The sequence below is a fragment of the Nocardia flavorosea NBRC 108225 genome, from assembly GCF_001613385.1.
Lineage (GTDB): Bacteria > Actinomycetota > Actinomycetes > Mycobacteriales > Mycobacteriaceae > Nocardia > Nocardia flavorosea.
Genome location: NZ_BDCG01000009.1, coordinates 1 through 230686 on the forward strand (window position 1 = coordinate 1; position 230686 = coordinate 230686).

Below are 230686 nucleotides of genomic sequence, written 5' to 3' on the forward strand. Positions count from 1 at the left end.
CAACCCTGGTACCAGGGCTACTGCAGACACGGGAGTACCGCCGTGCGATCACATGGGCGACGTCTCCGGATACGCCATCCAAGGAAGTCGATCGTATGCTGGATATGGCCGCCAAGCGACAATCCATACTCGACCGCGAAGGTTTCCGCTTCGAGGCGCTGCTGGCCGAGGGGGTACTGCACTACCAGGTCGGAAACCCAGAAATCATGGCGGCACAGATTCAAAGCCTGCTGGAAAAGTGCGAACAGGCCGAGATCCGGGTTGTTCCGTTCCGTGCCAAGAACCCCTGCGGTCTCATTGCCTCCCCGTTTGTATTGTTTTCCTTCCCACCGCTACTGACCTCCAAGCTTCAGGAACCGCCGGTTGCCTACGTAGAGGGACTCGCCGGCGATCTTTACCTGGAACGGAGGACAGAGGTCAGCATGTATTCCCAGGAAGCCGAGAAGATCCGTCATGTAGCGTTGTCCAGGTCGGCATCGAAGAATCTGATGCTGAGGGCATTGAAGGAGTGGCAAGCGTGACCGATCAGACGGCCGCCCAATGGTTCAAGAGTAGCCGGAGCCATGGCGGGAAGGATTGCGTAGAAGCCGCCCATCTGAACGGAGGCTTCGTCGGTGTTCGGGACTCCAAGAACCCGAGCGGTCCCGCGCTGATCCTGACCCCCGGCCAATGGGATGCGTTCCTTTACGCCGCGAAGTCGGGCCGGTTCGACCGGCCATAACCGCCTACAGCTACGGCACCTGCCGAAGATCGATCACTCGGTCGCTGCCAGACTTCGGAACAAGGCCTGGCAGCGACCGAGCTCTTTCCGGAAGCGCTGGTCATACCGGCGGCTGAGAAGCGGCGACGGCACCGGCTCACAGTCGATACCGAGGGGCATGCTCGCACACCACGAAGCGGTTCTCCGGTTCACCGCTCGAGGTCGCGGCCGCGGTCTCGTCCACGAGTTCGGGGATCGATACCTCGCCGTGTCCGGGTGGGCGGATAACGCTGGATGGGGTCGATCCCCGGCGTCGGCCGCGACACAGCCAAGATGTCGGCGATCTCCTGGCGGGTTAAGGGTTCGCGCTGGCCACGGGCCGCGGCCGCGCGTGCTCTCCGCGCCGATTCAGCGGTCCGCTCAGCGGCTTCCCGCTGTCGCTTCAAGGCGAGTTCCTGGGTCTCGCGCTGTTTGTGTTCGCGTTCCTGCTCCTGCCGTAAGCGTTCCTGGGCTTCGACGGCCCGCTGGGCCGCCTCTTGGACGCGCTGCTTCGAATGGCCGCCGACGTTATCGCCGCTCTTGTACTCGGTGAAGTCCCGGCCGCCGAGTTCGTTGACAACCCGGGCGTTGTCGTGTTTTCGCTCTCGCCCCGAGGGCAGTTTCATGGGTTGTTCGCGTTGCCAGCCGGTGTGGCGGGTTTCGCCGCGCATCTCGGCCATCCCGAGAGTGAACCAGCGGCCCTGGTCGTTGTTCTTCCGGGCCCGCTCCGACCTTTTGCGTTGTTCCTCGTGGGCGTGTTCTATGTCGCGGCGCCGGCGCTGTTCGTCGTCCACCCCCGGTTCCGGTCAGGTCAGGCCGAGTTCTTGTTCCACCTGGAAGAATTTGTGCGGTAGTCCGTGCACCTTCGCGTAGTCGACCGATCTCGAGTACCACGCCTGGGTGACCCAACTGAACCCGTCTTGCTCAGCGGCGGTGAACAGTAGGTCGACCGGGTCATCAACGGCTGCGGTCCACTCGTAGGTGATCACCGGCCCGGATGGGAGGATCAGTCCCCCGACGTCCGGGTCATTCGTCCATCGGCCGGCGCAGTGCTGCACAAAGTAGTTACCTACGTAGCAGGCGAATTCATTCGCGACGCGGGCGTTGCCCGGCTCGGTCAGTGCGTCGTCATCGGGGAAGAAATAGCCGAACACTTCCTTGAGCCAAAACAGCGTCAACTCATCGCTGTACCGATCGACCTGCGGCATGGGGCCCACCGACTTGCCGGAGTGCGTTCTCCAATCGGCGGGCACCCCGGGCAGCGTCTCGGTGAACATCCGGTCTATCGATTCCGAGATCTGCTGCGGGCGCGACCATTGCAACCACACCGGATGGTTCTGTGCAGATTCGTCGATCTCCATCGGCTGATCCTTCCCCTCTTCTCGCTGATCGCGCTGAGTGCAGCGTACCGGGGCCTGCCTGACCAGTCCCCGATAACACGACCGCCTGATCAGGTCCCATACACGGGCATCGGGTCAATGGCATCGAGCATCAGGCTGCGTCTCGTTGTTCCTGCGCAAGCCGCGGCGCCATCGCCTCCATCTGCTCCATGACCACCCGGATCGCTTCGGGCTGCTTATCCGGCGGGTACTTGTACTTGATGAGCAACCGTTTGATCGACGAACGCAGTTTCGCGCGGACATCGTCGCGGACGGTCCAATCGGTCTTGATATCGCGGCGCATCACCTGCACCAGGTCGCGGGCGATCTTGCCGAGTACGTCGTCGCCCATCTGTTCGACCGCGGATTCGTTCTCGTGGACTGCGTCGTAGAAGGCGAGTTCGTCCTCGTCCAGGGGTGGCGAGAAATGCTGCCCGCGGTCACGTTCGGCGCGGGCTTCGCGGGCGAGTTCGATGAGCGCGGCGATGACCTCGGCGGAAGTGAGCTGCTGGTTCGTGTATTTGTTCATCAGCTCCCGGATCTTCTCCGAGAACGCGCGCTGCCGGGTGAGGTTGTTGCGAGTGGTATGCCGGACTTCTTCGGTGAGCAGTGTGCGCAGTGCCTCGATCGCCAGATGCGGATTGTCGGCTTCGCGGGCCTGTTCCTCGAATTCGGGGGTCAGTTCGGACAGCGACGGCTTGGGCAGGCCCGCGGCCGCGTAGATATCGACGATCTCGCCGGAGGCGGTGGACTGTTCGAAAAGCGTTTCGAGAAGCCGCTGGGTTTCGGCGGGAACGGTTCCGCCTTCGGCGCGACGCTGTTCGGCGTCGTATTTCGCCATCCAGCAGCGGACTTCCTCGTAGAACCGGGCGATCGGTCGCAGCTCGGCCAGGTTCTCGGAACCGGAGGACACGGCCCAGGCGCGGGCGAGTTGGTTGGCGAGGGTGCGGTAGCGGTCGGCGAGGGTGGGCTCACCTTTGGCGACCTGATTGCCGGGGGTGCCGGGCGCACGCAAGTGCTCGACGGTGCCGTACACAGCTTTCATCCAGTGCCGTTGATCGCCGGCGCCGAGTTTGCTGCGCCACGGGTAGCCGGCGCAGAGTGCGTCGAGGGATTCGATCAGCTGACGGGTGAGGGCGATCACCTCATCGAGGTTCTGCCCGACCGGTCGCTGCTCCCGGTCGGTGGCGGTGTATTCCTTCAGTGCCTGTTCGAGGTTGTCGGCGACCGGTGCGTAGGCGACGACGAGACCGTCCTGTTTGCCGCGGAACCGGCGGTTCACCCGGGCGAGAGTCTGCATGAGCAGGGCGCCCTTGATCGGCCGGTCGAGGTAGAGGGTGTGCAGGGGCGGGGAGTCGTAGCCGGTGAGCAGCATGTTCTGCACGATCACCAGCTGCAGGCAATCGCCGGGATCCTTGAGGCGGGTCTGGATCTGTTTCTTCTCGGCACCGCGATACCGGTGCTTGGCCAGCAGGCCCGCGTCCTTCGGGCTGGACGAATACACCACTTTGATTGTGCCCTCGCTGAGATTGTCGGAATGCCAGTCGGGGCGGAGGTCGATGATCTGCTCATACAGGTCGGCACAGATATCGCGGGTGGCGCAGACGATCATCGCTTTACCGGGGCCACCGATGAAGGCGCGCATCTGCTCGGATCGGTTCGCCCAGTGCGCGACGATATCGGTAGCCACCGCCTGCAACCGTTCGGGTGCGCCGTAAAGGCGGTTCAATACGGTGACAGATTTCTCGATGCGGGCACGTTCGTCGTCGTCCAAGCCGGCCGCGGCCTCGTCGGCGGCGCGGTCGATATCGGCATCGGAGACACTCTCGGCCACCCGCATCTGCGGTAGGCGGGGCTCGAACAGCACCCGGACGGTGGCGCCGTCGTCGACCGCGCGGGTGAGGTCGTATTTATCGATGTATTCGCCGAACGTCTTGCGGGTGTTGCGGTCCTCGAACGAGATCGGGGTGCCGGTGAAGGCGATGAGCGTCGCGTTCGGGAGGGCGTCGCGCAGGTGGCGGGCGTAGCCGTCGAGATCGTCGTAGTGGCTGCGGTGCGCTTCGTCGACGACGATGATGACGTTCGAACGGTCGGTGAGCAGTGGGTGGTCGATACCGGAGCGCTTCTCCTCCGGGGAGAGACCGAACTTCTGCAGGGTGGTGAAGTAGATACCACCGGTGGTCCGATCGGCGAGGGCGGCGCGCAGATCGGCCCGGCTGGTGATCTGGATCGGTTTCTCCGGCAGCAGCAGGGAGCGGTCGAAACTCTGGAACAGCTGCCCGTCGAGTTCGGTCCGGTCGGTGACCACCACGACGGTCGGGTTCTTCAACCGCGGGTGTTTGGCGACGAGATGGGTGTAGAGCTCCATCTCCATCGACTTGCCCGAGCCCTGCGTATGCCAGACGACACCGGCCTTGCCCTCACCCTCCACCGCCTCGACGGTGCAGCCGACGGCCTTGGTCACGGCGAAGTACTGGTGCGGTTTCGCGATCCGTTTCACCAGCCCGTCACCGGTGGAATCGAAGGCGACGAAGTTGCGCCGCAACTGCAGGAAGCGCTCGACGTTCAGCACGCCCTCGATCAGATACTCGATCTCGGTGCCGGTGTGCTCGTCATCCAGCACTTCCCCGTACCGGACCGGCCGGCCGTCGCCGTCCACATTCCACGGCGCGCAATGCTCCAGCGGGGTGAACGGCGTGCCGTAACGGGCGGTGCGGCCGTCACTCAGAATCGACAGCACACAGAACTGGAACGCGAGCGGGAACTCCCGCACGTACGTCGCCAGTTGAGCATGCGCCGCGGCCACATCCGCGGCACGGCCGCCCGGCTTCTTCAATTCCATGACGCCGACCGGCATCCCGTTCAGATACAGCACCACATCGAAGCGGCGCTCGATATCGCGGGAACGAATGGTCACCTGGTTGACGGCCAGGAATTCGTTGTCCTCCACCCGATCCGCCACCAGGCGGATGGTCGGGTTCTGTTCCTGCCCGGCGGAGTCGAGATAGCTGATGCCGCGAAACCCGTGCACGAGAATGTCGTGCACGCGCTGGTTCTCCTCGAGGGCATCCTGGGATTTCGGTGCGGCGATCTCGGCGCGGGCCTGCACCAGATACTCGGCAGGAACGTCGGGATTCAGCGCCCGCATCCGATCGAGCATCCGCTCCGGAAGCAGCAGGTCGTCCCACGAGTCCCGCCCCCGCTCACTACCCGGCGCAATCCCCGCACCGGGCCACAGCCGATACCGCCCGCGCAGTGGCGAAGCGGCTGCGCACCGCGGATGCCGAACTCGCCGAACTCGAGTCCGGCGCAGACACACCCGAACCGGCCTCTACGCACCTGCTGGAACAGGCGCTGCGCCTGCACACCGAGCACGGCGACCGGGACTGCCCGGTATGCGGCACCGGCCGGCTCGACGCCGCCTGGGCCCACGCCGCACAGGAGGCGGTGCGCACCGATCGGCAGCGATCGGCGCAGCGGAAACAGGCCACCGATGATCTCGAACTGGCCCGCATCGAAGCATGGGGACTGCTGGTGCGGCGTCCGGCGGCACTGGACGAGGCACCTGCCGAACTGGCCGAGAAGGTCGATAGTGCCCGGACCGCCTGGGATGCCTGGACCGACCGGCTCCGCGGCCGTGCGACCGTCGCGGCCCTGGAGCTCGCCGACCACCTGGAATCCAGGGTCGAACCGCTCACGGCCGCGATCGACGATCTCCGGGAAGCCGCCGCCACGGAACTCACCGCCCGCGAAGACGTATGGCAGCCGGTACGCGGCCGAGTCCTCGCCTGGTGCGAGGAATGGCAAGCTTGGCTGGCCGCGAAACCCACCGTGGACCGGTTGGGCGAGGCGAAGAAGTGGCCGCAAGACAACGACCTCCAGTTGCGCAACGACCGGCTCGCCCCGATCCGCGACGGCGCCCGGCAGGCCTGGGCGCGGTTGCGGCAGGAAAGTAATGTCGAGATCGGCGACCTGAGCCTGGTGGGTTCGGCGACACAGCGAAAGCTGCGGATCGATTCGCGGATCGACGGTGTGGAAGCCGGCGGCCTGACGGTGCTCAGTCAAGGCGAACTCCACGCACTTGCGCTGGCCCTGTTCCTGCCGCGGGCCACCATGGCCGAATCCCCGTTCCGATTCCTCGTCCTCGACGACCCGGTCCAGGCAATGGACCCGGCCAAGGTCGACGGTCTGGTCGCCTTGCTCACCGAACTGGCACAGCATCGGCAGGTGATCGTGCTCTCCCACGACGACCGTTTGCCGGCGGCGGTCCGGCGAGGCACCTTCGCGGCCACCATCCTGGAGGTGAACCGCGGCAAGGACTCGCAGGTCTCGCTCTCCCTGCTCACCGATCCGGCCCAGCGGTACCTGGCGGATGCTTTCGCTCTGGTGAAGGAACACGACAAGGAGCGAGTCCCGGCCGAAGCCCTGCACCGCACGCTGCCAGGACTGTTGCGATTCGCCGTGGAAGCCGCGGCCAGACATACGTACTTCACCCGCAACCTGTCGTGCGGGCGCCAGCTCGCCGAGTTGGAACGCGAATGGGAAGCGGCGGACAGAACCCGCCGACGGGTGAGCCTCGCGCTGTTCGACGACCCGTCGGCAGAACAGCGGCTCGAGAACTGGTCCCGCGCACCCTACCGAAAGGACGCCCTGCACACGGTGGGCTCGAAAATGCACCGGGGCCTCGGTCCGGGCAGCGATCCACAACAGGCCGCGCGGGCTGTCGAACGCCTGATCGCCGACCTGAATGCGGCAGCACGATGACCACACTGCTCGAACTGGCCGTCACCCACCTGGCCGCCCGCACCCCGCACAGCAACCGGATCGCCGGCTGGTTCGCCCGCGCCGCGCTGGAGGAAACCATCGACAACCTCCTGCACGCCCGCAATATCGACCCCGGACGGGCCAGCGCCCGCGCCCGCCTCTGCTTCCTCGAGGTCGCCTACCGCGATGTCCCCGAGGTGGCGGCCGAAGCCGGATATGCCTGGGACCGCTTGTCCCAGGCCTGCCACCAGCACGCCTACCAGCTCTCCCCCACCTACTCGGAGGTCGCCCACCTACTCGCGACGGTGTCCACACTGGATGACCGGTTCCGCTCGGAACAGCGGCCCGGGTAGCCGATCTGACTTCACGATCGCTGCTCAGGGTGTGCGAGCCGGGTGGGGACAGTAGTCGTCCGACTCCCGCTTCGGTAAGTACCGAAGCAGCGCGACGTCCCCGATTTTGGCCACATCGACCAATTCCATCCGCCGGCGCGACCCGCCCGGAAAATCGGCGGGGTCGACGAATCGGGGTGCGTCGGCTTGGCCGATGAGCAGCGGGGCTACGGCAAGGTGGAGTTCGTCGGCGAGACCGGCTGTGAGAACCGCGGTGTGGATGCTGGTGCCGCCTTCGATCATCAATCGTCCGATGCCACGTTCGCCGAGGTCGTCGAGTAGTGCCCCGAAATCAATGGCAGCACCGAGCGATACGACGACCGCAAGATCACCGACGCGGTTACGCAACCGTTCGGCGCCCACATCGGTGGTGTAGGCGATTGGCCGGCGTTCCTCGACGCCGTGGTGCCAGAACTTCGCTTCCGGGTCGAGATTGCCGGAACCGGTAACCACGACTTTCTGCAGATGTGCCGGTTTGCCGGCGGCGGCGCGTGCGGAAAGACGTTCCGGGCTCTTGATGATGAGTCGGGGATTGTCGCGGCGCAGTGTCTCCGCACCGATCAGGATGGCATCGCATGCGGTGCGTTCGACCTCGACGCGGTCGAAATCGGCCTCGTTGGACAGGTAGAGGCGTTCGGGGACCATATCGTCGATATAGCCGTCCACGCTAGCCGCGACGGAAAGAACTACGTACGGTCGGGGCAACTCTCCGCCTTCCAATGCTCTAACTCGCCGATGAACTCGTCGACGCCGGGTTGGGTGCTGGCGGCATCCATCATGCCCGCCAGGGTCGTCACCCGCTCCATGATGCGTCCGGAGCCTGTGGCAACGCCGATCCGCAAAGCGTGCGTGCCCATCGCCGCCGCAGGCTCGATGTGGCCAGCAGCCATGTAGGCGACGGCGGCGCGCGCGAGGTACACACCTCGGTCACGCGGGTAGCCGGATTGCATGCGAGTCGTGGCGTCGTCGAACAAGGCAATCGCAGTGGGGTATTCGCCGAGAGCGGTGCGGCTGTGGGCTTCGTAGGCGTCGATATAGGCGTGGTCGAGGAAGAATCCCCAACTCGGGTCGGTGCCAGCGGTATCGACCAGTGTGCGAGCAGTGTCGTAGGCGCGTGCGCTGGCGTTCGAGTCGCCCTCCATAGCCTGTGCATGTGCGCCGTAGGCGACGGCTGCAGCCCCGAACAGTGACGAGGCCGGTGCGCTGTGTTCGGCGGCTTCGGCGAATTCGCCGCTCCCGGCGCCGTCGCCGCGATCGGCAGCCAATTGGCTCATCCGTACCAGTGACAGCCCGATACAGTAGCTGTCGCCGAGTTGGTGTGACCAGGTCAGGGCTTTCTCGGCCCAACGCTGGGCGCGGTCGAACATCCGCTGATCCTGGTACTGCCATGCCGCGGTTTCGGCGTAGATCGCCAGCAATCGCAGAATGCTCCGGGAGTCGACTACCTTTGCTTGCCGCAGCGCTTGCATCCGGTCGATCGCCGTGATCACTTCCGGGAGAGTGCTGGCGGAACCATAGATATTGTCGGATTCGATAATGTGCAGCCGCTTGTCGTTGAAAAACTTGATGTGGTCTACGTCGCTGCGCGCGAATGCCGCAGCCAGCGGCTCACTGGATACCGTGGCACCGGCGGCCATGCCGACAGCTCCGGCAACGAACGCACGGCGGCGTACGGACACAAGAACAGTCCGCCCCGCGGAAGTCCGGGCTTGCACCAGGATGTGATCGGTGTCGGCGTCGAATTCCAGGACCGATCCGTGTAGTGGCTCAGCATCACCGCTGGCCGTTGCCGGGATCTGCAGGATCGACCAGAAACGTTCTACGACAATCTCTTCAGCTTGGTGAAGTTTGCGGTCCATGCGGGCGGCATAGGGGGCGGTGAGCTCGATACTTTCCTTGCGTCGTTCCCATTTCCGTACAGCCTCGGTAGATACGCCGGTGTGGGCTGCAAATGCTTCGCGCTTCATGCCGAGCGCCGCACGGAACGCAGCTACTTCGCGTCCGGTCCATCGTCCACACAGTTGCATCGGTTGCGCCCCCTCTTACGCGTCGTGTGCGCCGAGAATACCCCCGACGCACCTCCTGCGTACCCCGTCCGTACCTGGTCCGGCCCGACGGGCTGCGAAATGGTGGAACAAGCCCCGCCGCCGGGTCGATGGCTTGCCCAGGCGATCTCGACGCTCGGCTCAGATGGCGCCGTCTGAGCCAAGCGGTCATCAATGCGGCTATCCCCGGCGGCGGGCGCTTTCCAACAACGTCGAGATTTCCACCGAACCGATTGGAACCAACAGCTATGGAGTGCGGCAAGCGGAGGACGGCCGTGGAACCACTGCCGATTCGGAAACCGAACGCGGACGGCCGGATGTCGGCGCACAACGAGGCGATGTCATCGGTACTGCGGTTATGGCTGGAGAGCAGCGAATATCGGGAACTGCTCGAACGGACCCGAGAGGGATTGAACGCCCTCGATGCTCACGATGCGGTGCCTCATGAGGTCACACGCGGTGACGGCGAACGTCTGCAGCGCGAGGTGGATGGTGTGATCGCGCGGTGGAAGGCCGGACATCCGGAGGTACGCCTTGACTACTGACCGGGCAAACGCCGCGATGCCGTCGGCAGGTGTCGGCGGGGCAGCGGGGTTCGGTTTCGACCGGCCGAGTGTTGCGCGAGTGTGGAACTCGATGCTCGGCGGGAAAGACAACTACCCGCTGGACGAGCGCGTCGTTCTGGAATTGGAGCAGCTTGCGCCGGGGCAGCACGCTGCCGCCAGGGCAAGCAGGGAGTTCCAGCAACGGGTCCTGTGGTATCTCGCGGGCACGGTCGGAGTGCGGCAGTTTCTCGATCTCGGTGCCGGTCTGCCGTTTCCGGAACCCGGTCGGATGAACACCCACCAGGTCGTGAATTCGGTGCGCGGTATCGCCGAAGCGGACCGGGCAACAGTTGTCTACATCGATAGCGACCCGGTCTGTGTCGCGCACGGTCGCGCACTGCTCACAAACGGGCAGTCGCATTATCTTCCCGGCGATATCACCGATCCGCATCTGCTGCACGATCCGGCCGTCGCCACATACTTCGACCTCGACCATCCGATCTGCGTCTTGCTGTGCGGGGTCCTGCCTCACCTCGACGACCGCCTCGATCCTGCAGGGATCGTGCACGGCTGGGCGGAGGTGCTGCCGCCGGGTTCGTTCCTGGTCCTCACCCACCTCCACGACCCTGGCGGGCTCCTGCACCGGACAGCGGCCGGGTGTCAGACCCGATACCTGGAAACGCTCGGGTCCGGCCGGTTTCGCACTCGCGCGCAGATCACCGGCTTTCTCGATGGCCTGCAGATCGTCGAGCCGGGCCTGGTGCGGCCGGGCGATTGGTGGCCGTGCGGTCCAGCTACCCGGTTCCGGTCGGTGGCGGAGTGGTTGCTGCTCGCGGGGGTCGGCTGGAAGGGGTCATGTCAGTAAGCTCACCGAGGTGGCCGATACCTGGATTGGACCCGGGCCTCATCCAGACCAGCACGGCCCGCAGAAGCGACCCGGACCAGACCCACGCATATCAGTTCAGCTCAGACCCGTTCTTTGGACCGGGTGCGCACGCGCAGCGCGATCGGCTTCTGGGTTTCGGCGAAGAAATCGTTACCCTTGTCGTCCACCACGATGAACGCCGGGAAATCCTCGACCTCGATCTTCCAGACCGCTTCCATACCCAGTTCCGGGTATTCGAGGACCTCCACCGATTTGATGCAGTCCAGGGCGAGGCGGGCGGCGGGGCCGCCGATGGAGCCGAGGTAGAAACCGCCGTGTTCCTTGCATGCCTTGGTGACCTGAGCGGAACGGTTGCCTTTGGCGAGCATGACGAAAGAACCGCCGGCCGCCTGGAATTGATCGACATAGGAGTCCATGCGGCCCGCGGTGGTGGGGCCGAAGGAGCCGGAGGCGTAACCGTCGGGGGTTTTCGCGGGACCGGCGTAGTAGACGGCCATATCCCGCATGTACTGCGGCATCTCCTCGCCCGCGTCCAGCCGCTCCTTGATCTTGGCGTGCGCGATATCGCGAGCCACCACCAGCGGGCCGGACAGCGAGAGCCGGGTCTTGACCGGATACTTCGACAGTTCCGCGCGGATCTCGTCCATCGGGCGATTCAGATCCACCTTGACCACATCGCCGCCGAGGATCTCGTCGGTCTGCTCCGGCAGGTACTGCGCGGGCTCGCGTTCGAGCTGTTCCAGGAACACACCTTCGGGCGTGATCTTGGCCAGCGCCTGCCGGTCGGCGGAACAGGAGACCGCCAGCGCGACAGGGCAGCTCGCGCCGTGCCGGGGCAACCGCACCACGCGCACATCGTGGCAGAAGTACTTACCGCCGAACTGGGCGCCGATCCCGAACGACTGGGTCAGTTTGAACACTTCCTGCTCGAGTTCGAGATCCCGGAAGCCGTGCCCGGTCATCGACCCTTCGGTGGGCAGGTTGTCCAGATAGTGCGCGGAGGCGTATTTCGCGGTTTTCAGCGCGAATTCGGCGCTGGTACCGCCGATGACCACGGCGAGGTGGTACGGCGGGCAGGCCGCGGTGCCCAGCGAGCGGATCTTCTCGTCGAGGAATTCCAGCATCCGGGTGGGGTTCAGGATGGCCTTGGTTTCCTGGTAGAGGAAGGATTTGTTCGCCGAACCGCCACCCTTGGCCATGTACAGGAATTTGTAGGACGGGTGCGCGGGATCGCCGGGCGCGGAGTACAGCTCGACCTGGGCGGGCAGATTCGAGCCGGTGTTCTTCTCGTCCCACATGGTCACGGGCGCCAGCTGGGAATACCGCAGGTTCAGTTTCGTGTAGGCGTCGAAAACGCCGCGGCTGATCCATTCGCCGTCGTCCACACCGGTGAGCACGCCCTCGGATTTCTTGCCCATTACGATGGCGGTGCCGGTGTCCTGGCACATGGGCAGGATGCCGCCGGCGGAGATGTTGACGTTCTTCAGCAGGTCGAGCGCGACGAACCGGTCGTTACCGCTGGCCTCGGGGTCGTCGATGATCCGGCGCAGCTGCGCCAGATGCGCGGGCCGCAGGTAGTGGCTGATGTCGTGCATCGCCTCGGCGGTGAGCATGCGCAGCACCTCGGGGTCGACCTGCAGGAAGGTCCGGCCACCGGATTCGAAAGTGCGGACACCCTCGGTGGTGAGCAGCCGGTACGGGGTGTCGTCGGCGCCGATCGGGAGCAGGTCTGAATAGCGGAACTCGGGAGCGGTCACCGATCGCACTCCTTCGGAAGTGGGCTGCGGGTGGAACAGGGCACAGCCACGGTGGACGCCGCTGTACCGGGGGTCGAGCACAGCGAGCCTATCGACAACCCGGCGCACCACCGTTAGTTAGGCAAACCTAAATCGTAACCTGGCGGACACCTACACGGGTGGTTACCGCTTCGGCCCCGATACCCGTCGACACGATCGCCGATCCGCTCGTCAACAGCACGCGGTCGGCCTTCCTGAGGAAAGGCCGACCGCATGAAGTGGTTCACCGCAGGCGACGACCGCGATCATGCCCGTGAGATAGCTACGCCCGCAGCGCTATACGGCTTCTGCGGCCGAGTCCGGAACCCGCAACTGCGCCGCCGCGTCGACGCCCAGCCGGCGTTCGAAACCTTCCGGGATCACGATATCCGAGCGGTCCAGGTCGGTGACCTTGGTCTTGCGCAGCCCCAGCAGCGCGGAATCGATACCGCCGCGCATCAGGTCCAGCACGTTCTCGACGCCGGCCTGCCCGTTGGCGGCCAGACCCCACAGGTAGGCGCGGCCGATCATGACCGCCCGCGCACCGAGCGCAACAGCCTTGACGACATCGCTACCGCGCCGGATACCGCCGTCGAGCAGGACTTCGATCTCATGCCCCACCGCATCGGCCACGACGGGCAGCGCCCGGATCGACGCCGGAGTGCCGTCCAGGTTGTTACCGCCGTGGTTGGACACCGAGATGGCCGCGACACCGGCATCGACGGCACGGCGGGCGTCGTCCACGCGCATCACACCTTTGAGCATCACGGGCCCGTCCCATTGTTCGCAGACCCAGGCCACATCGGACCAGTCCGGGGCGGTGGTGCCCATCCATTCGCCGTAGGCGCCGAAAAAGCCGGGAGCGGGCGCGTCGCCGAGCGCCATGTTGGGGGCGGTGAGGTCGGGCAGGGAACCCGAACGCAGGTAGGTGGTCAGCCAGCGCGGTTTGACGATCACCTGCGGCGCGAAACTCGCCATGGTGCGCAGGTCCAGTTTTTCCGGGATGACCGGCGAACCCCAGTCGCGGCCCATCGAGAACGACCAGTCGAGAGTGAGGATCAACCCCACCGCACCGGCGGCCTTCGCCCGCGCCATCCGCGCGGAGATATCGTCCTTGCTGCCGCACCAGTAGAGCTGAAAGAAGGTCATCGGGTTCGCGGCGACGACCTCCTCCACGGGTTTGCTGGCGAAGGACGACAGCCCCATGGCGGTGCCCCGGGCGGCCGCGGCGCGCGCCACGGCGACCTCGCCGTCGGGGTGGACGGCCTGCACCCCGGTCGGCGAGATCAGGACCGGCATCGAGATCTGCTGACCCATCACGGTCGTGGACTGGTCGCGTTCACCGATCGGGCCGGCGACGTGCGGGGCGAAACCGAGTTCGGTGAACGCGGCCTGGTTGTCGTCGATGGTCTGGCCGCGCTCCGACCCCGCGACGAGGGCGCCGTACACGGATTTCGGCAGCCGTTTCTTCGCTCGGCGGTGCGCCTCCGCGACGGTTTCGAACCACGGGTTCATGGTCGGATCCTTTCCTCTGGTTCCGGCCACCATTGCCGGACTCGATCGAACAACTGGTTGACGAGCTGGGTGAGCAACCGCTCCCCCTCGGCGGCGCCGGCGCCGGTGGGATCGCCGAGGACCCCGTTGGCGCTTACGGCACGCACCCCACCGGCGCGCAACTGTGGCAGCACCTCCGAAAGGGGACGGGTGTCGCCGGGGCGGGCGCGATCGGCGCGGACACGGTCCGGTGAAAGAGCGAGTTGCAGTGAGGTTTCGGTGCGGCCGGCATGGGCGTCGCCGGAGTAGCGCGGCAGGAACAGCCGGGTATCGCGGGATTCGCTGCGCAACAGGGTTACCGCCCGGCGCAGCGGTTCCACATTTCCGCCGTGTCCGTTGACCAGCACGATCCGCTCGAAGGTATCGGTGGCCGACCGGCACAGTTCGACGATCAGCAGTTCCAGCGCGGCCTGCCCGATGGAGAGCGTGCCCGGGAAACCGCTGTGCTCACCGCTGGCGCCGTACGCGACGGCCGGGGCGACCACCACGTCACGGCGGCGGCCGGCCAGTCCCGCGCACAGCGCGGCGGCCAGGTCGGTGTCGGTGGACAAGGGCAGGTGAGGGCCGTGCTGCTCGGTGGATCCCACGGGCACCACGAGCAGCGCCCCGCTGTTGCCGAGGTCACCCGCCTCCGGCCATGTGAGGTCCGCCACGAACATGCCGCCGACATTAACGTCAGCGACTGACAAAATCAATAGGGACGTATTTCCGGTGCATGGTGGCCCGGCGACCGCGGTGCATCGTTCAGAATCTTCCTGTGACGGCACAGCATCCCCGGGGGCGCCCCCGGGGTACCACCAAACGCGAACTCGAACTGATCGCCATGCGACTGTTCAGCGAACAAGGATTCGACGAGACGACGGTCGAGCAGATCGCGGCGGCAGCGGGGATCAGCGGGCGCACCTTCTTCCGCTACTTCCCCGGCAAGGCCGAAGTGCTGTGGTACTCGTTCGACGACGAGGTCGCCGGATTACGCGCCGCGTTCGCCACCGTCACACCGGACGAGCCGATGATGGCGGCGGTCCGGCGGGTGGTGGTGAACGCCAACCGCTACCGCGCCGAGGATGTCGCGGAACTGCGGACCCGCATGAAACTGGTGGCCGAGGTCCCCGCCCTGGCCGCCACGGCCGGCGCCCATTACGACGCCTGGGAACGTGCGGTGGGCGAGTTCGCGGCGTCCCGGCTCGGTGAACCGGCAGATTCACTGATCCCCATGGCGGTGGGCCGCACCACCCTCGCCGCAGCCCGTGCCGCCTTCGACGCGTGGGTCGCCGGCGCCGATGCCGACCTGACCGTTTATCTCGATCGCGCACTGGTGGCCTTGGAACACGGTTTCGCCGTATCGGGGGCGTTCCCGGTCACAACCGGCGAGTAAACCGGACCGGCAGGTTTCACCGGCATAGGAGCACGGGTATGACTAGGCTCGGTATCGGCAAGACCGCCGAAGTCATTACGATGTACCGGACCGCCGTCGAAAGGGGCACAAGTTACATGTCCGAGGTGTCCATGGGCCTTTCGGCGGACTCATTGGCCGAGGTATCCGTCGACAAACTGCTGCCGCAGTTGGTCGAGCATCTGCGCCAGAACCGCACCGCACTACGCGAGGAATGGGCGCGGCGTATCACCGAGGCACGGTTGCTCACCGCCATGACGCCCGACGAGGTCTTCTCCGAGGCGACGTCGGTGTACGACAACTATGTCGAGGTGCTGGAAACCGGCAGCGTCGAAGCGTTGCAGGCCTACGCGCGTGACCTGTCCGAACGCATCATCCCGAGAGGCGTCGAAACCGACGAGGTCCTCGGTATGGTGCTGCTGCTGCGCGATGTCCTCGCGCGCTCCCTGTTCGAGAAGTACCAGTCGAACTTCGACCTGCTCAACGCCGTCCTCGACGCCTACGAACCGGCCGCGAATCGTATCGCGAACACCGTGGCCATCTCGTTCGTCCAGGAACGCGAGCGCGTTATCCGGCAGCAGCAGGAGGCCATCCGCGAGCTGTCCACCCCGGTGCTGCAGGTTCGCGAACAGCTGCTGATCCTGCCGATAATCGGCGTGCTCGACAGTCAGCGTGCCCGCCAGCTCACCGAACAGCTGCTGCGGGCCATCCGGGACAACCGAGCCAAGGTGGTCGTCATCGATATCACCGGTGTGCCCGATATCGACTCCACGGTGGCCAACCACCTGGTGCAGACCGTGGACGCCTCCGGGCTCATGGGCGCGAGCGTCATCATGACCGGTCTGTCCTCGGAGATCGCGCTGACCCTGGTGACCATCGGATTGGATCTGTCGAAGATGAACGCGGTCGGCGATCTGCAGGGCGGTATCGAAGAAGCGGAACGGTTACTGGGCTACGAAGTGTCCAGAGTGACCGAGCGCAGCGAACGCGATTCGCGCTGACGGAATCGATATGCCAGTACCTATCCTCAAACAGGGCACATATCTGATCGCATCCGTCCAGTCCGCGCTGACCGATGCCGATACCGAGCGACTACAGGACGACCTGATGAAGCAGGTCAGCAAGTACCGCGCGCAGGGCATCATCGTCGACGTCACGGCGATCGACGTGATGGATTCCTTCGCCGCCCGATCACTGCGCACCATCGCGCATATGACGCAGTTACGCGGCGCCGAGACCGTGATCGTCGGTCTCCAGCCCGAGGTCGCCTTCGCCATGGTGCAGCTCGGCCTCACCTTCGAGGATATGCACACTGCGCTGGACCTCGAGGAGGGCTTGGCTTGGCTGAACCGGAAATCCTCGGCCCGGCACCAGCATCGAGATGGTCGTGACAGTGGCCGCTGATCGGGTGGTAATCGCGGTGAAGATGTCGAACGACATCGTGACCGCACGTCAGGCCGGGCGTGAGCTGGCCGAGGAACTCGGCTTCACGCTCACCGACCGGACCATGATCTCCACGGCGATCTCCGAGGTCGCCCGGAATATCACCAGTTACGCCGGCAGCGGAGAGATCCGCCTGCAGGTGGCCGAGCGCGACGGACGTCGCGCTCTTGTGGTTCAGGCCAAGGACCAGGGGCCGGGCATCATCGATATCCCGCGCGCCATGGAAGACGGGTACTCCACGGGCCGGGGCCTCGGTTTGGGCCTGCCGGGCGCCAAACGACTGATGGACGGGATGTCCATCGAATCCGCACCCAATCAGGGCACGTTGGTGGAGATGTGGAAGTGGGTACCCCAGGGTGCATGAGGACGGTTTCATCGGCCGGATCGAATGGGCCGTGGCCGGCCGCGCTCTCCCCGGACAGGATGTATCCGGGGACCGTTGCGTGGTCCTGGACACCGGTACCGGCTCCGTACTTTTCGCGGTACTCGACGGCCTCGGCCACGGCACGGCGGCGGCCGCCGCGGTCGAGCGCGCCGCCCGGGTTCTCGGCGAGAACCGTACCGAACCCCTGGATGTCCTGATGGCGCTGTGCCATCGGGCGATGTCGGATACCCGCGGCGCGGCAGTGACGCTGGCACTGTTCAGCGCGCAGGAAGCGCAGTGGCTCGGCGTCGGAAATGTGGATTCCCAGGTGGTGACCGTCGGCCCCACCGGACCGCAGGTCAGCGCCACCGTTTTGCAGAGCGGCGGGATCGTCGGCTACCGGCTGCCGTCGAACCTGCAGCCGCAAAGGGTTCCGGTGCGCCCGGGTGATCTGCTGCTGATGTCCACCGACGGAGTGGTGGTCGAACCGGCCGCGGGTATCGACCTGGCCGCGTCGACGGCAGATATCGCCCGTGAGCTCGTGGACCGGCATGCCAAGGACACCGACGACGCCCTGGTGCTCGCTGCCCGGGCCCGCGGTGTCGCCCACGACCCCGCGCCCGGACACGAAGCGTCATGACCCGCCGGGGCAGGATATGAGCGAGATCCTGACGGCGTTCCTCGACACCTACGCCGATGCCCTACGGCGTCATCTCGCCGCGCCCGAACGCGACGGGCTGGCCGAGGCGCACGAACTAGGCCGGCGCGCGCTCGTGGAGGGGATCAGTCTCCTCGACCTCACCGAGCACCACTTCCGGGTGGCGAAACAGGTGCAGCTGGAAGCGGACGCGCAGGAAACTGCTGCCACCGGGGCCGCCCGCGCCGACAGCCCGCTGGCCGAGAACGCGCTCGAATTCCTGTTGCAGACCTTGATCACCCTCGATGTGGCCACCCGCGGCTACCTCGACGGCACTCGCCGCTACGAACAGCAGCGTTCCCGTGCCGACGATCTCGCCGGACGTGACGAATTCCGTACGGCCCTGGTGGAATCGCTACAGGACGGTTTCTTCGTCGCCGACGCCCGCGGCACGATCATCGAGGTCAACAAGGCGTTCGGTGAGCTCACCGGATACGGCGCGTGGGGCGTGCCCTACCCGATTCCGCATCCGTGGTCGATACCGGAGGGGCCGCGCTACCCCGATCTCGGGACCGAGGCATCCCGGTTCGTGGTGCCGATCCAGCATCGGGACGGCCGGCGCCGCTGGATCGGGGTGAGCACCAGCGCACTGGTGAAACCGGACGGCGAGGAACATATTTTCGTCGGTACCGTCCGCGATGTCACCGCCGAGCACGACGCCCAGGCCCGCGACCAGGCCGCCAACCGCCTCGCCACCGCTCTCGCCGCGGCGACCACGGTGGCCGAGGTGCTCGAGGTGGGGCTCGACGAACTGCGGCGTACGGTCGGCGCGGAAACCGCGGTGGTGGCCGTCTGGGCCGCACATCAGGCGCCGGAGGTGTACGTCTCCGGGACACCGCCCAGCGGGTCCGGGGAGGCGAGCGCCACCGGCCTCGAACCCGCCACCGAGGCCATTCTCAAACGCGCGCGCCTGCGCCCGGGGCGCACCCTCATCGCCGTCCCCGAGGGCGCGGGCAGCGCGGAGGGGATCGTGGCACCGCTGGGTGAAACAGGGGATGCCGCCCTCTGGTTGCGGTTCGCCGTACCGCGGGTGGTCGATGCCGCTGATTGGACACTGTTCTCGCTGCTCATCGGACATCTCAGTCTCGCCGTACAGCGAGCACGCAACTTCGACCAGGCCCGCTCGACCTCGCTGACCCTGCAGCGGGCCATGCTCGGCCCGATCGAACTCCCACCCCGCTTCTCGGTGCATTACGAGCCCGCGCTGCCGCCGCTCGAGATCGGCGGCGACTGGTATGACGTGGTGCCGCTACCGGACGGGACCATCGGGGTCGTGGTCGGTGACTGCGTGGGTCGCGGATTGTCCGCGGCCGTGGTGATGGGTCAGCTCCGTACCGCCGCCCGCGCACTGCTGTTACGCGGCGCCGGGCCGGCGCAGTTGCTCACCGAACTGGATCCGGTGGCCGCTCGTATCCCCGGCGCCTTGTGTACCACCGTCTGCGCGGCGGTCCTCGACCCGGTACGCGGGCTGGTCCGTTACAGCAATGCCGGGCATATGCCGCCCATCCTGGCCGATGTGGACAAAACCGGCCGGCTACTCGAGGGCGGCCGATCCGTTCCCCTGGCGACCTTCGAAACGCTGCGCCGCCCCGAGGCCACCACTCCCCTGCCACCGGGATCGACCCTGGTGTTGTTCACCGACGGGCTGGTGGAACGCCGCGGCGAGGATATCGACGAGGGTTTCACGAAGATTGCCGAAACTCTGGCCGATACCGCCGAGAAACTGCCGCGCGAGGTGGCCGATTCGGTACTTTCGGCCCTGCGGCCGGACGGCGGATACGACGACGATATCGCCATGGTGGTCTACCGCCAGCCCCCGGAACCGTTGAAACTGGACCTACCCGCCCGACCCGACCGGTTGACCATGCTGCGCCGTACCCTCACGGCCTGGCTGTCCGCGGCCGCGGTCCCGCACAACCTGACCGCCGATCTGGTCGCCGCGACCAACGAGGCATGCAGCAACAGCATCGAACACGCCTATCAGGACGGCGCCGCGGATACCGAGCGGGTGGTGATCACGGCCGAATGCGCCGGTGACCGGGTGGTCATCGAAACCACCGATACCGGGACATGGCGGCCCCGCCCCGCGGACCCCGGCCCGCGAGGCCGGGGAATCGATATGATGCGGGCACTCACCGAGGAACTCGAGATCGACCACCCGGGTCCCGGCACCCGGGTTCGGATGTCGGTAACCCTGCCGGCGATCACGTTCCCGGTGGCCAGCGCCCTGCGCGGAACGAACAACCGTTCCCGCGGGGGTACGATGCAGCGAGATCGAGAGGCCCATGGCAGATTGTGATGATGTGACGAACTCTTCCCCGGACGCGAACCCACTGACGGATACCATGACGACTTCGGTCGCCGACCACGACGACGTCACCGTGCTCACGGTGACCGGCGAGGTAGATCTCGCCACGGCACCCGCCCTGGAGACCGCGATCGACGCGGCACTCGACGCCGGTACGGACCATCTGGTCATCGACCTCGCGGCCGTGAGCTTCCTGGCTTCGGCCGGGATGGCCGTTCTGGTCGCCGCACATCAGCGCGCCGGGGACAAAACCACCATCGCTCTGGTCGCCGAGGGCCCGGCTACCAGCCGTCAACTCAAGATGACGGCACTGGACCAGGTCTTCGACCTGCATTCCACCCTCGACGACGCGCTCGCGAGCGCCCGGAGGGCCTGACCCCCACCGACGCTCCGGCGACCCACCCGGCACGACGACGGGCGGCCGCCGGGGGGTGCGGCACCCCGATTCCCGTCACCGGCGATTCGAATCTCCTCCCTTTCGTCGCCGCCGCGACAGGACAGGGTCCGCGCATCCCGGGATGCGCGGACCACAGCATCCCGAATTCGGGCGAAACCTGCACGGCCCGCTTTCGCGGTCACGCCCGGACAGCCGAGCGAAGTTCCACAGAGATGTCGAGTCGGCGATATGCCGGAGCTTTCCGGTACACCGGATCGCCTTGCCAGCCCGTCAACCGACCGAGCCGGCCAGCCGTTCGCGGGGCGGAGTTGGCCGGGCCCGAATCGACCGGGCCCGACTCTGTGGACTCTCCCGACTGCCCAAATCGGCGATACGGCGGAACTCGTGGGCTCCTCGGTCTGCCGTTCCCCGCCGAGACCGGACCGCGGGCCTCGGCTCGCTTCACCGTCCCGGGCCTCAGGGCCATGGCGCCGCGGACAGGCCCAGCCACGCCGAATATCCCCCCTGACCGCCATGCCGATCTGCCGTACCACCTGCGGCCGCCGAGGTTCATCGCCACCGCAACCGGCGATACGGACAGCATGCCCGGAAAAGCATTCCAGCCGGGCGCAGGAGGTCGTCGTCCGCCTTACGTATCCGGCTGGGCTCAGCACGTCAGTCGCAGAGGGTGCGGAGCTGTTCGATCAGCGCGACCCGGTCGGCCGGCGTGGCCGCCAGCGGCGCGACATTGAGGACGGTGACGCCGGCTTCGGCGAAGGCGGCGATACGTTCCTTGACGTATCCGGCCGGGCCGATCAGCGAGACATCCCGGACCAGCTGGTCGGGGACGACCTGGGTCGCCTCGTCCTTCTTCCCCGCGAGGTACAGCTCTTGGATACGGTCGGCCTCGGCGCCGTAGCCGTACTTGGTGGCGAGGGTGTGGTAGAAGTTCTTGCCTTTGGCGCCCATACCACCGATGTAGAGCGCGAGCATGGGTTTGACGAACTCCAGGAGCGGCTCCACGTTCTCGCCGATCGCCAGCGCGGGGCCGGCGTAGACGTCGAGCGGGCCGAGTTCGGGGTCGCGTTTCTGTGCGCCCGCGCGCAGGGCGTCACCGAAGACGGCGTCGGCACGTTCGGGCAGGAAGAAGATCGGCTGCCAGCCTTCGGCTACTTCCGCGGCCAGGGCGACATTCTTCGGGCCGAGCGCGGCCAGCAGCACCGGGATACGTTCGCGGACAGGATGGTTGATCAGTTTCAACGGCTTGCCGAGCCCGGTACCGGCGCCTTCGGGAAGCGGGATCTGATAGTACTTGCCCTGGTAGGTGAGCCGTTCGCGGCGCCATACCTTGCGGCAGATCTCGATCAGCTCGCGGGTACGCCCGATCGGCGCATCGTAGGGGACGCCATGGAAACCCTCGATGACCTGCGGACCGGAAGCGCCCAGGCCGAGCACGAAACGACCGTCGGAAACGAAATCGAGCCCGGCCGCGGTCATCGCGGTCAGCGTGGGCGTGCGGGTGTAGAGCTGCATGATTCCCGAGGCCAGTTGCAGCCGGGAGGTTTTGGCTGCCAGGTAGCCCAGGGCGCTCACCGCGTCGAACGAGTACGCCTCGGGGACGAACACGATATCCAGGCCGGCCCGTTCCAAATCGGCCACTTCGGCCGCGGCTTCCGTGAAGCCGCCCGAATAGTTGATGCTCAATCCGATCCGCATGCCCTCAACATAAACCCGGCTACGGGGTGGCCCGGCACCGGCCACGCCGGGGAACGCGGTAGGTTGAGGGCAGTAAGCCCGTGCGCAGTGCAGCTAACTTCGAGCTACCGTGTCGAGAAAGGCCTGATCGTGTCGCAGCCCACCCAATCGCACCAACCCACCGAAGCCGGTTTCGGCGGGTCGCCGATCGGCGACTACCTGGGCGAACTCGCGGCGAAGGTGCCCGCACCGGGCGGCGGCGCGGTCGCCGCACTACATGCGGCCCAGGGTGCGGCACTGGTCGCCATGGTTGCGCGGTACACCACCCGAGCCAAGGACGCGGAGCACCGGCCGGTCGTCGACCGGATCATCGAGGCGGCCGACGCGGCCCGTGAGCGCGCGCTCGCTCTCGCCGACGCCGACGCCGCGGCCTTCACCGCGGTAGGAGCGGCCTACAAGCTGCCCAAGGAATCCGAGAGCGAGAAGGCCGAGCGGGGCGCCGCGATCGAGGCGGCACTGCTCGAGGCCGCCCGGGTCCCGGCGGCCGTGGTCGAGGCGGCCGACGGTGTACTGGCCCTCGCAGCCGAATTGCTGCCGATCGGAAACCCGAATGTAGTCACCGATATCGGCGCTGCGGGAGCGGCCGCACGGGCCGCCGCGGTGACCTCACAACTGAATATCGAGATCAATCTGGGTTCACTTCCGGCCGCGCGCGCCGCGGCATTCACCGAGGTCCTCGGCCGGATTTCGGAAATCACCGCACGCGCGGATTCGCTACACCAGGAAGTGCTCCATACGGTCCGTACCTGAAACGCGTGCACATATCCGCACGCGCGAATTAACCAGGTATATGCCGAACTGGGATTATTCGAGATATCAGCAGCAAGACAGGTACGCGTAGAATGGGCGGCGTTCGGAGATATTCACAGCGCTCCACCGCTCGACCCAGGCACCATCGGCTAGACCGGCCGGCGGAGTTCCGGTGGCCGGGAACTGTTTGCTCCAGCTCGACGAGTGCAGGAGGTAACGGTGAGGATCGGGTACACATCGACGCCGGTAGCGGCGGAAGTCTCTGAGCCGGGAATCGATGTCATCACCGAACACGGAGTCGTCTCCAATATCGCCGACTGTTCGGCGGATCCGGGCACTTTGACACCGGGCCAGGCCCGGCGCGCCCACGATATCCACAGACTCTGTTCTCCCGAATGTCTGGTCCGCAGACGCGCAGGCCTCACCCTGGCCATCGCCGCACCGCCGGACCGGCCTGCTTTCGGTATTTCGCCCGGCCGTTCGGTCCGTTACGGCGATTGATATTCCCGCGCGGCGGAGGCGAACAGCCCCGCATGCCGCGCTTCATTCTGCCCGCCGGGATATTTCGGCGTGCTTTCGATAGCTCCACGCGCTCCCAACGAATGGTTCGTGATCAGCTCCACCCATTGGCCGGGCGGCGCTCGACAACTGTCGTGCGGCCACAAAACGAGGAGGAAAGTTGAGCACCATATTCACGAATTCGGAATCCGAATCGGATACTCCGGCGCGAAAACCCCGGCGCGCCCGCTTCGGCGGGGCCGGGCGTAACCACCCCTTGAACATCGTGCTGGTCGCGCCCCCGTATTTCGATGTGCCCCCAGCCGGTTACGGCGGCGTCGAGGCCGTGGTGGCCGAACTCGCCGACACTCTGGTCGCGCGCGGGCACCGGGTGACGCTATTGGGCGCCGGAAAGCCCGGTACGGAAGCAGAATTCGTACCGGTCTGGGAGACCACGCAGGCCGAACGGCTGGGCGACCCGTTCCCCGAAGTCGTCAACGCCCTGAAAGTGCGGCGCATGGTGGAGAAACTGGCCCGCTCGCGCCATATCGACATCATTCACGACCACACTTTCGCCGGCCCCCTGAACGCCCCCGCCTACGAGAACCTGGGCATCCCGACTGCGGTCACCGTGCACGGGCCGGTCGACAACGATATGTGGGAGTACTACGGAGCTCTCGACGAGCACACCCGTCTGGTGGCGATCAGTGATCGGCAGCGGGAGCTCGCGCCGAGTTTCAACTGGATCGGCCGGGTGCACAACGCTTTGCGCCCGAGCGAGTGGCCGTTCCGCACCGAGAAGCAGGACTACGCCCTGTTCCTCGGCCGTTACGCCCCGTACAAGGGACCGCAGCTGGCCTTGCGGGCCGCACACGAGGCCGGGATCAAACTCGTCCTGGCCGGTAAGTGCAACGAGCCGCCGGAGAAGGCGTTCTTCGCCAAGGAAATCGAGCCGCTGCTCACCGACAACGACCACATCTTCGGGGAAGCCGATGCGGTCGCCAAACGCGAACTACTGGCCGGTGCGCGCTGCCTGCTGTTCCCGATCCGCTGGGAAGAGCCCTTCGGCATCGTGATGATCGAGGCCATGGCCTGCGGAACCCCGGTGGTGGCGTTGCGTGGCGGTGCGGTGGAGGAGGTGATCGAGGACGGAGTCACCGGCATCATCTGCGATCATCCGGACGAATTACCCGCCGCCATCGCGAAAGCGAGCGAACTGGATCCGCACGCCTGCCGCCGCCGCGTCGAAGATTATTTCGGGGTGGATCAGCTCGGTGCGGGCTACGAGGCCGCCTATTACCGCATACTCGATGCATGGGACGAGGCCCACAGCAGGGGCCAGGCACTGTCCGCCGTCGGTATGCGCCGCACCGCGGTACCCGCGATCCGCGCCGACGCCGGCACGACACCGGTATGGAGTAGGGCATGAATGCAACGCCGAGTATTCTCAACTCCGGCCAGCCCGCCGCCATCAATGGCGGCGGGGGGACGGTCACCCTGGTCGAGGCAAGCACTTTCTGCCTGTCGGACCCACTCGGCGATATCCATTCCGGCACTTCGCAAGGACTGTTCTACCGCGATGCGCGGGTGATCTCGCGCTGGGAACTGCGCCTGGACGGCCAGCCCGCCGAACATCTCACGGTACTCACGCCGGAGGCGTTCAAGGGCCGGTTCATCCTGCGTAAACCCCCACGGGCCGGGGTCGCCGACAGTACAGTGCTGGTGGTCCGCCGCCGGCTCATCGGCAACGGGCTCAAAGAGGCCATCTCCGTACACAACCTCGGACACGAGGACACGGCGATGACCATCACCCTGTTCGTCGACTCCGACTTCGCGGATCTGTTCGCGGTGAAGGAGGGTCGTAATCACGGCGGCGGCGCCGAACACAACGCTGTCGACGGCGATCTGCATCTGACCGACCACAACGAACCCGGCCGCGGCCTGACCGTCACCGCCACCGGCGGGGCGGTCATGCTGCCCGGCACCATCACCTGGCAGGTGGTGGTGCCGGCGCGGGGCCGCTGGGATACCGAAATCCTGGCCCAGCCCGTGGTCTCGCACCGCAGGGTGCAGATGGCTTTCGGTGACGACGAGGACAGCCCGATCAGCCGGCTGAAGGCGTGGCGGGCTACCGCCACCGATCTCACCGCCACCGATCCGTCGTTGTCCGATGTCCTGCAACGCACCGAGAGCGATCTGGGCGCCCTGCGTATCGACGGCAGTACCGACGGCGCACCGGCCTATGTGGCAGCGGGCGCACCCTGGTTCATGGCGCTGTTCGGCCGGGACAGTCTGCTCACCTCCTGGATGGCGCTGCCCCTGGATTCGGCGCTCGCGGTCGGCACCCTGCGGCGGCTGGCGGATCTACAGGGCACGAAAGTCAATCCGATCACCGAGGAGGAGCCGGGGCGCATCATGCACGAGATGCGGCACGGCCCGGCCAGCGGACAGGTCCTCGGCGGCACCGTGTACTACGGGTCGGTCGACGCCACACCGCTGTTCGTCATGCTGCTGGCCGAATGCTGGCGCTGGGGCGCCGGAGACGCGGTGGTACGCGAACTGCTCCCGGCAGCGGACGCGGCGCTGGCCTGGATCGACGAATACGGTGACAGCGACGGCGACGGGTTCGTCGAATACCGTCGCAAAACCGACCGCGGATTGAGCAACCAAGGCTGGAAGGACAGCTTCGACGCGATCAACGACGCGACCGGTCATCTGGCCGAACCGTCCATCGCGCTGTGCGAGGTCCAGGGCTATGTGTACGCCGCGCGCCGGGCCCGCGCCCAGCTCGCCGAGTACTTCGGCGATACGGGCACCGCGGAACGTCTGCGCGAACAGGCCGAAACGCTCAAGGCACAGTTCGACGAGGCCTTCTGGGTCGCCAAGAACGGCTGGTACGCGGTAGCTCTGGACGGCCAGAAGAACCAGGTCGACGCCCTGACCAGTAACGCCGCGCAATGCCTGTGGACGGGTATCGTTTCCGACGAACGGGCCGCCGAGCTGATCGAACGGCTCGCCGATGCGGCCATGGACAGCGGTTTCGGGCTGCGCACCCTGGCCTCCTCGATGGGCGCCTTCAATCCGATGAGCTATCACAACGGCTCGGTGTGGCCGCACGACACCGCCATCGCCGTGGCCGGACTGTTGCGGTATCGGCATATTCCGGGTGCGAGTGAACTGGCCGAACGACTCACCACCGGACTGCTCGACGCGGCCGGTGAATTCGGCGGACGGTTACCCGAATTGTTCTGTGGTTTCGCCCGGACCGATTTCCGTTCACCGGTCCCCTACCCCACCTCCTGCTCTCCGCAGGCCTGGGCCAGCGCCGCCCCGCTGCTGCTGGTGCGCTCCTTCCTGGGGCTGTCCCCGTGTGCGCCGACGCGCACCCTGCGGGTGACCCCGCAACTTCCGCGGGAATGGGGCAAAGTCGGGCTGACCGACCTGCGGCTGGGTCCGGCCACGGTGAGCATTCATGCCGAAGGCTCCACCATGCATGTCCACGGGCTACCCGATGACTGGAAACTTGTCACCGAATAGCAATCGCCCGGTGTGTCTACATCGCAAACAGGTGCCGGGACGATATCCTGGCTGGTTTAGTTGATCATGGCCCCTTAGGATGGACGTCTGTCCACCAGTCCTCCATAAGGGGTGGAACCATGAATATTGTTGCCCGGCATCTGTTTCTGGCTCTCGCGATCGCACTGTCACTGATCGTCGTCCCGGCGGGGGCGAACGCCATGACCGCAGGCGTTACCGGCTCCACCGCGGTCACCTCGGTCGCGCCGGCCGACGGCGCGGTCGTCGGAATCGCCCACCCGGTTACCGTCCGGTTTTCCGATCCGGTCACCGACCGGGCCCGCGCGGAGAAAACGCTGTCGGTCACCGCCGATCGGCCGCTGCCCGGTACCTATTCCTGGCACGGCGACCGGGAACTGACCTGGACGCCCAGCGGATTTCTCCCGGCGAACACCACATTCACCGTGGATTTCGGTGATCAGCGCACCCAGTTCCACACCAACGGCGGAGTCGTCGCCGACGCGAACATGTCCACCCACACCTTCACCGTCTCCATGGGCGGCCACGTGGTGCGGACCATGCCGGCGTCCATGGGTAAGCCCGGGTTCGAAACCCCGACCGGCACCTACCCGGTACTGGAGAAGTTCCGCAACCTCATCTTCGATTCCCGTACCATCGGGATCCCGCTGGATTCGCCGGAGGGATACCTGATCGACGGCGAATGGGCGGTACGGCTCACGTGGGGCGGTGTCTTCGTCCATTCCGCACCGTGGTCGGTGGGTCAACAGGGGAATTCCAATGTCAGCCACGGGTGTATCAATCTGGCGCCCGGTGACGCGGCCTGGTACTACGAGAACGTCGGTATCGGCGATCCGGTGAACATTCACTGGTGAGCCGCTACGGCCCTGTGCTGCGCCGCGCCCGCGGATCCACTAGAACAATGGACAGCGAGCGCGCGCAGTGAATCGATGAAGGGGACCGCGTGATGGACCGACCACCGCCGGGACCCGGCACCGACGGGGAGAGCCACTCCGGCCGTTACACCGGTGCTGCGGACCGGAGTCGCTCCCCGGGGCATCCGTTGCCGGACTCCGGCGAGGAGCGGACCGAACATCGCGGCGGGTTCGGCCCCCTCCCCCCGGCGTCTCCCGGCCCCACACCCGGTTACGGGGCCGATGCTCCGGCCGACCCCATGCCGACGGTGCCGATCCCACGACTACCGGACGTGGGCAGTCACCACCCGACCGAACCGGAGCCGCTGCCACCGAAGCGGGCCGGTTACTCGACGCCCTCTCCCGAACCGGGCACACCCGATCGTTTCTCGTCCCCTACGGCCGAACACCCCCCGAATGCCCGGTACGAGGGCAATTGGGCGGACTGGATGATGTCTTCGGACGGCTATCCACCACGCCCCGGCGGCGAGCCCGCGGAATCGTATGCCACCGACACAGGATCGGCGCCATGGGACGACGGACAACCGGCCGATGACGTTCCGGCGGAGAAACCGGACGGCTCGGTGGCGAACGCACCGGAGCCGGACGCGACTGCCGCGCCGGCCACCGCGCGGGAACGGCTGCGAGCCCGCCTGACACCCCGCGAGGTGCCCGCGCCGTTACCGGTAACCGCCCACACCAGCCGCACCCCTGGACGAACCCGCCTCCTCCCGGTACTGCTGGGTGTGGCGGGGGTCGCGGCTCTCGGAACCGCCGCCTACGTGCAATTCGCGGTGGTGGGAGCCGGCGAATCATCCACGGCGGCGAATCCACCCACATCCCGGGCACCGGAGGTTCCACCGGCAGCGGACCCGAACTGCCCGGCCGAGCGCATCGGCAACACGGTGCAGGGCAACGGGCCCGGTGGCACCGGTTCCGGAACCGACGCCATCTTCGGCTTCCAGCACGCCTATTACGTGACCCGGTCCGGTGAGCAGGCGCGGACCGTGGTCGCTCCGGACGCCGCAGTCCCGCCCGCCGCCGATATCCAGCACGGTATCGATACGATCCCGGCCGGTACAACGCACTGTATCCAGATCACGCCGGGTGCCTTCGTCGGCCAATACACCGTGGTCGTCACCGAACACCGGCCCGGATCGGCGCCACTGGGATACAACCCGCAACTGGTGACCACGATGCGAATCGGTGACCGAACCTTGATCACCGGTATCGGCCCTATGCCCTGACCGCCACGATTCGGTCCGGATCTCCGCAGGCGGTGGTCGGCGGCCGTACCGCCGGGCAGACTCGGAAGATGGACGCTATCGGTACGGCTCGGGTTCCCGACCATCCGACGGTGCAGGCCGCTCTCTCGCTCGCTCGCCGCGCCCCCTCGGTCCACAACACCCAACCCTGGCGGCTGGTCTTCGACGGCCACCGGCTGCAGTTGTACGGCGATACCTACCGGCGGTTGTCCTCGGCAGATCCGCAGGGCCGGCAGTTGATCATCAGCTGCGGCGCCCTGCTGGACCATATCCGCACCGCGTTCGGGGCGGCAGGCTGGTCCACCCGGGTGATCCGGTTGCCCGATACTGCCGCGGACCATCTCGCCGAGATCGACTTCGATCCCGCACAGGATGTTTCCGATACCGTCCGGGCGCGCGCGGAGGCCATCGACCGCCGCTATACCGACCGGCTGCCGATGCTGCCACCGCGCGATTGGGAGCGGGTGGAGCCCACGTTGCGGGAAGTAGCCGCAGCCTACGAGGTCACCGTCACCGTGCTCGAGGCGTCTGCCCGCCTCCGGCTGGCCGCCGCGTCCGCGCAGTCCGCGGCCCTGCGGGCCTACGATCCGCAGTACCTGAACGAACTGCACTGGTGGGCGGGTAACGACTCCCCCGCCGACGGTGTTCCGATCTCGGCGCTGATCTCGGCCGCGGAACTCGCCCAGGTGGGCGTGGGCCGGGCCTTTCCGGCCGCGCCGCCGTCGCTACGGCGCGGCGAGCTCACCGATGCGTCGCAACTGCTGGTGCTCGGATCGGCCGCGGACACGCCCGCCCAGTGGTTACGGGCCGGCGAGGCCCTGTCCGCGGTGCTGCTCGAATGTACGGCCGCGGGCCTGGCCACCTGTCCGCTGACCCACATCACGGAGGTCCCGGCGAGCCGCCGCGCCATCGCCAACCTCGTACCCGGTCGGGTGGAACCGCAGGTGGTCGTCCGGGTCGGTACGGCGCCCACCACCGCCGCCCAGCCGCCGACACCACGCCGCCCGGTCGGCGATTTCCTGGATCTGCACCGGTTCGGGTGACCCGCCGGCCGACCGGTTCACAGGCGCGTGGAACATCGGGCAGCGGAGTCCATTCGTCTCGGCCGGCCACCCGTTACTCTGTCGTGATGACGACCCAGCAGCCCGCTCCGCAGGAGCGGCGGCCCGCGAACCGCGGACCGAAGGCTGCCGCCCACAACCGGGCGGCCCTGATTGCCGCGGCCCGGGAAATCTTCGCGGTACAGGGCTTGGACGCTCCCCTTTCGGCGATCGCCCGCCGGGCCGGGGTCGGGCAGGGCGTGCTGTATCGGCACTTTCCCGACCGGGAGGCCATCGCGGCCGCGGTCCTGGAGAAGAACGTGCGGGAGATCGAGGGGGCGGCCGCGGTCGAGGGCACCTCTCTCGACACAGTGCTCGGGGTGGTGACCTGGCATCAGACGCAGTCCGCCGCGTTCATCGGCCTGTTGCACCACGGGATGAACGACCGCGCCGATATCCGTGCGTGGTCCCGGAAGCTGTCCGAACGAGTCGAGACCGCCCTGCGCAACTGCCTACCGGCGGATCATCGGCTGAGCGCGGACGATCTCATGCTGGCCATCGCCATGGTTTCCGGCGCCGCCACCGGTCCCACTCCGCAGGAACGTGAGCGCCGGGCGGTGGCGGCCTGGCGATTGCTCGGTATCACGGTGGGACCGGTGCACCCGTTCGAGGACGAGTAAGGCGTCGGCATCAGCCGCCGTTCGACTGGCGGATCCCCTCCGCGAGTGCCTCGAATGTGTACAGGTAACCACCGGCGGGACCGCTGACGGTCAGATAGGCCGTGGTCGCGCCCGGTGTGATCGCCACATTGGTCGCCGATTCCAGGCCTTCGGTACCGTCCGGAAGCTCGACTGTCGCGAGCCGTTCCCCGTGGGGGCTGTACACCGCCATCGCGGCCCGGCCGTGCAGGGCCTGGTAGAGATTGCCCGCCGCGTCCACGGCGATCGAGTCGGTCTGGGCGATACCTCCGTCGACGCGGATGGCCGTGTGCCGGGGGCCGGTCCCGCCCCTTTCGCCGAGGTGCAGGTAGGAGATTCGGTTCTCGATCAATTCGCTGATCCACAGCCCACGATAGTCCGGGTCGAACGAGATCCCGTTCGGCGCGGCCAGACCATCGGCCAGAACGGTGGCCTTCTTGCCGGTCCGGTCGATCCGTACCACCCGTCCGATCGCGGCGCCGTCGGAGAGGCCGCGGGAGTCGCTGATGTAGAGGTTGCCGTCGCGATCGAAGGCGATATCGTCGGGCTGCATCCGGGCACCGTCGACGGGGCCGGTGAAGAAGGTCCGGCGATCGGTGCCGCCGGGCGCCAGCGAGACGATCTCGCCGTGCGCGAAGTCGGTCAGATAGAGCCGGCCGTCGTGCGGGCTGAACTGGGCGGATGTGTAGGCGCCCCGGTCGTCGGTGAACAGCGAATGCGAGGTCTTCCGGTCGATATCGACCCGCATCACCTTCGGCTCGCCGGCGGGTGCGGGGACGTCGACGACGATCAATCCACCCTGCTGGTCGAATGCCGGCCCCTCCAGCAAGGTCATTCCGTGCTTTGCCGGTGCGGTTTTCAGGCGCATGAACTCCTCGGCGGCGAGGATCCGGCCTGCACCGCTGCGGGCCGGTTCGCCGGCGGAGCCTGCGCCACCGCACCCGGTCAGGACCAGCATGGCGAGTGCGGCCGAAGCCGTCAGTAATCGGGTTCGAGGTCGTCGCATGGAGGAGTCACCTTTTCGTCCGTGGGCTGTGGTCACGCCAACCCTATCCGGACACTGTTGTCCGGTACTTGTTACGGTAGGCGAAGGCCGCTCCCGCCGAGAGCAGTTCGCCGGACGCCGGAGATACGGCCGGACCCCCGACAGCCGAAAGAATCGAGGCCCGCCCATGACACCGTCCGCGCCGGCACCGTCCCCCGACGACCTCGCGGCACTACGGCGCCGCTATCACCACGAACGGGAACGACGCGTACGGCCCGACGACACCGGCCAATACCGCACCACCGACGCCGAATTCGGTTACTACGCCGCCGACCCCTACGTGGGCGAGAGGACCGAACGCGCGCCGCTGCACGACACCGTGGACGTTGCCGTCGTCGGCGGCGGATTCGGCGGAATCCTGGCGGGCGCGCACCTACGCGATCAGAACGTGGAACGGGTCCGGATCATCGATACGGCGGGCGATTTCGGCGGCACCTGGTACTGGAACCGCTACCCCGGCATCCACTGCGATATCGAGTCCCATGTCTACCTGCCCCTGCTCGACGAGACCGGCTACGTGCCCGAATGGAAGTACTCCCCCGGCGAGGAGATACGGCGCCACGCCATCCGGATCGCGGAAAGGTACGACCTGTACGCGGACGCCCTGTTCTCCACCACCGTCACCGACCTGACCTGGGACGACGACATCGAGCACTGGCTCGTGACGACCGACCGAGGGGACGTTTTCGCGGCCCGGTACGTCATCACCGCCACCGGCACACTGACCGAACCGAAATTGCCGGGGATCCCCGGGATCCAGGATTTCCGGGGCCACACCTTCCATACCTCCCGCTGGGATTACGGCTACACCGGCGGCACGCCGGACGGCGGGATGACCGGGCTGCGGGACAAACGTGTGGGCGTCGTAGGCACCGGCGCGACCGGTGTGCAGGTCGTTCCCATGCTGGCCGCGGATACTGCACACCTCTACGTCTTTCAGCGCACCCCTTCCACCGTCGACGTCCGCGCCAACCGCCGGACGACGGCCGGCGACGTCGGCGCGAACCGCGTGGGATGGGCCCGGCAACGCCGGGACAACTTCCTGCGCATCGTCTCCGGCGAAACCGCCGAGGAAGATCTCGTGGCCGACGGGTGGACGGCATCGGCAGGACTGCTGGAGAAGTTGTTGCCCAGCTTCCGGCGACGCGGTGACCGCGAAACCTTCGAAGCCGCCTACGAAGTGGCCGACGCCGTCAAGATGAACACTATCCGCGACCGCGTCCGGCAAACGGTCACGGATCCGGAGACGGCGGAAAAACTCGCGCCCTGGTATCGATACGCCTGTAAACGGCCCACGTTCTCCGACAACTACTATCCTGCGTTCAACCGCAGCAACGTCACCCTGGTCGATACCGCGGATTCGCACGGCATCGAGCGGGTCACCGAAAACGGTGTCGTCGTCGACGGTATCGAATACCCACTCGACTGCCTGGTCTTCGCCACGGGTTTCTCCGTCGGTATCTCCGGTATCCGTTCCGGCAAACTCCCGGTCCGCGGCCGGGGCGGCACTCTGCTGCTCGACGCGTGGGACCGGCACGGTGTCCGGACTCTGCACGGATTCACCAGCAACGGGTTCCCGAACCTGATCCACATGGGCCCCCAGCAGAACGCCAGTAGCGTCAATTTCACCCATATCCTGGATGAACAGGCCTGCCACGCCGCCGCCCTCATCGCGGCCGCCGAGGCGGCACACGCCCTCGTCGAACCGTCCCGTGCCGCCGAGGACGCCTGGCTCGAAATCCTCGCGCAGGATGCCCCGGACCACGAATGGTTCCACGCCGAATGCACCCCCGGCTACTACAACAGGGAGGGGCGCGGGCGCACCAGCGGAGCGGGTGCGTACCCACACGGTGCCTACGCTTTCCACGAACTGCTGCGCCACTGGCGGACAGAATCCATCGACGAAGCGCTCCGGGCCGGGAACTCCCCCGGCAAACCCGCTCCGCGAACGAATCTGGTGACGCACTGACCTGCGCACCACCTGTACGCCCGGCCCGGCTCCCCCGATATCCCGGCGCGGAAAACCCGCGCATCCCGGCGGCACCGGAATAGGGTGCAACCATGACAGCCGCGATCGATATCTCCGGTCTGGTGAAGAAGTTCGGCCACACTCGCGCTCTGGACGGCCTGGACCTGCAGGTCTCCACCGGCGAGGTGCATGGTTTCCTCGGCCCCAACGGGGCCGGTAAATCCACCACGATCCGCGTGCTGCTCGGTCTGCTGCGGGGCGACGGCGGATCGGCGCGGATACTCGGCGGCGATCCGTGGTCGCAGGCAGCCGAGCTGCATCGCCGGCTCGCCTACGTTCCGGGCGATGTGAACCTGTGGCCCGGCCTCACCGGCGGCGAAGTGATCGATCTGCTCGGGCGGCTCCGCGGCGGCCTGGACGAAAACAGACGCAAGGATCTACTGGAGCGTTTCGACCTGGACCCGACGAAGAAAGGCCGCACCTACTCCAAGGGAAACCGGCAGAAAGTGGCCTTGGTCGCGGCGCTCGCCTCCGACGTGGAGCTCCTGCTGCTCGACGAACCCACGGCCGGCCTGGATCCCTTGATGGAGGCCGTATTCCAAGAGTGCGTGGAGGAGGTGCGCCGGGCCGGCCGGACAGTACTGCTGTCCAGCCATATCCTCGCCCAGGTCGAGGCACTGTGCGATCGGGTGACCATCATCCGGCACGGGCGGGCGGTGGAATCCGGGACACTGACGCAGCTGCGCCACCTCACCCGGACCTCCATCGACGCCGAAACCCAGCGTCCGGTCACCGGTCTCGACGAACTATCCGGCGTCCACGATCTGATCGCCGACGGCACCCGGGTCCGCTTCCAAGTCGATACTGTCGACCTGGGCGCGGTGATGCACCATCTGACGCCGTTCGGGATCCGCACACTGACCAGCCAGCCCCCTACTCTCGAAGAACTGTTCCTCCGCCACTACGGCGACGAACTGGCGGCGGCGGGAGTGCCGGAATCGTGACCGTGCGGAATTCGGCCCGATATGCGGGCACATTCACCGGTATCGGTGTCCTCACCCGGTTCGCGCTACGACGGGAACGCCTGCCGCTGGTGGCCTGGATCGCGGCCGGCACCTTGATCTACTGGTCGCAGGCGGTCGCGTTGGATGCCGCCTACCCGGAGCAGGCCGAACTGGATGCGCTCGCGGAAAGTTTGGGCAGTAACGCGGCGATGATCGCGATGGCGGGACCGCCGCGGGTACTGAACACGGTCGAAGGCCAGGTCGCCTTCCAGTCGGCGGCCTTCGGCATGCTGGTGGCCGGGCTGATGAGCATGTTCCTCATCGGCCGGCACACCCGATCCAACGAGGAGTCCGGCCGCGACGAACTCATCCGCTCGGGTGTGGTGGGCCGTTACGCCCCGTCGTGCGCGGCGGCGGGGGTGACCGTGGTCGCGAATATCGTGCTGGGCGCAGCGATCGCGCTCAGCCTGATCGGCTACGGACTTCCTGTCGCGGGCTCGGTCGCGCTGGGGATCGGCGCCACCTGCGCAGGCCTGGTGTTCGGCGCGGTCGCCCTACTGGCAGCTCAACTCAGCGCGAGTACCCGCACCGCCTACGCGATCACCGGCGCGGTTCTGGGCATCTCCTATCTGCTGCGCGCGGTGGGCGATGTCGGCAACGGCATCCTGTCCTGGTTCTCGCCGCTGGGCTGGGGACAGGCCATGCGGCCCTACGACCACGAGATCTGGTGGCCGGCCGTCCTGTCTGTGGTGGTCGCGACCGGAATCGGGGTGGTGGCGGCACGGGTGCTGGACCGGCGGGATTTCGGCGCCGGATTGCTGCCGCCCCGGCCCGGACCGGCACGGGCGCGCGAAACCCTGCACGGCACATTCGGTCTGGCCTGGCGGCTCCAGCGCGGCGGCCTGATCGGCTGGTCGCTGGGTATGTTCTTCGGCGGTCTGGCCTTCGGCACGATCGGCGATGATGTCGAGGATCTGCTGGGCGATATCGATCTGAATCAGGTTCTCGGCCAGAACATGGGCAGTGTGGTCGACGCCTTCTACGCGATGGCCGTGGCGATATTGGTGATCATCGGCTCGGCATACACGATCTCCGCCGGTTTGTGTCCACGCGGTGAGGAGACGGCCGGACATGCCGAACCCTTGCTCTCCGCGCAACTCTCCCGATTGCGCTGGCTGTCCGGGCATGCGGTGATCATGCTGGCGGGTTCGGCGATCGTCCTCGCGCTCAGCGGGTTCGGGATGGGGCTCACCTACGGCATCCTGGCCGGCGATCTGTCGCAGGCGATCACGTTGACCGGTGCCGCGCTGACCTACCTCCCGGCGGTGTGGGTACTCGGCGGGATCACCCTGTTCCTGTTCGGTTTCGCACCGCGGGCCACGGCTGCCGCCTGGCTGGCGATGGCCTTCTGCGTGGTCGTCCTGATGTTCGGTGCCACCCTGAAATTTCCCGGCTGGCTGATGAGCCTGTCACCGTTCGACAACATCCCACTGGTCCCGGCCCAGTCGTTCGACCTCGCCCCGGTATTGATCACCCTGGCGGTCGCGCTGATACTCTGCGCGGCCGGCGCGTTCGGCTTCCGCCGCCGCGACCTCGAAACCAACTGACCCCAGCGGATGCCGGGCGGACCTACCGCTCGGCGTCCCGAGTGCCTCCGGCACGACCGCGGGCGCCATATCGAACAGCCCCTGGACCGACAACAGGCAGGACCAGCGCCGCGATCAGCCGGTCCGGACGCGGCCGGACAACGGTGATCACCGCACCGGAGACGAGGTGCGCCCCGACCGCCTCCGTACAGCCGAATTCGTCAGCGGCGGCGGATCACCCACACGTGCTCCGCGTTCGGTCGCATCCTCGCGGCTTCCGGAGTCCGCCCATACCTGGACAATCCCTGTGCTGTGCGACTTGCCCAGCGTACGGCCCACCGAAAGGCGCGGCCCCGGGAGTCCGGGGCAGGCGACTTCAGCGACCGCCGGTGAGTATCGGTGGACTCGCGGGGAATGTGACCGGCAGCGAGACCAGGGATCGATGGAACGGTCCCGGTCGCCAGCGCAGTTCCGTCCGCGGTACGGCGAGCCGCATCTCCGGGATCGCGTCCAGGAGCTGGTCGATCGCATCGCGCACAATCATCAGCGCGACCGATTGGGCAGGGCAACTGTGCGGGCCGATGCTGAACGCCAGATGCGACCGATTGTGGGCGAGCCCGCCGGTATTGATCGCGGGGTCGTTGTTACAGGCGCTCATACTGATCAGCACCGGTTGATGCGCCGGTAGCCAGACACCGTCGATCAGAATAGGCTGACGCGGATAACTGATGCAGTAGTTCGCCAGCGGCGGATCGTTGAACAGCACCTCGTCGAGGGCATCGCGCGTGGACAGGCTGCCGTCGAGGACCGTGGCGGCGAAACGCTCGTCGGTGAGCATCAGTAGCAAGGTATTCGAGATGAGGCTCTGCGGCGGTTCGGTACCGGCACCGTACATCAGTGCCAGCTGCTGGCGAGTCTCCTCGTCGCTGAGGTGAACCGGATGCTGCACCAGGCGGCTGGTGATATCGTCGCCGGGCCGCAGGCGTTTGAGCCGGGCCAGATCGAGCAGAGCATCGGCCTGCGTCGCATTACCCGCTTCCGCGTCCACGGTGTCGAACATGGCCGCCAGCCCCTGTGCCGCCCGGTACCCGAGCTCGGGCGGGCAGCCGAGTATCGCGTTGAGGGTGGCGAAGATGAGCGGGGACGCGTATTGGCCTACCACATCACAATGGCCGTCCGCGCAGAACGAGTTGATCAGCGAGATCGAGATCTCCTCGATGGTCGCGTGTAGTTCGTGCATATCGACACCGTCGATCGCCGCGACCGCGGCCGATCGATAGCGCATTCGCTCGTGTCCCACGGTACGCAGCGGATTCGGGCGGTACTCCATCATCGGCAGCACCGGGCAGTCCGCACGCACACCCTGTTGCCAGACGCGCGGGTCGGCGGGGAAATGCTCGGGATCGTGCAGGATCCGCACCGCGGTGTGGTAGCCGATCACCAGGGTGGCGGGAACGCCCGGCGCCAGTTCCACCGGGGCCAGCGAGCCGAAGCGTTCCCGCATCTCTCGGTAGGCCTTGTGCGGGTCGGCCGCGAATTGCTCGGTGTACAGAGGGATTCGCGGGCCGGCGGTGTCCACGGGAGATCCGTGGGTCAACGGGACGCTGTCGACCGCGTCGTACCGATCAGTTTTCGCTGTGGTCAAGACATCACACTCCGAGGTTCGGACGAATCGGTGGACAGTGCGGGTTCGCAGACCTATCCGCCGACTCATACCTCCCGTTCAGCGACGTCCGCGACGAGCCATCAGCAATGAAGTTGTGCGTCGTACGCTACCGGCCACGACGCCACCGCACAGGCGATTGCCGGTGGTCATCGAAGAAGTTCGCCGCGCAATCGGTTCCCTACTCCGGGATCCGGTGCGACGAGGGCGCAAACACAGCGGGCACTGCCAAGACCCAGTAGAACGGCCCCTGACGCCGCGCTCCATTCCACATTCCGGTGCAACTCGTCCAGGTCGATACCGTCCGGCGAGTGGACATAGGCTTGCCGACTCTGCTGCCCGACGACTCACCGCAGCCGCGCAGCACGGTCGGGTTCCACTCCGTCATAAGGAGTCCGCCCTGCGGGCGGTACCGGTATCAGGACAAGTACACGGGCAATTCCTGGTGCCCGTTGGAAACGAAACTCACCACCGGCTTCAGCTCGCCCGGCTCCACCGCCAACCGCATGTTCGGGAAGCGGCGGAACAGCGCGGGTAGCGCCAGTTCCCCTTCCATCCGGGCCAGCGGCGCGCCGATGCAATGGTGGGCACCGTGCCCGAAGGCGATATGGTCTTTGACCGCGCGGGCCGCGTCGAAGGTATCGGTGGTGGCGCCGTGCACCTTCGGGTCACGGCTGGCGGCTGCATACGATGCGAGGATGGCTTCGCCCTTACCGATTCGCAGGCCCTCGATCTCGATATCCTCCACCGCGAAGCGGAGTGGCAGATGGGCGACCGGGGCCTGGTAGCGCAGCGTCTCCTCCACGACGTCCGCCCAGCCGATCTCGCCGGCCAGCGCGGCGGCGCGCTGTCGGGGATGGGTGAGTAGCGCGACGATCGCCTGATCCAGCAGGTTGACCGTCGTCTCGTGCCCCGCGTTGATGACCAGCATCAGCGTATCGATGATCTGATTCTCGGCCAGTTGCGAACCGTCCTCGTCCCGGTTCGTGATCATCACACTGGTGATGTCGTCACCGGGATTCGCCCGCCGATAGGCCACGAGTTCGGTGACCAGCCCGTACATCTCGACATAATTGGCCTGGGCCTCATCCTGCCCGATCGTGGTGTCGAAATACCGGTCGACACAGACCCGCAAACCCGGGCCGAGAGTATCCGGAACCCCGAGCAATTCGGTGATCACCTGGATCGGCACCGGATAGGCGTAGTGCTCACGCAGATCGACGACCGTACCGACCGGGACGGCGGCCAGTTTGCCGAGAAGTTCGGCAACCAATGCCTCGACCCGCGGCCGCAGGCCCACGGTCCGGCGATGGGTGAATGCGGGCGATACCAGTTTGCGCAGCCGTCGATGGTCGGCACCGTAGGCGGTGAACATATTCTCCACCGCGATCCACGGCAGCAGCGGCCAGTCCTCGGTGATCTCGCCGTTGGCGAACGCCGTCCAGTGCTGCCGCGGATCCTTCGACACCCGGGGATCCGCCAGCAGGCTCTTCAGTACCCCGGCGTCGGTAACCGCCCAGGCCGGTACCTCGCCGGGCAATTCCACCAGCGCCGCCGGGCCTTGGGCACGCAACCGGGCGGATTCACCGACGACATCGGCACCGGCCATATCGAGGACGATGGTTTCGCGTTCCAACGAACGTACTCCTTACACGGTATTCAGGGGCGGCGAGGGCGGGAAAACGACCGGCAACGCCGCCAGAGCACGGTGGAAAGGCCCCGGGCGCCAGCCGAGTTCCTCGAACGGTACCGCCAGTTCCAGCTCCGGGAGCGCGTCGAGCAGCAGGTCGATCGCCCCCTGGACCACGACGAGCGCCGGGGACTGCGCCGGGCAGGTATGTGGTCCGATACTCCAGGCCAGATGGGAGCGGTTACCGATATGGTCGCCGCCCCGGATGGCCGGATCGTTGTTGCACGCGGCCAGGCTGATCAGCACCGGTTGATGCGCCGGTAGCCAAGTGTTCTCCACGAGAATCGGCTGACGCGGGTAGGTGGTGCAGAAATTCGCCATCGGCGGATCGTTGAACAACACCTCGTCGAGCGCATCCCGGGTGGACAGACTGCCACCGAGCATACTTCCGCCGAACCGCTCATCGGTCATCATCAGCAGCAGGGTGTTGTTGATCAGGTTCTGCTGCGGTTCCACACCGGCGCCGTAGAAGCTGATCAGATTCGACAGCAGCTCTTCGTCGTCCAGTTTCGCCGGATGGTGGACCAGCCGTGAGGTGACATCGTTACCGGGGTCGGAACGCTTCTGGAAGATCAGCTCCATCAACGCTTCGCTCAGATGGTTCATCCCCCACTCGGCGTTGACCGTATCGAACAACGCGGCCATCCCGTTGGCCACCCGCTCGCCCAGTTCCGGCGTGCACCCGACCATCCGGTTGAGCACCTCGAAAACCAGGGGGAAAGCGTATTGCGTGACAAGGTCGGCTTTCCCGGTTCCGCAGAACGAGTTGATCAACGGAACGGCGATCCGCTCCACCGTCTGGTGCAACTCGTGCAGGTCGATCCCGTCGATCGCGTGCACATACGCCTGGCGGTAGCGCAGATGCAGGTCACCGCTGTTACGCAGCGCGTTCGGGTACCACTCCATCATCGGGCGAATCGGCGAATCGGCCGGGATACTGCCCTGCCAGGTCCGCGGGTCGGCCGGAAAACGGTCGGGATCGTTGAGAATCCGCACCGCCGCGTCGTATCCGATCACCAAGGTGGCCGGAACATTCGGAGCCAGATCGATCGGCACCAGCGACCCGTACCGGCTCCGCATGGAGGCATAGGCACGATGGGGATCGTCGGCGAATTCCTCGGTGTAGAGACTGAATCGTGGGCCAACGCCTCCGGTGGGTTCTCCGTGTACCACCGGGCTACCGGCGAACGGAGGTTGTTGCTGCGGAACCGGAGAATGCTGCGTGGTCAAAGACGAGACTCCAATCGATGGAACAGGTATTCGACAAGCGTGATCAGCCCTTGCAGGCAGGTACGCCGATCCCGGGCGTCGAGCGCGACGAGCGGAGTGTCTTCGGTCAGATCGAGCGCTTCACGAATCTCCGAGAGCGGATAGCGATTCGATCCCTCGAACTCGTTGACGCCGACCGCGTAGGGCACACCACGCTCCTCCAGCGTAGCGAGTACCTCGTCGGCCTTCTCGATCCGCCGGGTGTCGACCAGCACCAAGGCGCCCAGTGCCCCCTTGGCCAATTCCTCCCACAACGGGATGAATCGCTGCTGCCCCGGCGTACCGAAGAGGTAGAGCGCCAACTCGGGATTGAGGGTGATGCGCCCGAAGTCCATCGCGACCGTCGTCGTTGTCTTCGACCCCAGTCCGCCCAGATCGTCGATTCCGACGCTGGCCTCGGTGATGGTTTCCTCGGTACGCAGCGGTTTGATCTCCGAAACACTGCTCACGAAGGTGGTTTTGCCGACGCCGAAATTACCGGCGACCAGCAATTTCACCGACCGGGTCACCGTCTCCGCAACATAGTCGACCGCGCGGCCGTAATCCGCGGACCGATCAGGCCGGGAGAGCACGGAGCCCATTGAGTACCTCCTCGAGCAGGGCGATCTCCGGCATGATCTCCGCCGGGGTCGGAATATTCAGGTGTCCGCTGTCCAGCAGGTCGGAGACGACGATCGTCACCACCGACGGCGGCAGGTCGAGATACGCGGCGACCTCCGCGATCGACAGGGCACCACGAGCGCATACATCGACCACTCGGCGCGCGTCGGGAGTGGCGCCCGGCGCCGGGTCCGATACGGCGACGACAAGCGTCACCAGCCCCAGCTCGCGGGTCGGACGCGAGCGCCCGCCGGTCCGCACATAGGCACGGACCAGGTCTGGGTCACGCCGCGACCGGCTCATTGCAGATCGCCGCCGTGTGCGCCTCTGCGGGGCTCACTACCGAGCTCGTGGCCCACCCGGCCGGCCAGCTCGTTCATGCGATGTGCGATGAGACCCACATCGATATCGGTCATGGTCGCCACGCCGAGCAACGCGCCTTCTCCGGCGGCGGTGATCATGATCATGCCCTGGTCGTATTCGGTCATGTTCTGCCGTACATCGTTTCCGCTGCTGCCGCAGAACTCCCCGAGCGCCTTGCCGAGCGAACGCAGCCCCGAGGCCGCGGCCGCGAACCGTTCGGCATCGTCTTTGGCGATACCCGCAGAATGCGCGATACGCAGCCCGTCCTCGGAGAGCAGAACGGCGAATCGGACGCCGGGAACCTCGAGATCGTCCAGTAACCAGCCCAGTTTATTGGTGCTGTCTGATACCACTGTCCTCGGTGAACCCATCAGGATGTCATCCCTTCGGTGTTTTCGGATGCGGCGGCTCGGCCGCTCTTGGAGCCGCTCTGCCAGGCGGCGGCGATATCGGGGCGAGCCTGCCCCTGTTCGGTCCTGGGTTGCCCGGACAGACGATCGTTGATGTCCGCGGGTACGGCCGCGGCACGGCGTCGCCGCCTGGGCAGACCACCGCTGGTGATGTCGTGCACGGTTGTCCGCTGTTCGTTGCCGGTGTCCTCGGCGGATTCCGCCGCCGAGGACCACTCGCCGGGGGCCGGCGTTTCGGTCGCGGCGGGTACCGCGGCGTGGGCGCCGGTCTCGGTGGCGGCATGCGGACCCCCCCGAGCCGACATCGTGCTGCCGGTCAGGGCATTACCGTTGCCACTCGATACCGAGGAGGCCTGGCCGCCGGGTACCGCGGCGAGTTCCCGGGGAGCCGGGCCGCCGTTGGAGAGAGCGTCGTTGTCGTTATCGGCCTTTGGAGCGACCAGCAGTGCCTCCGGAATGTAGACCATGGCGCGCATACCACCGTAGGCGTTCGGGCCGTCGATGTAGACGGTGAACCCGTAGCGGCGAGCGAGGGCGGCGATGCCGGGGAAACCGACCTTGGGGGCCGGGCCCAGCTGGTGGATATCGACCGTGCGTTCGTTGGCCAGAACCTGGCGCGACTCCTCCATCTGCTCGGCGTTCATCCGCACGCCGGCGTCGTCGACGATCACGGTCACACCATGATGGCCTTCCTGGAAGGTGACGTCGACGAACGAGGTGGGCGGCGAATAACGCAGGGCGTTGTCGATGAGCGAGGCCAGGGTGTGTACCAGCGGTTCCACCGCGCGGCTGATGACGACCCGGTCGAGCTGAGCGGGCCGGACACGCAGGTAATCGCGCACACGGCCGGTCGCGCCACCCACCACATCGGTGAGCGACTGGGCGGGCCAACGGCGGCCGGGCAGGCCACCGCAGACGATCACATAGGACTGCGCTTGGCGGATCATCTGCTGCACGGTGTGGTCGATACGGATGAGCGTCTCGTACACCCGGTCGTCACGATGCTCGCGCAGCGCGGCGCTCACCACCTGACTGACGTCGGCGCCGAGGCTCACCACCGAGGTGCCGAAGGATCGCACCGCCGCGCTGGTCGCTTCCCGTGCGAGAGATTCGGCGCGTTCGCGGCCGCTGTCGGCCTCGGAGCGCACGCTCTGCTCGGCCGCGGCGACTGCGGCACGGGTTTGTTCTTCGGTTTCGCGGGTGACGGTTTCACGAGTTTCGCTCTGGACGGTGCGCAGATCTTCGGAAACCCGATCGAGGATCCAGCGCAGGCACTGTGCGAAACGCGAGTTCTCGAGTCCCGGCGGCACTTCGGGACCGACGGCGGTCTGTTCGAACCGGCGTACGGATTCCGATAGCGCGGGCAGAGTGCTGGCGGCGAGATGTTCGAGGGCATCTTCGCGAACGGCCAGCTCCCGCTCGAGTACGGAGACGCGCTTCTGTTGTTCGCGCACGGCCCGAACGGCGTACCACGCCACGCCGAGCACCAGTAAGGTGGCGAGGATCCAGGGAAGCAGCACGGCGGTATTCAGATTCATCAGCTTTCTCGTCGTTGACGGGGCTCGAGGTGCGCCACGCGGTGCCGTGGCAGGCCACGGCGCTTCGTCTCGCCTTCCTCGCGACGCCGACCATGTTCGCCCCTGGCCGGATGAGGTCCGCGCCGGGCACCAGCGGTCCGGTCGGTGACATATCCCTTAGGCACTTTCGGCTACCCGAAAGTAACTAAGGGACAAGTCATTCGGCCGTTCGCTGACCATCGGAGCACATCCTCGATGGCCCGGAACCCGACGACTCGCTCACAGTAGCAGCATTGCCGTGAACTCTCTCAATAACGGTCGATAATTGATTGTCACCGATCCGTGATAGTGCCGGGACCTCGCGGAATGCGGAAAGGTATTGCGCGGGTGAAGATCACGAACACGATTCCCCCCTCGGCAACCCCGCGGTCTCGCGCGTGCCACAGCCCACACCGTGCGGCCGCCCCTATCACCAGCGACGGAGTAGAAACCGGACCAACCGGTCGGCGATTGGCAACGCGGGCCGAAAATTGATATCAGGGCCTGGACGGAATCCCCCGGCGATACGGCCGATGCCGGAGCCGGCCGCACGGAAACAATAATGCCGCCCTGCACAATCCCCGCCCCGCCCGCCGAACTCGGACGCCGCCCAATATGCCCGGGGTCCGCTACCACACCGGCATTAACGCTAGGAAATGCGACCGTTTCCGATCAACTCGGCAGCGGTCCGTACCAGCGGACTGCTACCGGCCGCCAGTCCGGACCAATTCGGGTATAGACCAATTCGGGCGGCAACCGATCGGTCGCCGCCCGAATTGGCGTGCTGAAAGTGTCGCCGGGTACGCCTAGACGGTGAACCCCAGCGCCCGCAACTGTTCCCGGCCGTCCTCGGTGATCTTGTCGGGACCCCACGGCGGCATCCAGACCCAGTTGATCTTCAGATCGTCGACCAAGCCGCTGCGCACCAGCGCATTACGCGATTGATCCTCGATGACATCGGTGAGCGGGCAGGCCGCGGAAGTCAGGGTCATATCGAGCACCGCGGTGCTCTCCTCGACCCGCATGCCGTACACCAGGCCCAGGTCCACGACATTGATACCGAGCTCGGGATCGACCACATCGCGCATCGCCTCCTCGAGATCGGCGAGCTGCGCGAGATCCTCGGCCGAGAGTGCGGCCTCGGCAGATGCGGGATCCGCGGTGGATTCGGTGGCGGATGTTTCGGTCATGATGTTTCCCCGTTCCGTACTCGGTCGGTCTCCGGCGTCGCGGCGGCCGGGGCGACGGCATCGGCGGCACCGTCGATCCGGAGCACCGCGTCCTTGAACGCCATCCAGCCCAGCAGGGCACATTTCACGCGGGCCGGATATTTGGCGACACCGGCGAAAGCGATCCCGTCGCCGATGACGTCCTCATCGCCCTCGACGGTACCCCGGCTGCCGATCATCTCGTTGAACGAGTCGACGACACCCAGCGCCTCACCCACCGGTAGGCCGATCACCTGATCGGTGAGCACCGAGATCGACGCCTGACTGATCGAACAGCCCTGCCCGTCGTAGGACACATCGGCGACGTCCCCGGTATCGCCGAGATGCACCCGCAGGGTCACTTCGTCGCCGCAGGTCGGGTTCACATGGTGCACCTCGGCGCCGTACGGCTCCCGCAACCCGCGATTGTGCGGATGCTTGTAGTGATCCAGGATCACTTCCTGGTACATCTGTTCCATACGCATGTTCTAGGCAACCCCGAAGAAGCTCTGGGCCTTCCGCACCGCGGCGACCAGTTTCTCCACCTCGTCCACGGTGTTGTACAGCGCGAACGAGGCACGGGCGGTCGCGGCGATCCCGAAACGCCGGTGCAACGGCCAGGCACAGTGATGACCGACCCGGATGGCCACACCTTCGTCGTCCAGGATCTGGCCCAGATCGTGTGCGTGGATACCGTCGGCGAGGAAGGCCACCGCACCGCCGCGGTCGACGTTCTCGGTCGGCCCGACGATCCGGATACCCGGCACTGCGCCCAGGCCCGCCAGCGCGGCCTCGACCAGGGTGTGCTCGTGCGCGGCCACCGCGTCCATGCCGATATCCCGCAGATAGCGGACCGCGGCACCGAGCCCGACCACCTGGGAGGTCATCGGTACCCCGGCCTCGAACCGCTGTGGCGGCGGTGCGTAGGTGGTCTCCTCCATGGTGACCGTTTCGATCATCGAACCGCCGGTGATGAACGGCGGGGTCTCGGTGAGCAGATCCCGTTTGCCGTACAGCACGCCGACACCCGACGGACCGAGCATCTTGTGCCCGGAGAACGCGGCGAAGTCCACGTCCAGGGCGTGGAAGTCGACCGGCGCGTGCGGTACCGACTGGCAGGCGTCCAGTACCACCAGCGCACCGACGGCACGGGCCCGGCGCACGAGTTCGGCGACCGGCGCCACCGCCCCGGTGACATTGGACTGGTGGGTGAAGGCTACGACCTTGGTCGCCGGCGAGAGCTCCAGCGACGACAGATCGATCCGGCCGTCCTCGGTCACCCCGTACCAGCGCAGCGTCGCGCCGGTCCGCCGTGCCAGCTCCTGCCACGGCACCAGGTTCGCGTGGTGCTCGAGTTCGGTGATCACGATTTCGTCGCCGGGGCCCACGTGGTACGGGAACCGTGCGTCGGCGAAGGAGTACGTCACCAGATTCAGCGATTCGGTGGCGTTCTTGGTGAACACGATCTCGTCGGCCTCGGCGCCGACGAAACCGGCGATCTCGGCGCGCGCCGCCTCGTAGGCGTCGGTGGCCTCCTCGGACAGCTGATGCGCGCCCCGGTGGACCGCCGAATTGCTTTCGAGCAGGAAATCGCGCTCGGCGTCCAGCACCGCCAGCGGCCGCTGCGAGGTGGCACCGGAATCCAGGTACACCAGCGGCTTCCCGTCCCGGACCGTACGGTTCAGGATCGGGAAGTCGGCCCGGATCCGGGCGACATCGAAGGCGGGGAGGGTCGCTGTCATATCACGCTCCGGCGGTGGCGGTCTGGAATTTCACATAGCCGTTGGCGTCCAGTTCTTCGGCAAGTTCCGCGCCGCCCTCGGCGACGATGCGGCCGCCCACGAAAACGTGCACGAACTCCGGCTGGATATAGCGCAGGATGCGGGTGTAGTGGGTGATCAGCAGAACGCCGCCGTTCTCCCGCTCCTTGTAGCGGTTGACACCCTCGGAGACGATACGCAGCGCATCCACGTCCAAACCGGAATCGGTTTCGTCGAGGATGGCGATCTTCGGCTTGAGCAGGCCCAGTTGCAGGATCTCGTGCCGCTTCTTCTCACCGCCGGAGAAGCCCTCGTTCACACTGCGGTCGGCGAAGGCGGCGTCGATATCGAGTTCGTTCATCGACTCCTTCACCTCCTTCACCCAGTGCCGCAGCTTCGGCGCCTCACCGCGCACCGAGGTGGCGGCGGTACGCAGGAAGTTGGACATGGAGACCCCGGGAACCTCGATGGGGTACTGCATCGCCAGGAAAAGGCCGGCACGCGCCCGCTCGTCCACCGACATCTCCAGCACGTCCTCACCGTCGAGGGTGATCGAGCCGCTGGTGACGGTGTACTTGGGATGTCCGGCGATCGCGTAGGACAGGGTCGACTTACCCGAGCCGTTCGGACCCATGATGGCGTGCGTCTCACCGGATTTCACGGTGAGGTTCACGCCCTTGAGGATCTTGACGGTATCGCCGTCCGGGGTGGCGACCTCGGCGTGCAGGTCCTTGATTTCCAGGGTGGTCATCGGTTTCTGAATTCCTTCGGTGGCTGTGGCTGGGTGGTCGGTCAGGCGCCGATGGCGGCGAGTTCGGCCTCGATGGCCGCCTCCAGCCGCTCGGCGACCTCGGGCACCCCGATCTTCTGGATGATCTCGTGGAAGAAACCGCGCACCACGAGACGACGTGCGACGTCCTCCGGAATACCGCGTGCCCGTAGATAGAACAGCTGCTCGTCGTCGAAACGACCGGTTGCCGACGCGTGTCCCGCGCCGACGATCTCACCGGTTTCGATCTCCAGGTTCGGCACTGAATCGGCGCGCGCCCCGTCGGTGAGCACGAGATTACGGTTGATCTCGAAGGTGTCGGTGCCCTCGGCGGCGGCGCGGATCAGCACATCGCCGACCCATACCGTGCGAGCGTCGCCCTTGCGCGAATCGGGGTCGCCCTGCAGCGCGCCCTTGTACAGCACGTTCGATTTGCAATGCGGTACCGCGTGATCGACCAGCAGGCGCTGTTCGAAATGCTGGCCGGCGTCGGCGAAGTAGAGACCGAGCAGTTCGGCATCGCCCCCCGGCCCGGCGTAGCGGACGGTACCGGTGAGCCGCACCAGATCGCCGCCGAGCGTTACCGCGGTATGCCGCAGGACCGCATCGCGGCCCAGGTTGGCGTGGTGTGCGGTGGCGTGTACGACATCGTCGGCCCAATCCTGCACCGCGACGACGGTGAGTTTGGCACTGTCACCGAGAACGAATTCGACGTTCTCGGCATAGGTTCCGCTGCCGCGCTGGTCGATGACGACCGTCGCGACGGCGAATTCGGCCAGCCGCACCTGCAGATGCCCATAGGCCGTCTTGCCTTCGCCGGGGCCGGTGATCCGCACGACGACCGTGTCGGCGACCTCGGTCTCCTTGCCCACCGAAACGATCGTGGCCTGCTCGAACCCGGAGTACGCCTGGGCCGCGACCCGATCGGCCGGGGTGCCGCCGGCACCCAGCCGGGTGTCGTCGCGACCCACTGTCTCCACGGTCACACCGGGGGCGTCGGTCACCTCGACACGGGCCTGCCCGTCCGCGGTGGCGGTGCCGTTGTGCAAGCCGCGCAGCCGGCGCAACGGGGTGAACCGCCACGCCTCGTCCTTACCGGAGGGGATCTCGAAGGCGTTCACATCGAAGGACGTGAACACCTCGCCCTTGTTGATCGCCGGTGTACGAGCCTCCGCGGCCTCGGCAACGTTCTCGACGGCCATCAGCCGACGGCTCCTTCCATCTGCAGTTCGATCAGGCGGTTCAGTTCCAGGGCGTACTCCATCGGGAGTTCCTTGGCGATGGGCTCGACGAACCCGCGCACCACCATCGCCATGGCCTCGTCCTCGGTGAGACCGCGGCTCATCAGGTAGAAGAGCTGGTCCTCCGACACCTTCGAAACAGTCGCCTCGTGCCCCATCGTCACGTCGTCCTCGCGGATATCGACGTAGGGGTAGGTATCGGAGCGGCTCACGGTATCGACCAGCAGCGCATCGCATTTCACCGTCGACTTCGACCCGTACGCACCCTTGTTCACCTGGACCAGGCCGCGGTAGGAGGCCCGGCCACCGCCGCGCGCCACCGACTTGGAGACGATGGTCGAGGAGGTGTGCGGAGCCAGATGCACCATCTTGGCGCCGGTGTCCTGATGCTGTCCCTCACCGGCGAACGCCACCGAGAGCACCTCACCCTTGGCGTGCTCACCGGTCATCCACACGGCCGGGTACTTCATGGTGACCTTGGAGCCGATATTGCCGTCGATCCACTCCATCGTCGCGCCCGCCTCGGCCTTGGCCCGCTTGGTGACCAGGTTGTAGACGTTGTTCGACCAGTTCTGGATGGTGGTGTAGCGGCAGCGGCCGCCCTTCTTCACGATGATCTCGACCACGGCCGAGTGCAGCGAATCCGATTTGTAGATCGGCGCGGTGCAACCCTCGACGTAGTGCACGTAGGCATCTTCGTCGACGATGATCAGCGTGCGCTCGAACTGGCCCATGTTCTCGGTGTTGATCCGGAAGTAGGCCTGCAGCGGGATATCGACATGCACGCCCGGCGGCACGTAGATGAACGAACCGCCCGACCACACCGCGGTGTTCAGCGCGGAGAACTTGTTGTCACCGGCCGGGATGACGGTGCCGAAGTACTCGCGGAAGATCTCCGGATGCTCCTTCAACGCCGTATCGGTGTCGAGGAAGATCACGCCCTGCTGTTCCAGATCCTCGCGGATCTGGTGGTAGACGACTTCGCTCTCGTACTGTGCGGCGACACCCGAGACCAGCCGCTGCTTCTCCGCTTCCGGGATGCCCAGTTTGTCGTAGGTGTTCTTGATGTCCTCGGGGAGGTCTTCCCAGGTCTCGGCCTGCTTCTCGGTCGAGCGCACGAAGTATTTGATGTTGTCGAAGTCGATACCGTCGAGGTTGGATCCCCAGTGCGGCATCGGTTTGCGATCGAAGATGCGCAGCGCCTTGAGCCGGTTCTCCAGCATCCACGACGGCTCGCTCTTCTTGTCCGAGATATCGCGTACGACCTCTTCGGACAGACCACGCTGCGCACTGGCGCCCGCCACGTCCGAGTCGGCCCAGCCGTAGCCGTAGTTACCCAGTGAGGCGATGGCCTCCTCCTGGGTCAGCTGCGGCACCTGGTCGGTGGTGGTCGTCATTCGGCACTCCTTCCGGAGTCGTTCGTTACGTCCGCTGCGGGCTGTGCAACGGTTGAGGGTGAAGCGTTGTTCGGTTGAGGGCCGCCCGCCCGGTCCGGCAGGACGGTGAGCGGGACATGTGTAGTGCAGGCGCAGTCGCCGTTGGCGATGGTCGCCAGCCGCTGCACATGTGTGCCGAGCACTTCCCGGAAGGCCTCGAGCTCGGCCTCGCAGAGCTCGGGGAACTCCTCGGCCACATGCGAGACCGGGCAGTGGTGCTGGCAGATCTGCACACCCGCACCCACCCGCCGGGTACTCGCGGCGAACCCGGCATCCGATAGCGCCGTAGCGATCTCGTCGGCCTTGGCCACCGTTTCGGACCGAACGGTATCGTCCCCGGTCGCCCCCGGATCAGCCGGCTGTCCCGTCCGCTGAGCGGGCAACGGGTCGATACCGTCGACCAGGGTGCGTGCCCGTTTCCGGGCGAAGGCCGTCACAGCGTCCTCGCCGCCGATCTCACGCAGCTGCCGGATGGCCGCACCGGCGAGATCGTCGTACGCGTGCCCGAGCATGCTGCGTCCGGCGGCGGTGAGCTGATACTGCTTGGCCGGACGTCCACGCCCCTTCTGCTGCCACGGCGCGGACCGGCCCGCCCGCGCCTGACCGGATTCGATGAGCGCGTCCAGATGGCGCCGCACACCGGCCGGAGCCAGTCCCAGCGCGGTACCGATCGCGGTCGCGGTGATCGGGCCCTCCTCGAGCAGCAGCTGGATGATCGCCGCCCGGGTCTGCCCCTCGCCGCCGATCACGGGCGCGCCGACGGACCCGGTACCGGCCCGGTGACCAGCCCTTTCGTCCACATTCGGCAAACCCACAGTTTTCACAACATCAGTGTGGCGGAATTCGTTCCCGAAATCTAATAAGGGTGCCCTGACCAGGAGGGGCGTCATAGCGCCACCCCTCCCGACGGGAAACCGGAAACCCCTGCTCCACCGAGAAAGTCCGGTTCACCTCGACCGACACGAATACCTGGAGTGATCTGCTTCACTCCGCCGGCAGTGTGGCCGGATACCGGATCGTCGCGAGATAGTTTGCTGCCCGGCTGCACACGGCGCGTACCGGCTGGGGAAGATCAGGGCCGCCGTGTTCGCGCAACACCACGACTCGGTGTCCCGCCCGGGTGCCGATCGCGGCATCGCCCGTCGCGGCCACTGCCCGCGGCCGATAACTGAGTGGTGTCCGCGAGCCGCACCGAATGCACCCGCGGCCGCCCCGGCGACGCGACCCCCTCGATTCGGCACACCGTGTGCCGCGGCCCGGGGCCCACCGGAGACTCCGGCGAACTAGTCTCGATGGCCGTGGCAGGACAGGCAGGCGCCCCGGGCGCATCGGCACCGCTCCGGCAGCGCGCGCTGCACCTGATGCGACGCGCCCTCGGACTGGATGTCAAAGCAACGGATCACACCATCGCCGTCCTGCACAGCGACGAATCTTCCGAGGCACCCGGGCTCGATCGCCGGGAACTGCGGCAACTGGACCGGATCCGGTTGATGGGCACCACCGGCACCGTGCTGATGGCGATCAGCGCCCTCGGTATCGGCGCACAACCGGTGCACCAGAACCCCACCTCCGGAATGCGGGTGCTGGGGATCTTCGCGCGGGCGCACACCGGGTCGCTGGCGATGTGCATGGTCGGCACGGTCACGGTCGTGCTGGCCTGGCTGCTGCTGGGCCGGTTCGCCATCGGCGGCCTGGGCGGTTCATCGCTGCGCCGGATCACCCGCCGGCAGCTGGACCGCACGCTGCTCGTGTGGATCATCCCGCTCTGCGTCGCACCACCGATGTTCAGCAACGATGTGTACTCGTATCTCGCGCAGAGCGAGATCACGGCACGCGGGATCGACCCCTACGCGGAAGGGCCGGTCGCAGCTCTCGGTATCGACAATGTCCTCACCAACAATGTTCCGACCATCTGGCGCGAGACCCCGGCACCGTACGGTCCGCTGTTCCTGTGGATAGGCGAGGGAATCGCCGAGATCACAGGTGACAACATCCTCGCCGGTGTCCTGGTCCATCGGCTGCTGGCGCTGGCCGGAGTCGCTCTGATCGTCTGGGCGCTACCACGTCTGTCGGCGCGCTGCGGAGTGGCGCCGGTGAGCGCCCTCTGGCTGGGAGTGGCCAATCCGCTGGTGCTCTTCCACCTCATCGGCGGTGTGCACAACGATGCACTCATGCTCGGCCTGATGCTGGCCGGACTGGAACTCATGCTGCGCGCCATCCACGGCTTGCCGGGAGATACGGGGCAGCCGCCGTTGGATTCCCGCGGCTGGGCGTTGCTGATCGGCGGCGCGGTCGCCGTCAGCTTGTCCTCCTCGGTCAAGATCACTTCGATCATCGTGCTCGGTTTCGCGGGCATGGCCTTGGCACGGCGCTGGGGCCCGGGCATCCGATCGGTACTCGAAGCCGCGGCACTGCTCGGTATCGTCGCCGCGCTGACCACCCTGGTGATCAGCGCGGCGAGCGGGCTGGGATTCGGCTGGCTCGATACGGTCAGCGGGGCCAACGCGGTGCGCAGCTGGATGTCGCTACCGACGGCGCTGGGCATCGTGACCGGATTCGGCGGTGTTCTGCTCGGATTGGGCGACCACACCACGGCACTGCTCAGTATCACGCGGCCCATCGCCGGGATCGTGGCGGGCTTCATCACCGTGCGTATGCTCTTCGCCACCTGGACCGGCCGCATCCACCCGGTCGGTGCCCTGGGAGTGTCACTGGGCGCGATCGTCCTCCTGTTCCCGGTGGTGCATCCGTGGTATCTGCTGTGGGCGATCGTGCCCCTGGCGGCGTGGGCGACGCGGCCGGTATTCCGGGTACCGGCCATCGGGATCTCCGCGCTGGTCAGCGTCATCCTCATGCCACGCGGCGCCGACCTCGAGGTTTTCCAGATCGTCGGGTCCGCGGTCGCGACGGTGATCGTGTCCGTACTGTTCATCGTGGTCACGCGCAACGCGCTGCCGTGGCGTGCTCAGCAGGGGGTGTCGGCCTCGTCACAGCCGGCCGGGGCATACGGTGTGACCTCGTGACGACCGCTTCCCGGGTACCCGCCGTCCAGGTGGACCACGTCGCCAAACACTACGGCGAAACCGTCGCGGTGGACGGTATCGGCTTCATCGTCGAACCGGCGCAGGTATTCGCCCTGCTCGGACCGAACGGGGCCGGTAAGACCACGACGGTGGAGATGTGCGAGGGATTCGTACGTCCGGATGCGGGCACGGTCCGCGTATTGGGGCTCGACCCCCGTACCGAGTCCGAACAGCTGCGCCCGCGGATCGGGGTGATGTTGCAGGGCGGCGGCGCGTACCCGGGGGCCCGCGCCGGCGAGATGCTGGACCTGGTCGCCTCGTATTCGGCGAATCCGCTGGATCCCGATTGGCTGCTGGGTGTGCTCGGGTTGTCCGACAACCGGCGTACCCCCTACCGGCGGCTGTCCGGTGGTCAGCAGCAACGGCTCTCACTCGCCTGTGCACTCGTGGGCCGGCCCGAGATCGTCTTCCTGGACGAACCGACCGCGGGTATGGACGCCCAGGCCCGGATCATGGTGTGGGAGCTTATCGACGCCCTCCGCCGCGACGGGGTCAGCGTGCTGCTCACCACCCATCTGATGGACGAGGCCGAAGAGTTGGCCGACCAGCTGGTGATCATCGACCACGGGCGGATCGTCGCCTCCGGCACGCCCGCGGAGGTCACCGCGCACGGCGCGGCGGGGCAGTTGCGATTTGCCGCCCCACCGCGGCTGGATCTGGAACTGTTGCAGCGCGCGTTGCCGGAGGGTTTCGCGCCCACCGAAACCAGCCCCGGCTCCTATCTGGTGGAGGGTGAGATCAACCCTCAGGTGCTGGCGACGGTGACCGCCTGGTGTGCCCGGGTGAACGTACTCGCGACCGATATCCGCATCGACCAGCGCCGGCTGGAGGATGTTTTCCTGGAACTCACCGGACGGGACCTGCGCGCATGATGCGGTTGAAGCTCCACCTCCGCCGACCCGATCTGCCGGCTTCGAAGGAGGCCCGGTGATGCGATACCTCCGCCTCCGCGAACATGTACCACCGTCGAAGGGGGCCTGGTGACCAAACCGGATCTCTCGGCCAACCGGTTCGAGCCGGGTACCTTCGCTCCTGCGCCCCGGCCGGCGCCCCGGGCGGCCATGTTGTTCGCGCAGACCCGCCTCGACCTGGTGCTGCTGCTGCGCAACGGCGAGCAGCTGCTGCTCACCATGTTCATCCCGATCACGCTACTGGTGGGGCTCGCGCTGCTACCGTTCGGCGATATGGGCCCGGACAAAATCGGCAAGATCGTGCCCGCGGTGATGATGGTGGCCGTGATGTCGACTGCCTTCACCGGCCAGGCCATCGCCGTCGGATTCGACCGGCGCTACGGGGCGCTCAAACGGCTCGGCGCCACTCCCCTGCCGCGCTGGGGCATCGTCGCGGGTAAGAGCGGCGCTGTCCTGCTGGTGGTGATCCTGCAGGCCGTACTGCTCGGGACGATCGGGGTCGCCCTGGGCTGGCGACCGGGCCTGGCGGGGCTGGCACTCGGCGCGGTGCTGATCGCCCTGGGAACCGCGACCTTCGCCGCGATGGGTCTACTGCTCGGCGGCACGCTCAAAGCCGAGATCGTGCTCGCACTGGCCAATATCCTCTGGTTCGTCATGCTGGGTATCGCCAGCGTGGTCTTCGCCTCCGAAGAGCTGCCCGAAATCGTGCACACCCTGGTCCGGCTCGTGCCGTCGGGGGCGCTGGCAGTCGCCCTCGAACACGCGCTCAGCGGGGGTGTCGACTGGTTCGGCGTGGTGGTGCTACTCGTCTGGGGAACTGTCGCCGGCCTCCTGGCCGCACGCTGGTTCCGCTTCGAATGAGTGACCACGACAACTTGTAGTAGTCCGGCTGCGGGCGGCGCAGCGACGCCCGCTACCATCGTGACGTGCTCTATCGCGCATTCCTGCGAGTCGTGGACCGGCTCCCGTTGCCCTCCCGGCGCGTCCAGCTGCTGATCGCCCTCTCGGTACTCGGTACCCAGGCCGGGATCGCGGTGACCGGCGCGATCGTGCGCGTCACCGCCTCCGGACTCGGCTGCCCCACCTGGCCGCAATGCTTCCCCGGTAGTTTCACCCCGGTCGGGGTTTCCGAGGTGCCGGTGCTCCATCAAGCCGTGGAATTCGGCAACCGGCTGCTCACCTTCGTTGTGACGCTGTGCGCCGCGCTCATCGTGCTCGCGGTCACCCGGGCCCGGCGGCGCCGGGAGGTCCTGATCTATGCGTGGCTGATGCCCGCCGGCACGGTACTGCAGGCGGGGATCGGCGGTATCACCGTGCTGTCCGGATTGCTGTGGTGGACGGTTGCCCTGCACCTGCTCGCCTCGATGCTCATGGTGTGGGTGGCCGCGGTGATGTACGCGAAGGTCGCCGCACCCGACGACGGAGTCGATACGGTCCGCGCCCCCGCGCCGCTGCGCCGGCTCACGGCGCTCAGCGGTGTCGCGTTGGCCGGTGTACTCGTCGCGGGCACTCTGGTCACGGCCGCCGGACCGCATGCCGGCGACAAGAGCATCGAACGCCCGGTGGCCCGGCTCGAAATCGAGATCACTACGTTGGCGCATCTGCACTCGCAACTGCTCATCGGGTACCTGGCCCTGCTGGTCGGTCTCGGCTTCGGCTTGTACGCCACCGGTATCACCACTCCGGTCCGCAACCGTTTCTTCGTGCTGATCGGGTTGGTGCTGGCGCAATCGCTGGTCGGAGTCGTGCAGTACTTCACGGATGTCCCCGCGGCACTCGTGGCGATCCACGTGGGCGGCGCGGCGCTGTGCACCGCCGCCACCGCGGCCCTGTGGGCATCGCTGCACACTCGTGAGCGTCTACCGGTCGCAACACCCGAACCCGATACTCAACCGGCGTGAAGCGCCGACCGCCCGCGTAGGTCCCGGCGGCCGCGTTTCGGCACACGGTTCTCCCCGAAGCTGTCCGAGCCGGGCTGATCGCCCCTCGACCGGTCACGCACCGATGCTGGGCACCCCGCCGCCGCGCTGGATATCCGGTGCGGATCGAAACGCGGCCCAGCCCGGCCCACCTGCGTGTACCACCGGGCCGGCCAACGGTGCCCACTGGTGCCGGTCGAGCCGACGGGTCCCCGCGGCCGAAACGCGAGATGGCCGGGGCGCGAACGGTCCGGTACAGATCGCCGGCCGACCGGCCGTGCACTCCCCGGCCACCCCGCCGAACGGCCGGCATCGAGGCGCCATTCGCTAATGGGCCCGCTTCTGATAGCTCCGCGCGACCAGGGCGGAGGTCAGATACCAGAGGCCGTTCGGAATCGCCGGGTCGTAACCGGTGAGCAGCCGGACCCGTTTGAGGCGGTAGTCGAGGGTGTTGGTGTGCATATGCATCAGCCGGGCGGTGCGCTGCCGGTTGAAATTGTTGGCGATGTGCTGGCGCAGCGTTTCCAGGAGTTCGGGATGCTCGTCCAGCGGGTCCAGGATGGCGCTGAGATGCTCCCGCGCCGGGCCGGGCCGGGTGATCTGGAATTCCAGTGCCAGATCCGAGAACCGGTGCAGCCCGCCGCCGGTGCTGATCCGGGTGACGATATCGAGGAGTTCGTGGGCGCGATCGGTCGCATCGGGGATATCGGCGGTCTCCGCGGTGACGACGGTGGCGGTGACCGGTACCTGCGCAGCCTGCGACAGCCGGTCGATCAGTTCGTCGAGTGCGTCCTCGGGGAACATATGCGCCGGTAGCAGTACCGTTCCGCCGTCGATACTGAGCAACGACAATGCGCGTTCACCGCAACTGCGAGCGAGCTCGGCCTGCACCCGGCGCAATTTGCGGCGCGCAACGATACGGCCGTCCACCCGCGGCGCGGATTCGTCCGGATGGGGCGGCAATCCCAGCGCCAGTACCTGATAGGACTGCGCGATCTCGATCCCGCATTCCCGCGCCATCGTCGCGGTGCTGTGCCCGCCGAGCAGTGCGGAGATCAGCGTGTGCACCGCGGTGTGATGTTCGGCGACCACCCCGCGGTACTCACTCACATAGGCCAGTGCGACTTCCGAGGTGATCGTATCGAGGATCTCGAGCATCCGGCGGGCAGTGGCGACCAGGGTTGCCGAATCCGCCGGGCCGGCGGTGGACATGATGTGGTCGAAACCGAGTTTGAAGCCCTCGTGGATGGCGTGGTTGATGGTGTCGACCGGAATCCCCTCGCGCGCCCATTCGGCGGCGGCCTCGCGCACCAGTTCGATCTCGTGCGGGAGTTCGCGACCGTCCAGGCGGCCGAGGGTGAGTTCGAGGCACAGGCGGGTCACTGCGGTGACATCGCCCTGTAGCGCATCGCCGGGCAAGGTGCCGCAGGGCGCCACATTCTCGACGAAATGCCCGACCATCTGACGCGAGAGAGTCGACACATCGCGTAGATGGTTCGAAATCGGACGGCCGGACACCGTAAGTCGGGAACGGGTCGGACTACTGACCGTCATATCGGCTCCTTCTACCCCCGGGCTGACGCTCGAAGCCCTAACGGTAGCGCGAAGCGGTTACTCGCCAGTAGGTTTTGGCCGGGAAACTGTCCGAGCTACCTGTTGCCCGGACCGGCAGCCTGTGAGTCCACACAGGACCGCCGCCACAACTCAGTTCTCGTTACGCGCCTTGGGGAATCGCGTCTGCTTCGCGACCCAGCCCGCCATCTTCTCCCAGTGCCCGCTGCGCGGCGTCGTCTTGGCCACCAGATCACGCTCCCAGCCCTCGGCGGCGGTCAGTCCGTCCACGGTGTCGATCACGGCCTGCGCGGTGGCCGAATCGGCGACCATTCGGTCCCCCAGGACACCGTCGGCGCCGACCAGCGTGATCCGGACACCGCGGCGGCCCACCGGCTGCGGGACGGCCTCGGCCGAACCCCCGTGCGCGGCGACGAACTTGCGCACGGATCCGACGATCTCCTTCGGCGCGCGGACGGTGGCGGTTGCGGTATCTGCACTCATGTCCCGGAGTTTACCGGCGGGTAGTACCGCTCCTCCGGGGCCGTGGCCGCCGCACCCACCGGACCCGCGTATCGCGGGCCCGGAGGCACGTGTAGAACTGGACCATGCGCGCCATCCAGGTGGACCGGCACGGCGGTCCGGAGGTACTGAATCTCACCGATGTTGCCGACCCGTCGCCCCGGCCGAATCAGCTACTGGTCGAGGTCGACGCCGTCGGTGTGAACTACATCGACACCTATTTCCGGACCGGCACCTATCCGAGACCGGTGCCCTACATCCCGGGTTCCGAGGGCACCGGAGTTGTCACCGAAATCGGTTCACAAGTCAGCGGGTTCGCCATCGGCGACCGGGTGGCGTGGGCCGCGGGGCCCAACAGTTACGCACCGCGCGCCGTCGTGGACGAGGCTGTGGCCGTGCGGGTCCCCGAAGGAGTGGACGCACCGGTAGCCGCCTCGGCACTGCTGCAGGGGATGACCGCGCACTATCTGATCGAATCCGTCTACCGGCCGGAACCGGGCGAGACCGTACTGGTTCATGCGGGCGCGGGCGGGGTCGGACTGCTGCTCACCCAGCTGGCGGCAGCCCGCGATATCCGGGTGATCACCACGGTGTCCTCGGATGAGAAGGAGGCCCTGTCCCGTGGCGCCGGGGCCTGGGAGGTCCTGCGTTATGGCGACGATCTCGCCGACCGGGTCCGCGAACTGACCGGCGGCACCGGCGTGGCGGCGGTCTACGACGGGGTGGGCGCGGCAACATTCGACGCCGGCCTCGCCTCGTTGCGGGTCCGCGGCATGCTCGCCCTGTTCGGCGCGGCCAGCGGCCCGGTACCGCCGGTCGACCTGCAGCGGTTGAACGCGGCCGGCTCGGTCTTCGTGACCCGGCCCAACATCGCCCACTACACCCGCGATCGCGCCGAACTGGATTGGCGCGCGGGCGATATCTTCGAAGCAGTCGCCGACGGTTCGCTCACCGTCCGTATCGGCGCCACTTATCCACTCGCCGAGGCCGCACAGGCCCACCGCGATCTGGAAAGCCGCAAGACTACGGGTTCGATCGTCCTGATCCCCTGACGCGGACGGCCGGGCCGGGCGCCGACAACCACACCCGGCCCGGTCAGTAGTCGCGCCCGGTCAGCCCTCGGTACACGAACCGAGTCAGCCCCTCGACGGCTTCGGCATCGGACAGTTCCACCGAGCCGTCCTCGACCGCAGCGAACAGCGCCTGGGCGAGCAGGAAGAACATCGCCAAGCCGGCATCGGGGATGCTGGGCACCGCATCCCCTGTGCCGCCGAACCGTCGAGGTGGTCGGCGATATCGAGCCGCTGCTCGGCACCGAATTGCGCCATCTCGCGACCGGATTGCTCGTTTACCGGGGCCGCTTGGTTCACCGACCGCATACCACCACGCATGCTCCCGGGCCAAGCGCCGGTACCCGGCGAGGTGGTAGCGCACAGCCCCGGGCAAATCCATCGACGGCGCCGAGGACGCGATGAAACGCGGGCCGGAAACCGATCAGCTCGGCATCACCTATCGCGACCCCGCCGACACCCGCCGGGTGACCGTGCGCCCGACGCCCCGCTGAAGAACGCCGCCGGAGAGCCGGTGCCCCCGTTCGACCTGCTCTGCGGCCCGCATCCGACATTGCTGTGTTCGGATCTACGGGGCATCCGCCCGCGGGACCGGGAACCCGCCGGTACACGGTGGTCCGTCCCGGCGCACCGGCCGGTGCCGGCGGGCTGATCGATGTGGACGGCCACGCGTACGCCGCCCACGACGCCGTCGACGGAACGCGGATCCTGGTGCGGCCGGACGGGTATCTCGGTGCTACACCCGCCGCGTAGACATCAGCCGAAGAAGACCTCGCCGAGGGTGGTCCAGCCGAGGACCGAATCGACGGCCAGACCGCAGAACACCACAGCGAGGTAGTTGTTGGACTGCAGGAACAGGCGCAGCGGTTTCACGGATTCGCCACGGCGGACACCCGAGTAGAGCTGGTGCGCCATGAGCAGGAACCAGGCCCCGGCGACCAACGCGACCGCCGTGTAGATCACCCCGGTCGCCGGGACCAGTGCCAGGGTGGTGAGGACTGTGAGCCAGGTGTAGATGACGATCTGCTTGGTCACGGCCTGCTCGGTGGCCACCACGGGCAGCATCGGCACGCCGGCGGCCCGGTAGTCCTCCTTGTAGCGCATGGCCAGCGCCCAGGTATGCGGCGGTGTCCAGAAGAAGATCACACCGAACAGGGCCAGCGCGGGCCAGCCGATATCCCCGGTCACCGCGGACCAGCCGACGAGCGCGGGCATACAGCCGGCGGCACCACCCCAGACGACGTTCTGCGCGGTGCGCCGTTTCAGGCCCAGGGTATAGACGAAAACGTAGAAAAGGATGGTGGCGACCACCAGCAGACCGCTGAGCAGATTCGCCTGCCACCACAACCACGCGAAGGAGCCGATTCCCAGGGCGACGCCGAAGACGAAGGCGTGCGAGGTGGGAACGGCAGCGCGGGCCAGCGGCCGTTTGGCGGTCCGCTTCATCACTTTGTCGATATCGGCGTCGGCCACACAGTTCAGCGTGTTCGCGCTCGCCGCGCCCATCCAGCCGCCGAACAAGGTCGCCAGAATGAGGCGGATATCGACCTGGCCGCGGTCGGCCAGCAGCATGGTGGGAATGGTCGCAACCAGCAGGAGCTCGATCACACGCGGTTTGGTGAGGGCGAGATACGCCAGCGGGCGACGGGCGATCCGGGCTAGTTTCGCACTGCCGAGGACGCGGTCCGCAGGTGCCGGGGCGGAATCGTGGGCGCCGCCGACCCCCGGGTCATGACCGATCCGCACTGTCTCTCCTCGCACACTGTCGAACGGGCGCAGCCGGATCCACCTCGCTCGCAGCCGCACCGGCCGGAGCAGAGCCGGAGGCCGCTGCGCATCGCATCCGGTTCGCGGGCGAGCAGCGCGCGGCTGCGACGCGGCTACTACTACACACGATGGTAGACCCAAGACCGCGACACCCTGCCGCGCGCCCCTGCGACCCCGGCCACATTCCCCGGCTACGCCCAGCGGGCACCCCGCGGGACCGGCGAGTCCGTCTTGGCCGGGGGCCGTGCGCAGGGGTGGCCGGACGCATCTAGGGTATGAGGTGTATGCGGCGCCGTCACCGCGCCGTACCGGTTCGCCGCCCTGCCCGCCCCTTTTCGACGCCTCGAAATGTCAGGAGAAACACGGTCGTGTCAGTGACAGACGACATCCGCGCCCTCACCCAGCCGAACCTGCCGGACGACTGGACCGATCTGGACACCAAGGCCGTCGATACGGTCCGCGTCCTGGCCGCCGACGCCGTGCAGACCGCGGGCAACGGCCATCCGGGCACCGCGATGAGCCTGGCCCCGCTGGCGTACACGCTGTTCCAGCGCACCATGCGGCACGACCCTGCCGACCCGGAATGGGCCGGGCGCGACCGTTTCGTGCTGTCCTGTGGCCATTCCAGCCTCACCCTCTACATCCAGTTGTACCTGGCGGGTTTCGGTCTGGAACTCGACGATCTGAAGAATCTGCGCAAGTGGGGTTCGCTGACGCCGGGACATCCGGAGTACCGGCACACCAAGGGTGTCGAGATCACCACCGGCCCGCTGGGCCAGGGACTGGCGTCGGCAGTGGGTATGGCGATGGCGGCACGCCGTGAGCGCGGCCTGTTCGATCCGGAGGCCCCGACCGGCGCGAGCCCGTTCGACCATCACATCTATGTGATCGCCTCCGACGGCGATATGGAGGAGGGCGTCACGTCCGAGGCCTCCTCCATCGCCGGCACCCAGCAGCTCGGCAACCTGGTGGTGATCTACGACGACAACAAGATCTCGATCGAGGACGACACCACGATCGCTTTCACCGAGGATGTCGCGGCCCGCTATGCGGCGTACGGCTGGCATGTCGAGGTGGTCGAGGGCGGCGAGGATGTCGTCGCGATCGAGACGGCGCTGGCCGCGGCGAAGGCCGAGACCGCCAAGCCGACGCTGATCCTGCTGCGCACCATCATCGGTTATCCCGCGCCGAACAAGATGAACACCGGCGCGGCGCACGGTGCGGCGCTGGGCGCGGACGAGGTGGCCGCGGCCAAACGCGCCCTGGGCTTCGATCCCGAGCAGACCTTCCAGGTCGACGACGAGGTCATCGCGCATACCCGCAAGGCCGCCGAACGGGGCGCGAAGGCGCATGCCGACTGGACCGTCGAATTCGATGCCTGGGCCCAGCGGGTGCCGCAGGGCAAGGCGCTGTTCGACCGGCTGTTCAACGGTCAACTGCCGGACGGCTGGACCGACGGCCTGCCCACCTGGGAGCCGGACGCCAAGGGCCTGGCCACCCGGAAGGCCTCCGCCAAGGTCCTCGCCGCCGTCGGTCCGGTACTGCCGGAGCTGTGGGGCGGTTCGGCCGACCTCGCCGAATCCAACAACACCACCATTCCGGAATCGATGAGTTTCGGTCCCGAATCCATCTCCACCGGAATGTGGAAGGCCAACCCGTACGGCCGCACTCTGCACTTCGGTGTCCGCGAGCATGCGATGGGGTCGATCCTCAACGGCATCGCCCTGCACGGACCCACCCGCCCCTACGGCGGCACCTTCCTGGTGTTCAGCGACTACATGCGCCCGGCGGTGCGGCTGGCCGCTCTTATGCGGGTGCCGGTGACCTACGTCTGGACCCACGATTCCATCGGTCTCGGCGAGGACGGTCCCACCCACCAGCCGATCGAGCATCTCGCCGCACTGCGCGCCATCCCCGGCCTGTCGGTGGTGCGCCCCGGTGACGCCAACGAAACCTCCTACGCCTGGCGCGCGGTGATCGAGAAGCACAGCGGTAAGCACAATTCGCCGTTCGTCTCCAGCGACGCCGTGGGCACCGGTGGCCCGGCCGCGCTGGCACTGACCCGCCAGGACCTGCCGGTCCTGGAAGGCACCAGCCTCGCCGGCGTATCGAAGGGCGGTTACATCCTCGCGGAGGCCTCCACCGGCGTTCCGCAGGTGATTCTGATCGGCACGGGCTCCGAGCTCCAGCTCGCCGTGGCCGCGCGCACTACCCTGGAGGAGCAGGGCATCGGCACCCGGGTGGTCTCGATGCCGTGCGTGGAATGGTTCGACGCACAGGACAAGGCCTATCGCGACGAGGTGCTGCCCCCGGCAGTGGCCGCCCGGGTCGCGGTCGAAGCCGGTATCGCGATGCCGTGGCACCGGTTCACCGGCGATGCGGGCGAGATCGTATCGATCGAGCATTTCGGCGCCTCGGCCGATTACAAGACCTTGTTCCGCGAGTTCGGCTTCACGCCGGAGGCTGTCGTGGCCGCTGCGCAGCGCACGCTCGACAATGTGAAGGGATAAGGGTTATGGCACAGAACGAGAACGTCGCCGCCCTGGCCGCGGCCGGGGTATCGGTGTGGCTGGACGATCTGTCACGCGATCGGATCAACTCCGGCAACCTCGCCGAACTGATCGCCACCCGCGGGGTCGTCGGGGTCACCACCAACCCGACCATCTTCCAGGGTGCCCTCAGCAAGGGGCACGCCTACGACGAGCAGGTCCGGGCGCTGGCGGCCCGCGGCGCCGATACCGACGCCGCCGTCCGCACCATCACCACCGACGATGTCCGCGCGGCCTGCGATGTGCTGGCCCCGGTCTTCGAACAGACCGGTGGCGTGGACGGGCGGGTCTCCATCGAGGTCGATCCGCGGCTGGCCTTCGACGCCGACAAAACGGTGGCCCAGGCCGTCGAACTGTGGAAGATCGTCGACCGGCCGAACCTGTTCATCAAGATCCCGGCCACCGAGGCCGGCCTGCCCGCCATCACCGCGGTCATCGAGGAGGGCATCAGCGTCAACGTGACCCTGATCTTCTCGGTCCAGCGGTACCGCGCGGTCATGGGCGCCTATCTGGACGGGCTGCGTAAGGCCCGGGTCGCCGGGCACGATCTGGCCAAGATCCATTCGGTGGCTTCGTTCTTCGTCTCCCGGGTGGATACCGAGATCGACAAGCGGCTGGAGGCGATCGGTACCCCCGAGGCCCTGGCGCTGCGCGGTAAAGCGGGCGTGGCCAATGCCCGGCTCGCCTACGCCGAATACCTGGACGTCTTCGGTTCCGGTGGCGACCACGCGTCGACCTACAACCCTCTGGCCTCCGCCGGCGCGAACCGGCAGCGGCCGCTGTGGGCCTCGACCGGGGTGAAGAACCCCGAATACCCCGACACCATGTACGTCACCGAATTGGTCGCCACGAACACGGTGAACACGCTGCCGGAGAAGACGCTCGAGGCCGTCGCCGATCACGGTCAGGTCCGCGGGGACACCGTCTCCGGGACCGCCGAGGAGGCGGCCGGGGTCTTCGAACAGCTCCGCGAGGTGGGTATCGACCTCGACGATGTGTTCGCGGTACTCGAACGCGAGGGCGTGGACAAATTCGAGAAATCCTGGCAGGAACTGCTGGACGCCACCACAGCCGAGCTGGCTGCCGCAGGAGGTAACTGACCCCGATGGCCGGCGCTCCGGAGAGCACAGTGACGGCATCCGGCAGCCCGTGGCGTAATCCGCTGCGGGACAGCCGCGACAAACGGATTCCGCGGATCGCGGGCCCGTGCAGCATGGTGATCTTCGGAGTCACCGGAGATCTCTCCCGGCGCAAGCTCATGCCGGCCATCTACGATCTCGCGAACCGGGGGTTGCTGCCCCCGGGTTTCGCGCTGGTCGGTTTCGCCCGCCGCGAGATGTCGGACCGGGATTTCGGCGATATCGTCCACGACGCGGTGCGCGCGCATTCGCGGACGCCGTTCCGCCAGGAGGTCTGGGATCATCTGGCGGAAGGGTTCCGCTTCGTGCAGGGCACCTTCGAAGACGACGACGCCTTCGCGACGCTCGCCGATACCCTGGCCGGGCTCGATACCGAACGCGGTACCGGCGGCAATCACGCCTTCTACCTCTCGATCCCGCCCGATTCGTTCCCGGTCGTACTCGACCAGCTGCATCGGCATCGGCTCACCGGCCGGCACGCCGAGCAGGGGCCGGCACCGTGGCGGCGGGTGGTGATCGAGAAACCGTTCGGGCACGATCTCGACAGCGCCCGCGAACTCAATGCATTGGTGAACCGGGTGTTCCCCGAGGAAACCGTCTTCCGGATCGACCACTACCTCGGCAAGGAGACGGTGCAGAACATCCTGGCGTTGCGTTTCGCGAACCAGCTGTTCGATCCGATCTGGAACGCCAACTATGTCGACCACGTGCAGATCACCATGGCCGAGGATATCGGCCTCGGCGGCCGGGCCGGCTACTACGACGGGATCGGCGCCGCCCGCGATGTGATCCAGAACCATCTCCTGCAACTGCTCGCGCTCACCGCCATGGAGGAGCCGATCAGCTTCGAACCCCGGCAGCTGCAGATGGAGAAGATCAAGGTCCTCTCCGCCACGAAACTCGTGGAACCGCTCGACGAAACGACCGCCCGCGGCCAGTACGCGGCCGGTTGGCAGGGCGGGCAGGAAGTGGTGGGGCTGCTGGACGAGGAAGGTTTCGATCCGCAGTCCCGCACCGAAACCTATGCCGCGCTGACCCTCGAGGTCGATACCCGGCGCTGGGCCGGAGTCCCGTTCTATCTGCGGACCGGTAAACGCCTGGGCCGACGGGTCACCGAGATCGCGGTGGTGTTCAAACGCGCGCCGCATCTGCCGTTCGACCAGACCATGACCGAGGAACTCGGCGAGAACGCACTGGTCATCCGCGTGCAGCCGGACGAGGGCATCACCATGCGCTTCGGTTCGAAAGTGCCCGGATCGTCCATGGAAGTACGCGATGTGAACATGGATTTCAGTTACGGCGAAGCGTTCACCGAATCCTCCCCGGAAGCCTACGAACGTCTCATCCTCGACGTCCTGCTCGGCGAACCCTCCCTTTTCCCGGTCAATGCGGAGGTCGAATTGTCCTGGCGCATCCTCGATCCCGTACTCGCCCACTGGGCGTCCGACGGTAAACCCGAACAGTACGAGGCCGGGACCTGGGGCCCGGATTCCGCCGCCGAGATGCTGGCCCGCACCGGCCGCGAATGGCGGCGGCCGTGATCATCGATATCCCCGACACCACCACCGGCGCGGTCACCAAACGCCTGGTTCAGCTGCGCGAGAGCAATGGCGTGATCACCATGGGCCGGGTGCTGACCCTGGTCGTGTGCACGCTGGACAGTTCCGAGGCCGAGGGCGCCATCGACGCCGCCAACGACGCCAGCCGCGAACACCCCTGCCGGGTGGTCGTACTCGCCCGCGGGGACCGCTCGGCCGATACCCGCCTGGACGCGCAGATCCGGGTCGGGGGCGACGCCGGCGCCGCGGAGGTGATCGTGCTGCGCTTACAAGGGCAGCTGGTGAACCACGAAAGCAGCGTGGTGATCCCGTTCCTGCTGCCCGATACCCCCGTGGTGGCCTGGTGGCCGCGGGGCGCCCCGGAATTCCCGTCGAAGGATTCGGTGGGCCGGCTGGCGGCGCGCCGGATCACCGATGCCACCTTCGCGCGCGACCCGCAGGCCACCATCAAAAAACGCCACAGCTCCTACGCCCCCGGCGATTCCGATCTCGCGTGGAGCCGGATCACCTATTGGCGGGCCCTGCTGGCCGCCGCGATGGACGAGGCCCCGCACGAACCGGTGCAATCGGTGACGGTTTCCGGGCTGCGTGAAGAACCCGCACTGGATATGCTCGCCGGCTGGCTCGCCCGGCGACTCGACTGCCCGGTGTATCGGAAAACCGGCGAGCTGGTGGTCGAACTCCATCGCCCGACCGTGTCGATCGCCATCGCCCGACCGCAGACCGGGGTCACCGCGACACTGACCCGCACCGGTGAACCCGAACAGCGGATCGCGCTGGCGCGGCGCGAGACCCGTGACTGCCTGGCCGAGGAACTACGCCGTCTGGACGCCGACGAAATCTACGCCGAAGCCCTCGCCGGAATCGAAAGGGTGACCTATGACCACCAGCCGTGACGCGGCCCCCGCCGCCACCGTGGATGTACATCCCGACAGCGACGCCCTGACCACCGCCGCCGCCCGCCGATTCGTCGAAGTCCTGGTGGCGGCGCAAGCCGAACGCGGCACGGCATCGGTGGTGCTGACCGGCGGCGGCACCGGTATCACCCTGCTGGAGAAGGTGCGCGCCGAACCGGGCGAGCTGGACTGGTCGAAACTCGATATCTTCTGGGGTGACGAACGTTTCGTTCCCGCGGGCGATCCCGAACGTAACGAACTACAGGCTCACCGGGCACTGCTCGACCACGTCGGTGTGGACCCCGCCCGGATCCACACCGTGGCCACCTCCGACGGTGAATACCCGGACCCGGTCGAAGCGGCCGCCGAGTACGCCACCGCGGTCCGCGCCCACCTCGCCGCATCCGGCGGTTTCGACCTGCATCTGCTCGGCATGGGCCCGGACGGGCATATCAATTCGCTGTTCCCCGGGCACGCCGATACGATCGGCGAAGAGCGTGAACCGGCCGTGGCGGTCACCGACTCCCCCAAACCACCTCCGGTCCGGGTCACCCTGACCTATCCGGCGATCCGGCGGTCACGGCACGTCGTCCTGGTGGTGTCGGGTGCGAACAAGGCCGACCCCGTGGCGGCCGCACTGAACGGCGCCGACCCGCTCGAGATCCCCGCCGCGGGCGCCCACGGCACCGAATCCACCACCTGGATCCTCGACGAGGCCGCAGCCGCCGCGATTCGCTGAACCGGCCGTCAGGTGCGGCGGTGTTGCCCTCTGCACGGACCTTGCGCAATCCGCCGAGGAACCCCGCGGATCGATTGCCCAGCGGCGCCGACGTAACCGACGCGGCGATTCGCAAAGTCACCGCTCGGAGGCATACTCGACGACTACGGGACCGAAGCGTTTCGGCCCCGACCGGATTGCCTTATCGCTGCGTGGCCGCCAACACCGAGTAGAGCCGAAGGAGCCCGGCCCACCGAGCCGAAACGCGCGTTGCAGCCCCCTCCGGATTAGTTGCTGTGGGTCAAAGGCCTGGCCCGGTCGCGTAAGCGGTTGGGTCGCCGAACTCGAGCCGGTAGACCGCAGGCATCGGCATCGCCTGCTGGAAAGCCCAGCCGACGCCGGAACATCCGAGCCCGATCAGCGCTCGCGCGATGAACGTGCCGTGACAGAACGGCGTGGTGCTCGGTGAGCGATGTCACCGATTCGCCGGGTCCTCGGTGACACACATGGCCGGTGGCATCACACATGATCGCCGCCGTGAAACGGGGGATCGGATATCTCGCGCGTCCTGGTGCGATAGCCTCGCCTCCGGGGAGGACACGTGATGACACCACCGAACGAATCGGCGCCTGGCGAGGGTGAATTCGCCGAATCCGAGGCAGCGGAGCCGGCGTTCACCACATCGCGGCCGCTCGCCGATTCGGGTTTCACTGCTGGAGATTGGATTCTGGGACTCTTCCTGCCGCTGGTCGCGCTGGCGACCGTGTCCGGTGCACTGTGGTACTCCGCCTTTCTGGCTCCTCCTGGCGCCGACTACGACGCCTTCGGTACCGCCGGCGTCATCGGGATACTCTGGTACATATTCTTCGGGTTCACCGACTGGGCACGGTTCGGGAAGCGCGCGGCGGCACTACTGATCGTGCCGCTCCTCCTCTCTGGGGCCTGCCTCGGGTTCGGCGTCTACAACCTCGCCATGGAGCATCGCGGCGTGGTCCTCGTCTGCGAGGTAAGAGTCGCCGAGACCTCCCGGGCCGGCAGCCGGGAAACGACGACCTACTCCCTGGACTGTGGCGAGCGCAGGGTATCGGTACAACGAGAGGCCGATTCAGGCCCCGGCCTTCTCAGCACCGACCGGGGCAGCATTCGAATCGAGTATGACCCGCGGGGACTGCTCGGTGTCCGGGAACAGAATATCGGCGCCCCATCGTGGCCGTGGTTGTTGGCGAGCCTGGCGCTGGCGGTGGCCGGGATCGGCATCAGAATGCTGATACGTCCCGCACCACAGACTCGATCTTCCTGACGCAGACACTGTGGTCCGGTTACGGCTGCGGCCGCAGGCGTGAAGTGGCCACCGCTGCGAGCAGCGCCGGACAGAGTACACCGGCCATCACCGCCGCGGTGGGAGCGGGGCCGGTATCGCCGAAGACCCGACGACCGGCGAGGCTGCGGCGCCGAGCAGAAACTGCCCGCCTCCCAGGAGCGCCGATGTCGCCCCAGGAGCGTCGCGTGCCTGGGCGATGGTGACCACGGCGGGAAAGAAAACACCGAATGCGGTCAGCGACATCAGAAGACAAAGCCAGGTCACGCTCATCGAAGCGCCGACGGTGAACGCTACCGTCCAGCAGTACCGGTCCGGTCAACGCGACTGCGGCACTTGCGCACAGCAGGATTTCCGGCGGCCGGTGCCGCGCCAGCCGTCTGTAGGAGAGGCTGCCGATCATATTCCCGATCGCGTTCAGACCGTATACCAGGCTCGCCGCGGCGGGATATGTCAAAGCTTGAATATACGACCGCCGTTTCGGGATGCGGGAGGTTGGGCGGGCACGGCACATGTCGTGCCCCCTCGTTCCGGTTCACGGGCCGCGATTACCAGCGAGTCCTACACCACTTCCCTGATCGCGACGCCTCGGCTGCGGGCCGGTTCGCGGGTAGCGTCGCGCGCGTGCCTTCGACTCTGTCTACTCAGCGTCTCGTCCTGGAGCGGTACGTCCCAGAGGACGAGGAAGCCTTCGTCGCTTTGTTCCAGGACACGAGGGTGTCTCGGTGGATGGGCGACGGCCCATCTTCCGAAGCGGCCGACCGCGCCTTGTTCGGGCGGGTTTTCACCAAGGTCTATGCGGACAATCTGTTCGACGTCTGGGCCGTTCGCCGGGACGGACGCCTGGTAGGGCATGCGGAGATCAAGCCGACCGACGTGGTCGAGGGCTACGAGATCATTTACGCTTTGACCCCGCAGGTGTGGGGATGCGGTTTGGGTGTCGAGTTGGCCGAAGCGCTCGTCGCTTACGGCTTCCACTCCCTGGGCTGACGGAGGTGCACGCCACCGTGGCCGCGCCGAACAAGGCTTCGCTGCGTGTTCTGGGCAAAGCCGGTTTCATACATGTCCGCGACATCCCAGAAACCGATGGCAGTACCACCCTGCTGTTGACCCGGTCGGTCAGTGACCACTCCCCCATCGATCGATAGCCTCGACGGCCTGTCGCCCAGCACTCGACAGACAGCGTCGCCCGCGAACAAACCTTCGGGGCCGTGAATCGGATCCGGATACTCTCACCTCACTGCTCGCTCGTCACGGCGACACCGGATGCGACGAGCCGCCGATGACAACGACGGTCCAGCGGGGGCTCGCGTTCGACGGACGACCCGAAGACGTGTTGATCACTCGAACAAGTGGTCGTAGCCGATTGCGAAGGTGTAGTCGGAGGAATCGATCACCACCTGGTGCCGGTCACCGAGCCGCGGAAGCGGGAGAGCGGCCGGAATCTCACAGTCCGCCGCGAACGTAGGTCTTCTCCCCGCACGGTCATGCCACCCGACCGGCACCTCCGGCCGGCTGTCGCTGTGGTGGCCGCCTACGACGCGAGCCGGGTGGCGGCACGCGTCGATGACGCGGGTGGTGCCGGTGCTGCCGCGGGTGAGGATGGCCCGGCTGTGAAGGTGGCCGTGGCGACTGTGGACGCCGGGGAGGGGTTCTGCAGGCGCGCCGCGACTTGCCGTATCCGGACACGCCGAGCTTCCGTTCCGCGCCTTAGGCTCGTAACGGTGATGGTCCGGTGAATATCGACGAGGCCGAACAGCGGTTCCGCACGGAGATCGCGGGGCTGCGTCCTGCAGCGGCGGCACCCGATCATGAACTCGCGCCCGGGATCACCGGTGCGCGCTGCCTCGACCTGTTCACCGCACAGGTGCTGAGCAGGCAGGCCGATCTGGCTGCGCGGCGATTGGGGGCGAGCGGGCGAGGGTTCTACAGCATCGGATCGTCGGGGCATGAGGGCAATGTCGCCTTGGCCGCCGCGAGCCGCGTCACCGACCCCCTCATGCCGCATTACCGTTCCGGCGCACTGTTCATCGAGCGGGTGCGCCGGGCGGGCGGTATGCACCCGGTACGGGATCTTTTACTCGGAGTGGTCGCCGCCGCCACGGACCCCATCGCCGGCGGCCGGCACAAGGTGTTCGGCAGCGCGGCGGCCCATATCATCCCGCAGACCTCGACCATCGCCTCCCAGCTACCCCGCGCGGTAGGACTCGCGTTCGCGATCGAGCGCGCCGCCCGGCTCGGAATAGACTGCCCTTGGCCACGTGATGCGCTGGTGATGTGCGGCTTCGGCGATGCCTCGGCCAACCATTCGACCGCAGCCGGGGCGATCAACGCTGCGGTGCATACGGCGTACCTCGGGGTGCCCGTTCCGGTGTTGTTCGTCTGCGAGGACAACGGGATCGGGATCAGTGTTCCCACGCCGCCGGGATGGATCGAGCGGGCCTACGGTCACCGGCCGGGTCTGCGTTATTTCAGTGCGGACGGGTGCGATGTCCTCGATGCGGTCACCATCGCGTCCACCGCCGTGGAATGGGTGCGTGCGCACCGACGGCCGGCCTTCCTGCGACTGCGTACGGTGCGGTTGTTCGGGCATGCCGGGTCCGATGTGGAGTCCGCCTATCGCGACAGTGCCGCGGTCGCCGCCGATCTGAGCCGCGACCCGATCACCGCCACCGCTCGACTGCTGGTCGCTGCAGGAATCCGGACTCCGCAGGAGATTCTCGACGACTACGACCGCCTGGCCGCGCAGGTCACCGCCACGGTCGACGACGTGTGCCGGGAACCGCAGCTCGGCTCGGCGGACCAGGTGATCGCACCGTTGGCGCCATCCCGCCCGGACGCGGTGCGCACGGACGTCCTGCGGTCCGGCCCACCGATACAGACACCCCGTCATCCGGGCACGCCGGGCGAATCCGGCAGTCGCGACGCTGTCTCCCCTGCCGACGACGCGTCGACGGACACCGCTCCCGGACCCGACGACGGGATAGCCGGCGACGACGGGCCCGGTCCAGGTGCGCCGCCGATCCGCCACGATCGGCGGGCCGGGCAGGCCCGGGTCTCGGCCCCCCGGTCCGAGCGGGGCCCGGTATCCGGGCAGGACACGCACGCGGACGGCCCTGAACACGGCCCCGCGGATCGCCCCGGGCCCGACAGCTCGCAGGCACCGCAGGCGGTCCCGGTGACGCTGGCGCAGGCACTCAACCACACTCTCGCCGAAATGCTGGCCCGCGACCGCGATGTTCTCGTTTTCGGCGAGGACGTCGCGCGCAAGGGCGGTGTCTACGGAGTCACCAAAGGGCTCGGTAAGAGATTCGGCGCGCGCCGCGTGTTCGATACCCTGCTCGACGAGCAGAGCATTCTCGGTACCGCGCTCGGCGCCGGACTCGCGGGTTTCGTCCCGATCCCGGAAATCCAGTACCTGGCCTACGTGCACAACGCCCTGGACCAGTTGCGGGGCGAGGCGGCCACCCTGTCGTTCTTCTCGGCGGGCCGCTACCGCAATCCGATGGTCGTACGGATCGCCGGCTACGGCTATCAGCGAGGTTTCGGCGGGCATTTCCACAACGACAATTCCGTGGCCGCGTTGCGCGATATCCCCGGGCTCGTCGTGGCTTCACCGTCTCGCCCCGATGATGCGGCGGCCGTACTCCGCACCTGTGTCTCGGCGGCACGGGTGGACGGACGGGTCTGTGTGCTGCTCGAACCCATCGCGCTGTATCACACCCGCGACCTGTACGAACCGGGTGACGACCGATGGGCGGCGCCTGTCACCGGCGACCATGTGCCCATCGGGCAGGCCCGCGTGTACGGCGAAGGAACCGATCTGACGATCGTCGCCTTCGCCAATTCCGTCCCCATGTGCCTGCGGGTCGCCCGCCGCCTGGCGCGGCACGGAATCACCGCCCGTGTCCTCGACCTCCGCTGGCTGTCTCCGCTCCCCTACGCCGATCTACTGCGGCACGCCGAAGCCACCGGCCGCGTTCTGGTCGCCGACGAGACACGGCGTAGCGGCGGAATCAGCGAATCGGTGTGCACGGCACTGGTGGACGGCGGGTTCACCGGGGCCCGGGCCCGGGTGACCAGTGCGGACAGCTTCGTCCCCCTCGGACCGGCCGCCGCGTCGATCTTGCTGAGCGAAACCGATATCGAAGCCGCCGCCCACCGGTTGCTCGCCGGCACCGGGAAATCCACGCCCGCGTGACTCCCGACCGGCTATCGGGCGATTCCACCGGCGAACGGCAGTTCACGCCACTGCGCGAGGGCGGGGGTCAGATAGTCGTGCAGGACCGGTTGCTGCGGTACCAGGGCCAGACAGGCGACGACCCGCAGCATCCCCACCGCGTTCACGAATCGCAGCACACCGGCGTCGAGCGTGCGGATACCGTTGCGGCGGGCACCGCTGTCGTAGGCGGCTTCCAGTTCGGGCCCGAGACCCGCCAGATCCCATTCGACCGGGCCCAGCGTGACGAGTTCGAAGTCGGCGAACAGGTGTCCGCCCACACCGGCGAAGATGTTGGCCGGCGGCGAATCGCCGTGTACGGGTTGCACGTCGATCCCGGGGAAGAAATCCTCGAAAGCCCGCCGGGAACGGACGAGCGGGCCGAGGACCCGCCACTCGCGGCGAGCCCGGTCCAGATCGGCGGCGTCGAGCAGATCCGGGTATTCGCCGAGCACCGTGAGACTTTCGGTGACGAAATCCGGTTCGGCGGCGGACAGGAAAGGTAGTGGCCTCGGATACGCCCGTAGCGCAGCGTGCAGATCGGCGACGAGATCACAGTTCGCCGCATAGTCGGGCGATGCAGCCCGGTCTTCTTCCGCATACTGCCAGAACGTCATCGAGAATCCGTCGCGCCGGACAGGCTCCCGGGGTACCGCCGGACTCGGAGCGATCACCGGGACCCCTTGCCCGGCAAGCCACGTCGTCACCTCCAGCTCTGCCTGCTGGCGCCTCCCCAGCAACGCGAGCTGGGCCGGCGACAACACAGTGGGAACCCGCGCCACCACGGGCTCCGGCCCGAGGTGCACCACCACCGAGAACATATCGTGCAGCACAGCGGCATCGGTCACGACGAGCCCGAGATCGCGGGCAGCACCGACGGCCGCATCGACAGCGGCGGACGTACGGCGGGCAAGCTCCTGCGGCGTCACGAAATCGGTCACGCCCGAATCGTCGCACGTCCGGGCCGGCGCCCGGTTTCTGCCCGCTTATCGCAGCCATTCACCCACCGCCGGCTACCGGGTCCCGCATTCGCCAGGTCGACCGGGCAACCCGCTCGAAATCGGCCCCGGGCGCCCGAAGCGGGACAGCACACCCACGTCCGTTCCGACCTGCAGGGGCAGGCATGCGTGCTGGTCCCAGAGCAAGTCCATGGATCGGATACTGCCCGTCCGCGCAACATTCACAGCAGCCGCCGCTGAACGGCGTCGGCCATGATCGTGTCAACGATCCGGCCCACAGCCGCGGTGTCCGGTCGTGCCGGGGCGCCCGCGAACAGCAGATGTCCGGCGCCGATCAGCGATAGCGCCAGTGTTTCGGTATCCGCATCGGCAGCGATACGGCCTTGCGCGCATTCGTCGGCCAGGTAGCCGGCGATCATGGTGCCGGCCTCGGTGAGGACGGGCAGGCCGGGTGCGGTCCGGCGTAATCGTGTGCGTAATTCGTCTCGGGCCACGATCAGGGCCACGATCGCCACCGCGACCGGGTCGAAAAGCTCGAGCAAGGCCTCGGTGAGGTTGTCCTTCACGGTCCCGGTGCCGGCAGATCGGCGCAGGGTCTGCGCCTGGTCCGCGAGCCGGGTGAGCCGGCCTTCGACCAGTTCGGCGAGGAATGCGTCGAAATCGTCGAAATACCTGTGCAGGACGCCTTTGGCCACTCCGGCTTCGGTGGTGACGGCGCGGCTGGTCAACGCGCTCGCCCCGTCTCGCAGCAGGATACGTTCGGCCGCGTCGAACAACTGCTGACGCGCGTCTCGGATATGCACACCGGTCGGCACCGAGTCCGTCCCTTCACTGGTTTTCCTGCCCGCCGATTGCCTAGTGGGCGGCCGCCCACTAATGTGGGCGCATGCCCACTCTACCGCGGCCCTACTCTTCGTCCTCCCAGCCGGAGCCACACCGGCACCGCGAGGTCGCCGAATCGTTCGGCGCCGACCCACAACGCTACGACCGGGCCCGCCCCCGCTACCCCGACGCACTCGTCACTCGGATCATCACCACGAGCCCAGGCCGCGATGTTCTCGATATCGGTTGCGGCACCGGTATCGAAGCCCGGCAATTCCAGGAGGCCGGGTGCACGGTGCTCGGCATAGACCCGGACGACCGGATGGCTGCATTCGCCCGCGACACCGGGGTCGAGGTCGAAACCGCCACGTTCGAAGCCTGGGATCCGGCCGGCCGCACCTTCGACGCGGTCGTCGCCGGCCAGGCCTGGCACTGGGTCGACCCGGTCACCGGTCCCGCAAAGGCCGCGCAGGTCCTGCGCCCGGGCGGCCGGATCGCCGTATTCGGGCATGCATTCGATGCCCCCGCCGAAGTCACCCGGGCACTGGCCGCGGCCTACGCGAGGATCGTGCCCGATTCGCCCTTCAGCAGTGCGGCCACCAGCGCGAAATCCGCGCTCGAAACCTACCGGGAAATGTTCGCCGCAGCCGCCGACGGTATCCGCCGGGCGGGCCGGTTCGACGAACCCGAGCAATGGCGTTTCGACTGGGAGCAGTCCTACACCCGGGACCAGTGGCTGGACCATCTGCCCACCACCGGCCCGCTCACCCGGCTCACCCCGGATCAGCTGACGACTGTGCTCGACAACGTCGGTGCCGCCATCGACGAAATCGGCGGCCGTTTCACCATGCCGTACACCACGCTCGCGGCGACTGCCACGCTGGCCGGCTGAACCCACCGCAACGACCGGGCGCATAAGGGGCGCTGGTCATCGGCCGTCGAGAAACCTCGGCCGAACCGGCTGTGGGTCAGCGGATCCCGTACTCGGCCAGCGCATCCACCAGTGCACACAGCCGCTGATCGACCGGCAGGGGCTCCACCAGCGTGACCGCACAGCCCAGTCCGGCGGCGGCACCGTCGGCCTCGTAGCTGTCACCGATCATCAGGACCTCGCCGGGGGCGATACCGATACGGCGACAGGCGATATCGAAGAGCCGCGGATCGGGTTTCACCGCACCCTCGGCATACGACAGGACGAACTCGGTCACCTGCTCGGCGACCCCTGTGATTGTTCGAAGTCGTGTTCAGTGCTGACCTGCGGGTTCGGTTCTGGTTGAAGAGGACTTCGGTCATCGGCGTGTCTCGAACTCGGGTTCAGTAGCGTGCTTTTCGCTCGTACTCGTCTGCAGTAAGGGAATCGCGGGATGGTCGGGGATTCGTCGGTGGCTGATCGGGGTGTGTTGACCGCGGAGGAGGCGCGCTGGCAGGTGGCGGTGCGGCGGGCGGAGGTGGTCGGAGCTTTAGCGCGGTTGGATCGGGTGAGTGTGGCCGCTGCCGATGAGGCCGCCGTCGAGTTGGGGGTGACGCAGCGGCAGGTGTATGCGCTGGTGAAGCGGTGGCGGGCTGGTGAGGGGGTGGTGTCGGATCTGCTGCCGGGCCGGTCGTCGGGTGGCCGGGGTGGTGAGCGGTTGCCGGATGAGGTGGAGGAGATTGTGCGGACGGTGCTGCGGGCGCGGTATTTGACTCGTCAGCGGCGGTCGGTGGCGGTGATCTGCCGGGAGATCGATCGGGAGTGCAAGGTGCGCGGGTTGCGGCCGCCGTCGCGGTCGGCGGTGCAGCGTCGGATCGGCAGGCTGGATCCGGTGAAGACTGTGGCAGCGCGGGAGGGTCAGGGCGCGGCCCGGGCCCGCAGGCCCGCCGGTGGGGTGGCGCCGCCGGTGGAGGGGGTGTTGGAGCGGGTGCAGATCGATCACACTCCGGCGGATGTGATCGTGGTCGACGAGCATCATCGGCTGCCGATCGGGCGTCCGTATGTGACGGCGGCGATCGACGAGGCCACCAAGTGCGTGCCCGGGTTCGTGCTCACTTTGGAGGCGCCGTCGGCGACTTCGGTGGGACTGTGTTTGGCGCACATGGCGATCGACAAACGCGCGTGGTTGGAACGCATCGGGGTGCAGGCGGTGTGGCCGATGAGCGGCAAACCCGCCCGGCTGTATACCGACAACGCGACGGAGTTCAAGAGCGAAGCGTTGCGGCGGGGTTGTGACCAGCACGGCATCACGGTCGGCTACCGGCCGCCGGGTGCCCCGCATTACGGCGGGGTCGTGGAACGCCTGGTCGGGACGATGATGCGGATGGTCCACGAATTGCCGGGTACGACGTTTTCCGACACTCGTGAGCGCGGTGACTACGACAGCGACGCGAAGGCTGTTCGCACCTTGGCTGAGTTGCAACGCTGGATGGCCCTATCCGTGGCCTGTTATCACGGTGAACCCCATGACGGGTTGGGTGGGCGGACCCCGGGCGGGCTGTGGGCGGAGAAGGTGGCCGCCCAGGGCGCGCCGCCGACGGTGACGAACGAGGCGGCGTTTCTGGTCGATTTCTTGCCGGTGGAGCGCAGATCGTTGCGGCGCACCGGGTTCGTGCTTGATCACGTGCAGTACTACAGCGACGTGTTGAAGCCGTTGATTGCACGGCGCGAGCAGCTGGGGAAGGTGGTGTTGCGGCGCGACCCGCGCGATATTTCCCGGATCTGGGCGCTGCATCCGGAGACCGGCGAGTACCTGGAGGTGCCGTACCGGACGTGGTCGCGGCCGGCGATCTCCTTGTGGGAACAGCGCGCGGCGGTGGCCCGGTTGCGGGAGTCCGGCCGCGCCGAGATCGACGAGAACGCACTGTTCGCGATGGTCGAGCAGATGCGCCACATCACCGCCGAAGCGACTGCGACCAGTCGGCGAGCGCGCCGCAACACCGAACGCCGCCGAGCGATCCCGGCACGCAGCCGGGCCATGCCACCGGCACCACCACCGCCACCAGCGGTGGCCGAGGGTGCTGAGCCGAGGGTGGTGGCGCCGTTCGAGGTGATCGAGCAGTGGTGACCGTCGGTGAACCCCTCGACCTGTCGCATCTGCATCCGTCGGCGCAGCGGCCGGCGATGCTGCCGGATGCCGAGCGGATCCAGTACGTGCGGGCGGATCGGTGGATCGGCTACACCCGCGCGAGGCAAGCGTTGGCCCGACTGGAGGGGCTGCTCACGATGCCGGATAAGCAGCGGATGCCGAACCTGCTGCTCATCGGTGCGACGAACAACGGCAAGTCGATGATCATCGAGAAGTTCCGCCGTGACCACCCGCCGGTCTCGCATGCCGATAGGGAGGAGATCGCGGTGCTGACCGTGCAGATGCCGTCGGAGCCGTCGGTGTCGCGGTTCTATGTCGCGGTGCTGGCCGCGCTGGGGGCGCCGATCCGGCCGCGGGCGCCGCGGCTGGCCGAGCTGGAACAGCTGGTGCTGCGCCTGCTGCGGACCTGTGGTGTGCGGGTGCTGGTGATCGATGAGCTGCACAATGTGCTCGCCGGGAGGGGAGACACGCGCCGGGAGTTTCTGAACGTGCTGCGGTTTCTGGGCAACGAGCTGCGGATTCCGCTGGTCGGGGTCGGTACCCGGGACGCCTATCTGGCGATCCGTTCCGATCCGCAGCTGGAGAATCGGTTCGCGCCATTCACGCTGCCGCTGTGGGAGCCCGGGGACGAGGCGTGTGCGTTGCTGGCGAGTTTCGCGGCGTCGTTCCCGCTGCGGCGGTCTTCTCCGATCGCGACCGAGGAGATGGCGTCGTACCTGCTCACCCGGTGTGAGGGCACGATCGGGGAACTGACCGCGTTGCTGTCGGAGGCGGCGATCGCGGCGATCGAATCCGGGGAGGAGACGATCAACCAGCGCACCCTGCTGCTGGCGTCGTATGCGGGGCCGACCGAGCGGCGGCGGATGTTCGAACGCGAGCTGGCGTGAGCCAAGCGTCGCCGCGGCGCTGGCCACTGCACCCACGCCCGGGTGCGCTGGAATCGCTGTCGTCGTGGCTGGACCGGCTCGCCTCTACCAGGTGCCGGTGGCAGATCTGCTCGGCCCGAATCTCGGTGTACTGGTCGGCATCCGGAATGTTCTCGACGAAGATCCGCCTCCGGCGGTGTTCACCGCGCTTGCCGAGCGCACCGGCGTGCTGGCGGGGCAGGTGCGGGCGATGACGCTGCCCGGGTGGGTGCCGTGGTTGTTCGACGCTTACCCGCTGCCCGAACGCGACGCTACCGACGGGTTCTACACCTATGTCCGCCAATATTCGGTGCTGCTGGCACCAGGGGAGGCGCCGCGTTTCGAGGTGACCCGGCGTCGCTGGCGGGGCCCCTGGATTCCGCAGCACCCGGTGCGAAGATCGTGCCCGCAATGCGCGGCCGGGCCCGACCCGGCCCGCGCGCTGACCTGGCAGTTGCCGCTCACGGTGAGCTGCCTGCAACACCACTGCCGGCTGACGACCGACACCGAGACCTTCGCAGCCGAGGCAGCAGGCGAGCCCAACGAGGCGGTTCCGATCAGCGAACCAGTGACGACCCTGGACGGCTAAACCCGTCAAGCTCTCCTCGATGCCGCTGTTAGGTTGCCGGGCCGCACGGTGCACGCCGGGGTGTGGTTTCGGCTGCTGCGTTGTCTGCTCGACGAACTCAGCCTCGCCGGTTCCAGTATTTCCCGCAGATCGCAGCAGCTGCTCAAGCAAATCTGGGATGCGACCGGTGCGCCGGTGCGGGCCGGGCTGGCGGTGTGGCAGCCGTACGAGAATCTGGAATGGCCGATCCAGGAGAAGCTGTTGACCGCCGCCGCGACAGCCCTGTCCCTGGCCGCCGACCGGCTCATTCAGCCTCGGGGGACTCTGGCCGGGTTGCTCATCGAACCGCGCCCTCTGCCCGTCTACGACGGCGACTCACCGTGGCCACCGGCACCCGACCAGGCCGAACGGGCCGGACGGAAGGTCATGGGGGCGATGAACGCCTGGTATGCGCGGGCCCGCGTCGATGCCGATGCCGCCCGCACGATACTGCGGTTGTTGACCGAGTTCGATACGCGACCGGCGCACGCCACCCGGCACCGCGACGTGCTGATCGGTGAGGGTATCCCCTCGCGATTCCTGCGCAACGATCTGCTGAGGTACCCGGGCCGGCGCACCCGCGAGGAAACCGAAACCCTGCTGGTAGCCGAAGGGTTCGATCCCAGCGAGGTGGCCTATGAGCTGGACCGGTGCATCGACGAGACGGTAACGCGGGACGTGCCCGAGGTGGGTGTGCTGATCGACAACGACGAACTCGCCCGGATCCGCACCCGCCTGGAGTTGTGAAGGGTGCCCCGATGGCCGATACACCCGCAACCGGGACCGATCGAATCGTTGTCGTCGTGGGTCGAACGGCTCGCCACGGTCTACCAGCTGCCGGTAAAAGTTCTGGTGGCGGACCTGTGCGCCGACCTCTCGCCGAACGTGCGCGCGTTCGCGAGTCGGCTGGACCATCCGCCGCGAGCGCTGCTGGTCGCGCTCGCCGACCGCACCGGCGTTCCGGTGCCCCGGCTGGTGACGATGACCCTGTCCGGGTGGGTGCCGTGGCTGTTCGAGAAACTGTGGCCGCGCGATTTCGAGCAGCAACAGCTGTTCGACAACTACGTGGGGCGCCACTCGGTGTTGCTGCTGCCCGGCGCCATCGAACGCGACATCGCCCGCCGCGCCAAATCCCGATGGGACGCGCCCTGGCTGCCGTACCCGCGCAGACCGCGGGCCTGCCCGGTCTGCGCCACCGCCCCGGACTCCGGCCGCGCCCTGATATGGGATCTGCCGCTGATGCTCAGCTGCGTCGAGCACCGCTGCCGCCTCGAACCCGCCGGCGCCGTCGCAGGCGGTGACGCCCCGGTGGTCGCCGTGGGCGAGACGGTCACCACGATGGACGGGTACACCTACCAAGCACTCACCACCGGGCTGGTGCAGCTACCGGGCCGAACCGTGCACGCCGGGGTGTGGTTTCGGCTACTGCGCTGCCTGCTCGAAGAACTCTGCGCGTCCCGCCTGGCAGGCAGCGCCCGCACCGGCGCGGTCCTGGAAACCATCTGGGACACGATCGAACTCCCGATAGACGGCCGGATCGGGATGCTGGAGCCGTATGAGTGCCTGGACCCCGAAGTCGCCGAAACACTGATGCGCGCCGCCGCATCGGCGCTGGCGCTGGCCGCCCAGCGGTCCATTCCGGCGGTTGGGGAACTCGGGCCCGCACTCGCCCCGGTGCCCTACCGGCCCGCGCCGCCAGGAGGTCCTGCCGTGCGACCCTCCACGCCGCCGCGGCGCGATCTGCTGAATCCGCCCCGTTGGTGGCCCGCAGCGCCGGTGCAGGCCGGACCACCACGGGACTGGTCACAGACCGCCCGCCGCTACGCGCTCAAGCGAGGGGTCCCGGCATGGGCTTTGCCCGACCTCGCCGGCCGACCCTGGCTCGAATAGCTCTCGCCGGGAAGGATTCTGTGCGGTCTACCAGTCGTTGCTGTCGAACGACAGCGGATCATGGCAGCTGGCGTGGAACGCCGCCATTGTCTCGGCTTCGGCCCTGGCCCGGGGGTATTGCCATTGAGCCAGTTGCGTGCGCGGTCGAGCATGCTCTGCTCGCGACGTAGTTCGGCGGCGCCGAGCTGAGCGGACGGCCCCGGAATCACAGACCAGGGCTGTCCTCGACCGCCACCCCGAGGGAGACGGTGCCGCAGCCTCACCGAAATCATGAGCCTCACCGGGTTCATCACGTCGCGGCACGGACTGCGGCGATCAGTATGTCCAGTTCCGCCTCGAAGATCTCGTCCCCCGTCACGGCCCGCAGCGCGGGCAGCAGCGCTTTGAGCCGCACCGCGTCGCGGCTGGTCTCGGCGGCCGCGAACAGCTCTGCGTTGCGGCCGGGCGTGGTTGGATCACCGTGTGTCTCGCGGTGCGCGCGCCCGAGTACGAGATCCACGAAAATCAGGTAGCAGCGCGCCGCTTGACCGACGCCGAGCCCTGCTGCAGCGAGGATGTCCGCGATCGTCTCGGCGATTCGGAGCCCACCGGCTCCGGCGTTGCCGTGGACCATGATGCGCTCCGCGAAGCCGGGGTAGGCCCGCAGTTCCTGGCGCATGCCGCGCGCGAGATGACGCAGCCGCTCGTCCCACGGCCCCATCAACGCCCTGTCCGGGATCACATGGTTCATCGCGATCTCGTCGGCGACCAGGTTCAGCAGCGCTTCCTTGTCCGGTACGTGCCGGTACAGGCCCATCCGTGATGCGCCGACCTCGGTGGCGAGGCGGCGGATGGTGAGCGCGTCGAGGCCCTCGGCACGCGCGATCCCGAGGGCGGCCTCGACGATCCGCCCACGCTCCAGGCTGCCCCACGGGCGTCGGTCGCTCACACCCGGCAGCCTACTTGCGGACAGCGTCCGCAAGATGCTTAAGTAAGGCTCACCTAATAGAAAGGTGGGCATTGTGTGGGTCCTCGCGGGGCTGACCGCCCTCACGCTCTTTTTCCGGCGCAAGATCATGAAAGGCCCCGGTATGACAACGAGAATCACGCTCGCTGCGGTCCTGTTGGCGGCGTTCTCGATCAGCACTGCGCAGACAATCGTCATCGCGGCCCTCCCCGGGTTCGCGCGCGAATTCGGCGTCGCCACGACGACCACGGCGTGGGCACTGACCGCGTTCATGCTCGCCGCCGCCGTCGCCACGCCGATCGCGGGACGGCTCGGCGACCTGTTCGGCTACCGGCGAATCATGCTGGTATGTCTAGGGTTCTTCGTCGTGGGCCTGCTGCTGTGTGCGCTGGCGAATTCGTTCCCGCTACTTCTCGCGGGCCGCGCGGTGACGGGCGTCGCGGCGGGTGTGTTCCCGCTCGCGTTCGGGCTCGTGCGCCGCGAGGTGTCCCCGGCGCGCCTGCCGGGCGTGGTCGCGTTGCTGTCAGCGATGTTCGGGATCGGCGGTGCCGCGGGCATGCTCGCCGCCGGGCCGCTGCTCGACGTGTTCAGCTCCGCGTGGCTGTTCTGGCCGCTGCTCGTACTCGGTGCCGTAGCGCTAGTGCTGGTGATCCTGCTTCCCGGCGAGCCCGGCGCGGGCGGCCGGGTCGATCTCGCGGGCGCCGTCCTGCTCGGGCTCACGCTGGTCGCGCTGCTGCTGGGCATCAGCGAGGTGCGCCAGTGGGGCATCGGGCCCGCACTCGCGCTGTTCGCTCTGGCCGCCATACTGGCCGTCGCGTTTGCCGCCGTGGAACTGCGCACGCACCAGCCACTCGTCGACGTGCGGCTGCTCGGCCATCGCGCGGTGGCCATGACAAACCTGGCCACGGTCATCATCGGCGCCGCGATGTTCGGTGTAGTCACGGTGATTCCGTTGCTGGTTCCGCAGAACCGGATCGCGGTCGCGCTGCTGCCGATGGTTGTGACGATGCTGATCGCAACGCCGCTCTCCCCCCGGCTCGGGGGCCGGATTGCGGTGCGGACAGGCGCGATGCTGGCGATCGTCTCCTGCATCGCGTTGGCGCTCTGGCACAACGAGTTGTGGCAGGTCTGCATGGTGAGCCTAATCCTCGGCGCGGGCTACGGGCTGGCGTTCGCGGCGTTCGGCACGCTCGTCGTGGAGGTCGTCGAGACTCGGCAGACCGGGGAGGCCACCGGCGTCAACACGATCGCCCGGACAGCTGGCGGTGCGCTCGGGGCGCAACTCGCGGCGGCACTGAGCATCAGCGGCTTCGGGCCGACATTCTGGGTACTCGCCGGGATCGCCGTCGCCGCGCTGCTGGTCACGAGCACGCTGCCGAAACGTGCGCTGGCAACCTCGCCCTCACCGGTATGAGACGCAGGCTACCTCTGCGGCCAGCGCAACGAACTCGATCCCGCCGGATGCAACTGCCGGTGAAACGCTCGACGTGATGCTGGTCGCGGCGATCCGCAGCAGGCCACGGAGATCGATCTTCCGGGCGGTAGATATCACGTGGTGACCGACTCGTTCGCCATGTTCGCCGCTGAGCTGGGTAAAGCCGTGAAGGCGGGGTGCGCACCAACGGGGTTCACCGTGGTGCTGCGGGGCTATTCATGGGCCGACTCGGAACCAACCCGTCCGCGCGAGCGCCGACTCATCGTGAGCGACCTGAGCACCGATGAACTCACCGCACTGGCCGCCGGGTCGGTGACCGCGCTGGACAAGGTGATCACCCGCGCTTTCCATGCCCGCAACTCCCCGCCAGATTTCACCTATGAGGGCACCAGGGCATTCAGTTTCCAGACCTGCTGATCTCATCCCACGCTGCCGTGGTCCGGGCAGACCGGCCCGGCGTCGGTGACACGCCAGCGGCGCACCGCCAGCCAACGGCGGACCAGTGACGGGATATCGCCGGTCTCGCGGAGTTCGGTGGCGTAGACGCCGGTGAGCAGGGGCCCGCCGCAGTCGCAGGCCGCGCATTCGATGTCGGTGATCGGCACGTCGCGGGGTCGGCAGCGCTGGCAGTGGCGGCGTTCGACCATGCCGCCGTCGTCTGCCGGTTCGAGCCAGACGACCTGGATGTCTTCGAGTAGCCGTCCCCGCTCGGAGGTGTCGGAGGTGGTGTAGCCGCACATCGGGTTCGGGCATACCGCAGGCGGTTCGGGCAGGTTGCGCTGTGCGGTCTGCTTGAGCCGCCACACCAGATTCGACCGCCCGTGAACGAGGCCGTTTGTCGTGCTGCTGGTTTCGTACCGCGCATCGTCTACGACGGCCGTGGGAGCAGCGGGTTTCGGACGGTCCGGCGCCGGTTCGTGATCGGCCCGGGTGATATCGGACCGGTCATCCGGATCGCCGATGGCCCTGCGGGTTTCCGGTTCCGAAAGCACCGATACCGAAGCCGCCGCGGCGGCGGGGACCGGCACGGCGTCGGCGGTCTGCCCTGAGGGGCTCACCGCTACCGGCGCGGCAGCTGGTGTTGTGGCCGTGGGGCCGGAGTGGGGCCGGGCGCCGATGCGGGTTTTGTCGAGGTGGCCGTAGAGGGTGCCGCGTTTGACCCCGAGGATGTCGGCGATCTGCTGGACGGTGTGGCGGCCTTCATCGTAGAGCCGCTGGGCTTGTTCGGCCTGGTGGGTGGTGAGTTTCGGCCGTCGGCCGCCTTTGCGGCCGCGGGCGCGGGCGGCTTCGAGTCCGTCGCGGGTGTTGGCCAGGATCAGTTCCCGCTGCAACTCCGCCAGCACCGAGAGCATGCCGAACATGGCGCGGCCTTCGGCGGTATCGGTGTCGATGCCCTGCTCGACGACCTTCAACCCGATCCCGCGCTCGCGCAGCTGCGCGCCGAGAGTGATCAGGTGCAGCACCGACCGGCCGAGCCGGTCGAGGCGGGTGATGACGATCGTGTCGCCGCGACGCGCGAGAGTGAGCACGAGATCGAGTTTCGGTCGCGAGGCCTTCGCGCCACTGGCAGTATCGATATGGACATCGGCCGGGTCGACGCCGGCGCGGCGCAGGGCGTCGATCTGGTGTGCGGGGTTCTGGTCGGCGGTCGACACCCGCCCGTAGCCGATCAACATGGTGTCGAAATTAGCCGAAATCGGGTTTGCCGACATTGTTTTCCGGCACGGGTTTCCGACACTCGCGTCCTGGGCTTTCTCCCGCTCACGCAAGGTTGTCGGCAAACGATCGTTTTCCGACAACCAGCATTCGGGCCGAACACGCTCACCAATCCGGTTTACAGCGAACCTCATCTATCAACATGTTCCCGGTCAAAGCTGCTCTTATTCATCGTTTGTAATCCGATTTGAATCGATGTGACACTGTTAATACCACGCCAGGTCTACACGAGGAGTGTGCTGTATGGCTGTCCGGTTCAAGCTCGGCTATTACTCACCAGTCACAGGCGACCCGCTGAATAGGGAGTATGTCGGCTATTTCCCGCGTATGACCGAAGATGAGGCATGGACAGCGGGCCGGGGCGTATGGAAGGCCAACAAGGAACGGCTAGCCCGAGAGAAGTTCGCCCTCATCATCGGTGACGGCCAGGTGTGCGCCGTTGCCGAGATCCACGGCGTGTCCGTGCATGAGGATCGGGTCGCCGTCGTCGGCGAGGTGCTGACCGAAGGTCACCCGGTTCGCGACGAGTGGATCGGCAAACAGGATCCGGTGGTCAATGCCTCGCAGAACCCGGTCGGCTACTGCGAGCTCCCGGAGGAAGCCGAGTTCCGTGAGCGGCCCTGCGGGTGCGGGTGCGGGGAGATCAGCACCCGCGATTTCCTGCCCGGCCACGACGTGCGCGCCTTCCAGGACCGGGTGCGGCGCATGTTCGCCGGATCGGCCCTGGAGTTCTTCCGTTGGGTCGACCGCATGGGCGCCGAACACGGCCTTCCTCTACTGAACAACCCCACCGGCGCCGCGGCACAGCCCGATGACTACCGCAAGACACCGACTCCAGTGTCCGGCGAACAGCAGCCGCAGGAGCCGGGAACCTCCCACGCTGGGCTCCCCGATTCCGAAGAGCCGTTGCCCGGCAACGAATCCCGCGCGGCTGTCAGCGCACACGGCTAGACATCCCAGGTCGCGCGCTGGCCGAGCTACGCGGCCAGGGCTACCCGGTGCTAGATGCGGATGTGGGGCTCTCGCCGTTTGTCCGGACCCACATCGGCATCGACGGGCACTACAGCTTTCATCTACCCGATCTCGGTGGAACACACCGGCCGTTGCGTGATCCCGACTCTCGTGACGACGAATGAGGCATGTCTTCGAGGTGTCGGGCTGCGGGGACATGCCGGACGGTGTTTTCGGAGACGTGGGGATGCGGGACTGTACCGGAAGGCGCCGACAGCGCTTCAGCGCCTGTGGCGTCGTTCGTAGGCCTCGCGTTCCGCGGCGTGTTTCTGGCGCTCTCGGGCATCGGCCAGGGCGGGGTCGAGTCCGTGCTTGGCGAGGCGGTGGCGGCGGTAGACGTACATGAGCGCGGTGGTGAAGTAGATCAGTGGCAGGTACAGCAGCGCCATCATCGCCAGCCCCATCCACAGCGGTCCCGGAATGAGCAGGAACACGCACAGCGGCGCGATAATCGGCAGCAGGATCCGGAGATGGTATCGGCGGGCTGCGCCGGGGCCGGTGAGATCGTCGATCACCCACTGGTGCATCGACGGTGGCAGGGTCGCACCGGCGATGTAGCGCACGCGCTGGGTCAAGGTCGGCGTGGCCGGTTCACCGCTCATCGAATTCCTCCGACCGGTTCGGGAAGATCGCCGCGTGCGTGGGCGATCGCGTCGACCGTGTTCCCGAAGATCGCCTTCTCGCCCGCAGCGGGCAGCGCACCGATCGCGGTGAGGCGGCGGAGGTGATCGGCGCGGAGCCCGGACATGAGGACGGTGATGTTGTGGTGTTCGAGTTTGCGGATGGAGTCTTTGAGGACGAGTGCTCCGGTGGTGTCGAGGGCGGTGATGCCAGACATGCGCAGGATGACGACTTTCACGTCGGAGACGTCGGCCAGTTCGAGCAGGAACCGGTGCGCGGCGGCGAAGAACAGCGGGCCCTCGATCCGGTAGGCGATGATGTGGTCGCGTAGCAGGTCGTGTTCTTCGGTGAGGTGATCTCCTTCGTCGAGGGGGACTTGGTCCAGGCGGGCTTCGCGGGCCACCGAGCGCAGGGCCAGCAGGACCGCGATCCCGACACCGATAGCGACAGCAGTGACCAGGTCGAAGGCGACAGTGGCGGCGAAGGTGATCACCATGATCGCGGCGTCACCGCGGGAAGCGCGGGCAATCGCGGCCAGGGACGCGGTTTCGACCATCCGCACTGTGGTGGCCAGCAGCACACCGGCGAGGGCGGCCAGCGGTATCTGGGCGACCAGTGGTGCGGCGAGGTAGAGCAGGGCGGCCAGAACGACTGCGTGGGTGACGGCGGCGAGGCGGGTGCGGGCGCCGGAGCGGACGCTGACGGCGGTGCGGGCGATCGCGCCGGTGGCGGGGACTCCACCGACCAGTGGTGCGGCGATATTGGCCAGGCCCTGGCCGAACAGTTCGCGATCGGGATTGTGGCGGGTGCCCACCGACATCGAATCCGCGGCGGTAGCCGACAGCAGTGATTCCAAGGCGGCGAGCGCGGCCACAGCCAGTGCGGGCGCAATCAGCGAGGCGAGCTGGCCGGGGTCGAGGAACCCGAGGGAGGGCGCGGGCAGCCCCGCGGGCAGGGCCCCGATACGGGTGAGGTCGATCCCGGCGAGTCCGGCCACAGCAGTGGCGACCGCGACCGCTAGGAGCGCGAAAGGCAGTTTGGGCAGGTAGCGGCCGCCGATCAGCACGGCGGCGGCGACCAGCAGGGCGGTGATCGGCGGGGCAGGGTCGGGGTGGTCGAGGTAGCGGCCGACCGCGTCGGAAGCCAGCTGCCACATCTTCTCGCCCTCGGCCTCGCCGACACCGAGGGCAGACGGGAACTGCTGCAACGCGATCACCACCGCGATACCGGCGGTGAATCCCTCGATCACCGGCGCCGGCATATAGCGGACCGCGCGACCGACACCGGCCGCAGCGAGAACAATCAGCACCACACCGGCCAACAATCCGACGGCGAGGACGCCGGGACCGCCGTGTTCGGCCACAATCGGCAGCAACACCACGGTCATGGCACCGGTAGGACCGGACACCTGGAACCGGGAGCCACCGAACACCGCGGCCACCACACCGGCGATGATCGCGGTGGCCAGACCCGCAGCGGCGCCGAGACCGGAACTGATCCCGAAACCGAGTGCCAACGGCAACGCGACCAGCGCGACGATGACACCGGCGAGCAGGTCCGGGCCCGGGCGGCGCAGCGCCGGCGTCCAGTCCGCCCGGGTGGGCAGCAGCGCACGCAGAGTCACGACGCCCCGGCGGTGCCGGCGGGGCGGGCCGGGGTGTGGGCCAGGCGGTTCTTCAGCGCGGCGAGCTGATCACACAGCGGCCCAGGGAGCGTGTCGGCGCCGATGCCGGCGTACCAGTCCTCGATGGAGACGACCTCGTCGGCCCATTCGTCGTGGTGGACTTCGAGCGCGGCCCGTGCCGAGCGTTTGTCGGCGTCGGAGAATCCGGACAGGTCCAGCGAGTGTGGCATCGGGACATAGCCGATCGCGGTGGCGTCGGCTGCCGCGGTGCCCTCGATCCGTTCCAGCGCCCATTTCAGCACGCGCACGTTGTCACCGAATCCCGGCCACAGGAACCGCCCGCCGGCGTCGCGGCGGAACCAGTTGACCTGGAATATCTTCGGCAGCTTGGCTGGGTCCGCTGTGTTGCCGAGGCGCAGCCAGTGCGCGAAGTAGTCGCCGACGTGATATCCGAGAAACGGCAGCATCGCCATCGGGTCCCGACGCACCACACCGACCTGCCCCGCTGCGGCGGCGGTGGTTTCCGAAGACAGCACCGAGGCGGTGAACACCCCGTGGGTCCAGTCGAAGGATTCGGCGATCAATGGGATCGTGGTGGCGCGGCGGCCGCCGAAGAAGATCGCCGACAGCGGCACCCCGGCCGGGTCGTCCCATTCCGGGGCAACCGACGGGCACTGCTCGATCGGGGTGCAATACCGCGAGTTCGGGTGCGCGGCAGGCCCGGTCGTGGTCTCTGGAGTCCAGTCGTTGCCATGCCAATCAGTGAGATGCTGCGGTGGGGTGTCGGTGAGTCCTTCCCACCACACGTCACCGTCGTCGGTGAGAGCGGTGTTGGTGAAGATCGAATTGCCCTGCTCGATGGTGGCGATCGCGTTCGGGTTGGTCTTCGCGCCGGTGCCCGGGGCGACACCGAAGAACCCGGCCTCCGGGTTCACCGCATACAGCCGGCCGTCGGGACCGAACCGCAACCAGGCGATATCGTCGCCGACCGTTTCGGCCTTCCAACCCTCCAGAGCGGGTTCGAGCATGGCGAGGTTGGTTTTGCCGCAGGAGGACGGGAACGCCGCCGCCACATAGTGCGTGCGGCCCTGCGGGGAAGTGAGTTTGAGGATCAGCATGTGTTCGGCCAGCCACCCCTCGTCGCGGGCCAGAACCGAAGCGATCCGCAGGGCGAAGCATTTCTTGCCCAGCAGGGCGTTGCCGCCGTAGCCGGAGCCGTAACTCCAGATGGTGCGGGATTCGGGGAAATGCGCAATATATTTCGTGTGGTCACACGGCCACGCCACATCCGCCTGCCCGGGGCTCAGCGGCGCACCGACCGAGTGCAGACACCGGACGAACTCCGCGTCGTCGCTGAGCTGGTTCCACACCGGTGCTCCGGAGCGGGTCATGATCTGCATCGAGACCGCCACGTATTCCGAATCGGTGATCTGCACACCGTATTTCGGGTCCTCGGCGTCGAGTGGGCCCATGCAGAACGCGATCACATACATGGTGCGCCCGGCCATCGCGCCGCGATAGTGCTCGGTCATCACCGTGCGCATATCGACCGGATCGACCCAGTTGTTCGTCGGTCCCGCATCCCGCTTGTCTCGTGAGCAGATGAAGGTGCGGTCTTCCACCCGCGCCACGTCTTCGGGATCGGAGACACACCAGAACGAGTTCGGCTTCCCCGACAACGCCACGAAGGTGCCCTTGTCCACCAAGCGAGCGGTCAACCGATCCCACTCCTGGCGCGACCCATCGCACCACACCACATCCTCGGGCGCGGTCAGATCGGCGACCTCGGCCACCCACGCCAAGACTTGCGCATGATCAGTGGGCGCGGCCACCGGCGCCATTGCCGGCGCGGGCATGTGATCGGTATCCACCACTATCTCCTCCGGGAACAACTAGATGACTATGTAGGAAAATATGCAAACAGGAACCCCGCGACTCTCCCCACCCGATACGCGCCGCGAGGATCGCCGAGAGCCCGAACCGTCAGGCGGGCTGTTCCAGAACCTCCGCCTGACCCGCCACCACCCCGGTCAGGATGGCCCGCGCCGCGGTCAGCAGCTGCGCCACCTGCGGCGAGGTCAGCTCATAGGTCACCGACAAACCCTCCCGGCGACTGGTGATCAACCCCGCTCGCCGCAAAACTGCCAGCTGTTGCGACAAATTCGCCGCCTCGACATCGATATCGGCCAGCATCTCCGACACCGCATGCTCCCGCTGACTGAGCAACTCCAGCACCCGAATCCGCACCGGATGCCCCAACGTCTTGAAGAACTCCGCCTTCATCTGATATAAGGGCCTGCTCGATCCCGGCATCTTCCCGCCTTTCGGCCAACCTGCTATTTGCATAGATTAGCAAGCAGATAACCTGCCGGGTCCGCCACAACCCACATCGAGTCGTATCTCACATCGTGAGCGCCGTCTCGGTGCCACACAGCACGCTGGGAGTACCCCCACACGGTGACACCCACCGACCTGCCACCGCTGGCATCCGACAGATCCAAGCGAATCCGTCACGGAGAAGAGGTCCGCGTCGCCACCGCCGAACCTGCAGACATTCATGCAGTGGATCCCCTCAATGCAGAAACGCATCGACAAACTTGCGGCCCTTACCGACCCCCCGCCCCGGTGAACAGGACTTCGAAAATCACTGAAGGCGACTTCGAAACCTGACAACCCCGGCACGTTTGAACACCGGCCGGATATCCCAGGCGATATTGCTGACCACCGCGATCGGCATCCCGGCCGCGGCCACCGCGGTCAGCGCGGCCTCCGTATCGGGGAACGGCCGCCAGGCCTCCGCCGACAACAGTTGTTCGTACAGATACTCCGGATTACCGACCCCGGACCCGCGCAGCACCGCCAGATACAGTTCGCGATGCAGCGGCGGGTCCAGATCCCGGCGTCCCCATTCGTCGCGCAGCCGCTCGGGAGACCGGCCGGCCGGCCGGCGCCGTCATCCGCCGTACCACCTCGGCCTGCGCTTCACCGTCGAGAGGTTCCCCGTCGCGTCCGACCAGCCCGTCCAGTTCCGGCTCGAACCTGAAGAGGGTCCCGGAGAAGTCGAACAGCACACCGCGGACAGTCATACCGGCCAGGTTACGGAGAACCCACCGCGCGCAGACAAGCGGTTGCCGGCGGCCGTGGGGCGCCGTTCGCACCGGGTCCGGCAGAACCTCAGGGCACGAGGTCGCGGAGGCTGTCGAGCAGGAAACTGTTCACCGCGGCGGTGGCTTCCAGCTGGACCAGATGCCCGGCTTCGGGGACACACCGGACCTCCCGCAGATCCGGTAGCGCCGCGCGCATCGTGTCGAGCGGGTCGCGTCCGCTGAAACCCTCCATATCCGGGTCGTTCTCCCCGTAGACGAAATACACCGGCGCGGTGGGAGCGGCGTGCGCGTATTCGGCGGTGAGCTCCCAGTTGCGGTCGAGGGCGCGGTACCAATTCAGTCCGCCGGTGAAACCGGTGCGTTCGAATTCGGCGGCGAGGACGTCGAATTCCGCCTCGGGAAGCCACGACCACGGAAATTGCGGGGCCCGCGGCAGCGCGTCTATATAGCGCATACCCGGCGGGTTCTGCCACACATCGAGGTAGTGGTAGTCGCCGCTCAGCGCGTAGTACACCCGGGACAGGAATTCGCGCGGCTGTTCGGCGAGATGGGCGTCGGCGACGCCGGGTTCCTGGAAGTACTGCATATGCAGGAAGTGCCGTTCGGCCATTTTCGCCCAGTAATATCCGGGGGGTTTCGGTGAGCGCGGCGCGAACGGATTGTTCAGCACGATCAGGCCGCGTACCCGTTCCGGTGCCCGCATCCCGAGTTCCCACAGCAGGGCAGCACCGAAGTCGACACCCACGAATACCGCTCGTTCGGCACCGATATCGTCGAGCAACGCCAGCAGATCACCGATCACGGCCCGGTTGGTGTACTCGTCGACCGCCGCGGGGGCGTCGGTGCGGCCGGCGCCGCGCAGGTCGGGAGCGATCGCCCGGTATCCGGCTGCCGACAGGGCGGCGAGCTGCCGCTGCCAGACGTACCCGGTATGCGGAAATCCGTGACAGAAGATCACCGGATCGCCCTGCCCCTGTTCGGTGATGTGCATCCGCACACCCCCGGTATCGATGAACCGGTGTATCGGCGCCACGGAACCTCCCGAGTACTAGAACGCGTTACAGTTTCACGGTAACGTCCCGGGACTGTGAGCGGAACACCACACCCCTTGAAAAACCGGATCGCAGTGGTCACCGGCGCGAGTCGCGGTATCGGCAAAGGTATCGCGCTGGAACTCGGCGCGGCCGGCGCGACCGTATACGTCACCGGGCGATCGCAGCAGCCCGGCAAGCTCCCGGGCACGGTGCACGAAACGGCGGCGCAGATCGACGAGCTGGGAGGCACCGGCGTACCCGTCGTCTGTGATCACGGCGACGACGACGCCACAGCATCCCTCTTCGAGCGCATCGCCACCGAACACGACCGGCTCGACATCCTGGTCAACAACGTCTACAACTCCCCCGCCGCCGCCCGCTGGCTGGGCCGGAAATTCTGGGATGTACCGCCGAAGGCCTGGGATGAGACGTTCCGGATCGGAGTGCGTTCCCATTACGTCGCAGCCGTATATGCGGCACCACTGCTGCTGAAAACAGACGGCCTCATCGTGAACGTATCCTCGCCCGGCGCGCAACGGGCCATGCACAACGCCGTGTACGGGGTCGCGAAAACGGCACTGGACCGGATGACCGCCGATTTCGCCCGCGACCTCGCCGATACCCAGGTCACCGCCGTCTCGATCTGGCCCGGCCTGGTCGCCACCGAACTACTGCAACTGGTGCCGGCCGACGACACGGGTAAACGCGTGGTGACCCTGCCCGGGGAGGGCAGCTTCGACCTGGACGAGGCGGAGACGCCCCGGTTCGCGGGCCGCGCGGTGGTGGCGCTGGCCGCCGATCCCGACCGCGGGAAGCGGGCGGGTAAGGCCTGGAAAGTCGCCGATCTGGCCGAGGACTACGGATTCACCGATATCGACGGGCGGATACCCCGAACCGACTGACGATCAGGCGAACTTGATCTCCAGGCCGATCCCCAGAATCGCGATGAACCAGACCAGCCCGGTGAATATGGTGATGCGGTTGAGGTTCTTCTCCGCCACGGTCGAGCCGGACAGCGCCGACTGCGTCCCACCGCCGAACAGGCTGGACAGACCTCCGCCCTTGGCGCGGTGCAGCAGCACCATCAGCACCAGCAGCAGGCTGGTGACGATCAGGAGGATATCCAGGAACATCCGCATGCCGGACAGTGTATCTATGCGCGCGGTTCGACCGACACCAGGTGGGTGAGCGTCTCGTCGTGGGCGAATTCCGCGACCGCGCGTTCACGCATCAGGTCCTGGGCGGTCAGCCGCACCTTGTGCTGCTGCATATGCTCCGACCAGGAGCGCACCACGAAAGCCTCGACGTAGCGGTCCTCGGCACCGACATCGCGGTACAGCCGCCATTCCATGGCACCGGTGCGCTGCCGGGACCGGCCCACGAAACTCATCGCGTCGAGGAACTCGGTGACGCGGTCCGCCGGTACGTCGTAGTCCTTGAGCACCAGCACCGGGCCATCGTCCGGTTCCGGTTCCACCACCAGCTGCGGTTCGGGCCAGTATGCATGCGGGGTCAGGTCGAAACCGGCGGCGAATTGGCGCATGGGCAGCCATACGGTGCTGAGCGCGGCCAACCCGAGCAACCCACCGGCGATCAGCAGGGCGGTGACGGCACCGTAGGCGCCGGCGACCAGGCCCCATACCACCGAACCGATCGCCTGACCGGCCATGAAAACCAGCATGTACACCGACAGTCCACGCGCCCGCACCCATCCGGGGAGCAGCAGCTGCATGGTGGCGTTCATGGTCGAGAGGGTGAGCAGCCAGGCCGCACCGGCGAATACCAGCAGAATCAGCACCAGCGCCTCGACCCGCAGCAGCGCGGTTCCGCAGCAGGCCACACCGAACATCAGCGCGGCAGCGGCGACCTGCTGAGTGGGAGTGAGCAGCGCGCGCACCCGCGCCAGGCTGACCGCGCCGAGTACCGCGCCCACTCCGAGCGCGCCGAGCATAACGCCGTAACCGGACGAGCCCAGGCCCAGCTGATCACGTGCGATCACCGGTAGCAACGCCCACAACGCACTACCGGGGGCGACGAACAGCGCGGTGCGCAGCAGCACCCGCCGGATCGCCGGTGCCGATTTGATGAATCGGGTCCCGGCCTGCAGTGCCGCCAGCGGGCGTTCGCTCGGGAACTCGCGCGCCACCTTCGGCCGCCGCCACAGCAGCAGCGCACCGACGATCGCGCAGAAGGAAAAGGCGTTGAGCGTGAACACCAGCGCCGGCCCGGACAGCGCGACCAGCACGCCCGCAATCGCCGGGCCCACAGCCCGCCCGATGTTCATATTCATACTGCCCAGCGCCGCAGCAGACGGAATCTGGTCGCGCGGCACCAGTTCGGGCTGGATCGCCTGCCACGAGGGAGCGACGACCGCCTGACCGCAGCCGAGCAGGAACAACAGGATGAGCAACACCGAGGGGGTGGTGTGACCGGTGGCGGTCGCGATCGCCAGGACCGCCGCCAGCACCGCCATGGTGCACTGTGCGCCGAGCAGCAGGCGCCGGCGGTCCAGCAGATCGGCGAGCACCCCGGACGGTATCGACAAGATCATCACCGGCAGCGTCGTCGCCGTCTGCACGAACGAAACCAGGGCCGCCGCATTGGGTTCGTCGACCAGCACCCACTGGGCGCCCACCATCTGCATCCAGGTGCCGAGATTGGAGACCAGCTGGGCGATCCACAGCGCCCGGTAAACCGGGGATCGCAGCGGCGCCCAGGTGGAAACTGGTTTCGGCGCGGCTGTGGTCACTCGGGACAGCATAGCTGCGCGCTCTGACCGGGCGGCCGGCTGCTCACGCGGTGAGGCGATCCTCCTCGCGGATGAACCGGGTCGCGATCACGCTCACCACCGCGGTCCCCACCAGGTATCCGCATGCCGGCCACGGTGTGGAGCCCCCGACCGCGATCAGTGCCGTGACGATCATCGGAGTCAGCCCCGAAGCGTAGATACCAGAGAACTGGTAGACGAACGACAGCCCCGTGTACCGCACCTCGGGCGGAAACAGACCGGCGTACAAGGTGCCCTGCGCTCCGTAGAACAATGCGTGCGCGACACCGAACACCGCGATGATGGCCACGGTGAACACCACGATATTGCCGGTCTCGAAAAGCAGGAACACCGGATACACCAGCACCCCGTAGGCCGCGATCCCGGCGATGTACACCCGCCGCGGCCCGAAACGGTCGGTGAGCAAGCCGGAGACCGGGATGAGCGCGGCCATCACCACCGCCGCGACGGTGACCGCCAGCAGCACCGGCACCTGCTCGAAACCCAGTTGACCGGTCGCGAAGCTGATCGCGAAAACACCCCAGGTGTTGAATGCCGCGCCCTCACCCCAGCGGGACAACAATCCCAGGACAGTATTACGCCGGGAACGGGCGCTGCGGAACAACTCGACCACCGGCACTTTCGAGATGCGTTTCAGCCGGTCCACCTCGCGAAACGCGGGCGTCTCATCGATTTTCAACCGCACCACCAGGCCGATCAGCACCAGCACCAGACTGGCGCCGAACGCGATCCGCCATCCATACGCCAGAAACGCGTCTTCGCTCATCACCGTGCGCAACAGCGCGAAGACCCCGGTGCCCAGCGCAAGGCCCAGTGCCAGCCCGACCTGCGGATAACTACCGAACAATCCCACTTTCCGGCGCGGACTGTGCTCGACGGCCAGCAGTACCGCACCGGCCCATTCCCCGCCGAGCGCAAAACCCTGCAGCATCCGCAGCGCCAGCAAGAGAATCGGCGCGGCGACACCGATCGCGGCGGCGGTGGGCAGTACGCCCATCAGGGCGGTGGATCCGCCCATGATGGCCATCGTCAATGCGAGCGTACGTTTCCGGCCGATCCGGTCGCCGATATGCCCGAAGACGAGACCGCCCACCGGACGCATCAGGAACCCGACGGCGAAGGTGGCGAACGACAGCATGGTTCCGACGAAGGCACTGGTGCTCGGGAAGAACAGTTCGTCGAAAACAATGCCCGCCGCGGTGGAGTAGAGGAAGAAGTCGTACCACTCGACGGTGGTCCCGATCAGACTCGCAGCAACCGCTTTCCGGGTGTCGCGAGCGGCCGGCCCGCCCGTGCCCGCCGCGGCCGGGACCGAGGGGACGTCGGTGCGGGCAGGCACCTCCGCGGTTTCCAGCAACGACATGGTGTCCCCTTCGGTACGGCATCGGCTCGACCGGTGAGGTTATGGCGCCACGGAGCGGCTCGGCAGGGTTGGAATCAGTGCGATTCGAGCGCGGTCGCGCCCGGATGTCGCCGCCCGGACGGCCGGCCCGCGCCAGGTAACATCGGCGGCATGCCCGGACGACTGCTCCGATTCGGCGCGGCCCTCGCACTGATCCTGCTGGCTGCCACAGCCTGCTCGAATGATGAGGAGCCGGAACCCGCGACGCCCACGGCTACGCCGATGGGCCATACCTATATTTCCACCGAGGTCACCGGCACAGCGATCCCTGGCGGCGGACCGCTCACCCTCGCTTTCGCCGACGGCCGGATCACCGCCGACGCCGGTTGCAACACACACAGCGGTGCGGTGGATCTGCACGATCGCGTTCTGCACGTATCCGAACTGGCGAGCACCCTCGCCGCCTGTCCCGGTGAACGCGCCGGATCCGATACCTGGGTGGGCGAACTGCTGCGCGGCGAACCGACCTGGGAGCTCGACCGCGACCGGCTGACGCTGATCGGCAAGAAAGCGACGGTGGTACTCACGGACAAGAAAGTCGCGCAACCGGACCGGCCGATCCGCGGTACCGAATGGGTCGTCACCACGCTGCTCACCCCACAGGCCCAGGTCTCATCCCGCACAATCGACGAAGTGCGGCCCGGCCTCACCATCGCCGAGGACGGCGGGCTGACCGGTTTCGCCGGCTGCAACCGGCTGACGGGCCGCGCCGAGGTCACCGAAACCCCGGAAGGCGCCGATATCGCGTTCACCGCGGCCACCACCCGGATGATGTGCACACCCGAGGTGATGGAGGTGGAGCGCGCGGTACTCGCCGCCCTCGACGGCACGGCGCAGGCCACGGTCGACGCCGAAACCCTCACTCTGCGCAACCCCAACGGCCACGGTTTGACGCTGCGCGCCCGGTAGTTCGATCCGCCGCTCCGGTCCGCGTGGACGCAGGTTGCCTCCCGGCGACCGCGGCGGCGACCATGATTCCCGCCTCGGGCCTCGGCTGGGCCTCGGACCTCAGACCTCGGCTAGGGCTCGTGTATCGGCGCCGGCAACTATGAGCCGAACACCACGCTCTCGAATGCTCCGGTTTCCGCGTCCATGGGCACGCCTTCGCAGTTCGGTCCGGGGAATGCCGCCACGTCCATATCGGTGTCGTTGGCGAGCATTCCGGCAGCACCCGGGGTGTTGTAACACCGGTCGGATTCCAGATCGTTCAGCACAGCCGGACCACCGACCTGGGAGCGGTAGACGAAGTCGCCGGGAGCCGCCTCGGCGCCGAGCTCGGCAGTCAGTGTGAGCGCTGCGCCGACGGCGAAAACACCCACGGTTTCGAGAAGGTATCGCACGCACTGTTCCTTTCGCTCGGAGTTGTGGTCTGTTCGGGTCCGGCACCGCAGTATTCCGGATCCGCGGCCGCGTCTGCGATAGCCGGGCGGTATCGCCCGTCGATGGGCACGTCGCGGCGGCCGCAGACCCGCCTCTGCCCGGAATCACCCGGCGGGCCGCGCGACGCGGCCTTCGGGGCGCCTGTCGTCGTCTCGCGGATGGAGGGCAGGGATGAGAAAGCGTTGCAACAGCTGAGCTTCCGATTCCGCGTCGGTCGGCCACAACAGCAGGGACAACACCGATCGGATGAACCAGATGCCGACGAGGGGATCGTCCGCGGGCGTGCCCAGCATATCGGAGACGATGCCGATCAGCGCCGGCGATTCGGCGAAGGTCACCACCGAACGGGGCCCGTGCTGCGAGGCGAGAAACGCGACGACGATGGGATCGGAGCGGACTTCGTGCAGTGTGACGGTGAGCGCCGCAGACACGCGGTCGGAGCCGGTGAGGTCACCGAGGGCGGACTCGACCACCCCGGCGATACGGTTTGCCGCGCGAGCAAGGACGGTCTCGCGGAGATGGGTTACACCGCCGGTATGCCGGTAGACGGTGGCGCGCGAGCAGTGCGCATGCCGTGCCACGGTATCGACATCGAGACCATCGAAGCCGCGGCGCGTGATCAGCTCGGCGACCGCGGCATAGATGTGGTCGGCGGCGGCGTCGTGACGATCCGCGCCGAGGAGCCAGTCTCGAGCCATCGGCTCATTATGAGACGAACCTGCTACCGGAGTTCTCGCTTTCTCCCAGTTCACGACAATCATGTGAGACAGCAGCGGATAATCTCGCGGCGAATTGTGTTTCTACTTCGGTCGCAGATCTTGTTCCGGCGGCAGACAGCGACGACCGTGGATGCGGACACGACGCCGGCGATCGGTCGTCGCGCCGGCCGGCTCGGCGCACGGCCGCCTTCGGCGGCCGCCCGAAGCCGGCGGCGCGTCGGACTGCGAACGGAGAGCGGATGTCGACCCTCGAAGTGATGGACCCGCCGGTCGGCGGCTGGACGTGGGCACAGCGGCGGACAGTGGTCGTTTCCTGCCTGGCCGTCACTCTGGTGATCGCCTCGATGGCCGCCCTGTACACCTCGCTGGCGGAGATCTCTATCGCCACCGGCGCGAGCCATACTCAGACGACCTGGATCGTCGACGGCTATACGCTCGCCCTGGCCTGTATGGTCCTGCCCGCGGGCGCCCTGGGTGACCGCTACGGCCGGCGACGCCTGCTGATCGGCGGGCTCCTCGTTTTCGCGGTAGCGTCCACGGTTCCCTTGGCGACGTCGGCGGTCGACTGGCTCATCGGCGCCCGCGTACTCGCCGGCCTCGGTGCCGCCCTGGTCATGCCGTCCACTCTGTCCATGATCACCACCGTGTTCCCGCCGGGCGCCTCGGCCCGGGCCGTCGGGGTGTGGGCCGGAGCCGCCGGTTCCGGAGGTCTGCTCGGCCTCGTCGGGTCCGGGCTGTTACTGCAATGGTGGTCGTGGCAGTCGATCTTCGTCGCCATGGCCGGTGCCGCGGTCGTGCTCGCCGCCGCGGGATTCGGGCTCGCCGAATCCCGCAGTACCACCCCGGCCGGACTGGACCCGATCGGTGCGCTCACCGGTGTCGCCGCTATCGCACTGCTGGTCTGGTCGCTGATCGCGGTCGCCGACCGGGGCTGGAGCGATCCCTATATTCTGGCCGGGCTGGCGAGTTCGGCGCTCGCCACCGAACTTTTCGTCCTCACCGAACTCCGGGTCCGGTATCCACTACTGGATCTGCGGTTGTTCGCGCGGCGGGGTTTCGGTTGCGGTGCCGCGTCCATTACCGTCCAGTTCCTCATCACGTTCGGTCTGTTCCTGATCGTCGTGCAGTATCTGCAGTTGATCCTGGGCTACAGCCCCCTGCACGCCGCCGTTGCCGTCCTGCCCATGGGAATCGCCGTCGTCGCGCTGTCGTTGCTGTCGTCACTGCTCACCACCCGCTACGGACTTCGCCTGCCCACAGTGGCCGGTCTGACCGTCCTCGCCGCCGGGCTGCTGCTCATGACCCGCCTGACACCCGACGCCGGTTATCCGGGCGTTCTGATTCCACTGACCATCGTGGGCATCGGAATCGGCCTCGCCGCGGCACCGGCCACCACCGCGATCATGACCGACGCCGATACCGATAGGCACAGCGTCGCCGCGGCCGTCAACGACGCCGCCCGCGAAATCGGCGCGGCCATCGGTATCGCCGTCGCCGGCACCGTTCTGACCGCCGGTTACCGCGCCGGTGTCGCCACCAGCCTGCCCCGGTTGCCCGAACCGGCCCGCGAACCCGTCGCGCACTCGCTCGGCGCCACCACCCAGCTCGCCGAACAGGCCGGGCCGCAGGCGCAACCACTGCTCGACCTCGCCCGGTCCGCGTTCGTCGACGGCCTGCACGACACCGTTTTCGCTCTCGCGATCATCGGTCTTTTCGCCGCGGTCGTCCTCGGTTTCTGGGCACCCGGGCCCCGGAAAGCACCGAGGCCCGCCGGGACGGTACCCGGCGGGCCTCGAAACCTTCAGCTGCTCAGGGCAGGGGACCACCTGCGGCGATCGCGGACAGCGTGGCGAACTCGTCGCCCTTGAGCGATGCCCCGCCCACCAGCGCACCGTCGATATCGGTCTGCTTGCTCAGCTCACCGACATTCTTGGCGTTCACCGAACCGCCGTAGAGCACCCGCACGGTCTCGGCGACCTCGGCTCCGGCCAGTTGGGCGAGCTCGCCACGGATGGCGCCGCACACCTCCTGCGCGTCGGCCGGGGTGGCGACCTTTCCGGTGCCGATCGCCCATACGGGTTCGTAGGCGATGACGACCTTCGCGATCTCCTCGGGCTTCAGGCCCTTCAGCGAACCCCGCAACTGCTCGAGGTTGTACTCGACGTGGGTGCCCGCCTCGCGGACATTCAGGCCCTCACCGATGCAGACGATCGGGGTGACCCCGTGCTTCAGCGCCTGCTTCGCCTTGGCGAGTACCGTGGCGTCGTCCTCGTTGTGGTACTGGCGGCGCTCCGAATGCCCGACCACCGCAAAACGGCACCCCAGCTTGGCCAGCATGGCCGCGCTGACCTCACCGGTGTAGGCGCCGGATTCGTGTACCGAAACATCCTGCGCACCGTAGGTGATCCGCAGTTTGTCGCCTTCGATCAGCGTCTGCACGCTGCGGATATCGACGAACGGCGGAATCACCGTGACATCGACCTTGTCGAAATACTTGTCCGGCAGCGCGAACGCGATCTTCTGCACCAGGGCGATGGCCTCGAGGTGATTGAGGTTCATCTTCCAGTTGCCCGCGATCAGCGGTTTCCGAGCCATTACGCGTCCTCCGCATCGTCGAGCACGCTGATGCCGGGCAGCGTCTTACCTTCCAGATACTCCAGCGAGGCCCCGCCGCCGGTGGAGATATGCGAGAAATCGCTCTCCGGAATTCCGAGCGCCCGCACGGCCGCCGCGGAATCGCCACCACCGACAACGGTGAACGCACCCTTACCGGTGGCCGTGGCGATGGCCTCGGCAACACCGCGGGTACCGGCCGCGAACTTGTCGAACTCGAACACGCCCATCGGGCCGTTCCAGAACACCGTGCGCGCCTCGGTGAGCAGTGCGGCGAAACGCTGCACCGATTCCGGGCCGATGTCCAGGCCCATCCAGCCGTCCGGGATCTCATGGCACGGCACGACCTTCGATTCCGCGTCCGCGGCGAAGGAATCGGCGACGACGATATCGCGCGGCAGGTGAATGACATCGGCGTAGCGGTCCAACAACTGCTTACAGGTGTCGATCATTTCCTCCTGCAGCAGCGAGGAACCGACGGACAGTCCCTCGGCGGCCAGGAAGGTGAAGCACATTCCGCCGCCGATGACCAGGGTATCGACCTTGGGGGCCAGCGCCTCGATCACGGCCAGTTTGTCCGAGACCTTCGACCCGCCCAGCACAACCGCATACGGGCGGTCGGTGGATTCGGTGAGCTTGGCCAGGACATCGGCTTCGGCCGCGACGAGCGTGCCCGCATAGTGCGGGAGCAGCTTCGCCACGTCGTACACCGAGGCCTGCTTCCGGTGCACCACACCGAACCCGTCGGAGACGAACGCGCCGTCGTCGCCGACCAGTTCCACCAGCGCGGCGGCCAGCTTCGCCCGGTCGGCATCGTCCTTGCTGGTTTCGCGCGGATCGAAGCGGATGTTCTCCAGCAGCAGCACATCACCATCGGTGAGGCCCTCGGAGCGCGCGAGCGCGTCCTGGCCCACCACGTCACCGGCGAGCTGCACATTGCGCCCCAGTTCGGCGGCCAGCCCGGTCGCCACCGGGGCCAGGGACAGCGCCGGATCCGGGGCACCCTTCGGGCGGCCGAGATGCGCGGTGACGACCACCTTCGCACCGGCTTCCACCAGTGCGCGGATGGTCGGCACCGAGGCGATGATCCGGCCCGGATCGGTGATCTCGCCGTTGTCGAGGGGGACGTTGAGGTCGGAGCGCACCAGTACGCCGCGCCCCTCGACGCCCTCGGCGAGGAGATCGTCCAGAGTTTTGATGCTCACGCCGGTCCTAGAGGGACTTGCCGACGAGGCCGATGAGGTCGGCGAGGCGGTTGGAGTAGCCCCACTCGTTGTCGTACCAGGAGTAGACCTTCACCTGGTCGTCGATGACCTTGGTCAGCGGCGCGTCGTAGATGGACGAATGCGGATCGGTGACGATATCGCTGGAGACGATCGGGTCGACGCTGTACTTCAGGATGCCCTTCAGCGGGCCCTCCGCCGCGGCCTTGAACGCCGCGTTGATCTCGTCGACCGTCGCCTTCTTCGCCAGATCCGCGGTCAGGTCGGTGATCGAACCCGTGGGAATCGGGACACGCAGCGAATAGCCGTCGAGCTTGCCGTTGAGCTCGGGCAGCACCAGGCCGATGGCCTTGGCCGCACCGGTGCTGGTCGGCACGATGTTCACCGCGGCGGCGCGGGCGCGACGCAGATCCTTGTGCGGCCCGTCCTGCAGGTTCTGGTCCTGCGTGTAGGCGTGGATGGTGGTCATCAGACCCTTGACGATGCCGAACTCGTCGTTCAGGACCTTCGCCAGCGGGCCCAGGCAGTTGGTGGTGCAGGACGCGTTGGAGATGATGTTCTGGCTGCCGTCGTACTTGTCGTCGTTGACACCCATCACGATGGTGATGTCCTCGCCCTTGGCGGGCGCGGAGATGATGACCTTCTTGGCGCCGGCGGCAAGGTGGCCCTTGGCCTTGGTGGCGTCGGTGAAGATACCGGTGGACTCGACGACGACGTCCACGCCGAGATCGCCCCACGGCAGGGCCGCCGGGCCCTCCTTCACGGCCAGCGCCTTGATGCGCTGGTCGCCGACCACGATGGTGTCCTCGCCGTCCAGCGAGACATCCTTCGGCAGCCGGCCGAGGATCGAATCGTATTTGAGCAGGGTGGCCAGAGACGCGTTGTCGGTGAGGTCGTTGACCGCCACGATCTCGATATCGGTGGTGCCGAGCGCTTTCTGCGCCTCCACCGCCCGGAAGAAGTTACGTCCGATACGGCCGAAGCCGTTGATACCTACCCGGACAGTCACGTTTCTCGCTCCTCAGCTGTCAAGCGGATGATTCCGACGCCATCCACACTAATGCCTCGGGGTCCGCTCTCCGACACACCCCTGGTGTTGGTGAGCACCGGCTATCCGGGCGCGCCCGGACCTCATCCGCGGCGCAACCTCCGCGTGTCGGGCCGGGCGTGCCGGATCCGGCGGGCGACCGCAGCTCCGGCCCGAATCCGCAACCCCGCGGGGGCCTACGACCGCAACGGGCCCCGTAAATCACTGGCAACTCCCGGCGCCGCACCGCAGGATGGTGGGATGTCCAGTTCATCTCTCCCCGATCCCGGGCCGCACGTCCGTCCGGCCACTCCCGCCGATATCCCCCACGCCACCAGAAGCCTCACCCGGGCATTCGCCGACTACCCGTGGACCCGGCACACCATCGCCGCGGACGAGCACGAACGCCGGCTGGCCGAGTTCCAGGAACTCTTCCTCACCCGCATCGGACTACCCCACGGCAGGGTGTGGGTCGCCGACGACGGTGACGCGGTCGCCGTCTGGACCACCCCCGCCACCGACGCCGGCGCGGTGTTCACCGAACTCGCCCCCCGCTTCACCGAACTGGCCGGTGACCGCGCCGAGGCACACGCGGCAGCGGAGGCGGCGATGCATCCGCACCGACCGATCGAGCCCGTCTGGTTCCTCGGCACCGTAGGCGTGGACCCCACCCGCCGGGGCAGCGGACTGGGCCGCGCCGTGATCGAGCCCGGTCTGACCGCCGCCGCGCGCGAGGGTGCCGCGGCGTTCCTGGAAACATCGACCGCGGAGAACGTGCGCTTCTACGAGCACCTGGGTTTCCACGTGACCGCGGAAGTGGATATCCCCGACGGCGGCCCGCTGACCTGGTGCATGCTCCGGCAGCCGTAGCGGTTCCGGAGCACGGGCAGCCGGGCGCCGCCCCGGTGAGGTGGCGGAAGGCCCGCACGCCGGCCGACCGAACCACTCCGGTTCTACGGGCCACCCGGGCGGGCACGCATGGGGCAAGCAATAACCTCCGAGCGGACCACGGACCCGCGCCGGGTCATGCGCGGCCCCTGCCCGGTCGTATGCCCGCCGCCCCGCCACAGAAGTGGGGTCCGAGCACAGCCGCCGGACCACACTCTGCGGTGTTCCCAGCCGGGTATCCGCAGCACGGCAGAGCGGCACGCGTCGAGCCGGGGCGGCGCGCACCATACCGAATCCATGGCATATGAGCCGATCATGGAAGGCGCATCGTGCTGGAACGTCTCCGCGCGGTGTCGTCGGAGCCGGGCCCGTATCCACGGCACGGCGCCCGGCCGCGGACCCCGGACCCACGGCGGCTCAGGCGTCGTCGAGCAGTTCGGCCGTAACCGCCGATTCGGTATCGGGGACGCCGAGTTCCTTGGCCCGCCGATCGGCCATGGACAACAGCCGCCGGATACGGCCGGCCACCGCGTCCTTGGTCATCGGAGGGTCGGCGAGCTGGCCGAGTTCCTCTAGGGAGGCCTGCCGGTGTTCGACGCGCAGCTTCCCCGCCGCCGCCAGATGGTCCGGGACGTCGTCACCGAGCAGTTCCAGCGCACGTTCGACCCTGGCCGCCGCCGCGACCGCGGCGCGTGCCGATCGCCGCAGGTTGGCGTCGTCGAAGTTGGCGAGCCGGTTGGCGGTGGCGCGGACCTCACGCCGCATCCGGCGTTCCTCCCAGGTGAGCCGGGTGTCCTGCGCACCCATCCGGGTGAGCAGCGCCCCGATCGCCTCACCGTCGCGCACCACGACCCGGTCGGTGCCACGCACCTCCCGCGCCTTCGCCGAGATACCGAGCCGCCGCGCGGCGCCCACCAGCGCCAACGCCGCCTCCGGACCCGGGCAGCTCACCTCGAGCGCCGAGGAGCGGCCGGGTTCGGTGAGCGAGCCGTGGGCCAGGAAGGCGCCGCGCCACGCAGCCTCGGCATCGGCGACACTGCCGCCGACGACCTGGGCGGGTAGTCCGCGCACGGGCCGGCCGCGCACGTCCAGCAGTCCGGTCTGGCGCGCGAGGGCTTCGCCCTCCTTCGCGACCCTGACCACGTAACGGGAGGATTTGCGCAGGCCACCGGCACTGAGCACATGCACATCCGACCCGTATCCGTAGAGTTCGAAGATCTCCCGCCGCAACCGCCGCGCGATGGACCCCATATCGACTTCGGCTTCGACGATCACCCGCCCGCCGACGATATGCAGACCGCCGGCGAAACGCAGCAGGGCGGACAGTTCGGCTTTACGCGCACTCACCTGTGTTACGGCGAGCCGGCTCAGCTCGTCTTTCACTTCGGCTGTCATCGCCACGAGACGTGCTCCTTTCCACCCAACCCGGACCGCACATCCTGACCCATGTGCTGTCCCTCGACTCGAAACCCCGGTAACGCGGGCCGGGGCTCGTGGATCAGTTGATCCAGTGCGGCGGCGAGCTTTCCGGCATCGTGCCGGGCCGTTCCCGCGTCGGCGACATCGGAAAAGACTACTCGTGCCCGCAGTTGCCCGGCCGCTCTGGCCACATGTTCGCGCTCGCGTCCCTCCGGTACGCACCCGGAATCGACCAGAACCTCGTCGACCGCGAAATCCGGTGCGTGCTGGGACAATACATGCAGATGACGTTCGGCGGAGAAACCCGCCGTCTCACCGGGCTGTGCGACCAGATTCAGAATCAGCACCTTACGCGCCCGGGTGTGCACCAGCGCATCGCGCAGACCGGGCACCAGCAGATGCGGGATGACGCTGGTGAACCACGATCCGGGCCCCAGGACCACCGCATCCGCTCGTTCGATGGCGGCGATGGCCTCGGCACAGGCGGGCGGGTCGGCGGGCAGCAACCGCACCCGGCGCACCTTGCCGGGAGTGGTGGCCACTGCCACCTGACCGCGGATACAGCGGCTCACCCGCGGGTCGGTTTCCAGCCCCGAGACATCGGCCTCGATATCGAGCGGAAGGGTCGACATGGGCAGTACCCGCCCACTGATACCGAGCAGCTCACCGACCTTGTCGAGGGCGGCCACCGGATCACCCAGTACCTCGGTGAGACCGGCCAGCAGCAGATTCCCGACCGAATGCCCGGCCAGTGCGCCGGTACCGCCGAAGCGATGCTGCACGGTCCGGGTGAGGACGCCGTCGGCGTCGGCCGCCAGCGCCGCCAGGGCCATCCGCAGATCGCCGGGCGGCGGGACGCCCAGTTCGCGGCGCAGCCGGCCGGAGGAACCGCCGTCGTCGGCGACGGTGACCACCGCGCTGATCCGCCGGGTGAGCCGGCGCACCGCCGACAGGGTGGCGTAGAGACCGTGTCCGCCGCCGAGTGCGACGACCTCGGGACCGTGGCGAGTGCCGTCCGGGACGCTCATTCGCGCCCCAGATCCCGATGCAGGACCCGCACCGTATCGACCGGGCCGTCCGCGTCGTTGTCGATGCTGCGGCCGGCCAGCTGACCGAGGGCCTCGGCGATCGCGACACTGCGATGTCTGCCGCCGGTACAGCCCACTGCGACGGTCATGTATCGCTTCCCCTCTTGGCGGTAACCCTGGGTGGTCAGCTCGATCAGATGCTCGCAGGTCCGCAGGTAGTCCTCGGCGCCCGGACGCGACAGCACATAGTCACTGACCACCGCTTCCTGACCGGTGTGCTGCCGAAGTTCTGGTACCCAGTGCGGGTTGGGCAGGAAACGCACATCCAGCACCATGTCCGCGTCCAGCGGGACACCGTACTTGAATCCGAACGATTGCACGGTCAGCTGCAGTGCGGCGGGCGTGCCGCCGCCGTAGACCTCCTCCAGTTTCCGGTGCAATTGGTGGATCGACAGCTCCGTGGTGTCGATGACCACATCGGCAGCGGCCTTCACCCCGGCGAGCCGGACTCGTTCGGCGGCGATCCCGGCCGACAGGGTTCCGTCGGCACTGTCGTTCTGCAGCGGGTGGCGGCGCCGGGCGAACCCGAACCGGCGGATCAGCACATCGTCGGAGGCCTCCAGGAACAGGATCCGGGTGGGCACGCCACGGGCCCGCAACTGATCGGTGACCGCGGGGAGATCACCGGTGAAGAAACGACTCCGTACATCCATCACGATCGCCAGCCGGCGGATGGGCGGATCCGCCGAGGCGCCGAGTTCGACCATCCGCCCGATCAGTTCCGGCGGCAGATTGTCGGTGACGTACCAACCGAGATCCTCCAGAACTCGCGCGGCGGTCCCCCGCCCCGCACCGGACAGCCCGGTCACCATCACGACCTCGACCGGGGTCCCCGCACCCGGTCCCCCACCCGGCACCACTTTCGTACTGCTGTTCGATTCGACGCGAGTCATGTACCACCCGGATCTGTGTTCGGGAATGCGTTTCGGTCACCCTGCTGTAGCGCATGCGCCCGGCCCCCTGTTCCGGAGCGCAGCAACACCGCCGCGGGGCGCAGGAACAAACGTACGTGACCCGCACCGGTCACCGTGCTGTTGCGCCGTGCGCCGCGCCGGAGGCTATCGGTCGTGCAGGGCGGCCAGTACTGCCTCCGCGGTGGCCCGGCCGATACCGGGCACCTCGATGATCTCCTCCACGGTCGCCTCTTTCAGCCGGGCGACCGACCCGAAATGCGTGACCAGCGCGGTACGACGGGCCGCGCCGAGCCCGCGCACCGAATCCAGCGCGGAGGCCGTCATCCGCCGGGATCGTTTACTGCGATGGAAGGTGATGGCGAAGCGGTGCGCTTCATCACGTACACGTTGCAGCAGGTAGAGCGCCTCACTGGTGCGCGGCAGGATCACCGGGTCGGGTTCGCCCGGCACCCAGACCTCTTCCAGCCGTTTCGCCAGCCCCACCACCGCGACATCGGTGATCCCGAGCTCGTCGAGCACCTCTGCCGCGGCCGCGACCTGCGGTGCCCCACCGTCGACGACGTACAGATTCGGCGGATAAGCGAACTTCCGGGGGCGGCCCGTCTTCGGATCGATTCCGGGACGGGTGGTGATCTCCTCCTCCGCGAGGTCTTCGGCTCCGGGCGCGCTCTCGAACTGCGGCACCTCGGCCGTCCCGGCGAGATCGGCCTGTTCGGTGGCATCGCGTTCCCGGCGCAACCGCAGGAACCGGCGCCGGGTGACCTCCGCGATACTCGCGACATCATCGGACCGGCCCCCGCCGGCCGCCTCCCGGATCGCATAGTGGCGGTAATCGGATTTCTTGGGCAGCCCGTCCTCGAACACCACCAGCGAGGCCACCACATCGGTGCCCTGTACATGACTGATATCGACGCATTCGATCCGCAGCGGCGCGGTATCGAGGTCGAGGGCGTCCTGGATATCCTGCAGTGCCACCGAACGCGAGGTCAGATCGCCGGCCCGGCGGAGTTTGTGCTGCGCGAGCGCCTCGGTGGCATTGCGAGCGACGGTATCGGCGAGGGCCTTCTTGTCACCACGCTGCGGTACCCGGACCTGTACGGCGCCGCCCCGTAGTTGCGACAGCCAGCGCTGGACCTCGTCGACATCGGCGGGTAGTTCCGGTACCAGGACCTCCCGCGGGACGACCGCCGCCGTCTGGTCCCCGGCGGTCTGCGCAGCGACCGCGGCCTGCTCACCGTAGAACTGGGTGAGGAACTGTTCCACCAGCGCGGCCAACTCTCCCCCCTGGTCCGGGGTGTCTGCCGCGTCGCCGGATTTGTCCACCACCCAGCCGCGCTGGCCGCGCACCCGGCCGGCGCGCACATGGAAGACCTGCACCGCGACCTCCAGATCGTCGCCGGCGAAAGCGATCACATCGGCGTCGGTACCGTCGCCCAGCACCACGGCCTGTTTTTCCAGCGCCCGGCGCAGGGCCTGCACATCGTCGCGGAGCCGGGCCGCGGTTTCGAAATCGAGGTCCTCGGACGCGGCGTGCATCCGGCGTTCCAATTCCTTGACCATCCGGTCGGTACGCCCGGCCAGGAAATCGCAGAAATCGTCGACGATACGCCGATGCTCGTCCGCCGAGACCCGGTCCACACACGGCGCCGAACATTTGTCGATATAACCGAGCAGACAGGGCCGGCCGATCTGCCCGTGCCGTTTGAACACCCCGGCCGAGCAGGTACGGGCCGGAAAAACCCGGAGCAGCAAATCGAGGGTCTCCCGGATCGCCCACGCATGGGCGTAGGGCCCGAAATAGCGGACCCCTTTCCTCCGTGCACCCCGATAAACGAACAGCCGCGGATATTCCTCGTTCAGGGTGACGGCCAGCACCGGATAGGATTTGTCGTCGCGGTAACGGACGTTGAATCGTGGATCGAATTCCTTGATCCAGTTGTATTCCAGCTGCAGCGCTTCCACCTCGGTGGAAACCACGGTCCATTCCACACTCGCGGCGGTGGTGACCATCTGCCGCGTCCGCGGATGCAACGCGGCCACATCGGCGAAATACGAGTTGAGCCGATTACGCAGACTTTTCGCCTTACCGACGTAGACGACCTGCCCGTAGGAGTCACGGAATTTGTAGACACCGGGTTCGAGCGGAATACTGCCCGGCTGCGGCCGGTACGTCGCGGGATCTGCCACGGGTCCAAGGTTAGTAGCGACGTCGGACAGGCTTCCGCCCGACCGGACCGCCGGAGGCTTCCCGACCGGGGATCGCCACCCTGGGCCCGCCGCACCGGCCGTCGAGAGTGCGGAGATCCGGCCACGCTCCGCCGCGGCGACACGTATCGGCGCGCGGACGATCGGTACGCGATGGTGCGACCCGCTCGGTGGTTCCGCCGCCAACGGTCGTACCGGACGGCTACAGTTCGGAATATGCGCCCGGTACAACGGATTCGGTACGCACTGACCATTACGGGCCTGCTCGTGGCCGCATCCCTCAGCGGATGTTCCGCCGCGAGCGATACCGCGGGCCCGTGCACGCCGGTGCCCAACGGCACCGCCGTCACCGCCGCCCCCGGCACCGGCTCGGCGGTACCGGCCACCCGCGATCTCGCGACCGACCCCGAGATCGCCTCCGGCTACCGGTCGGATATGACGGCCGTACGCACCACCGGTTATGCCGTATCCACCGCCAATTCGCACGCCACCCGCGCCGCCTGCGGGGTCCTGCGCGCCGGCGGTACCGCGGCGGATGCGCTGATCACCGCACAGACCGTGCTCGGAATCACCGAACCACAGGCGTCCGGACTGGGCGGTGGCGCCTTCCTGCTGTACTACAACGCGGAGAACGCGACCGTCGAGGCCTACGACGGCCGGGAGACCGCACCGGCGGCGGCAACGGAGAACTATCTGCGCTGGATCAGCGAAACCGACCGCACCGAACCGCAGCCGGATGCTCGCGCCAGCGGGCGCTCCATCGGGATCCCGGGGGTCGTGCGCATGCTCGGGATGGTGCATGCCGAGCACGGGCACACCGCCTGGCGCGAACTGTTCGATCCCGCGGTCGCCCTCGCCGATCAAGGGTTCGAGATCAGTCCGCGGCTGGCCGGGCAGATCGCCGAATCCGCCCCCGAGCTGGCCCGGGATCAGGCGGCCGCCGAATACTTCCTCGAACCGGACGGTTCCCCCAAACCCGCCGGGACGGTACTCACCAATCCGGCGCTGTCGAAAACCTTGAGCACGCTGGCCACCGAGGGGGCCGACGCCTTCTATTCCGGGCCCATCGCGCAGGACATCGTTGCCGCCACCGCGGCGAGCACCGGCGGCCGCACTCCCGGCGCGCTGACGGCCGCGGATCTGGCCGGCTACCGAGCGGTGAAGCGGACACCGCTGTGCACCGGTTACCGGGAACACGAGATCTGCGGAATGCCGGGGCCCTCCTCCGGCGGCACCACCGTCGCGGCCACCCTCGGCATACTGGAGAACTTCGATATCCCGGCCCTGCCGCCCGAACGGGTCGACCACAACGGCGGAGTCCCGCGCGCCGAGGCCGTCCATCTGATCGCGGAGGCCGAACGGCTTGCGTACGCCGACCGGGACAAATACATCGCCGATCCGGATTATGTTCCACCGCCCGGCGATTCCCCGCAGACCCTGGTCGACCCGGAGTATCTGCGAGAGCGGGCCGGGCTCATCGATCCCGGCCGCAGCATGGGCACCGCCCGGCCCGGCGACTTCGGCCCCACCACGCTGGGAGCCGGGCCCCGGACCCCCGAACACGGCACCAGCCATATCTCGGTGGTCGATTCCTACGGCAATGCCGCGGCCATGACCACCACCGTGGAATCGGCGTTCGGCTCGTTCCACATGGTCGACGGGTTCCTGCTGAACAACCAGCTCACCGATTTCTCGGCCGACCCGGTCGATACTGCCGGCGTTCCGGTGGCGAATCGAGTCGAACCGGGTAAACGCCCCCGCAGCTCCATGAGCCCGACCCTGGTCTTCGAACCCGGTCCAGGCCCCGGGCCCGGCACCCTCACTCATGTGGTCGGCTCACCCGGGGGTTCGGTAATCATCCAGTTCGTGGTGAAAACCCTGGTGGGCATGTTGGATTGGGGCCTGGATCCGCAGCAGGCGGTCTCCGCCGTATCGTTCGGTGCCGCGAACACCCCGGCCACCGGCGTGGGCGGTGAGCATCCCGCAATCGATACCCGTGACGACGGCGCCCACGACCCGCTCGTCACCGCTTTGCGCGAGCGTGGGCACCAGGTTTCGGTGGCGCCACAGACGAGCGGGCTCAGCGTCCTGAGCCGCGACGGCGAGAACCATTGGATCGGCGGCGCGGACCCGCGCCGCGAAGGCGAGGTATTGGGCGATACCCGCTGATTCCACGGGACGGCGTGCCGTGGGCTCGGTGTCTGCGTATCCCCGGGACCCGCAACTGTGAGGTGCCTCGCCCAACGCAGCGAAAAGGTTGCCGACCGATAGCGGATGTGCGATTTTGGTTTCAGAGCCCGATGATGTGGGCTTCCGGACGAGAGGGTCGTACCCGGCGTGCGACAAGACGACCCACGGAGGTCGTCATGGCATTGTCGTGGATCGTTCTCGTAGTATCCGGTGTCCTGGAGGCGGTATGGGCCACCGCCCTCGGCAAAACCGAGGGCTTCTCCAAATGGCCGCCCACCCTCCTGTTCGTCGTCGCACTCGTTGCCAGCATGGGCGGACTCGCCTACGCAATGCGCGATCTCCCGGTGGGCACCTCCTACTCGGTGTGGGTGGGTATCGGAGCGGTACTCACCGTCATCTACGCGATGGCCACCGGAGAAGAGCCGGTCACGATCGGGAAGTTGGTCTTCCTGACCATGATCATTGCCGGAGTGGTCGGACTGAAGCTGGCCCACTGACCAACCGAGCGCGCGATCGGCATCGCGAAGCCGAAGGAGCCCCCCGCACTCGCCGTATCCATGCCCGAAGCAGAGACGTGGAAGGGTCGGGTAGTTCCGGTCGGCCGCGGGTCAGGCGGCGTCGTTGTACTTCGCACCGAGTTCGCGGAGCCGGTCCAGGGCGGCGGCGGCACGCTCACCGTCGTTGGCGCGGATGGCCAGCATGGGGACGTAGTCGTCGTTCACCAGCTCCAGCCGGGCCCACGACTTACGGTCGGGGAACGATACACCCCGGATATGTTTCCATTCGAATTCGCTGTCGCCCAGCACATTACGTACCACGACACCGCGTTCCCCGGCGAGTACACGCGGTCTGGTCAGCAACAGTACGGCGATGGCGCCGAAGATACCGATACAGGCCATCGCGAACTGGTCCACGACCCGGAAATTCACTCCGGTGTAGTCGACCCGCAGGAACACCCCGAGCAGGACGAACACCACCACCAGGCAGCCGGCCACGATAAAAGCGGTCCGGCGCGCTTTACGCGGGCGCACCTCGAACTCCCACTCGGACGGCCGTTCTACGCCCGGGCGCATACCCCGCCGCAGAATCTGCACCACCGGCATCGATCAGCCCGCCGCGCGCAGCCCGCGCAGGGTCAGGGCGGCATCCAGCGCAGCCGCGGCCGCCTGCTCGCCTTTGTTCTCCACCGAGTCGGGCAACCCCGCCCGGTCCAGGGCCTGCTGTTCGTTGTTCGTGGTGAGTACACCGTTGGCGACCGGAGTGCTCTCGTCCAGCGAGACGCGGGTCAAGCCGGCGGTCACCGCATCGCAGACGTACTCGAAATGCGGAGTATCGCCGCGGATGACCACACCGAGCGCGACGACCGCGTCATGAGTGCGGGCCAGCTCCTGCGCCAGTACCGGCAATTCCATCGCGCCGGCGCACCGCGCGACGGTGGTGTGCCGGACGCCCGCGTCCGCGGCCACCCGCTCGGCATTGGCCACCAGGGTGTCGCAGATCTCGGTATGCCAGCGCGAGGCGACAATGGCCAGGCGCAACCCCTGCGCGTCGGCGAGCGCGAACTCCGGTACGCCGGTGCCGCTCATCGGTTTCCGCCTTTCGATCCGGCTACGGTCATTGTGCTGTCTCCCCCAGGTCCAGATCGTCCAGACCCACCAGGTCGTGACCCATCCGGTCACGTTTGGTGCGCAGATAGCGCAGGTTCTCGGCATTGGCCCGCACCGGCATCGGTACACGTTCGGTGATGCGCAGTCCGTAACCGTCGAGTCCGACCCGTTTCGCCGGGTTGTTCGTGAGCAGCCGCATCGACCGCAGGCCCAGATCGACCAGGATCTGCGCGCCGGTGCCGTAATCGCGGGCATCGGCCGGTAGCCCGAGTTCGATATTGGCGTCGACCGTATCGTGCCCCGAATCCTGCAGCTGATAGGCCTGCAGCTTATGCATCAGGCCGATTCCCCGGCCCTCGTGCCCGCGCATGTACAGCACCACGCCGCGCCCCTCGGCGGCCACCATTTCCATGGCCGCGTCCAGTTGCGGGCCGCAGTCGCAGCGCAGCGAACCGAACACATCGCCGGTGAGGCATTCCGAATGCACCCGGACCAGGACATCCTCGCCGTCGCCGATATCGCCGCGCACCAGCGCCACATGTTCGACATCGTCGTAGATGCTCTGGTAACCGACCGCGGTGAACTCACCGTGCAGGGTCGGGATCCGCGCCTGCGCCACCCGCACGACATGCTTCTCGTGCTTACGGCGCCACGAGATCATCTCCGCGATGGAGATCAACGCCAGTTCGTGTTCGTCGGCGAAAACGCGCAACTCATCGGTGCGGGCCATATGCCCGTCTTCCTTCTGGCTGACGATCTCGCAGATCACGCCCGCCGGCCGCAGCCCCGCCATCCGAGCCAGATCCACCGCGGCCTCGGTGTGACCGGGACGCCGCAGCACCCCGCCGTCCTTGGCCCGCAGCGGCACCACATGCCCCGGCCGGGTGAAATCGTTGGGTTTGGCATCGCCGTCGGCGAGCAGCCGGATGGTGGTCGCGCGGTCGGCGCCGGAGATACCGGTGGTCACGCCTTCCTTGGCGTCGACGGAGACGGTATAGGCGGTCCCGTGCTTGTCCTGGTTCACCGCGTACATCGGCGGCAGGCCGAGACGGTCGCAGTCGTCACCGGTGAGCGGTACGCAGATATACCCCGACGTGTACCGGATCATGAACGCCACGAGCTCCGGGGTGGCTTTCTCGGCGGCGAAGATGAGGTCGCCCTCGTTCTCCCGGTCCTCGTCGTCGACCACGACGACCGGTTTACCGGCCGCGATATCGGCGACGGCGCGCTCGATGCTGTCGAACCTGGTCACGTCTGCAATGCTCCATCTCGATTGGTCGCTGATCACACTACTGGGTCCGTCCGGCCCTTCCGGGCGCGGCCGGAAGTATCAACCGCGCTGATGGAGGCGCTCGACGTACTTCGCGATCACATCGACTTCCAGGTTCACCACGGTCCCGGCGGCGGCGGAGCCGAGATCGGTGAGGCTCAGGGTGGTCGGAATGAGGGAAACCTCGAACCAGTCGCGGGCGCCGTCGGCGGCCGGTGTTCCGGCGCGGCCGAGCCCGGACACGGTGAGCGAAATACCGTTCACCGTGATGGAGCCCTTCTCCACCACATACTTGGCGATCGCGTCGGGCAGCGAGATCCGGACGACCTCCCAGTTCTCGCCGGGCGTACGGGTCAGGATGGTGCCGGTGCCGTCCACGTGCCCCTGCACGATATGGCCGCCGAGGCGGCTGTTCACGGCGGCGGCCCGCTCGAGATTGACCTGCGCGCCGGCGCCGAGCCCGCCGATACTCGACCGGCGCAGGGTTTCGCCCATCACGTCGACGGTGAACACATCGTCGATGACATCGACCACGGTGAGGCACACACCGTTGACCGCTATGGAATCGCCGTGCCCGGCATCGGAGGTGACCAGTTTGCCGCGGATGGTCAGCCGGGCCGCATCGGTCAGCTGTTCGCAGGCGACGATCTCACCCAGCTCCTCGACAATGCCTGTGAACATGCCTTCTCCCGTTCGCATCGGTGTTCCGCCTACGGAACGGCGCCAGCGGTACCGAATATTCCCAGTTCGCCGTCCACGACCAGACTAGTTGGCGCCCGCATCCGCGAACCACGGCCGCCCACTCGCCGGAACACGGTTGCTCCGATCGCATACCGGTGCGGCACGGTCGAGCCGGTTCCCTCGCCCCCAGCCGGAAATATTTCGGTTGAATGACTGCCATCACAGTTTTCACCCCGGGGTTCGTAAGCCTTCCAACAAGCATCTATCCGGTCCGGACCGGTTTCCGGCCGTTCACCTTTTCCCGGCCGAGACCGCATCGAAACCGGAAATGTTCCTCGATTTGCGCGCTCACACCGGCCGACGCAATATGGTGAGGTGATCGGCCCACCGCCCTCGACCACCCCGCGGCGCGGCCGGGCACGATATTCACCGATGACGGCCACCGCCGCGGAAGACCGTGCGCCACAAGCCTTCACGAACAACCGGATCGAATCACCACAACGCGGCCGGAACATCCGGCCGCGGACCGGCGATCCGGTCCCCCTCACCCCGGCGACAGTGTTGTCCGGGCACCGGATCCCGCGGTAACAGCACCGGGCAGATCCGTGCGGTGCCCCGCCCCGGAAAACCGCGCCCAGTCAGGCACGTCCATCACTCGAGGAAGCCCGAGCGTTATGACCACATTCACCGAGTCCGCCCTCGAACTGCACTGCCGGCGATACCGGGAGCGGGATCTGCTGCCGGCCGTGGTCGATCCCGTATCGCAACGCATCCTGCTGCATATCGGTGCCGCCTACGGTGCGGTGACCATGCCCACCGAACTCGGCGAACCGGTACTGCAGCGACTCCGGGCCGCCGGGTCGGCCGGACCGGTTTTCGCACACCCCAGAGCCGGGCGATGGACATTCCTCACCGGTCCCACCCGGCACGACGAATTCCCGGCCGCCGCCGCGGCCGAACTGTTCCGCCGATACACCACGGTCGCCGGCACCGGCAGCCAGATCGTGCTGCCTTCCGCCGAGGACGAGGCCAGCGGCTACCGGCTATGGGTGGCCGGACCGGATACCTACGGCACCCGGCCCCCGCAGCAGGCGGTGATCGACGCGGTCTGCGCGAGCGGTCCCCACCCTTTCTGAGCGCGACCGGCTCCGGTCCGGGTGGAGTTCGCCGCCGCCATACCGCTGCGGTTCGAGATCCGGCGGTGCAGTCGCCGGACAGCGACCTCCGCCGAATCCGTACCGGGCCGGACTCGACCGCCGAGGGCCGTAGCTCTGGTCGTGGATTCGCCCACCCGTCGACCGATCGTCACCACTGGAGCTGATCTCCGTTCGGTCGTCTCGGAGAGCGGCGACCACGATCAGCGGATCGCGGTCGCGCGGGCCGACGGAGCCGACCGCCACCGCGGAAGGCATCGGCGACCGCCGGGCCGGTCCGGTAAGCGGCGTCAGCGTGCGGCGTGATGCGGGGACCGCGCCGCGGCCGCCCGACCGCGCAGTTTCTCCACGGTCGCGCCCGGGTCGGCAGTGTTGTACACGGCCGATCCCGCAACGAAACAGTCGATCCCGGCCGAGGCGGCCTGTTCGATGGTGTCGGCGTTGATCCCGCCGTCGATCTCCACCACCAGCCGCAACTCCCCCGCGTCGACCAGCCGCCGCACGGTCTTCGCCTTGTCCAGTACTGCGGAAATGAACGACTGGCCGCCGAACCCCGGCTCGACGCTCATCACCAGCAGGGTGTCGAAATCGCGAAGAATCTCCAGGTACGGCTCGATCGGCGTATTCGGTTTCACCGACAGTCCGGCCTTCGCCCCGGCCGCCCGGATATCGCGGGCCACCGCCACCGGATCGTCGGTTGCCTCGGCGTGGAAGGTCACGTTGTAGGCGCCGGCCTCCGCGTAGGGCGGCGCCCACCGCGCCGGATCCTCGATCATCAGATGGCAGTCCAGCGGAATATCGGTGGCCTTCAGCAGGCTCTGCACCACCGGGAGACCCAGGGTCAGGTTCGGAACGAAATGCGCGTCCATCACATCGACGTGTAGCCAGTCGGCACTCGCCACCGCCTGCGCCTCATCGGCCAGCCGCGCAAAATCCGCGGACAGGATGGATGGGGCGATCATCGGGGCCGCCGGACGGGTGAAAGTGGGCTCGGACGCAGTCACGCGGCGCAGTCTAGTGCGGTCCGGCGATGCCGCCGAATGCGCCCGACCGCGCCGACGTGCCGGATCGGGCTGCGGCAATTCGCCGGCCCAGCGGACGCCAAACCCCGGGCGCGCCGATGCGCCGCAAACCCAGTAACCTGCCAGAGTGATCAATACTTCGGCGGAAGAGGGGATTCACGGCTCCCCGGTGGAGATTCGAGTGGCGGCATCGGTGACGCAGCTGCCGATCGTGCGCGGTCTCGCCGAAACTCTGGTCCTGCTCAGCGATTTCACCTTGGACGAGGTCGCCGATATCCGGCTCGCGGTGGACGAGGCCTGTTCGACGCTGATCGGCCTGGCGGCACCCGATACCAGCCTGCTGTGTGTATTCACCATCGGCGAGACCGATCTGCGGGTGCGGGTCACCGGGGTCGCGGCACGGGAGGGTCTGCCCGATTCACGCAGTTTCGGCTGGCATGTGCTGCGTACCCTGACCGATTCGGTGGACGCCCGGCAAGAGCCCTTCGACCAGCAGGTTTCCGGATTTCCGACAGCGGTCGAGTTCCGTCGGGTCCGGGGGAAAGCGTGACCGAACAGGACAAGCCGCTCGACCCTCCTACCGGCACGCCCGATACTCATGGTCCGGAACCCGATTCCGGCGGGGGCACCGATACCGCGCCGGCGGCGGAGGCCCGGTCGGCTGCGGAGGCGGCATCGGCCCCGGACGCCGATTCCGAGACCGAGGCGGAACTGGCGGATTCGGGTAAGGCCGGCGGGTACGACGATGTCGCCGACCTGTTCACCCAGCTCGCGGCCGCGGAACCGGAATCGGCCCAGCATGCCACGCTCCGTAACGAGCTGATCGGGCGCTGTATCCCGCTCGCCGACCATATCGCCCGTAAGTTCAGTGGCCGCGGCGAGCCGTTCGACGATCTGACGCAGGTGGCCCGGGTCGGGCTGGTGCACGCGGTGGATCGTTTCGATGTATCGCGCGGTTCGAATTTCCTGTCGTTCGCGGTGCCGACGATCATGGGCGAGGTGCGCCGGTATTTCCGGGACAACACCTGGGCGATGCGGGTGCCGCGCCGGGTGAAAGAAACCCATCTGCGTATCGGGGCGGCGGTGGATGCACTGTCGCAGTCGCTGGGCCGGTCACCGACGGCCAAGGAGATCGCGGCCGAACTCGATGTGGATCCCGACGAAGTAACGCAGGCGGTGATCGCCGGCAACGCCTACCAGCCGACATCGATCGATGCGGCATCGGTCGGCCGCGATACCGATGCGTCACTGCTGGACACGCTCGGCGAGGAGGAAGCGCAGTTCGACCGGGTCGAGGAGTATGTGGCGATCAGGCCGTTGCTGGCGGGCCTCCCGGAGCGGGAACGCCGGATCCTGACCATGCGATTCTTCGAATCGATGACCCAGACGCAGATCGCCCAGCAGATGGGGATATCGCAGATGCACGTGTCACGTATCCTCACGAAAACCCTGGCCCGGCTTCGGGAACAGTCGTCGCGGGAGTAGACGCACCGGTTCGTTTCCAGTGACTGTTGTGTCCGGTTCGCCGATCGGTCTACCCTCATCTGTGAGAGATCGAGTGGGTAATTATCTCAACGAACCATTCACAAGGTGAGGCCATGACCACAGAAACCGTCGCCCGGCAATGCACCCTGTGTGAGGCCCACTGCGGGATCCTGGTAACCGTCGAGGATTCGGCCGTCACCAGGATCGAAGGCAACCCCGAGGATGTGCTGTCCAAGGGGTACATCTGTCCCAAGGCGACGGCGATGGCGGGCCTCCACGACGATCCGGACCGGTTACGTACTCCGATGCGGCGGGTGGGTGGCCGCTTCGAGGCGATCGGCTGGGATGAGGCGTTCCGCGAGGTCGGCGCCCGGCTGCGGCAGGTGCGGCGCGACCACGGCCCCCATGCGGTCGGCATGTACCTCGGTAATCCGGCAGCGCACAATTCGGCGATCATGTACGCCATGGCGTTGCGGGCCGGCCTGATGACCCGCAACCTCTACACCGCTTCCTCGATCGATCAGTTCCCCCAGGAGTTCGTGGCCTGGCAAATGTACGGCTCGAATTTCCTGATGCCCATCGCCGATATCGACCGCACCGATCGGCTGGTGATCATCGGCGCCAACCCGGCGGTGTCCAACGGTTCGGTGACCACCATGCCGGGCGCCAAGAACCGGATCAAGGAGGTACGGGCCCGCGGCGGCAAGGTCGTGGTGATCGACCCACGGCGGACCGAAACCGCGCGGCTGGCCGACGAACATCTGGCCGTATTGCCGGGCGGCGACCCGTACCTGTTGCTGGCCGTCCTGCACGTGCTGCTCACCGAGGATCTGTACGACCGGACCGCTCTCCGCACGCAGTGCGCCGGCTCGGATACGTTGCGGCAGCTGGTCTCCGGGTTCTCTCCCGAGGAGGCCGCACCGTACGCGGGCGTCGACCCCGCGGTCATCCGGCGACTGGCCCGCGAACACGCCGCGGCGAAATCGGCGGTGATGTACGCCCGGATCGGGGTCTGCCAGACTCTCACCGGGACGATCACCCACTGGCTGGTCAACGCCATCAACGCGGTCACCGGAAACCTCGACCGGCCCGGTGGCCAGATGTATGCCACCCCCGCGGTGGACCTGCTGCCGCTGGCGCGGCGGATGCCGCCGTTCCACGGCGCCTGGACCGACCGCTCGGGCAAGTACAAATCGTTCCGCTTCGAACTGCCCGTGGCCGCCTTGGCTTCCGAGATCCTGGACGAGGGGCCGGAACAGATCCGCGCCATGATCACCTATGCCGGAAACCCGGTACTGTCCACCCCGCAGCGCGGGCAGCTGGACAAGGCGCTGAGTTCCCTGGATTTCTACGTGGCCGTGGATATGTACATCACCGAAACCACCCGCCACGCCGATATCATCCTGCCGCCGGTATCGCCGCTGGAACGTGAGGATCTCGACATTCTGCTGACCATGTTCAGCGTGCACAACAACATTCGCTACAACGCGCGGGCGGTCGACGCACCGGCGGACGGTCTCGAGGACTGGGAGATCATGGCCCGGCTGACCACGGAGATCCTGCCGCTGCCTGCGCGTTCGCTGACCGGCCGGGCCCTCAACGCGGTATTCGCCCGATTCAGCCCGGTGCGCGCGGCAGCCTTGGGGATCGCGGTCGGGCCGCACGGTGTACTCCGCCGGGGCCGCCGCGGCGTCACCCTGGCGAAAGTCCGCGCGGCCCGCGGCGGAATCGATCTCGGCCCGCTGCGTCCCCGCCTGCCGTCCCTCATCGCGACCGCTGACCGGAAGGTACAGCTCGCCCCGGCAACCTTCGTCGCCGAAGCCCGCCGGTTGCTCGCCGACGCCGATTCCGCACGCGGCGAAGGTTTCGACCTGCGTCTGATCGGCCGCCGCCATCTGCGCAGTAACAATTCGTGGCTGCACAATGTCCCGTCGATGGTGAAAGGCCGCGACCGCTGCACCGCGCTGATGCATCCCGCCGATGCCGCCGCACGCGGCCTGGCCGACGGCGACCAGGCGACAGTGAGTTCACCCACCGGCGCCATCGCGGTACCGGTGGAGGTCAGCGCCGATATCCGGCCCGGGACAGTGGCCATCCCGCACGGCTGGGGTCATAACGAACCGGGCGTCGGCTGGACCGTGGCGGCCTCGCTACCGGGCGCGAATGTCAACCTGCTGCACGATCCGGAGCAGGTGGACCGTATCTCGGGGACCGCTGCGGTGAACAGCACCTGGGTGCGGATCGAACCGGCCGGAAAAGCGGCGGCCACCGCCGGCTGATACCTCGTCCAGCTATCCACCGGTTGCCCGATCCCTGGTTCTGCGCAGCTTCGCGGGAGCGACGAGCCACCACGCGGCGTCGAGCAGTTCCCGCAATTGCCCGGTGTCGACGCGCTCCAGGTCGATGAGGATGTAGGGATATCCGTCGTAGTGCGGCGTGGTGTAGAAGGCCGGATCGCCGGAGGCCAGCAGGGCTTGTTTCTCCGTCATCTCACAGCGCAGCGCAAGACCGCCCTCGGCCTCCGTGCGCAAACGAGCGAAACGTTTGCCCGATACCTTCAGCGCCGGGGTCCGATAGGAGGTCGATTCCGCGACCTCCGGCAGTTCGGTGGCGATTCCGACCACGTTCTCCCAGGTGAGGCTCATACCCCCGAGTCTGCCTGGGCCGGTGTCGGCAGGCTTGGAAATCCGTCGCCTACGCGCGAGCCCGGCTGCCGCGCTATTGCGGTTTGCGCAGCGCGGCCACGAACATCGCGTCGGTGCCGTGCCGGTGCGGCCACAACTGCACCGCCGGTCCGGCGCCGAGCCCGGTGACGCCGGGCAGCAGCTCGCGGGCGTCCAACTGTTCGGCCCCGGTACGGCGCACCGTATCCGCCACCACCGCAACGGTTTCGGGTAGGTGTGGGGAGCAGGTCGAGTAGACGAGGACGCCGCCGGGTCGCAGCAGTTCCCAGGCCGCCGCCATCAGTTCCCGTTGTAGCGCCACCAGCTCCGCGACATCTCCCGGGGTGCGCCGCCAGCGGGCCTCCGGCCGGCGGCGCAGGGCGCCCAGTCCGGTGCACGGGGCGTCGACGAGGATCCGGTCGTAACCGGTGGGCAGACCGCTGTCGCGGCCGTCGGCGATATGCACCTCGACCGGCATGTCCCGGGTCGCCGAACGCACCATTTCGGCACGATGCGCGGCCGGTTCCACCGCATCCACCCGGTAGCCGTCGATACCGGCGAGCGCACCCAGCAGCGCGGTTTTACCGCCCGGCCCCGCGCACAGATCGAGCCAGCGCCCGGTATCCGGGCCGTGCAGCGATGCGCGGGTGAGCGCGAGTGCCACGAGCTGACTGCCCTCGTCCTGTACCGCCGCCATCCCCTCGCGGACCGGTTCCAGCGATCCCGGGTCGCCGCCCTCCAGATACACCGCGTACGGGGACCATCGGCCTTCCTCACCACCGGTGACGAGAGCGAGTTCCTCGGCGGTGATATCACCCGGACGGGCCACCAGATGCACTACGGGGCGGGCGTCGTCGGCGGCGAGCAGATCACGTAGTTCACCCGCATCGGGGCCGAGCGCGTCGGCGAAGGCCTGGGCGATCCATTCCGGATGCGCATATTCGAAAGCCAGCCTGCCGACCGGGTCCGGCGGGGCGAGCCGCGCCACCCAGTCGTCCGGTGAGCGTTCGGTGACCCGGCGCAATACGGCGTTGACGAATCCGGCACGGCTCGCACCCGAATCGGCACGGGCCAATTCCACCGCAGTGTGCACGGCGGCATGCGCTTCGACACGAGTGCGCAGCAATTGATAGGTGCCGAGTCGCAGGACGTCCAGCAGCGGACCGTCGATATCCGCGACCTCGCGGCCGGCGCATTCGGCGATCACCGCGTCGAGAATGCCGAGGCTGCGGCACGCGCCGTACCCCAGTTCGGTGGCCAGAGCGGCATCGCGGCCCTGCACGGAATATTCGCGCAGGAACGCCGGGAGCACCAGGTTGGCATAGGCATCCCGCTCCCGGACGGCGCGCAGGGTTTCCAGCGCGACGGTGCGCGCCGGATCCTTGACCCGTTTCGGCCGCCCCGCAGATTCGCCACGCCCGGCACGTGTCCGGTCGGTACCGGACCGCTTACCGGCGCCGGACGTCGCGGATCCGTTATCCGAACGCCGGTGTTCGTCCTCGCGCCGGCCCGGCCCGTTCGTGCTGCGCCTGTCGCCGCCTTCGACGGCCCCGGAGCTGCCGCGGCGCCGGCCACCGGGGCCGCGTTCCGCTCCTCCACGCCGGCCTGCGCCCGTATCCCGGCGTTCGCTCGAATGCGGGCCGCCTTCGCGACCACTGTTCGCGCGACCCGGCCTCGTCCGGTCCGCTCGGCCCTCACCGAAGTCGCTGCGCTGCCGCGGATCCGGCCGCCCGCCGCGTGCCGGTGCGAGCCGGTCGGCCGGGCGGCCGCCCGAATCCGCCCCGCGCTCTTGTTTTTCGCGACGGGCCGGACCCTCGCCCCGGTAGCCGGACCGTTTCCCACCGGAACCCGATGACTTCCCGCCGGGTTCGGCATCTCTCCGGCGGTCGCCCTTCGCGGATCCTCCGGGACGATCGCGCCACGGTCGCTTTTCCGCCGCGGAGCCGGCCGGGCGGCCCTGCTGTTCACGACGCCCAGGGCCGTCACCCCGTTCCCCGCCCGAGCGCGATGTTCTCCCGCTGTGCCCGAAGTCTTTACGGCGGTCACCGGTCGCGCTGTCACGTCCCGTCCGCCGCTCTTCTGCCGGGGAATCGCCCCGGCGGCCGCTGCCTTCGGCGTTTCGACCGGTTCCGTTCCGGTAGGAACCACCGGGCTCCGTACCCTTCACCCGCCTGCCGGCGTGTCCATCGCTCGGCGTATCCGAGGAACCCGGGCGATCGCGACCGGTACCGGCGCGGTCCTGCGAGCGGGAATCGGGGGCGTGACGTGGCCCCGGCCCGGTCGCGCCGCGGTCTGCGCCCGAATCGCGATCCATACCACCGGCCCCGCCGTCCGTGGATTCGGGGTGGCGCCGGAAACCGCGTGGCCGCTCGGCGGAGCCGGTCATTCGACCACCGCGCCGGGTTGCAGGCGGGCGCCCCGCGCCCAGTCGAGCGCCGCCATCATGCGTTTACCCTGCGGCTGCACCCGGTCCAGGCGTACCGCGGTGGTCGCGGTGCCGATATAGACGCCGGTTTTACGTACGTCGATCTGCCGTTCCGGCAGTGCCTCCTCGACCAGTTCCACGGGGCTCAACTTGAGCCGGATACCGGCCACGGTCGTCCAGGCGCCGGGATGCGGCGTCACCGCCCGGATCGTGCGGCCGACCGCGAGGGCGGGTTGATCCCAGCGCACCTGCGCCGCCTCCACCGTGATCTTCGGCGCGTAGGACACGCCTTCGGTGGATTGCGGAATCGCCTGCAACGTCCCGTCTTCCACACCGTGCAGTGTCTGTTCCAGCAGGGCCGCGCCGCTGTCGGCCAGCCGGGCCAGCAGATCCGCGGCGGTATCGGTGACGGCGATCCGTTCGGTCACCACACCGTAGACCGGCCCGGTGTCCAGGCCTGTTTCGATGCGGAACGTCGAGGCCCCGGTGATCTCGTCACCCGCCGCGATCGCCGCCTGTACGGGAGCCGCGCCGCGCCATGCCGGAAGCAGTGAGAAATGCAGGTTGATCCAGCCGTGGCGCGGAATATCGAGGATTTCCGCGGGCAGCAGCGCACCGTAGGCGACCACGGGGCAGCAATCCGGCGCGAGCTCCGTGAGTGCCTCGACGAATTCGGGGTCGGCGGGTTTGCGCGGTGTCAGGACCGGGATACCGTATTCGTCGGCGAGCTGCCCGACCGGTGAGCGCTGCAATTTCCGCCCGCGACCGGCAACAGCGTCCGGGCGGGTGACCACGGCGATCACCTCGTGCCGCGATTCGATCAGCCGGCGCAGCGACGGTACGGCCGGTTCGGGAGTACCGGCGAAAACGATTCGCATCAGCGGTCCCGCTCGGCCAGCGCGCGACTGGGCCGGACGGTGATACCGGCCGTGAACCAGTCGGACTCACGGATGGTGCGCATGGCCTGTTTACGGTCCGGTGGATCGAGGCGATCGATGAAAAGCGTGCCGTCCAGGTGATCGGTTTCGTGCTGGACACAGCGCGCCAGCAGCCCCTCGGCCTCGAACTCGACCACTGCCCCGGTCATATCGACCCCGCTCGCGCGCACCCGCATGGCCCGGCGGGTGTCGTGGTTGACCCCGGGGATCGACAGGCAGCCCTCCGGGCCGATCTGTTCCTCGTCGTCGAGGGCGGTCCAGACCGGGTTGATCAGGTGGCCCCGGGCATCCCGGGTGTCGTAGACGAAGACCCGCAGTCCGACTCCGATCTGCGGCGCGGCCATCCCCACCCCACCGTCGTCGTACATGGTGTCGGTCAGGTCGGTCACCAGCTGCCGCAGTTCGGGGCCGAATTCGGTGACCTCGGTCGCGCGGGCTCGCAGGATCGGATCGCCGAACAGGCGGACGGACTGGACGGTCAAGGTCGGCTCCCGGAGATATGAGACAGGGCAGGAAGAATCCATTCTAGGTCGCCCCACGGACCCACCGGCACGTCCGGGGTCTTCCCGCCGTGAGCTACCGCGCACCGTACGCAGCCGCGGCACCGGAATCAGCGAGACAGCCGACCGGGCCTGGCCCCGCGAGACGATGCCGCACAACGGCGTGTACAGCGCTCGGCCCGGAACACCGTGGAGGGCCGGCCCCTCAGATATTTCCCCCGATGATCACCTGGGGAATCCCGGTGCCGAGCGCGACCGGCATGCAGACCGGTTCCGGCGCATGCTCCGGGTCGAGTACGTCGAGCACCAGTTGGGCCACGAACGGGTCGTATACCATGTGGAAGTGCCCGGTGAGATCCGCTGGGCAGCGATCCTGCACCACGATGTTCTCTGCCCCGGGCCCGCGCAGCGCGATATTGCCGAACGGCTGGATCATCTCGTCGACCCGGCTGCCGATCGTCACGTACCGTACGCCGGGGACGGTATCGCCACCGGCGTTGAGGTCCAGCATGAACGGCGACCCTTGCGCCTGTTGCACGGCCGCCACCGAGATCGTCTTCTCCGCCACGGTCAGTGCGCCCGGTATCTGCTGCGCCACCGGCACCAGTCCGTACATGACACCGCCGTAGGTGGGGGAGGCAAGACCGACCCAGGTGGCGACGGCGGGCGCGCCCCCCAGCTTGTTGATGTAGTACCGGGTCATATTGGCGCCCTGGGAGAAGCCCAGCAGATCCACCTGTGGTGCCCGGGTGGCGGACCGGACCTGCTCCACGAAGGCGGCGAACTGATGGGCGCTGAGCACGATGTCCTCGGTGCCGAAGCTGACCGCGCCGGGTTTACCGCCGTAGTTGAGTGCGAAAACGCAGAACCCCTCGTCGACCAGGCGCGGACCGATGGCCGACCAATCGGTGTAAGCGCTCGCGTCGGTACCGTGGGCCAGAATCACCGGACGCGGATGGGCCGCGTCCGGGACACATCCGAAATCGTTGACTCCCCGTGGTACTGCGGCGGGATGATCCTTCATGTACAGCACGGCGCCGAGATGGTCTGCCTGCGGCGGCGCCCATTCTGTGGGGACCTCCGGGGGGAGGTATCCGGCAGGCTGGGCGGTGCCCACGGCCGTGCCGAGCAACACCGCCCCAGCCAGTGCGACGGTCACCGTCGCCACCCGCCTGCCGAACCCGCCGCGCGGGCGGGCGGGCCACAGAAAACGTTTCACCACATAATCTTCCACCCTGCCGGCACGACGGAAAACCGGTGGCCGAGGTCTTGATCAGCCCGTTACTTCGCGGTGTCCTCGTCGCCGGCGAGGATGCGATACAGCGCTTTGCGTGTCTCGGTGAGCACATCGGCCGCCTTGGCCACCTGTTCCGGGGTGCCGGCGCCCGCGACCTGCGCGATCGCGCCCATGAGCGGTGGGACCAGCGCACGCAGATCGCTGGTATGGGCGCCGGCGCCTTCCTTGACCTCCGCCCACGGATCACCGAGTTCGGTCCGGTGTTCGGCGACGTAGGCGGTGCCCGTCTCGGTCAGTTGCGCGGTTTTGCGGCCGGCGACCTTCTCGATGGTGATCAGGCCCTCGTCTTCCAGCTGGGACAGCGCGGGGTACACAGATCCCGGGCTGGGGCGCCACAGATCCTCGCTGCGTTCCCGGATCTGCTGGATCAGTTCGTAGCCGTGCATCGGGCGTTCGGTGAGCAGCAGCAGCACCGCCGCCCGTACATCCCCGCGCCGCCCGCGGCCGCCCCGCCCCCGTCCACGGCCGAAGCCCGGACCGAAACCAGGGCCGAAACCGGGCCCGAAGCCCGAACCGAAGCCCGGACCGCCGAAACCGGGTGGACCACCGTGCCGGAAACCGCCACGGCCGGGACCGTGTTCCATATCGGGACGATGACGCCGGGCCCAGCGGAGCCGTTCCTTGCGAAAGTCCGAGTTCTCCATGTCTTCCATTGCAGCCTCCTGAGCTACTCGATCCGTTTTCATAGCATCGACGATATATCGGCAATCTATCCGCGGCAACCCCCCCGGCCGATAGGTGTGACCGCACCGACCATCACCGCCGCAACCGGCTGTCTGCCTCAGCCGATGTCCAAGGGGTCGATCTGCACACGCGCCGACGTTTCCGCACGCTGGCTGCTGCGGACGGCCTGCGCCGCGGTCAGCGCCCGAGCCAGCGCGCCCCCCTGCGGGCGAGGGACACGTAACAGCACCCGCTCGACCTCCACCGGGGCACCGCGGTCGTCATCGGTGCGCGAGCCCGACGGTTTACGCGCGCCGGCAGGCAGCGGCACCGGACCCAGTACCTCGGCGGCGGGCGGAAGCTCGGTGACCGCGAGAAGTCCGGCGACCGCATCGGGGGTCCCGTCGATCGCGGCCATCCGCACCGCGGGCGGGAACCCGACCTCCGTGCGCTGGCCGAGCTCGGCGGCCGCGTGCCCCGCCGGATCCCACCGCAGCAGCGCCTGCACGGTCGGCACACCCGGATCCGCCATCACCACTACGCGGCCCGCGGGTTTCACCAGGGCTGCGGCGCCCAGCCAGCGGCGCAGGGTGTCCTCGGCGGCACGGAGATCGGCACGGCCCAGCAGCGCCCATCCGTCCAGCAGCAGACCGACCCCGTAACCACCGGGTAGCAGTGGTTCGGCCCCGACGGTGGCCACCACGACCTGCGGACCCGGTTCGACGGTGTCGAGCATCGTGGCACCGCTCGATCCCCGGATCGGCACCCCGGGAAACGCGCGGCCCAGTTCCTCCGCCGTCCGGGCCGCGCCGATGACCACGGCGCGCAGCACTCGCCCGCCACAGCCGGGACAGCGGAAAGCAGCCTCGGTCCGCCCGCACCACCGGCACACCGGGCTGTGCGCGACCTGCGCGGCGGGGTCCGCGGGACCGCCTTCCGGTAACGACAGCGGGCCCACACACTGCCGGCAGCGCGCCGGGGTGCGGCATTTGGTGCACGCCAGGGCCGGGACATACCCGCGGCGGGGGACCTGCACCAGCACGCCCTCCCCCGCGGCGAGCGCCTGGCGCGCGGCGGCGAAGGCGGCGCCCGGAATCCGGACCGCGCGCGCGATGGGATCGCGGTCCAGTGCCGCATCGGAATCTCCCGGCGCACCGATCCGAGGTGAGGCCGCCCGCACCGTGGCCCGGTCGGCCAGCAGATCGTGTGCCCAGCCCGATTCCACCACCGCCTGCACCTCGGCGGTCCGCGCGAAACCCGCGGCTACGAACGCCGCTCCGGTGTCGTGCGCGCGCAGCATCGACACCTCCCGGGCGTGCGGGTACGGGGACCGCGGTTCGGCGTAGGTGTCGTCACCGTCGTCCCAGATCGCAATGAGCCCCAGGTCCGCGGCCGGTGCGAAAACGGCGCTGCGAGTACCGATCACGACCCGCGCGGTCCCACGCAGAACGGCCAGCCAGCGCCGATATCGTGCCGCCGGGCCCAGTCCCGCCGAAAGCCCGACCGCCGAATCCCCGACCAGGGATTCACATTCGCGCAGCACCCGGTCCAGGTCGCGCTGGTCGGGAACCATCAGGATCGCGCTGCGGCCACCGGCCACCACGACGGCCGCCAGTTCGGCCAGCCGGCGCGCCCAATCCTCACCCGGTAGCGCCTGCCATGCCGCGCGCGCACCTTTGTGCCCGGCGAGTGCGGTGAGAAACGATTCCCCGTGCTGGTACCGCCGCCAGGCCGCGAGGTCGACGCCGGCCGGAACGGTCCCGGCGCCGGCCTCCGTATCGGCAGCCGTTGGTTCACGCCCCGGCGCTCCCCCACCGGCCTCCTGAACGTTGCCAGGGACCGCGCCCGCCGCACCCGGGGCCTCCGTCGAAGCGGCCCCGGCCAGTGGATCACCAGAACCTGCGTTTGCCTTTCCCGAAGGATTGTGGGTGGCGCCCACATCGCACTGTCCCGCAGGCCGGACTTGCGAAACGCTCGGCGCGCCGCCGTCGCGGTGCCGACCGGGCACCGCCCCTCGATCACCGCCGTCGTCTCGGCCACTACGGATCTGTAGCCGGTCAGGGTCGGCTCTCCGGCTCGCACGCTCTGCGGCGGCGGCACCCACCGCTGTGGCCCGCATCCGATCGGCACCGTCCAACCTCGGCTCGGCGCCGTCCGAGACCCGCTGGTCGTCGACCGGCGCTTGCTCGCCCCCGGACGATTCCGGTTCTCCCACGGACGGTAGGTGTCCACCGATGGACATCTGTGCGGCATCATCCGACGCCCGCCCGTCGGCCGCCCGAGTCGGCTCCGTTCCGGCCGGAACATGATCGCCACCGGCTGGGGGTGAGCCACCATCCGGTGGAGGCCGGGTCTCGTTCGACGTCGGATGCGGGCTGTCGCCGGCCGGTAGCGGCTCGACCCCGGTCGCCGCATGATCGACCCCGTCCGCTGTGTGATCGGAGTCATGGTGATCCGGTTCCGACGCGAATGGCGCCGACGGGCCCAACAACCCACCCGCGCCTGCTTTTCCGGGAGACGGCAGTTCCACCGAGACGTCCCCGGTCTCCCTGGTGGCCGGTCCCGTCACCTCCGGCACGCCGGCGCTACGCGGCGGTACCGCCGCGACCGATTCGTTCTTACCGGCGCCACCGTTCTCCACACGCGCGTGCCGGGGCGGGATCGCCAAGCGCAGGACATCGGCACGGGTTCCGGCGCAGCGCGCGGCAACGGTCGTGGCGAGCCGGAGAATTTCCGGGGTGAGTACCTGTTCCGCCGACACCACCCGTTCCAGCCGCACCAGCTTGCCGGGATGATCGGTCTCGGTATGCCGGGACAACAGATAGCCGTCCACCAGCCGCCCGGCGAAACGCACCCGGACGCGGACCCCGGGCCGGGCGATCTCGTCCAGCTCCGGCGGCACCAGATAATCGAAATCGCGGTCGAGATGAGCCGGGGTGAGCAGGGGCAGCACCCGGGCGATCGGATGCGATACCGGTGGCCGGTCGGGACGAGGAGATTTCTCGGAACGCCGCGCACCGCCGCGTTCTCCCGAAGCAGCCGACACCCCCGGCGACTCGATGTCCCCGGGGGTGTCGGCGGCAGGTTTCGGCACGCGGAACGTGAACTACAGCCCAGCGGCGGCGCGCAGTTTCTCCGCGCGATCCGTACGCTCCCAGGGCAGGTCGATATCGGTGCGCCCGAAATGCCCGTAGGCCGCGGTCGGCGCGTAGATCGGGCGCAGCAGATCCAGATCACGGATGATCGCGCCGGGACGCAGATCGAACACCTCGGTGATGGCGGCCGAGATCTGGGCCGGATCGGTCTTCTCGGTGCCGAAGGTCTCCACGAACAGGCCGACGGGGGCCGCCTTCCCGATCGCGTACGCCACCTGCACTTCGACCTTCTCGGCCAGACCGGCGGCGACCACGTTCTTGGCGACCCAGCGCATGGCGTAGGCGGCCGAACGGTCGACCTTGGAGGGGTCCTTACCCGAGAATGCACCACCACCGTGGCGGGCCATCCCGCCGTAGGTGTCGACGATGATCTTGCGGCCGGTGAGCCCCGCATCGCCCATCGGGCCGCCGAGAACGAACTTACCGGTGGGGTTCACCAGCAGCCGGATATCGGAGATGTCCAGATCGGGGATGGCGATATCGGCCAGCACCGCCTCGACGACCTTCTCGCGGATATCGGGCGCCAGCAGGTTGTCCAGATCGATATCGGCGGCATGCTGGGTGGAGACGACAACGGTATCCAGCCGGACCGCGCGATCGCCCTCGTATTCGATGGTGACCTGGGTTTTGCCGTCGGGCCGCAGATACGGCAGCACACCGGTCTTGCGGACCTCGGTGAGCTTGCGGGACAACCGGTGCGCCAGGGCGATCGGCAGCGGCATCAGCTCCGGAGTGTCGGTGTTGGCGTAACCGAACATCAGGCCCTGATCGCCGGCGCCCTGCTGCTCGATCTCGTCACCGGAACCGCCCACCCGCGCCTCGTGCGAGGTGTCGACGCCCTGGGCGATATCGGGTGACTGGGCGCCGATCGCGACATTGACACCGCAGGAGTTGCCGTCGAAACCTTTTGCCGAGGAGTCGTATCCGATCTCCAGGATCTTCTCCCGGACGATATGCGGGATATCGGCGTACGCCTCGGTGGTGACCTCGCCCGCGACATGCACCTGACCGGTGGTCACGAGGGTTTCCACGGCGACCCGGCTGGTCGGATCCTGGGCGAGCATGGAGTCGAGGATGGAATCGCTGATGGCATCGCAGATCTTGTCCGGGTGACCCTCGGTCACGGACTCACTGGTGAATAGCCGGCTACCGGACGTGCGCACAGTTTCCCTCTTCCTCAACGGTTACTCGTGTCCCGGATATGGACCGTAGCGCACGGCTCCGGTCGTGACCCTGGACTACCAGACTATTAGAACGCGGGGCCGGTTTGTGGTTCCGGACACCACACCGGACGGGTTTCCGGTCCGGGGCCCGTCCGCCGGAACAGTCACGGCGGATTCCCGCCGGATCGACCCGGACAACCAGTACAGTCCGCCGATTACACGCGGCAAGAGTTCGGATCGCGATGAGTCGAATCACCGACCGGCCCGATCGAGAGCGGCGGGGTCCGCGGCACTTATCAGGGTGCTCTTGCCGGCACCGGGTTTTCGCGTGGTTAGGCGCCGGACCCGGCCTGTTCGCGCAGCAGCGGCCCCAGGGCGTCGAGAACGCGGCTGGCCAGCAGCGCCTTGGAGCCGTGATCGAGGGCCTGCTCGCTGCCGTCGGCGCCGAGTAGCCAGCCGTCGTTGGTGTCCACTTCGAATGCCTTACCGTCCCCCACGGCATTGACGACCAGCAGGTCACAGCCCTTCCGGGCGAGCTTGGCCCGGGCGTAGGTGATCACATCGCCGTCCTCGTCGCCGGTTTCGGCCGCGAATCCGACGATGGCGGTACCGGGTAGCTGACCCTCGCGACGTGCCTGGACCAGGCCCGCGAGAATATCCTCGGTCCGCGACAGCGCAATGCTGTCGGGTTCGTCCTTACCCTTCTTGATCTTGGCACCGGCCACCGAAGCAGGCCGGAAATCGGCAACGGCAGCGGCCATGATCACCGCATCCGCCCCCACGGCGTGCTTGTCGACGGCGGTCTTGAGCTGATCGGCAGTCGTGATGTGCACCAGCTCCACAGCAGCGGGCGGTGCCATTTCGATGGTGTTCCCGGCGATCAACGTCACCTGGGCGCCCCGCTGTGCGGCAACCCGGGCCAGCGCATAACCCTGTTTACCGGAGCTGCGGTTACCCAGGAAACGCACCGGGTCCAGCGGTTCGCGGGTGCCACCCGCGGTGATCACGACCCGTTTACCGGCCAGGTCCCGCGGTACGGCGTCGGCGCGTTCCAGCAGCAGCGACGCCAACCCGAAGACCTCCTCGGGTTCAGGTAGGCGGCCCGGACCGGTATCGCTACCGGTGAGCCGGCCCGACGCGGGTTCCATCACCGTCGCACCGTGCGCGCGCAACGCGGCCACGTTCGCCACGGTCGCCGCATGCTCCCACATCTCGGTATGCATGGCGGGCGCGAACAGCACGGGACATCGGGCGGTGAGCAGGGTCGCGGTCAGCAGGTCGTCGGCGCGGCCCTGCGCCGCGCGCGCCATCAGATCGGCGGTGGCGGGGGCGATCACCACCAGTTCGGCCTCCTGCCCCAACCGCACATGCGGGACCTCGGGCACGTCGGCGAACACCCCGGTGTGTACCGGATGCCCGGACAGCGCCTCGAAGGTCGCCTTGCCGACGAACTGCAACGCCGCCTCGGTGGGGATCACTCGCACGCTGTGGCCGGTTTCGGTGAACCGCCGTACCAGTGCGCACGCCTTGTACGCGGCGATACCGCCGCCCACCCCGACAACTACCCGCGCCATCGCGCGCCTCCTGCCCTATCGGCCGTTCGCCCGGGAACTAACGGGTCATTCGCCTTCGGTGTGCTCGAGCAGATCGCTGTGGATCTCCCGCATCGCCACCGACAGCGGCTTCTCCTGCGGCAGCGGCTCGACCAGCGGGCCGACGTATTCGAGGATGCCGTCGCCGAGCTGGTTGTAGTAATCGTTGATCTGACGGGCACGTTTGGCGGCGTAGATCACCAGCGCGTACTTCGACGACGTACGGTCCAGCAGTTCGTCGATCGGCGGGTTGGTGAGGCCGACCGGAGTGTCGTAGGCGGGCGCGGCGATATCCGTACTGCTCACTGAGGAAGCTCCTGCGGGGTCGGGGGCTCGGGTACGCGGCGGCTGGGCCGGGCGTATCCGGCTACGAATTGGAATTCGTGCTGACGAACAACGATACCAACTGCGCACAGGCGCTGGTCACGGTGTCGTTCACGATCACGGTGTCGAACTCGTCACGTGCGGCCAATTCCACCCGTGCGGTCGCCAGCCGGCGTTCGATGACCTCAGGAGATTCGGTGCCGCGACCGCGCAGCCGGTTCTCCAGCTCCGCCCAGCTGGGCGGCGCGAGGAACACCAGCACGGCCTCCGGCATCACCTGCCGGATCGAACGCGCACCCTCGAGGTCCACCTCGATCAGCACCGGCAGCCCCTCCGACAGAGCGGCCCGCACCGGCGCGGCCGGGGTGCCCGACCGCTGCAATCCGCCGTGGATATCCGCCCATTCGAGCAGATCACCGGCGGTGATCATCGCGTCGAACTCGGCCCGGCTGACGAACCGGTAATCGCGGCCGTCGACCTCGTCGGGACGCGGGTCCCGGGTTGTCGCCGACACGCTGAAAACCAGTTCCGGCAGCCGTTCGCGGACACAGCGCACCACGGTGGACTTGCCCACGGCCGAGGGGCCGACCAGTACAACCAGCCGACCCTTCGTCATGTTCTCGATCACCGAGGCTGTCAGGCGCCGAGGTCGAATTTGGCGAGCAGCGCTTTGCGCTGCCGATCGCCGAGACCACGCAACCGTCGGGTCGGAGCGATCTCGAGCTCGTTCATGATCTCCTCTGCCTTGACCTTGCCGACCTTGGGCAGGGCTTCCAGCAGTGCGCGCACCTTCATCTTACCGATGATCTCATCGGTCTCGGCCTGGCCGAGGACCTCTTTCAAGTCGGTGCCGCCGCGCTTCAGGCGATCCTTGAGCTCCGCCCGAGCACGGCGAGCGGCAGCCGCCTTCTCCAGAGCAGCGGCGCGCTGCTCATCAGTCAGCTGGGGAAGGGCCACGGTTCCTCCGTCTCATCGTTCTGCATCAAAACCTGCCGAACTACCCGGCAGTCTCAGCGACCGTACCCACGACGCCCCCGGATTGCGAACCCACCCCCCAGGTCAGGGCATGAATCGGACCCCGTAACGCCCCCTTGCCCCCTGTCCCGCATCCCCGCTTGCCCACAGTCCTGCCACCTGCACACCTACCACGAAACACCTTTTCAGCAGGGCATTTTGGGCACGGACACCCGGTTGCGGCGCGATAGCCACCGGACTTATCCACAGGCTGGCTACCTCCCAGCCGCCCTACCAGGAATTTTCTGTATTTTTTTGCCGCAACTGCGGCGCCGGGGCATTCGGCCCCCTGTGGCGCGGCGCTTCTGCCCCCGACAGTCGCGCCTTCGACACCTCGCAAAGGGTGCCGAAGCAGACGCAGGCGAACGGTCGGAGGCTGCGCTGAACTCACCGCCGGAGAACGCTGACCGCGGTGCGGATCGACAGCAGTGAAGGATTGCGGGGCGCACCCGTGCGTGAGCCGAACCCATGTAGGCAGGTGCCGAACGCGTGCGAGCCCGCCGGCGGATGCACCTGTCCCGGCCGAGTACCGCAGCGGTCCGTCCACGAACGGACTGCACCCGCGCGTCGGGAGCCGGCCGACCTCTGTCCTTCGTCGTGCGCAGGCCGTCGCGGTCGGCGGCGGGAACGTCGACGACAGCACCCCCGCAGACAGGTCCACACACGACGTCGACGGCCCCGATACCCCCGAAGCACCCGCCGGTAGCCCCTCGGGCGTCTCCGCCCGCAGAGCGCCGATCAGCGCAGGAAGGCGAACTCCTCCTGGAAAACCGCCAGCCGATCGCGCAGCGCCGGCACCGAAGGTCCTGCGCCGAGGACGTCGCGGGAGACATTCGGAACCGCGGCCGGCCACAAGGGTTCCGGAAGCAGCGCGCGGACCGCGGCCGCCGTGCCGCCCTGGGCCCCGACCCCCGGCAGGAGGATCGGCCCGTTCAGTGCGCTGAGGTCGGGGATATCGGTGAGCGTGGCGCCCACCACGACCCCGACCGAACCCGGTTCTGTCCCCCGGTTGGCTTCCGCGGCGGCGTCGACAACGGTCTGGGCGAGGGTGCGCCCGTCCACCACCGCCTGCTGCACCCCCACCGCCTCGGGGTTCGAGGTGGCGGCCAGGACGAAGACACCACGCCCGTTGGCGCGGGCCAGGTCCAGGGCAGGCTGCAGGGCGCCGAATCCCAGGTAGGGCGAGACCGTGACCGCATCCGCACCCAACGGCCCGTCACCGAGCCAGGTGCGGGCGTACGCGGCCATGGTGGAGCCGATATCGCCGCGTTTGGCGTCGGCGAGCACCAGCGTGCCGGAGCCGCGCAGCACCTCGATGGTGCGTTCGAGCACCGCGATTCCCGCCGAGCCGTAGGCCTCGAAGAAGGCGACCTGTGGTTTGACCACCGCCACCATCCCGTCGAAGGCTTCCACACAGATCTCGGCGAAGGTTTCCAGGCCGTTCGCATCGTCGGGAAGGCCCCAGGCGTCGAGCAGCGCGGGATGGGGATCGATCCCGACGCAGATCGGCCCGTGCGTGCGCCCGGCCGCAGCCAGGCGCACGCCGAAGGTCGTCGTCATCGTCGCGTCCTCAGCCTCGCAGCGCCGAATGCAGTTCCTGCAGGGAGCGCACGCCGAGGCCGCCGGCGATACTGGCCTCGATCCCCTGGACCGCCGCCGCGGCGCCCTGCACGGTGGTGATACAGGGGATGCTCACGCCCACCGCAGCGCTGCGGATCTCGTAACCGTCCACGCGGGGCCCGGAATTGCCGTAGGGCGTATTGATGACCATATCGACTTCGCCGTCGCGGATCTGTTCCACGATGGACGCCGCGGGCACCTGGTCGTTACCGGCCGCGGGCACCGGATCGGAGTGCTTGCGTACCACTTCGCACGGGATTCCGTTGCGCCGCAGCATTTCCGCGGTACCCGTGGTCGCCAGAATCCGGAAGCCGAGATCGTGCAGCCGTTTCACCGGGAACACCATGGCGCGCTTGTCACGGTTGGCGATCGAGACGAAAACGGTGCCCTCGGTCGGCAACGAACCGTAGGCGGCGGACTGGCTCTTGGCGAACGCGGTACCGAAATCGGTGTCGATACCCATCACCTCGCCGGTGGATTTCATCTCCGGCGAGAGCAGCGAATCGACCTGACTGCCGTCCGGACCACGGAACCGGTGGAACTGCAGCACCGCCTCTTTCACCGCGACCGGTGCGTCCAGCGGAACATGCCCGCCGTCGCCGTCGGGCAACATGCCCTCGGCACGTAGCTCGGCGATCGTGGCACCCAGCATGATCCGGGCCGCCGCCTTGGCCAGCGGCACCGCGGTGGCCTTGGAGACGAACGGAACCGTGCGGCTGGCGCGCGGATTGGCCTCGAGCACGTAGAGGACATCGTCCTTGAGCGCGTACTGCACGTTCAGCAGGCCTTTGACGCCGATCCCTTTGGCCAGCGCGACGGTGGAGCGGCGTACCGCTTCGATATCGCTGCGGCCCAGCGTGATCGGCGGGAGCGCGCACGCGGAGTCACCGGAATGGATACCGGCTTCTTCGATATGTTCCATCACTCCGCCGAGGAACACTTCGTCGCCGTCGCAGAGCGCGTCGACGTCGATTTCGATGGCGTCTTCGAGGAAGCGGTCCACCAGCACCGGATGTTCCGGGCTGAGTTCGGTGGCGCGGGAGATATAGCCCTCGAGCGAATCCTCGTCGTAGACGATCTCCATACCGCGACCGCCGAGCACATAGGACGGTCGCACGAGCACCGGATAGCCGATTTCGGCGGCGATCTTGCGGGCGTGCTCGAAGGTGGTGGCGGTGCCGTATTTGGGAGCGGGGAGCCCGGCTGCGACCAGGACGTCACCGAATTCCCCGCGGTCCTCGGCGAGGTCGATGGCGGCGGCGCTGGTGCCGACCACCGGCACTCCCGCGGTGGTGAGCCGCTGCGCCAGACCCAGCGGGGTCTGCCCGCCGAGCTGGACGATCACCCCCGCGACCGTGCCCGATTCGGATTCCGCGTGATACACCTCGAGCACGTCTTCGAAGGTGAGCGGTTCGAAGTAGAGCCGGTCGGCGGTGTCGTAGTCGGTGGAGACGGTCTCCGGGTTGCAGTTGACCATCACCGTCTCGTAGCCGGCGGCCGACAGCGTCTGCGCGGCGTGCACACAGGAGTAGTCGAATTCGATGCCCTGCCCGATCCGGTTCGGCCCGGAGCCGAGGATGATCACCTTCTCCCGATCCGGCTGCGGGGCGACCTCGGATTCGGCTTCCGGGTCGAGTTCGTAGGCCGAATAGTGGTACGGCGTCTTGGCTTCGAACTCGGCGGCGCAGGTATCGACGGTCTTGAACACCGGCCGCACCCCGAGCCGGTGCCGCAGTGCGCGTACCCCGCCTTCCCCGGCCAGTTCCGGTCGCAGCGCAGCGATCTGCCGGTCGGACAGGCCGTGGTACTTGGCCCGGCGCAGCAGCGATTCGTCGAGCACCGCGGTATCGATCAGTTCGCGGCGCATATCCACGAGCCCGTCGATCTCGGCAACGAACCACGGGTCGATACCGGAGGCCTCGGCAACCGCCTCGATACTCGCTCCGAGCCGCAGGGCCCGCTCCACCTGGTAGATACGGCCTTCGGTGGGGGTGCGCAGATCCGTCAGGATCGCCTCGATCGCGGCGTCGACATCCGCCTGATCCGTGGACGCCGGCGCCCATCTTCCGTCCTCGGCGGTCCAGAAACCGGTCGCCTTGGTTTCCAGGGAGCGCAGCACTTTCCCGAGCGCTTCGGCGAAGTTGCGCCCCAGCGACATCGCCTCACCCACCGATTTCATGGTGGTGGTGAGAGTCGGGTCGGCACCCGGGAACTTCTCGAACGCGAACCGCGGCGCCTTGACCACCACATAGTCGAGGGTGGGTTCGAAGCTGGCGGGGGTTTCCCCGGTGATGTCGTTGACGATCTCGTCCAGCGTGTAGCCAATGGCCAGTTTCGCCGCGATCTTCGCGATCGGGAAGCCGGTGGCCTTGGACGCCAGCGCCGAGGACCGCGAGACACGGGGGTTCATCTCGATGACGATGAGCCGGCCGTCGGCGGGATTCACCGCGAACTGGATATTGCAGCCGCCGGTGTCCACGCCGACCTCGCGCAGGATGGCGATACCGAGATCGCGCATCTTCTGGTATTCGCGATCGGTCAGAGTCAGCGCGGGAGCCACCGTCATCGAATCGCCGGTGTGCACGCCCATCGGGTCCACGTTCTCGATAGAGCAGACGATCACGACATTGTCGCGACCGTCGCGCATCAGCTCGAGCTCGTATTCCTTCCAGCCCAGGATGGATTCCTCGATGAGGACGTTCGCGGTGGGCGAGGCGGCCAGACCGCCGCCGGCGATCCGGTCGAGGTCCGCGTCGTCGTAGGCCATCCCGGAACCGAGCCCGCCCATGGTGAACGACGGCCGCACAACCACCGGGAAACCCAGTTCGCCGACGGTCTCCCGGACCTCGTCCATGGTGTAGCAGACCCGGGAACGAGCGCTTTCGCCGCCGACGCTCGCCACGATGTCCTTGAACTTCTGCCGGTCCTCACCGCGCTGGATGGCCTCGAAATCGGCGCCGATCAGTTCGACCCCGTACTTCTCCAGCACGCCGCGCTCATGCAGCGCCACCGCGGTGTTCAGCGCGGTCTGCCCGCCGAGCGTGGCCAGCAGGGCATCGGGGCGTTCCTTCTCGATGACCTTTTCGACGAATTCCGCGGTGATCGGTTCCACGTAGGTCGAATCGGCGAATTCCGGATCGGTCATGATGGTCGCCGGGTTGGAGTTCACCAGCGAAACCCGCAGGCCCTCCGAACGCAGGACCCGGCAGGCCTGGGTGCCCGAGTAGTCGAACTCGCACGCCTGACCGATGACGATCGGGCCCGATCCGATGACCAGAATATGTTCGAGATCGGTACGGCGAGGCATCAGGCTCCCTTCATCAGACCGGCGAACCGGTCGAACAAGTACGCGGCGTCATGGGGACCGGCGGCCGCTTCCGGGTGGTATTGCACGGAGAAGGCGCGACCGTCCACCAGCCGCACGCCTTCCACCGTGCCGTCGTTGGCGCAGACATGGCTGACCTCGGCCTTGCCGAACGGGGTGTCGAACTGTTCGCCGCGTTCGCCTTCCAGCGCGAACCCGTGGTTCTGCGCGGTGATCGAGACGCGGCCGGTCTCGTGCTCGACGACCGGGATATTGATCCCCCGGTGCCCGAACTTCATCTTGTAGGTGCCGCGGCCGAGCGCGCGGCCCAGGATCTGGTTACCGAAGCAGATACCGAACAGCGGCAGGCCCTTGTCGAGGATGCCCTGGGTGAGGGCCACGGCGGTATCGGCGGTCGCGGGGTCGCCCGGGCCGTTGGACAGGAACGCACCGTCCGGCTTCAGTTCCAGGATTGTGTCCAAGCCGGTGGAGGACGGCACCACATGGACCCGCATCCCGCGCTGGGCGAACATCCGTGGAGTGTTGGATTTGATGCCGAGGTCCACCGCGACCACCGTGAACCGGGGCTCTCCCTCGGGTTCGACGGTGTAGATCTCGTCGGTGCTGACCTCACCGGCCAGGTCGGCGCCGAGCATCGACGGTTGCCCGGTGACCCGGGCGAGCAGTTCGGCAGGTTCGGCGAGCGCGGGCCCGGAGAAGATTCCTGCCTTCATCGAGCCGCGGCTGCGCAGATGCCGCACCACCGCGCGGGTGTCGATCCCCGCGATACCGACGATGTTCTGCTGTTCCAGCCGGCCGGGCAGCGTGCTCGTCGCGCGCCAGTTGGAGTGCCGGCGGGCCGGGTCGCGTACGGCGTAGCCCGCGACCCAGATCTGTTCCGATTCGTCGTCCTCGTCGTTCCAGCCGGTGTTCCCGATCTGCGGGGCGGTGGCCACCACGATCTGCCGGTGGTAGCTCGGATCGGTGAGGGTTTCCTGGTAGCCGGTCATGGCGGTGCAGAACACCGCTTCACCGAGGGTCTGCCCCACCGCACCGTAGGCGGTGCCGCGGAAGATCCGCCCGTCCTCGAGGACCAGGGCCGCGGCTGCTGTCGTACTCGTCATTCGTCATCTCCCGTCGTTGCCCGCGCCCAGGCCGGATACACCGATTTGTCGTCGCCACGGAACCCGGTATCGATTTCGGTTCCGGTCGGCAGGGTCCAGCGGATCACCAGGACGCCGCCTTCGGTCATCACCTTGCCCGCATGCCCGCGTTCGGTCCGGATTGCGGTGATGGATTCCTCCGGTATCCAAATCGCGGTGGCGCCCTCACGTTCCAACAGGATTCCGTGCTCGTAGCGGGTCAGTTCCGCGGTGGCGCGGTAGCCCAGATCGCCGACCGCTATACGGTCCTGCCAGCTCGGCGCCATGGTGCTGCCGAGATAGAGACCGGTCGTGGGCTCCAATATCTGCGGCCCGGTCTCGGCCGGCACCGGCGGAAGTTCACCGATCCGATCCTGCTGCCGGGCGGCTCGGTTACGCCAGCCCCGGTACATGAGGAAAACGGCCAGCACCCACAGCACAACGCAGAGGGTGACCCACAGTGCCCGTTCCATCAGCGGCCTCCCACCGGTGCACCCGGCGCGATGGCCACCCCGTCGCGGGCGGTGATCCGGCCGCGCAGCAGTGTGCCGACGACCCGGCCGGGCAGCGTCATCGATTGATAGGGCGTATTGCTCGCGATACTGGCGAGGTCGTCGCCCTGCACTGTCCACGTCGCGTCCGGATCGACCAGCACGAGATTGGCCGGTTCGCCCACCTCGATCGGCCGACCGTGATCGTCGAGCCCGACGATTTCGGCGGGACGTTCGCTCATCACCCGCGCCACCCCCCGCCAATCGAGCAGTCCGGGCCGCACCATGGTCTCCACCACGATCGACAGCGCGGTCTGCAACCCGAGCATGCCGGGCCGGGCCGCCGCGAATTCGCAGCATTTGTCCTGTTCGGCATGGGGGGCGTGATCGGTGGCGACGCAGTCGACGATCCCGGCGGCCAGCGCCTGCCGCAAGGCCTCGGTATCCGAGCCTTCGCGCAGCGGCGGGTTCACCTTGTTCACCGCGTCATAGGTTTCCAGCCGGGCATCGGTGAGCAGCAGATGATGCGGCGTCACCTCGGCGGTGACCGCTATCCCCTGATTCTTCGCCCATGTCACCAGCTCGACCGTGCCCGCGGTCGACGCATGGCAGATATGGACCCGGGCACCGGCGTCCCGGGCCAGGAGCGCATCCCGGGCCACGATGGATTCCTCCGCGGCCCGCGGCCAACCGGCCAGACCCAGCCGCGCCGCCGTGGGCCCCTCGTGCGCGACGGCACCACGGGTCAGGCGTGGCTCCTCGGCATGCTGGGCGATCAGCACATCCAGCGAACGCGCGTATTCGAGGGCGCGGCGCATGATCAGCGGGTCGTGGACGCAGTGCCCGTCGTCGGAGAACATCCGGACCGCGCCGGCACCGGCGGCCATGGTGCCCATTTCGGCGAGTTGCTCGCCCGCGAGCCCGACCGTGACCGCACCCACCGGGTACACATCGACGAGCCCGACCTCTTGGCCACGCCGCCACACATGGTCGGTGATCACGTGGGAATCGGCGACCGGCGAGGTGTTGGCCATGGCGAAAACCGCGGTGTACCCGCCTAGCGCCGCGGCGGCCGAGCCGGATTCGATGGTCTCGGTGTCTTCCCGGCCCGGTTCGCGCAGATGCGTGTGCAGATCCACGAAACCGGGCAGCAGCACCCGGCCCTCGCCGGCGACGATTTCGGCGTCGTCCGCGCGCAGCCCGGTCCCGATCTCCCGGATCACCCCGCCGGCGATCAGCACATCGACCGGGTCACCCTCACCGTAGAGCCGGACCTCGGTGATCAGAACGGTGCCGGTATCCATGTTCACACTGCGCCCATCTGCCGTCCCCGGGTCTGACGCATTCACGCTGTATCCATCGGGCGCGACTGCGGACCCTCCGTGGTTACGCTCCGCTGCCGCCTCCGGGTCTGACGCATTCACGCTGTATCCATCGGGCGCGACTGCGGACCCTCCGTGGTTACGCTCCGCTGCCGCCTCCGGGTCTGACGCATTCACGCCGCGGCCTCCTGTACGCCGACCAGCAGGCGGAACAGCACCGCCATACGCATATGGACTCCATTCGTCACCTGTTGCAAGACGGCGGCACGCGGCGAATCCGCCACCGACGACGCGATCTCCATACCGCGCAGCATCGGCCCGGGATGCAGCACCACGGCATGCTCGTCGAGCAGCGCGACCCGCCGCTCGGACAGTCCGTAGCGCACCGCGTACTCCCGCGCCGACGGGAAGAACCCGCCGTTCATCCGCTCCGCCTGAACCCGCAGCATGAGTACCGCGTCGGCGCCGGGCAGTTCGGAATCCACATCCACCGAGACCCGCACCGGCCAGTCCTCGACCCCCACCGGCAGCAGTGTGCGTGGCGCCACCAGCACCACTTCCGCCCCCAGCGTGGACAGCAGGAAGGCATTGGACCGCGCGACCCGGCTGTGCAGGATATCGCCGACGATCACCACCCGCCGTCCGGCGATATCGCCGAGTCGCTGCCGCAGGGTCAGCGCGTCGAGCAGCGCCTGGGTGGGATGTTCGTGCATACCGTCACCGGCGTTGATCACCGCCGGAACAGCACTGCCCGACCTCCGCGACCAGTCCTCGAACCAGTGCGCGATCTGGTGCGCCGCACCGGAGGCGGGATGACGCACGATCAGCGCGTCGGCACCGGCGGCATGCAGGGTGAGCGCGGTATCGCGCAGCGATTCCCCCTTGGCGACCGAGGAACTGCTCGCGCTGACATTGATGACATCGGCACTCATCCATTTCCCGGCGACCTCGAACGAGACGCGGGTCCGGGTCGAGTTCTCGAAGAACACCGTCATCACCGTACGGCCGCGCAAGGTGGGCAGTTTGTGTACTTCGCGACCCAGCAGCGCCTGTTCGAACCGTTCCGCCTCGTCGAGCAAGGCGCCGGCAGCCGCGCGGTCCAGATCGGTCACCGTCAGTAGATGTCTCACTGTCCCTCCCCATGATGCAGGAAGACGCCGTCACGGCCGTCGTGTTCACTCAGCAGCACCGAGACATCCTCGGTGCGCGCGGTGGGCACGTTCTTTCCGACGAAATCGGCTCGAATCGGCAGTTCGCGATGCCCTCGGTCGACGAGAACGGCGAGTTGGACGGCCCGCGGCCGGCCCAGATCACGCAGCGCGTCGAGCGCGGACCGCACAGTGCGGCCGGAGAAGAGAACATCATCGATCAGGACCACCAGCGCGTCCTCGACCCCGCCCTCCGGCACCGAGGTCCGCTCCAGCGGGCGGTGCGGTTTGGTCCGAAGGTCGTCGCGATAGAGCGTGATGTCGAGGGAACCGAGGGCGGGTCGCACGCCGGAGAATTCCTCGATCTTGTCGGTGAGCCGGGCGGCGAGAGTCGTCCCGCGGGTCGGGATACCGATGAGCACCACGCGCGGGGCCCCGGGCTCGCCGGAATCGAGAGCGGTGCGTTCGATGATCTGATGCGCGATCCGCGCAATGGTCCGGCCGACATCGGAGGGGGACAACAGTTCCCGTCCCGCCGCTACCCATTCCGGCGTATGCCGCGCAACGGGTGGTGCCGCCTCGGCGCCGCCGGACGTGGCGGCCCGTTCTTCGGGCACAGCCATACCGACCTCCTTCCCCGCCTCACCGGACGGTCCGTTAAAGGATGTCTTACGCCGAGCAGCCTATCAGCCCGTGGACGACACTTTTCACCAGGTGAGGGCGCCGAACCGGCTGTGAGCGCGACCACTCACCACCGAAGTACCGGCCACTGTGAGCACGGTTACTCGTATCGCTGGGCACTCATTCGCGCACTGCCACGACATGCCCGACCGCCGGGTCGCCTCGCAGCCCGCTCGGCCGCCCGTAGGGTGCGATGAGCTCGTCCCAGGCGCGAAACGTCGTCCTCCAGCCATGTGCAGCAAACCACGACTCACCGTCGGGTCCCAGCCCGTTCACCGGCCGCCCCTCCGGGACCTCCAGGACCAGTTCGCGTAGTGCACGGTACTGCGGCGCGGCCGCGTCGACCTGGAATCGCCCGATCCCGAACCGGCTACCCGGCGCCGAGAGTCGTGTCGCCGTCTCCACCACCGTGTACGACGCCGCGCGCGGGACATAGCCGAGCACACCCTCGTCGACCCAGGCTGTCGGCACATCGGCACGGAACCCCCGTTCGAGCAGGACCCGTTCCCAGTCGCCGCACAGATCCGCGGCGACGATGCGGCGCGAACAGACAGGGTGGGCGCGATGGGCGCCGAGGACCGGCTCTTTGAAGTCGAAGAGTTCGGGTAGGTCCACCTCGAAGAATGCAATGTCGGGCGGGAGATCGAGGCGGAAAGCGCGGGTGTCCAGTCCCGCACCCAGCAGGACTACCTGCCGGCAGCCCGCCGCGATCGACTCCCGGACGTGCTCGTCGACGACTTCGACCGCGAGAGTACGGCCTTCGAAGTACTGCTCGGCCAGTCGCTCCAGGCCCGCCCAGCGACCGGCGTCGAATCCCGGCCGGGCAGCGCTGAGGAAAACCTCGGCCAGCGGATCCGCATAGAGACGGTCGGGCCGAGCGGTTTCGCGGGCCCGGATGAGCGCGACCCCGAGAGCGGTCATCGCGACACCGGCGGTCGGGACGGGTGCGGAAGCTCCGGTCATCGGTAACCCTTCCCCAGTAACTTACTTGTCGACCGGCAAGTAAACCAGGTTCCCCATCGGCCGGTCCGGATTCCGACCACCCCGATCGGCCGACGAATGAACCCCGACGCCGCGAGCCCATTGAGCTCCCTGCGGCGGACCGTCGAGCACAAAGATCGTCGATACCACGCAGACCGTCGAAACCGAGGAGATAGCGTTGGCCGGCCGGCGCAGCGATACCCGCGACCGCATCCGCGCAGTGGCGATGGAACTGTTCTCCGAGCAGGGCTACGAGAAGACTTCGTTGCCTCAGATCGCCGAACGTCTGGGCGTCACCAAAGCCGCGCTGTACTACCACTTCCGGACGAAGGAAGATATCGTCGCCAGTCTCTCCGACGACGTCCGGCGTGGTATCGACGAACTGATCGCATGGGCCGAAGCCACCCCACCCGGCCACGCCCGCACCGCGGAGATCCTCGACCGCTACGGAGCCCTGCTGCACGACACCGGCCGCGAGATGGTGCGGTTCATGCACGAAAACCAGCCCGCCTTCCGGGAGTTGGGTTTCGGTGCCGGCCTGCGCTGTCAGTTCCGGGTGATCGCCGATCTCATGACCGAACCCGAGCGCGCACCCATGGACGTCTTCCATGCCCGGCAGGCACTACTGGCGATCGGCTGGAGTACGGCAATGATGGGCGATCTCCCCTTGTCCGACGACGAATGCTTCCGCGCGGCAGTCGCTGTCGCCCAGGATATTCTGCGCAGAAACCGATCCCACGACAGCCATGACCGCGCCCCGGCTCAGGGGTGGCGGCCGCCGCACAGACCGGGTAAGCAGTAGCGCGAGAACAGTAACACCCGCAGCGACGCTCCTCGACGGGCGGAAGCTTCGACGGGTCACCGTCAGTGTGTCACCGCGCTTGTCCGGCCGCCGGACTCCGGCAGTTTCGCCACCGGCCGGCATCGTGCCGGGCGCGCCGGCCTGCCTTCCACACCGCATACCGGCGCGCTTTGCCGACGACGAGGCCGCGGTTGCGCATCTCCACGTAGAGGTCGCCGAGCGGGCAACAACCATGACACCCGGCGGCATCCACCCGCGGACCCCGCCGGCCGGAACCCGCCGATCGGACGATCCAGCGGAGTCGCCGGCCGTCGGCTCGAGTCGAACATACGTTCGCATATCGGATATGCTGGCGCCATGTCGGCACCCTTCCAGGGATCACTGTTCGATGGCTTCGGCGCGATCGAGCTCGAACCGCTCACGAATATCCGCCGCACACGTCTGACCGACGGCGCATGGGTCGACCTGCGGCCCGGCTGGCTGCGTGGTGCCGACGAACTCTTCGACCGGCTCGCCTCCACTGTCCCGTGGCGCGCGGAGCAACGGCCGATGTACGACCGCGTGGTCGATGTGCCGAGGCTGCTGTGCTTCTACGGCGAGTCCGCACCCCTGCCCGATCCCGTCCTCGACCGGGCGCGTGATGCGTTGAGCGAGCACTACCGCTCCGAACTCGGCGAACCCTTCCGAACCGCTGGACTGTGCTATTACCGCGACGGCCGCGACAGCGTGGCCTGGCACGGCGATACCCTGGGGCGCGGCGCAGTACAGGACACCATGGTCGCCATCCTGACACTCGGGGCGCCGCGCCCGCTGTTACTCCGGCCCCGCACAGGTGGCCCCGGTCTGCGGTTCCGGCCCGGGCACGGCGACCTGTTCGTCATGGGCGGCTCGTGCCAGCGCACCTGGGAACATGCGGTACCGAAATCGCGGCGGCCGACCGGGCCGCGGATCAGCATCCAGTTCCGCCCACGCGGCGTGCGTTGATCCTGCTATCTCCCGGCAGCGCGGGCATACCGCGGCGGCGGATTGCCGCGGCGCGGGACCAGAGCAACTCGGCTGCCTGCGGCGGTGCACCGGCCACACCACACCTCTCCGCCCGGGCCTGCCGGGCCGAAGCGACCATGCGGCGGTACTGCCGGAATATCTGCACTTCCCCGTCGGCACCTTCATCGAGGTACGTGTAATCCATACCCGCGCAGCTGTCGTCACCCAATCGTGCGATACCGACGGCCCAATCGCGTAACCACTCGCCGGAACCTGCGAGGACGAGCAAGCGACCGTACCGTTCGACGCGGCATCGGCCGCGAGGCGGCGCCGAATACTCGTCGGCACCTGCGAACATCCTTTCCCGCCACGCCGCCACTTCGGCCACTGCGGGTTCGAGGCCGAACGTCTGCCACCGCACTGTGCCGTCCGGCCGATCGCGTAGCGGTAGCCGGCGGCTCAATGCCGCAGCGGATTTACGCGTGAACACCGTACGGTCGGTGGGCACCAGGACGATCGGATCGGCGGGGGCGCCGTCGAACGGGTTGGGGTCGAGGTGGCGGGTATCGATCACCACGAGGGTGCCGGGCCGCCGCTGATACGACAGCCCCCACAGCAACCGGGACAGCACCCGGGCGCCGCGCCAGTCCGACAGGACATGCCACGTGTCATGGAAACGGTTGGTGGAGAATCGGAAATCGGTGCCGGGACGCACCGTGATCACGGTGCACACCCGCCCGTCGAGTACCAGCACACGACGATGCAGTTTCAGTCGGCCCTCGGTGGCCGCGACCCGGCGCGGCCTGCTCTTCCGCGCGGTCATATCACCTCCGGAGCACCTCGCGTATGCCGCCCAGAAAAGCATGATCACCGCGGCGCGGCAACGGGATTTCCCTGATGGCCGTGCCGTCAGGGAGTTCGCAGCACCGAATCCACCAGCTCCCGGACCGCCGCCGTCAGCCGGTCGGCCTGCCCGGAACGGGCCAGATCGGGCACGGTCGCACCAGCCAGCGAATCCAGCAGCAACCGGGCGACGATCTCGGCGTCCACATCCGGCCGAGCTTCTTCGAGCAGAGCCCTGAGGTGCTCATACCAGAACCTGTGCAATTCCTCGGTACGCGGATGCGGGGGCTCGGTCCGCAGGATCGTCATGAGTTCCAGGTTGTCGATCACCAGCCGGGCCATGGCATCGAGGAACGCGCGCAGCCGGTCGGCCGCGGGGGCCCCGGGGCCGAGCGGCGGCGGACCGTCGGCAACTCGCGCGCGAAGCGTGAAGGCGCTCTCGGCCACCATCGCGTGCAGTAGCCCGGCCCGATTGCCGAAACGATGGAAGATCGTGCCCTTCCCCACCCCGGCAGCCGCCGCGACCCGGTCCATGGTGACCCCTTCGGCGCCGTGTTCGGCGAGCAGCGCGGCGGTGGCATCGAGGATGGCGCGCCGGTTGCGGGCAGCGTCCGCACGTTCCTTTACCGGGGGCATGGCACCACCTTCGTTGACAAGTTGACCGCCGGTCCATATCTTGGCAGGGAAATAAATGGACCGTCAGTCAAGTTATGGAGTTTCCGATGCAGGCAATCGTAATGACAGGCAGCGGCGGGCCGGAGGTCCTGGTGCCGCGCGAGGTCCCGACACCACAGCCGGGCACCGGGGAAGTACTCATCCGCGCGACAGCGATCCCGGTCCTTTTCCCCGAGACCCTGCTGCGCTCCGGAGCCTTTCCCATGGTTACGCCCCCGCCGGTGGTATTCGGCCACCAGGTCGCCGGGGAGATCGTCGACGTGGGCGCAGAAGTCCCGCACGACCTCGTAGGCCGGCGCGTTGTTGCCGCGACCGCCGGGACGGGATCCTATGCCGAATTCGTCTGCACGCCGGCCGGGAACACAACGTTCGTTCCGGACGATGTGTCGGCGGACGACGCGGCGGCCACAATGATGAGCGGCTCGATCGCGGTGGCCCTACTGGAAGCGGCAAATCTGACCGGCACGGAGACAATCGTCGTAGAAGCCGGCGCCACCGGGGTCGGTAGCTATCTGGTTCAGCTGGTCCGTGAATTCGGCGCGGCACACATCATCGCCACCGCGGGCGGCGCCACCAAGACCGCGCACGCCCACACACTGGGAGCCGACCGGGTCATCGACCACCGGGCGGAACGATGGACGGAAACGCTCACCGCGGACGCGCCGGGCACCATCGACGTCGTTTTCGATTCCCTCGGCGGCACCGCTGCGGCGGAACTCCTCGGCGCCATGACGCCGGGCTCGGGCCGGATGCTCAGTTACGGCTGGCTTTCGGGCGCACCCGCACAGGTTTCGGCCACCGACCTGATCCCGAGCGGGCTCACCCTCACCGCCTGCGCGGGCCCCGCCTGGCAACAGCGGACCGACCGTGCCCGGGCCGGTACCCTCGCGCGGATCCCCGCACTGGCGCCACCGGTCGAGACCGTCTTGCCACTCGCGGCAGCAGCTCGCGGACACGAACTCGTGGAATCACGACGCCTGCTGGGCAAGGTCATCCTGCGGCCGGGCGCGACCGCTTGATCGCCGGATGGCCGAACCCTCGGCAGTCTCCCCGCCCGGGCAAGGTCAGCGCCGCAGGACGAAGAAGTATGGTTCGGACAGTCCGCGCATATCCATCACGCCGAGCAATGTCTCGTCGTCGACCCGCCGGAAATGGTCGATGATCGGCAGATGGTCGTAGACCATGGCAGCACTCACCACACCCCGGTACTCGATATCGCGTAGCCGCGCCGTCGGCTTCCGGGTGCGCAACAGCGGAGCGAGGGCGCGCAGTCTGTTCCGCACGGGCCGCAACCAGCGTGCCGGGAATTTGCCCGCCAGCGATAACGGAACCCGGCGCGGGTCCACCGCGAACACGGTGCCGCGTTCATCGGTGAAAAGCAGCGGGTGAACCCGATCGGGGGCGTCGAACTGTTTTCCGTACCAACCGGATTCGGTGAGTGTACCGTCCATCGGATGGCCGGTGGGCAGTTCGTCGCCACGCCAGCGGCCGGTGGTGACCTCGGCTACCGGGGCCGCCGGCAGGCTGTCGAAGATCTCCCAGGCCTGCGCGACGGTGCAACCACCGGCCGGCAGGAGGGTGGCTTTCTCGGTCATCGTCCGCACTCCTCGATATCAGGGACGTTGCGAGAAATAGCCTATCGTTCTCTCATCCCCGGCCGACGGCCGGTCAGCCCGTGATCTCCCATTCGAACACGGTCAGATCAGCGGCGCCGCTGGTGTTCAGCGGATCGGTGAACACCACCGCCTCGGCCTCCGCGCGCGATTCCGCGAGCACGATGTAGGCGCCGCCGGTGCTGTCGGTGAACGGCCCGCTTTCCTGCAGCATGCCCCGGGTACGGAGATCGCCCAGGAACTGCCGGTGCGGTTCACCGACGGCCGGGTCGTACGCGGGAGTCCGGATTGCCAGAACCAGATACTTCCGCACGTCAGTCGTCCGCTTGCGGTTCGGCCGCCCGCGTCGCCGAGGCGGCGGCACGGATCTGCGGCGCCACCAGAACCACCTGGCCCAGTACCCCGTTGACGAATCCGGGGGAATCGTCGGTCGACAACTCCTTGGCCAGCTCTACCGCCTCGTCCACCGCGACGATCGGCGGAACATCGGTGGCGTACAGGAGTTCCCATACGGCCACACGCAGAATCGCCCGGTCCACCGCAGGCAGCCGGGACAGTGCCCAGTCATGCAGATACGACTCGATGGTGCCGTCGACTCGGTCGAGGTCCTCGGCAATACCGTCGACCAGCGTCCGGGTGTAGGCGTGCACCGGAGCCACCGCCTGATCCCGGGCCGCGAGCTCGATCCGCTCGTCGGCCAGATCGGACGGATCGATATCGCGGGCTTCGGCCTCGAACAGCAGGTCCACCGCGCGGCGCCGGGCCTTGTGGCGGGCGCCGAGTTTCTTGTAGGCGGACTTCTTGTCCGCGGGCTGGTCGGCCACGGTCAGGAGTTGACTCGGCCCAAGTAGCTGCCGTCGCGGGTGTCGATACGGAGTTTGTCACCGGTGTTGATGAACAGCGGCACCTGGACCTCGGCGCCGGTCTCCACGGTGGCCGGTTTGGTGCCACCGGTGGAGCGGTCGCCCTGCAGGCCGATATCGGTATGGGTGACCTCGAGCTCCGCGGTGACCGGCAGTTCCACGTACAGCGGCGCGCCCTCGTGCATGGCAACCTGCACGGTCATGTTCTCCAGCAGGAAGCGGGCTTGCTCGCCGATCGTCGGCTCGGCGATGGACAACTGGTCGAAGGTCTCCCCGTCCATGAAGACGTAATCCGAACCGTCGTGGTAGAGGTAGGTCATATCCCGGCGGTCGACGGTGGCGGTTTCCACCTTCACGCCGGCATTGAAGGTTTTGTCGACGATCTTGCCGGACAGCACGTTCTTCAGTTTGGTCCGTACGAAGGCAGGACCTTTGCCCGGCTTGACGTGCTGGAATTCGACGATCTGCTGGAGATTACCGTCGATCTTCAGCACGAGGCCGTTCTTGAAGTCGCTGGTGTCCGCCACTGTGTTCGGGTCTCCTCGGTTCTCGGGCGACCGGCGTCATCCGACGACGGTCAGGTCTTTGCTGGTGTTGGTGAGCAGTTCGGGGCCCCCTTCGCGCACCACGAGCGTGTCCTCGATCCGGACCCCGCCGCGGCCGGGAAAGTACACACCTGGTTCGACGGTCACCGCCACGCCAGACAGCAGTGTACCCGTGCCCGTTTTTGCGATGCCGGGTGCTTCGTGGATACGCAGCCCCACCCCGTGCCCCAATCCGTGCACGAACAACGATCCGTGCCCGGCGGCGGCGATCACCTCCCGGGCGGCGGCGTCCACATCGGCACACGGAATACCGGGGCGCAGCGCTTCCCGGCCGGCGCGCTGGGCGGCACGTACCAGGTCGTAGACCTCGCGTTGCCAGTCCGCAGGCTCGCCGAGCACGAACGTACGGGTCATATCGGAGTGGTACCCGCCCACGACCGCGCCGAAATCGATCTTCACGAAATCACCCCCGGCCAGTACGGCGTCGGTGGGCCGATGGTGCGGAATCGCGGAATTCGCCCCGGCGGCGACGATGGTCTCGAAGGCGATTCCGGCGGCCCCGCGTTCGAACATGGCCCATTCGAGATCCCGGGCGACCTGGCGTTCGGTGCGTCCCGGGCGCAGCTTGCCCGTCTCCAGCAGCGCGGCCAGCGCCTCGTCACCGACCGCGCAGGCCGCGCGCAACCGGTCCACTTCGTATTCGTCCTTGACCATGCGCAGTTGCTCGATCAACCCCGGTGTGGCGACGAAATCGAGTCCGGTACCGAGCTCGACGAGACCACGGTGCTGATCAACGGTGACGATATGGCTTTCGTAGCCCAGTCGGCCGAATTGCCATTCCCCGGCCAATTCGGCAACCCGCCGTGCCACCGCGCGAGCGATCTCGGCCCGCAGATCGGGAACCTGCTCGGCCACCTGAGTGTCGTAGCGACCGTCCGTGGCGATCACGGTGCGATCCTCCGCACCCGCCGCATCCCACGAATGCACCAGCAGCGCGGCATTGGAACCGGTGAAACCCGTCAGATAGCGGATGTTCACCAGATCGGTGACCAGGAGGCCGTCGATCTCGTTCTCGACCAGCAGGTTGCGCAGCAGGCCCCGCCGCGCGGCGTAATCGGGCCCCTCCTGGGTGCCACGACCGGAATCAGCAGACATGCGACAAAAGTACCGCCGACCCCCACCCGCCACACAGGGCCGGCCGCAGCGAACTCGGCGAACACGATCCGGAAAACACCGTATTCACAGTGCGCGGCGGCGGCTCCGGTTGTCCACAGATCACCACGGAGCCGCCTGCCGAGCCGATATCACCGGAATCGTGAACGGTGTGACCGTACCTTTCTTTCTCCTCTTCGCCGGCTGGTGCGGGGTACTGGCAGGCTTCGATATCCGTAGCCGGCGACTGCCGAATCCGCTCACGCTGACGGGCGCATCGGCCGTACTGGCATACGCGGCGTCGGCCGGGCAGTTGGGCGCCGCGCTACGCGGTGCGGCGCTGCTGGCGATTCCCTATCTGGTGTTCCATCTACTACGGCCCGCGGCGCTGGGTGCCGGCGATGTGAAACTTGCGGTGGGGCTGGGCGCCGCTGCCGCTCTCGGTGGCGCGCAGGCCTGGATCTGGTCGGCTCTCGCGGCACCGCTGCTCACTGCCGCGGTCGCGATCGGACTGCTGATCGGGCAGCACCTCGGCCCGCACCTGCTCCCCGAGATCCGGACGTCGGGCCGGCCGCATGTCCCGGCACGTGCGCGCTCTCCCGGCGACCCGATCGCCGCCGTACCGCACGGGCCCTCCATGTGCGCCGCGACACTTCTGGGCCTGGCCCTGTGGTGATCCCCCGGCAACCCGATACGGCCACGCGCGGCAGGCCCGATGAGCACCGCCGACCGGCTGCCCCGGGCCCGGCGCCGACATGGGAAGATGGTCGGCGTGCTGCGCTGGATAACTGCTGGAGAATCCCACGGACCCGCTCTCGTCGCCCTTCTGGAAGGAATGGTCGCCGGAGTCGAGGTGACCTCGACGGAGATCTCCGCACAGCTGGCGCGCCGCCGGCTCGGTTACGGTCGCGGCGCCCGGATGAAGTTCGAGGCCGACAAGGTCACCGTGATCGGCGGCGTCCGGCACGGACGCACCATGGGCGGACCGGTAGCGATCGAGGTCGCGAATTCGGAATGGCCCAAGTGGACCACGGTGATGTCGGCCGACCCGGTGGACGAGGCCGAACTCGCCGATCTCGCCCGCAACGCCCCGCTGACCCGGCCACGCCCCGGCCACGCCGACTATTCGGGAATGCTGAAATACGGTTTCGAGGACGCCCGTCCGGTGCTGGAACGGGCGAGTGCCCGGGAAACCGCGGCCCGGGTCGCGGCCGGCACGGTGGCGCGGGCCTTCCTGCGCCAGGCGCTCGGGGTCGAGGTGATCTCGCATGTGGTCGCCATCGGCACCGCGGCCAACACCACCGGTGTGGTACCCACCGCGGCCGATCTGGCCGCAATCGACGAAAGCCCGGTGCGCGCCGCCGATACCGCGGCCGAGGCGGCCATGATCGCCGAGATCGAGGCGGCGAAGAAGGACGGCGACACCCTGGGCGGTGTCGTCGAGGTGGTCGTCGACGGGCTGCCGATCGGCTTGGGTTCGTTCACCAGCGGAGAGAATCGGCTGGATTCGCGACTCGCGGCCGCACTCATGGGCATCCAGGCGATCAAGGGTGTCGAGGTCGGCGACGGTTTCGAGACGGCGCGCCGGCGGGGCAGCCGAGCCCACGACGAGATGCGGCCGGGCCCTGACGGTGTCCTGCGCTCGACCAACCGCGCGGGTGGCCTCGAGGGCGGGATGACCAATGGCGAGGCGCTGCGGGTACGGGCGGCGATGAAACCCATCTCCACCGTGCCGCGTGCCCTGTCCACCGTCGATATGGCCACCGGCGCGGAGGCTTCCGCGATCCATCAGCGCTCCGATGTCTGCGCGGTTCCGGCGGCCGGGGTCGTGGCCGAATCCATGGTCGCGCTGGTGGTGGCCCAGGCGGTGCTGGAGAAGTTCGGTGGCGATTCGATCGCCGAAACGGTGAGCAACCTCGACGGCTACGTGAAGCGGATCAGCGCTCGCCCGCATCTGACCCCGGGCGAACACGTCGCCGACCCGGCGTAATGTCCGCGCACGCCGATTCGCACGGTCCGCGAGTGGTGCTGGTCGGGCCGCCGGGGGCGGGCAAGACGACGATCGGCCGGAAACTGGCCCGCGAATTGGACGTCGAACTCTACGACACCGATGCCGGTATCGAGGAGGCCGCCGGACGCGGTATTCCCGAGATCTTCGCGGCCGACGGCGAACCCGGATTCCGGCGCCTCGAAGAAGAGGTGGTGGGCCGGGCGCTGCGCAGCGAACGGGGTGTCGTCTCCCTCGGCGGCGGCGCGGTGCTGTCCGAGAAAACCCGGGCTCTTCTGCGCGAATGCACGGTGGTATATCTCGAGATCAGTATCGCCGAGGGTCTCCGTCGTACCGGCGCCACGAACACCCGGCCGCTGCTCGGCGGTGCCGACCCGGGCACGAAATACCGCGAACTGATGCGCTTCCGGCGACCGCTCTACCGTGAGGTCGCTTCGGTACGGGTACGCACCGACGGGCGCAGTCCGGGCCGGGTCGTCCGCGCGATCATGGGGAAACTCGGCCTCGAGCCGGTTCACCCGGAAACAACGGAAACCGGCCTCCCCGCCGACGTCGCCCCGCAGCGTTCGAGCCGGTCGCGAGCACGGCGCCGGGCACGCGCACGAGCCAGGCGAGCGGCCGCAGCACAGCAGGCGCCGGCCGGACCGTCCGCTACGAACACTCCTGCGGCCGAAACCGGAGGCAAGAACGACGCGGAGCCGGCCGAAGGTGAAGGTTCGGGCACGTCCGGCAGGCCGGCGGGCCGCACCGAATCCACCGATACCGGTCTGCGCACCCCGGGCCGCTCCCGGCGAGCGCGGGCCAGGCGGGCGCGGGCGCGCAGGCAACAACGTGAACAGGCCGAGCAGGCCCAGGTCGAGCAGGAAAAGACAGGAACGGAGCAGTCCAGGTGACAGAACCGACGCGTATCGAGGTCCGCACCGCCCAGCCCTATCCGGTGATCATCGGCCGCGGTTTGCTCGGTGATCTCGTCGAGGCCGTGACCGGCTCCGGTGGGGTGCGCACCGTCGCCCTCTTCCATCAGCCGTCACTGGTCGAAACCGCCGAGGTGGTACGCGCGTCGCTGGCCGAGGCCGGACTCGACGCACATCGGATCGAAATACCCGACGCAGAGGCGGGCAAAGAACTCGCTGTCGCCGGTTTCTGCTGGGAGGTGCTGGGCCGGATCGGCCTGACCCGCAGCGACGTGGTGGTCAGCCTCGGCGGCGGTGCGGCCACCGATCTCGCCGGTTTCGTCGCGGCGACATGGATGCGCGGGGTGAAGATCGTGCATGTGCCCACCACCCTGCTGGCCATGGTGGACGCGGCGGTGGGCGGTAAAACCGGGATCAACACCGAGGCCGGGAAGAACCTGGTGGGATGCTTCCATGAGCCGTCGGCCGTCATGGTCGACCTGGTGACCCTGGAAACGGTGCCGCGCAACGAGATCATCGCCGGGATGGCCGAGATCATCAAGGCCGGTTTCATCGCCGATCCGGTGATCCTGGACCTGATCGAACACGATCCGCAGGCTGCCCTCGACCCGACCGGCGAGGTGCTGCCGGAACTGATCCGGCGCGCCGTCGCGGTCAAGGCGGACGTCGTGGCCGCCGATCTCGAGGAATCGGCGCTGCGGGAAATCCTCAATTACGGACACACCCTCGGTCATGCCATCGAGCGCCGGGAACGCTACCGCTGGCGCCACGGCGCAGCAGTCGCGGTGGGCCTGGTCTTCGCCGCCGAGTTGGGCCGGCTGGCCGGTCGCCTCGACGATGCCACTGCCGACCGGCATCGCAGCATTCTGCATAGTGTTGGCCTGCCCACCACCTACGATCCCGATGCCCTGCCCCAACTCCTCGAGGGCATGCAGACCGATAAGAAGACCCGCTCCGGGGTCCTGCGGTTCGTGGTACTGGACGGCCTGGCCAAACCGGGCCGCCTGGAGGGCCCTGATCCCGCGCTCCTCGCCGCCGCGTACTCGGCCGTGGCCGGAGCCGGCTCCGGTGGCGGCAGTGCCATCCTGCTCTGACAGGCTCGGGGCACGGTCCGGCGCCATCGTGCCCGCCTGAACCGCGCCGGCCGCCATGCCCCCTAGCAGTTGATCGCCGAGTCGGCTGGTGACGCCGCGATCTGCCGGTCACTTCGCCTCGGCGAATACGGTGGTGGTGCCGGTGCCACCCGCTGCCCGGGCGCCCTGCAGGCGTGCTGGTCTGTACCCCGCGACCGGCACTGTACGTAGAAATACGTAACCGGTTCGCGCGCACATGCCGATGTCCGGTCGAGAGGCTCACGCCTAGCGTCGCCGGTATGCGAAAGGTTGCTTATTCGGCGGTCGGACCCGCCCTGTTCGCGGGCCTGGCTGTGCTCGCATTCGGCGGTATCGGGGTGGAGACGCTGATCGTCTACCCGAATGTGTTCCACGACGTACCCGATTCGCTCGCCGAGGCGAGCGCATTCTTCGACGTGGTCGGCCCCGGGCATGTTCTCCCGCCGCTGGGTGCACTGACCGTCCTCGCGGCGTTGGTGGCCGTCGGTACAGCCTGGCGGGTGACCGCGGCCCGGGGATGGCTGGGCGCCGGGCTGCTCACCCTCGTCGGTGGCGAGTACTTGTTCTCAGTCCTGTATTTCTGGCCGCGCAACGAGATCATGTTCGACGAAGGCGCTGCGGTACACAGTGTGGAGTTTCTCCGGCAGACAGCCACCGAGTTCGAAACCGCGCACTGGTTCCGGCTGGCCGGCAGCGGCATCACGGCAGCTCTCGCGGTGATCGGCTTTCTTCGGGCCTACCGGGAGCATGTGCGACGGGAGGGGTCGGCATGATGCGCCGGCCTGTCATCGGTATGCACCCCTGGATCGTCGTCGCGCTCGCCGGGCTCGGTGTTCCGCGGGTGGTGGCACACGATCTCGGCCTCGCCGGGCCCGTCGCGAACTCGGTACTGGTCTTTGTCCCGCTCGCCATATGGGTCGGCTGGGTGTTGTGGCGCCGAGTCCCCCCACTGCCTGCCCTGGTAGTGGTCGGTGTCGTCTACGGCATTCTGCTGGCGATCACCCATCAACTTCTTTGGCTGGATGCATTCGACAGTGCCCCACCGGAACTCGGCGGAAACCTCGCCGGGTATTTCTCCCCCACGGCAGAGCAGGTCATCGTGCGGCTGGCATCGGCGGGCAGCAGCATTGTCACGGGCGTGCTTCTGGGGACGGTCACCGGAATCGTGGCCTGGGTGCTCGCCCGGATCGCCGGACGCACCGATCGGAATGCGGACGATACCCGGCGGTGAGCCGGACACTGTATCGGCGACGCCTCGACGCCTGCGCGGACCGAGCCGGCCCGGAAGGAGAGCACGGTGAACCGAGCCGGTGATCCGGAGGCCGCCGTATTGCGGACCGCCGCCATTCGCGACGCTGTGCGGATGCGCTCGACGTCATCGGCCACCCAGTCCACGCCGCCCCGGGGGCAGGGTTCTCCCGGCGACCGGTCCGCGAAGCTGGTCGATATCGTTCTGGCGATGGCTGTGCTGGTCGCGGTCGGCGCAGCGATCTCCGCCGACGTCGGCGGCCCCGGGGCGGTACCCGTGCCGGCGTACCTGTTCGGTGTGTTGTTCAGTGCCCTGATCCTTGCGCGGCGACGTAGGCCGGTAGCCGTCCTGGTGGTCTCTGCGATCGCACTGGTGGGTTACTACATGCTCGGCTACCCGCCGATCGGGCTGGCCCTTCCACTCGCCGCCGCACTGTTCTCCGCGGCCGAGTGTGGACGGCTGTATTGGGCGGCAGTTACCGCGACCGCGCTGCTCTTCCTCTCCACGGCCGTTCGTCTTCACCATGGTGACGATCCCGGCTTCGTCCTCGGCATCGAGTTGCCCGCCTCGGCCGCGTTGATGGCGGCGGTTATCGCGCTGGGCGACAGTATCCGGTCACGCCGCGGCTGGCGTGCCGAATTGGTCAAACAGGCCGCGGCTGCCGCTGCGGAGCGAGAGCAGGAAGCGCGAAGACGGATCGCGCAGGAGCGGGTGCGGATCGCCCGCGACCTGCACGACCTGCTCGCGCATACTGTGTCGGTGATCGGCCTGCACACCGACGTGGCCCGGGAAGCGCTGCGTACGGATCCCGCGACCGCCGAGAACTCGCTGGCGGCGGTGCGCGCCGCGTGCCGGACCGCGGGCCGCGAATTGCGCGCGACGCTGGATGCCCTCCGTGAACCCGGTAACGACCCGGGGCGTCCGCTGTCTCCGGCTTCGGCACGCCTGACCGAGCTCGTCGCCGCTACCGGCTCCACCGGGCTCACCGTGGAACTCCAGGGCGCGGAATCGGCCGACCGATTGCCGGCAGTTGCCGGTGACACGATCTTCCGGCTGGTCCAGGAATCACTGAGCAACGTGCTCCGGCACGCTGCGGCCCGACACGCCACAATCGAACTGCGACAGGAGCGCGAGAGCATTCTGGTGCGCGTGACCGATGACGGCCGGGGCGGTACCGGCCGGCCCGGCACGGGCTGGGGCATCATCGGAATGCGTGAACGAATCGCCCTACTGGGCGGCACCCTGCGGGCGGAACCGATACATGGAGTTGGATTCGTGGTCGAAGCACGGCTACCCGTACGGGATTCGGCATGATCCGCGTCGCAGTGGTCGACGATCAGTACTTGATCCGAGAAGGCCTGTGCGCATTGTTGCAACGCGCCACCGATATCGAGGTCGCCGGCCTCGCCGGTACCGGCGAGGAAGGGGTTGCGCTCGTGTCCCGTACCCGCCCCGATGTGGTGCTCATGGACATCCGGATGCCAGGTGGCGATGGTCTCGACGCGACCCGGCGGATCGTCGCCGACCCCGGACTGCGACACGTCCAGGTCATCGTCCTCACCACGTTCGATACCGACGACAATATCCTCGAGGCGATGCGGGCCGGCGCAGCCGGATTCCTGTTGAAGGATATCGATCCCGAGGAGCTGCGAACAGCCGTGCGAACGGTCGCCGCCGGGGAGGCGCTGCTCGCGCCTGCTGTCACCCGCCGGGTGATGCGGGCGGCAGCGCAGGCCGCCGGGCCGAGCATGCACGCAGCGGAGCTGCTCGAGCGACTGACTCCGCGTGAGCGTGAGGTCCTGCTCGCTGTGGGGACGGGCCGCTCCAACATCGAGATCGGTGCCGCCCTGCATATGAGCCCAGCGACGGCCCGTACCCATATCGGCCGATTACTGGACAAACTGGAGGCGCGCGGCCGCGCCGAACTGGTGGCGATCGCCTATGAGACCGGCCTCATCGTGCCCGGTCGCCGATCGATCTCAGGCAGCTGAACCGGCCGGCCGGAATCCGGCGGTTCCGGTTGTCCGGCTCTGTTCCCGGCGCGCCAGCCGCCGGCCTACAGCTACGCCGATGAGGGCCGGGACGAAGATCAGCAGCACGATGAACGCGGACGCGGCGGTCGCCTCGAAGAGCAGCCCGGCATCGCCCAGGTCGACCCGCGGAATGAAATCCAGCAGCCAGGACACGAGGCCACAGCCGATACCGCCGGCCACCGCGGCCTGCAGCCACAGAATCGTCAGGTCGGCGCCGCGTTCCGGATTGGGGTTGGCCCGCCGGTCCGCCCGGCCGTCCACCAGACCCCACGCGACCGCGGCACCGATCAACACCACCAGGCAGAGCAGTCGCAGCCACACCCCGAAGGTCGGGACGAACCCCATCGCGAATCCGAGGAGTACTCGCAGCACGACGGCCAGCCCACCGAGCGCCAGTGCCCGCAACAACCACGCAGTCATGCCGATCACCATAACCCCCTTCGGCGCAAAGCTAGAACCGGTTACAGAATATCGGTGGCAAACGGTGGCTCGCCGGGCGATCAGTCCAGGTCGGACATTGCCGCTGCCATCGCTGCCCGCGGGGCCGGTTCTCCGGTGAACTGCTCGACCTGCCCGTAGGCCTGTTCGAGCAGCATCTGCAGACCGCCGATCACGGTGTGACCGGCCGCCGCCACCGCCTCCGCAAGAGGGGTCGGCCAAGGGCTGTACAGGGCGTCCAGTACCACGGGAGCCGCTGCCACGGAGTCGGCGATACCGGCAGCCGCCTGATACGGGACAGTGCTGACCACCGCCCCGGCCGCCGCGCAGCGCCGGGCCAGCTCGGGCGCATCATCGAAACCGATCACCTCGGTTGCCGCGCCGAGTTGCGCGGCGAGTTCGCGCGCACCGGCAGCCCGGCCCGCGTCGCGCGCCACGATGGTCACCCGCCGGGCGCCGAGTCCGGTGAGCGCCAGCAGCGCCGGACGGGCGGTCCCGCCTGCGCCGAGTACGACCGCTTCGGACAACCCGGTCACACCGCCGCCCCGCAACGCGCCCAGCACACCGTCCACATCGGTGCAGTCCGCCCGCCAGCCGGACTCGGTCCGGACCAGGGTGTTGGCCGATCCGACGAGCACCGCTCGTTCGGTGCGTTCGTCCGCGTAGGCCAACGCGGCTTCCTTGCCCGGCATGGTCACCGACAGACCGACCCATTCCGGGCCCAGTCCGTCCACCAGCCGTGGCAGGCCCGCAGCAGTGCATTCGATCCGGTCGTAGGTCCAGTCCAGGCCGAGCGCCCGATAAGCAGCCAGATGAAGCTGCGGCGAGCGGGAATGGGTGATGGGACTGCCCAGTACGGCCGCCCGCCGCGATCCGGCGGCCGATGACGCTCCCGCCGGTCCGGAACGCTGCGCAGGACCGGAATTCACCGTCGAGTTATCGGCACCCGATTCAGCGCCCACTGTCGAGAATCCCGCTTTCCAGTGCCAGTTCGATATTCTCCAGATGCTCGCCATAGCTCTCGGTGAACAAGGTCGTGCCTTCTTTGTCCACCGTGACGAAGTACAGCCAATCACCGGGTTCGGGTTTCTCCATCGCCTCCAGCGCGCCGATGGAGGGAGCGGCGATGGGCGTGGCCGGCAGCCCGGCCATGGCATAGGTGTTCCACGGGGTGGTCTGCGCGCGATCGGCGTCGGTCGTAGCGACCTCGGTCTTGTCGAGCGCGTAGTTGACCGTGGAATCGAACTGCAAGGGCTGGCCGATCTCCAGCCGGTTGACGATCACCCGGGCCACTTTGCTCATATCCTGAGGCAGCGCTTCGCGTTCCACCAGGGAAGCGCCGATCAGCGTTTCGTAGGGGCTCAACCCGTTGGCGGCCCCGGATTCGAGCACCCCGGTCTCCTCGTAGCGCGCGGCACTTTCGCTGACCAGTTTCCGGAGGATCTCCTGGGCGGAACTGTTGGGGTCGAAATCCCAGCTGCCGGCGGCGATCAGGCCCTCGAGCTGCCGCCGCCGGTCGGGTACCTGCCGGACGGCGTCCATCGCCCATTCCGGCACTCCGAGCGCGGCCAGATCGGCACCGGCACCGGCCTCTTCCAGTTGTTCGTAGGTGACGCACCGGCGTTCGGTGTCGGCGCCGACACAACTGGCGGCGGCGATCTTGGTATAGATCCCCTCCTTACGGGCACCGGTGTTCACATCGTGCTGATCGTGTAACTGCCGGCCCTCGGAGATGACCAGATTGCCCACGCGGGCTTCCGGAGATACCAGCGCCGCGACGGCGTCGCGGCCCGGACTCCGTTCGGGAATGGCGTAGTACCCGGGCTGTACAGAACTCATCCCCGCGTTCTGTACCGCCGCCTCGTAGAACGCGGCCGAACTGGCCACCACACCGGCTTCTTTCATCGCCGTGGCTATCTCGGTGGCCGTATCACCGGACGCCACATGGACGATCACCGGTGCGCCACCCGGGCCGGCGAAATCTTCCGCCGGGGTGTAGCGATTGACGAGTTTGTACACACCGGCGCCGAGGATCAGGACGAGGACCACCGCACCGGCCACCCAGAGCAGCTTCCGGCGGCCACCGTCCTGTTGCTCTCGGGCCCGGCGGGCTGCCGCCCGGCCCCCGCGGCGAGGCGCCGGCCGGGCACCGGCCCGGCTGCGCGACCGCGACCGCGGCTCGGGCTCGGCGTCGTCGTAATCGTCCTCGTCGTCGATGTATTCGTCCTCGTCGACGTAACGGGGAATGACCGCGGTGTCGTCGTCCTCGTAGGGATCCCAGCCGGTATCCGGCTCAGCGTCCCGTCCGGGATCGTCGGCTACCGGCGTGGCGGCCGACCGGCGGGATCGCTCCCAGGCCTTGTCGTCGCGGCGGTATCGCCGCTCGGCCTCACGCTGCCGGAATCGCGCCTCCGCCTGCGCCCACCGATCCGTCATTCATCGTCTCCGAACAACGCGGTCCGTTCCGCGTCCTCGGCCGACCTCATCATCGAACTCCGTTCGTCCAACCAGCTCTGCAGGATCGAAACAGCAGCCGCCTGGTCGATCACCTGCCGCTGTCCACGTGCTCGGACACCGCTGTCCCGCAGAGCGCGTGCAGCAGACACCGTAGTCAAACGTTCGTCGGAAAGGCGGATCGGCACTTCGGGCAGCGAGTCGCGCAACTTTCCGGCGAACTCTACCGCCAGCCGGGCCGCGGTCCCACTGTCGCCGCGCAAGGTGCGCGGCAGCCCGACGATGATCTCCACCGCCTCGTATTCCGCCGCGATCGCGGCGATCCGCGCGATATCCGCACCGGCGGCCACCTTTCCGCCCGCACCGCGCGCGGTGGAACCGCCGGATGTGCGTCCGGACCGGCGGCCCGGTGAACCCGCTCGGGGCACGGTCTCCACCGGGGTGGCCAGAACACCGTCGGGGTCGCTGGCCGCCACGCCGATCCGGACACTGCCCACGTCGATGCCCAGTCGCCGGCCGCGGCCGGGATCGGAACCGGGGTGTGGCCGGTCGACCGGGGTACCGGCGCCGGAACCAGCCGCCATCAGCGGGCGTGTGCGCCGATATGATCCCGGACCGCCGCCAGGCCCGCCTCGATACCCGACGGGTCCGAACCCGCCCCCTGGGCCATCTCCGGCTTACCACCCCCGCGGCCGGAGATGCTCGGGCCGAAGACACCGACCAGCGCACCGGCGGCGACACCCAGTTCCTGGGCCGCCTTGTTCACCGTGACGACGAACGGCACCTTTCCCTCGTTATTTCCGAGCAACACCACGACGGCGGGCGTGGAGCCCAGCCGGCCGCGGATATCGGTGGCGAGGGTGCGCAAATCACCGGCTGCCACGCCTTCCGGAGCGGCGGCGGCCACCAGCAGTACATCACCGATTCGCTGCGCCGCATCGGCATAGGAACCGGCCGAGGACAGCACGGCGGCGACTTTGGTCCGTTCGAGTTCCTTCTCGGCGACCTTCAGCCGGTCCACGAGCTGTTCCACCCGCCCCGGAACTTCGTCGGAGGGCACCTTCAGCATGGCTGCGACACCGGCCAGCAGCGCCCGCTCCTTCGCCAGATGCCGGTAGGAATCCAGCCCCACGAACGCCTCCACGCGACGCACCCCCGAACCGACCGACGATTCCCCGAGCAGGGTGATCGGGCCGATCTGCGAGGAATGCCCTACGTGGGTGCCACCGCACAGCTCCATGGAGAACGGTCCGCCCATCTCCACCACTCGCACGCGGTCACCGTAGTTCTCGCCGAACAAGGCCAGCGCCCCCATTTCGCGAGCCTTGGGCAGATCGGTGACGAAGGTGTTCACCGGGTAGTCGGCGCCGACACCGTCGTTGGACACCGCTTCGATATCGGCCTTCTGCTGTTCGGAGAGCTGGCCCTGCCAGTTGAAATCGAAGCGCAGATACCCGGGCTTGTTCATCGAACCGGCCTGTACCGCGTTGGGGCCGAGGACCTGCCGCAGCGCGGCATGCACCATATGGGTGCCGGAATGGCCCTGGGTGGCGCCGCGCCGCCAGGCGGGATCGACCTGGGCGAGCACCACATCACCCTCGGTGATCTGCCCCTGGTCGACCGTGCACCGGTGCACCCAGAGCTTCTTCGCGATCTTCTGCACATCGTTGACGATGAGTTTGGTGCCCGCGGCGGTGATCGTGCCGCGATCGGCGATCTGACCGCCCGATTCGGCGTAGAGCGGGCTGCGGTCCAGGATCACCTCGATATCGGTACCGGCGACCGCGGTAGGTACCCGGACCCCGTCGCCGATGAGCGCGAGCACCCGGGCCTCGGAGGTCAGCTCGTCGAATCCGGTGAACTCCGTATCGCCTCGATCGACCAGTTCCTTGTAGACGGACAGGTCGGCGTGGGCGTGCTTACGAGCGTGCGCGTCTTCCTTGGCCCGCTGCCGCTGTTCGGCCATCAGCGATCGGAAACCCGCCTCGTCGACGGACAAACCGGCTTCGGACGCCATCTCGAGCGTCAGGTCGATGGGGAAACCGTAGGTGTCGTGCAGAGTGAAGGCGTCGGCTCCGGAGATCCTGCCGGTCTTACCGGACGGGGTGGCCGCCTTGACTTCCTCGACGGTTTCGTCGAACAGCCGCGATCCGGTGGCCAGTGTCTTACGGAAGGCCGTCTCCTCCCCGACCGCGACCGTTTCGATCCGCGCGAAATCAGTGGACAGTTCGGGATAGGACGGCGCCATCAGCTCGCTCACGACCCGCATGAACTGGCTCATCACCGGTTGTTCGGCACCGAGCAGCCGGGCCGAGCGCACGATCCGGCGCAGCAGCCGCCGCAGCACGTAACCGCGCCCGTCGTTGCCCGGGTTGACGCCGTCGGCGATCAGCATCGCGGACGTACGCGCATGATCGGCGATCACCCGGAAACGCACATCGTCGGCGTGTTCGACACCGTAGGACCGGCCGGTGAGTTCCTCGGCCCTGTCGATGATGGGGCGCAGCAGATCGGTTTCGTAGACATTGTCGACACCCTGGAGCAGCAACGCGATGCGCTCGATACCCATCCCGGTGTCGATATTCTTCTTCGGCAGCACACCGATCGGCGGATGCCCGAGTTTGGGACTGTCCTCACCGCGGATGTCCTGCATGAAGACCAGGTTCCAGATCTCGAGGTAGCGGTCCTCGTCGGCCACCGGCCCGCCGTCGCGCCCGTATTCCGGGCCGCGGTCGTAGTAGATCTCGGAGCAGGGCCCGCCGGGACCTGGCACGCCCATATCCCAATAGTTGTCCTTACCGTCGCGGAACTGGATCCGCTCATCGGGGATACCGGCCACCTTGCGCCAGAGTTCGGCGGCCTCCGGGTCGGCCTCGTAGGCGGTGACCCAGATACGCCCGGGATCGAACCCGTAGCCACCGTCCTCCTGGGACCTGGTGATCAGTTCCCAGGCGAAGCGGATCGCGTCTTCTTTGAAGTAATCCCCGAAGGAGAAATTACCCGCCATCTGGAAGAAGGTGTTGTGCCGTGTGGTGACGCCGACTTCCTCGATATCACCGGTGCGCACGCATTTCTGCACACTGGTCGCGCGTGGATACGGCGGCGTCTGCTGACCGAGGAAATACGGTTTGAACTGCACCATGCCCGCGTTCACGAACAGCAGGTTCGGGTCGTCGAGAATCAGCGATGCACTGGGCACCTCCGTATGCCCGGCACGAACGAAATGGTCCAGGAATCGCCGTCTGATCTCGTGGGTCTGCACAGATACTCAGCCTACCGGGGCGGTGCACGTGAATTATCACCGAGCCGGGTAAGGCATACCACCCCCGGTCGTTGCGCCCCCGCGCGCCGGCACCCATGGGCTCCGGCACAGCACCAGCAGACACGGATGGCGCCGGTAGTGTCCGGGCCGCTTTCCGGCGGTGGGTACGCAGCAGTGGAAGCCTGGGGGCCGGGCGGCGATATGTCTCCGGCCCGGCGCACCGTCCGCGCGTACCTTTGCCCGGCTACGGCTCGGCTAAGGCCTGCTGCGTCCGTTCGGGGACCGCAGACCGCGGATTATCCGGCGCAGGGTGCTTACCCGGGGGCCTACGGTCCGCTCGTTCCCGTGGTCGGTCGGGTGGTAGTAATCCACCCCGACCAGTTCGTCCGGCGGGTACTGCTGGGCGAGCACACCGTCCGGATCGTCGTGCGGGTACCGATAGCCCTGCGCGTTGCCGAGCGCCGCAGCGCCGGAGTAGTGGCCGTCGCGCAGATGCGGCGGCACCGCGCCCGCCTTACCGGCCGCCACATCGGCCATCGCCGCGCCGATCGCCGCCACCACCGCGCCCGATTTGGGGGCCGTGGCCAGGTGGATGGTTGCCTGGGCCAGCGCCAGCCGAGCCTCCGGTAAACCGACCAGCTGCACCACCTGCGCCGCGGCGGTCGCGGTCTGCAGCGCGCTGGGGTCTGCCATCCCGATGTCCTCGCTGGCGTGGACCATCAGGCGCCGGGCGATGAAACGCGGGTCCTCCCCCGCGGTCAGCATCCGGGCGAGGTAGTGCAGCGCGGCATCCACATCGGAACCGCGAATGGATTTGATGAACGCGCTGATCACGTCGTAGTGCTGATCACCGGCCCGGTCGTAGCGGACAGCGGCCTTGTCCACGCTGGCGGCGACCAGGTCGAGGTCGATCGCGCCGTCGAGCGAAGATTCGGCGGAAGCCTCCAGGGCGGTGAGCGCGCGACGAGCATCGCCGCCGGCGATCCGGACGATATGGTCGATCGCCTCATCGGTAACGGTGAACTGCTCGTCCAGCCCGCGGGGATCGGCCAGAGCCCGGGTGAGCACCGTGCGGATATCGTCGCCCGTCAGCGAATGCAGCTGCAACACCAGAGACCGGGACAGCAGCGGCGCGACCACGGAGAACGACGGATTCTCCGTGGTCGCGCCCACCAGCAGCACGATCCGGTTCTCGACTGCGGCCAGCAATGCATCCTGCTGGGTTTTGGAGAACCGGTGCACCTCGTCGATGAACAACACGGTCTGTTCACCCGCGGTCAGCCGCCGGCGGGCCACGTCGATCACCGCTCGTACCTCCTTGACGCCCGCCGACAGCGCGGACAGCGCCTCGAACCGGCGACCGGTGGCATGGGAGATCAGCGAGGCGAGAGTGGTCTTCCCGGTGCCCGGCGGCCCGTAGAGCAGAACAGACGCTGCCCCCGAACCTTCGACCAGACGGCGCAGCGGTGAGCCGGGACCGAGGAGATGCTGCTGCCCGACGACCTCGTCCAGGGCGGCGGGCCGCATCCGCACCGCCAGCGGTGCGCGGGTATCGCCGGGCCGCGCGGCCTGATCCGGCGCGGCGAAATCCGGTGCACCCGGCCCCGCACCGGGCATATCGAACAGACCGTCACTCATTCCGTGTCCTCTTGGGGCATGGGCGACGGTCCTCGGTGGTTGCGTTCCGCTACTGCCTCCGTACCCGACTCGCTCATGCCAGCGACCGTACCGCCCGGCCCCGACACCTACTCCGGCGTGGACAGGCGGCCACGATCACATCCTCGTTCCGCGCATGGTCCAACGCGACAGCGGGATCGGCAGGGCACCGACCTGCGCCGCGCCGGCGGCACAATTACCATCCCGCAGGGCATCGAGACAGATCAGCTGAGGTGTTCGTCGAGCAACGCGCACACGCCCTCGGCAAAATCGCCGACCGCGTCGTTGCCCAGGCACCGTGCGTCCTCGGCCAGCCCGGCCCACCGGTTGAGCAGGGCATCCGATCGCGGCACCGACAGCCCGTGTTCGCGGGCAGCCGCGATCCGGGTGTGGTCCGCGGGCAGGAACCAGTAGGTGCTGAGCCAGACCCAGATCAGCCGTGCTTCGAGAATCTTCTCGGCGAGCAGGTCGTCGTCGGCGAGGGCCGGCCAAACGCCGACGACCTCGGCCCGCCAGGCCTCCACCATCTGGGTGGCCAGCTCGCGGGACAGTTCGATATCGCACAGGCAGCCGGGGAAGGACACGAGCGCGTACGCGATATCGAGGGTGGCATCGCGGAAACCGCCCCATTCGTAGTCGAGGATGCGGGCACCCTCGTCGTTGATGATCACATTGTCCGGGCACAGATCCGAGGGACTGAACGCCCGGAACCGGCCACCACCGAACAGCCGAGCCCCGTGGGCGACCTGCTCGGCCACCTCGTCGGGTACCTCGATACCGAGTTCGCGCCGCAACAGGGCAGGTACCTCCATGACGGCGGCCTCGGCCTGCTGGGCGATACCGTCCACGCGGTGCACCACGTCGACCCGCCGGAGCAGGGCGACGAAATCGAGTTCACGGCCGACGGTTGCCGCATGCATCCGGCCGAGCGCCTGCGCGAACGCCATCATCGCGTTCTGGGCGGCCGGTTCGGCACCGGAGCGCAGCACATCGGTGAGTTTGGTGTTCTCGCCCAGATCGCTGAGCACGAGCAACCGGTCGGGCAGGCTGTGCGCGATCAGGTACGCGCCGGGACGTTCGCCCCGGCTCAGCGCGGTGGTGAACTGGTAGGACACCGCTTCCCGGAGGAATGCCGAATCGACGCTGGCCACACCCGGCATGATCGTCACGTTCTTCGGGTCCGCGACGGAGCCGCGCACCTGCTTGACGATCAGCGTGCGCGGTAGGGAGAAAGCGTTCTCGGCGACCCGGACCCGTAGGACGGTCGTCCGTCCGCTGCCACTGAGTTCGGTGGGATCGCTCAGCTTCACCGGAGCACCCATTCGCTTTGTGAGCAACTGCTGTGCTGCGGATACGACTTCGGTGGCTCGTTCGGCCAGTAGTGCAGTCATCGCATCTCAAGTTACTCGCATTCGGTCACTTCTAGCGAGCGGTTGAACAACCTTTCCGTGTCGCCCGGCGTGTCAGACGTGTTCGCCCGCCCATCTACGGCCTGCTTGACAGCGCTGCGCCGGTCGGGTTTTCTCGATCTGAACTGCTGTGCGCCACACCGGAAAACCGCCCCGCCGAAAGGTATGCCAGCGTGACCGACACACCGAGTTCCGCCCCCGACTCCCCCGGCGCCCCGGATACGGCAGGCAGGCAACCCACACCCGGCGAATCCCGGCCCGCGGCGGCCGGCGACACGGCCGCGGACAGCCCGCGTACCGCCGATTTCCCCGGGGGTGTCGTCCACGACGCGGGACGGGGTAGCCCACCCGGGGGGGAGAAACCCGTCACAACCGCGGGCCCCGGCACCGACCCCGCCGCGCGCACGGTCACCGATGAACCCGCACAATCCGCCGCGACGCAACAGCCCGCACCACAGCACCCCGCACCACAGCACCCCGCACCGGACGGCACCGTTCCCGATCCGGCCGCCGGTGAACCCGTCTACGGCCCGCCCGGTACCGGACCCGGAGCGGAATCACCGGTCTACGGCTACCAGGCCCTCGGTACCGGAATCCCCGGACGGCTCGATGTCGGCCACGCGCTCAGCTACGGATTCGAGAAGTTCCGCCTCAATCCCGGACCCTGGATCGCGGCGACTTCGCTCGGCTTCATCATCTATCTGCTGTTCTACCTGGTGGCACGAATCACCGAACCACGGTCGATGACCTCGTTGCTGGTGCTTTTCGCCGTCGTCATCGCCGGCCTCTGGATACTCCAGGCCGCCCTCGTCCGCGGCGCGCTCTACGAAACCGACGGCTACCGGCCGGGTTTCGGCTCCTATTTCTATATCGGCAATCTCGGTAACGCATTCCTGACGGCCTTGCTGGCCTTCTTGGCCACCACTCTGGCTTCGGCGCTGTGCCTGATTCCCGGGATGCTGGTCGGTATCGGCTGTATGTTCTCGTTGCATTTCGCCGTCGACCAGGGCCAGACGCCGGTAGAGGCAATCAAATCCAGTTTCCTGCTGACCCTGCGTGATCCGTGGCGGGTGTTCCTGCTGGCGCTGACCGTCGTCGTGGTCACCTGTCTCGGCTTGCTCGCCTGTGGTTTCGGACTGCTGGTGGCCGGCCCGGTGGCAGCGATCGCGGTCACCTATGCATACCGCACCCTCACCGGTGGCCCGGTCTCACCCGTCTGACATATCCGCCGTCCGGGCTTCCGCATGCCACCGGCGCCGGCGGCATGCGGCACAGTGTTCGACCGGGCGAACGCCGGCCCACATCTGTCGCGATACCACTGCCACAGGAGGTTCGGAGACCGCGATACCTCCCGCACTCCCGACCCCGTCCCCCCGGCCGCCGAGCCCAGCGGCCGGGTAATCGGACCCGAACTTGCTAGCCGGTACCCGCCTCGGTGACCGCGGCCCCGGTCGCACCGTTGGTATCGGCCTTGGCCTTGTCCTGCGGCCGGGCATCCAGTCCTGCTTCCTTGCGCTGTTGCGCGGTGATGGGCGCAGGCGCGTCGGTGAGCGGATCCACGCCGCCGCCGGTCTTGGGGAAGGCGATGACCTCGCGGATCGAGTCGAGCCCGGCGAGCAGGGCGACGATCCGGTCCCAGCCGAAGGCGATACCGCCGTGCGGCGGGGCACCGAAAGCGAAGGCGTCCAGCAGGAAGCCGAACTTCTCCTGGGCCTCGGCCTCGCTGATCCCCATCACCTGGAAGACGCGTTCCTGCACATCCTTGCGGTGGATGCGGATGCTGCCGCCGCCGATTTCGTTACCGTTGCAGACGATGTCGTAGGCGTAGGCGAGGGCGGAACCGGGATCGGTGTCGAAGGTGTCGATCGACTCCGGTTTCGGCGAGGTGAAAGCGTGGTGCACGGCCGTCCACGACGAATGCCCCAGCGCCACATCGCCGCTTGCGGTGGCATCGGCGGCGGGTTCGAACAGCGGCGCATCCACGATCCAGACGAACGACCACGCGTTCTCGTCGATCAATCCCACCCGCTGCGCGATCTCCGACCGCGCAGCGCCGAGCAGAGCGCGCTGCGCCTTGGCCGGTCCGGCAGCGAAGAACACGCAGTCCCCCGGCTGGGCGCCGACATGCGCGGCAAGCCCTGCACGTTCGGTCTCGGTGAGGTTCTTGGCGACCGGGCCGCCGAGGGTGCCGTCCTCACCGATCAGCACATACGCCAGTCCCTTGGCGCCGCGCTGTTTGGCCCAGTCCTGCCAGGCGTCGAGCTGGCGCCGCGGCTGGCTCGCGCCACCGGGCATGACGACAGCACCGACATAGGGCGCTTGGAACACCCGGAACGGCGTTTCGGCAAAGTACTCGGTGCATTCGGTGATTTCCACGCCGAACCGCAGATCCGGTTTATCGCTACCGAACCGGCGCATCGCCTCGGCATAGGTCATATGTGGGATCGGGGTAGGGATCCGGTAGCCGATGAGTTCCCACAGCGCCACCAGGATGTCCTCGGCCAGCAGGATCACATCCTCCTGGCGCACGAAGCTCATCTCGAGGTCGAGCTGGGTGAATTCGGGCTGACGGTCGGCCCGGAAATCCTCGTCGCGGTAGCAGCGCGCGATCTGGAAGTAGCGTTCGATACCGCCCACCATGAGCAACTGCTTGAACAGCTGCGGGCTCTGCGGCAGCGCGTAGAAACTGCCGGGCTGCAGCCGCGCAGGGACCAGGAAATCGCGGGCGCCCTCGGGGGTCGAACGGGTCAGCGTCGGGGTTTCCACCTCGACGAATTCGTGGCGGGCCAGCACCGAACGCGCGGCGGCGTTCACCCGCGACCGCAGGCGGATGGCATGGGCCGGGGCCTCGCGGCGCAGGTCCAGGTACCGATACCGGAGCCGGGCCTCCTCGCCGGGCTGCTCGTCGAGCTGGAACGGTAGCGGGGCACTTTCGTTGAGCACCTCGAGCTCTTTGACGTTCACCTCGACGGCGCCGGTCGGCAGTTCGGGGTTTTCGTTGCCCTCGGGGCGCTGTTCGACCACACCGACGATCCGAACGCAGTATTCGGCCCGCAGCCGATGCGCCTGCTCGGCCGCCGGAGCTTCCCGGAACACCGCCTGCGCCACCCCGGAGGCATCGCGCAGATCGATGAAGATCACGCCACCGTGGTCACGCCGCCGCGCCACCCAACCGGAGAGGGTCACGGTCTGACCGGCCTGTTCGGCTCGCAACGAACCGGCCAAGTGGGTGCGCAGCACGGGATTCCTTTCGACGTTCGGAGCACACCGGGGACGGCCACCGGATGCGGTTGCCATCGTAGTGTGCCCCGGCGGGCGGACTGAAACGGATATATTGCCAGCACCAGCAAAGTTGCAGCAACTACGTTCTCAGACGGGATGCTCGCATGACCTTCAACGAACGCGTGCAGATCGACCCCGGCCGCGCCTCCTCCGGCGGCGGCCCCGGCCGCGGCGGCAAACTGGCCCTCGGCGGTGGTGCCGGCGGGCTGATCGTACTGGTCATCGCCCTCCTGCTGGGCGGCGATCCCGGGTCGACGCTCGGCCAGTTCACCGGCACCCAGGACACCGGACAGCGTGAGGTCACCGCCGGCACTCCCGAGCACTGCCGGACCGGCGCCGACGCGAACACCTACGTGGACTGCCGGGTGGTCCTCACCGCGCAGAGCCTCGATGCCGTATGGGACGAGCAACTGCCGCAGCAGACCGGTGTCGCCTACGAACAACCGGGGTTACGCCTGTTCACCGGCTCGGTGTCCACGGGCTGCGGGTACGCGACCAGTGCGGTCGGCCCGTTCTACTGCCCGGCCGATCGGACCGCGTATTTCGACGTCGGCTTCTTCCAGGAACTCGTGGACCGCTTCGGCGCCGCGGGCGGGCCGCTGGCACAGGAGTACGTCGTCGCGCACGAGTTCGGCCACCACATCCAGACCCTGCTCGGCGATATCGGCCGAGCCCAGCAGGATCCACAGGGCCCGGAGTCGGGGGCGGTACGCACCGAGCTACAGGCCGACTGTTACGCCGGTATCTGGGCGCATTACGCCGACCGCACACCCGCACCGGGCTCGGACACACCGCTGCTGCAGCCGCTCGACGATGCCGATATCCGGGATGCGCTGTCGGCGGCGGCAGCAGTCGGCGACGACCGGATCCAGGAGTCGGCACAGGGCCGGGTGAACCCGGAGGTATGGACGCACGGCGCGGGCGAGCAACGACAGAAGTGGTTCCTCGCGGGGTACCGCACCGGTGACGTACGGGCGTGCGATACCTATTCGGCGACAGATCTGGACAATCCCGAGGGCCTGCGCTGAACCGGTGGTTCAGAACTGGCTGTCGTAGCCGGCGTCCTCGTCGGGATCGACCGCCCCGATGACCTCCGGTGCCGATTCGCCCAGCGGACCGGTGAGGTCGTCGTTACCGGTCGCGCTGCGGTACGACTCGACCGTCCGGCCGTGTTCCTCTTCGTTGTTGCGCTGACCGGCCGCACCTGCCGCACCGCCCCCCATGAAACCACTGGATGCGGGATTCGTGGCAGCGGGAGCCACGCCGGTGGGTAGTGCGCCCGGCCGGACCACGTTGCCGATCGGCGGCGTCGTCGCTCCGGGAACCCCCGGCACCGATGGCGCCCCGGGCAGGCCGGGGGTACCACCCGGCGCACCACCGGTCGACAAACCCGGGCTGCCGCTCGGCATACCGGGGCTCCCCGGCATGCCCGGGCTACCGGTGCTCAGCCCGGCCGCGGTGGTCGCTGCGGGCTCACCGGTGGCCGAGCCCAGCACGGACTCCAGGCCCGACGGGTCCGAAGCGAGGCTCTGCGCCTGCTGCAAGATCGGTTCACCGACACTCTGCGCCACTTGCTGGGCGGCCTGGGCCGCCTGCTGTCCGTCCACGCCCAGCATCTGCTGCACCACACCGCTCAGTTCCGCGGTCTTACCCGCGAGGTTCCCACGCGTGATGTTGGTGACCGTCACGGCCTGACCCAGATGTTCGGTGGCCGAGGCGATGAGCGCGGTCTGCGCGGGCGGGGTCATCACCACCGGTGCGAGAGCAGTGGCCTGGGTGAGGAAGGACGCGGCGATGGTGGTGAGCTGCGAGTTCCCCTGCTGCACCACCGCGGCCGCGGCCTGCGTCATGGCCGAGATATCGAATCCGCGCTGGCTGGTCTGCACGCCGGAATTGTTGGCTTCCTGCCCGGCCGTCTGGGCGGTCTGGGCGGCCCCGCTCTCCCACGACTGTCCCATGGCGGAAAGGCTGCTCTTACCCACACCCATCGCCACCTCGATGACCTGGGATGCCTGGCTGAGGATGGCGGTGGGGTCCAATGCGCCGATGACGCCGGTCCCGAAACTGCTCAGCAGATCGCGGATGGGCGCGAACAGCACGTCGATTCCGGGCAGCGCCGGCAGGGCGGCGCCGTTGAGCAGGGCCCCCACCGGATCGGACGGTAAGGCGGCGGCCGCCGCGGCGGGAACGCCCGCGGCCGCGCCTGCGGGCGCGGCCACACCGGCAGCTGCCGCGGCCTGACCGAGAAGGCCCTGGGCCGTATCGATCGCCGGGGCAGCCGCCTGGTTCACGACCCCCAGCACATGATCGGCCTGTGCGGATACATCTTGGACCGCGCCGGACAGGATGTCCTGAGCCTCCGGTGCGCCACCGGTAAGCCCGGATAGCCCCGGCACTCCGCCCGGCATCCCGGCCGTGGCGGGAGCGTCCTCGGAAATGCGCTGGGAAAGCACGAATTCCGGCGATTCGGCCGGCGATACCCCTTCCGGAAGCGGCACCAGCGGAACATCCTGGATCGCCGCACCGGGGTCCGCGGCAGTGGCCGGGGCCGCGGTCACGGGAATATCGGCGGGCGCGGCGGGAACGGCATGCTGCAACTCGGGAGCAATGAGGCCTGCGGTACCTGCGCCGTTGTCGAGCGGTTTCACAGTGCGCCCCCCGCCGCACCGAGCGCGCCGGCGGTGCCGTCGTCGGTGATGTCGTAGTTGAGCGCTGAGGAGAACGCCGCCTGGGAAAGGTGCTGGTACTTGGCCGCGAGATCGTTGATATCGCGGGTTTGCAGCACCTGCGCGGCAGCGAACATGGCCAGATAGTCGGCGCCGATCAAACCGAAGACCGGCGCCAGCGCGGCGGCATCGCGCACCGCGTCCATAGTGGCGACACCGGCGATCTCGGTGCCGATACCGGCGTTCGTGGTACCGAATACCCGCAGCGCTTCGGTTTCCACCGAGGTATTACTCATCGGGCTCCCCCCTGACTCATCGTGAACATCATCGCCACCGCGTGAAACTTCTCCTGTGCCACAACGACACGCGCCCCTGCGGCATCAAATGGTTGCCGCCCGAATATAGCCCACCCCGGCGGTCCCGGACGAGACCGCGCCCCGCCGCAAAACTAGAACAGGTTGCAATATAGAACAAGTTCTATATTGTCGTCCGCATGAAGGTCGCAGTGACCGGCGCAGCCGGCTACCTGGGTACGAATCTCCTCTCGCTACTCGCCGAGCGCGGCGACGAGATCACCGCCATCGACCGGGTGACGCCCCGGCAGCCCGCCGTAGCGAACGTCACCTGGGTGAGCGCCGATGTCCTGGATCCGGCCTCCATGCGCGCCGCCCTGGACGGCGCCGAGGTGGTGTATCACCTGGTCGCGGTGATCACTCTGGCCGACAAGAACGACCTCGCCTGGCGGGTCAACACCGAGGGTGTACGCGTGGTGGCCGAGGCCGCCCACGCGGTCGGCGCGCGCCGGTTCGTGCACGCGAGTTCGATCCACGCCTTCGACCAGTACAGCTGCGGTGGCTCGATCGACGAGACGACCCTGCGCTCCACCGACACCGGCCTCCCCGTCTACGACCGGTCCAAATGGGCCGGCGAGATCGAACTCCGCAAGGCGATCGAAACCGGGCTGGACGCGGTGATCTGCAACCCCACCGGCGTATTCGGGCCCGCCGACCACGGGACGCCGCTTTCCCGGATCAACCGCTACCTGCGCGACGCCGCCCGCGGCCGTATCCCCGCCATGATCGACGGCGGTTTCGACCTGGTGGATGTCCGGGATGTGGCACGAGGCCTCATCCTGGCCGGCGAGAACGGCCGCACCGGGGAGAACTACCTACTCGGCGGCGAGATGATCTCCATGCTCGACCTCTGCCGGATGGCCGCCCGGCACGGCGGCAAGAAGGGGCCCCGTTTCTCCATCTCGACCAAACTCGTCTCGGGCCTCATTCCGGTGATGGAGCCGATCGGCAAACGCCTGGGGACCGACGTCGTCTCCAAGGCCGCACTCGGCGCACTGGTGTCGGCACCGCTGGTAGACCGCGGTAAAGCAGCCCGCGAACTGGGGTATCGGCCCCGCCCGATCGACGACACCGTGCGCGATCTGGTGGCCTTCTTCGCCGATCCCCACGCCCCCCTACCGGATTTCACCCCGACTCCTTGACAGTAGTTAGAACGCGTGTTCGACTGGTCGCGTGCGGTGGCAGAACCAGACCCTGGACGCCGACGACGGCGCACTGCCCGGCCTCGGCCGGGCCGGGTTCGCCCGCACCGTACAGACTCCCGACTTCGAAGGCATCACTTTTCACGAGGTCCTCTGCAAAAGTGCGCTGAACAAGGTTCCCGACGAATCGAACCTGCCGTTCCGGTGGACGATCAACCCGATGCGCGGGTGTTCGCATGCCTGCCGATACTGCTTCGCCCGCGGGTCGCACGAATACCTCGAACTCGATGCCGGAACGGATTTCGACACCCAGATCGTGGTGAAAACGAATATCGCGGCGGTGCTGCGGCGCGAACTCACCCGCCGCTCCTGGCATCGTGAGCAGGTCGCGCTCGGCACCAATACCGATCCGTACCAGCGAGCCGAGGGCCGATACCGGTTGATGCCCGGAATCATCCGGGCACTCACCGATTCCGGTACGCCGTTCTCGATTCTCACCAAAGGCAGCCTGCTACACCGGGATCTGCCGCTTCTGAGCCTGGCCGCACGCGAGGTCGGCGTGCATATCGGAATCTCGCTGGCCCTGCTGGATCAGGAGTTGCAGCGCGGCCTGGAGCCCGGCACGCCCGCACCGCGGGCCCGGCTGGATCTCGTGCGCGCCTGCGGTGATGCCGGTTTCGCGGTCAATGTGATGGTGGCGCCGGTGATTCCGTATCTCACCGACGGCCGGGCCCAGCTCGACGAACTGTTCGGCGAGCTCGCCGCGGCCGGCGCGGAATCGGCGGTGGTCATTCCCCTGCATCTGCGGGGCAGTACGCGTGGCTGGTTCCTGGGCTGGCTCGCCGACAACCATCCGGCGCTGCTGCGCCGATACCGGCAGCTCTACCGGCGCGGTGCAACGGTCGCGCCCGAGTACGCGTCGTGGCTGCGGGAGCGGGTCGATCCGCTGCTGAGCGAGCACGGACTACGCCCGGAGGAACCACGCGCTCCAGAAGCCCGTCCGGCACCGCAACCCGCCGATACCCCACAGCTGGAGTTGTTCGCCTGAGCACCCGCGTGTCCGAGGTTCGACATGCGGGTGCCGGCTTTCCAGGAACGGGCAGGGTCGCGAGGCGAATTCGTGTGCGGTGCGGAGCACCCAGCCGGATAACAGACCGGACAGGAGTCCAACCTTCTGTCTCGGCACAATGGCCGCACAACCGACTTCTGAACAAGCCCACTGGCTGCGGTGTCACCTCACCGGTCGGCCGGACGACGTTTCCGGGCTGCCCCGCGGTACCACGCCCGCGGCGCACCGGACGCGCACTTTCCCGGCGCGGCGCCCCCCGGCAAGGGTAGGTTGGCGGCTGGTAGCTCATTTCGACGAGGAAGTGACGCACGCGTATGGTTTCGCACCCCGACAACATCGCCCCGTCCGATGCCGCGCCGGCCGAAAACGCCTCCGGCGCAGCCGTACTGGACCGCGTCGTCATCCGGTTCGCGGGTGATTCCGGTGACGGTATGCAGCTCACCGGCGACCGGTTCACCCACGAAGCGGCGGCGTTCGGCAACGATCTGGCCACCCAGCCCAATTTCCCGGCCGAGATCCGGGCCCCGCAGGGCACCCTGCCGGGTGTGTCGTCGTTCCAGATACAGATCGCCGACCACGATATTCTCACCGCCGGCGATCAGCCGGATGTCCTGGTCGCGATGAACCCGGCGGCGCTGAAGGCCAATCTGGCCGAGCTGCCGCGCGGCGGCACCCTCATCGTCAACACCGACGAATTCACCAAACGCAACCTCACCAAGGTCGGCTACGCTGCTGATCCGCTGGCCGGTGAGGACCTCGCGGATTTCGTCGTGCACCGGGTCGCCATGACATCGCTGACCCTGGCCGCCACGGAATCGGCGGGTGTGGGCAAGAAGGACGGCCAGCGGGCGAAGAATATGTTCGCCCTGGGCCTGCTGTCCTGGATGTACGGGCGGCCCATCGGCGGCACCGAGAAGTTCCTGCGGGAAAAGTTCGCGAAGAAGCCGGAAATAGCCGAGGCCAATATCCTCGCCTTCCGGGCCGGCTGGAACTACGGCGAAACCACCGAGGCCTTCGCCACCACCTACCGGGTCGCCCCGGCCGCCCTGCCCGCGGGCACCTACCGGCAGATCACCGGGAACACCGCCCTGGCCTACGGCCTGATCACCGCCGGATCGCTGGCGGGGATACCGCTGTTCCTCGGCACCTATCCGATCACTCCGGCCTCCGATATCCTGCATGAGCTGAGCAAACACAAGAACTTCGGTGTCACCACCTTCCAGGCCGAAGACGAGATCGCCGGGATCGGGGCCGCCCTGGGCGCCGCGATCGGTGGTGCGCTCGGGGTCACGAGCACCTCGGGGCCGGGTCTTGCGCTCAAGAGCGAAACCATCGGGCTGGCGGTGATGACCGAACTGCCGCTGGTGATCGTCGACGTCCAGCGCGGTGGCCCGTCCACCGGGTTGCCGACCAAAACCGAACAGGCCGATCTGCTGCAGGCCCTCTATGGCCGCAACGGCGAATCTCCGGTCGCGGTGCTGGCGCCACGTTCACCGGCCGACTGCTTCGCCACCGCGGTGGAGGCGGCCCGGATCGCCCTCACCTACCGGACGCCCGTTCTGCTGCTGTCCGACGGGGCCATAGCCAACGGGTCCGAGCCGTGGGCCATCCCCGCGGTGGACGGACTCGAACCGATCGATCCGGCGTTCGAGACCGCGGGCGACGATGATTTCCAGCCCTATGCCCGCGATCCGGAAACCCTGGCCCGGCCCTTGGCTGTGCCGGGGACCGCGGGCCGGGCCCACCGGATCGGTGGCCTGGAGAAGGCCGACGGCAGCGGTGACATCTCCTACGATCCTGCCAACCACGAACTGATGGTGCGGCTGCGCCAGGCGAAGATCGACGGCATCTCCGTACCGCCCGCCGAGGTCGACGACCCGGACGGCGCGGCGCGGGTTCTGCTCATCGGCTGGGGCAGCTCCTACGGGCCGATCGGCGAGGCCTGCCGCCGCGTCCGCCGCCGCGGGGCACGGGTCGGCCGGCTACATCTGCGCCATCTCAATCCCCTGCCGCCGGACCTCGGCGATGTCCTGCGCCGCTACGACACCGTGGTGGCACCGGAGATGAACGGCGGACAACTGGCCTGGTTGCTGCGAGCGAAGTACCTCGTAGACGTGCAACCATGGACGAAGGTGGCGGGAACGGCGTTCTCCGCCCAGGAACTGGTCGGCGTGATCGACGCGGCACTGGACGGCACACTGGCCGAACTGGAGCAGAGCAAGGCCTTCACCGCGCGAACTCGAGCGACCTATCGGAGAAACGGGGGCGCATCATGACCATCATCGATACCTCGCCGACCGGGGCGGATCTCGGTATCACGCCCGTCTCGGGCCTGACCGGCGTACCGGCCGCGGACGGCCCGCAGAAGGCCAAGGACTACACCTCCGACCAGGAAGTGCGCTGGTGCCCGGGCTGCGGTGACTACGTCATCCTCGCCACGGTGCGCGGTTTCCTGGCCGAACTCGGCCTGCGCCGGGAGAACCTCATGTTCGTGTCCGGGATCGGCTGCTCCAGCCGGTTCCCCTACTACCTCGACGCCTACGGAATCCACTCGATCCACGGCCGGGCCCCCGCCATCGCCACCGGCCTGGCGGTGACCCGCCCGGATCTGTCGGTCTGGGTGGTCACCGGTGACGGCGACGCCCTGTCCATCGGCGGAAACCACCTGATCCACGCCCTGCGCCGCAACGTGAATATGACCATCCTGTTGTTCAACAACCGGATCTACGGGCTCACCAAGGGCCAGTACTCCCCCACGTCCGAACCGGGCAAGGTCACCAAATCGACGCCCATGGGCTCGGTCGATCACCCGTTCAACACGCTGTCGGTCGCTCTCGGGGCAGAGGCGACCTTCGCCGCCCGGGCCCTGGACTCCGATCGCGCAGGGCTCACCGAGGTGCTGCGCGCCGCCGCCGAACACCGCGGTACCTCGTTCGTGGAGATCCTGCAGGACTGCCCGATCTTCAACGACGGTTCCTTCGATGTGCTGCGCCGCGGCGACAGCGAATCCCGCCTCATTCCGCTACGCCACGGCGAACCCCTGCGCTTCGGCGCCGACGGCGAATACGCGGTGGTACAGCGCGGTTTCGGGCTCGCCGTAGCACCGACGGCGGAGACCGCGGAGGCCGATATCGTCGTCCACGACGCCCATCGCGACGATCCCGAGTACGCCTACGCCCTGTCGCGGCTGTCCGACCAGGATCTCGATCATGTGGTCACCGGTATCTTCCGGGCCGTCCGGCGACCGGCCTACGACGACGGAGTCCGGGCGCAGAACACCGCGGCCCAGGAGAAGAACCCGGTCGGCACCGACTCTCTTCAGCGTCTGCTCACCGGACCGGAAACCTGGACCGTCCGACCGATGTAATCGACCCTCCCGTGCTACGGGCCGGCCCGGATCGGCCCGCAGTATGGGGAGCTGCCCAGTGAAATGTCGAGCGTCCTGCCATCGTCCGGGAGGTGGCGGCTCCCGGCGCGGCCCGCCGGCGGTACCCGATTTCGGTGACGAGAACTGCACGGTTGCAGGCAGCGATCGGCGCGGCACTCCAGTAGAGATCGGAACCCGGCACGCGATTACCGGCGGCCCTCAGCCGTTCGGAGCTTCGTACCCGCTCCGCGCCGCAGTGATGCCGGCATCCCGGAGCGCCCGTTCTCGGCGACGCCGCGATCCGCGGGTGCGCGGAGCCGCTGCCGTATCGCCGCGTCACCGGCGCCCGGATGGCTCGGTATCGTGCGGGCGTCGGAGGTGGTGCATTGCGTTTTCGGCCCGAGCAGCGATCGAAAGATATCGGCGGGGGTCGGACTCGTAGCCGAGTTGCCCTCCTTCGCGCCATACTGTCGGCGCCGTCCCGGCCTCCTCCGCGTGTTCACGCACCCCAGGGCGACTCATCGACCGTCACCCGTTTTCAGTACAGGGCGGTGATCTCCTGGTCGGTGAGGACGACTGCGGCGACGTAGTCCTTGGTGCGCGCCGCGGCGACCGCCCGGTACAGCGGGCGCTCCGCGAGCGCGGCATCGCGAGCTTCGGCGCGCAACTGGTGGACCAGCAGATCGGCGACCGCGACACCGGCCGCGAGTTCGCTGCGGGACAGAGCGTCGGCGAGCCGGCGCAGGCCCAGGATATGCAGTTCACGGCCGCTGCCCGCGTCTGTGTACATCGCCAGCGGTACCAATTGACGGTCCGGGCCGGCGGTGAGCCGCAGAATCACGCGGCTGAGGCGGCCCGGGTGGACCAGCAGTTCGATACCGGTCACGGCGGGAACCCGCAGGTGCCGGGTCCGCCACAACGTGCGCGCGTACAGTGTGTTCCCGGCCAGCCACAGGCGACGGCGCCGGACTGCCAGAACGTACCCGGCGGCCGGTAGCGCCATCACGAGCGCCGCCACTACACCGGCGATCGGATCCAGGAACATTCCGGCCACCAGACCGGCAACCAGGGCAAGACATACCGCAACCAGCACCAACCGGCGCAGGACAGGCGCGTAGATCTCAGGGGCTACCAGGTCGAGCCCGATTCGCTGATCGGCGTCGGGTGCGGGCGAATCGGTCACGGTGGCGCATTTCGGTCCGGGAGCAGGGTCGCCCGCAGAGTACTACGGGCGGTCGGACAGCGTGGTGACGATATCCGCCAACGGGATCTGGCGCTGGTCGCCGGTGCGCATATCCTTCAGGCCGATGGTCTGCTCGGCCAGATCGCGGTCGCCGAGGATCAGCGTGTAGCGGGCACCCGAACGGTCGGCGGCCTTCATGGCCCCTTTGACCCCACGGTCGCCGTAGACCAGGTCGACGCTGATATCGGCGGCCCGGAGTTCACCGGCCAGTACCACCATGCGCTGTTTCGCCGCGTCCCCGAGGGGCACTCCGAATACCTCACAGCGCGCCGGATCTCCCGCACCGATCCCTTCGGCGGCGAGCGCCAGAACGGTACGGTCCACCCCGAGACCGAAACCGATACCGGACAGTGCCTGCCCGCCCAGCTCCGCCATCAGACCGTCGTAGCGGCCACCGCCACCGATGCCGGATTGCGCACCCAGGCCGTCGTGCACGAATTCGAAGGTCGTCTTCGTGTAGTAGTCCAGACCGCGAACCATCCGCGGGTTCAGCACATACGGCACGCCGAGCGCGTCGAGGTGAGCGAGAACCCGGTCGAAGTGGTTCTTCGCCGATTCGGACAGGTGATCCAGCATCAGCGGGGCGTCGGCGGTCATCGCACGCACCTCGGGCCGCTTGTCGTCCAGTACGCGCAGCGGGTTGATCTCGGCGCGGCGCCGCGTCTCGGCGTCGAGGTCGAGACCGAACAGGAATTCCTGTAACCGCTCGCGGTACTGCGGGCGGCAGGTCTCGTCGCCGAGCGAGGTGATCTCGAGCCGGAAACCGGTGAGGCCCAGACTCCGGAAACCGGCGTCGGCGACCGCGATGACTTCGGCGTCCAGCGCGGGATCGTCGATGCCGATCGCCTCCACTCCGACCTGCTGCAACTGCCGGTAGCGACCCTTTTGGGGGCGTTCGTAGCGGAAGAACGGCCCCGCGTAGCTGAGCTTCACCGGTAGCTGACCACGATCGAGGCCGTGTTCGATCACCGCACGCATCACCCCGGCGGTACCCTCAGGTCGCAAGGTCACACTGCGCTCGCTACGGTCGGAGAAGGTGAACATCTCCTTGCTCACCACATCGGTGGACTCACCGACGCCGCGCGCGAACAGTTCGGTGTCCTCGAAGATCGGCAGCTCGATATGCCCGTACCCGGCGAGTCGGGCGGCGCGGAGGAGGCCGTCGCGTACCGCGACGAACTCGGCCGAACCGGGCGGGACATAATCCGGCACCCCCTTCGGGGCGGAGAAGCTGCTGGTCTTGGTCACGGTGAATCAGTTTCCCCCACCCGGCCCGGTCGAGTCCAACCGGTTACGGCCGAGCGGGTACCGCAGCGGGGAGTCCCGGGCGATATCCGGGGGCGCACAGCCGGAGATGGCAGACTCTAGTCCCGGAACCAACAGACCAGAAGCGACCGGCCGGGCCCGGGCCCGGCCGCCGCACGGGAGGAACGTGGTAGTGCCGAGCAACGAACAGCGCCGAGCGGCGGCGAAACGCAAGCTGGAACGACAGCTCGCCAACCGGGCCGAACGCGCGCGCAAGCGTAAGCAACTCACCATCGCCGGATCCGCGGTCGGTGTCGTCGTGGTGATCGCCGCGGTGACCGGTGTGTATTTCCTGACCCGCGGCGGGGACAACGCCGATAACGCCGCCTCGCAGACGCCCGACGCCTCGCTGTCCAGTACGCCGGGTGCCGCACCACCGCCGCCCGCGGCCGCGAAACCGGCCAGTGTGAGTTGTGTCTACAACGACACTCCCGAGCCGGCGGCCAAACCGGTGGAGAAGCCGCGCACGGAGGATATCCAGACCGGCGGCGACAACGCGACGCTGAGCCTCAGCGTGGATACCAACCACGGCCCGCTCGGGCTGACGCTGAACAATGCCGAATCGCCGTGCACCGTGAACAGTTTTGCCAGCCTCGCGGGCCAGGGCTATTTCGACGGCACGGACTGCCACCGTCTCACTCAGGGTGACGGGCTGAAGGTGTTGCAGTGCGGTGACCCGACCGGTACCGGTACCGGCGGCCCGGGCTATCAGTTCGACAACGAGTACCCCACCGACCAGTACCCGCCGGAGGATCCGGCCCTGTCGGAGCCGATCAGCTACAAGCGCGGCGTGCTGGCCATGGCGAATGCCGGACCGGGCACCAACGGTAGCCAGTTCTTCATCGTCTACGGCGATTCGATGCTGCCGCCGAACTACACGATCTTCGGTACTGTCGACGAGGCCGGTCTGGCCACGCTGGACACCATCGCCGGGATCGGCCAGGACGAATCCAACGGTCCGGGCGACGGCAAACCGAACCAGCCCGTGACGCTGAATTCGGTACGGATCGACTGAGATCGGCGGGCGGGTTCGCCCCCGCGGCCATCCCGGAGATATATGCTGGTCGGCGTCGGGTAGTACAGACTGTGCCCCTGTTTCTCGGGTAATCTCGAAAGTGGGAGTGCGCGTGACCATGTCGCGCTCATCGGTCGCCGTTCGGGCCGGTGCGCTGCCGGCGGGATCTTCCGGAGGGCGGATCCCGGCGGACCGTTCGCGGGTCGGGTGGCGGATCCCGATCCGCCCGGCGCGGCCCCGCTGCCGCCGGGCATATGAACACCCATAGTGACCACCGCAGTATCGGGAGCAGCCATGTCCGAGGATATCGACGATATCGGCCGGGAAACCGCGGCCATGATGAAGACGATGTTGCAGATCGCGACCCTCGTCGCGCTGAAAACCCGGGAGCGCGGTCAGCGTGAGGCCGAGGCCCGCGTGAAGCTCACCGAAGCACGGGTGAAAGAGGCCCGGGAACTGCAGATCCGGGAGGCACGCGATGCCAAATCCAAGGATCCACGCAATCTCGCATTGGCCCAGACCATTTCCCGGGCCGCAGCCGAGGTGAAACCGGGCTCCTCCGTCCCGCAACGGGAAACGCCCGGATATCGCGGGGTCCAGCTCGAGAAGGACCGTGTCACGCTGGAACGGTTCGCGGAGAGATCCGAGCAGGTGACCGGGGCCGCGACAGCGGTGAGCTACGACTCGGTGGAGCGCCGGGAGGCATTGGCCGCGCATCTGTCCAGGATCGGGATCGCCCCGGAGCTGGCGGCGGCCCGGATGCTGGTCGAGGTGGGCCAGGCGGGGCCGGCCAGTGAAGCGGCCCGCAACCGCCCGGACCGGACACCCGCGGTCCAGCGTGCCCGGGAGCAGGAGCTCAGCCGCAGCCGCGGGCTGGAGCGGAGCCGGTAACCCGGCTCCGCCGGTACACGGAGCGGTTTCACACTCCTTCCCCGATCGATACCACGAGAAAACGCCCGTCGCCGACGGGCGTTTTCTCGTGCGCCAGCGCAGTACCCCGACCCGTCAGCGCCGTGGGTCCTCGATACCGATTCCACCGGCAGGCTCGGATTCCCCGGCCGGGTGGTCACCGTCGTCTGCCGGTTCGCTGAACAACCCCTGTGGCGGCGCTGCCAGCGGCAGGGGATCGAGCCGGTCCTTGTGCCCGTTGCGCACGCTGCAGTATTTGAACGGCCCGCGCGGGTCGAGCAGAACCGCCATGTGCTGGTCGGCATGGTCGAGGAACCATACGCTCATACCGGTGGCCGGGTCCTGCCGCAGATGCTCCCAGGCCCGCCATACCGCGTCGAGCCGCACCACGGCCTCGGTGTGTTGCCACCACTGCGGGCACCAGACGGTATCGCTGAGATCGCTGACCTGGCGGCGATAGACAACACTGAGGTAGTTCTCGACGAACTCCACGACGTTCTCGTAGACGAGCTGTCCTTGCTGTGGGGGGGTCTCGGTCACAGTGGGCGAACCTCCTGCCTGTCTCCCGGGCCGTTGTCGGGCCCGGGGGGTGTTTCTCCCGGTCCGCTATCCGGTCCCGGGGGTGTTCCTTTGATGAGCGACGGAGACCCGATGAGATCGGGGATACGAGTTTTCTGCTGCGGATCGTGCTGTTCGATGGACTTCTTCACCAGCGGCGCATACTCGCCCTCCCACCATGGCACAGTCCGCACCAGCACGGGTGGAGCCCCGGACGAGAACACGATGGCGCGACCACGTGGCAAGGTGGCCAGTGCCTGCACCGAGAACGTCTTCGACGACCCCAGCGATCGTGAGTAACTCTTACCGCCCTTCGATTCCGAGACCGACCCCGAGATGGCCGAATGCTCGCCGATGGCCTCCGAACGCTCGCGCAGGAAATTCGCGTCGTCGACGCCGCTGCCGAACACCTTGATATTGGCGGCCGACCAGAGGGCGTTCATTCCGTCGTCGCCCCAGCACCGGGCGCCCTGCGCCCAGGACTGCAGCACGGTCATCACCACGATGCCGCGTGAGCCGAAGTGGCTGTACTGCTTGGGCAGATCTTTCCAGCGCACCACATTCGCGGCCTCGTCCAGCACGGCCAGCAGCGGAATCGGCAGCCGGCCGAACGCCGACCGCGAAGCCTTGCGCATCGCGACATCGATAACGGCCTCGGTGAGCGCGCTCACCAGCGGGGCAGCCGAACCGCGGCCCTCGAGCGACAAGCTGTAGAGCGTCCCGTTGTTCTCGATGAACTCCAGCTCGTCGAACTGGGCCCGGTCTCTTTCGTTGGGATCCGTCCGCGGGGTCACCCATTTGTGCACATTGCGCAGTTTCAGGCAACGCACCATTTTCTTGGCGGTACTGAAGATTCCGCTCCGTGTCCGTGGATCGGCGTCGTACTGTGCGCGGAGACCGGAGGCCGAGAAATTGTGCCCCGCATTGGCAAGCAGCACGACCGGATCGCGATCGTTCGGGTTCGTCACCCATTCCCAGATCTGCGTGATGGGCATCCTGCCGACCGCCGCGGCCAGGAAGAGACCTGCCAGCAGATCTTCGGCCTCGGGGTCGAAGAAGTTGTCCTTACCGGAATCCGCACCGCTGTCGGCGTCGGCGAAGTGCCCGGCAAGCCGCGCGGCCCGCATCTCGCAGCCGTCGCTGTGCGCGTCCACCCAGTCCAGCGGGTTCCAGTACCAGATGGGTTCCTCGGCCGCGACCCCCTGCGGGTCGAAGACGAAGGTCCGGCTGCCCTTGGCTTCGCGGACATCCCGGGTCGCATCCACGACATCGCGCTTGTTCGAGGTGGCCAGGACCGGACCGATGGCACTGAGAATCGCCGGAATGACCCGCGAACTGGACTTCCCCTGCCGCGGGCCCCAGATATCGAGGTGCAGATCCTCGTACGAGCCGTACAGCATCGAGCCGTCGGCGACCGCGACACCGATCGGCACCCCCGGCGAATCGTCGGAACCGAGCCGCACACCGAGCTGTCCGGCTTTCTCCCGGACACCGGCCTCGGTCAGGGCAGCTATGGCGCCACCGTTACCCATGACATCTGCCTTGTCGTCGACTGCCAGCCGGCCGATGCTGCGTTTGGCGGCTGACCGCCGCCGCCACAGGACGAACCCGACCAGCGCGGCGACGACCAGCACCAGGATCACCGTGGCGCCGGTGGGCCAGCGCAGTTCCCCCTTGACCATTCCTGCGACGATGGCGATCGGATTGACCGGCATATCCTGCTTCTGCAGGGAGAGCATATTTCCCAGATGTAGCGCCACCCAGACTGTGGCCAGGACCGCGCCGCCCACGTATATCGCGATGAGGGTCAGGTCCGGGCCGGGGACGGCCGGATCCTTCACCGGTTTCTTCTTCGCCATACCTGCCTCCTCAGTGGTCCCCGCCTGTGGTCACCGGTAGCCGTCGAGCCGCCAGCCCGCGGGCGTCTGCACCACGGTCGCGATCACGGTGGCCGGCGCCAGGGGTTCCTCGCGGCCGTCCGGGTAGACGACGGTCTGCTCGATTCCGATCTTGTACTGCCGCACAGCGGGATCCGGCCCGGCCGGCGGCCGGTCCCCGGACGCGAAGGTGAACGATTCGACCCGCGCTCCCGCCGCCGCCCATTCGCCCCAGCGCAGCGAAACATCGGGCACCGCCGCGGTCTCCGTCGACGCATCCAGTACCCGGACCAAGCTGGGGCCCAGGAATCTTCGTGCCCGCTCCAGAGAATCGCCCGGAACCTCGGTGGCCGGTTCCCACCGGTAGATCTCCCGCAACGCGGCGACGGCGACTCCGTCGGGTGTCGTGGGATCCGGTGCGGGGACGGCCTCCAGCCGCCGCGGGGTGGAAACGGCCGGTCCGCCCGCCGTTCCCGCATCGTTGCCACCGCCGCAGCCGCTCAGCATCGTGATGCCCAGCATCAGCGCCACCACCAGTCCCGCACCGGCACTCGTCTTCCGGTTCCAGGTTAACCGCCACAACGCCGAACGGGTCGCCGATCCGCGCGTGTTCACAGCACCCTCCTCGCTCGGGCATCGCCGGGTACCGGCGCCTCGGCCACCCCACCCGCGGCATCCGCGGTCACCGCGGGTGCGGCGTGGATCATCTGCCCGTTACCGGCGTAGATCCCGACCCGGGCGGGGCCGCGTGCGGCGAACTCGCTGAAGACCAGGTCGCCCGGCCGGATTTCGCCGATCGACACCTCGGTTCCGGCCTCCCACTGCTGTTCCGCGGTGCGTGGTAGCGAGACCTCGCCCCCGGAGGCGGCGAATACCGCCGCCGAGGTGAGTCCCGGACCGTCGAGTCCACCGCTGCTGGGCCCCTGTGGCCCGCCACCACCCCAGACGTACGGGGTGCCCAGCCATTCGTGTGCAGCTCGGACGATCTCGTCGCCGGCGGCGGCGTCGGTATCGGGGGCGAAGCGGCCGGAAGCGCCGGGGGCGCGGTACTCCGCTTCCATGGCCAGGATATTCGTGACGTACGGCTGGGTTTCGGAATAATGGGCGGCGACCTGATTGGGCATCCCGCCGGAGGCCAGCACCGCTCCTTCGCCCGCGTTGTAGGCGGCCAGCGTCAGCGCGACCACATCGCCGTGCACTCGCCCCTCGGCCATCCATCCGTTGATCTTGTGCGCGATCGCGCACATATATCGTCCCTGGCCCATGATCGCGTCACCGTCGTCCCATACACTGGCAACCCCGTTGCCGTCGGCGTCGATGACATAGGGCTGCCCGTCGTCGGGGTTCGTACTGGTGGCGGTACCGGGAAGGAACTGCGCGAGCCCCTGCGCCCCGGCCGGCGAGGTGAGGCCGCGCCGGAACCCGGACTCCTGGCGGCCCTGGGCGGCCAGCAAGGACGGAGTGACCTCCGGGCACAGGGAACCCGCCCGGCGGTACCAGATCTCCAGTTCCGGCGGTACCTTCCCGTCGGCCAGCGCCCCACCGGGCGTACCGAAACCGCGTACGCACTCCGGGTCGGTCGAATAGGCCCGGGCACCGCCGAGGTCGGGAGTCGGCGCGCCGTCGAGCCAGGGCACCGGATCGATCTGCCGCCCACCGGTGAACCGGCCACCGGGCACGACCTCGAAATGCAGATGCGGTCCACTGGATTCACCGGCCGAGCCGACCGACCCGATATGCTGACCCGCGCGCACCTGCTCCCCCACCCGCACCAGCACCCCGTGGTCCCACATATGTCCGTAGACGGCAGAGAACGCCCGGCCGTTACGCGGATCGGTGGAATCGACCACAATCCAATTCCCGAAGCCGGACGCCGGACCGGCGGCCACCACCACTCCGTCGGTAACCGAGAAGATCGGGGTCCCGTCGGGCGCCGCCAGGTCGATCCCCTTGTGGCCGCCGCCGCGCGAGCCGAACACATCGGAGACCGAGAAGGTTCCGGCGGCCATCGGCCAGGTGCGGTCCAGCGGCCCGGCATCGGCCGCGAGTGCGGGTGTGGCGGTGGCGGCGGGATTGGCGGTAGCACTCGGAATATCGCCCGCCGCCCGCGGGTCACCGCCCGGCGGAACCGATCCGCTCGGATCCACCACCGAACCCCCTTCGCAGGGGTCGTCGACGGCAGGCATCACGATGACCAGGATCATCGTCATCAGCCCCAGTACCACTCCGAGCGCTGTCCACAGCACCGATTTCGCGTTCACGGCCGCGCCTGGTTCACGTGTGACGCCGACTCTCGTTCAGGGTATCGGCCAGCGCTCGGTTCACTTCGGCGGCGGCGGCCAACTGCTGCTGCAGCAGGGTGACCTTGCGCCGCAGGGCCGCCGCATCCATCCGGTCCAGACCTGGCCCCTCCGCGGCCCGTACCCAGTTGCGCACCGAATTCGTATGCACCCCGATCTGTTCGGCCACCACCCGGCACGCTTCCGATTCGCTGCGTAGTTTTCCGGTCAGCGCGACGACCTGTTTCACCGCGGCGGCACGCACTTCGGGAGATACCCGCCGATACGACCGGTGCGGCATCATGAACCACTCCCTCCCCCGGGGTGGGCACCGTCACCGGCCGCGGCCTCGCGGGCGCCGGAGCGGCCCGGATGCGCGGTGAATTCGTCGAACCGCTGGTTGGTGTCGTGGATTCCGCTGAGTTTCTCGGCCGCGGTGAATTCCATATGGAACGGGATACCGGGCCGGCGGTCCTCGCCGATCTTCAGCAGGAATTTTCCGGTACCGGGTGGGGAGGGCCGCACCTGGCCCGGTTTGAGTGCCTCCCCGGTCAATGCCTGGGGAGCCGACCAACTGGTCACCATCTCCTCTTCGGCGGCGGTGAACGGCACCGTACTGTCCAGTCGTTTGATTTCCTCGGCCGGTAGGGCGCCGAAGATCTTGGCGCGCGCGCGTTCCAGGAAGCCCAGCGCCTTCGCGATGGCCGCCTCCGAGCCGAGCGACTGCAAATCCTTGATGGTGTGGCTGATCATGATCAGCGCGGTGGCGATACCGCGCTGCAGACGGGTGAGTTCGTCCACCCGGTCGACCATGAAATCGCCGAGCCCCAGCACCTGCCACAGCTCGTCCATCACCACTTGGAAATACCGCTGCGGGGCCATCCCCGCATCGGTGAGGGTATGTGCCGCCTCCACCGCGGCGAAACCGTCGGCCCAGCAGGCCAGCATGACGGCAGCCTTGAGCTTCTTGTCCCCGTTGGGAATATGAGAGACATCGATGCACACCGCCACCGAATCGGTATCGATCGGTACCGTGGTCTGGCCGTTGAACACCGCGCCGAACGGCCCCTGCGTCAGAGCCCGCAACGAACGCCGCAGCCCCCTGATCGCCTCCTGATATTCGCTCGCGCTGTCGGCACCGGCATCCAGCATCATCTCCTCGCCACCGGCGACGATGATCTCCAGCAGGTTCTCCATGATCGGCGGCCGGTCCGGGCTGTACCCACTGCCCGGCCGGTACAGGATCCCCAGTGCGGTGGAGATCAGCGTCTCCTCGTAGTCGCGCACCCGGGCCCCCCGCACGAGTTCCACCAGACCCGCGATCAAGGTGACCTGCCGGGCGTGCAGATCCTGCAATACCTGACGCTGCAATTCGGGGTGCTCCGCCAACCGCGGCACGATATCGCCCAGGACCCCGCCGGCCAGTGGATTGAGTTTGCCGTGGCCGTACCCCAGGTCGATCACCTGCCCGCCGACCAGTTCCACCAGACGCCGATAGTCGGGTTTGACATCGGCGAGGATCAACGGGGTGATGCTCTGCGCGACCCCGCCGAGCACGATCCGGCGTACCAGCGACGACTTTCCGAAACCGTTGAGCCCCAGCACGAAAAGGCTGGGTGCGGTGATGAAACTGCCGCGCATGAACCAGTTCATCGGATCGAAGCAGACGGGCGCTCCGGTATGCAGATGGGAACCCAGCGGGGTTCCGATCAACGGTGCCCCGGCACCGACGGACCAGGGCCACAACCCGGCCACTTGCGCGGTCGTGGCCCGGTACTCGACCGGGCGGCCCACAACATTCATCCGACCGCCGCCGGCTCCCGCATACCCGCGCTCGGTCAGCTGTGCGGTCTGCCGGTCGAAACCGTCCTGGAACTCCTGTTCCGCGCGGGCCTCGTAGTTGCGGCGGCGGATATCGTCGGTGCGCACCCGGAAGGTCGCCCAGGCCGCGCGGAGTCCGGCGCCCTCGCGGCTGAGTTCCTCCAGCCGGGACCGGGTCGCCGGATCGAGCAGCGGCGGACCCGACTGCTTACGTTTCTCGGCCCGGACTTTCGCCCGGCGCGCGGCCTTGTCGAATTCCGGGGTCCCCATCGCCCGGTCGGCGGTCGTATCGACCCGGGCGCGGCGCACCCGCTCCCGGTTCGCCGCACCCCGTTCGCGCGGAACCCGGCCGCCGGGATCGGCGGTACGCGATGTCGCGCCCCGTCGTTCGGTACGCGAGCCGCTGCCCCCGCGCCGCTGACCGGTCACGGAACCGGGCTCGGCGTCCCGGCCGCGCAGGTCCTCGTCCCGGCCCGATCGTGTCCGCTCGCCGGTAGCGACCCGGGGCCGGTTCCGTTCCCGCAAAGGGGGCTCGTGCTCGCGTACCATCAGTCCTTCACCCTGCCAATGCTTTCGGAATGGTCGCGTGCTCGGGCAAGATCACCCCGCAGCCGAGCGATGCCGCGAAGGCCGCGGCCTGGTAGCGGTAGCACCGGCGGATCTTCAACCGGGCCTGGGTCGACAGGTCGCGGGTGATGGCTTCGATCCGCGGCAGATCGCCGCGCATGGGTTCGGTGATGGTGACAAGCGCACCGAACCGGGTGACGCCGTGCCCGCGGGCCTGTTCCTCGCGGGCCTGCTGGGTCGCGCCGACCCGCAGGGTCGCCGAGGCAGACACCACACCACGTTCGCTCTGCTGCGCGACCAGGGCGTTCTTGAAATCGTCGTCCACGATCTCGGCGGCGTCGGCGGCCGAATGCGGCCTGTACACGATGGCGATCCGCTTGCGCGGCACCTCCGGGTTCGGCGCGAGCAGGCGCTGCAGAACTCGTTCGTCCACGGCCCCCTCGGGCGCGGTATCCATCTCCCAGGTGACCGAGCGGCCGCCGTCGTGGATCAGGTGATCCCACTTCTCGTCGTGCGATACCGGGCCCGCATCCGCCCAGTCCAGGCCGTGGCCTTCGGGTTCCCCGGCGGCGACCTCGAGATCGGCCTGCGAGGCCGGATCGTAGCTGCGCCGGATGAAACCGATGACCTCCTCGGCCGACATCGGCTGGGCGCGCACCCCGGCTTCGGCGAGCGCGGAGCAGATACCGGGAAGCCGGCGGCCGATCTCGACCGCTTCCTCGGCCGGGTTCTTCCGTCGTTCCGCGGTGGTCGCCTTGAAGGTGATCGCGACTCGCGGCAGCAGTTGCACCCGTTCCTGCGGGAGTTCGGTGGCCAGTTCGTACATCACCTGCTGGGCGAGGTCGGGCGATTCCGGCCGGGTGATCGTGGAAACCTCGGTGAGCAGCCGGTTCCCGGTCTCCGGCACGGTATCGATCACCGGGACGACGGCGACGATATCGCTGGTCTGGCCGACCGACGCCAGGAAGGTGCCCCAGGCCGACACCCAGCGGTCGATCACCGGCTGGTCCACCGCTTCGTGACCTTGCGGCCACGCGCGCAGCACCACTGTGTACTGCGCGAACTGGGGTAGGTGGATCATTCCGAAGCTGTAACCGCCGGCGTCGATACCCTCGTAGAGTTTCGACGGGGCGAGCAGACCGGGCAGGCGGGTGAAACCGCCTGGTACCCGGGAGAACCGGCCGCCGCGGTACACGTGCTCGCCGCGGCTGCGTGAACGCATCCAGTGGAACATCATCAATCCCGTCTCGTAGCCCGAGCGCCCACCGTGCCGCATGACCAGGGGCGCCATGATAACCACACCGGTCCCGCCCACGATGGCGCCCCATTGGAAACCGCCGACCATGGCGACGACCAGCGCGGTGATGACCACCACGAAGCCGAGCACGGTCTCTTCCCACCGCAAGCCGAAAAGGCCGGCGCTGCGCGGTTTCTGCCACAACCCGTAGGAGCGGCGTTCGTAGGTTTCGGTACTCGTCATCGCGGGATGGTGCTCCTACCGAGGTCGGGGGAACGGTTGGTCCAGCGGTCACCCGCGACATCGCCCATGGCTTGATCGGCGCGGGTCATCCCGGCGGTCGCGGATCGGGCGGCGCCGATTCCGCTGGCAACGCGGGACGAACCGGACGGTACACCGCCGCCGCGAGGCGGTTCACCCGACCGTTGCGCCTGTGGTGCCGGGGCACCGCCGCCACCGCCGCCGCTGGGCGGGGGCGCCGGCCGCGGGGCACCGCCGCCGCGTCCGCCGCCGGGCGGCGGAGGACCGGCCGCGCCGCCGACGTATCCGGCTCGACCCGGGGCGGCCGCGCCCTTGGTACCCACCGCCTTGGTGCCCATGGCACCGAGGCCCGCGGCGGCGAGCAGGGTGCCGCCGGTCGCGGTCAGACCCGATCCGCCGCTACCGACGATCGCCACCGCCGGCGTGACCAGGCGCATCAGCGCCGGCAGAACGAATGCGACACTGCACAGCAGCACGATGGCGACCAGCATGCGCTGGGCTTCCTCCGCTTCGGGCAGGCCACCGGCCGGGGTCATCTCGTCGACGTGGCCCGCGGTGGTGAACGCGATCATGTACACGATCGCGGCCACGGGTTTCCACAGCATGAAGGCGATGATCCAGCCGACCAGTTTCTGATACGACTGTTTACCCGTATTCATTCCGGACGCCGCGGCCGCCAGCGGCAGCACCCCGGCTGCGATCACCAGCAACCCCTGGCGCACGATGGCGAGAACGATCTGCGCCAGCGCCCCGAGCAGGCCGACGATGGCGATGATCAGCACCAGCCCCGGCGAGAAAGCTTGTAACTTACTGGTTTTCACCATGAGCTCGGCCATGTTGCGGGCGTTGCCGTCGGTCGAATCCTGGATTATCCACTCGGCGAACCGGTCCGAGGCCACGGTACCGGCGACGACGACCGCACCGAGCATCCAGGAACTGAACACCACTCTGGTGAACATCCGGAACGATTCGGCCGCCTCGTTCATAGCGGCACCGCGTCGGGCTTCGGCCAGGCGTAGACCGGTGATGATGATCGAGGCGATCAACAGCAGTATCTGCACCTGATACGTGTAGTCGTTGATCTTGGTGAACAAGGTGCCCGAATCGCTGGCCACCTCGTTGGGCACCTTCATCCAGAAGGTCAGCGCCAGGATGATGGCCTCACCGAGGCCGTTCATCAGCGAATCGACCACCTTGCCGAAGGTGGAATCCCACGCCTTGTCCTTGACCGCGGTCGCGGCCTCGCCCGGATGGGCCGCCGCGTTACCCGCCTTGCAGACCGCCGCAGCGGCATCGCCCAGCGAGATCCCCGGAATACCGAGATCGTCGAGCGCATCGTGTATCTCGTTGCAGGTCTGGTCCCAGCCGTAGGGCTGACTGTTGGCCACGGCCGGAGTCGTGACCATCACGGTGAAGATCACCGCGAAAATGGTGACGAATCGTCTGGCCAGCGATACCCGCCGGGAGACGGCCGGGTCGGGGCGCCGATCGCCGGAGCCGCTGTCCTCGCGCACTACCTGAGCTTCCATTTTCCGTCCCAACAACGGAATCACCATCGAGTCCACCCCTCCAGCGATTCGACATACTCGGTCTGTGTGTTAGGCGAGGTTGTGGGCTTCAACCGCCAATCACCCGCATCCCACACCATGATCAGCCGCATGGTCACCCACACCGGTTTCCCGTCCAGCGCCGGAGCGCGCAGCGCCAGCCGCACTATCGCCATATCGTCGGCGTAGTCGTCGATCTTGAACGCATCGGAGGCCACCAGATACCGGGTGACCGATTCGGGTTGCTGCTCGGGCAGCGCATCCGCTTCCAGGGCCTTGTCGTAGGCCGCGATCTGCTGTGCCGAAACCCGCACCTGCCGCACATACAGGTCGCGGTGGGCGGGCCGGGCGTTGAGCCGATAGGTGATCTGCGCGGCAGCCAGCGCGGCGCCCTGCGGTGTATGCGAATACCCCACTGCCAGACCGTCTTCGATCCGCTGTGGGCCGTCGGAGGTGGAGAACGGCACCGAGGCGCCGTACACGCGCTGCCAGCCGCGTGGCGCGGTGGTGCCCGCCGGGGCCGCCGTGAGCCAATCCGGATCCGAGGGATTGCGCTGCGGCGACGGATCCTGCGGCAGCACCTGCCCCGCGGGATTGTTCGGAATATCCACGCGGCGGTTGAAAACGTCTATCTCGGGATCGGCGAAGCCCTCACCCACCGCCGGCGCGGGTGCGGGTCCTGCCACGGGCTCGTCGTCACGGCCGGTCCACATGACGACACCCACGACCACGATCAGCGCCAGCACCGCCGCGGACGCCACGACACCGAAGGAGACTCGGTCACGCTGATAGGTCTCCTTCCCGCTCACTTCGGTGCCTCTACTTTCACTGTGTCGCTCGGGATTTCGCCGATGGGCTCGATGGGTCGCGCGGTCGATTCCGGATCCGGCAGTCGTAACCGCCAATCGTGGGCGAACCACTCCACCGTCGTATGATTCACGGCTTTCGAACTGTCCGAATACTCGCTGTACACATCCACAGCTGCCCGCTCATCGCTGTACTCGGTGATCCGGTACCCGAGCAGCCGGGGCGCGTACACCGGATCCGCGGGCCCGCTGATGGACACCTGCACCCGGTTCACCGCCCACTCGTCCTTCGCCGGCCCCGGAACCACCTCCCGGGCAGCGATATTCGACCATTGACTGTCATCGGCCACCGACAGTCGCACGGCATGCACCATCGCCGCAACCCCCGCGCCGGTCGGTGAATGATCGAAACCCGTTGCCGCACCGTCGGTTTCCGTTGCCGGGCCTTGCTCGGTATGCGGCAGCGGCACACCCTGGAAAGGCTGCCAGCGCACATTCGTCGGTGGCGCGGACAGATCCGGCGGCGCCGCCGCGTCACCTCCCCCGCAGCCGACGGCGCCGGCCAGTAGCGCCACCGACAGCAATCCGGCAGCCCGTAACGCACCGAACCGTGTCGCGGCCGGTGTCTCGGTCGAATTCATCCGCAGGTCGTTCCCCTCGCCTCGCTCCGGCTCATCCGGGCAGGAACGCCAGGGCGATACCGGAAGCGGTACTGGCGACGGCCGCTCCCAGCAGACTCATGAGCACGCCGTGCGAGGCGTCGTTCATCGCCAGATCGCCCTTGAAGGTGAGCCACAGTTTGCCCGCCGAGACGATCAACCACGCCAGACAGCCCATGAGGACGAACCACAGCAGCCAGTTCAACAGCTGCATCAACGGTTCCAGCACCTCGGCCGGCATCTGCTTATACGCCAGTACACCGGCCACCCCGACCAGATCCATCTCTACCTCACGTCCCGATGACGGCGTTCATGATGGTGCCCGCGCTGGTGGCCACCACGCCGCCGATCATCGCGCCCGCCACCATCTTCGGAGACTCCAGGCCGCCGCCGGTCCACTTCTCCCACGCGAACTTACCGCCCGCGTAGACGATGCCGCAGATCCCGGACAGCAGCACGAACCACGTGAGATAGCGGACCAGCTGCAGGATCTTGTCGGACCCGGGTGGCGCCTCCGGGGTCGGATTACCTATCTGCGCCAGTACGGCCGTGTCGTAGACCTGGTGAACCGCCAGAAGTACGGTGCTCATCGGGTGCCTTTCTCGATAGCTGAGGTGCAACATTGGGTCCGCGCGAGCGCGGGGAGCACGGAACAGGAAATGTGCTCGACGGGCATCACGGCATCACTCCTCCACGAATCTCGATCGGCCCCGCGCGGGGGCGGCCTCCGATTCTTCCAGGGCGGCACGGGCGGCCGCGACGATCTCCGAGCCGAGTTCCCGGATATCCAGGGGAACTTCGTCGAGCGGGTCGATCCGGCGGCGGCGCTGCGCGGCGACTGCCGCACCGGGGGTCCACACCGGCAGCTTCTCCGGTTCCACCAGCGTCCATTCCTCGTACCACGGCACCTGCCAGACCTGTCCGGCGAGTGAGGCCACCACATCGCGATACCGGCGGATCTCCGGCGCCATCCGGCCCGGACGGGCCGCCACGGTGATCAGGCCGAGAACTTCACAGGGGCCGGCCAGCCCGGCATGGTGCTGGCGCAACAGGTCGTGGGCATGGGTCAGCCCCGCGATGGTCTCCCGGGCGACCAGCACCACGAACGGCGATTCCCGTTCGAAAACCCCGGGCCAGCGACGCCCGGAATCCGCGGCGGGCGCCAGGATATGTGCGAGGGTGCTGGCACCGGCGCCGCCGTGTACCCCCAGCAGCCAGACCAGCGGCGCGCGCCCGGCGCCCGGGACGGGCCGGTCCCAGATCGCGGCGCGGCGCGATTCCGGCGGGGGCACCACTCCGGCGGCGGCGGTACGGCCGGGTCTGCGAGGAAGGTTCATAGCGGCCGTCATGATGCCACCCCCGCAAGTAACCGCTCGTAGGTCTGCCGGGTCTCGTCGGCCAGGGCGATATGCCGGACGAGCTCACCGCGGGCCAGATGCGGATCGTAGGGCACCTCGACGATATCGCGGACCCACCCGGACAGATGCTCACGCAGATGGTCGGCGACCCGCGAATCGACGCCCGGATGCTGGTGCGATACCACGATCGTGGTGTCGCCGACGATGCCTCCGCCCATCGGCTCGGACTGATCGCCGTATTCGTCGTCCAGCCATTCGAGGGTCACCCGCAGCCGGTTCGCCGCATCGACACGCGCCGGAATGGCCAGCACCAGGGCGATATCCGCGTCGTCGAGCAGGGGACGCAGCTGGCGGCCGGCGATCGGGCTGCCACCGTCGAAGATTCCGGTGTAGCCGGCGTTGTCCACCGCCCGTGCCACGGTGAGGTAGCTGGCCCGGCGGCGCAGCGGCGCCGCGTCGCGCCACAGCAGGCCGATCCCCGAGGTCGCGCGCGACATGCAGTCCTTCAGCGGCGCCGGTTCGTCGTCACCGCGACCGTACAACCACTGCTGCAGGCTGATGGGATGCAGATGCTCGTCGGCTCCGCGCAGGGCCAGATCGCCGCCCGCCGGGGTGGCGTCCACGGCCACCGTGGCCGTGCCCGAAAGCCCCAGTTCGCCCGCGAGACCGAGCGCGGTGGTGGTCGTTCCGGCACCACCGCAACCACCGACCACCAGGATCGGCCGGGCCGCGCCCGGGGTACGGCCACTGTTACCACGCAGCCGGACCACCGACGCCTTCCGGTTTCCGCCCGTCTCGTCCGCCGCCTCGGAATCCGGTGCGGTCTCGAGCCAGCGGCTCCAATCCTCTCCCATCCTGCACTCTCCTCTATCCGGCCGTTATACCCGTGATGAGGGTGCGGCCGTCGATCGCCGCGGTGGTGACCGTCTGCCTGCTGTAGGTGGCCGGTTCACCACCGGGCCGGTACTCGGTGACCTCGACGGAGTAACGCCCGTCGGCGACGGTCACGATGCGTACGCAATGCCGGGTTCCGGGTTCGACGCTGTCGATCCCGGCCTGGATCACCTCTCCGGAGGACACCGGGGCGTCGGGCGCCACCACCGCACGCGCAGCGGCACCGGAACGCTCGACGTAATAGGCATATTGGAAGCGCAGGATCGCGGCGGGCCCGGAATCCGTTCCGCCCGGCCCCGCGCCGCGCAGCACCGGGCCGTCGTGTTCGTCCGGGCATTGCGCGCTCGCCGCGGTCCCCGCGCTGCCGGAGGTGAAGCGCAATCCGGCCCCGTCGTCGGGTCCGGCGGCCCGGGGCGCGCCCGGAGCCAGCAGGTACACCACGACCGCTGTGGCGATGGCGAGCACGATGACGGCGGCGACCAGGACGCCGAACGTCCGGCGGCGGCGGGCAGCGGCATCGCCGGGCAGATCGCGCAACCGGCCGGGATCACGGCCGATACGGGCGGGTTCGGCGAGTTCCTCGTCTGGCCAGGGCAGACGCAAGAGGTCACCGTCACGCTCGCCGGCCGGCTCGTCCACCCAGTCGGACCAGCCGCCGGTGAATTCGGTGCGCCGGCCGGAGAGTTCGGCGGGTGCCGGGTCCGGCGCGGCGGACGCACTACCGGCCTCGGCGATGTAGTCGGGATACCTGGCGGGGCCGTCGGCGGCGGCGGCCGCGGTGACCTCCGGTTCGGACCGCCCGGCCGGGTGGTCCACGGCGCCACTGTCCCCCTCGGGTTCCAGCGGGCCGTACCATCGATCGAGTTTTTTGTAGGACTTCAACATTCCCCCATTCCCGTGGCGCCGGGCACGTGATATCGCATCATCGATCCCTCTCGGCGATCAGTTCACGGAGAACGAGTCGTTTTCGGTTATCGGGGGTGTATCGGACCGGTCTGCCGACGGCCGATCCGGGGACGCGCCGCCGGCTCCTGTCCCGAATGGGAATTGTCCCGTACCGGAGGGAGCGGGCGCAGGCGACGCGCCGGGCCCGGTTCCTGAGAATCCGGCCGGCGGCGGCGACGCGGCCCCGGGAGCGCTACCGAGCGGCGACGGTTCGTCGGCAACCGGTTCGCTACCGCTGCCGTAGGCTTTCGCGAGATCCCGCGCGGCAGCGGCGAACCAGTCGGCGATGAACTTCGTGGGTGCTTCACCGGTCGCCGAAATCGACGCGTTGCCATAGGCCTGATGCCGCTGAATGGTGTCCCAATAACGTACCCATGTCGTGGTGTCGAGCAGGGCGTGGTTGTCCTGGATATTGTCCACGACGGCGTTGAAAGCCTGACTCACCAGCCGGATACCGGTCGTCGGCGGGATGAGTTGCGGAATGGCGCCCAGCAGCTTGGTTCCCAACAGCAGCAACGCGGCCGGCGGGTTCGCCAGTCCGGCCGTCGCCAGTTCGGCGATCGCCGCGGGATTCAGAACCGTGCGCACCACGGTGACCACTGCGTTCAGGCCGATCATGCCGACCTTGAGCAGTGCTCGCATCGCGCCCGGAATATCCAGCGGGGTTCGCGGATCGGCGGCATCGGCCAGCCGTTCGGAGATCGATTTCTTCGGCGAGATGTTCAGATTCGCCAGCGAGGTACCCGAAACGTCCTCGTTGACCACCTTGGTGGCGGTTTTGATCGAGGTGAAAGCGAGCGCCTGGGCCACCGAGGTGAGCGAGGCGATGGGGTCACCCCCACTGAGCTTGGCCTGTCCGACGATACTGGCGACCGCCTTCAGGATCGGCGCGCCTTCGGGTGCATCGCAGGCGAGATCGCCCGCGGCGCAGAAACTGGCCACCCGTCCGGTGAGCGTGCCGAAATCTTCGGCGGCGTCCCGGTTCGGGGCGATTCCGCCACCGGTGGCGGGCGCCTGCGGCAGCGCGGCAACCCCGGCGATTTCCGCGCCTTCGGTACCGGGCGCCGGATCCGGGTTCGCCTTTCCCGGAGCGCCGGGAAACAATGCGGCGCCGGGAGTTCTGGTGGGGTCGCCGATCAGGGCCACCGCCGCGATCTTGTCGTCGGGCAACGGTCCCTGGCCCTGCCCGATCTCCTGGGCGAATACCGAAGCGACATGGGCGCCCTGGGAATAGCCGACGATCGCGAACCGGGTGTCGGGGCAGCGCTGCGCGACCGATACCGCCATGGTCCGCAACCGGATCAGCCCGCCGCTCACCGATTCCGAGTAGGGGGTGACGCTACCGCCGTCTATCCCACCGAAACTGGATTCGTACGGCACATAGGCGCGCTGGACCAGCTCTTCCTCGGGCGCGGCGGCCATGAGCGGCCGGAACACCGTGGACAGCATGCCGGTATCGGTGGTGGGTGCGGCGTCCGGCGATGATTCGCCGGTGCCCTGGATTCCCAGGGCATACATTGCCGGGCAGGTACTGACCGGAAGTTCGGGCGAGGAGGCCGACGGGCCCGAGAGATCAGGCGGCTGAGCGTATGCGGGAGCGGTAAGGGTCCCTGCCGTCACGGTCGCCACAGCGACGGTGAGTGCGATCAGCATCCCCGAGAAACTTCTGCTTACAGCCATAGCGACCCGCAATCACTCTTACCGCAGTTACCGAGCGCGACGAAACGCAGTAAACGGTAACAGATTCCGGCTATGACCGCTGAGGGGGCGAAGAGTTTACGCGACCCACCGACACCACCCGGATACGCCGCGGCGCGTTGCGCCCCGAATGTTACAAAATTCCGGTGGGCCCGCGGTGGCTGCCAAGACCCCGAAACACTCAAACAGCAGAGGTCACCCGGTAGACGTCGTAGACACCCTCGACGTTGCGGACAACATTGAGCAAATGGCCCAGATGCTTCGGATCACCCATCTCGAAGGTGAACTTGCTGATCGCCACCCGATCGCCGTGCGTGGTCACCGCCGCGGACAGGATGTTCACCTTCTCGTCGGCCAGTACCTTGGTGACATCGGAGAGCAACCGGGTACGGTCCAGCGCCTCGATCTGGATGGCCACCAGGAAAACCGAATGCGGGGACGGCGCCCACTCCACGTCGATGATGCGTTCCGATTGTTCCCGCAGCGAACCGGCGTTGGTGCAGTCCACCCGGTGCACGCTCACCGAACCCCCGCGGGTCACGAAGCCCAGGATCTCGTCGCCGGGCACGGGAGTACAGCATTTCGCCAGCTTGGCCACGGTGCCCTCGGCGCCGGGGATCAGCACGCCGGCGTCGCCGCTGAGCCGCTGCCGCGGAGGGGTGGTGGACGGGGTGGAGCGTTCGGCGAGTTCGTTTTCCACATCGCCGATTCCGCCGAGCTGCGCCATGAGCCGCTGCACCACATGATGGGCAGAGACCTGATGCTCGCCGACCGCGGTGTAGAGCATGGAGATATCACCGTAGTGCAGTTCGTGCGCCACGGCGGTCATCGCATCGACGTTCATCAGCCGCTGCAACGGCAGGCCGACCCGCTTGACCTCTTTGTTGATCTGCTCCTTGCCGTTCTCCAGCGCCTCTTCCCGGCGCTCCTTGGCGAACCACTGGCGAATCTTGGCCTTGGCGCGCGGCGAGACCACGAACTGCTGCCAATCGCGGCTGGGCCCGGCGTTGGGCGCCTTGGAGGTGAAGACCTCCACGACCTCACCGTTCTCCAGTTGCCGTTCCAGCGCGACCAACCGGCCGTTCACCCGGGCGCCGATACATTTGTGCCCGACCTCGGTGTGCACCGCGTAGGCGAAATCCACCGGCGTGGACTTCTGCGGCAGCGTGATCACGTCGCCTTTCGGAGTGAAGACGAAGATCTCCGGGGCCTTGAGGTCGAACCGCAGCGATTCCAGGAACTCGGCCGGGTCGGCGGCCTCGCGCTGCCAGTCGAGTAGCTGCCGCATCCAGGCCATATCGTCGACCTCGGCGGCGTCGCCGGAGTGGCGGCCCTTGGTCTCCTTGTACCGCCAGTGCGCGGCGATCCCGAATTCGGCGGTGCGGTGCATATCGTGGGTACGGATCTGTACCTCGAGCGGTTTGCCGTCCGGGCCCACGACGGTGGTGTGCAGCGACTGGTATACCCCGTAGCGGGGCTGGGCGATGTAGTCCTTGAAACGGCCGGCCATGGGCTGCCACAGCGAATGCACCACGCCGACGGCGGCGTAGCAGTCACGGACCTCGTCGCACAGGATGCGGATACCCACCAGATCGTGGATATCGTCGAAATCCTTCCCCTTGACGATCATCTTCTGATAGATCGACCAGTAGTGTTTGGGGCGGCCCTCGACCGTGGCGGGTATCCGGGACGCGGCGAGGGTGTTCACGATTTCAGCGCGCACCTTCGCCAGGTAGGTGTCACGTGACGGCGCCCGGTCGGCGACCAGCCGGACGATCTCGTCGTACTTCTTGGGGTGCAGGATCGCGAAAGCGAGATCCTCGAGTTCCCATTTCACGGTCGCCATACCGAGCCGGTGGGCCAGCGGCGCGATCACCTCGAGGGTTTCGCGGGCCTTCTTGGCCTGTTTCTCCGGCGGCAGGAACCGCATGGTGCGCATATTGTGCAGCCGATCGGCCACCTTGATCACCAGCACCCGCGGATCGCGGGCCATGGCGATGATCATCTTGCGGATCGTCTCGGCCTCCGCGGCCGCGCCCAGGTTGACCTTGTCGAGCTTGGTGACACCGTCGACCAGGTGGGCCACCTCGGTACCGAATTCCGCGATGAGCTGCTCCAGCGTGTACCCGGTGTCCTCGACGGTGTCGTGCAGCAGTGCCGCCACCAGGGTAGTGGTATCCATCCCCAGTTCGGCGAGGATATTCGCGACGGCCAGCGGATGGGTGATGTACGGGTCGCCGGACTTGCGGAACTGGGTGGCATGGCGCTCATCGGCGACATCGAAGGCGCGCTGCAACTGGGTGAGATTCGCCTTCGGGTACAGCTCCCGATGCACCGTGGCCAGGGGTTCGAGCACCGGTTTCACCGCGGGAATACCGCGCTGGCCGGTCATCCGCCGGGCCAGGCGAGCGCGCACCCGCCGGGAGGCCGAACTGGGGACGGCGCCGGACTGCCTGGCGGGCTCGGCTTCCGCACCGGTCCGCGCACCGGCAGGCGAAGCGGCGGCCCCGGCACCGTTGGACTGCGACCCCGATGTCTGCTCGACATTCGCCTCGCCCAGATGCTGAGTCATGCCACCACCTCTCCGTGCCGCGGCGTAGCACCGCAACGCTTCAGACCACCAACTTTAGACCCCACAGCAGTACGGGAGACCCCAGAGCAACACCATCGACACCTATCGATACGCGGACCCACCCGATACAACACCGTATTCGACCTCGTCCTTCCCGCTACGCGTGGGTTCGGGTTCCTCACCCGAGCCCGTCCGGGGTCAGTTCGACCCACCTTGTGATACCGATATCGGCCAGGAACCGCCGATCGTGACTCACCACGAGCAGCGCGCCCTGGAAGGCGGCCAGGGCCTGGGTGAGGTGCCGCAGACTCACCAGGTCCAGGTTATTGGTCGGCTCGTCGAGAATCAGCAGTTTGGGCGCCGGATCCGCGAGCAACAACATCGCCAGCGCGGCGCGAAGCCGCTCACCACCGGAAAGCGCGGCGGCGGGCACATCGGCGGCGGCACCGCGGAACAGGAAGCGGGCGAGCTGCGCGCGGATCCGCTCCGGTTCGGCGTGCGGGGCGCCGGCGGCGACATTGTCGAAGACACTGCGGCGTTCGTCGAAGAGATCGAGCCGCTGTGGCAGCATCCGCCAGGGCACCCGCGGTGGCTCTGCGGTGAGCCGTCGCAGCAGAGTGGTTTTCCCGGCCCCGTTGCGGCCGGTGATCGCCACTCGCTCCGGACCGTCGACCGTCAGCGAAACCACCGGGCCGTTGGCCAGCCGCACTGCCTCCAGCTCGACCACATGCTGACCGGGATACAGGCGCGTACCGGGGAGGTCGACCCGGATCTCGCGATCGTCGCGTAGCGATTCCTCGGCCTGCTCGAGCCGGTCCTTCGCCTCTTGGACCTTCTCGATATGACTGTTGCGCAGTTTGCCCGCCGATACTTCGGCCTGCCGTTTACGCTGACCCATCACGATCTTCGGTTCACGTTTGTTCTCGTACATCTTCTGCCCGTATCGCTGCCGCCGGTCGAGCTTGATCCGGGCCTCCACCAGCTCCCGCGACTGTTTACGCATATCGCTGCGCGCATCGCGGATCGCGGCCCGGGCGGTTTCCTGTTCCTGCTCGACGATTTGCTCGTAGTCGCTGTAGTTGCCGCCGAACAACCGCAATCGGCCACCGCGTAGTTCGGCGATGGTGCCCATACGCTCCAGCAGCTCCCGATCATGGCTGACGACCAGCACGGTGCCGGTGAACTGGTCGACCACGTCGTAGAGCCGCGCACGGGCCGACGAATCGAGGTTGTTGGTGGGCTCGTCGAGCAGCAGGACCTGTGGTTCCCGGAGCAGTTCGGCCACCAGGCCGAGCAGGACGGTCTCTCCGCCGGAGAGGGTTTCCAGCCGTCGATCCAGCTGCGCGACCGAATCCGCGAGGTAGTCCAGCCCGAGCCGCCCGAACAGCGCCACCGCACGTTCCTCGATATCCCACCGGGTGCCGACGAGATCGAAATCGGCCTCGTCGCCGGAGCCGGTTTCGATGCGGTGCAGCGCTTTTCGCGTCTCGGCGATACCGAGCACGGTATCGACTCGCCGGCCCACGGCCAGACCGAGGTCCTGCCGCAAATAGCCGAGCCCACCGGTTACGGTGATCGATCCACGCGCCGGGCGCAGTTCACCGGCCAGTAAACGCAGGAGAGTGGATTTCCCGGCCCCGTTGGACCCGACGAGCCCGAGATGGCCGGGCCCGAGCACCGCGTCGAGCCCGTCGAATACCGGAGTTCCATCCGGCCAGGAAAAACAGAGATCGGAAAGAGAAATATCGGCCACGGCTGCCCCTGAGGTATCGATACGGACGCGGCGCGCAGTACTGCGGGCCGCACGAGCGACTACCTCATGAGAGCAACGGCAACTCCGATCCCCGGGAACAAGACCTCGACGAGGTTACACCCGCGCCCAGGCCGGCGCCAGCATGATTCGACGGGAATCACAGGAGGCGGGTTACCGCTCTCAGACGGTGACGATGGAGGTGACCGGGTAATCGCCCTGACGGGCCCGTCCGCCCAACCCCTCGAGTTCCAGCACGACCGCCGCGGCCACGACGTGCGCGCCGGCGCTGGTGAACAGATCCGCGGCCGCTGCCAGGGTGCCGCCGGTCGCCAGCACATCGTCGAGCAGCAGTACCCGGCGGCCGGCCAGCTCGACGCCGGTGGCGGGTACCTCCAGCGCGGCCGTCCCGTACTCCAGCTGATACTCGCGGGTGATCACCGGAGGCGGCAATTTGCCGCGTTTACGGACAGCGAGTACCCCGGTGCCGAGCGTGGTCGCGACCCCGGCCCCGAGCAGGAACCCGCGAGCATCCACCCCGGCGACCAGATCCGCGTCCGGAACCAGCGCTGCCAGGCAGTCGACAACGGAGCGGAACCCGTCGGGATCGGCGAAAACCGGGGTGAGGTCGGCGAAGCGGACCCCGGGCTCCGGGAAGTCGTCGGCCCAGCGGGTGAGGCGCCGGACGAGATCGGCGGCCGGTCCGTGGCGTTCGCCGGTTTCCTCGGCGGGTCCGGCCGCCACATGCTTACTCATCGGGTTACCTCTCTCCTCGGCCACACTCGGTATCAACGCTGTAGGACCCACTGGTCCATGTTCCAGCCGGACCCGGCCCGAGTGGGGCCCGCGATACCGTTGTCCAGGCCACCGGAGAACGCGATCGTGCGGGGGGTCGCGAACAGCGGGACGCTGGGCAGCTGTGCCCACAGCAGGTTCTCGGCCTCGGTGAGCAGATTCAGCTGCGTGGTCGAGTTGTCCTCGGCGGCGAGCTGGTCGGTGATCGAATCGAAGCGGCCGTTGCGGAACTGCCCGATATTGAGTCCGCTACCGCTGCGCAGGCCGCCGATCGCGGCGATACCGTCGAGTGACCCCGCCGGCCCCTGCGCTCCCCCGGACCCGCCGAGTACCGCATCCACCGCCCCCTCCCGCAACCGCGCCGGCGTGAAATCGGGCGTGCTCGCGTCTTCTACGGTGATACCGGCCGCTCTGCACGCATCGGCGATCATCGACACCGTCTGGGACCTGCGGGCATCGGGGGCGAGGTAGCCGATCCGGACGACCATCCCGTCCTTACCGGCGTCGGCCAGCGCCGCCTGGGCGCCCTCGACATCACCGGCCGCGAACGGTCCGGCAGCGCCGGTGGCCGCCGGATAGTACAGCGAATCCTGTTGCAGCGTACGCGAATTCGATGGCCCGGAGCCCAGTCCGGCCTCCGGCGCCTCGGTGACCCTGCCGAGTTGGTCGAACAGCCCCTGGCGGGGTACGCAGAGGGCAAACGCGCGACGCGCGGCGGTCGATTCGAATACCCCGCCCGTGTTGAGTACGAGTTGTTCGATACCGCGACTGGGTAATTGCGCAACGGTGTACGCGTCCAGGTTCACCTCGGGCAGCGACCCCGCGCCGATATCCACCACAGCCGCCGAACCGTCCTCGATCCGACCGGCGAGATCGGCCGGTTTGGGGTACACGACGATCCGGCCGGTGGCCGGTGTCTCTCCCCACCAGCGTTCGTTGGCGACCAGGACGAGGCCGTCCTCGAGGCCGTACGATTCGATCCGGTACGGCCCGGAGGCGGGAAAACGAGTGATGTCCAGATCACCCGGCTCCAGATTCCAGCCGGTGTTCCAGAACTGCGCCAGCCGGTCCAGCGCGGGACGGTCGTCGTTCTGGACGGCGGCAACTATATCGGGAACGTCCGCCGCCTCCGCCGCCACATGGGCGGGCATCAATTCACCGGCCCCGAACAGCGTGCGCCACGGCAGGTAGTGCTTCCCGGGCCGGAACACCACGGTGCCGTCCTTGGAGCCCGGCTGGCATTCCACCCGCTCGATATCCTCGTAACCGGCCGTACTCGCCGATTCGAACCCCGGAAACCGGCCGCTGCGGGCCGCCCAGGTGAATACGAGATCGTCACAGGATGTGGGCACGCCGTCGGAATAGACGCCCCGCGGATTCAGCCGATACTGGATCGTCTGCGCCTCACCGGGCACTTCTTTGGCGGTCCCGGTATCGGTATCGGCGACCGGCTGACCGTCGGGCCCGGTGTAGAAGAACCCGGTCAGCACCCGGCCGAAGACGGCCTGAGCCGACGCGGCACCCGCCGCCGTACCACCGTTGTAGCTGGTGACCGCGGTATCGACGGCGTATCCGATCGAGGGCACCTGGTCCTCACCGGAACATCCCGCCACCACCCCGGCGGCCGCGGTGGTCGCCGCGAGCAGTGCGATCGTCCGGCGCAGATATGGCAGTCGCATCCGTACCCCTCGTCTGTCAGTGCCGCCTCTGTCGTTTACCCGTGGGACGTGCGCCGGGCGCGGGCCCGGCGGTACCGGAACCGCGCGCCGGCCGCGGGTCGCGGTCGCCCGGTTCCGCGTGGCGCGGGCGGGGCGCCGGCCCGGCACCCTGCGGCACCCGGCCGGCCCGCCGGGCGTGCACCTTGTTGGTGTGTGCGGCGACCGGACCCCATCGTTCCTTGATCGAAACCAGCAGCGGGGTGGCGAAGAAGATGGACGAGTAAGTACCGACCACGACGCCCACCAACTGCACCAGCGCGAGATCCTGCAAAGTACCGACGCCGAGCATCCACACCGCGATCACCATGAGGCCGATGATCGGCAGAGCGCCGATCACGGTGGTATTGATCGACCGCATCAGGGTCTGGTTGACCGCGAGGTTGGCCTGTTCACCATAGGTACGCCGGTTGGTATGCAATACACCGCGGGTGTTCTCCTCGACCTTGTCGAAGACGATAACCGAATCGTAGAGCGAGAAGCCCAGGATGGTCAGCAGGCCGATCACCGAGGCCGGTGTCACCTCGAACCCGACCATCGAATAGATACCCGCGGTAACCACCAGATCGAAGAAGAGGGCAGCCAGAGCTGCGATCGCCATATCGCGTTCGTACCGGAACCCGATATAGGCGCTGACGAGCACCAGGAACACGACGAGCGCGATCAGCGCCTGCCTGGTGATCTGCCCGCCCCAGGTCTCGCTGACATCCGAGGCGCTGATGGCATTGCGGCTCGGGTTCCCGCTGTCGTCGGTGGGTTGGAACTCGTCGAACAACGCGGTTTGCACCGTGCTGAGATCTTCGGCGCTCAGCGTTTCCGAGCGGATCAGGATGGTGGCGGTATCACCGGTGCCGACGGTCTGCACCGATTCGGGTTCGGAACCGAGCGCGTCGGAGAACACCGTTTCGACCTGTTCGGTGGTGGCGCCACCGGCCGGGAGCTGGATCCGGGATCCGCCGACGAAATCGATACCGAAGGTGAATCCTCGTACCGCCATACTCAGCAGGCAGATCAGCACGATGACCGCGGTGATGATGTACCAGCGCCGGCGGTTGCCGACCACATCCAGCACACCGGTGCCGGTGTACAGACGGTTCATCCAGCTGTGCCGGGCACCGTTCGCGCGCGCGGGTTCGGGCTTGTCCATGGTCACGGAACTGTTCATCGTCACGCCTTCCCCACCGCGGTTTCGGCCGCCTTGCGCTCACGGGCCAGCTGCTGCATCGCGCCGAGACCGTTCACCGAGGGCTTGGCCCAGAAGGTGGAACGGGCGGCCAGCTGCACCAGCGGAGCCGTCACCAGGAACACCACCACCACATCGAGAATGGTGGTCAGTCCGAGGGTGAAGGCGAAGCCGCGCACCTGTCCGACGGCCAGCACGTAGAGCACGGCCGCGGCGATGAAACTGACGACGTTACCGGAGAGAATGGTTTTCCGGGCGCGCTGCCAGCCGCGCGGAACCGCCGACCGGAAACTTCGGCCCTCGCGTATCTCGTCCTTGATGCGTTCGAAGAACACGACGAACGAGTCGGCGGTCATCCCGATACCGATGATCAGACCGGCGATACCGGCGAGGTCCAGGGTGAACCCGATCCACCGGCCGAGCAGCACCATGATCCCATAGACCGCGAAACCGGAGCCGACCAGCGATAACGCCGTCAAGAATCCCAGCATCCGGTAGTAGGCCAAGCAGTACAGCAGTACCACCGCCAGACCCACCGCACCGGCGATGAGGCCCGCGCGCAGCGAGGAGAGCCCGAGCGTCGCCGAGACCGTCTCGGCCTCGGAGGTTTCGAACGACAGCGGCAGCGAACCGTACTTCAGGGTGTTCGCCAGGTCCTGGGCGGAGGAGGCGGTGAAATTACCCGAAATCTGGGTGCGGCCGCCGAGCTGCGGCCCCTGCTGTACGACCGGAGCGCTGACGACCTGCGAGTCCAGCACGAACGCGACTCGCTGCTGGACGTACTCGCCGGTGAGCGCCGCCCAGGCGTCACTACCACCGGACTTGAATTCCATATTGATCTCGTGGCGGGACTGTTCGGTATTGAACCCGGAGGTCGCGTCGGCGATCTCCTGACCGTCGATCCGGCTCTTGTCGAGCAGGAAAACCTCGGTGCCGTCGGTGGAACAGGTGACCAGCGGCAGATTCGGGTCGTCGTTACCGGCCAGCGGGTCGGCCACGGAACAGTCCATCGTGGACATCGCCAGCTGCTGCATGGTCGGGTCGGCGCTCTGCCGCAGAGTCTTGGCCGCCTCGATCTCCTGCTGGGCCTGTTCCTGCGGGCTCAGCGATTCGTCGGCCGGGGCAGGTTCACCCGGTGCCGGAGCGGGCGCCGGGGCAGGCTCGGTCGACGGCGGCGGCTCGGGTGCGGGCGTCCCGGGTGCCTGCGCCGGGCGGACCTCGAGGTCCTCGGCGGACACCGGCGCCGCGGCGGCGGGAGTCTCCGGGGCCGGCTGCTCGGGTTCGGCCGGCGCCCCGGCTCCGTCGCCTGCCGGCGGTACCTCTGGGGCCGGGGCGGGCGCGGGAGCCTGGGGGACGGCCGGCGCGGTGGGCTGACCGGGCATCTGCTGGGCCTGCGGGCTGCCGGGCGCCGGGACCGCCTGGAGTACCGGGCGGATATAGAGCTTGGCGGTTGTCGCCAGCGTGCGGGCCTGCTGACTGTCGTCACCCGGGACGGTGATGACGAGGTTGTCGCCGTCGATCACGACCTCGGAACCGGAGACACCGAGGCCGTTCACCCGGTTCTCGATGATCTCCTGGGCCTTGGTCAGGCTGTCCTGGCTGGGCCGGTTTCCGTCCGGTGTCCGGGCGGTCAGCGTGACCCTGGTACCGCCCTGTAGGTCGATGCCGAGTTTGGGCGTCGGTGATTTGTCACCGGTGAAGAACACCAGCGCGTAGATCGCGGCCACCAGCACGCCGAAAAGGGCGAGCCAGCGGAGTTGATGCGCCGATCCCTGGGACGGTGGCACAGGTCGTCATCTCCTAGGCGGAAGTTCTGGGTGGAACGGCCGGCCGATACGGGCGCGCCCGCGTCTATCGGCTGGGCACACGCCGAGGCCACCGGTCGCCCGGGTATCCGGTCCGGTGGCCAGGCCGTGGAATTCAGTCCTTGGTCAGCCGGGTCTCGGTCTGCTTCGGGGTTTCCTCCGCGACGGCCGCAGCGGAGTCGACCGCGGGCGCGGAATCGGCCGCCACGGTGGCATCGTCATCGCTGCGCACATCCCGGATCGCCAGCCGCAACCACGTGGTCACGACGTCCTCGGCGATCTCCAGATCGACGGTGGTGTCGTCGACCTCGACCACGGTCCCGAGCAGGCCGGAAGTGGTGGTGACACGGTCACCGACCTTCAGGCTGTCCTGCATCTGGGTGACCTTGTCGGCCTCTTTCTTCTGGCGGCGCATACCGAGGAACATCGGCACGAGCAGCGCAACCAGTATGAGCGGAAACAGGAAATCCATGGTCGAAGTCAGTTCCTGATCTGGTGGGGAGAGGGGCAGGTACGCACACAGTCTGCCAGTTCCCCGGCCGGGCGCCACACCCGCACGCCGGAAAAGTGGTATCCGGCCGTCGCCGCCCCATCCGGTGAGTGGTACCGCGATCCCGGCGAACCGCCTGCCGGGCAACCGGTTACGACCATAATCGGGGCATGACACCCGAGGATGTGCACCACATCACGTTCACGACCGCGCCGTGGGGCCGCCGCGGCTACCGGATCGACGATGTCGACGATCTGCTCGACCATATCGCCGCGGCGCTGGCCGGGCGGACGACCCTCAGCGCCGAACGACTCCGGAGCGGGCTCCGACCGGGCGGTGCCTGGCTGAACCGCGGTTACGATCCCGACGAGGTGGATACTTTCCTGCGACGGGTCCGGGCCGAACTCGGAGTCTGAACCGCCGCATCGGCCGGCGGTCATTATCTGCCCTGCGCCACCGGCTCCGCCCGAGTCCGATAGCCGAACGGTGCCGTCCGCCGGATTCGGCGAGTCCGACGTGTAGGCCGAGCGGGTGCCGATCGACAGAGCACGCAGCCGCGCCGCGGTGGGCGGCCGTCACGTGCACCACGCCCGCGGTATCCGCCGCGTCCGCGGCGTCGCTGTATCCGGCGGTGCCCCACGTACCGGCGACCCGTCGCGGCGATCGGCGGATTGCTACCGGCGGTTACCGGTCGAAGAGGTCGAGCGTGGGCTGGGGTTCGCGGCCGCGGACCTCGAGCGCGCCGAACGTGAGATCCGGTGGGGGCACCATCCCGAGATGAGACCAGGCCGCCGCGGTGGCGACCCGGCCGCGCGGCGTCCGTGCCACCATCCCGGCGCGTACGAGGAACGGTTCACACACCTCCTCCACCGTGGCGGCCTCCTCCCCGACCGCCACCGCGAGCGTGGACACCCCGACAGGCCCCCCGCCGAAACCGCGGACCAGGGCACTCAGCACCGCCCGGTCCAGACGGTCCAGGCCCAGCACATCCACGTCGTAGACCTCCAGCGCGGACCGGGCCACCGCGAGGGTGATCCAGCCGTCGGCGCGCACCTCGGCATAATCGCGGACCCGGCGCAGCAGCCGGTTGGCGATACGCGGTGTACCGCGGGACCGCCCGGCGATCTCCGCCGCGGCGTCGGGGTCGATATCCACCCCGAGAATCTGTGCGGACCGCTGCACGATGAGCAGCAGTTCGTCCGGTTCGTAGAAATCCATATGCCCGGTGAACCCGAATCGGTCGCGCAGCGGCCCGGTCAGCGCACCGGACCGGGTGGTGGCCCCGACCAGGGTGAACGGCGCGATATCGAGCGGTATGGACGTCGCTCCGGGACCTTTGCCGACCACCACGTCGACCCGGAAATCCTCCATCGCCAGATACAGCATCTCCTCCGCCGGCCGCGCCATCCGGTGGATCTCGTCGATGAACAGGACATCCCCGGCCACCAGATTGCTGAGCATGGCGGCCAGATCTCCGGCCCGCTCCAGCGCCGGGCCGGAGGTGATCCGCAACGCGGTGCCGAGTTCGCCCGCGATGATCATGGCCAGGCTTGTCTTACCGAGGCCGGGAGGGCCGGACAGCAGGATATGGTCCGGGGTGCCGCCACGCGCCCGGGCGCCGCGCAGTACCAGCGACAGTTGTTCCCGCACCCGCGGCTGGCCGATGAAACCGTCCAGCGAGGTCGGCCGCAGTCCCGTGTCGATATCACCGTCCGAGGGCAGGTAGCCGGCGCTGACCGGAGAATCCTCCGCTCCCGGGGAGTTGTCGTAATCCATGACCGCCTAAAGGTTCTCGCCGTGCAGATCGGTCGTAAGCGGAAGGCCTCGATGACGACGCTGCGCTTCCTCCGCCGTGCCCCGCGCTCTCGCGTCGTATCCCTCGGGCAATCCCGGGGACCGTCCGCGGTGGCGTTTCCCCGTCTGCGCGGGGCCCGGCGCGATCATGCCAGCATCCCGAGCGCGGCACGCAGGGCCGTCGAATTGTCCGCGTCCGGTTGTTCGGCGAGGACCGCGTCTATCGCCGGCTCGGCGTGTTTCACCGGGAAGCCGAGGCCGATCAGAGCCTCCACCACCTGTTCGCGCACCGGGGTGCGGACCGGGACCGGCGCGATGCCCGGTGAATCCGCCGGGACCGGCACCAGATTCACCTTGTCCCGCAACTCCACAACCATCCGCTCGGCTCCGCGCTTCCCGATTCCGGGCACCCGGGTGAGCGCCGCGATATCGCCGGCGGCCAGCGCCTTACGCAAGGTTTCGGGCTCGAGGACTGCCAGGACTGCCATGGCCAGGCGCGGACCCACTCCGGATACGGTCTGCAGGAGTCCGAAAAGATCGCGGGCCTCGGTATCGGCGAACCCGTAGAGGGTCATCGAATCCTCGCGCACGATCAACGCGGTGTGCAGCCGGGCCTCTTCGCCGCGGGTGAGCCCGGCCAGCGTGGCCGGAGTGGCATTGAGCTGGTATCCCACCCCTGCGGTTTCGAGCACCACGTGGTCGAGGGCGAGTTCGACGACCTCGCCGCGAATGGACGCGATCATCCGCGCACCGCCTTCCGCTGCTGTTCCAATCGTTGGGTGTACCGCCGGCGGGCCCGTTCGGCCTGCGCCTCGGCAGCCGCCATCCGCTCGATCAGCGGCGCCCGCCAGCAATGGCAGATGGCGAGCGCCAGCGCGTCGGCGGCATCGGCGGGCTTCGGCGGCTCGGCGAGCCCGAGGATCCGGGTGACCATGGCGGTCACCTGCTTCTTGTCCGCCCCGCCGTGACCGGTCACGGCGGCCTTCACCTCACTGGGAGTATGGAACATCACCGGGATATCGCGGCGCGCGGCCGCCAGCGCGATCACCCCGCCCGCCTGGGCGGTGCCCATGGCGGTGCGCACATTGTGCTGGGCGAAAACCCGTTCGATTGCCACCACTTCCGGCCGGTGGGTTCGCATCCAGTCCTCGGCGGCGTCCGCGATGCGCAGCAGGCGCCGGGCCAGGTCCAGTTCGGCCGGGGTCCGCACCACATCCACGGCGAGGGCGCGCACGGTGCGACCCGCTCCCCCTTCGACCATGCTGATCCCGCACCGGGTGAGCCCGGGGTCGACGCCCATCACCCGCACCCGCACAACCTTTCCCAGAACGAACAGTTGTTCGAAGTCTAGTGCAGCGCGGGAGTTCCGGACGACAGTGACACGGACCGCGGCCGCGGTGCAGACGCCGCACGATCCTGTCCCGCGTTCGGTGATCACGCATCACCGCCACAGGCCGGCACGAGGGAATCACCGTCGGCAACACCCCTCGCCGCCGACTCATCGTCCAGCGCACCCACGACGGTGTCGATCGAGAACCGCACCACCGGCGCGGACGGTTTCTGCGCGTCCGGCAATCTCACCGAAGTCAACCAGAGCATCCGGCACCGCTCGTATCAGCGCACGACGCCACCCCGGACGTATCCGGTGGCCTCGCCGAGACCGCGCCGGACGGGCATCGACCGGCCGGCCTCGATCTGCCGACGAGGAGGTGGGGACTCCCATCGATACGCGTCCTGCCGGTCCGGCCCGAGTCGGAGGCCGTGCGGGTCTGCGACGCAACAGTGTGGCTCGGCCACCGGCGGTTCGGCACCGCCATCGCGCTTCCACACACCGGCAGATACCACCGGAGCCGGTGTGATCAGAGCGCCGGCTGTGTGATCAGAGTGCCAACCGACCGGAGAAGGCGTCGTATGCGGCGGCGTCGAAAAGCACGAACCGCACTTCCTCGATCGCGGCAGGGCTCTCCTCCCGGACGGTGCCGACCGCGATGCGCGCCGCGTCGTCCATGGGCCAGCGGTAGGCGCCGGTGGAGATCGCCGGAAACGCCACACTGCGGGCTCCCAGTTCCTCGGCGACCCGCAGCGATTCGCGGTAGCACGATGCCAGCAGCGGTGCCAGCCGGGCCGCACGGTCCCCGCGGACCGACCACACCGGGCCGACGGTGTGGATGACCCAGCGCGCCGGGAGGTCACCGGCCGTCGTCGCCACGGCCTGTCCGGTGGGCAGGCCGCGCGGGTACTCGGTCGCCCGCAGTCGCCGGCATTCGGCGAGAATCGCGGGCCCGCCGCGGCGGTGGATGGCGCCGTCCACGCCGCCGCCACCGAGAAGTTCGGAATTCGCCGCATTGACCACCGCGTCGACCTGCTGTTCGGTGATATCTCCGCGTACGACCGTCACAGCCACCATGTCGTCATTGTGCAACCGGGCCGGTCTCAGATCGCTGCGGCACACGCGCTCTCCTCCGATCGAGACCTCGAAAGCCTGGACAGATACGTAACCAGTTGGTTACGCTTCTGTCGTGGACAACGCAGCCGCGGCAATCGCCGACCCGATCCGGCGCGAAATCTTGACGATGCTGTGCGGCACTCGGCTCACGGCCGGCGCGATCGCCGCACAGTTTCCGATAAGCCGCCCGGCGATCAGCCGCCACCTGCGCGTACTCCGCGACAGCGGACTCGTGCACGACGATCTGGTGGGCCGGCAACGGTACTACGCCCTGGACGCGGCACCGCTGCGTGAACTGCGCTCCTGGATCGACACACTCGACCGGCCCACCGGCTGGGAACACCGCCTGGATGCGCTGACCACCGAGGTCTACCGGACCCGCCGGGAACACCGCGCCGAACAAGAAAAGCCCGGTCGGCAGATCGCAGAACCCGACATCCCCGAGAACAAGGAGAATTCCGCATGACCCTCCGACCGAGCGGACGCCTGGAGAAAACACCGGACGGACAAGACCTGATCCTCACCCGCACCTACCGCGCCCCCATCGCCGATGTGTGGGCCAGTATCACCGAATCCGACCGCACCGCCCGCTGGTTCGGACCGTGGAAAGGCGAAGCGGGGCCGGGCCGGACGATTCAGGTCCAGCTGGCCTACGAAGAAGAACAACCCTGGGCCGACTTCACGATCGACGCCTGTACTCCACCGCACCATCTCTCCCTGCGCACGGTCGACGAGCACGGCAGCTGGCATCTCGAGGCGGCGCTGACCGAACGCGACGGGCAGACGGAACTGGTGTTCACCCACCATCTGACCGCGCCGGAGATCGCCGGCGAGGCCGGTCCCGGCTGGGAGTACTACCTGGATATGCTCGGCAGCGCACTCATCGGCGCGGAACGTCCCGACTTCGGCGACTACTACCCCGCCATGCGGGACTACTACGTGAACGCGAACCCTGCATGACCGGACCATCTGTTCCCGCCCGGAGTGTGCGCAACACCGCCCGCTCGGCACACCACCCCTGCCTGGACTACGCAGAAAGCATGCACGCGCGAAACGTCGGCCGGCACCACGGACCACCGGAAGCGAGAAGCGGTCCGGGCCGCCCGGCGGGCGAGCACGAGGATCGCGGGCGGCGACAATATTCGACCGGCTGCCGAGGAGATAGGCCGGAAAGCCCTCGGATCACGGCCGCGGCCCGGCCCCGAGCGGCTTCGGACAGCCGCACCGGACTCGCTCCACCGCAGTGAACCCGAGGGGGCATAAGCCGAGGCGAATCCGGTTCGGCCCGTATCAGTCGTCCAGTTCGGCGAGGACCTCGTCGGAGACATCGACATTGGTGTACACGTTCTGGACGTCGTCGCTGTCCTCGAGCGCGTCGACCAGTTTGAACACCTTGCGGGCACCTTCCACGTCCACCGCGACGCTCACCGACGGCTGGAAGCCGGATTCGGCGGAGTCGTAGTCGATACCGGCCGACTGCAGGGCCGAACGCACCGCGATCAGATCGCCGGGCTCGCTGATGATCTCGAACGAATCACCGAGATCGTTGACCTCTTCGGCACCGGCGTCGAGCACCGCCATCAGGACATCGTCCTCGGAGAGACCGTTCTTTTCCAGCGTGACGAGGCCCTTGCGGTGGAACAGATACGCCACCGAACCCGGATCGGCCATATTGCCGCCGTTGCGGGTCATCGCCACCCGGACCTCGCCCGCCGCCCGGTTACGGTTGTCGGTGAGGCATTCGATCAGGACCGCGACACCGTTGGGGCCGTAACCCTCGTACATGATGGTCTGCCAGTCGGCGCCGCCGGCTTCCTCACCGCCGCCGCGTTTGCGGGCCCGTTCGATGTTGTCGTTGGGAACCGAGGATTTCTTCGCCTTCTGGATGGCATCGAACAGCGTCGGGTTGCCTTCTGGATCGCCGCCACCGGTGCGGGCCGCCACCTCGATGTTCTTGATCAGCTTGGCGAACAGCTTGCCGCGCTTCGCATCGATCGCCGCCTTTTTGTGCTTGGTGGTGGCCCATTTGGAGTGGCCGCTCATTCCCTACTTCCTTCAGGTCGATGGCTGGTCTGCTCGTTCACGCTACCGGCTGGCCGGGCGGACAATTCCGTCACCCTACTCGCACGGCGGCCGGTGAGCAGCTCAGCGGTCGCGAACCAGATCGACGAACAACCGGTGCACGCGATGGTCGCCGGTGACCTCGGGATGGAACGAGGTGGCCAGCACAGCGCCCTGGCGTACCGCCACGATCCGGCCGGCGGCAGGTCCACCGGGCACCCGGGCCAGCACTTCGACCCCGTCACCGGCCCGTTCCACCCACGGCGCCCGGATGAACACCGCCCGCATCGGCCCACCGTCCACCCCGGCGAACTCGAGGTCGGTTTCGAAGGAATCGACCTGCCGGCCGAAAGCGTTGCGACGCACGGTCATATCGATACCGGACAGGTGCCGGGCATCGGGGCGGGTGTCCAGTACCTCATCGGCCAGCAGGATCATGCCGGCACACGACCCGAACGCCGGCATACCGTCGCGCAGCCGTTTCCGCAGTGGTTCGAGGAGGTCGAACACCTGCAGCAGTTTGCTGATCGTGGTCGATTCGCCGCCGGGCAGTACCAGCGCGTCGACCGCGGCGAGCTCGGCCGGACGGCGTACGAGTACCGGGTCGGCACCGCACAGGTCCAGCACCGCGACGTGCTCGCGGACATCCCCTTGCAGGGCCAGCACACCGATGGTGGGCCGGTCGGTGGACGCCACGATATCGCTATCCGGCCGGCTGTCCCGGGAAACGGCAGTATCGTTCACCTGAGCGAGCTTACGAGGCCACTCGATGTGCGCGCGGTCACGCCGGGCGGTACGCGTGACGACTCCATCGATCCGCTCGTTCGTGCACCGAACCGGAAAGTCGTGGACGAGCGGCTGCTGCCTCACTCGTTCCGGGTTCTCACTTCCGCAGGGTGCGGATAAGCCCCTCCTGGACAACTGCGGCGACCAACCGGCCACTGCGATCGAAAATCTTCCCACCGGTCAGCGCCCGGCCGAATCCGGCCGACGGCGAGGACTGGTCGTACAACAACCAATCATCGGTGCGGAAGGGGCGCAGGAACCACATGGCGTGATCCAGCGAGGCGTTCTGCGTGGGTTCGTCGGGATGGGTGACCTTCGACGAACCGAGCAGCGTCATATCGCTCATATAGGCGAGGGTGCACACGTGGAACAGCGGATCATCGGGCAGCGGATGCCGGTACCGGAACCACACCTGCTGCGGCGAGACCACGCCGGGGCGCTGGGTCACCTGCTCCTGCGGGACCGGCCGGATATCCCAGTGCTCCCATTCCCGCATCGCCCACAGCCGTTCGGGGTCCATGGAGGTCTCGGCGTCGGGCAGATCGTCGGGCGGCGCCACGTCGGCCATCTCATCTTGGTGCGACGGCCCCTCGTCACCGATATGGAAGGACGCGGACATGGTGAATATCGCGTCCCCGTCCTGGACGCCGGTGACCCGGCGGGTACTGAACGAACGGCCGTCCCGGATGCGGTCCACCATGTAGACCGTGGGTGCTTCCGGGTTTCCGGGCCGGAGAAAGTAGCCGTGCAGCGAATGCACCTGAAACCGCGGCTCCACCGTGCGCACCGCCGAGACCAGCGCCTGACCCGCCACCTGCCCGCCGAAGGTGCGGGGGAGCTGGGTCTTGGGGAACGCGCCGCGGAAGATATCGCGTTCGAGGCGTTCGAGCTCCAATGCCTCTTCGATAGTCGCCATTCGCTGAGATTAGCCCGAAGAGTCCTATTTCCCATGATCACCGGCGGGTAATCCCGGTCACCAGCCGAACCGCCGGACCTGCTGTGATGAATCGATGCCGCGTTTCACCCCGATCACCCAGGATGCGCTCGCCGAGCGGGTCGCCCGGCGGTTACGCGATTCCGGCGGGCAACTGGTCGCTGTCGACGGCGCCGATGCCGCGCATCCACTTGTGTTCGCCCGGCTGGCTGCCGGCCGCCTCCGCGCCGAGGGCGGTACCGCCGAAACGGTTTCGCTGCACGATTTCGTCCGTCCCGCCTCGCTGCGCATGGAATTCGGCCGGGACGAAATCGCCTACCGCACCGGCTGGTTCGACTATCCGGCGCTGCGCCGTGAGGTCCTCGACCTCTTGCGCACGGAGGGGCAGTGGCTACCCGCACTGTGGGACGAAGCGGCCGACAGATCCGCCCGTGCGGTCCGCCGCCGTGCGCGTCCCGGCACCGTCGTGTTCGTGGCGGGCCCGATGTTGCTGGGCCGCGGCCTCCCCTTCGACCTCACTGTCCGGCTCGACCTCAGTCCGGCCGCCCTCACCCGCAGCACTCCGGCAGCGGACGCATGGACCGTCCCCGCACTCTTGGCCCACGACCGCGAGCACCCCGAAGCTCCGGACTATTTCGTCCGGTGGGACCACCCGGACCGTCCCGCCCTGCGCACAAGTTCCAGCTGAGTGACGCAACCCCCACTCGCCGGCTCCGCTCGCGTGAAATCGAGGCTTCGGTCGATCGGAGTACCGACGCAAGAAACGCGACCAAACCCTACCGCCCTAAGGTATCTCCTAGGTCTTGCCGAGCCGACCCCGGAGCAGACGCACGCTACGGAAGGGCAGTAGATGCACTCCCACCCCACGGAAGCCGCGTTCATGGCCGACATCGAGGAGGGCGCGCCGGAGATGGCGCCGGCGTCCTTCGGATTCGACAAGGCCGTGTCCGGCAAGAACACAGGAAAACCTGGACCTCGCCATACGTGAGCCGATCGCGGTCAGTGGCGCACCGAAGCGGTCATGGCCGCTGCCGCGTTACGAGCCGGCGACGGCCTCACCCACGGATCGAAGGCGATGAAGAGCATCGCCGAGAGAACGAGTAGGCACCACGCCCTCACACCGGAGAATCTGAGCAAAGGCGTGGAACGACCCGCTACCAGCCGCGTTCGGCGAGCCGGTGCGGCTGGGCGATGTCCTCGACATTGATGCCGACCATCGCCTCACCGAGACCACGGGAGACCTTGGCCAGCACATCGGGGTCGTCGTAGAAAGTGGTGGCCTTCACGATGGCGCTCGCACGCTGTTCGGGGTTACCGGATTTGAAGATGCCCGAACCCACGAACACACCCTCGGCGCCGAGCTGCATCATCATCGCGGCATCGGCCGGGGTGGCGATACCGCCGGCGGTGAACAGCACCACCGGCAACTTCCCGGTTTCGGCGACCTCGCGGACCAGTTCGTACGGCGCCTGCAGTTCCTTGGCGGCGACATAGAGTTCGTCGGCCGGCAGCGCGCCCAGCCGGGCGATCTGCTGGCGGATCTGACGCATATGGGTGGTCGCATTGGAGACATCGCCGGTACCGGCCTCACCCTTGGAGCGGATCATCGCCGCACCTTCGGTGATCCGGCGCAGCGCTTCACCGAGATTGGTGGCACCGCAGACGAACGGCACCGTGAACTGCCATTTGTCGATATGGTTGGCGTAATCGGCGGGGGTGAGGACCTCGGATTCGTCGATGTAATCGACCCCGAGGCTCTGCAGGACCTGCGCCTCGACGAAATGCCCGATCCGGGCCTTGGCCATCACCGGGATGGATACAGCCTCGATGATCCCGTCGATCATATCGGGATCACTCATCCGGGAGACCCCGCCCTGGGCGCGGATATCGGCGGGCACCCGCTCGAGCGCCATCACTGCGACGGCACCGGCATCCTCGGCGATCTTGGCCTGGTCCGGGGTGACCACATCCATGATCACCCCACCCTTGAGCATCTCGGCCATACCGCGCTTCACCCGGGCGGTACCGGCCTCGCGGGTCGCTTCGGTGGTCTGGGCGGTCTCGGGCGTGGTCACGGCAGCTCCTGTGTCCGGTGCAGGGAAATCGTCGATGAACACCACGATTCTAGGGGCGCCCCGAAACGGCCTTCATATCCAGTTCACGCGCACTGGACTGATCGCGACCTGGCGTTATGTGCACCACTCGGGGAACTGGACCGGATGAAACACCGCCGGACCGGTGCGGCACCGGCCCGGCGGGGCATGAAAACCGACTCAGATCGGGTTGACCACCAGCAGCTTCGCCCAGTACTCAGCGGCGCTGGGTCCGAGAATCGGCAACAGGTAATCGAACAGGATGTAGGACACTTCTTCACCTCCACACACCGAATCGACATAACCTCGGCGCGTCAAACTGCGCTGACGTTATCACGCCGAGTGAACCCCATCACAGTTCTCCCGGCGCATGGGGCCCGGACCTATCGGATGGAGCGGACTTCCGGATCGGTATCCGCGTCGGCTGCCCGGGAGGCCTCGGCGAGCAACTCGTCGAGGTGGTAGGGGTACACCGTTTCCCCGGCGGCATCCAGGGCACGGATATCGGCAGGTCCGCACCAGCGGCTGCCGGTGATCGAACGTTGTTCGACATAGGTGAGGTCGGCGGGTTCGGGCGCGAACTCGGTCACCCGCAGCGCGAAGAACAGTTCTTCGGAGCGGATCAGGTCGCCGTTGAACGGGAAAACCGCCACCCTGCGCCAGAGGGGGCCGCGCAGACCGGCCGGATCGGCCGTATAGCCGGTTTCCTCGTGGAGTTCGCGGACCGCCGCCGCTCGCAGGCTCTCCCCCGGTTCCACCCCGCCGCCGACGGTGAACCAGAACGACACCTCCGGGAGCATCGGATCGTGACCACGCATGAGCAGGATCCGGTCCTGCTCGTCCAGGATCGCGACCCGCGCCGAGACCCGGGTGGTGTCCACGTCGAGGCCGGTCGCGGCCGCGGGTGTGGCGCGTTCCGCGATCTCGAAGTAGGCGGGCATCGGCGCGGTGCCGCCCAAGCGCAGCCAGCGCACCGGCCGGCGGGTGCGCAACGCGAGGGTGTCGCGGACGGCGTCGTTGTGGAACCGGCGGGCGATGAGCACGCGGGCTTCGGCGTCGGCGAGTTCGGCCACCTGTTGCGGGGGGAGCCGCGCGATATCGACAGCCGACAGGGTGACGGCCAGCTGGTTCTCCACCGCTTCGCGGTCGTCGCGGCCGGTGCGTTCGGCCCGGTCGGCGAGGACGGTCAGGCGGCGGGCGAGCTCGGCGGGTTTCGGGTCGGCGCCAGGGTCGGAAGGGGCGGGTCCGGACAGCGAGACCGCGACCGCGCGCGCCACCACTGCCCGGCGCGCCAATGCCCCATCGAGCGCATGCCAGGCGAGGTCGGTGCGTACATGGAGGCGGTCCAGGCGGTTCGCCGTGGAGTACGCCCAGACTCCCAGCGCCACGACGAGCGCGGCGACCAGCGCGAGAACCAGGACGGTGGTCGCGGAGAAGGTGATCATTCGGCCACCCGGACTCGCAGATCGCCGACCACCACGGTTTCGTAGACCCGCAGGATCTGTTCGGCCACCACCGGCCAGTCGTATGACCCGACCACCTGTGTCGCGGTGCGTACCAGATCCGTCCGGCGGGAATCGTCGGTGAGCAGTTCGTCGAGCGCACCGGCCAGCGCACCGGAATCACCGGTCGGAACCAGCACTCCGGCCGCGCCGTCGCGCAGGACTCGCCGGAAGGCGTCCAGTTCGCTGGCGATCACCGCGGTTCCGGCGGCCATGGCCTCGATCAGGATGATGCCGAAACTCTCCCCGCCCAGGTTCGGCGCCACGTAGACATCCGCGCTGCGCATGGCCGAAGCCTTTTCGGTATCGGTCACCTGCCCGAGGAAGCGCAGATGCCGGGCCAGCGGTCCGGCCTCCCGGCGCAGCCGGGCCTCGTCACCGCGGCCCACCACGAGGATCTCGACATCGGGGTGGCGAGCGACCAGAGCCGGTAGTGCACCCAGCAGTACCTGCATTCCCTTACGAGGTTCGTCGTAGCGACCGAGAAACAGGACGGTGCGCCCGGGCCGCGGATAACCGGGAAGCAGTGGCGCCCGGCTGAATGCCTGCACATCGACACCGTTGGGGATCTCCACCGCATCCGAGCCGAGCGCCTCGACCTGCCAGCGCCGGGCCAACTCCGAAACCGCGATCCGCCCGCTGATCTTCTCGTGATACGGCCGCAGCACACCCTGGAACGTGGCGAGTATCAGTGATTTCGTGGTGGAGGTGTGGAAGGTGGCCACGATCGGCCCCTCGGCGATCTTCAGCGCCAACATGGACAGGCTCGGCGCATTCGGTTCGTGGATGTGCAGGACATCGAAATCGTTGCCCTCGATCCACTTCCGGATCCGCGTATATGCCGTGGGTCCGAACGACAACCGGGCCACCGACCCGTTGTACGGGATGGCGACGGCACGTCCGGCCGAGACCACGTACTCGGGGAGCTCGGTACTGTCCGACGCGGGCGCCAGCACGCTCACCTTGTGCCCGCGCTCCCCAAAAACCTGCGCCAGTTCCACCACATGCGCCTGGACGCCCCCCGGAACATCGAACGAGTAGGGGCAGACCATGCCGATCTTCATCGGGCGAAATCTTCCCCGGAGCCGACCGGCCTGCTACCGCGCCGCGCCTGTTCGGCGGCGATCCGGTCCAGCCGCGCCTCGGACAGATCCGTCTCCCACAGCGGCTGCAACATATGCCAGTCGGCAGGGTGGTCGGCAATACCGGCGGCGAAACAATCGGCCAGCGCCTGGGTCGCGGCGTCGACGCCACCGGACACATCGAGTGGTTCCTGTGTGCGCACCATCCAGCCTTCGCGGCCGGTGTCGTCGACGGTGAACCAGACGTGCACCGGCATCAGCGCGGCACCGGTTTCGATCGCGAGTTTCGCTGCCCCCGCGGGCATCCAGGTGCGTTCGCCGAAGAAGGTCACCGGAACCCCGCGCCCGGTCAGGTCGCGCTCCCCCATCAGGCACACCACTTTGTTCGCGCGGAGTCGTTCGGCCAGCGCGCCGAACGGGGGTTGTTCGCCGCCGGTCAGCGGGAACACCTCGAATCCGAGGCTTTCCCGGTAGGCGACGAAGCGCTCGAACAACGATTCCGGTTTCAACCGTTCGGCGACGGTGGTGAAGGTTCCGTAGTTCTGCACCAGCCAGGTCCCGGCCATATCCCAGTTCCCCGAATGCGGCAGGACGAACACCACACCCCGGCCGCGGGCCAGCGCGGCATCGAGATGCTCGAGGCCCTCGACGACGACCCGGCCGGATTCCACCAGATCCCGGTGATCCATGGCCGGTAACCGGAACGCTTCCCGCCAGTACCGGGCATAGGAACGCATACTCGCCCGGACGAGTTCGCCGGGCACCGCTTCGGGCGAGGTCCCGAGCACGCGGGCGAGATTGCGCCGCAACTGCGCGGGCCCGCCGTTACGAGCCGCGAAATCGGCGCCGCGGTCGAACACTGTGCGCGCTACGGATTCGGGCAGGGCCCGCACCAGACGCCAGCCGGCGGCATACCCGCGGTCACTCAGATTCGCCCGCCACCCGCTCACGACGGTTGCTCCGTTCCCGAATTCGATGCGCCCAGGATCTCGCGGGCACCCGGCGAATTACGCACCGCCAGCACCCGCTGGGCCACGGTGACGATACTGAGCACGGCCAGAATCCACATGGCCACATGTACCGCCCAGGTCAGCCATTCGATCCCCCAGTAGCCGCCGATACCGGTCAGTCCGGCCCCGACGAGCACGATCACCAACCGGTCCGGCCGCTCGATGAGCCCGCCGTCGGCGGACAGGCCGCTGGCCTCAGCGCGCGCCTTGGCGTAGGAGATGACCTGCGAGGTCACCAGCACCACCAGGGTGGCGACGAACAGCGGTTTGCTCTGCTCGTGGTACACCGCCCACCAGGCCAGACCCCCGAAGATCGCGCCGTCGGCCACCCGATCGCAGGTGGCGTCGAGGACGGCGCCGTAGCGGGTACCGCCGCCACGCGCCCGGGCCATCGCGCCGTCGAGCATGTCGAACATGACGAACAGCCAGATCACCATGGTCCCCCAGAACAGGTGCCCGGTGGGGAACAGCGTGACAGCGGCCGCGATCGACGCGGCGGTACCGATCAGAGTGACGGCGTCCGGGGTCAGTCCGGTACTCACCAGCGCTTTCCCCAGCGGCGCGGTGGCCTTGGCGAAGGTCGCCCGCCCGAAGATGCTCAGCATCTACGCCCCCAGCTGTCCATCTACGCCTCCTGCCGTGCCGTACGGGACACCCGCACCCGCTCGGCTCCGACGAGCGCGCACACACGGTTTTCGCCCATTTACGCCTCCTCCCAGGCCGCGGCCAGCAAGGCCCGGGTTTCGCGAAGCAATTGCGGCATGACCTTCGCTCCACCGATCACGGTGATGAAATTGGCGTCCCCACCCCAGCGGGGCACGATGTGCTGATGCAGGTGGTCGGCCAGCGAACCGCCGGCGACCGCGCCGAGGTTGAGCCCGACGTTGAAACCGTGCGGCCGCGATACCTTCTTCATCGTCCGGATGGCGCGCTGGGTGAACTCCATCAGCTCCGCGGCCTCGGCGGCGGTGAGATCCTCGAGATTCGCCACCCGGCGATAGGGCACCACCATCATGTGGCCCGGGTTGTAGGGGTACAGGTTCAGCACCGCATACACCTGCTCACCGCGGGCCACGACCAACCCGTCCTCATCGGACATCGTGGGGATATCGGTGAAGGGATGACCGGTCGCGCCCTTGGGCGCCGAAGTGGCGGCCTCCGCGATGTAGGACATCCGGTAGGGCGTCCACAACCGCTGCAGCCGGTCCGGTTCGCCCGCACCGCGGTCCACGATCTCCTCGGCCCGCTCGGCCGCACCGGTTTCCGCTCCGGTCAGACCGTCCGGCACCGTGCGCTCACTCATAATCCATACCCTTTCCCCACCCGGGCGGACCCGGTATCACTCGGGCGCACCGCCCGCACCGTCCACCAGGGGACGTACCGATTCCGCGGTGGGTGAGGTGTTGTCCCGGCGATGCACCCAGTCCACGACCAGTCGTACCGCATCGGCTACCGGCACACCGTTGACCTGGGTACCGTCGCGGAACCGGAAGCTCACCGCATCCGCTTCCACATCCCGCGCGCCGGCCAGCAGCATGAACGGCACCTTCTGCGCGGTGTGGTTGAAGATCTTTTTCTGCATCCGGTCGTCACCGCGGTCCACCTCCGCGCGGACACCGGCCGACCGCAGCTGCGCGACCACGCCGTCGAGATGTTCGACGAAGGTATCGGCGACCGGGATGCCGACCACCTGCACCGGCGCCAGCCAGGCCGGGAACGCACCCGCGTAGTGCTCGGTGAGTACGCCGAAGAAGCGTTCGATCGACCCGAACAGTGCGCGGTGGATCATCACCGGTTGTTTCTTGGTGCCGTCGGAGGCGGTGTATTCGAGGTCGAACAGGCCGGGTTCGAAGAAGTCGAGCTGGATGGTCGACATCTGCCAGTTGCGGCCCAGCGCGTCCCGGGTCTGCACCGAGATCTTCGGACCGTAGAACGCCGCGCCGCCCGGATCCGGGACGAGTTCCAACCCGGAGGCGTCACCGACCTGGCGCAGCGTCGCGGTAGCCTCGTCCCACAGCTCGTCGGAGCCGACGTACTTCTCCGGGTCCTTGGTCGACAGTTCCAGATAGAAGTCGTCGAGGCCGTAGGCCTTCAGCAGGTCCAGTACGAAACGCAGGGTGCCGGTCAGTTCCTCGACGACCTGTTCCTGGGTGCAGTAGATATGCGCATCGTCCTGGGTGAAGCCGCGGGCCCGGGTCAGGCCGTGCACCACACCGGACTTTTCGTACCGGTACACCGAACCGAATTCGAACAACCGCAGCGGCAGTTCCCGATACGACCGGCCCCGCGACCGGTAGATCAAGTTGTGCATCGGGCAGTTCATCGGTTTGAGGTAGTAGTCCTGGCCCGGTTTCCGGACGGTGCCGTCCTCGTTCAGCTCGGCGTCCAAATGCATGGGCGGGTACATGCCCTCGGCGTACCACTCGAGGTGCTTGGAGGTCTCGAACAGATGCGCCTTGGTGATATGCGGAGTGTTGACGAACTCGTAGCCCGCTTCGACGTGCTGCCGCCGCGAGTAGTCCTCCATCTCCTTGCGGATGATGCCGCCCTTCGGATGGAACACCGGCAGGCCCGAGCCCAATTCGTCGGGGAAGGAAAAAAGATCCAGCTCCGCACCGAGTTTGCGGTGATCGCGTTTCTCGGCCTCGGCGAGCAAGGTC

211 protein-coding genes, 2 pseudogenes and 1 riboswitch (1 of these 214 cut by a window edge) are annotated in these 230686 nt (G+C 67.7%); of the genes and pseudogenes, 80 read left to right on the forward strand and 133 right to left on the reverse strand.

Annotation, left to right across the window (positions count from 1 at the left end):
- Positions 1-521 (forward strand): DUF5753 domain-containing protein (locus NFL01S_RS36835; RefSeq protein WP_062973851.1); only part of this gene is annotated, 521 nt, incomplete at its 5' end.
- Positions 518-721: a DUF397 domain-containing protein gene (locus NFL01S_RS36840; RefSeq protein WP_062974153.1), complete on the forward strand. Its 204-nt coding sequence runs from the start codon at positions 518-520 to the stop codon at positions 719-721. The genes NFL01S_RS36835 and NFL01S_RS36840, both read left to right, overlap by 4 nt.
- A 188-nt stretch (positions 722-909) precedes the next feature.
- Here NFL01S_RS36840 and NFL01S_RS10205 read toward each other — a convergent pair whose 3' ends face one another.
- The 3 genes and pseudogenes from NFL01S_RS10205 to NFL01S_RS10215 all read right to left on the reverse strand — a co-directional run.
- Positions 910-1533 (reverse strand): hypothetical protein, encoded by a 624-nt coding sequence (locus tag NFL01S_RS10205; protein WP_062973854.1) that lies wholly within the window; start codon positions 1531-1533, stop codon positions 910-912.
- A 12-nt stretch (positions 1534-1545) separates the two neighbouring features.
- Positions 1546-2100, reverse strand: coding sequence for a hypothetical protein (locus NFL01S_RS10210; RefSeq protein WP_062973855.1), 555 nt, complete (start codon positions 2098-2100; stop codon positions 1546-1548).
- A gap of 130 nt (positions 2101-2230) precedes the next feature.
- Positions 2231-5347, reverse strand: a pseudogene (locus NFL01S_RS10215) (type I restriction endonuclease subunit R); the annotation flags it as partial.
- 26 nt (positions 5348-5373) lie between these two features.
- Here NFL01S_RS10215 and NFL01S_RS10220 point away from each other — a divergent pair.
- The gene (locus tag NFL01S_RS10220; RefSeq protein WP_157116429.1) at positions 5374-6882 is read left to right on the forward strand and encodes an AAA family ATPase; all 1509 of its coding nucleotides are present in this window, start codon (positions 5374-5376) and stop codon (positions 6880-6882) included.
- Entirely contained in the window at positions 6879-7235 is a 357-nt protein-coding gene (locus NFL01S_RS10225) for a hypothetical protein (RefSeq protein WP_062973859.1), read from the forward strand. The genes NFL01S_RS10220 and NFL01S_RS10225 overlap by 4 nt, the downstream gene beginning before the upstream one ends.
- A 24-nt stretch (positions 7236-7259) precedes the next feature.
- On the opposite strand, the gene NFL01S_RS10230 is transcribed toward NFL01S_RS10225, so the two are convergent.
- Complete coding sequence (locus NFL01S_RS10230; RefSeq protein WP_062973861.1) at positions 7260-7979, reverse strand: RibD family protein; 720 nt, start codon at positions 7977-7979, stop codon at positions 7260-7262.
- The gene (locus NFL01S_RS10235) at positions 7961-9301 is read right to left on the reverse strand and encodes a helix-turn-helix domain-containing protein (protein ID WP_483247220.1); all 1341 of its coding nucleotides are present in this window, start codon (positions 9299-9301) and stop codon (positions 7961-7963) included. The genes NFL01S_RS10230 and NFL01S_RS10235 overlap by 19 nt, the downstream gene beginning before the upstream one ends.
- 293 nt (positions 9302-9594) lie before the next feature.
- On the opposite strand from NFL01S_RS10235, the gene NFL01S_RS10240 reads away from it, so the two are divergent.
- Both NFL01S_RS10240 and NFL01S_RS10245 read left to right on the forward strand, forming a co-directional pair.
- Positions 9595-9864, forward strand: coding sequence for a hypothetical protein (locus NFL01S_RS10240; RefSeq protein ID WP_157116431.1), 270 nt, complete (start codon positions 9595-9597; stop codon positions 9862-9864).
- The gene (locus NFL01S_RS10245) at positions 9854-10729 is read left to right on the forward strand and encodes an SAM-dependent methyltransferase (RefSeq protein ID WP_157116432.1); all 876 of its coding nucleotides are present in this window, start codon (positions 9854-9856) and stop codon (positions 10727-10729) included. The genes NFL01S_RS10240 and NFL01S_RS10245 overlap by 11 nt, the downstream gene beginning before the upstream one ends.
- Before the next feature lie 101 nt (positions 10730-10830).
- Here the strand turns inward: NFL01S_RS10245 and NFL01S_RS10250 are convergent, their stop codons facing one another.
- From NFL01S_RS10250 to mftE, 3 genes are all read right to left on the reverse strand, one after another.
- Positions 10831-12507, reverse strand: coding sequence for a fumarate hydratase (locus NFL01S_RS10250; RefSeq protein WP_062973869.1), 1677 nt, complete (start codon positions 12505-12507; stop codon positions 10831-10833).
- A 315-nt stretch (positions 12508-12822) separates the two neighbouring features.
- The gene (gene mftD / locus NFL01S_RS10255) at positions 12823-14040 is read right to left on the reverse strand and encodes a pre-mycofactocin synthase MftD (protein ID WP_062973872.1); all 1218 of its coding nucleotides are present in this window, start codon (positions 14038-14040) and stop codon (positions 12823-12825) included.
- Complete coding sequence (gene mftE / locus NFL01S_RS10260; protein WP_062973873.1) at positions 14037-14738, reverse strand: mycofactocin biosynthesis peptidyl-dipeptidase MftE; 702 nt, start codon at positions 14736-14738, stop codon at positions 14037-14039. The genes mftD and mftE overlap by 4 nt, the downstream gene beginning before the upstream one ends.
- Before the next feature lie 98 nt (positions 14739-14836).
- On the opposite strand from mftE, the gene mftR reads away from it, so the two are divergent.
- The 7 genes from mftR to NFL01S_RS10295 all read left to right on the forward strand — a co-directional run bounded on the left by mftR (position 14837) and on the right by NFL01S_RS10295 (position 20660).
- The gene (mftR, locus tag NFL01S_RS10265; protein ID WP_062973875.1) at positions 14837-15454 is read left to right on the forward strand and encodes a mycofactocin system transcriptional regulator MftR; all 618 of its coding nucleotides are present in this window, start codon (positions 14837-14839) and stop codon (positions 15452-15454) included.
- 116 nt (positions 15455-15570) lie between these two features.
- Positions 15571-16473, forward strand: a complete 903-nt coding sequence (locus tag NFL01S_RS10270) for an STAS domain-containing protein (RefSeq protein WP_033241695.1) — start codon at positions 15571-15573, stop codon at positions 16471-16473.
- Between the two features lie 10 nt (positions 16474-16483).
- Entirely contained in the window at positions 16484-16876 is a 393-nt protein-coding gene (locus tag NFL01S_RS10275) for an STAS domain-containing protein (RefSeq protein ID WP_033241694.1), read from the forward strand.
- Positions 16866-17279, forward strand: coding sequence for an anti-sigma regulatory factor (locus NFL01S_RS10280; RefSeq protein ID WP_033241693.1), 414 nt, complete (start codon positions 16866-16868; stop codon positions 17277-17279). The genes NFL01S_RS10275 and NFL01S_RS10280 overlap by 11 nt, the downstream gene beginning before the upstream one ends.
- Entirely contained in the window at positions 17272-17919 is a 648-nt protein-coding gene (locus NFL01S_RS10285) for a SpoIIE family protein phosphatase (RefSeq protein WP_062973877.1), read from the forward strand. Before NFL01S_RS10280 ends, NFL01S_RS10285 begins: the two co-directional genes overlap by 8 nt.
- Before the next feature lie 16 nt (positions 17920-17935).
- A complete protein-coding gene (locus NFL01S_RS10290; RefSeq protein WP_062973879.1) occupies positions 17936-20275 on the forward strand; it encodes a SpoIIE family protein phosphatase in 2340 nt (779 codons plus the stop codon).
- A gap of 46 nt (positions 20276-20321) precedes the next feature.
- Positions 20322-20660 (forward strand): STAS domain-containing protein, encoded by a 339-nt coding sequence (locus NFL01S_RS10295; RefSeq protein ID WP_062974157.1) that lies wholly within the window; start codon positions 20322-20324, stop codon positions 20658-20660.
- Positions 20661-21335: 675 nt separating this feature from the next.
- Here the strand turns inward: NFL01S_RS10295 and NFL01S_RS10300 are convergent.
- Positions 21336-22376: an LLM class F420-dependent oxidoreductase gene (locus NFL01S_RS10300; RefSeq protein WP_062973881.1), complete on the reverse strand. Its 1041-nt coding sequence runs from the start codon at positions 22374-22376 to the stop codon at positions 21336-21338.
- Between the two features lie 129 nt (positions 22377-22505).
- Here NFL01S_RS10300 and NFL01S_RS10305 point away from each other — a divergent pair, with 129 nt between their 5' ends.
- The 8 genes from NFL01S_RS10305 to NFL01S_RS37290 all read left to right on the forward strand — a co-directional run bounded on the left by NFL01S_RS10305 (position 22506) and on the right by NFL01S_RS37290 (position 31096).
- Positions 22506-23165 (forward strand): cyclodeaminase/cyclohydrolase family protein, encoded by a 660-nt coding sequence (locus NFL01S_RS10305; RefSeq protein WP_062974159.1) that lies wholly within the window; start codon positions 22506-22508, stop codon positions 23163-23165.
- A 219-nt stretch (positions 23166-23384) separates the two neighbouring features.
- On the forward strand, positions 23385-23666 hold the full coding sequence (locus NFL01S_RS10310) for a hypothetical protein (protein WP_157116436.1): 282 nt from the start codon (positions 23385-23387) through the stop codon (positions 23664-23666).
- Between the two features lie 274 nt (positions 23667-23940).
- Positions 23941-25092, forward strand: a complete 1152-nt coding sequence (locus NFL01S_RS10315; protein WP_245670620.1) for a glycosyltransferase family 4 protein — start codon at positions 23941-23943, stop codon at positions 25090-25092.
- Positions 25089-27200 (forward strand): amylo-alpha-1,6-glucosidase, encoded by a 2112-nt coding sequence (locus tag NFL01S_RS10320; RefSeq protein WP_033241687.1) that lies wholly within the window; start codon positions 25089-25091, stop codon positions 27198-27200. Before NFL01S_RS10315 ends, NFL01S_RS10320 begins: the two co-directional genes overlap by 4 nt.
- Before the next feature lie 119 nt (positions 27201-27319).
- Positions 27320-28072, forward strand: a complete 753-nt coding sequence (locus NFL01S_RS10325) for a L,D-transpeptidase (protein WP_062973887.1) — start codon at positions 27320-27322, stop codon at positions 28070-28072.
- 488 nt (positions 28073-28560) lie between these two features.
- The gene (locus NFL01S_RS10330) at positions 28561-29358 is read left to right on the forward strand and encodes a DUF8176 domain-containing protein (protein ID WP_157116438.1); all 798 of its coding nucleotides are present in this window, start codon (positions 28561-28563) and stop codon (positions 29356-29358) included.
- A gap of 68 nt (positions 29359-29426) precedes the next feature.
- Positions 29427-30419, forward strand: a complete 993-nt coding sequence (locus NFL01S_RS10335; protein WP_062974161.1) for an Acg family FMN-binding oxidoreductase — start codon at positions 29427-29429, stop codon at positions 30417-30419.
- Between the two features lie 86 nt (positions 30420-30505).
- Positions 30506-31096 (forward strand): TetR/AcrR family transcriptional regulator, encoded by a 591-nt coding sequence (locus NFL01S_RS37290; RefSeq protein WP_062973891.1) that lies wholly within the window; start codon positions 30506-30508, stop codon positions 31094-31096.
- Between the two features lie 10 nt (positions 31097-31106).
- Here the strand turns inward: NFL01S_RS37290 and NFL01S_RS10345 are convergent, their stop codons facing one another.
- Positions 31107-32120, reverse strand: coding sequence for an SMP-30/gluconolactonase/LRE family protein (locus tag NFL01S_RS10345; RefSeq protein WP_062973892.1), 1014 nt, complete (start codon positions 32118-32120; stop codon positions 31107-31109).
- 166 nt (positions 32121-32286) lie between these two features.
- Here NFL01S_RS10345 and NFL01S_RS10350 point away from each other — a divergent pair, with 166 nt between their 5' ends.
- From NFL01S_RS10350 to NFL01S_RS10360, 3 genes are all read left to right on the forward strand, one after another.
- A complete protein-coding gene (locus NFL01S_RS10350) occupies positions 32287-34128 on the forward strand; it encodes a flavin-containing monooxygenase (RefSeq protein ID WP_062973894.1) in 1842 nt (613 codons plus the stop codon).
- 92 nt (positions 34129-34220) lie between these two features.
- Positions 34221-35132: an ABC transporter ATP-binding protein gene (locus NFL01S_RS10355; RefSeq protein ID WP_062973896.1), complete on the forward strand. Its 912-nt coding sequence runs from the start codon at positions 34221-34223 to the stop codon at positions 35130-35132.
- Complete coding sequence (locus NFL01S_RS10360; protein ID WP_062973898.1) at positions 35129-36739, forward strand: ABC transporter permease; 1611 nt, start codon at positions 35129-35131, stop codon at positions 36737-36739. Before NFL01S_RS10355 ends, NFL01S_RS10360 begins: the two co-directional genes overlap by 4 nt.
- Positions 36740-37094: 355 nt before the next feature.
- Here NFL01S_RS10360 and NFL01S_RS10365 read toward each other — a convergent pair whose 3' ends face one another.
- The 14 genes from NFL01S_RS10365 to NFL01S_RS10430 all read right to left on the reverse strand — a co-directional run bounded on the left by NFL01S_RS10365 (position 37095) and on the right by NFL01S_RS10430 (position 51573).
- Complete coding sequence (locus NFL01S_RS10365; RefSeq protein ID WP_062973900.1) at positions 37095-38363, reverse strand: cytochrome P450 family protein; 1269 nt, start codon at positions 38361-38363, stop codon at positions 37095-37097.
- Between the two features lie 436 nt (positions 38364-38799).
- The gene (locus NFL01S_RS10370) at positions 38800-40017 is read right to left on the reverse strand and encodes a cytochrome P450 family protein (RefSeq protein ID WP_245670602.1); all 1218 of its coding nucleotides are present in this window, start codon (positions 40015-40017) and stop codon (positions 38800-38802) included.
- A gap of 12 nt (positions 40018-40029) precedes the next feature.
- Positions 40030-41301, reverse strand: coding sequence for a cytochrome P450 (locus NFL01S_RS10375; protein ID WP_062973902.1), 1272 nt, complete (start codon positions 41299-41301; stop codon positions 40030-40032).
- Positions 41298-41921: a GTP-binding protein gene (locus NFL01S_RS10380; RefSeq protein WP_051157624.1), complete on the reverse strand. Its 624-nt coding sequence runs from the start codon at positions 41919-41921 to the stop codon at positions 41298-41300. Before NFL01S_RS10380 ends, NFL01S_RS10375 begins: the two co-directional genes overlap by 4 nt.
- Positions 41896-42243: a DUF742 domain-containing protein gene (locus tag NFL01S_RS10385; protein ID WP_033241677.1), complete on the reverse strand. Its 348-nt coding sequence runs from the start codon at positions 42241-42243 to the stop codon at positions 41896-41898. Before NFL01S_RS10385 ends, NFL01S_RS10380 begins: the two co-directional genes overlap by 26 nt.
- Complete coding sequence (locus NFL01S_RS10390) at positions 42240-42674, reverse strand: roadblock/LC7 domain-containing protein (protein ID WP_062973903.1); 435 nt, start codon at positions 42672-42674, stop codon at positions 42240-42242. Before NFL01S_RS10390 ends, NFL01S_RS10385 begins: the two co-directional genes overlap by 4 nt.
- Entirely contained in the window at positions 42674-44251 is a 1578-nt protein-coding gene (locus NFL01S_RS10395) for an ATP-binding protein (protein ID WP_062973905.1), read from the reverse strand. Before NFL01S_RS10395 ends, NFL01S_RS10390 begins: the two co-directional genes overlap by 1 nt.
- Before the next feature lie 824 nt (positions 44252-45075).
- On the reverse strand, positions 45076-45459 hold the full coding sequence (locus NFL01S_RS10400; protein ID WP_062973907.1) for a metal-sulfur cluster assembly factor: 384 nt from the start codon (positions 45457-45459) through the stop codon (positions 45076-45078).
- Positions 45456-45962 (reverse strand): Fe-S cluster assembly sulfur transfer protein SufU, encoded by a 507-nt coding sequence (gene sufU / locus NFL01S_RS10405; protein ID WP_062973909.1) that lies wholly within the window; start codon positions 45960-45962, stop codon positions 45456-45458. The genes NFL01S_RS10400 and sufU overlap by 4 nt, the downstream gene beginning before the upstream one ends.
- A 3-nt stretch (positions 45963-45965) precedes the next feature.
- Positions 45966-47219 carry a cysteine desulfurase gene (locus NFL01S_RS10410; protein WP_062973911.1) on the reverse strand — a complete coding sequence of 418 codons (1254 nt, stop codon included), beginning with the start codon at positions 47217-47219 and terminating at the stop codon, positions 45966-45968.
- Between the two features lies 1 nt (position 47220).
- A complete protein-coding gene (gene sufC / locus NFL01S_RS10415) occupies positions 47221-47988 on the reverse strand; it encodes a Fe-S cluster assembly ATPase SufC (RefSeq protein ID WP_062973913.1) in 768 nt (255 codons plus the stop codon).
- 41 nt (positions 47989-48029) lie between these two features.
- Positions 48030-49208: a Fe-S cluster assembly protein SufD gene (gene sufD, locus NFL01S_RS10420; protein WP_062973915.1), complete on the reverse strand. Its 1179-nt coding sequence runs from the start codon at positions 49206-49208 to the stop codon at positions 48030-48032.
- A complete protein-coding gene (sufB, locus tag NFL01S_RS10425; protein ID WP_062973917.1) occupies positions 49208-50644 on the reverse strand; it encodes a Fe-S cluster assembly protein SufB in 1437 nt (478 codons plus the stop codon). Before sufB ends, sufD begins: the two co-directional genes overlap by 1 nt.
- Positions 50641-51573 (reverse strand): helix-turn-helix transcriptional regulator, encoded by a 933-nt coding sequence (locus NFL01S_RS10430; RefSeq protein ID WP_084492573.1) that lies wholly within the window; start codon positions 51571-51573, stop codon positions 50641-50643. Before NFL01S_RS10430 ends, sufB begins: the two co-directional genes overlap by 4 nt.
- 471 nt (positions 51574-52044) lie before the next feature.
- Between NFL01S_RS10430 and mptB the strand changes: the two genes are divergently transcribed.
- From mptB to NFL01S_RS10450, 4 genes are all read left to right on the forward strand, one after another.
- Entirely contained in the window at positions 52045-53706 is a 1662-nt protein-coding gene (mptB, locus tag NFL01S_RS10435; protein ID WP_157116457.1) for a polyprenol phosphomannose-dependent alpha 1,6 mannosyltransferase MptB, read from the forward strand.
- Complete coding sequence (locus tag NFL01S_RS10440; RefSeq protein WP_084492574.1) at positions 53703-54638, forward strand: ABC transporter ATP-binding protein; 936 nt, start codon at positions 53703-53705, stop codon at positions 54636-54638. The genes mptB and NFL01S_RS10440 overlap by 4 nt, the downstream gene beginning before the upstream one ends.
- Positions 54639-54746: 108 nt before the next feature.
- The gene (locus NFL01S_RS10445; RefSeq protein ID WP_157116440.1) at positions 54747-55538 is read left to right on the forward strand and encodes an ABC transporter permease; all 792 of its coding nucleotides are present in this window, start codon (positions 54747-54749) and stop codon (positions 55536-55538) included.
- Positions 55539-55603: 65 nt separating this feature from the next.
- Positions 55604-56578 (forward strand): COX15/CtaA family protein, encoded by a 975-nt coding sequence (locus tag NFL01S_RS10450; RefSeq protein WP_062973922.1) that lies wholly within the window; start codon positions 55604-55606, stop codon positions 56576-56578.
- A 345-nt stretch (positions 56579-56923) separates the two neighbouring features.
- Here the strand turns inward: NFL01S_RS10450 and NFL01S_RS10455 are convergent, their stop codons facing one another.
- Positions 56924-58150, reverse strand: a complete 1227-nt coding sequence (locus NFL01S_RS10455) for a PucR family transcriptional regulator (protein ID WP_062973924.1) — start codon at positions 58148-58150, stop codon at positions 56924-56926.
- Positions 58151-58300: 150 nt separating this feature from the next.
- Positions 58301-58651 (reverse strand): hypothetical protein, encoded by a 351-nt coding sequence (locus tag NFL01S_RS10460; RefSeq protein ID WP_062973926.1) that lies wholly within the window; start codon positions 58649-58651, stop codon positions 58301-58303.
- 104 nt (positions 58652-58755) lie between these two features.
- On the opposite strand from NFL01S_RS10460, the gene NFL01S_RS10465 reads away from it, so the two are divergent.
- Positions 58756-59721 carry a quinone oxidoreductase family protein gene (locus NFL01S_RS10465; RefSeq protein ID WP_062973928.1) on the forward strand — a complete coding sequence of 322 codons (966 nt, stop codon included), beginning with the start codon at positions 58756-58758 and terminating at the stop codon, positions 59719-59721.
- Positions 59722-59764: 43 nt separating this feature from the next.
- On the opposite strand, the gene NFL01S_RS35330 is transcribed toward NFL01S_RS10465, so the two are convergent.
- The gene (locus NFL01S_RS35330; protein ID WP_157116442.1) at positions 59765-59923 is read right to left on the reverse strand and encodes a hypothetical protein; all 159 of its coding nucleotides are present in this window, start codon (positions 59921-59923) and stop codon (positions 59765-59767) included.
- Between the two features lie 374 nt (positions 59924-60297).
- On the opposite strand from NFL01S_RS35330, the gene NFL01S_RS10470 reads away from it, so the two are divergent.
- A complete protein-coding gene (locus NFL01S_RS10470; RefSeq protein WP_062973930.1) occupies positions 60298-60492 on the forward strand; it encodes a hypothetical protein in 195 nt (64 codons plus the stop codon).
- Between the two features lie 3 nt (positions 60493-60495).
- Here the strand turns inward: NFL01S_RS10470 and NFL01S_RS10475 are convergent, their stop codons facing one another.
- Complete coding sequence (locus NFL01S_RS10475) at positions 60496-61392, reverse strand: heme o synthase (RefSeq protein ID WP_245670622.1); 897 nt, start codon at positions 61390-61392, stop codon at positions 60496-60498.
- 482 nt (positions 61393-61874) lie between these two features.
- Between NFL01S_RS10475 and tkt the strand changes: the two genes are divergently transcribed.
- The 8 genes from tkt to NFL01S_RS34315 all read left to right on the forward strand — a co-directional run bounded on the left by tkt (position 61875) and on the right by NFL01S_RS34315 (position 73886).
- Positions 61875-64016, forward strand: a complete 2142-nt coding sequence (tkt, locus tag NFL01S_RS10480) for a transketolase (RefSeq protein WP_062973934.1) — start codon at positions 61875-61877, stop codon at positions 64014-64016.
- 5 nt (positions 64017-64021) lie between these two features.
- On the forward strand, positions 64022-65155 hold the full coding sequence (tal, locus tag NFL01S_RS10485; RefSeq protein ID WP_062973936.1) for a transaldolase: 1134 nt from the start codon (positions 64022-64024) through the stop codon (positions 65153-65155).
- Positions 65156-65184: 29 nt separating this feature from the next.
- Complete coding sequence (zwf, locus tag NFL01S_RS10490; protein ID WP_245670603.1) at positions 65185-66735, forward strand: glucose-6-phosphate dehydrogenase; 1551 nt, start codon at positions 65185-65187, stop codon at positions 66733-66735.
- On the forward strand, positions 66732-67649 hold the full coding sequence (opcA, locus tag NFL01S_RS10495; protein WP_174555669.1) for a glucose-6-phosphate dehydrogenase assembly protein OpcA: 918 nt from the start codon (positions 66732-66734) through the stop codon (positions 67647-67649). The genes zwf and opcA overlap by 4 nt, the downstream gene beginning before the upstream one ends.
- On the forward strand, positions 67633-68388 hold the full coding sequence (pgl, locus tag NFL01S_RS10500; RefSeq protein WP_062973942.1) for a 6-phosphogluconolactonase: 756 nt from the start codon (positions 67633-67635) through the stop codon (positions 68386-68388). Before opcA ends, pgl begins: the two co-directional genes overlap by 17 nt.
- A 583-nt stretch (positions 68389-68971) precedes the next feature.
- Positions 68972-69667, forward strand: coding sequence for a hypothetical protein (locus NFL01S_RS10505; RefSeq protein ID WP_062973944.1), 696 nt, complete (start codon positions 68972-68974; stop codon positions 69665-69667).
- Positions 69668-70309: 642 nt separating this feature from the next.
- Positions 70310-70675: a GNAT family N-acetyltransferase gene (locus tag NFL01S_RS10510; RefSeq protein ID WP_210745048.1), complete on the forward strand. Its 366-nt coding sequence runs from the start codon at positions 70310-70312 to the stop codon at positions 70673-70675.
- Between the two features lie 745 nt (positions 70676-71420).
- Positions 71421-73886 (forward strand): thiamine pyrophosphate-dependent enzyme, encoded by a 2466-nt coding sequence (locus tag NFL01S_RS34315; RefSeq protein ID WP_062973946.1) that lies wholly within the window; start codon positions 71421-71423, stop codon positions 73884-73886.
- An 11-nt stretch (positions 73887-73897) separates the two neighbouring features.
- Here the strand turns inward: NFL01S_RS34315 and NFL01S_RS10520 are convergent, their stop codons facing one another.
- Complete coding sequence (locus tag NFL01S_RS10520; protein WP_062973948.1) at positions 73898-74845, reverse strand: aminoglycoside phosphotransferase/kinase family protein; 948 nt, start codon at positions 74843-74845, stop codon at positions 73898-73900.
- A 239-nt stretch (positions 74846-75084) separates the two neighbouring features.
- The gene (locus NFL01S_RS10525) at positions 75085-75678 is read right to left on the reverse strand and encodes a TetR/AcrR family transcriptional regulator (protein ID WP_062973950.1); all 594 of its coding nucleotides are present in this window, start codon (positions 75676-75678) and stop codon (positions 75085-75087) included.
- 71 nt (positions 75679-75749) lie between these two features.
- Between NFL01S_RS10525 and NFL01S_RS10530 the strand changes: the two genes are divergently transcribed.
- On the forward strand, positions 75750-76577 hold the full coding sequence (locus NFL01S_RS10530; RefSeq protein ID WP_062973952.1) for a class I SAM-dependent methyltransferase: 828 nt from the start codon (positions 75750-75752) through the stop codon (positions 76575-76577).
- A 76-nt stretch (positions 76578-76653) separates the two neighbouring features.
- On the opposite strand, the gene NFL01S_RS10535 is transcribed toward NFL01S_RS10530, so the two are convergent.
- On the reverse strand, positions 76654-76914 hold the full coding sequence (locus NFL01S_RS10535; RefSeq protein WP_084492575.1) for an HAD-IA family hydrolase: 261 nt from the start codon (positions 76912-76914) through the stop codon (positions 76654-76656).
- A 153-nt stretch (positions 76915-77067) separates the two neighbouring features.
- On the opposite strand from NFL01S_RS10535, the gene NFL01S_RS10540 reads away from it, so the two are divergent.
- The 5 genes from NFL01S_RS10540 to NFL01S_RS10560 all read left to right on the forward strand — a co-directional run bounded on the left by NFL01S_RS10540 (position 77068) and on the right by NFL01S_RS10560 (position 82146).
- Positions 77068-78723, forward strand: a complete 1656-nt coding sequence (locus tag NFL01S_RS10540) for a TnsB C-terminal domain-containing protein (RefSeq protein ID WP_245670604.1) — start codon at positions 77068-77070, stop codon at positions 78721-78723.
- On the forward strand, positions 78720-79631 hold the full coding sequence (locus NFL01S_RS10545) for a TniB family NTP-binding protein (RefSeq protein WP_312037021.1): 912 nt from the start codon (positions 78720-78722) through the stop codon (positions 79629-79631). The genes NFL01S_RS10540 and NFL01S_RS10545 overlap by 4 nt, the downstream gene beginning before the upstream one ends.
- A gap of 64 nt (positions 79632-79695) precedes the next feature.
- Positions 79696-80238, forward strand: coding sequence for a TniQ family protein (locus NFL01S_RS10550; protein ID WP_169812139.1), 543 nt, complete (start codon positions 79696-79698; stop codon positions 80236-80238).
- A gap of 60 nt (positions 80239-80298) precedes the next feature.
- Positions 80299-81003 carry a hypothetical protein gene (locus NFL01S_RS10555; protein WP_157116446.1) on the forward strand — a complete coding sequence of 235 codons (705 nt, stop codon included), beginning with the start codon at positions 80299-80301 and terminating at the stop codon, positions 81001-81003.
- A gap of 3 nt (positions 81004-81006) precedes the next feature.
- A complete protein-coding gene (locus NFL01S_RS10560) occupies positions 81007-82146 on the forward strand; it encodes a TniQ family protein (RefSeq protein ID WP_062973962.1) in 1140 nt (379 codons plus the stop codon).
- A gap of 289 nt (positions 82147-82435) precedes the next feature.
- Here the strand turns inward: NFL01S_RS10560 and NFL01S_RS10565 are convergent, their stop codons facing one another.
- Entirely contained in the window at positions 82436-83074 is a 639-nt protein-coding gene (locus NFL01S_RS10565; protein WP_062973963.1) for a TetR/AcrR family transcriptional regulator, read from the reverse strand.
- 64 nt (positions 83075-83138) lie between these two features.
- On the opposite strand from NFL01S_RS10565, the gene NFL01S_RS10570 reads away from it, so the two are divergent.
- On the forward strand, positions 83139-84506 hold the full coding sequence (locus tag NFL01S_RS10570) for an MFS transporter (protein WP_168433932.1): 1368 nt from the start codon (positions 83139-83141) through the stop codon (positions 84504-84506).
- A 141-nt stretch (positions 84507-84647) separates the two neighbouring features.
- Positions 84648-84944 carry a hypothetical protein gene (locus NFL01S_RS10575; RefSeq protein ID WP_157116447.1) on the forward strand — a complete coding sequence of 99 codons (297 nt, stop codon included), beginning with the start codon at positions 84648-84650 and terminating at the stop codon, positions 84942-84944.
- Between the two features lie 2 nt (positions 84945-84946).
- Here NFL01S_RS10575 and NFL01S_RS34320 read toward each other — a convergent pair whose 3' ends face one another.
- Positions 84947-86239: a recombinase family protein gene (locus NFL01S_RS34320; RefSeq protein WP_245670605.1), complete on the reverse strand. Its 1293-nt coding sequence runs from the start codon at positions 86237-86239 to the stop codon at positions 84947-84949.
- A 331-nt stretch (positions 86240-86570) separates the two neighbouring features.
- Between NFL01S_RS34320 and NFL01S_RS10585 the strand changes: the two genes are divergently transcribed.
- The gene (locus NFL01S_RS10585; RefSeq protein WP_245670606.1) at positions 86571-87194 is read left to right on the forward strand and encodes a hypothetical protein; all 624 of its coding nucleotides are present in this window, start codon (positions 86571-86573) and stop codon (positions 87192-87194) included.
- Between the two features lie 281 nt (positions 87195-87475).
- Here the strand turns inward: NFL01S_RS10585 and NFL01S_RS10590 are convergent, their stop codons facing one another.
- The 6 genes from NFL01S_RS10590 to NFL01S_RS10620 form a co-directional block, all read right to left on the reverse strand.
- The gene (locus tag NFL01S_RS10590) at positions 87476-87856 is read right to left on the reverse strand and encodes a DUF5313 family protein (protein ID WP_062973971.1); all 381 of its coding nucleotides are present in this window, start codon (positions 87854-87856) and stop codon (positions 87476-87478) included.
- Positions 87853-89493, reverse strand: coding sequence for a SulP family inorganic anion transporter (locus tag NFL01S_RS10595; protein ID WP_062974173.1), 1641 nt, complete (start codon positions 89491-89493; stop codon positions 87853-87855). The genes NFL01S_RS10590 and NFL01S_RS10595 overlap by 4 nt, the downstream gene beginning before the upstream one ends.
- Before the next feature lie 2 nt (positions 89494-89495).
- Positions 89496-91355: a phosphoenolpyruvate carboxykinase (GTP) gene (locus NFL01S_RS10600; RefSeq protein ID WP_062974175.1), complete on the reverse strand. Its 1860-nt coding sequence runs from the start codon at positions 91353-91355 to the stop codon at positions 89496-89498.
- 127 nt (positions 91356-91482) lie between these two features.
- Positions 91483-91812, reverse strand: a complete 330-nt coding sequence (locus NFL01S_RS10605; RefSeq protein ID WP_030519358.1) for an ArsR/SmtB family transcription factor — start codon at positions 91810-91812, stop codon at positions 91483-91485.
- 331 nt (positions 91813-92143) lie between these two features.
- Complete coding sequence (locus NFL01S_RS10610) at positions 92144-92356, reverse strand: hypothetical protein (RefSeq protein ID WP_062973973.1); 213 nt, start codon at positions 92354-92356, stop codon at positions 92144-92146.
- Between the two features lie 317 nt (positions 92357-92673).
- A complete protein-coding gene (locus tag NFL01S_RS10620) occupies positions 92674-93639 on the reverse strand; it encodes an alpha/beta fold hydrolase (RefSeq protein WP_245670608.1) in 966 nt (321 codons plus the stop codon).
- A gap of 54 nt (positions 93640-93693) precedes the next feature.
- On the opposite strand from NFL01S_RS10620, the gene NFL01S_RS10625 reads away from it, so the two are divergent.
- The gene (locus NFL01S_RS10625) at positions 93694-94542 is read left to right on the forward strand and encodes an SDR family NAD(P)-dependent oxidoreductase (RefSeq protein WP_062973977.1); all 849 of its coding nucleotides are present in this window, start codon (positions 93694-93696) and stop codon (positions 94540-94542) included.
- A 3-nt stretch (positions 94543-94545) separates the two neighbouring features.
- On the opposite strand, the gene secG is transcribed toward NFL01S_RS10625, so the two are convergent.
- Genes secG through NFL01S_RS10640 form a run of 3 tightly spaced genes read right to left on the reverse strand, consistent with a single transcriptional unit; the run spans position 94546 to position 97791 of the window.
- Positions 94546-94779 carry a preprotein translocase subunit SecG gene (gene secG, locus NFL01S_RS10630; RefSeq protein WP_062973979.1) on the reverse strand — a complete coding sequence of 78 codons (234 nt, stop codon included), beginning with the start codon at positions 94777-94779 and terminating at the stop codon, positions 94546-94548.
- A gap of 14 nt (positions 94780-94793) precedes the next feature.
- The gene (locus NFL01S_RS10635) at positions 94794-96401 is read right to left on the reverse strand and encodes an MFS transporter (RefSeq protein WP_157116449.1); all 1608 of its coding nucleotides are present in this window, start codon (positions 96399-96401) and stop codon (positions 94794-94796) included.
- 31 nt (positions 96402-96432) lie between these two features.
- The gene (locus NFL01S_RS10640) at positions 96433-97791 is read right to left on the reverse strand and encodes an MFS transporter (protein WP_084492580.1); all 1359 of its coding nucleotides are present in this window, start codon (positions 97789-97791) and stop codon (positions 96433-96435) included.
- A gap of 150 nt (positions 97792-97941) precedes the next feature.
- Between NFL01S_RS10640 and NFL01S_RS10645 the strand changes: the two genes are divergently transcribed.
- The gene (locus tag NFL01S_RS10645) at positions 97942-98739 is read left to right on the forward strand and encodes an META domain-containing protein (RefSeq protein WP_062973981.1); all 798 of its coding nucleotides are present in this window, start codon (positions 97942-97944) and stop codon (positions 98737-98739) included.
- Positions 98740-98876: 137 nt separating this feature from the next.
- Here NFL01S_RS10645 and NFL01S_RS10650 read toward each other — a convergent pair whose 3' ends face one another.
- Both NFL01S_RS10650 and NFL01S_RS10655 read right to left on the reverse strand, forming a co-directional pair.
- Positions 98877-99170, reverse strand: a complete 294-nt coding sequence (locus NFL01S_RS10650; RefSeq protein ID WP_062973983.1) for a hypothetical protein — start codon at positions 99168-99170, stop codon at positions 98877-98879.
- 144 nt (positions 99171-99314) lie between these two features.
- Positions 99315-99908 (reverse strand): TetR/AcrR family transcriptional regulator, encoded by a 594-nt coding sequence (locus NFL01S_RS10655; protein WP_062973985.1) that lies wholly within the window; start codon positions 99906-99908, stop codon positions 99315-99317.
- A 260-nt stretch (positions 99909-100168) separates the two neighbouring features.
- Here NFL01S_RS10655 and NFL01S_RS10660 point away from each other — a divergent pair, with 260 nt between their 5' ends.
- On the forward strand, positions 100169-101797 hold the full coding sequence (locus NFL01S_RS10660; RefSeq protein ID WP_063915910.1) for an MFS transporter: 1629 nt from the start codon (positions 100169-100171) through the stop codon (positions 101795-101797).
- Here the strand turns inward: NFL01S_RS10660 and tpiA are convergent.
- Genes tpiA through gap form a run of 3 tightly spaced genes read right to left on the reverse strand, consistent with a single transcriptional unit; the run spans position 101739 to position 104774 of the window.
- On the reverse strand, positions 101739-102524 hold the full coding sequence (gene tpiA / locus NFL01S_RS10665; protein WP_062973987.1) for a triose-phosphate isomerase: 786 nt from the start codon (positions 102522-102524) through the stop codon (positions 101739-101741). The genes NFL01S_RS10660 and tpiA overlap by 59 nt on opposite strands.
- Positions 102524-103747: a phosphoglycerate kinase gene (locus NFL01S_RS10670; RefSeq protein WP_062973989.1), complete on the reverse strand. Its 1224-nt coding sequence runs from the start codon at positions 103745-103747 to the stop codon at positions 102524-102526. Before NFL01S_RS10670 ends, tpiA begins: the two co-directional genes overlap by 1 nt.
- Positions 103748-103754: 7 nt before the next feature.
- The gene (gap, locus tag NFL01S_RS10675) at positions 103755-104774 is read right to left on the reverse strand and encodes a type I glyceraldehyde-3-phosphate dehydrogenase (RefSeq protein ID WP_062973991.1); all 1020 of its coding nucleotides are present in this window, start codon (positions 104772-104774) and stop codon (positions 103755-103757) included.
- 279 nt (positions 104775-105053) lie between these two features.
- Between gap and NFL01S_RS10680 the strand changes: the two genes are divergently transcribed.
- Positions 105054-105662: a GNAT family N-acetyltransferase gene (locus NFL01S_RS10680; protein WP_062974183.1), complete on the forward strand. Its 609-nt coding sequence runs from the start codon at positions 105054-105056 to the stop codon at positions 105660-105662.
- Between the two features lie 435 nt (positions 105663-106097).
- On the opposite strand, the gene whiA is transcribed toward NFL01S_RS10680, so the two are convergent.
- The 4 genes from whiA to uvrC all read right to left on the reverse strand — a co-directional run bounded on the left by whiA (position 106098) and on the right by uvrC (position 111288).
- Entirely contained in the window at positions 106098-107075 is a 978-nt protein-coding gene (gene whiA, locus NFL01S_RS10685) for a DNA-binding protein WhiA (RefSeq protein WP_174375588.1), read from the reverse strand.
- Positions 107072-108127 carry a gluconeogenesis factor YvcK family protein gene (locus NFL01S_RS10690; RefSeq protein ID WP_062973993.1) on the reverse strand — a complete coding sequence of 352 codons (1056 nt, stop codon included), beginning with the start codon at positions 108125-108127 and terminating at the stop codon, positions 107072-107074. Before NFL01S_RS10690 ends, whiA begins: the two co-directional genes overlap by 4 nt.
- Positions 108124-108999, reverse strand: a complete 876-nt coding sequence (gene rapZ / locus NFL01S_RS10695) for an RNase adapter RapZ (RefSeq protein WP_062974185.1) — start codon at positions 108997-108999, stop codon at positions 108124-108126. Before rapZ ends, NFL01S_RS10690 begins: the two co-directional genes overlap by 4 nt.
- A gap of 246 nt (positions 109000-109245) precedes the next feature.
- On the reverse strand, positions 109246-111288 hold the full coding sequence (uvrC, locus tag NFL01S_RS10700) for an excinuclease ABC subunit UvrC (RefSeq protein WP_062973995.1): 2043 nt from the start codon (positions 111286-111288) through the stop codon (positions 109246-109248).
- Positions 111289-111522: 234 nt separating this feature from the next.
- Here uvrC and NFL01S_RS10705 point away from each other — a divergent pair, with 234 nt between their 5' ends.
- Together NFL01S_RS10705 and NFL01S_RS10710 are read left to right on the forward strand one after the other, a co-directional pair.
- Positions 111523-113475 (forward strand): gamma-glutamyltransferase family protein, encoded by a 1953-nt coding sequence (locus tag NFL01S_RS10705; protein WP_062973997.1) that lies wholly within the window; start codon positions 111523-111525, stop codon positions 113473-113475.
- A gap of 121 nt (positions 113476-113596) precedes the next feature.
- A riboswitch (guanidine-III (ykkC-III) riboswitch) is annotated at positions 113597-113663 on the forward strand.
- Positions 113664-113678: 15 nt separating this feature from the next.
- A complete protein-coding gene (locus NFL01S_RS10710; RefSeq protein ID WP_062974188.1) occupies positions 113679-113993 on the forward strand; it encodes a DMT family transporter in 315 nt (104 codons plus the stop codon).
- Between the two features lie 111 nt (positions 113994-114104).
- On the opposite strand, the gene NFL01S_RS10715 is transcribed toward NFL01S_RS10710, so the two are convergent.
- From NFL01S_RS10715 to NFL01S_RS10730, 4 genes are all read right to left on the reverse strand, one after another.
- Positions 114105-114599 (reverse strand): PH domain-containing protein, encoded by a 495-nt coding sequence (locus tag NFL01S_RS10715; RefSeq protein ID WP_084492583.1) that lies wholly within the window; start codon positions 114597-114599, stop codon positions 114105-114107.
- Between the two features lie 3 nt (positions 114600-114602).
- A complete protein-coding gene (gene ribH, locus NFL01S_RS10720; protein WP_062973999.1) occupies positions 114603-115082 on the reverse strand; it encodes a 6,7-dimethyl-8-ribityllumazine synthase in 480 nt (159 codons plus the stop codon).
- Between the two features lie 28 nt (positions 115083-115110).
- Positions 115111-116355, reverse strand: coding sequence for a bifunctional 3,4-dihydroxy-2-butanone-4-phosphate synthase/GTP cyclohydrolase II (locus tag NFL01S_RS10725; RefSeq protein ID WP_062974001.1), 1245 nt, complete (start codon positions 116353-116355; stop codon positions 115111-115113).
- A 78-nt stretch (positions 116356-116433) separates the two neighbouring features.
- A complete protein-coding gene (locus tag NFL01S_RS10730; RefSeq protein WP_062974003.1) occupies positions 116434-117054 on the reverse strand; it encodes a riboflavin synthase in 621 nt (206 codons plus the stop codon).
- Between the two features lie 674 nt (positions 117055-117728).
- Between NFL01S_RS10730 and NFL01S_RS10735 the strand changes: the two genes are divergently transcribed.
- Positions 117729-118190: a hypothetical protein gene (locus tag NFL01S_RS10735; protein WP_062974005.1), complete on the forward strand. Its 462-nt coding sequence runs from the start codon at positions 117729-117731 to the stop codon at positions 118188-118190.
- A gap of 308 nt (positions 118191-118498) precedes the next feature.
- Here NFL01S_RS10735 and rpe read toward each other — a convergent pair whose 3' ends face one another.
- Positions 118499-119170 carry a ribulose-phosphate 3-epimerase gene (rpe, locus tag NFL01S_RS10745; RefSeq protein WP_062974191.1) on the reverse strand — a complete coding sequence of 224 codons (672 nt, stop codon included), beginning with the start codon at positions 119168-119170 and terminating at the stop codon, positions 118499-118501.
- A gap of 187 nt (positions 119171-119357) precedes the next feature.
- Here rpe and NFL01S_RS10750 point away from each other — a divergent pair, with 187 nt between their 5' ends.
- From NFL01S_RS10750 to NFL01S_RS10760, 3 genes are all read left to right on the forward strand, one after another.
- A complete protein-coding gene (locus NFL01S_RS10750; protein ID WP_062974009.1) occupies positions 119358-119780 on the forward strand; it encodes an ATP-binding protein in 423 nt (140 codons plus the stop codon).
- 161 nt (positions 119781-119941) lie between these two features.
- On the forward strand, positions 119942-120715 hold the full coding sequence (locus NFL01S_RS10755) for a SigB/SigF/SigG family RNA polymerase sigma factor (protein WP_062974193.1): 774 nt from the start codon (positions 119942-119944) through the stop codon (positions 120713-120715).
- A gap of 113 nt (positions 120716-120828) precedes the next feature.
- Positions 120829-122994, forward strand: coding sequence for a molybdopterin oxidoreductase family protein (locus NFL01S_RS10760; RefSeq protein ID WP_062974011.1), 2166 nt, complete (start codon positions 120829-120831; stop codon positions 122992-122994).
- 12 nt (positions 122995-123006) lie between these two features.
- Here NFL01S_RS10760 and NFL01S_RS10765 read toward each other — a convergent pair whose 3' ends face one another.
- From NFL01S_RS10765 to NFL01S_RS10860, 20 genes are all read right to left on the reverse strand, one after another.
- Complete coding sequence (locus NFL01S_RS10765; RefSeq protein WP_062974013.1) at positions 123007-123360, reverse strand: MmcQ/YjbR family DNA-binding protein; 354 nt, start codon at positions 123358-123360, stop codon at positions 123007-123009.
- Between the two features lie 73 nt (positions 123361-123433).
- Entirely contained in the window at positions 123434-124738 is a 1305-nt protein-coding gene (locus NFL01S_RS36285) for an RsmB/NOP family class I SAM-dependent RNA methyltransferase (protein WP_062974195.1), read from the reverse strand.
- A gap of 1022 nt (positions 124739-125760) precedes the next feature.
- Positions 125761-126681 (reverse strand): methionyl-tRNA formyltransferase, encoded by a 921-nt coding sequence (gene fmt, locus NFL01S_RS10775; protein WP_062974015.1) that lies wholly within the window; start codon positions 126679-126681, stop codon positions 125761-125763.
- A complete protein-coding gene (gene def / locus NFL01S_RS10780) occupies positions 126681-127223 on the reverse strand; it encodes a peptide deformylase (protein WP_062974017.1) in 543 nt (180 codons plus the stop codon). The genes fmt and def overlap by 1 nt, the downstream gene beginning before the upstream one ends.
- Before the next feature lie 223 nt (positions 127224-127446).
- Positions 127447-128460 (reverse strand): lipase family alpha/beta hydrolase, encoded by a 1014-nt coding sequence (locus NFL01S_RS10785; RefSeq protein ID WP_371851807.1) that lies wholly within the window; start codon positions 128458-128460, stop codon positions 127447-127449.
- Between the two features lie 62 nt (positions 128461-128522).
- Entirely contained in the window at positions 128523-129191 is a 669-nt protein-coding gene (locus NFL01S_RS10790) for a PadR family transcriptional regulator (RefSeq protein ID WP_062974019.1), read from the reverse strand.
- 128 nt (positions 129192-129319) lie between these two features.
- Entirely contained in the window at positions 129320-132154 is a 2835-nt protein-coding gene (locus NFL01S_RS36850; protein WP_371851811.1) for a primosomal protein N' family DNA-binding protein, read from the reverse strand.
- Between the two features lie 153 nt (positions 132155-132307).
- The gene (gene metK, locus NFL01S_RS10800; RefSeq protein ID WP_033241622.1) at positions 132308-133519 is read right to left on the reverse strand and encodes a methionine adenosyltransferase; all 1212 of its coding nucleotides are present in this window, start codon (positions 133517-133519) and stop codon (positions 132308-132310) included.
- A gap of 332 nt (positions 133520-133851) precedes the next feature.
- Positions 133852-135093 carry a bifunctional phosphopantothenoylcysteine decarboxylase/phosphopantothenate--cysteine ligase CoaBC gene (gene coaBC / locus NFL01S_RS10805; RefSeq protein ID WP_062974021.1) on the reverse strand — a complete coding sequence of 414 codons (1242 nt, stop codon included), beginning with the start codon at positions 135091-135093 and terminating at the stop codon, positions 133852-133854.
- Positions 135094-135138: 45 nt separating this feature from the next.
- Positions 135139-135417 carry a DNA-directed RNA polymerase subunit omega gene (rpoZ, locus tag NFL01S_RS10810; protein WP_033241620.1) on the reverse strand — a complete coding sequence of 93 codons (279 nt, stop codon included), beginning with the start codon at positions 135415-135417 and terminating at the stop codon, positions 135139-135141.
- Positions 135418-135478: 61 nt separating this feature from the next.
- The gene (gene gmk / locus NFL01S_RS10815; RefSeq protein WP_062974199.1) at positions 135479-136051 is read right to left on the reverse strand and encodes a guanylate kinase; all 573 of its coding nucleotides are present in this window, start codon (positions 136049-136051) and stop codon (positions 135479-135481) included.
- A 20-nt stretch (positions 136052-136071) separates the two neighbouring features.
- Positions 136072-136392, reverse strand: a complete 321-nt coding sequence (gene mihF, locus NFL01S_RS10820) for an integration host factor, actinobacterial type (RefSeq protein WP_033241619.1) — start codon at positions 136390-136392, stop codon at positions 136072-136074.
- 795 nt (positions 136393-137187) lie between these two features.
- The gene (gene pyrF, locus NFL01S_RS10825; protein WP_062974023.1) at positions 137188-138009 is read right to left on the reverse strand and encodes an orotidine-5'-phosphate decarboxylase; all 822 of its coding nucleotides are present in this window, start codon (positions 138007-138009) and stop codon (positions 137188-137190) included.
- A gap of 10 nt (positions 138010-138019) precedes the next feature.
- Positions 138020-141376, reverse strand: coding sequence for a carbamoyl-phosphate synthase large subunit (carB, locus tag NFL01S_RS10830; protein WP_062974025.1), 3357 nt, complete (start codon positions 141374-141376; stop codon positions 138020-138022).
- Complete coding sequence (carA, locus tag NFL01S_RS10835; RefSeq protein WP_062974026.1) at positions 141376-142497, reverse strand: glutamine-hydrolyzing carbamoyl-phosphate synthase small subunit; 1122 nt, start codon at positions 142495-142497, stop codon at positions 141376-141378. The genes carB and carA overlap by 1 nt, the downstream gene beginning before the upstream one ends.
- Positions 142494-142988, reverse strand: coding sequence for a PH-like domain-containing protein (locus NFL01S_RS10840; protein WP_062974028.1), 495 nt, complete (start codon positions 142986-142988; stop codon positions 142494-142496). The genes carA and NFL01S_RS10840 overlap by 4 nt, the downstream gene beginning before the upstream one ends.
- Positions 142988-144310: a dihydroorotase gene (locus NFL01S_RS10845; protein ID WP_062974030.1), complete on the reverse strand. Its 1323-nt coding sequence runs from the start codon at positions 144308-144310 to the stop codon at positions 142988-142990. Before NFL01S_RS10845 ends, NFL01S_RS10840 begins: the two co-directional genes overlap by 1 nt.
- A gap of 191 nt (positions 144311-144501) precedes the next feature.
- Positions 144502-145458: an aspartate carbamoyltransferase catalytic subunit gene (locus tag NFL01S_RS10850; protein WP_062974032.1), complete on the reverse strand. Its 957-nt coding sequence runs from the start codon at positions 145456-145458 to the stop codon at positions 144502-144504.
- On the reverse strand, positions 145455-146099 hold the full coding sequence (gene pyrR / locus NFL01S_RS10855; RefSeq protein WP_062974034.1) for a bifunctional pyr operon transcriptional regulator/uracil phosphoribosyltransferase PyrR: 645 nt from the start codon (positions 146097-146099) through the stop codon (positions 145455-145457). Before pyrR ends, NFL01S_RS10850 begins: the two co-directional genes overlap by 4 nt.
- Positions 146100-146277: 178 nt before the next feature.
- Complete coding sequence (locus tag NFL01S_RS10860) at positions 146278-147120, reverse strand: SAM-dependent methyltransferase (protein WP_062974036.1); 843 nt, start codon at positions 147118-147120, stop codon at positions 146278-146280.
- 196 nt (positions 147121-147316) lie between these two features.
- On the opposite strand from NFL01S_RS10860, the gene NFL01S_RS10870 reads away from it, so the two are divergent.
- Complete coding sequence (locus NFL01S_RS10870) at positions 147317-147940, forward strand: TetR/AcrR family transcriptional regulator (RefSeq protein ID WP_062974040.1); 624 nt, start codon at positions 147317-147319, stop codon at positions 147938-147940.
- A gap of 357 nt (positions 147941-148297) precedes the next feature.
- The gene (locus NFL01S_RS10875) at positions 148298-148924 is read left to right on the forward strand and encodes an alpha-ketoglutarate-dependent dioxygenase AlkB (RefSeq protein ID WP_062974042.1); all 627 of its coding nucleotides are present in this window, start codon (positions 148298-148300) and stop codon (positions 148922-148924) included.
- Here NFL01S_RS10875 and NFL01S_RS10880 read toward each other — a convergent pair.
- Complete coding sequence (locus tag NFL01S_RS10880) at positions 148890-149747, reverse strand: hypothetical protein (protein WP_062974044.1); 858 nt, start codon at positions 149745-149747, stop codon at positions 148890-148892. The genes NFL01S_RS10875 and NFL01S_RS10880 overlap by 35 nt on opposite strands.
- Before the next feature lie 86 nt (positions 149748-149833).
- Positions 149834-150403, reverse strand: a complete 570-nt coding sequence (locus tag NFL01S_RS10885) for a TetR/AcrR family transcriptional regulator (protein WP_062974046.1) — start codon at positions 150401-150403, stop codon at positions 149834-149836.
- An 86-nt stretch (positions 150404-150489) separates the two neighbouring features.
- Between NFL01S_RS10885 and NFL01S_RS10890 the strand changes: the two genes are divergently transcribed.
- Entirely contained in the window at positions 150490-151461 is a 972-nt protein-coding gene (locus NFL01S_RS10890) for a quinone oxidoreductase family protein (protein WP_062974201.1), read from the forward strand.
- Positions 151462-151506: 45 nt separating this feature from the next.
- Here NFL01S_RS10890 and NFL01S_RS10895 read toward each other — a convergent pair whose 3' ends face one another.
- From NFL01S_RS10895 to NFL01S_RS10915, 5 genes are all read right to left on the reverse strand, one after another.
- Positions 151507-152037: a DUF4334 domain-containing protein gene (locus NFL01S_RS10895; RefSeq protein ID WP_062974048.1), complete on the reverse strand. Its 531-nt coding sequence runs from the start codon at positions 152035-152037 to the stop codon at positions 151507-151509.
- A 73-nt stretch (positions 152038-152110) separates the two neighbouring features.
- On the reverse strand, positions 152111-152368 hold the full coding sequence (locus NFL01S_RS10900) for a YciI family protein (protein WP_062974050.1): 258 nt from the start codon (positions 152366-152368) through the stop codon (positions 152111-152113).
- 1 nt (position 152369) lies between these two features.
- Complete coding sequence (gene nusB, locus NFL01S_RS10905) at positions 152370-152879, reverse strand: transcription antitermination factor NusB (protein WP_062974052.1); 510 nt, start codon at positions 152877-152879, stop codon at positions 152370-152372.
- 2 nt (positions 152880-152881) lie between these two features.
- Positions 152882-153445, reverse strand: coding sequence for an elongation factor P (gene efp, locus NFL01S_RS10910; RefSeq protein WP_033241602.1), 564 nt, complete (start codon positions 153443-153445; stop codon positions 152882-152884).
- Between the two features lie 36 nt (positions 153446-153481).
- Entirely contained in the window at positions 153482-154618 is a 1137-nt protein-coding gene (locus tag NFL01S_RS10915; protein ID WP_062974054.1) for a M24 family metallopeptidase, read from the reverse strand.
- A gap of 169 nt (positions 154619-154787) precedes the next feature.
- On the opposite strand from NFL01S_RS10915, the gene NFL01S_RS10920 reads away from it, so the two are divergent.
- The 8 genes and pseudogenes from NFL01S_RS10920 to NFL01S_RS10955 all read left to right on the forward strand — a co-directional run bounded on the left by NFL01S_RS10920 (position 154788) and on the right by NFL01S_RS10955 (position 161889).
- Positions 154788-155291, forward strand: a complete 504-nt coding sequence (locus NFL01S_RS10920) for a prepilin peptidase (RefSeq protein WP_062974203.1) — start codon at positions 154788-154790, stop codon at positions 155289-155291.
- A 96-nt stretch (positions 155292-155387) separates the two neighbouring features.
- Entirely contained in the window at positions 155388-156605 is a 1218-nt protein-coding gene (gene aroC, locus NFL01S_RS10925; RefSeq protein WP_062974204.1) for a chorismate synthase, read from the forward strand.
- Positions 156605-157123 (forward strand): annotated as a pseudogene (locus tag NFL01S_RS36855) (shikimate kinase); the annotation flags it as partial. The gene aroC and the pseudogene NFL01S_RS36855, both read left to right, overlap by 1 nt.
- Before the next feature lie 389 nt (positions 157124-157512).
- Positions 157513-158631 carry a 3-dehydroquinate synthase gene (aroB, locus tag NFL01S_RS10935; RefSeq protein ID WP_062974058.1) on the forward strand — a complete coding sequence of 373 codons (1119 nt, stop codon included), beginning with the start codon at positions 157513-157515 and terminating at the stop codon, positions 158629-158631.
- Between the two features lie 278 nt (positions 158632-158909).
- Positions 158910-159422 (forward strand): DUF1772 domain-containing protein, encoded by a 513-nt coding sequence (locus tag NFL01S_RS10940; protein WP_062974060.1) that lies wholly within the window; start codon positions 158910-158912, stop codon positions 159420-159422.
- Positions 159419-159880: a hypothetical protein gene (locus NFL01S_RS10945; RefSeq protein ID WP_174555670.1), complete on the forward strand. Its 462-nt coding sequence runs from the start codon at positions 159419-159421 to the stop codon at positions 159878-159880. Before NFL01S_RS10940 ends, NFL01S_RS10945 begins: the two co-directional genes overlap by 4 nt.
- A gap of 66 nt (positions 159881-159946) precedes the next feature.
- A complete protein-coding gene (locus tag NFL01S_RS10950; RefSeq protein ID WP_062974062.1) occupies positions 159947-161212 on the forward strand; it encodes a sensor histidine kinase in 1266 nt (421 codons plus the stop codon).
- Positions 161209-161889 carry a response regulator transcription factor gene (locus NFL01S_RS10955; RefSeq protein WP_062974064.1) on the forward strand — a complete coding sequence of 227 codons (681 nt, stop codon included), beginning with the start codon at positions 161209-161211 and terminating at the stop codon, positions 161887-161889. The genes NFL01S_RS10950 and NFL01S_RS10955 overlap by 4 nt, the downstream gene beginning before the upstream one ends.
- Here NFL01S_RS10955 and NFL01S_RS10960 read toward each other — a convergent pair.
- The 7 genes from NFL01S_RS10960 to NFL01S_RS10990 all read right to left on the reverse strand — a co-directional run bounded on the left by NFL01S_RS10960 (position 161878) and on the right by NFL01S_RS10990 (position 171132).
- Positions 161878-162351 (reverse strand): B-4DMT family transporter, encoded by a 474-nt coding sequence (locus tag NFL01S_RS10960; RefSeq protein ID WP_245670609.1) that lies wholly within the window; start codon positions 162349-162351, stop codon positions 161878-161880. The genes NFL01S_RS10955 and NFL01S_RS10960 overlap by 12 nt on opposite strands.
- Positions 162352-162431: 80 nt before the next feature.
- Positions 162432-163298 carry a shikimate dehydrogenase gene (locus NFL01S_RS10965; protein ID WP_062974208.1) on the reverse strand — a complete coding sequence of 289 codons (867 nt, stop codon included), beginning with the start codon at positions 163296-163298 and terminating at the stop codon, positions 162432-162434.
- 22 nt (positions 163299-163320) lie between these two features.
- Positions 163321-164805 (reverse strand): endolytic transglycosylase MltG, encoded by a 1485-nt coding sequence (locus NFL01S_RS10970; protein ID WP_062974068.1) that lies wholly within the window; start codon positions 164803-164805, stop codon positions 163321-163323.
- The gene (gene ruvX / locus NFL01S_RS10975; RefSeq protein ID WP_062974070.1) at positions 164802-165407 is read right to left on the reverse strand and encodes a Holliday junction resolvase RuvX; all 606 of its coding nucleotides are present in this window, start codon (positions 165405-165407) and stop codon (positions 164802-164804) included. Before ruvX ends, NFL01S_RS10970 begins: the two co-directional genes overlap by 4 nt.
- Positions 165407-168085 carry an alanine--tRNA ligase gene (gene alaS, locus NFL01S_RS10980; protein WP_062974072.1) on the reverse strand — a complete coding sequence of 893 codons (2679 nt, stop codon included), beginning with the start codon at positions 168083-168085 and terminating at the stop codon, positions 165407-165409. Before alaS ends, ruvX begins: the two co-directional genes overlap by 1 nt.
- Before the next feature lie 255 nt (positions 168086-168340).
- Entirely contained in the window at positions 168341-169723 is a 1383-nt protein-coding gene (locus NFL01S_RS10985) for a replication-associated recombination protein A (RefSeq protein WP_062974074.1), read from the reverse strand.
- 242 nt (positions 169724-169965) lie between these two features.
- On the reverse strand, positions 169966-171132 hold the full coding sequence (locus NFL01S_RS10990; RefSeq protein ID WP_062974076.1) for a phosphotransferase family protein: 1167 nt from the start codon (positions 171130-171132) through the stop codon (positions 169966-169968).
- Between the two features lie 191 nt (positions 171133-171323).
- Here NFL01S_RS10990 and NFL01S_RS10995 point away from each other — a divergent pair, with 191 nt between their 5' ends.
- A complete protein-coding gene (locus NFL01S_RS10995) occupies positions 171324-172370 on the forward strand; it encodes a DUF2189 domain-containing protein (protein ID WP_062974079.1) in 1047 nt (348 codons plus the stop codon).
- 196 nt (positions 172371-172566) lie between these two features.
- Here NFL01S_RS10995 and aspS read toward each other — a convergent pair whose 3' ends face one another.
- Positions 172567-174390 (reverse strand): aspartate--tRNA ligase, encoded by a 1824-nt coding sequence (gene aspS, locus NFL01S_RS11000; protein WP_062974082.1) that lies wholly within the window; start codon positions 174388-174390, stop codon positions 172567-172569.
- Between the two features lie 146 nt (positions 174391-174536).
- Between aspS and ypfJ the strand changes: the two genes are divergently transcribed.
- Positions 174537-175460 (forward strand): KPN_02809 family neutral zinc metallopeptidase, encoded by a 924-nt coding sequence (gene ypfJ / locus NFL01S_RS11005; protein WP_062974084.1) that lies wholly within the window; start codon positions 174537-174539, stop codon positions 175458-175460.
- A 9-nt stretch (positions 175461-175469) separates the two neighbouring features.
- Here the strand turns inward: ypfJ and NFL01S_RS37295 are convergent, their stop codons facing one another.
- Positions 175470-177080 (reverse strand): hypothetical protein, encoded by a 1611-nt coding sequence (locus NFL01S_RS37295; RefSeq protein WP_062974086.1) that lies wholly within the window; start codon positions 177078-177080, stop codon positions 175470-175472.
- A complete protein-coding gene (locus tag NFL01S_RS11015; protein WP_062974088.1) occupies positions 177077-177394 on the reverse strand; it encodes a type VII secretion target in 318 nt (105 codons plus the stop codon). Before NFL01S_RS11015 ends, NFL01S_RS37295 begins: the two co-directional genes overlap by 4 nt.
- A gap of 197 nt (positions 177395-177591) precedes the next feature.
- On the opposite strand from NFL01S_RS11015, the gene NFL01S_RS11020 reads away from it, so the two are divergent.
- The 4 genes from NFL01S_RS11020 (at position 177592) to NFL01S_RS11035 (ending at position 183029) form a co-directional block, all read left to right on the forward strand.
- Entirely contained in the window at positions 177592-178593 is a 1002-nt protein-coding gene (locus NFL01S_RS11020; protein WP_062974090.1) for an NAD-dependent epimerase/dehydratase family protein, read from the forward strand.
- Between the two features lie 31 nt (positions 178594-178624).
- Complete coding sequence (locus tag NFL01S_RS11025) at positions 178625-179641, forward strand: Rv2578c family radical SAM protein (protein ID WP_062974091.1); 1017 nt, start codon at positions 178625-178627, stop codon at positions 179639-179641.
- A 335-nt stretch (positions 179642-179976) separates the two neighbouring features.
- On the forward strand, positions 179977-181938 hold the full coding sequence (locus tag NFL01S_RS11030; RefSeq protein ID WP_084492587.1) for a 2-oxoacid:acceptor oxidoreductase subunit alpha: 1962 nt from the start codon (positions 179977-179979) through the stop codon (positions 181936-181938).
- Positions 181935-183029 (forward strand): 2-oxoacid:ferredoxin oxidoreductase subunit beta, encoded by a 1095-nt coding sequence (locus tag NFL01S_RS11035; protein WP_062974093.1) that lies wholly within the window; start codon positions 181935-181937, stop codon positions 183027-183029. The genes NFL01S_RS11030 and NFL01S_RS11035 overlap by 4 nt, the downstream gene beginning before the upstream one ends.
- A gap of 538 nt (positions 183030-183567) precedes the next feature.
- Here NFL01S_RS11035 and NFL01S_RS11040 read toward each other — a convergent pair.
- Positions 183568-184212 carry a hypothetical protein gene (locus NFL01S_RS11040; protein WP_062974095.1) on the reverse strand — a complete coding sequence of 215 codons (645 nt, stop codon included), beginning with the start codon at positions 184210-184212 and terminating at the stop codon, positions 183568-183570.
- 42 nt (positions 184213-184254) lie between these two features.
- The gene (gene hisS, locus NFL01S_RS11045; protein ID WP_062974097.1) at positions 184255-185520 is read right to left on the reverse strand and encodes a histidine--tRNA ligase; all 1266 of its coding nucleotides are present in this window, start codon (positions 185518-185520) and stop codon (positions 184255-184257) included.
- Positions 185521-185710: 190 nt separating this feature from the next.
- Between hisS and NFL01S_RS11050 the strand changes: the two genes are divergently transcribed.
- Both NFL01S_RS11050 and NFL01S_RS11055 read left to right on the forward strand, forming a co-directional pair.
- Positions 185711-186592 carry a peptidylprolyl isomerase gene (locus tag NFL01S_RS11050; protein ID WP_062974212.1) on the forward strand — a complete coding sequence of 294 codons (882 nt, stop codon included), beginning with the start codon at positions 185711-185713 and terminating at the stop codon, positions 186590-186592.
- Between the two features lie 294 nt (positions 186593-186886).
- The gene (locus tag NFL01S_RS11055; protein ID WP_062974099.1) at positions 186887-187483 is read left to right on the forward strand and encodes a hypothetical protein; all 597 of its coding nucleotides are present in this window, start codon (positions 186887-186889) and stop codon (positions 187481-187483) included.
- Positions 187484-187597: 114 nt separating this feature from the next.
- Here NFL01S_RS11055 and NFL01S_RS11060 read toward each other — a convergent pair whose 3' ends face one another.
- From NFL01S_RS11060 to yajC, 23 genes are all read right to left on the reverse strand, one after another.
- On the reverse strand, positions 187598-188041 hold the full coding sequence (locus NFL01S_RS11060) for a DUF4913 domain-containing protein (RefSeq protein WP_062974101.1): 444 nt from the start codon (positions 188039-188041) through the stop codon (positions 187598-187600).
- Positions 188038-189918, reverse strand: a complete 1881-nt coding sequence (locus NFL01S_RS11065; RefSeq protein ID WP_033241582.1) for a type IV secretory system conjugative DNA transfer family protein — start codon at positions 189916-189918, stop codon at positions 188038-188040. The genes NFL01S_RS11060 and NFL01S_RS11065 overlap by 4 nt, the downstream gene beginning before the upstream one ends.
- Before the next feature lie 30 nt (positions 189919-189948).
- Positions 189949-190551: a hypothetical protein gene (locus NFL01S_RS11070; protein WP_245670611.1), complete on the reverse strand. Its 603-nt coding sequence runs from the start codon at positions 190549-190551 to the stop codon at positions 189949-189951.
- Positions 190548-192197 carry a peptidoglycan DD-metalloendopeptidase family protein gene (locus NFL01S_RS11075; protein WP_062974103.1) on the reverse strand — a complete coding sequence of 550 codons (1650 nt, stop codon included), beginning with the start codon at positions 192195-192197 and terminating at the stop codon, positions 190548-190550. The genes NFL01S_RS11070 and NFL01S_RS11075 overlap by 4 nt, the downstream gene beginning before the upstream one ends.
- 13 nt (positions 192198-192210) lie before the next feature.
- A complete protein-coding gene (locus NFL01S_RS11080; protein ID WP_062974105.1) occupies positions 192211-192519 on the reverse strand; it encodes a transposase in 309 nt (102 codons plus the stop codon).
- Positions 192516-194585 (reverse strand): hypothetical protein, encoded by a 2070-nt coding sequence (locus NFL01S_RS11085; RefSeq protein ID WP_063915911.1) that lies wholly within the window; start codon positions 194583-194585, stop codon positions 192516-192518. The genes NFL01S_RS11080 and NFL01S_RS11085 overlap by 4 nt, the downstream gene beginning before the upstream one ends.
- A 7-nt stretch (positions 194586-194592) precedes the next feature.
- The gene (locus NFL01S_RS11090) at positions 194593-196083 is read right to left on the reverse strand and encodes an SCO6880 family protein (protein WP_033241577.1); all 1491 of its coding nucleotides are present in this window, start codon (positions 196081-196083) and stop codon (positions 194593-194595) included.
- Entirely contained in the window at positions 196080-197657 is a 1578-nt protein-coding gene (locus NFL01S_RS11095; protein WP_245670612.1) for a conjugal transfer protein TraG N-terminal domain-containing protein, read from the reverse strand. The genes NFL01S_RS11090 and NFL01S_RS11095 overlap by 4 nt, the downstream gene beginning before the upstream one ends.
- Positions 197651-198457 carry a DUF8175 domain-containg protein gene (locus NFL01S_RS11100; RefSeq protein WP_062974107.1) on the reverse strand — a complete coding sequence of 269 codons (807 nt, stop codon included), beginning with the start codon at positions 198455-198457 and terminating at the stop codon, positions 197651-197653. The genes NFL01S_RS11095 and NFL01S_RS11100 overlap by 7 nt, the downstream gene beginning before the upstream one ends.
- Positions 198454-199095, reverse strand: a complete 642-nt coding sequence (locus tag NFL01S_RS11105) for a DUF8175 domain-containg protein (RefSeq protein ID WP_245670614.1) — start codon at positions 199093-199095, stop codon at positions 198454-198456. The genes NFL01S_RS11100 and NFL01S_RS11105 overlap by 4 nt, the downstream gene beginning before the upstream one ends.
- A 31-nt stretch (positions 199096-199126) precedes the next feature.
- Positions 199127-199396 carry a hypothetical protein gene (locus tag NFL01S_RS11110; protein WP_062974109.1) on the reverse strand — a complete coding sequence of 90 codons (270 nt, stop codon included), beginning with the start codon at positions 199394-199396 and terminating at the stop codon, positions 199127-199129.
- 7 nt (positions 199397-199403) lie between these two features.
- Positions 199404-199703: a hypothetical protein gene (locus tag NFL01S_RS11115; protein WP_033241574.1), complete on the reverse strand. Its 300-nt coding sequence runs from the start codon at positions 199701-199703 to the stop codon at positions 199404-199406.
- 93 nt (positions 199704-199796) lie between these two features.
- Positions 199797-200462 (reverse strand): DUF6668 family protein, encoded by a 666-nt coding sequence (locus NFL01S_RS11120; protein ID WP_062974111.1) that lies wholly within the window; start codon positions 200460-200462, stop codon positions 199797-199799.
- Positions 200459-201325 (reverse strand): MinD/ParA family ATP-binding protein, encoded by an 867-nt coding sequence (locus NFL01S_RS11125; RefSeq protein WP_062974113.1) that lies wholly within the window; start codon positions 201323-201325, stop codon positions 200459-200461. Before NFL01S_RS11125 ends, NFL01S_RS11120 begins: the two co-directional genes overlap by 4 nt.
- 13 nt (positions 201326-201338) lie before the next feature.
- Positions 201339-202250, reverse strand: coding sequence for a DUF8176 domain-containing protein (locus tag NFL01S_RS11130; protein WP_062974115.1), 912 nt, complete (start codon positions 202248-202250; stop codon positions 201339-201341).
- 57 nt (positions 202251-202307) lie between these two features.
- Complete coding sequence (locus NFL01S_RS11135; RefSeq protein WP_245670616.1) at positions 202308-203990, reverse strand: cutinase family protein; 1683 nt, start codon at positions 203988-203990, stop codon at positions 202308-202310.
- A 199-nt stretch (positions 203991-204189) separates the two neighbouring features.
- Positions 204190-206580, reverse strand: coding sequence for a RelA/SpoT family protein (locus NFL01S_RS11140; RefSeq protein WP_062974117.1), 2391 nt, complete (start codon positions 206578-206580; stop codon positions 204190-204192).
- Positions 206581-206758: 178 nt separating this feature from the next.
- The gene (locus tag NFL01S_RS11145) at positions 206759-208333 is read right to left on the reverse strand and encodes an ABC-F family ATP-binding cassette domain-containing protein (RefSeq protein WP_157116452.1); all 1575 of its coding nucleotides are present in this window, start codon (positions 208331-208333) and stop codon (positions 206759-206761) included.
- A gap of 180 nt (positions 208334-208513) precedes the next feature.
- Positions 208514-209086, reverse strand: coding sequence for an adenine phosphoribosyltransferase (locus NFL01S_RS11150; protein WP_062974121.1), 573 nt, complete (start codon positions 209084-209086; stop codon positions 208514-208516).
- Positions 209087-209118: 32 nt separating this feature from the next.
- Entirely contained in the window at positions 209119-210804 is a 1686-nt protein-coding gene (locus tag NFL01S_RS11155) for an ABC transporter substrate-binding protein (protein ID WP_062974123.1), read from the reverse strand.
- Between the two features lie 16 nt (positions 210805-210820).
- Entirely contained in the window at positions 210821-212005 is a 1185-nt protein-coding gene (secF, locus tag NFL01S_RS11160) for a protein translocase subunit SecF (protein WP_062974125.1), read from the reverse strand.
- 2 nt (positions 212006-212007) lie between these two features.
- Positions 212008-213810: a protein translocase subunit SecD gene (gene secD / locus NFL01S_RS11165; protein WP_062974127.1), complete on the reverse strand. Its 1803-nt coding sequence runs from the start codon at positions 213808-213810 to the stop codon at positions 212008-212010.
- A 133-nt stretch (positions 213811-213943) separates the two neighbouring features.
- A complete protein-coding gene (gene yajC / locus NFL01S_RS11170; protein WP_062974129.1) occupies positions 213944-214300 on the reverse strand; it encodes a preprotein translocase subunit YajC in 357 nt (118 codons plus the stop codon).
- 188 nt (positions 214301-214488) lie between these two features.
- Between yajC and NFL01S_RS11175 the strand changes: the two genes are divergently transcribed.
- Positions 214489-214734, forward strand: coding sequence for a DivIVA domain-containing protein (locus tag NFL01S_RS11175; RefSeq protein WP_062974131.1), 246 nt, complete (start codon positions 214489-214491; stop codon positions 214732-214734).
- A gap of 268 nt (positions 214735-215002) precedes the next feature.
- Here the strand turns inward: NFL01S_RS11175 and ruvB are convergent, their stop codons facing one another.
- The 5 genes from ruvB to NFL01S_RS11195 all read right to left on the reverse strand — a co-directional run bounded on the left by ruvB (position 215003) and on the right by NFL01S_RS11195 (position 218519).
- A complete protein-coding gene (gene ruvB / locus NFL01S_RS11180; RefSeq protein ID WP_062974133.1) occupies positions 215003-216094 on the reverse strand; it encodes a Holliday junction branch migration DNA helicase RuvB in 1092 nt (363 codons plus the stop codon).
- 164 nt (positions 216095-216258) lie between these two features.
- The gene (gene ruvA / locus NFL01S_RS11185) at positions 216259-216855 is read right to left on the reverse strand and encodes a Holliday junction branch migration protein RuvA (RefSeq protein ID WP_062974135.1); all 597 of its coding nucleotides are present in this window, start codon (positions 216853-216855) and stop codon (positions 216259-216261) included.
- Positions 216852-217421: a crossover junction endodeoxyribonuclease RuvC gene (ruvC, locus tag NFL01S_RS11190; RefSeq protein ID WP_062974223.1), complete on the reverse strand. Its 570-nt coding sequence runs from the start codon at positions 217419-217421 to the stop codon at positions 216852-216854. Before ruvC ends, ruvA begins: the two co-directional genes overlap by 4 nt.
- A gap of 125 nt (positions 217422-217546) precedes the next feature.
- Positions 217547-217693 (reverse strand): hypothetical protein, encoded by a 147-nt coding sequence (locus tag NFL01S_RS35340; RefSeq protein WP_168433986.1) that lies wholly within the window; start codon positions 217691-217693, stop codon positions 217547-217549.
- A 298-nt stretch (positions 217694-217991) separates the two neighbouring features.
- A complete protein-coding gene (locus NFL01S_RS11195) occupies positions 217992-218519 on the reverse strand; it encodes an O-acetyl-ADP-ribose deacetylase (protein WP_062974225.1) in 528 nt (175 codons plus the stop codon).
- Positions 218520-218631: 112 nt separating this feature from the next.
- Here NFL01S_RS11195 and NFL01S_RS11200 point away from each other — a divergent pair, with 112 nt between their 5' ends.
- Both NFL01S_RS11200 and NFL01S_RS11205 read left to right on the forward strand, forming a co-directional pair.
- Positions 218632-219024: a metalloregulator ArsR/SmtB family transcription factor gene (locus NFL01S_RS11200; RefSeq protein WP_084492589.1), complete on the forward strand. Its 393-nt coding sequence runs from the start codon at positions 218632-218634 to the stop codon at positions 219022-219024.
- Positions 219021-219518: an SRPBCC family protein gene (locus NFL01S_RS11205; RefSeq protein ID WP_062974137.1), complete on the forward strand. Its 498-nt coding sequence runs from the start codon at positions 219021-219023 to the stop codon at positions 219516-219518. Before NFL01S_RS11200 ends, NFL01S_RS11205 begins: the two co-directional genes overlap by 4 nt.
- A gap of 330 nt (positions 219519-219848) precedes the next feature.
- Here the strand turns inward: NFL01S_RS11205 and NFL01S_RS11210 are convergent, their stop codons facing one another.
- The 3 genes from NFL01S_RS11210 to NFL01S_RS11220 form a co-directional block, all read right to left on the reverse strand.
- Positions 219849-220601, reverse strand: a complete 753-nt coding sequence (locus tag NFL01S_RS11210; protein WP_062974139.1) for a YebC/PmpR family DNA-binding transcriptional regulator — start codon at positions 220599-220601, stop codon at positions 219849-219851.
- A gap of 102 nt (positions 220602-220703) precedes the next feature.
- The gene (gene pdxT, locus NFL01S_RS11215) at positions 220704-221315 is read right to left on the reverse strand and encodes a pyridoxal 5'-phosphate synthase glutaminase subunit PdxT (RefSeq protein WP_062974229.1); all 612 of its coding nucleotides are present in this window, start codon (positions 221313-221315) and stop codon (positions 220704-220706) included.
- 187 nt (positions 221316-221502) lie between these two features.
- A complete protein-coding gene (locus NFL01S_RS11220; protein ID WP_062974141.1) occupies positions 221503-222321 on the reverse strand; it encodes an acyl-CoA thioesterase in 819 nt (272 codons plus the stop codon).
- Positions 222322-222415: 94 nt separating this feature from the next.
- Between NFL01S_RS11220 and NFL01S_RS11225 the strand changes: the two genes are divergently transcribed.
- Positions 222416-223027 (forward strand): nucleoside/nucleotide kinase family protein, encoded by a 612-nt coding sequence (locus NFL01S_RS11225; protein WP_062974143.1) that lies wholly within the window; start codon positions 222416-222418, stop codon positions 223025-223027.
- A 466-nt stretch (positions 223028-223493) separates the two neighbouring features.
- On the opposite strand, the gene pdxS is transcribed toward NFL01S_RS11225, so the two are convergent.
- From pdxS to thrS, 7 genes are all read right to left on the reverse strand, one after another.
- The gene (pdxS, locus tag NFL01S_RS11230; protein ID WP_033242294.1) at positions 223494-224414 is read right to left on the reverse strand and encodes a pyridoxal 5'-phosphate synthase lyase subunit PdxS; all 921 of its coding nucleotides are present in this window, start codon (positions 224412-224414) and stop codon (positions 223494-223496) included.
- 401 nt (positions 224415-224815) lie between these two features.
- Positions 224816-225874 (reverse strand): NUDIX hydrolase, encoded by a 1059-nt coding sequence (locus NFL01S_RS11235; RefSeq protein ID WP_062974232.1) that lies wholly within the window; start codon positions 225872-225874, stop codon positions 224816-224818.
- The gene (locus NFL01S_RS11240) at positions 225874-226998 is read right to left on the reverse strand and encodes a glycosyltransferase family 4 protein (protein WP_062974145.1); all 1125 of its coding nucleotides are present in this window, start codon (positions 226996-226998) and stop codon (positions 225874-225876) included. The genes NFL01S_RS11235 and NFL01S_RS11240 overlap by 1 nt, the downstream gene beginning before the upstream one ends.
- Positions 226995-227966, reverse strand: a complete 972-nt coding sequence (locus NFL01S_RS11245) for a phosphatidylinositol mannoside acyltransferase (protein WP_062974147.1) — start codon at positions 227964-227966, stop codon at positions 226995-226997. The genes NFL01S_RS11240 and NFL01S_RS11245 overlap by 4 nt, the downstream gene beginning before the upstream one ends.
- Entirely contained in the window at positions 227963-228631 is a 669-nt protein-coding gene (gene pgsA / locus NFL01S_RS11250; RefSeq protein ID WP_033241556.1) for a phosphatidylinositol phosphate synthase, read from the reverse strand. The genes NFL01S_RS11245 and pgsA overlap by 4 nt, the downstream gene beginning before the upstream one ends.
- Positions 228632-228729: 98 nt before the next feature.
- On the reverse strand, positions 228730-229329 hold the full coding sequence (locus tag NFL01S_RS11255; protein WP_062974149.1) for an ATP adenylyltransferase: 600 nt from the start codon (positions 229327-229329) through the stop codon (positions 228730-228732).
- Between the two features lie 36 nt (positions 229330-229365).
- Positions 229366-230686, reverse strand: the 3' portion of a protein-coding gene (thrS, locus tag NFL01S_RS11260; protein ID WP_062974234.1) for a threonine--tRNA ligase. Its footprint extends 752 nt past the window's final position; 1321 of the gene's 2073 nt are visible here — the last part of the coding sequence; its start codon lies beyond the right edge, outside the window; the stop codon is at positions 229366-229368.

Coding starts and splice junctions, on each gene's coding strand:
- NFL01S_RS10210 (WP_062973855.1), bottom strand. CDS start 2,100: ATGGAGATCGACGAATCTGCACAGAACCATCCGGTGTGGTTGCAATGG.
- NFL01S_RS10385 (WP_033241677.1), bottom strand. CDS start 42,243: ATGAGCCGGTCGCGGCGTGACCCAGACCTGGTCCGTGCCTATGTGCGG.
- NFL01S_RS10890 (WP_062974201.1), top strand. CDS start 150,490: ATGCAGGCAATCGTAATGACAGGCAGCGGCGGGCCGGAGGTCCTGGTG.
- NFL01S_RS10635 (WP_157116449.1), bottom strand. CDS start 96,401: ATGCTGTCCCGAGTGACCACAGCCGCGCCGAAACCAGTTTCCACCTGG.
- NFL01S_RS10295 (WP_062974157.1), top strand. CDS start 20,322: ATGACGACTTCGGTCGCCGACCACGACGACGTCACCGTGCTCACGGTG.
- ruvB (WP_062974133.1), bottom strand. CDS start 216,094: ATGGATTACGACAACTCCCCGGGAGCGGAGGATTCTCCGGTCAGCGCC.
- NFL01S_RS10955 (WP_062974064.1), top strand. CDS start 161,209: ATGATCCGCGTCGCAGTGGTCGACGATCAGTACTTGATCCGAGAAGGC.
- mptB (WP_157116457.1), top strand. CDS start 52,045: ATGCGACGCGCCCTCGGACTGGATGTCAAAGCAACGGATCACACCATC.
- NFL01S_RS11140 (WP_062974117.1), bottom strand. CDS start 206,580: ATGACTCAGCATCTGGGCGAGGCGAATGTCGAGCAGACATCGGGGTCG.
- NFL01S_RS34320 (WP_245670605.1), bottom strand. CDS start 86,239: ATGTCGGCAAACCCGATTTCGGCTAATTTCGACACCATGTTGATCGGC.
- NFL01S_RS10690 (WP_062973993.1), bottom strand. CDS start 108,127: ATGAGCGTCCCGGACGGCACTCGCCACGGTCCCGAGGTCGTCGCACTC.
- sufD (WP_062973915.1), bottom strand. CDS start 49,208: ATGGCCGTCGAGAACGTTGCCGAGGCCGCGGAGGCTCGTACACCGGCG.
- NFL01S_RS10225 (WP_062973859.1), top strand. CDS start 6,879: ATGACCACACTGCTCGAACTGGCCGTCACCCACCTGGCCGCCCGCACC.
- NFL01S_RS10705 (WP_062973997.1), top strand. CDS start 111,523: ATGCGCCCGGTACAACGGATTCGGTACGCACTGACCATTACGGGCCTG.
- NFL01S_RS10960 (WP_245670609.1), bottom strand. CDS start 162,351: ATGACTGCGTGGTTGTTGCGGGCACTGGCGCTCGGTGGGCTGGCCGTC.
- NFL01S_RS11065 (WP_033241582.1), bottom strand. CDS start 189,918: ATGGCGAAGAAGAAACCGGTGAAGGATCCGGCCGTCCCCGGCCCGGAC.
- NFL01S_RS10940 (WP_062974060.1), top strand. CDS start 158,910: ATGCGAAAGGTTGCTTATTCGGCGGTCGGACCCGCCCTGTTCGCGGGC.
- NFL01S_RS11110 (WP_062974109.1), bottom strand. CDS start 199,396: ATGGATCTGGTCGGGGTGGCCGGTGTACTGGCGTATAAGCAGATGCCG.
- NFL01S_RS10430 (WP_084492573.1), bottom strand. CDS start 51,573: ATGACGCCCCTCCTGGTCAGGGCACCCTTATTAGATTTCGGGAACGAA.
- ruvX (WP_062974070.1), bottom strand. CDS start 165,407: ATGGCGGCTGGTTCCGGCGCCGGTACCCCGGTCGACCGGCCACACCCC.
- NFL01S_RS10660 (WP_063915910.1), top strand. CDS start 100,169: ATGTCGACCCTCGAAGTGATGGACCCGCCGGTCGGCGGCTGGACGTGG.
- NFL01S_RS10330 (WP_157116438.1), top strand. CDS start 28,561: ATGATGTCTTCGGACGGCTATCCACCACGCCCCGGCGGCGAGCCCGCG.
- NFL01S_RS10790 (WP_062974019.1), bottom strand. CDS start 129,191: ATGGAAGACATGGAGAACTCGGACTTTCGCAAGGAACGGCTCCGCTGG.
- NFL01S_RS10275 (WP_033241694.1), top strand. CDS start 16,484: ATGCCAGTACCTATCCTCAAACAGGGCACATATCTGATCGCATCCGTC.
- NFL01S_RS11210 (WP_062974139.1), bottom strand. CDS start 220,601: ATGAGCGGCCACTCCAAATGGGCCACCACCAAGCACAAAAAGGCGGCG.
- carA (WP_062974026.1), bottom strand. CDS start 142,497: ATGACGAGTACGACAGCAGCCGCGGCCCTGGTCCTCGAGGACGGGCGG.
- NFL01S_RS10465 (WP_062973928.1), top strand. CDS start 58,756: ATGCGCGCCATCCAGGTGGACCGGCACGGCGGTCCGGAGGTACTGAAT.
- NFL01S_RS11195 (WP_062974225.1), bottom strand. CDS start 218,519: ATGGTGGCTGTGACGGTCGTACGCGGAGATATCACCGAACAGCAGGTC.
- NFL01S_RS10325 (WP_062973887.1), top strand. CDS start 27,320: ATGAATATTGTTGCCCGGCATCTGTTTCTGGCTCTCGCGATCGCACTG.
- NFL01S_RS11125 (WP_062974113.1), bottom strand. CDS start 201,325: ATGGGAGAGGATTGGAGCCGCTGGCTCGAGACCGCACCGGATTCCGAG.
- NFL01S_RS11220 (WP_062974141.1), bottom strand. CDS start 222,321: ATGGCGACTATCGAAGAGGCATTGGAGCTCGAACGCCTCGAACGCGAT.
- NFL01S_RS11020 (WP_062974090.1), top strand. CDS start 177,592: ATGAAGGTCGCAGTGACCGGCGCAGCCGGCTACCTGGGTACGAATCTC.
- NFL01S_RS10845 (WP_062974030.1), bottom strand. CDS start 144,310: ATGGATACCGGCACCGTTCTGATCACCGAGGTCCGGCTCTACGGTGAG.
- NFL01S_RS11120 (WP_062974111.1), bottom strand. CDS start 200,462: ATGACGGCCGCTATGAACCTTCCTCGCAGACCCGGCCGTACCGCCGCC.
- pgl (WP_062973942.1), top strand. CDS start 67,633: ATGACCACCAGCCGTGACGCGGCCCCCGCCGCCACCGTGGATGTACAT.
- NFL01S_RS10945 (WP_174555670.1), top strand. CDS start 159,419: ATGATGCGCCGGCCTGTCATCGGTATGCACCCCTGGATCGTCGTCGCG.
- pyrF (WP_062974023.1), bottom strand. CDS start 138,009: ATGACGACGACCTTCGGCGTGCGCCTGGCTGCGGCCGGGCGCACGCAC.
- NFL01S_RS10270 (WP_033241695.1), top strand. CDS start 15,571: ATGTCCGAGGTGTCCATGGGCCTTTCGGCGGACTCATTGGCCGAGGTA.
- mftE (WP_062973873.1), bottom strand. CDS start 14,738: ATGTTCGTGGCGGACCTCACATGGCCGGAGGCGGGTGACCTCGGCAAC.
- NFL01S_RS10985 (WP_062974074.1), bottom strand. CDS start 169,723: ATGAGTGACGGTCTGTTCGATATGCCCGGTGCGGGGCCGGGTGCACCG.
- ruvA (WP_062974135.1), bottom strand. CDS start 216,855: ATGATCGCGTCCATTCGCGGCGAGGTCGTCGAACTCGCCCTCGACCAC.
- NFL01S_RS10875 (WP_062974042.1), top strand. CDS start 148,298: ATGTCGGCACCCTTCCAGGGATCACTGTTCGATGGCTTCGGCGCGATC.
- yajC (WP_062974129.1), bottom strand. CDS start 214,300: ATGGATTTCCTGTTTCCGCTCATACTGGTTGCGCTGCTCGTGCCGATG.
- fmt (WP_062974015.1), bottom strand. CDS start 126,681: ATGCGAATCGTTTTCGCCGGTACTCCCGAACCGGCCGTACCGTCGCTG.
- tal (WP_062973936.1), top strand. CDS start 64,022: ATGGCACAGAACGAGAACGTCGCCGCCCTGGCCGCGGCCGGGGTATCG.
- NFL01S_RS11085 (WP_063915911.1), bottom strand. CDS start 194,585: ATGGTACGCGAGCACGAGCCCCCTTTGCGGGAACGGAACCGGCCCCGG.
- NFL01S_RS11090 (WP_033241577.1), bottom strand. CDS start 196,083: ATGACGAGTACCGAAACCTACGAACGCCGCTCCTACGGGTTGTGGCAG.
- NFL01S_RS10390 (WP_062973903.1), bottom strand. CDS start 42,674: ATGGGTTCACCGAGGACAGTGGTATCAGACAGCACCAATAAACTGGGC.
- NFL01S_RS10585 (WP_245670606.1), top strand. CDS start 86,571: ATGACCGAAGATGAGGCATGGACAGCGGGCCGGGGCGTATGGAAGGCC.
- gmk (WP_062974199.1), bottom strand. CDS start 136,051: ATGACGAAGGGTCGGCTGGTTGTACTGGTCGGCCCCTCGGCCGTGGGC.
- NFL01S_RS10680 (WP_062974183.1), top strand. CDS start 105,054: ATGTCCAGTTCATCTCTCCCCGATCCCGGGCCGCACGTCCGTCCGGCC.
- ribH (WP_062973999.1), bottom strand. CDS start 115,082: ATGAGCGGCACCGGCGTACCGGAGTTCGCGCTCGCCGACGCGCAGGGG.
- NFL01S_RS11095 (WP_245670612.1), bottom strand. CDS start 197,657: ATGGTGATTCCGTTGTTGGGACGGAAAATGGAAGCTCAGGTAGTGCGC.
- NFL01S_RS11255 (WP_062974149.1), bottom strand. CDS start 229,329: ATGAGTGAGCGCACGGTGCCGGACGGTCTGACCGGAGCGGAAACCGGT.
- NFL01S_RS10290 (WP_062973879.1), top strand. CDS start 17,936: ATGAGCGAGATCCTGACGGCGTTCCTCGACACCTACGCCGATGCCCTA.
- mftD (WP_062973872.1), bottom strand. CDS start 14,040: ATGAACCCGTGGTTCGAAACCGTCGCGGAGGCGCACCGCCGAGCGAAG.
- pgsA (WP_033241556.1), bottom strand. CDS start 228,631: ATGCTGAGCATCTTCGGGCGGGCGACCTTCGCCAAGGCCACCGCGCCG.
- NFL01S_RS10605 (WP_030519358.1), bottom strand. CDS start 91,812: ATGCCGGGATCGAGCAGGCCCTTATATCAGATGAAGGCGGAGTTCTTC.
- NFL01S_RS10455 (WP_062973924.1), bottom strand. CDS start 58,150: ATGACGGTCAGTAGTCCGACCCGTTCCCGACTTACGGTGTCCGGCCGT.
- NFL01S_RS11115 (WP_033241574.1), bottom strand. CDS start 199,703: ATGAGCACCGTACTTCTGGCGGTTCACCAGGTCTACGACACGGCCGTA.
- NFL01S_RS10335 (WP_062974161.1), top strand. CDS start 29,427: ATGGACGCTATCGGTACGGCTCGGGTTCCCGACCATCCGACGGTGCAG.
- NFL01S_RS10640 (WP_084492580.1), bottom strand. CDS start 97,791: ATGTCGTTGCTGGAAACCGCGGAGGTGCCTGCCCGCACCGACGTCCCC.
- rpe (WP_062974191.1), bottom strand. CDS start 119,170: ATGATCGCCCCATCCATCCTGTCCGCGGATTTTGCGCGGCTGGCCGAT.
- NFL01S_RS10765 (WP_062974013.1), bottom strand. CDS start 123,360: ATGAGCCTCACCTGGGAGAACGTGGTCGGAATCGCCACCGAACTGCCG.
- NFL01S_RS10395 (WP_062973905.1), bottom strand. CDS start 44,251: ATGAATCTGAATACCGCCGTGCTGCTTCCCTGGATCCTCGCCACCTTA.
- sufB (WP_062973917.1), bottom strand. CDS start 50,644: ATGACGACCACCACCGACCAGGTGCCGCAGCTGACCCAGGAGGAGGCC.
- pyrR (WP_062974034.1), bottom strand. CDS start 146,099: ATGGCTGTGCCCGAAGAACGGGCCGCCACGTCCGGCGGCGCCGAGGCG.
- coaBC (WP_062974021.1), bottom strand. CDS start 135,093: ATGGCGCGGGTAGTTGTCGGGGTGGGCGGCGGTATCGCCGCGTACAAG.
- ypfJ (WP_062974084.1), top strand. CDS start 174,537: ATGACCTTCAACGAACGCGTGCAGATCGACCCCGGCCGCGCCTCCTCC.
- NFL01S_RS10590 (WP_062973971.1), bottom strand. CDS start 87,856: ATGAGCGGTGAACCGGCCACGCCGACCTTGACCCAGCGCGTGCGCTAC.
- NFL01S_RS11130 (WP_062974115.1), bottom strand. CDS start 202,250: ATGTTGAAGTCCTACAAAAAACTCGATCGATGGTACGGCCCGCTGGAA.
- NFL01S_RS10645 (WP_062973981.1), top strand. CDS start 97,942: ATGCCCGGACGACTGCTCCGATTCGGCGCGGCCCTCGCACTGATCCTG.
- NFL01S_RS11150 (WP_062974121.1), bottom strand. CDS start 209,086: ATGAGTAAGCATGTGGCGGCCGGACCCGCCGAGGAAACCGGCGAACGC.
- secG (WP_062973979.1), bottom strand. CDS start 94,779: ATGCGGATGTTCCTGGATATCCTCCTGATCGTCACCAGCCTGCTGCTG.
- sufU (WP_062973909.1), bottom strand. CDS start 45,962: ATGCGTATGGAACAGATGTACCAGGAAGTGATCCTGGATCACTACAAG.
- NFL01S_RS37290 (WP_062973891.1), top strand. CDS start 30,506: ATGACGACCCAGCAGCCCGCTCCGCAGGAGCGGCGGCCCGCGAACCGC.
- NFL01S_RS11135 (WP_245670616.1), bottom strand. CDS start 203,990: ATGGCTGTAAGCAGAAGTTTCTCGGGGATGCTGATCGCACTCACCGTC.
- NFL01S_RS10840 (WP_062974028.1), bottom strand. CDS start 142,988: ATGGAACGGGCACTGTGGGTCACCCTCTGCGTTGTGCTGTGGGTGCTG.
- NFL01S_RS11035 (WP_062974093.1), top strand. CDS start 181,935: ATGACCATCATCGATACCTCGCCGACCGGGGCGGATCTCGGTATCACG.
- NFL01S_RS10350 (WP_062973894.1), top strand. CDS start 32,287: ATGACACCGTCCGCGCCGGCACCGTCCCCCGACGACCTCGCGGCACTA.
- NFL01S_RS10715 (WP_084492583.1), bottom strand. CDS start 114,599: ATGCCGGTGGTGCAGATTCTGCGGCGGGGTATGCGCCCGGGCGTAGAA.
- NFL01S_RS11155 (WP_062974123.1), bottom strand. CDS start 210,804: ATGCGACTGCCATATCTGCGCCGGACGATCGCACTGCTCGCGGCGACC.
- NFL01S_RS11205 (WP_062974137.1), top strand. CDS start 219,021: ATGACCCTCCGACCGAGCGGACGCCTGGAGAAAACACCGGACGGACAA.
- NFL01S_RS10355 (WP_062973896.1), top strand. CDS start 34,221: ATGACAGCCGCGATCGATATCTCCGGTCTGGTGAAGAAGTTCGGCCAC.
- NFL01S_RS10345 (WP_062973892.1), bottom strand. CDS start 32,120: ATGCGACGACCTCGAACCCGATTACTGACGGCTTCGGCCGCACTCGCC.
- NFL01S_RS10655 (WP_062973985.1), bottom strand. CDS start 99,908: ATGGCTCGAGACTGGCTCCTCGGCGCGGATCGTCACGACGCCGCCGCC.
- NFL01S_RS10530 (WP_062973952.1), top strand. CDS start 75,750: ATGCCCACTCTACCGCGGCCCTACTCTTCGTCCTCCCAGCCGGAGCCA.
- NFL01S_RS10235 (WP_483247220.1), bottom strand. CDS start 9,301: ATGCAACTGTGTGGACGATGGACCGGACGCGAAGTAGCTGCGTTCCGT.
- NFL01S_RS10410 (WP_062973911.1), bottom strand. CDS start 47,219: ATGACAGCGACCCTCCCCGCCTTCGATGTCGCCCGGATCCGGGCCGAC.
- NFL01S_RS11080 (WP_062974105.1), bottom strand. CDS start 192,519: ATGATGCCGCACCGGTCGTATCGGCGGGTATCTCCCGAAGTGCGTGCC.
- NFL01S_RS10320 (WP_033241687.1), top strand. CDS start 25,089: ATGAATGCAACGCCGAGTATTCTCAACTCCGGCCAGCCCGCCGCCATC.
- NFL01S_RS10860 (WP_062974036.1), bottom strand. CDS start 147,120: ATGACCGGAGCTTCCGCACCCGTCCCGACCGCCGGTGTCGCGATGACC.
- NFL01S_RS11225 (WP_062974143.1), top strand. CDS start 222,416: ATGCCGCGTTTCACCCCGATCACCCAGGATGCGCTCGCCGAGCGGGTC.
- NFL01S_RS11240 (WP_062974145.1), bottom strand. CDS start 226,998: ATGAAGATCGGCATGGTCTGCCCCTACTCGTTCGATGTTCCGGGGGGC.
- NFL01S_RS11105 (WP_245670614.1), bottom strand. CDS start 199,095: ATGAATTCGACCGAGACACCGGCCGCGACACGGTTCGGTGCGTTACGG.
- secF (WP_062974125.1), bottom strand. CDS start 212,005: ATGAACAGTTCCGTGACCATGGACAAGCCCGAACCCGCGCGCGCGAAC.
- NFL01S_RS10990 (WP_062974076.1), bottom strand. CDS start 171,132: ATGACTGCACTACTGGCCGAACGAGCCACCGAAGTCGTATCCGCAGCA.
- NFL01S_RS11055 (WP_062974099.1), top strand. CDS start 186,887: ATGTCCGAGGATATCGACGATATCGGCCGGGAAACCGCGGCCATGATG.
- NFL01S_RS10970 (WP_062974068.1), bottom strand. CDS start 164,805: ATGACGGATCGGTGGGCGCAGGCGGAGGCGCGATTCCGGCAGCGTGAG.
- NFL01S_RS10885 (WP_062974046.1), bottom strand. CDS start 150,403: ATGCCCCCGGTAAAGGAACGTGCGGACGCTGCCCGCAACCGGCGCGCC.
- tpiA (WP_062973987.1), bottom strand. CDS start 102,524: ATGGCTCGGAAACCGCTGATCGCGGGCAACTGGAAGATGAACCTCAAT.
- NFL01S_RS10760 (WP_062974011.1), top strand. CDS start 120,829: ATGACCACAGAAACCGTCGCCCGGCAATGCACCCTGTGTGAGGCCCAC.
- NFL01S_RS10880 (WP_062974044.1), bottom strand. CDS start 149,747: ATGACCGCGCGGAAGAGCAGGCCGCGCCGGGTCGCGGCCACCGAGGGC.
- NFL01S_RS10460 (WP_062973926.1), bottom strand. CDS start 58,651: ATGAGTGCAGATACCGCAACCGCCACCGTCCGCGCGCCGAAGGAGATC.
- carB (WP_062974025.1), bottom strand. CDS start 141,376: ATGCCTCGCCGTACCGATCTCGAACATATTCTGGTCATCGGATCGGGC.
- NFL01S_RS10730 (WP_062974003.1), bottom strand. CDS start 117,054: ATGTTCACAGGCATTGTCGAGGAGCTGGGTGAGATCGTCGCCTGCGAA.
- NFL01S_RS11175 (WP_062974131.1), top strand. CDS start 214,489: ATGACACCCGAGGATGTGCACCACATCACGTTCACGACCGCGCCGTGG.
- NFL01S_RS10915 (WP_062974054.1), bottom strand. CDS start 154,618: ATGTCTGCTGATTCCGGTCGTGGCACCCAGGAGGGGCCCGATTACGCC.
- NFL01S_RS10300 (WP_062973881.1), bottom strand. CDS start 22,376: ATGCGGATCGGATTGAGCATCAACTATTCGGGCGGCTTCACGGAAGCC.
- NFL01S_RS10505 (WP_062973944.1), top strand. CDS start 68,972: ATGACACCACCGAACGAATCGGCGCCTGGCGAGGGTGAATTCGCCGAA.
- rapZ (WP_062974185.1), bottom strand. CDS start 108,999: ATGGTGACCGGGCTGTCCGGTGCGGGGCGGGGGACCGCCGCGCGAGTT.
- NFL01S_RS10895 (WP_062974048.1), bottom strand. CDS start 152,037: ATGACCGAGAAAGCCACCCTCCTGCCGGCCGGTGGTTGCACCGTCGCG.
- sufC (WP_062973913.1), bottom strand. CDS start 47,988: ATGACCACCCTGGAAATCAAGGACCTGCACGCCGAGGTCGCCACCCCG.
- NFL01S_RS10400 (WP_062973907.1), bottom strand. CDS start 45,459: ATGACCGAAACATCCGCCACCGAATCCACCGCGGATCCCGCATCTGCC.
- NFL01S_RS10735 (WP_062974005.1), top strand. CDS start 117,729: ATGACCACATTCACCGAGTCCGCCCTCGAACTGCACTGCCGGCGATAC.
- whiA (WP_174375588.1), bottom strand. CDS start 107,075: ATGACAGCCGAAGTGAAAGACGAGCTGAGCCGGCTCGCCGTAACACAG.
- NFL01S_RS10600 (WP_062974175.1), bottom strand. CDS start 91,355: ATGCCCGCGCCGGCAATGGCGCCGGTGGCCGCGCCCACTGATCATGCG.
- NFL01S_RS10380 (WP_051157624.1), bottom strand. CDS start 41,921: ATGGGCTCCGTGCTCTCCCGGCCTGATCGGTCCGCGGATTACGGCCGC.
- NFL01S_RS11030 (WP_084492587.1), top strand. CDS start 179,977: ATGGTTTCGCACCCCGACAACATCGCCCCGTCCGATGCCGCGCCGGCC.
- NFL01S_RS11015 (WP_062974088.1), bottom strand. CDS start 177,394: ATGAGTAATACCTCGGTGGAAACCGAAGCGCTGCGGGTATTCGGTACC.